General features: G+C 36.2%; 205 protein-coding genes, 1 other RNA gene and 2 pseudogenes (2 of these 208 only partly in view). 108 read left to right on the top strand and 100 right to left on the bottom strand.

The window, feature by feature from the left end; genetic code table 11:
- The 3 genes from BW946_RS03115 to BW946_RS03105 form a co-directional block, all read left to right on the top strand.
- Nucleotides 1-581: the end of a T9SS type A sorting domain-containing protein gene (locus BW946_RS03115; RefSeq protein WP_076594772.1), read on the top strand. The gene continues 781 nt to the left of window position 1, outside the view; 581 of the gene's 1,362 nt are visible here — the last part of the coding sequence; its start codon lies beyond the left edge, outside the window; the stop codon is at nucleotides 579-581.
- 183 nt (nucleotides 582-764) lie between these two features.
- Nucleotides 765-1,391: a chloramphenicol acetyltransferase gene (locus BW946_RS03110; RefSeq protein ID WP_076594771.1), complete on the top strand. Its 627-nt coding sequence runs from the start codon at nucleotides 765-767 to the stop codon at nucleotides 1,389-1,391.
- A 528-nt stretch (nucleotides 1,392-1,919) separates the two neighbouring features.
- Nucleotides 1,920-2,261, top strand: coding sequence for a helix-turn-helix transcriptional regulator (locus tag BW946_RS03105; protein WP_076594770.1), 342 nt, complete (start codon nucleotides 1,920-1,922; stop codon nucleotides 2,259-2,261).
- A gap of 16 nt (nucleotides 2,262-2,277) precedes the next feature.
- On the opposite strand, the gene BW946_RS03100 is transcribed toward BW946_RS03105, so the two are convergent.
- On the bottom strand, nucleotides 2,278-3,009 hold the full coding sequence (locus tag BW946_RS03100) for an MBL fold metallo-hydrolase (protein WP_076594769.1): 732 nt from the start codon (nucleotides 3,007-3,009) through the stop codon (nucleotides 2,278-2,280).
- Nucleotides 3,010-3,243: 234 nt separating this feature from the next.
- Between BW946_RS03100 and BW946_RS03095 the strand changes: the two genes are divergently transcribed.
- The 6 genes from BW946_RS03095 (at nucleotide 3,244) to BW946_RS03070 (ending at nucleotide 8,061) form a co-directional block, all read left to right on the top strand.
- On the top strand, nucleotides 3,244-4,428 hold the full coding sequence (locus BW946_RS03095) for an MFS transporter (RefSeq protein WP_076594768.1): 1,185 nt from the start codon (nucleotides 3,244-3,246) through the stop codon (nucleotides 4,426-4,428).
- A gap of 90 nt (nucleotides 4,429-4,518) precedes the next feature.
- Complete coding sequence (locus tag BW946_RS03090) at nucleotides 4,519-5,220, top strand: DsbA family oxidoreductase (protein ID WP_076594767.1); 702 nt, start codon at nucleotides 4,519-4,521, stop codon at nucleotides 5,218-5,220.
- Nucleotides 5,221-5,322: 102 nt separating this feature from the next.
- The gene (locus BW946_RS03085; protein ID WP_076594766.1) at nucleotides 5,323-5,904 is read left to right on the top strand and encodes a 5'-methylthioadenosine/S-adenosylhomocysteine nucleosidase family protein; all 582 of its coding nucleotides are present in this window, start codon (nucleotides 5,323-5,325) and stop codon (nucleotides 5,902-5,904) included.
- A 17-nt stretch (nucleotides 5,905-5,921) separates the two neighbouring features.
- Nucleotides 5,922-6,443 carry a GNAT family N-acetyltransferase gene (locus BW946_RS03080; RefSeq protein ID WP_076594765.1) on the top strand — a complete coding sequence of 174 codons (522 nt, stop codon included), beginning with the start codon at nucleotides 5,922-5,924 and terminating at the stop codon, nucleotides 6,441-6,443.
- A gap of 67 nt (nucleotides 6,444-6,510) precedes the next feature.
- On the top strand, nucleotides 6,511-7,086 hold the full coding sequence (locus BW946_RS03075; RefSeq protein WP_076594764.1) for a Crp/Fnr family transcriptional regulator: 576 nt from the start codon (nucleotides 6,511-6,513) through the stop codon (nucleotides 7,084-7,086).
- Nucleotides 7,087-7,248: 162 nt separating this feature from the next.
- A complete protein-coding gene (locus BW946_RS03070) occupies nucleotides 7,249-8,061 on the top strand; it encodes an alpha/beta hydrolase (RefSeq protein WP_076594763.1) in 813 nt (270 codons plus the stop codon).
- A gap of 325 nt (nucleotides 8,062-8,386) precedes the next feature.
- Here BW946_RS03070 and BW946_RS03065 read toward each other — a convergent pair whose 3' ends face one another.
- Nucleotides 8,387-9,484: a TauD/TfdA family dioxygenase gene (locus BW946_RS03065; protein WP_076594762.1), complete on the bottom strand. Its 1,098-nt coding sequence runs from the start codon at nucleotides 9,482-9,484 to the stop codon at nucleotides 8,387-8,389.
- A 216-nt stretch (nucleotides 9,485-9,700) separates the two neighbouring features.
- Here BW946_RS03065 and BW946_RS03060 point away from each other — a divergent pair, with 216 nt between their 5' ends.
- From BW946_RS03060 to BW946_RS03020, 9 genes are read left to right on the top strand one after another with little or no spacing between them, the layout of a single operon-like run.
- Entirely contained in the window at nucleotides 9,701-11,227 is a 1,527-nt protein-coding gene (locus tag BW946_RS03060) for a pyridoxal phosphate-dependent decarboxylase family protein (protein ID WP_076594761.1), read from the top strand.
- The gene (locus BW946_RS03055) at nucleotides 11,199-13,607 is read left to right on the top strand and encodes a GNAT family N-acetyltransferase (RefSeq protein ID WP_076594760.1); all 2,409 of its coding nucleotides are present in this window, start codon (nucleotides 11,199-11,201) and stop codon (nucleotides 13,605-13,607) included. Before BW946_RS03060 ends, BW946_RS03055 begins: the two co-directional genes overlap by 29 nt.
- Nucleotides 13,600-14,916 (top strand): lysine N(6)-hydroxylase/L-ornithine N(5)-oxygenase family protein, encoded by a 1,317-nt coding sequence (locus BW946_RS03050; protein ID WP_076594759.1) that lies wholly within the window; start codon nucleotides 13,600-13,602, stop codon nucleotides 14,914-14,916. Before BW946_RS03055 ends, BW946_RS03050 begins: the two co-directional genes overlap by 8 nt.
- A gap of 7 nt (nucleotides 14,917-14,923) precedes the next feature.
- Nucleotides 14,924-16,735 carry an IucA/IucC family protein gene (locus BW946_RS03045; RefSeq protein ID WP_076594837.1) on the top strand — a complete coding sequence of 604 codons (1,812 nt, stop codon included), beginning with the start codon at nucleotides 14,924-14,926 and terminating at the stop codon, nucleotides 16,733-16,735.
- A complete protein-coding gene (locus BW946_RS03040; protein WP_076594758.1) occupies nucleotides 16,732-18,135 on the top strand; it encodes an MATE family efflux transporter in 1,404 nt (467 codons plus the stop codon). The genes BW946_RS03045 and BW946_RS03040 overlap by 4 nt, the downstream gene beginning before the upstream one ends.
- Before the next feature lies 1 nt (nucleotide 18,136).
- Complete coding sequence (locus tag BW946_RS03035) at nucleotides 18,137-18,382, top strand: acyl carrier protein (RefSeq protein ID WP_002979498.1); 246 nt, start codon at nucleotides 18,137-18,139, stop codon at nucleotides 18,380-18,382.
- A gap of 4 nt (nucleotides 18,383-18,386) precedes the next feature.
- Nucleotides 18,387-19,775: an AMP-binding protein gene (locus BW946_RS03030; RefSeq protein ID WP_076594757.1), complete on the top strand. Its 1,389-nt coding sequence runs from the start codon at nucleotides 18,387-18,389 to the stop codon at nucleotides 19,773-19,775.
- Entirely contained in the window at nucleotides 19,762-22,203 is a 2,442-nt protein-coding gene (locus BW946_RS03025; protein ID WP_170872046.1) for a TonB-dependent receptor, read from the top strand. Before BW946_RS03030 ends, BW946_RS03025 begins: the two co-directional genes overlap by 14 nt.
- A 2-nt stretch (nucleotides 22,204-22,205) precedes the next feature.
- A complete protein-coding gene (locus BW946_RS03020) occupies nucleotides 22,206-23,393 on the top strand; it encodes a PepSY-associated TM helix domain-containing protein (RefSeq protein ID WP_076594756.1) in 1,188 nt (395 codons plus the stop codon).
- Nucleotides 23,394-23,682: 289 nt separating this feature from the next.
- On the opposite strand, the gene BW946_RS03015 is transcribed toward BW946_RS03020, so the two are convergent.
- Nucleotides 23,683-25,173 (bottom strand): aminotransferase-like domain-containing protein, encoded by a 1,491-nt coding sequence (locus BW946_RS03015; protein ID WP_076594755.1) that lies wholly within the window; start codon nucleotides 25,171-25,173, stop codon nucleotides 23,683-23,685.
- Nucleotides 25,174-25,239: 66 nt separating this feature from the next.
- Between BW946_RS03015 and BW946_RS03010 the strand changes: the two genes are divergently transcribed.
- The 4 genes from BW946_RS03010 to bioB are packed head-to-tail and all read left to right on the top strand — an operon-like array spanning nucleotide 25,240 to nucleotide 28,604.
- Nucleotides 25,240-25,863 (top strand): hypothetical protein, encoded by a 624-nt coding sequence (locus BW946_RS03010; protein WP_076594754.1) that lies wholly within the window; start codon nucleotides 25,240-25,242, stop codon nucleotides 25,861-25,863.
- Complete coding sequence (locus BW946_RS03005) at nucleotides 25,856-26,965, top strand: aminotransferase class I/II-fold pyridoxal phosphate-dependent enzyme (RefSeq protein ID WP_076594753.1); 1,110 nt, start codon at nucleotides 25,856-25,858, stop codon at nucleotides 26,963-26,965. Before BW946_RS03010 ends, BW946_RS03005 begins: the two co-directional genes overlap by 8 nt.
- A 41-nt stretch (nucleotides 26,966-27,006) precedes the next feature.
- The gene (gene bioD, locus BW946_RS03000; protein WP_076594752.1) at nucleotides 27,007-27,621 is read left to right on the top strand and encodes a dethiobiotin synthase; all 615 of its coding nucleotides are present in this window, start codon (nucleotides 27,007-27,009) and stop codon (nucleotides 27,619-27,621) included.
- A complete protein-coding gene (gene bioB / locus BW946_RS02995) occupies nucleotides 27,621-28,604 on the top strand; it encodes a biotin synthase BioB (RefSeq protein ID WP_076594751.1) in 984 nt (327 codons plus the stop codon). Before bioD ends, bioB begins: the two co-directional genes overlap by 1 nt.
- 249 nt (nucleotides 28,605-28,853) lie before the next feature.
- Here the strand turns inward: bioB and BW946_RS21335 are convergent, their stop codons facing one another.
- Nucleotides 28,854-29,006 carry a hypothetical protein gene (locus tag BW946_RS21335; protein ID WP_170872045.1) on the bottom strand — a complete coding sequence of 51 codons (153 nt, stop codon included), beginning with the start codon at nucleotides 29,004-29,006 and terminating at the stop codon, nucleotides 28,854-28,856.
- A gap of 21 nt (nucleotides 29,007-29,027) precedes the next feature.
- Between BW946_RS21335 and bioA the strand changes: the two genes are divergently transcribed.
- Nucleotides 29,028-30,320: an adenosylmethionine--8-amino-7-oxononanoate transaminase gene (bioA, locus tag BW946_RS02990; RefSeq protein ID WP_076594750.1), complete on the top strand. Its 1,293-nt coding sequence runs from the start codon at nucleotides 29,028-29,030 to the stop codon at nucleotides 30,318-30,320.
- 104 nt (nucleotides 30,321-30,424) lie between these two features.
- On the opposite strand, the gene BW946_RS02985 is transcribed toward bioA, so the two are convergent.
- The 3 genes from BW946_RS02985 to BW946_RS02975 form a co-directional block, all read right to left on the bottom strand.
- Entirely contained in the window at nucleotides 30,425-30,979 is a 555-nt protein-coding gene (locus BW946_RS02985; protein WP_139325958.1) for a hypothetical protein, read from the bottom strand.
- Between the two features lie 37 nt (nucleotides 30,980-31,016).
- Nucleotides 31,017-32,420, bottom strand: a complete 1,404-nt coding sequence (locus BW946_RS02980) for a T9SS type A sorting domain-containing protein (protein ID WP_076594748.1) — start codon at nucleotides 32,418-32,420, stop codon at nucleotides 31,017-31,019.
- Nucleotides 32,421-32,573: 153 nt separating this feature from the next.
- Nucleotides 32,574-32,888 (bottom strand): winged helix-turn-helix transcriptional regulator, encoded by a 315-nt coding sequence (locus BW946_RS02975; protein ID WP_076594747.1) that lies wholly within the window; start codon nucleotides 32,886-32,888, stop codon nucleotides 32,574-32,576.
- Between the two features lie 89 nt (nucleotides 32,889-32,977).
- Between BW946_RS02975 and BW946_RS02970 the strand changes: the two genes are divergently transcribed.
- Nucleotides 32,978-33,742, top strand: a complete 765-nt coding sequence (locus BW946_RS02970) for an MBL fold metallo-hydrolase (RefSeq protein WP_076594746.1) — start codon at nucleotides 32,978-32,980, stop codon at nucleotides 33,740-33,742.
- 62 nt (nucleotides 33,743-33,804) lie between these two features.
- Complete coding sequence (locus BW946_RS02965) at nucleotides 33,805-34,512, top strand: DUF421 domain-containing protein (protein WP_076594745.1); 708 nt, start codon at nucleotides 33,805-33,807, stop codon at nucleotides 34,510-34,512.
- A 12-nt stretch (nucleotides 34,513-34,524) separates the two neighbouring features.
- On the opposite strand, the gene BW946_RS02960 is transcribed toward BW946_RS02965, so the two are convergent.
- Nucleotides 34,525-35,730: a CynX/NimT family MFS transporter gene (locus BW946_RS02960; protein WP_228402440.1), complete on the bottom strand. Its 1,206-nt coding sequence runs from the start codon at nucleotides 35,728-35,730 to the stop codon at nucleotides 34,525-34,527.
- Nucleotides 35,731-35,801: 71 nt separating this feature from the next.
- On the opposite strand from BW946_RS02960, the gene BW946_RS02955 reads away from it, so the two are divergent.
- From BW946_RS02955 to BW946_RS02940, 4 genes are all read left to right on the top strand, one after another.
- Nucleotides 35,802-36,584 (top strand): helix-turn-helix domain-containing protein, encoded by a 783-nt coding sequence (locus BW946_RS02955; protein WP_076594743.1) that lies wholly within the window; start codon nucleotides 35,802-35,804, stop codon nucleotides 36,582-36,584.
- 630 nt (nucleotides 36,585-37,214) lie between these two features.
- Nucleotides 37,215-37,547, top strand: coding sequence for a hypothetical protein (locus BW946_RS02950; protein ID WP_076594742.1), 333 nt, complete (start codon nucleotides 37,215-37,217; stop codon nucleotides 37,545-37,547).
- 202 nt (nucleotides 37,548-37,749) lie between these two features.
- Entirely contained in the window at nucleotides 37,750-42,087 is a 4,338-nt protein-coding gene (locus BW946_RS02945) for a CusA/CzcA family heavy metal efflux RND transporter (RefSeq protein ID WP_076594741.1), read from the top strand.
- 7 nt (nucleotides 42,088-42,094) lie between these two features.
- Nucleotides 42,095-43,246, top strand: a complete 1,152-nt coding sequence (locus BW946_RS02940) for an efflux RND transporter periplasmic adaptor subunit (protein ID WP_076594740.1) — start codon at nucleotides 42,095-42,097, stop codon at nucleotides 43,244-43,246.
- 51 nt (nucleotides 43,247-43,297) lie between these two features.
- Here BW946_RS02940 and BW946_RS02935 read toward each other — a convergent pair whose 3' ends face one another.
- Nucleotides 43,298-43,816, bottom strand: coding sequence for a hypothetical protein (locus BW946_RS02935; protein WP_076594739.1), 519 nt, complete (start codon nucleotides 43,814-43,816; stop codon nucleotides 43,298-43,300).
- A gap of 467 nt (nucleotides 43,817-44,283) precedes the next feature.
- Between BW946_RS02935 and BW946_RS02930 the strand changes: the two genes are divergently transcribed.
- Both BW946_RS02930 and BW946_RS02925 read left to right on the top strand, forming a co-directional pair.
- Nucleotides 44,284-46,092: a hypothetical protein gene (locus tag BW946_RS02930; RefSeq protein ID WP_076594835.1), complete on the top strand. Its 1,809-nt coding sequence runs from the start codon at nucleotides 44,284-44,286 to the stop codon at nucleotides 46,090-46,092.
- A gap of 387 nt (nucleotides 46,093-46,479) precedes the next feature.
- Nucleotides 46,480-47,424, top strand: coding sequence for an aldo/keto reductase (locus tag BW946_RS02925; protein WP_076594738.1), 945 nt, complete (start codon nucleotides 46,480-46,482; stop codon nucleotides 47,422-47,424).
- Between the two features lie 161 nt (nucleotides 47,425-47,585).
- On the opposite strand, the gene BW946_RS02920 is transcribed toward BW946_RS02925, so the two are convergent.
- Entirely contained in the window at nucleotides 47,586-49,433 is a 1,848-nt protein-coding gene (locus BW946_RS02920; RefSeq protein ID WP_076594737.1) for a chloride channel protein, read from the bottom strand.
- Between the two features lie 689 nt (nucleotides 49,434-50,122).
- On the opposite strand from BW946_RS02920, the gene BW946_RS02915 reads away from it, so the two are divergent.
- Together BW946_RS02915 and BW946_RS02910 are read left to right on the top strand one after the other, a co-directional pair.
- On the top strand, nucleotides 50,123-51,052 hold the full coding sequence (locus BW946_RS02915) for a hypothetical protein (RefSeq protein ID WP_076594736.1): 930 nt from the start codon (nucleotides 50,123-50,125) through the stop codon (nucleotides 51,050-51,052).
- A gap of 17 nt (nucleotides 51,053-51,069) precedes the next feature.
- Entirely contained in the window at nucleotides 51,070-52,053 is a 984-nt protein-coding gene (locus BW946_RS02910) for a hypothetical protein (RefSeq protein ID WP_139325957.1), read from the top strand.
- 74 nt (nucleotides 52,054-52,127) lie between these two features.
- On the opposite strand, the gene BW946_RS02905 is transcribed toward BW946_RS02910, so the two are convergent.
- Nucleotides 52,128-54,299, bottom strand: coding sequence for a S9 family peptidase (locus tag BW946_RS02905; RefSeq protein ID WP_083688770.1), 2,172 nt, complete (start codon nucleotides 54,297-54,299; stop codon nucleotides 52,128-52,130).
- 14 nt (nucleotides 54,300-54,313) lie between these two features.
- Nucleotides 54,314-55,708, bottom strand: a complete 1,395-nt coding sequence (locus BW946_RS02900; RefSeq protein WP_076594734.1) for an aminopeptidase P family protein — start codon at nucleotides 55,706-55,708, stop codon at nucleotides 54,314-54,316.
- 188 nt (nucleotides 55,709-55,896) lie between these two features.
- Here BW946_RS02900 and BW946_RS02895 point away from each other — a divergent pair, with 188 nt between their 5' ends.
- From BW946_RS02895 to BW946_RS02805, 18 genes are all read left to right on the top strand, one after another.
- The gene (locus tag BW946_RS02895; protein ID WP_076594733.1) at nucleotides 55,897-56,778 is read left to right on the top strand and encodes an AraC family transcriptional regulator; all 882 of its coding nucleotides are present in this window, start codon (nucleotides 55,897-55,899) and stop codon (nucleotides 56,776-56,778) included.
- Nucleotides 56,779-56,870: 92 nt separating this feature from the next.
- The gene (locus tag BW946_RS02890; protein ID WP_076594732.1) at nucleotides 56,871-57,794 is read left to right on the top strand and encodes a dihydrodipicolinate synthase family protein; all 924 of its coding nucleotides are present in this window, start codon (nucleotides 56,871-56,873) and stop codon (nucleotides 57,792-57,794) included.
- Nucleotides 57,791-59,281, top strand: a complete 1,491-nt coding sequence (locus tag BW946_RS02885; RefSeq protein WP_076594731.1) for an aldehyde dehydrogenase (NADP(+)) — start codon at nucleotides 57,791-57,793, stop codon at nucleotides 59,279-59,281. Before BW946_RS02890 ends, BW946_RS02885 begins: the two co-directional genes overlap by 4 nt.
- A complete protein-coding gene (locus BW946_RS02880) occupies nucleotides 59,278-60,276 on the top strand; it encodes a 4-hydroxyproline epimerase (RefSeq protein WP_076594730.1) in 999 nt (332 codons plus the stop codon). Before BW946_RS02885 ends, BW946_RS02880 begins: the two co-directional genes overlap by 4 nt.
- An 8-nt stretch (nucleotides 60,277-60,284) precedes the next feature.
- A complete protein-coding gene (locus tag BW946_RS02875) occupies nucleotides 60,285-61,550 on the top strand; it encodes an NAD(P)/FAD-dependent oxidoreductase (protein ID WP_076594729.1) in 1,266 nt (421 codons plus the stop codon).
- 346 nt (nucleotides 61,551-61,896) lie between these two features.
- Nucleotides 61,897-64,014: a zinc-dependent metalloprotease gene (locus BW946_RS02865; protein ID WP_076594727.1), complete on the top strand. Its 2,118-nt coding sequence runs from the start codon at nucleotides 61,897-61,899 to the stop codon at nucleotides 64,012-64,014.
- Between the two features lie 161 nt (nucleotides 64,015-64,175).
- Nucleotides 64,176-64,619 (top strand): GNAT family N-acetyltransferase, encoded by a 444-nt coding sequence (locus BW946_RS02860; protein ID WP_228402444.1) that lies wholly within the window; start codon nucleotides 64,176-64,178, stop codon nucleotides 64,617-64,619.
- A 255-nt stretch (nucleotides 64,620-64,874) separates the two neighbouring features.
- Nucleotides 64,875-65,291: an RrF2 family transcriptional regulator gene (locus BW946_RS02855; protein ID WP_076594726.1), complete on the top strand. Its 417-nt coding sequence runs from the start codon at nucleotides 64,875-64,877 to the stop codon at nucleotides 65,289-65,291.
- Nucleotides 65,292-65,374: 83 nt separating this feature from the next.
- Nucleotides 65,375-66,088 (top strand): phosphoadenylyl-sulfate reductase, encoded by a 714-nt coding sequence (locus BW946_RS02850; RefSeq protein WP_076594725.1) that lies wholly within the window; start codon nucleotides 65,375-65,377, stop codon nucleotides 66,086-66,088.
- A gap of 12 nt (nucleotides 66,089-66,100) precedes the next feature.
- Complete coding sequence (gene cysD / locus BW946_RS02845; protein WP_076594724.1) at nucleotides 66,101-67,009, top strand: sulfate adenylyltransferase subunit CysD; 909 nt, start codon at nucleotides 66,101-66,103, stop codon at nucleotides 67,007-67,009.
- Between the two features lie 94 nt (nucleotides 67,010-67,103).
- Nucleotides 67,104-68,342: a sulfate adenylyltransferase subunit 1 gene (locus BW946_RS02840; protein ID WP_076594723.1), complete on the top strand. Its 1,239-nt coding sequence runs from the start codon at nucleotides 67,104-67,106 to the stop codon at nucleotides 68,340-68,342.
- A gap of 5 nt (nucleotides 68,343-68,347) precedes the next feature.
- Nucleotides 68,348-69,178, top strand: a complete 831-nt coding sequence (gene epsC, locus BW946_RS02835; RefSeq protein WP_076594722.1) for a serine O-acetyltransferase EpsC — start codon at nucleotides 68,348-68,350, stop codon at nucleotides 69,176-69,178.
- A 19-nt stretch (nucleotides 69,179-69,197) separates the two neighbouring features.
- A complete protein-coding gene (gene cysK, locus BW946_RS02830; RefSeq protein WP_076594721.1) occupies nucleotides 69,198-70,109 on the top strand; it encodes a cysteine synthase A in 912 nt (303 codons plus the stop codon).
- Between the two features lie 23 nt (nucleotides 70,110-70,132).
- On the top strand, nucleotides 70,133-70,978 hold the full coding sequence (gene cobA / locus BW946_RS02825) for a uroporphyrinogen-III C-methyltransferase (protein WP_076594720.1): 846 nt from the start codon (nucleotides 70,133-70,135) through the stop codon (nucleotides 70,976-70,978).
- Nucleotides 70,968-72,680, top strand: coding sequence for a diflavin oxidoreductase (locus tag BW946_RS02820; protein ID WP_076594719.1), 1,713 nt, complete (start codon nucleotides 70,968-70,970; stop codon nucleotides 72,678-72,680). Before cobA ends, BW946_RS02820 begins: the two co-directional genes overlap by 11 nt.
- Nucleotides 72,681-72,713: 33 nt before the next feature.
- Entirely contained in the window at nucleotides 72,714-74,390 is a 1,677-nt protein-coding gene (locus BW946_RS02815) for an NADPH-dependent assimilatory sulfite reductase hemoprotein subunit (RefSeq protein ID WP_076594718.1), read from the top strand.
- A 360-nt stretch (nucleotides 74,391-74,750) separates the two neighbouring features.
- Complete coding sequence (locus BW946_RS02810; RefSeq protein WP_076594717.1) at nucleotides 74,751-77,627, top strand: TonB-dependent receptor; 2,877 nt, start codon at nucleotides 74,751-74,753, stop codon at nucleotides 77,625-77,627.
- A gap of 5 nt (nucleotides 77,628-77,632) precedes the next feature.
- On the top strand, nucleotides 77,633-79,150 hold the full coding sequence (locus tag BW946_RS02805; RefSeq protein WP_076594716.1) for a TSUP family transporter: 1,518 nt from the start codon (nucleotides 77,633-77,635) through the stop codon (nucleotides 79,148-79,150).
- A 217-nt stretch (nucleotides 79,151-79,367) separates the two neighbouring features.
- On the opposite strand, the gene BW946_RS02800 is transcribed toward BW946_RS02805, so the two are convergent.
- From BW946_RS02800 to BW946_RS02780, 5 genes are all read right to left on the bottom strand, one after another.
- On the bottom strand, nucleotides 79,368-80,057 hold the full coding sequence (locus BW946_RS02800) for a type 1 glutamine amidotransferase domain-containing protein (RefSeq protein WP_410493436.1): 690 nt from the start codon (nucleotides 80,055-80,057) through the stop codon (nucleotides 79,368-79,370).
- Nucleotides 80,058-80,064: 7 nt separating this feature from the next.
- The gene (locus BW946_RS02795; protein WP_076594714.1) at nucleotides 80,065-80,973 is read right to left on the bottom strand and encodes a helix-turn-helix domain-containing protein; all 909 of its coding nucleotides are present in this window, start codon (nucleotides 80,971-80,973) and stop codon (nucleotides 80,065-80,067) included.
- Nucleotides 80,974-81,134: 161 nt separating this feature from the next.
- A complete protein-coding gene (locus BW946_RS02790; protein WP_076594713.1) occupies nucleotides 81,135-82,067 on the bottom strand; it encodes an NAD-dependent epimerase/dehydratase family protein in 933 nt (310 codons plus the stop codon).
- 238 nt (nucleotides 82,068-82,305) lie between these two features.
- Nucleotides 82,306-82,695, bottom strand: coding sequence for a DoxX family protein (locus BW946_RS02785; protein WP_076594712.1), 390 nt, complete (start codon nucleotides 82,693-82,695; stop codon nucleotides 82,306-82,308).
- A 136-nt stretch (nucleotides 82,696-82,831) separates the two neighbouring features.
- Nucleotides 82,832-83,815: a polysaccharide deacetylase family protein gene (locus BW946_RS02780; RefSeq protein ID WP_076594711.1), complete on the bottom strand. Its 984-nt coding sequence runs from the start codon at nucleotides 83,813-83,815 to the stop codon at nucleotides 82,832-82,834.
- A gap of 90 nt (nucleotides 83,816-83,905) precedes the next feature.
- Between BW946_RS02780 and BW946_RS21135 the strand changes: the two genes are divergently transcribed.
- Both BW946_RS21135 and BW946_RS02770 read left to right on the top strand, forming a co-directional pair.
- On the top strand, nucleotides 83,906-84,760 hold the full coding sequence (locus tag BW946_RS21135; protein ID WP_076594710.1) for an AraC family transcriptional regulator: 855 nt from the start codon (nucleotides 83,906-83,908) through the stop codon (nucleotides 84,758-84,760).
- A 36-nt stretch (nucleotides 84,761-84,796) separates the two neighbouring features.
- On the top strand, nucleotides 84,797-85,258 hold the full coding sequence (locus BW946_RS02770; RefSeq protein WP_076594709.1) for an NUDIX hydrolase: 462 nt from the start codon (nucleotides 84,797-84,799) through the stop codon (nucleotides 85,256-85,258).
- 54 nt (nucleotides 85,259-85,312) lie between these two features.
- Here the strand turns inward: BW946_RS02770 and BW946_RS02765 are convergent, their stop codons facing one another.
- Nucleotides 85,313-85,804, bottom strand: coding sequence for a hypothetical protein (locus tag BW946_RS02765; RefSeq protein WP_076594708.1), 492 nt, complete (start codon nucleotides 85,802-85,804; stop codon nucleotides 85,313-85,315).
- A 214-nt stretch (nucleotides 85,805-86,018) separates the two neighbouring features.
- Between BW946_RS02765 and BW946_RS02760 the strand changes: the two genes are divergently transcribed.
- Both BW946_RS02760 and BW946_RS02755 read left to right on the top strand, forming a co-directional pair.
- Complete coding sequence (locus tag BW946_RS02760) at nucleotides 86,019-87,227, top strand: SH3 domain-containing protein (RefSeq protein ID WP_076594707.1); 1,209 nt, start codon at nucleotides 86,019-86,021, stop codon at nucleotides 87,225-87,227.
- 386 nt (nucleotides 87,228-87,613) lie between these two features.
- Nucleotides 87,614-88,099 (top strand): hypothetical protein, encoded by a 486-nt coding sequence (locus BW946_RS02755; RefSeq protein ID WP_076594706.1) that lies wholly within the window; start codon nucleotides 87,614-87,616, stop codon nucleotides 88,097-88,099.
- Nucleotides 88,100-88,160: 61 nt separating this feature from the next.
- On the opposite strand, the gene BW946_RS02750 is transcribed toward BW946_RS02755, so the two are convergent.
- Nucleotides 88,161-88,550: a Fur family transcriptional regulator gene (locus BW946_RS02750; RefSeq protein ID WP_076594705.1), complete on the bottom strand. Its 390-nt coding sequence runs from the start codon at nucleotides 88,548-88,550 to the stop codon at nucleotides 88,161-88,163.
- An 85-nt stretch (nucleotides 88,551-88,635) separates the two neighbouring features.
- Between BW946_RS02750 and BW946_RS02745 the strand changes: the two genes are divergently transcribed.
- From BW946_RS02745 to BW946_RS02735, 3 genes are all read left to right on the top strand, one after another.
- Nucleotides 88,636-88,974, top strand: a complete 339-nt coding sequence (locus BW946_RS02745) for a MerC domain-containing protein (protein ID WP_076594704.1) — start codon at nucleotides 88,636-88,638, stop codon at nucleotides 88,972-88,974.
- Between the two features lie 4 nt (nucleotides 88,975-88,978).
- Nucleotides 88,979-90,181 carry a GTP-binding protein gene (locus tag BW946_RS02740; protein ID WP_076594703.1) on the top strand — a complete coding sequence of 401 codons (1,203 nt, stop codon included), beginning with the start codon at nucleotides 88,979-88,981 and terminating at the stop codon, nucleotides 90,179-90,181.
- Nucleotides 90,182-90,259: 78 nt separating this feature from the next.
- Nucleotides 90,260-91,654, top strand: coding sequence for an alkaline phosphatase (locus BW946_RS02735; protein WP_076594702.1), 1,395 nt, complete (start codon nucleotides 90,260-90,262; stop codon nucleotides 91,652-91,654).
- Between the two features lie 84 nt (nucleotides 91,655-91,738).
- Here BW946_RS02735 and BW946_RS02730 read toward each other — a convergent pair whose 3' ends face one another.
- Complete coding sequence (locus BW946_RS02730) at nucleotides 91,739-92,563, bottom strand: anti-sigma factor (protein ID WP_076594701.1); 825 nt, start codon at nucleotides 92,561-92,563, stop codon at nucleotides 91,739-91,741.
- A gap of 1 nt (nucleotide 92,564) precedes the next feature.
- Nucleotides 92,565-93,134: an RNA polymerase sigma factor gene (locus tag BW946_RS02725; RefSeq protein WP_228402436.1), complete on the bottom strand. Its 570-nt coding sequence runs from the start codon at nucleotides 93,132-93,134 to the stop codon at nucleotides 92,565-92,567.
- Between the two features lie 89 nt (nucleotides 93,135-93,223).
- Between BW946_RS02725 and msrB the strand changes: the two genes are divergently transcribed.
- The 5 genes from msrB to BW946_RS02700 all read left to right on the top strand — a co-directional run bounded on the left by msrB (nucleotide 93,224) and on the right by BW946_RS02700 (nucleotide 100,363).
- On the top strand, nucleotides 93,224-93,739 hold the full coding sequence (msrB, locus tag BW946_RS02720) for a peptide-methionine (R)-S-oxide reductase MsrB (protein WP_076594700.1): 516 nt from the start codon (nucleotides 93,224-93,226) through the stop codon (nucleotides 93,737-93,739).
- A gap of 118 nt (nucleotides 93,740-93,857) precedes the next feature.
- Nucleotides 93,858-94,427 (top strand): fasciclin domain-containing protein, encoded by a 570-nt coding sequence (locus BW946_RS02715; protein WP_076594699.1) that lies wholly within the window; start codon nucleotides 93,858-93,860, stop codon nucleotides 94,425-94,427.
- A gap of 79 nt (nucleotides 94,428-94,506) precedes the next feature.
- The gene (locus BW946_RS02710; protein WP_076594698.1) at nucleotides 94,507-95,217 is read left to right on the top strand and encodes a ferritin-like domain-containing protein; all 711 of its coding nucleotides are present in this window, start codon (nucleotides 94,507-94,509) and stop codon (nucleotides 95,215-95,217) included.
- A 23-nt stretch (nucleotides 95,218-95,240) separates the two neighbouring features.
- A complete protein-coding gene (locus BW946_RS02705; RefSeq protein WP_076594697.1) occupies nucleotides 95,241-96,056 on the top strand; it encodes a ferritin-like domain-containing protein in 816 nt (271 codons plus the stop codon).
- A gap of 407 nt (nucleotides 96,057-96,463) precedes the next feature.
- Entirely contained in the window at nucleotides 96,464-100,363 is a 3,900-nt protein-coding gene (locus BW946_RS02700; RefSeq protein WP_076594696.1) for a response regulator, read from the top strand.
- Nucleotides 100,364-100,542: 179 nt separating this feature from the next.
- Here BW946_RS02700 and BW946_RS02695 read toward each other — a convergent pair whose 3' ends face one another.
- Complete coding sequence (locus tag BW946_RS02695; protein WP_076594695.1) at nucleotides 100,543-101,331, bottom strand: XRE family transcriptional regulator; 789 nt, start codon at nucleotides 101,329-101,331, stop codon at nucleotides 100,543-100,545.
- Nucleotides 101,332-101,779: 448 nt separating this feature from the next.
- Between BW946_RS02695 and BW946_RS21330 the strand changes: the two genes are divergently transcribed.
- A complete protein-coding gene (locus BW946_RS21330) occupies nucleotides 101,780-102,064 on the top strand; it encodes a bacteriocin-like protein (RefSeq protein WP_168801991.1) in 285 nt (94 codons plus the stop codon).
- A 109-nt stretch (nucleotides 102,065-102,173) separates the two neighbouring features.
- Here the strand turns inward: BW946_RS21330 and BW946_RS02685 are convergent, their stop codons facing one another.
- Entirely contained in the window at nucleotides 102,174-102,563 is a 390-nt protein-coding gene (locus BW946_RS02685; protein WP_076594693.1) for a hypothetical protein, read from the bottom strand.
- Between the two features lie 519 nt (nucleotides 102,564-103,082).
- On the opposite strand from BW946_RS02685, the gene BW946_RS02680 reads away from it, so the two are divergent.
- The 5 genes from BW946_RS02680 to BW946_RS02660 all read left to right on the top strand — a co-directional run bounded on the left by BW946_RS02680 (nucleotide 103,083) and on the right by BW946_RS02660 (nucleotide 109,156).
- Nucleotides 103,083-104,576: a BspA family leucine-rich repeat surface protein gene (locus tag BW946_RS02680; RefSeq protein ID WP_076594692.1), complete on the top strand. Its 1,494-nt coding sequence runs from the start codon at nucleotides 103,083-103,085 to the stop codon at nucleotides 104,574-104,576.
- Between the two features lie 478 nt (nucleotides 104,577-105,054).
- Complete coding sequence (locus BW946_RS02675; protein ID WP_228402434.1) at nucleotides 105,055-105,930, top strand: phosphotransferase; 876 nt, start codon at nucleotides 105,055-105,057, stop codon at nucleotides 105,928-105,930.
- 49 nt (nucleotides 105,931-105,979) lie between these two features.
- Complete coding sequence (locus BW946_RS02670; protein ID WP_228402432.1) at nucleotides 105,980-106,729, top strand: DUF2625 domain-containing protein; 750 nt, start codon at nucleotides 105,980-105,982, stop codon at nucleotides 106,727-106,729.
- A gap of 24 nt (nucleotides 106,730-106,753) precedes the next feature.
- The gene (locus BW946_RS02665) at nucleotides 106,754-107,992 is read left to right on the top strand and encodes a hypothetical protein (RefSeq protein ID WP_139325955.1); all 1,239 of its coding nucleotides are present in this window, start codon (nucleotides 106,754-106,756) and stop codon (nucleotides 107,990-107,992) included.
- Nucleotides 107,993-108,202: 210 nt separating this feature from the next.
- A complete protein-coding gene (locus BW946_RS02660; RefSeq protein ID WP_076594688.1) occupies nucleotides 108,203-109,156 on the top strand; it encodes a DUF6624 domain-containing protein in 954 nt (317 codons plus the stop codon).
- A 431-nt stretch (nucleotides 109,157-109,587) separates the two neighbouring features.
- Here the strand turns inward: BW946_RS02660 and BW946_RS02655 are convergent, their stop codons facing one another.
- Genes BW946_RS02655 through BW946_RS02640 form a run of 4 tightly spaced genes read right to left on the bottom strand, consistent with a single transcriptional unit; the run spans nucleotide 109,588 to nucleotide 114,656 of the window.
- The gene (locus BW946_RS02655; protein ID WP_076594687.1) at nucleotides 109,588-110,994 is read right to left on the bottom strand and encodes a TolC family protein; all 1,407 of its coding nucleotides are present in this window, start codon (nucleotides 110,992-110,994) and stop codon (nucleotides 109,588-109,590) included.
- Entirely contained in the window at nucleotides 110,975-112,291 is a 1,317-nt protein-coding gene (locus BW946_RS02650; RefSeq protein WP_076594686.1) for an HlyD family secretion protein, read from the bottom strand. The genes BW946_RS02655 and BW946_RS02650 overlap by 20 nt, the downstream gene beginning before the upstream one ends.
- A 5-nt stretch (nucleotides 112,292-112,296) precedes the next feature.
- Nucleotides 112,297-113,970 carry a peptidase domain-containing ABC transporter gene (locus BW946_RS02645; RefSeq protein ID WP_076594685.1) on the bottom strand — a complete coding sequence of 558 codons (1,674 nt, stop codon included), beginning with the start codon at nucleotides 113,968-113,970 and terminating at the stop codon, nucleotides 112,297-112,299.
- An 8-nt stretch (nucleotides 113,971-113,978) separates the two neighbouring features.
- Nucleotides 113,979-114,656 (bottom strand): TetR/AcrR family transcriptional regulator, encoded by a 678-nt coding sequence (locus BW946_RS02640; RefSeq protein ID WP_076594684.1) that lies wholly within the window; start codon nucleotides 114,654-114,656, stop codon nucleotides 113,979-113,981.
- 199 nt (nucleotides 114,657-114,855) lie between these two features.
- On the opposite strand from BW946_RS02640, the gene BW946_RS02635 reads away from it, so the two are divergent.
- Together BW946_RS02635 and BW946_RS02630 are read left to right on the top strand one after the other, a co-directional pair.
- Entirely contained in the window at nucleotides 114,856-115,578 is a 723-nt protein-coding gene (locus tag BW946_RS02635) for a carbonic anhydrase family protein (RefSeq protein ID WP_076594683.1), read from the top strand.
- A 91-nt stretch (nucleotides 115,579-115,669) separates the two neighbouring features.
- Nucleotides 115,670-116,293, top strand: coding sequence for a leucine-rich repeat domain-containing protein (locus BW946_RS02630; protein ID WP_076594682.1), 624 nt, complete (start codon nucleotides 115,670-115,672; stop codon nucleotides 116,291-116,293).
- A 149-nt stretch (nucleotides 116,294-116,442) separates the two neighbouring features.
- Here the strand turns inward: BW946_RS02630 and BW946_RS02625 are convergent, their stop codons facing one another.
- Complete coding sequence (locus tag BW946_RS02625) at nucleotides 116,443-117,225, bottom strand: YdcF family protein (RefSeq protein WP_076594832.1); 783 nt, start codon at nucleotides 117,223-117,225, stop codon at nucleotides 116,443-116,445.
- 727 nt (nucleotides 117,226-117,952) lie between these two features.
- Nucleotides 117,953-118,192 (bottom strand): SymE family type I addiction module toxin, encoded by a 240-nt coding sequence (locus tag BW946_RS02620; RefSeq protein ID WP_076594681.1) that lies wholly within the window; start codon nucleotides 118,190-118,192, stop codon nucleotides 117,953-117,955.
- A 150-nt stretch (nucleotides 118,193-118,342) separates the two neighbouring features.
- Between BW946_RS02620 and BW946_RS02615 the strand changes: the two genes are divergently transcribed.
- The 13 genes and pseudogenes from BW946_RS02615 (at nucleotide 118,343) to BW946_RS02555 (ending at nucleotide 130,308) form a co-directional block, all read left to right on the top strand.
- On the top strand, nucleotides 118,343-118,765 hold the full coding sequence (locus BW946_RS02615; protein WP_076594680.1) for a helix-turn-helix transcriptional regulator: 423 nt from the start codon (nucleotides 118,343-118,345) through the stop codon (nucleotides 118,763-118,765).
- A 3-nt stretch (nucleotides 118,766-118,768) separates the two neighbouring features.
- Nucleotides 118,769-119,191 carry a very short patch repair endonuclease gene (locus tag BW946_RS02610; protein WP_076594679.1) on the top strand — a complete coding sequence of 141 codons (423 nt, stop codon included), beginning with the start codon at nucleotides 118,769-118,771 and terminating at the stop codon, nucleotides 119,189-119,191.
- A gap of 52 nt (nucleotides 119,192-119,243) precedes the next feature.
- Nucleotides 119,244-119,471: a helix-turn-helix domain-containing protein gene (locus tag BW946_RS02605; protein ID WP_076594678.1), complete on the top strand. Its 228-nt coding sequence runs from the start codon at nucleotides 119,244-119,246 to the stop codon at nucleotides 119,469-119,471.
- Nucleotides 119,464-120,720 (top strand): DNA cytosine methyltransferase, encoded by a 1,257-nt coding sequence (locus BW946_RS02600; RefSeq protein ID WP_076594677.1) that lies wholly within the window; start codon nucleotides 119,464-119,466, stop codon nucleotides 120,718-120,720. The genes BW946_RS02605 and BW946_RS02600 overlap by 8 nt, the downstream gene beginning before the upstream one ends.
- On the top strand, nucleotides 120,717-123,179 hold the full coding sequence (locus tag BW946_RS02595; protein ID WP_076594676.1) for a sensor histidine kinase: 2,463 nt from the start codon (nucleotides 120,717-120,719) through the stop codon (nucleotides 123,177-123,179). Before BW946_RS02600 ends, BW946_RS02595 begins: the two co-directional genes overlap by 4 nt.
- A gap of 6 nt (nucleotides 123,180-123,185) precedes the next feature.
- Nucleotides 123,186-123,932: a hypothetical protein gene (locus BW946_RS02590; RefSeq protein ID WP_076594675.1), complete on the top strand. Its 747-nt coding sequence runs from the start codon at nucleotides 123,186-123,188 to the stop codon at nucleotides 123,930-123,932.
- A 13-nt stretch (nucleotides 123,933-123,945) separates the two neighbouring features.
- Nucleotides 123,946-124,905, top strand: a complete 960-nt coding sequence (locus tag BW946_RS02585; RefSeq protein ID WP_076594674.1) for a ComEC/Rec2 family competence protein — start codon at nucleotides 123,946-123,948, stop codon at nucleotides 124,903-124,905.
- 362 nt (nucleotides 124,906-125,267) lie between these two features.
- Complete coding sequence (locus BW946_RS02580; RefSeq protein ID WP_076594673.1) at nucleotides 125,268-127,379, top strand: carboxy terminal-processing peptidase; 2,112 nt, start codon at nucleotides 125,268-125,270, stop codon at nucleotides 127,377-127,379.
- Between the two features lie 143 nt (nucleotides 127,380-127,522).
- Complete coding sequence (locus BW946_RS02575; RefSeq protein WP_076594672.1) at nucleotides 127,523-127,852, top strand: ArsR/SmtB family transcription factor; 330 nt, start codon at nucleotides 127,523-127,525, stop codon at nucleotides 127,850-127,852.
- A gap of 186 nt (nucleotides 127,853-128,038) precedes the next feature.
- A complete protein-coding gene (locus tag BW946_RS02570; RefSeq protein ID WP_076594671.1) occupies nucleotides 128,039-128,524 on the top strand; it encodes an SRPBCC domain-containing protein in 486 nt (161 codons plus the stop codon).
- Nucleotides 128,525-128,622: 98 nt separating this feature from the next.
- Nucleotides 128,623-129,201 carry a YdeI/OmpD-associated family protein gene (locus BW946_RS02565; RefSeq protein ID WP_076594670.1) on the top strand — a complete coding sequence of 193 codons (579 nt, stop codon included), beginning with the start codon at nucleotides 128,623-128,625 and terminating at the stop codon, nucleotides 129,199-129,201.
- 15 nt (nucleotides 129,202-129,216) lie between these two features.
- Nucleotides 129,217-129,614 (top strand): annotated as a pseudogene (locus BW946_RS02560) (DoxX family protein).
- Nucleotides 129,615-129,753: 139 nt separating this feature from the next.
- Nucleotides 129,754-130,308, top strand: a complete 555-nt coding sequence (locus BW946_RS02555) for a DUF4256 domain-containing protein (protein WP_076594669.1) — start codon at nucleotides 129,754-129,756, stop codon at nucleotides 130,306-130,308.
- A 10-nt stretch (nucleotides 130,309-130,318) separates the two neighbouring features.
- Here BW946_RS02555 and BW946_RS02550 read toward each other — a convergent pair whose 3' ends face one another.
- On the bottom strand, nucleotides 130,319-131,281 hold the full coding sequence (locus BW946_RS02550) for a hypothetical protein (RefSeq protein WP_076594831.1): 963 nt from the start codon (nucleotides 131,279-131,281) through the stop codon (nucleotides 130,319-130,321).
- 467 nt (nucleotides 131,282-131,748) lie between these two features.
- On the opposite strand from BW946_RS02550, the gene BW946_RS02545 reads away from it, so the two are divergent.
- Nucleotides 131,749-132,252: a hypothetical protein gene (locus BW946_RS02545; RefSeq protein WP_076594668.1), complete on the top strand. Its 504-nt coding sequence runs from the start codon at nucleotides 131,749-131,751 to the stop codon at nucleotides 132,250-132,252.
- 182 nt (nucleotides 132,253-132,434) lie between these two features.
- Here BW946_RS02545 and BW946_RS02540 read toward each other — a convergent pair whose 3' ends face one another.
- Nucleotides 132,435-133,463, bottom strand: a complete 1,029-nt coding sequence (locus tag BW946_RS02540; RefSeq protein WP_076594830.1) for a threonine aldolase family protein — start codon at nucleotides 133,461-133,463, stop codon at nucleotides 132,435-132,437.
- Nucleotides 133,464-133,548: 85 nt separating this feature from the next.
- Here BW946_RS02540 and BW946_RS02535 point away from each other — a divergent pair, with 85 nt between their 5' ends.
- On the top strand, nucleotides 133,549-134,202 hold the full coding sequence (locus tag BW946_RS02535; RefSeq protein ID WP_076594667.1) for a metal-dependent transcriptional regulator: 654 nt from the start codon (nucleotides 133,549-133,551) through the stop codon (nucleotides 134,200-134,202).
- A gap of 363 nt (nucleotides 134,203-134,565) precedes the next feature.
- Nucleotides 134,566-135,294: an IND family subclass B1 metallo-beta-lactamase gene (blaIND, locus tag BW946_RS02530; RefSeq protein WP_076594666.1), complete on the top strand. Its 729-nt coding sequence runs from the start codon at nucleotides 134,566-134,568 to the stop codon at nucleotides 135,292-135,294.
- 52 nt (nucleotides 135,295-135,346) lie between these two features.
- Here the strand turns inward: blaIND and BW946_RS02525 are convergent, their stop codons facing one another.
- The 4 genes from BW946_RS02525 to BW946_RS02510 form a co-directional block, all read right to left on the bottom strand.
- Complete coding sequence (locus BW946_RS02525; RefSeq protein WP_076594665.1) at nucleotides 135,347-136,522, bottom strand: aminotransferase class V-fold PLP-dependent enzyme; 1,176 nt, start codon at nucleotides 136,520-136,522, stop codon at nucleotides 135,347-135,349.
- A gap of 87 nt (nucleotides 136,523-136,609) precedes the next feature.
- On the bottom strand, nucleotides 136,610-137,749 hold the full coding sequence (locus BW946_RS02520; RefSeq protein ID WP_076594664.1) for a hypothetical protein: 1,140 nt from the start codon (nucleotides 137,747-137,749) through the stop codon (nucleotides 136,610-136,612).
- Between the two features lie 25 nt (nucleotides 137,750-137,774).
- Nucleotides 137,775-138,677 (bottom strand): TssN family type VI secretion system protein, encoded by a 903-nt coding sequence (locus BW946_RS02515; protein ID WP_076594663.1) that lies wholly within the window; start codon nucleotides 138,675-138,677, stop codon nucleotides 137,775-137,777.
- Between the two features lie 54 nt (nucleotides 138,678-138,731).
- Nucleotides 138,732-139,649: a type VI secretion system baseplate subunit TssG gene (locus BW946_RS02510; RefSeq protein WP_228402430.1), complete on the bottom strand. Its 918-nt coding sequence runs from the start codon at nucleotides 139,647-139,649 to the stop codon at nucleotides 138,732-138,734.
- Nucleotides 139,650-140,171: 522 nt separating this feature from the next.
- Here BW946_RS02510 and BW946_RS02505 point away from each other — a divergent pair.
- The 5 genes from BW946_RS02505 (at nucleotide 140,172) to BW946_RS02485 (ending at nucleotide 144,647) form a co-directional block, all read left to right on the top strand.
- On the top strand, nucleotides 140,172-140,963 hold the full coding sequence (locus BW946_RS02505; RefSeq protein ID WP_076594661.1) for a S1/P1 nuclease: 792 nt from the start codon (nucleotides 140,172-140,174) through the stop codon (nucleotides 140,961-140,963).
- 340 nt (nucleotides 140,964-141,303) lie between these two features.
- Nucleotides 141,304-142,170: a sigma-70 family RNA polymerase sigma factor gene (locus tag BW946_RS02500; protein ID WP_002979276.1), complete on the top strand. Its 867-nt coding sequence runs from the start codon at nucleotides 141,304-141,306 to the stop codon at nucleotides 142,168-142,170.
- A 184-nt stretch (nucleotides 142,171-142,354) separates the two neighbouring features.
- Nucleotides 142,355-142,960 (top strand): hypothetical protein, encoded by a 606-nt coding sequence (locus BW946_RS02495; protein ID WP_076594660.1) that lies wholly within the window; start codon nucleotides 142,355-142,357, stop codon nucleotides 142,958-142,960.
- Nucleotides 142,961-142,973: 13 nt separating this feature from the next.
- A complete protein-coding gene (locus BW946_RS02490; RefSeq protein ID WP_076594659.1) occupies nucleotides 142,974-143,474 on the top strand; it encodes a GNAT family N-acetyltransferase in 501 nt (166 codons plus the stop codon).
- A 54-nt stretch (nucleotides 143,475-143,528) separates the two neighbouring features.
- A complete protein-coding gene (locus tag BW946_RS02485; protein WP_076594658.1) occupies nucleotides 143,529-144,647 on the top strand; it encodes an FAD-dependent monooxygenase in 1,119 nt (372 codons plus the stop codon).
- 215 nt (nucleotides 144,648-144,862) lie between these two features.
- Here BW946_RS02485 and BW946_RS02480 read toward each other — a convergent pair whose 3' ends face one another.
- Entirely contained in the window at nucleotides 144,863-145,747 is an 885-nt protein-coding gene (locus BW946_RS02480) for a dihydrodipicolinate synthase family protein (RefSeq protein WP_076594657.1), read from the bottom strand.
- 120 nt (nucleotides 145,748-145,867) lie between these two features.
- Complete coding sequence (locus BW946_RS02475) at nucleotides 145,868-146,323, bottom strand: cupin domain-containing protein (protein WP_076594656.1); 456 nt, start codon at nucleotides 146,321-146,323, stop codon at nucleotides 145,868-145,870.
- Nucleotides 146,324-146,425: 102 nt separating this feature from the next.
- On the opposite strand from BW946_RS02475, the gene BW946_RS02470 reads away from it, so the two are divergent.
- A complete protein-coding gene (locus BW946_RS02470) occupies nucleotides 146,426-147,856 on the top strand; it encodes a MocR-like pyridoxine biosynthesis transcription factor PdxR (protein ID WP_076594829.1) in 1,431 nt (476 codons plus the stop codon).
- A gap of 127 nt (nucleotides 147,857-147,983) precedes the next feature.
- Here BW946_RS02470 and BW946_RS02465 read toward each other — a convergent pair whose 3' ends face one another.
- The gene (locus tag BW946_RS02465; protein ID WP_076594655.1) at nucleotides 147,984-149,120 is read right to left on the bottom strand and encodes an Atu1372/SO_1960 family protein; all 1,137 of its coding nucleotides are present in this window, start codon (nucleotides 149,118-149,120) and stop codon (nucleotides 147,984-147,986) included.
- A gap of 116 nt (nucleotides 149,121-149,236) precedes the next feature.
- On the opposite strand from BW946_RS02465, the gene BW946_RS02460 reads away from it, so the two are divergent.
- Nucleotides 149,237-150,025, top strand: a complete 789-nt coding sequence (locus BW946_RS02460; RefSeq protein ID WP_228402426.1) for an AraC family transcriptional regulator — start codon at nucleotides 149,237-149,239, stop codon at nucleotides 150,023-150,025.
- A gap of 34 nt (nucleotides 150,026-150,059) precedes the next feature.
- Here the strand turns inward: BW946_RS02460 and BW946_RS02455 are convergent, their stop codons facing one another.
- The 7 genes from BW946_RS02455 to BW946_RS02425 all read right to left on the bottom strand — a co-directional run bounded on the left by BW946_RS02455 (nucleotide 150,060) and on the right by BW946_RS02425 (nucleotide 154,360).
- Nucleotides 150,060-150,560 (bottom strand): CinA family protein, encoded by a 501-nt coding sequence (locus BW946_RS02455; RefSeq protein ID WP_076594653.1) that lies wholly within the window; start codon nucleotides 150,558-150,560, stop codon nucleotides 150,060-150,062.
- A 168-nt stretch (nucleotides 150,561-150,728) separates the two neighbouring features.
- Entirely contained in the window at nucleotides 150,729-151,055 is a 327-nt protein-coding gene (locus BW946_RS02450; protein WP_170872044.1) for a hypothetical protein, read from the bottom strand.
- Between the two features lie 69 nt (nucleotides 151,056-151,124).
- Nucleotides 151,125-151,442 carry a hypothetical protein gene (locus tag BW946_RS02445; RefSeq protein WP_076594651.1) on the bottom strand — a complete coding sequence of 106 codons (318 nt, stop codon included), beginning with the start codon at nucleotides 151,440-151,442 and terminating at the stop codon, nucleotides 151,125-151,127.
- Nucleotides 151,443-151,491: 49 nt separating this feature from the next.
- A complete protein-coding gene (locus BW946_RS02440; protein WP_076594650.1) occupies nucleotides 151,492-151,698 on the bottom strand; it encodes a hypothetical protein in 207 nt (68 codons plus the stop codon).
- Nucleotides 151,699-151,877: 179 nt separating this feature from the next.
- Nucleotides 151,878-152,492, bottom strand: a complete 615-nt coding sequence (locus BW946_RS02435) for a Crp/Fnr family transcriptional regulator (RefSeq protein WP_228402423.1) — start codon at nucleotides 152,490-152,492, stop codon at nucleotides 151,878-151,880.
- 50 nt (nucleotides 152,493-152,542) lie between these two features.
- Nucleotides 152,543-153,136: a Crp/Fnr family transcriptional regulator gene (locus tag BW946_RS02430; RefSeq protein WP_076594649.1), complete on the bottom strand. Its 594-nt coding sequence runs from the start codon at nucleotides 153,134-153,136 to the stop codon at nucleotides 152,543-152,545.
- A 339-nt stretch (nucleotides 153,137-153,475) separates the two neighbouring features.
- Entirely contained in the window at nucleotides 153,476-154,360 is an 885-nt protein-coding gene (locus BW946_RS02425; RefSeq protein ID WP_076594648.1) for a DMT family transporter, read from the bottom strand.
- A 96-nt stretch (nucleotides 154,361-154,456) separates the two neighbouring features.
- Here BW946_RS02425 and BW946_RS02420 point away from each other — a divergent pair, with 96 nt between their 5' ends.
- Nucleotides 154,457-155,878, top strand: coding sequence for an aminotransferase-like domain-containing protein (locus BW946_RS02420; protein ID WP_076594647.1), 1,422 nt, complete (start codon nucleotides 154,457-154,459; stop codon nucleotides 155,876-155,878).
- Between the two features lie 123 nt (nucleotides 155,879-156,001).
- On the opposite strand, the gene BW946_RS02415 is transcribed toward BW946_RS02420, so the two are convergent.
- The 5 genes from BW946_RS02415 to BW946_RS02395 form a co-directional block, all read right to left on the bottom strand.
- On the bottom strand, nucleotides 156,002-156,598 hold the full coding sequence (locus BW946_RS02415) for a Crp/Fnr family transcriptional regulator (RefSeq protein ID WP_034698263.1): 597 nt from the start codon (nucleotides 156,596-156,598) through the stop codon (nucleotides 156,002-156,004).
- Entirely contained in the window at nucleotides 156,595-156,975 is a 381-nt protein-coding gene (ytxJ, locus tag BW946_RS02410; protein ID WP_076594646.1) for a bacillithiol system redox-active protein YtxJ, read from the bottom strand. The genes BW946_RS02415 and ytxJ overlap by 4 nt, the downstream gene beginning before the upstream one ends.
- A complete protein-coding gene (locus BW946_RS02405; protein ID WP_228402421.1) occupies nucleotides 156,972-157,433 on the bottom strand; it encodes a DUF1569 domain-containing protein in 462 nt (153 codons plus the stop codon). The genes ytxJ and BW946_RS02405 overlap by 4 nt, the downstream gene beginning before the upstream one ends.
- Nucleotides 157,427-157,963 (bottom strand): YfiT family bacillithiol transferase, encoded by a 537-nt coding sequence (locus BW946_RS02400; protein ID WP_076594645.1) that lies wholly within the window; start codon nucleotides 157,961-157,963, stop codon nucleotides 157,427-157,429. Before BW946_RS02400 ends, BW946_RS02405 begins: the two co-directional genes overlap by 7 nt.
- A gap of 217 nt (nucleotides 157,964-158,180) precedes the next feature.
- Complete coding sequence (locus BW946_RS02395; RefSeq protein ID WP_076594644.1) at nucleotides 158,181-159,323, bottom strand: DEAD/DEAH box helicase; 1,143 nt, start codon at nucleotides 159,321-159,323, stop codon at nucleotides 158,181-158,183.
- Nucleotides 159,324-159,536: 213 nt separating this feature from the next.
- Between BW946_RS02395 and pncA the strand changes: the two genes are divergently transcribed.
- Nucleotides 159,537-160,142, top strand: a complete 606-nt coding sequence (pncA, locus tag BW946_RS02390) for a bifunctional nicotinamidase/pyrazinamidase (RefSeq protein WP_076594643.1) — start codon at nucleotides 159,537-159,539, stop codon at nucleotides 160,140-160,142.
- A 269-nt stretch (nucleotides 160,143-160,411) separates the two neighbouring features.
- Here the strand turns inward: pncA and BW946_RS02385 are convergent, their stop codons facing one another.
- The 5 genes from BW946_RS02385 to kdsA all read right to left on the bottom strand — a co-directional run bounded on the left by BW946_RS02385 (nucleotide 160,412) and on the right by kdsA (nucleotide 167,169).
- Complete coding sequence (locus BW946_RS02385) at nucleotides 160,412-162,883, bottom strand: multicopper oxidase domain-containing protein (protein WP_076594642.1); 2,472 nt, start codon at nucleotides 162,881-162,883, stop codon at nucleotides 160,412-160,414.
- Between the two features lie 89 nt (nucleotides 162,884-162,972).
- Nucleotides 162,973-163,446, bottom strand: a complete 474-nt coding sequence (locus tag BW946_RS02380) for a DUF3347 domain-containing protein (protein WP_076594641.1) — start codon at nucleotides 163,444-163,446, stop codon at nucleotides 162,973-162,975.
- A 117-nt stretch (nucleotides 163,447-163,563) separates the two neighbouring features.
- On the bottom strand, nucleotides 163,564-163,944 hold the full coding sequence (locus BW946_RS02375) for an HYC_CC_PP family protein (RefSeq protein WP_228402419.1): 381 nt from the start codon (nucleotides 163,942-163,944) through the stop codon (nucleotides 163,564-163,566).
- Nucleotides 163,945-164,078: 134 nt separating this feature from the next.
- Nucleotides 164,079-166,316 carry a TonB-dependent receptor plug domain-containing protein gene (locus BW946_RS02370; protein WP_076594640.1) on the bottom strand — a complete coding sequence of 746 codons (2,238 nt, stop codon included), beginning with the start codon at nucleotides 166,314-166,316 and terminating at the stop codon, nucleotides 164,079-164,081.
- A gap of 43 nt (nucleotides 166,317-166,359) precedes the next feature.
- The gene (gene kdsA / locus BW946_RS02365; protein WP_076594639.1) at nucleotides 166,360-167,169 is read right to left on the bottom strand and encodes a 3-deoxy-8-phosphooctulonate synthase; all 810 of its coding nucleotides are present in this window, start codon (nucleotides 167,167-167,169) and stop codon (nucleotides 166,360-166,362) included.
- Between the two features lie 115 nt (nucleotides 167,170-167,284).
- Between kdsA and BW946_RS21880 the strand changes: the two genes are divergently transcribed.
- A complete protein-coding gene (locus BW946_RS21880) occupies nucleotides 167,285-167,692 on the top strand; it encodes a leucine-rich repeat protein (RefSeq protein WP_410493438.1) in 408 nt (135 codons plus the stop codon).
- 230 nt (nucleotides 167,693-167,922) lie between these two features.
- Here the strand turns inward: BW946_RS21880 and BW946_RS02355 are convergent, their stop codons facing one another.
- From BW946_RS02355 to BW946_RS02345, 3 genes are all read right to left on the bottom strand, one after another.
- On the bottom strand, nucleotides 167,923-168,447 hold the full coding sequence (locus BW946_RS02355; protein WP_076594637.1) for a DUF1697 domain-containing protein: 525 nt from the start codon (nucleotides 168,445-168,447) through the stop codon (nucleotides 167,923-167,925).
- A 134-nt stretch (nucleotides 168,448-168,581) separates the two neighbouring features.
- Nucleotides 168,582-170,075, bottom strand: a complete 1,494-nt coding sequence (locus tag BW946_RS02350; protein WP_076594636.1) for an LTA synthase family protein — start codon at nucleotides 170,073-170,075, stop codon at nucleotides 168,582-168,584.
- Nucleotides 170,076-170,163: 88 nt separating this feature from the next.
- The gene (locus tag BW946_RS02345) at nucleotides 170,164-173,649 is read right to left on the bottom strand and encodes a glycosyltransferase family 117 protein (protein WP_076594635.1); all 3,486 of its coding nucleotides are present in this window, start codon (nucleotides 173,647-173,649) and stop codon (nucleotides 170,164-170,166) included.
- A 222-nt stretch (nucleotides 173,650-173,871) separates the two neighbouring features.
- Here BW946_RS02345 and BW946_RS02340 point away from each other — a divergent pair, with 222 nt between their 5' ends.
- From BW946_RS02340 to BW946_RS02320, 5 genes are all read left to right on the top strand, one after another.
- Nucleotides 173,872-174,909 carry a PLP-dependent cysteine synthase family protein gene (locus tag BW946_RS02340; protein WP_076594634.1) on the top strand — a complete coding sequence of 346 codons (1,038 nt, stop codon included), beginning with the start codon at nucleotides 173,872-173,874 and terminating at the stop codon, nucleotides 174,907-174,909.
- An 88-nt stretch (nucleotides 174,910-174,997) separates the two neighbouring features.
- Nucleotides 174,998-176,269, top strand: a complete 1,272-nt coding sequence (locus BW946_RS02335) for an aminotransferase class I/II-fold pyridoxal phosphate-dependent enzyme (protein ID WP_170872048.1) — start codon at nucleotides 174,998-175,000, stop codon at nucleotides 176,267-176,269.
- Between the two features lie 66 nt (nucleotides 176,270-176,335).
- On the top strand, nucleotides 176,336-177,214 hold the full coding sequence (locus BW946_RS02330) for a DMT family transporter (RefSeq protein WP_076594632.1): 879 nt from the start codon (nucleotides 176,336-176,338) through the stop codon (nucleotides 177,212-177,214).
- A 303-nt stretch (nucleotides 177,215-177,517) separates the two neighbouring features.
- Nucleotides 177,518-178,279, top strand: a complete 762-nt coding sequence (locus tag BW946_RS02325; protein ID WP_076594631.1) for a bactofilin family protein — start codon at nucleotides 177,518-177,520, stop codon at nucleotides 178,277-178,279.
- Between the two features lie 158 nt (nucleotides 178,280-178,437).
- Nucleotides 178,438-180,627 (top strand): B12-binding domain-containing radical SAM protein, encoded by a 2,190-nt coding sequence (locus BW946_RS02320; protein ID WP_076594630.1) that lies wholly within the window; start codon nucleotides 178,438-178,440, stop codon nucleotides 180,625-180,627.
- A 174-nt stretch (nucleotides 180,628-180,801) separates the two neighbouring features.
- On the opposite strand, the gene BW946_RS02315 is transcribed toward BW946_RS02320, so the two are convergent.
- The 3 genes from BW946_RS02315 to atpD all read right to left on the bottom strand — a co-directional run bounded on the left by BW946_RS02315 (nucleotide 180,802) and on the right by atpD (nucleotide 183,570).
- Nucleotides 180,802-181,620, bottom strand: coding sequence for a hypothetical protein (locus BW946_RS02315; protein WP_076594629.1), 819 nt, complete (start codon nucleotides 181,618-181,620; stop codon nucleotides 180,802-180,804).
- 78 nt (nucleotides 181,621-181,698) lie between these two features.
- Nucleotides 181,699-181,980, bottom strand: a complete 282-nt coding sequence (locus BW946_RS02310; protein ID WP_034697749.1) for a FoF1 ATP synthase subunit delta/epsilon — start codon at nucleotides 181,978-181,980, stop codon at nucleotides 181,699-181,701.
- A gap of 81 nt (nucleotides 181,981-182,061) precedes the next feature.
- Nucleotides 182,062-183,570 (bottom strand): F0F1 ATP synthase subunit beta, encoded by a 1,509-nt coding sequence (atpD, locus tag BW946_RS02305; protein ID WP_034697748.1) that lies wholly within the window; start codon nucleotides 183,568-183,570, stop codon nucleotides 182,062-182,064.
- A gap of 287 nt (nucleotides 183,571-183,857) precedes the next feature.
- Between atpD and BW946_RS02300 the strand changes: the two genes are divergently transcribed.
- Complete coding sequence (locus BW946_RS02300) at nucleotides 183,858-184,778, top strand: bifunctional riboflavin kinase/FAD synthetase (protein ID WP_076594628.1); 921 nt, start codon at nucleotides 183,858-183,860, stop codon at nucleotides 184,776-184,778.
- 35 nt (nucleotides 184,779-184,813) lie between these two features.
- Here BW946_RS02300 and BW946_RS02295 read toward each other — a convergent pair whose 3' ends face one another.
- Both BW946_RS02295 and BW946_RS02290 read right to left on the bottom strand, forming a co-directional pair.
- Nucleotides 184,814-185,308 (bottom strand): hypothetical protein, encoded by a 495-nt coding sequence (locus BW946_RS02295; RefSeq protein ID WP_076594627.1) that lies wholly within the window; start codon nucleotides 185,306-185,308, stop codon nucleotides 184,814-184,816.
- An 82-nt stretch (nucleotides 185,309-185,390) separates the two neighbouring features.
- Nucleotides 185,391-185,744 (bottom strand): MmcQ/YjbR family DNA-binding protein, encoded by a 354-nt coding sequence (locus tag BW946_RS02290; protein ID WP_047433219.1) that lies wholly within the window; start codon nucleotides 185,742-185,744, stop codon nucleotides 185,391-185,393.
- Between the two features lie 126 nt (nucleotides 185,745-185,870).
- On the opposite strand from BW946_RS02290, the gene BW946_RS02285 reads away from it, so the two are divergent.
- Nucleotides 185,871-186,527, top strand: coding sequence for an NAD(P)H-binding protein (locus BW946_RS02285; protein ID WP_076594626.1), 657 nt, complete (start codon nucleotides 185,871-185,873; stop codon nucleotides 186,525-186,527).
- A 4-nt stretch (nucleotides 186,528-186,531) separates the two neighbouring features.
- Here BW946_RS02285 and BW946_RS02280 read toward each other — a convergent pair whose 3' ends face one another.
- The 13 genes and pseudogenes from BW946_RS02280 to BW946_RS02215 form a co-directional block, all read right to left on the bottom strand.
- Complete coding sequence (locus BW946_RS02280; RefSeq protein ID WP_076594625.1) at nucleotides 186,532-187,437, bottom strand: ADP-ribosylglycohydrolase family protein; 906 nt, start codon at nucleotides 187,435-187,437, stop codon at nucleotides 186,532-186,534.
- An 11-nt stretch (nucleotides 187,438-187,448) separates the two neighbouring features.
- Complete coding sequence (locus tag BW946_RS02275; RefSeq protein WP_076594624.1) at nucleotides 187,449-188,024, bottom strand: glutathione peroxidase; 576 nt, start codon at nucleotides 188,022-188,024, stop codon at nucleotides 187,449-187,451.
- A gap of 34 nt (nucleotides 188,025-188,058) precedes the next feature.
- Nucleotides 188,059-188,721: a histidine kinase gene (locus BW946_RS02270; protein ID WP_076594623.1), complete on the bottom strand. Its 663-nt coding sequence runs from the start codon at nucleotides 188,719-188,721 to the stop codon at nucleotides 188,059-188,061.
- An 82-nt stretch (nucleotides 188,722-188,803) separates the two neighbouring features.
- The gene (kdsB, locus tag BW946_RS02265; protein WP_076594622.1) at nucleotides 188,804-189,526 is read right to left on the bottom strand and encodes a 3-deoxy-manno-octulosonate cytidylyltransferase; all 723 of its coding nucleotides are present in this window, start codon (nucleotides 189,524-189,526) and stop codon (nucleotides 188,804-188,806) included.
- A gap of 139 nt (nucleotides 189,527-189,665) precedes the next feature.
- Nucleotides 189,666-190,652: a phosphatase PAP2 family protein gene (locus tag BW946_RS02260; protein ID WP_076594621.1), complete on the bottom strand. Its 987-nt coding sequence runs from the start codon at nucleotides 190,650-190,652 to the stop codon at nucleotides 189,666-189,668.
- Nucleotides 190,653-190,778: 126 nt separating this feature from the next.
- Nucleotides 190,779-191,330 (bottom strand): hypothetical protein, encoded by a 552-nt coding sequence (locus BW946_RS02255; protein ID WP_136522319.1) that lies wholly within the window; start codon nucleotides 191,328-191,330, stop codon nucleotides 190,779-190,781.
- A gap of 159 nt (nucleotides 191,331-191,489) precedes the next feature.
- The gene (locus BW946_RS02250; RefSeq protein ID WP_076594619.1) at nucleotides 191,490-192,743 is read right to left on the bottom strand and encodes a pyridoxal phosphate-dependent aminotransferase; all 1,254 of its coding nucleotides are present in this window, start codon (nucleotides 192,741-192,743) and stop codon (nucleotides 191,490-191,492) included.
- Between the two features lie 22 nt (nucleotides 192,744-192,765).
- Complete coding sequence (locus tag BW946_RS02245; RefSeq protein ID WP_076594618.1) at nucleotides 192,766-193,677, bottom strand: hypothetical protein; 912 nt, start codon at nucleotides 193,675-193,677, stop codon at nucleotides 192,766-192,768.
- A gap of 18 nt (nucleotides 193,678-193,695) precedes the next feature.
- Nucleotides 193,696-195,411, bottom strand: a complete 1,716-nt coding sequence (locus tag BW946_RS02240; RefSeq protein WP_076594617.1) for a phospho-sugar mutase — start codon at nucleotides 195,409-195,411, stop codon at nucleotides 193,696-193,698.
- Nucleotides 195,412-195,678: 267 nt separating this feature from the next.
- Nucleotides 195,679-195,927, bottom strand: a pseudogene (locus BW946_RS02235) (four helix bundle protein); the annotation flags it as partial.
- A 234-nt stretch (nucleotides 195,928-196,161) separates the two neighbouring features.
- Nucleotides 196,162-196,863: a GIN domain-containing protein gene (locus BW946_RS02230; RefSeq protein ID WP_076594616.1), complete on the bottom strand. Its 702-nt coding sequence runs from the start codon at nucleotides 196,861-196,863 to the stop codon at nucleotides 196,162-196,164.
- 434 nt (nucleotides 196,864-197,297) lie between these two features.
- Nucleotides 197,298-198,248 carry a glycosyltransferase family 2 protein gene (locus tag BW946_RS02220; protein WP_076594614.1) on the bottom strand — a complete coding sequence of 317 codons (951 nt, stop codon included), beginning with the start codon at nucleotides 198,246-198,248 and terminating at the stop codon, nucleotides 197,298-197,300.
- A 16-nt stretch (nucleotides 198,249-198,264) separates the two neighbouring features.
- The gene (locus tag BW946_RS02215; RefSeq protein ID WP_034697710.1) at nucleotides 198,265-198,867 is read right to left on the bottom strand and encodes a DUF4199 domain-containing protein; all 603 of its coding nucleotides are present in this window, start codon (nucleotides 198,865-198,867) and stop codon (nucleotides 198,265-198,267) included.
- 131 nt (nucleotides 198,868-198,998) lie between these two features.
- On the opposite strand from BW946_RS02215, the gene ffs reads away from it, so the two are divergent.
- Nucleotides 198,999-199,096, top strand: an RNA gene (ffs, locus tag BW946_RS02210) — signal recognition particle sRNA small type.
- A gap of 116 nt (nucleotides 199,097-199,212) precedes the next feature.
- On the opposite strand, the gene BW946_RS02205 is transcribed toward ffs, so the two are convergent.
- The 5 genes from BW946_RS02205 to gyrA form a co-directional block, all read right to left on the bottom strand.
- A complete protein-coding gene (locus tag BW946_RS02205) occupies nucleotides 199,213-199,899 on the bottom strand; it encodes a metal-dependent hydrolase (RefSeq protein ID WP_076594613.1) in 687 nt (228 codons plus the stop codon).
- A gap of 175 nt (nucleotides 199,900-200,074) precedes the next feature.
- The gene (menA, locus tag BW946_RS02200) at nucleotides 200,075-201,004 is read right to left on the bottom strand and encodes a 1,4-dihydroxy-2-naphthoate octaprenyltransferase (RefSeq protein WP_076594825.1); all 930 of its coding nucleotides are present in this window, start codon (nucleotides 201,002-201,004) and stop codon (nucleotides 200,075-200,077) included.
- Between the two features lie 73 nt (nucleotides 201,005-201,077).
- Nucleotides 201,078-201,914, bottom strand: a complete 837-nt coding sequence (locus BW946_RS02195) for a 1,4-dihydroxy-2-naphthoyl-CoA synthase (protein WP_034697698.1) — start codon at nucleotides 201,912-201,914, stop codon at nucleotides 201,078-201,080.
- A 321-nt stretch (nucleotides 201,915-202,235) separates the two neighbouring features.
- Nucleotides 202,236-203,273 (bottom strand): tetratricopeptide repeat protein, encoded by a 1,038-nt coding sequence (locus BW946_RS02190; RefSeq protein WP_076594612.1) that lies wholly within the window; start codon nucleotides 203,271-203,273, stop codon nucleotides 202,236-202,238.
- 28 nt (nucleotides 203,274-203,301) lie between these two features.
- A complete protein-coding gene (gyrA, locus tag BW946_RS02185) occupies nucleotides 203,302-205,899 on the bottom strand; it encodes a DNA gyrase subunit A (protein WP_076594611.1) in 2,598 nt (865 codons plus the stop codon).
- Nucleotides 205,900-206,048: 149 nt separating this feature from the next.
- Here gyrA and BW946_RS02180 point away from each other — a divergent pair, with 149 nt between their 5' ends.
- The gene (locus BW946_RS02180; RefSeq protein ID WP_076594824.1) at nucleotides 206,049-206,363 is read left to right on the top strand and encodes a DUF4286 family protein; all 315 of its coding nucleotides are present in this window, start codon (nucleotides 206,049-206,051) and stop codon (nucleotides 206,361-206,363) included.
- A gap of 218 nt (nucleotides 206,364-206,581) precedes the next feature.
- On the opposite strand, the gene BW946_RS02175 is transcribed toward BW946_RS02180, so the two are convergent.
- The 9 genes from BW946_RS02175 to BW946_RS02135 form a co-directional block, all read right to left on the bottom strand.
- Nucleotides 206,582-207,073, bottom strand: coding sequence for a GNAT family N-acetyltransferase (locus tag BW946_RS02175; RefSeq protein ID WP_076594610.1), 492 nt, complete (start codon nucleotides 207,071-207,073; stop codon nucleotides 206,582-206,584).
- A 5-nt stretch (nucleotides 207,074-207,078) separates the two neighbouring features.
- Nucleotides 207,079-207,591 (bottom strand): DUF421 domain-containing protein, encoded by a 513-nt coding sequence (locus BW946_RS02170; RefSeq protein WP_076594609.1) that lies wholly within the window; start codon nucleotides 207,589-207,591, stop codon nucleotides 207,079-207,081.
- A gap of 192 nt (nucleotides 207,592-207,783) precedes the next feature.
- On the bottom strand, nucleotides 207,784-207,918 hold the full coding sequence (locus tag BW946_RS02165; RefSeq protein WP_076594608.1) for a bacteriocin-like protein: 135 nt from the start codon (nucleotides 207,916-207,918) through the stop codon (nucleotides 207,784-207,786).
- Between the two features lie 114 nt (nucleotides 207,919-208,032).
- Nucleotides 208,033-208,437 (bottom strand): hypothetical protein, encoded by a 405-nt coding sequence (locus BW946_RS02160; RefSeq protein WP_076594607.1) that lies wholly within the window; start codon nucleotides 208,435-208,437, stop codon nucleotides 208,033-208,035.
- Between the two features lie 318 nt (nucleotides 208,438-208,755).
- Nucleotides 208,756-211,587, bottom strand: a complete 2,832-nt coding sequence (uvrA, locus tag BW946_RS02155; RefSeq protein ID WP_076594606.1) for an excinuclease ABC subunit UvrA — start codon at nucleotides 211,585-211,587, stop codon at nucleotides 208,756-208,758.
- Between the two features lie 283 nt (nucleotides 211,588-211,870).
- A complete protein-coding gene (gene bla / locus BW946_RS02150; protein WP_076594605.1) occupies nucleotides 211,871-212,758 on the bottom strand; it encodes a class A beta-lactamase, subclass A2 in 888 nt (295 codons plus the stop codon).
- A gap of 86 nt (nucleotides 212,759-212,844) precedes the next feature.
- Nucleotides 212,845-214,728, bottom strand: coding sequence for a type VI secretion system baseplate subunit TssF (locus BW946_RS02145; protein ID WP_076594604.1), 1,884 nt, complete (start codon nucleotides 214,726-214,728; stop codon nucleotides 212,845-212,847).
- A gap of 24 nt (nucleotides 214,729-214,752) precedes the next feature.
- Nucleotides 214,753-215,193 carry a GPW/gp25 family protein gene (locus tag BW946_RS02140; RefSeq protein WP_002979175.1) on the bottom strand — a complete coding sequence of 147 codons (441 nt, stop codon included), beginning with the start codon at nucleotides 215,191-215,193 and terminating at the stop codon, nucleotides 214,753-214,755.
- Between the two features lie 156 nt (nucleotides 215,194-215,349).
- Complete coding sequence (locus BW946_RS02135; protein ID WP_076594603.1) at nucleotides 215,350-216,762, bottom strand: APC family permease; 1,413 nt, start codon at nucleotides 216,760-216,762, stop codon at nucleotides 215,350-215,352.
- A 142-nt stretch (nucleotides 216,763-216,904) separates the two neighbouring features.
- On the opposite strand from BW946_RS02135, the gene BW946_RS02130 reads away from it, so the two are divergent.
- A complete protein-coding gene (locus tag BW946_RS02130; protein WP_076594602.1) occupies nucleotides 216,905-217,402 on the top strand; it encodes a DUF4920 domain-containing protein in 498 nt (165 codons plus the stop codon).
- A gap of 207 nt (nucleotides 217,403-217,609) precedes the next feature.
- Here the strand turns inward: BW946_RS02130 and BW946_RS02125 are convergent, their stop codons facing one another.
- A complete protein-coding gene (locus BW946_RS02125) occupies nucleotides 217,610-218,719 on the bottom strand; it encodes a M14 family zinc carboxypeptidase (RefSeq protein ID WP_076594601.1) in 1,110 nt (369 codons plus the stop codon).
- Nucleotides 218,720-219,688: 969 nt separating this feature from the next.
- Between BW946_RS02125 and BW946_RS02115 the strand changes: the two genes are divergently transcribed.
- Nucleotides 219,689-220,225 carry a helix-turn-helix transcriptional regulator gene (locus BW946_RS02115; protein ID WP_076594599.1) on the top strand — a complete coding sequence of 179 codons (537 nt, stop codon included), beginning with the start codon at nucleotides 219,689-219,691 and terminating at the stop codon, nucleotides 220,223-220,225.
- A gap of 367 nt (nucleotides 220,226-220,592) precedes the next feature.
- Here the strand turns inward: BW946_RS02115 and BW946_RS02110 are convergent, their stop codons facing one another.
- The 9 genes from BW946_RS02110 to BW946_RS02070 form a co-directional block, all read right to left on the bottom strand.
- Nucleotides 220,593-221,759 (bottom strand): proline dehydrogenase family protein, encoded by a 1,167-nt coding sequence (locus tag BW946_RS02110; protein WP_076594598.1) that lies wholly within the window; start codon nucleotides 221,757-221,759, stop codon nucleotides 220,593-220,595.
- A 63-nt stretch (nucleotides 221,760-221,822) separates the two neighbouring features.
- On the bottom strand, nucleotides 221,823-222,752 hold the full coding sequence (locus tag BW946_RS02105) for a UbiA family prenyltransferase (protein ID WP_076594597.1): 930 nt from the start codon (nucleotides 222,750-222,752) through the stop codon (nucleotides 221,823-221,825).
- A gap of 10 nt (nucleotides 222,753-222,762) precedes the next feature.
- Nucleotides 222,763-223,689: a mevalonate kinase family protein gene (locus tag BW946_RS02100; protein WP_076594596.1), complete on the bottom strand. Its 927-nt coding sequence runs from the start codon at nucleotides 223,687-223,689 to the stop codon at nucleotides 222,763-222,765.
- 134 nt (nucleotides 223,690-223,823) lie between these two features.
- Nucleotides 223,824-225,983, bottom strand: coding sequence for a M12 family metallo-peptidase (locus tag BW946_RS02095; protein ID WP_228402417.1), 2,160 nt, complete (start codon nucleotides 225,981-225,983; stop codon nucleotides 223,824-223,826).
- Between the two features lie 176 nt (nucleotides 225,984-226,159).
- Nucleotides 226,160-227,650, bottom strand: coding sequence for an MFS transporter (locus BW946_RS02090; protein ID WP_076594595.1), 1,491 nt, complete (start codon nucleotides 227,648-227,650; stop codon nucleotides 226,160-226,162).
- 340 nt (nucleotides 227,651-227,990) lie between these two features.
- Nucleotides 227,991-229,169, bottom strand: a complete 1,179-nt coding sequence (locus tag BW946_RS02085; protein ID WP_076594594.1) for an acetyl-CoA C-acyltransferase — start codon at nucleotides 229,167-229,169, stop codon at nucleotides 227,991-227,993.
- A gap of 57 nt (nucleotides 229,170-229,226) precedes the next feature.
- The gene (locus BW946_RS02080) at nucleotides 229,227-229,637 is read right to left on the bottom strand and encodes a hypothetical protein (RefSeq protein WP_136522307.1); all 411 of its coding nucleotides are present in this window, start codon (nucleotides 229,635-229,637) and stop codon (nucleotides 229,227-229,229) included.
- Nucleotides 229,638-229,639: 2 nt separating this feature from the next.
- Entirely contained in the window at nucleotides 229,640-230,044 is a 405-nt protein-coding gene (locus BW946_RS02075; protein ID WP_076594592.1) for a hypothetical protein, read from the bottom strand.
- A 298-nt stretch (nucleotides 230,045-230,342) separates the two neighbouring features.
- Nucleotides 230,343-230,686, bottom strand: partial view of a nucleoside permease gene (locus BW946_RS02070; protein ID WP_076594591.1) — the end only. The gene runs 1,039 nt beyond the window's last position; the window shows 344 of its 1,383 coding nt (coding positions 1,040-1,383); its start codon lies beyond the right edge, outside the window; its stop codon occupies nucleotides 230,343-230,345.

Raw genomic sequence — 230,686 nt, 5'->3', positions numbered from 1 at the left:
ACTCTTTAGTATCTCCTGTAGATTCATATACACCGGCAAACAATACTTCATTAGATGCCACATCTGGTGTTACTTTCACAGTGAATGAAATCCTTCCTATCCCTAATACATTAGTCAATACCTGGACTTTGAACGGAACAGTGCTGGGAGGATCAACAGGAAATTCCCTTACTATAACTCCGGGACAGCTCAACAACGGTAATAATACTTTGATGTTTTCTGTAGTTGATAACAGTCCGCTTGTGAGAGTAGATAATCACAGTACACTTCATGTTACCAATGTTACCTGGACACTAAGCAAAGGGACTCTTAACATTTCAGATGTGAAAGCAGAGGAGCGACGTTTCAGTATTTACCCGAATCCTACAGAGGGAGAGTTTTTTATCAATGGAAAAAAGGATTTTTCAAAGGATGTTAATGTAGAAATTTATGATGCTTCCGGAAAGATGATTCCATCCAGATTTGAATTGAATAATTCTGTAATAAAGGTCGATATTAAAAACTATCCGACAGGTACTTATCTGCTGAATGTAAAAGAAAACAAAAGCCTGATTCTTTCCCAGAAAGTCATTAAAGAATGATGAAAGAGATATAGTATTGATAATTTTGAAATATAAAGCTGGAGATTCATAAACTGGTGTTCCCAAACCAGAAAATGAGTCTCTTGTTTTTTTATTCCTGAAAACCAAAGTGTAATATTTGAATAAAAGGAATTTAAGCTATAAATCCATAAAAATGTTGAAATTTGCAGCAAATAAGAATTAATGAGGATTGTAGATATAAACAACTGGAACAGGAAAGAACACTTCGAATTTTTTTCTAATATGGCAAGCCCTTATTTTGGGTTTACAACGGAGGTAGACTGTACAAAAGCGTATGATACAGCAAAAGAGAAAGGATATTCATTTTTTGCCTATTATTATCACAAATCTATGGTGGCGGTTAATACAGTAGATGAATTAAAACTCAGAATCATTGATGGACAGGTAATACAGTTTGCCACAGTGCATGCCGGCAGTACAATTGGAAGGCCGGATGGTACCTTTGGTTTTTCATTTACTCCTTTTTCAGAAGATTTTGAAACATTCAATGCTGCTCTACAGGAGGAGATAAAAGGAGTACATGAAAGTACAGGGTTGAGATTGAGCAATGAAAGGCTGGGGAAAGATCATGTAAGACATACTGCCATTCCGTGGAATTCTTTCAGTGCAATACTGCATCCTACTGATTTTAATACTACAGAATCGGTTCCTAAAATAGCCTTTGGAAGGTTCAATATTCGTGAAGGAAGAAAATATCTTCCGGTTTCTGTTGAGGCACATCATGGATTGGCAGACGGAATTCATATTGCTAAATATCTGGAAGAGTTTCAGAGACAGCTTGATCAGTAGTAAAAGCATAAAGACAATATTTTTAAAATATCATAAACAAAAGCTGGGTTTCGATCCGGTTTTTGTTGTTTATAACTCTGTTTATTTCCGGTAAGAATACGCTGAAAACATTGATCCAGATCATAAAAAGTAAACACAGAAACGTATTACATTTACAATGGCAAAATAACAAAGCAGATAATGAGTAAACGACCTGATAAAAGACGTTATGGTATTTTAGCTCAAAATGTAACGTGGTATCTATGTGGTATACGGTTTTAACAAAATTTTAATCATTTTTTCTTTCTTTGCCAATATAAAAATAAGCCGAAATTCATAGGTTATGTTTTTTTTTCTAATCATTTGTTGAATACAACTAAATGTTGCTGATCATTAGATTACATTAAAAAAAAGCAAGTAATTTTTGAATATATAGGAATCATTTTGTTCACGATATTACCTTATCATGAAACAGATTGATCAGATAAAAAACTTTATACGATGCGCAAAATTTATTGCATCTGAGATAAGTAGAGATGAAAAAGTATTATGAAAAATAGAAACCCAGAAACTAACTTAGAGGATTTAAAACAAAAGATTCTTGTACAAGACGAGATAATGGCATTGGCCAAATCTAATTCTCCTCGTCTCCTGAATAAATTCAGACTGGTTTATCCTGATTTTTTTAAAAAGTTATCCGATATACAGCCTTCTCTTAAAAATTCCGAATTAATCTTTTGTATTTATCTTAAGCTTAATATGACAACTAAAGAGATTGCAACCTGCATCTTTGTAACTCCAAAAGCAATACAAAACAGGAAAAACAGGATCAGAAAAAAACTGAATATTCTTTCTGAATTTGATATTTATAAATGGTTTAATGAAATTTAAACCATTTTTTCTGAATTTAAATTTCTATTACAGTTTGATCCAGATCATGATATAAAAGAATCTTCCAGTTGTTTTCTTTTGCTTCTTTTTCCCATCTAAGCCTTAATTCCATTGCTTTTCTGCCATCAAAATCACTTTTATAGGCTAAATGATATTTTAAATAAGAGGCCTGTGGCAGATCGTCAGCACCATAGAAGACTGTTTCTTCATTATCTCTGACCCAGAAGACCTGCATGAAAGGAGTGTGTCCGCCCACCACTTCATAGGAAATCTCATCAGTAATTTTCCCCTGATCTTCATTCATCCACGTAATATTCGGAAGCTTAATAAGTTTTTCCAATAGATCAAAGTCAAATGAAGGATTTCCTTTATTTTCCACCGCAAAGTCCAGTTCCCGTTTCTGGATATAAATCTGAGCATTTGGAAAAGCCGCTTCAAAACCATTTTCTGTAAGTTTCACAGCGCCCTCAATATGATCTTTATGAAGATGAGATAACAACAATTTTGTGATTTGCTCGGGACGGATATTTTCTCTTTCCAGAATTTCTGAAACAACAGTTTTTCCAGACTCGTTTTTCCATCCAATTCCAGCATCCAAAAGGATATAATCATTTTCAGTAATAATGAGAAACGGCTGAACAGACATTTTGATTCCTCCGGTCTTATCAAAATTTTCTTCTGTTAAAAGAGTAAAGTCTTTGGTTTTGCTTGCCGAAAAATTGCCTTCTTTAAGTGGAATAATTTTCATGCTGCAAATTTCCTTAATATTTCTAATATTCAAAAAGATTTTCGTCAATATATATTATCCATAAAAACAATCAAACAGGCAGAATGCTGAAATCACTCAATTTACGCTAAAATCCTGCGTTATTCATGAAAAGGTAAAGAAAGGAAGCAGATTAATTCTTTTTTTAATGATTATCTTTGATCTCTTAAAAATCTGCTGTCAGACAGCTTTCAAATCAAATAAAAACTTTATATAATGCAGGAGAGTTCTTCCCATGGTATTTCCCGGACTGTTATCTGGCTTATGGCTATTATTTCCGGACTTGTGGTAGCCAATAATTATTATAACCAGCCTTTATTGGCACTCATTTCTGAAGAACTTCAGGTTTCTGAGAGTGCTGCAAGTAAAATATCTGTACTTACCCAGATTGGGTATGCATTGGGATTGCTGCTGATTGTTCCGTTGGGAGATAAATTTTTTCGAAAGAAATTAATTTTAATCGATCTGTTTATGGTTTTTGGATCACTTTTATGGATGACTTTTGCGACTCAGTTGTGGATGTTATACGCAGCAAGCTTATTGATTGGAGCGACGTCTGTTATTCCGCAGCTGTTTGTACCCATTGCGGCCGAACTTTCTTCGGATAAAGAAAAATCTTCCAATATCGGTCTGGTAATGTCAGGGTTATTGCTGGGAATTCTTCTTTCCCGTTTTATAGGAGGAATTGTAGGAGAGCTTTGGGGATGGAGAGCCATGTTTGGTATTGCAGCAGGACTGATGATTCTGGTTTGGCTGGCTGTGTATAAAATGCTTCCTGAAATGTCTCCTAACTTTAAAGGTACCTACAGTGAACTGATGCGTTCTGTTGCTCAGCTTGCGAAAACACAGCCTGTTCTTCAGCTGGCTTCTTTCCGTGGAGCTATGGCATTTGGATCAATGTGCGCGCTGTTTACCACGCTTGTTTTTCACATGGAAAAGCCTCCTTTTAATGCCGGTTCATCTGTAGTAGGCAGTTTTGGATTGGCAGGAGCGGTAGGCGCTTTAGCTGCGGCTAAGGTGGGAAAACTGCAAAAGTATCTGGATATTAATAGAATTATCCTGTATTCTTTATTGATTGTTATAGGAAGCTGGGGCTTTACCTATTTTGCAGGAGAAACCTATTGGGGACTGATTATAGGAGTAATTCTTGTGGATCTGGGAGTACAGTCAAGCCACATTATGAATCAGACCAATTATTTCCTGATTAAATCAAACGCTGTGAACAGACTGAATACAGTGTATATGGTTTCTTATTTCATCGGAGGTTCATTGGGAACCTGGCTGGCTTCTATCGCCTGGCAAAAAGCTCAATGGACTGGTGTCTGCTTTGTAGGAACTGTATTTGGAGTACTTGCATTAGTTGCTCATTTATTATTCTGTAAAAAGGTAAATAAAGCATAAAGCCGGTTAGATTTAAACTGTAATAATTTTTGTTACATTAAGTAAAATACATTATCTTTGCACTGTTAATTTGATTTAAAATTAAATAGAATGAAAATAGAAATCTGGTCGGATGTGATGTGTCCGTTTTGCTATATTGGAAAAAATAATTTTGAGCAGGCTTTGAATAAGCTTCCTTTTAAAGATGAAGTAGAAGTGGAGTGGAAGAGTTTTCAGCTGGATCCAGGCTTAGATCCGAAAGAAACTCAGGATACGATACAATATTTCAGAGAAAAAAAAGGATTTCCTGAAGCTCAGGCTACCCAAATGCTTGGGCAGGTAGCTGAAATGGGAAAGGGAGCCGGAATTGATTTTAATTTTGGAAAAACTTTAATCACCAATACTTTCAGTGCGCACAAATTGCTTCATTTAGCCAAAAAGCACAATAAATCCAATGAAATGGAAGAGGCATTATTTATTGCTCACTTTATTGATGGGAAAAATGTAGGAGAAGCAGAGGTTTTAGTGGCGCTGGCCGAAAATTTAGGAATGGATAAGGAAGAAGCAAGACAGGCTGTTACAACGGATCAATTGGATGATGAAGTGAATCAGGATATTCAGGAGGCAAGAAACAATGGTATTTCCGGAGTTCCCTTCTTTGTTCTGAATGGTAAATATGCTGTTTCCGGTGCTCAGCCTGCAGAAGCTTTTGAAAATGCACTGCAACAGACTTATAAAGAAACGGTGAGTCCGTTTAAGGATCTTTCCGGCGAAAACGGAGCTTCCTGTGATGCAGACGGCTGCAGTATCTAAGATATTTAACCCCCAAAATAGTTTTATTTTGGGGGTTTTAATTGAATAGAGTCTCGTATCTTTGTATTACAGTGATAGCAGCTGTATAAATCTGATTTCTCAATGATAAAAATTAACCACGAAACTCATTATTCAATTGATGACACCCTTTTTGTTTTTGCATTAGATTCCGAAGCAGGAACCGTTTTCGACGATAAAAACAAATTAATTACCGGCATCGGAAAAGTAAATGCAGCCATCGAATTAACCAAAGAAATTCATGCAAGAAAGCCTAAACTGATTGTGAATTTGGGCTCTGCAGGAAGTAAAGGATTTCATAAAGGAGAAGTAGTATGCTGTACAAAATTCATCCAGAGAGATATGGATGTAAGAGGGCTGGGATTTCAACTTTATGAGACCCCATTATCCGGAGTTCCGCCTGTTTTGGAATATGGACTTAAAATGGATACCCTGAAAGAAGGAATCTGCGGAAGTGGTGACAGCTTTGAAATGAACCACTCCGAAACCGATTATAATATTGTAGACATGGAAGCCTATCCGTTGGCATTGATTGCCCAAAAGGAAAATATCCCGTTTCTATGCCTGAAATATATTTCCGATGATGCCGGAAGTGACGCTGCCGACGACTGGAGTGTACAGGTACATCTGGCTTCTGAAGCATTTAAGAAAATTCTTTTCTCATAACATTTATTCTTTCCATCATGAGTTCAATCATCATCAACAAAGCCCTGGCTGAAGACGTAGAAGTGGTACAAAGGTTAGGAATCCAGACGTTTTCTGAAACATTTGCAGAAGATAATACGGAAGAAGCCCTGAAAAAATATCTGGAAGAAAGCTTTAATACTGAAAAGATAAAATCTGAGTTGAATAATCCTGATTCTCATTTCTATATTGCATGGGAAGAAGATAATCCCGTAGGTTATCTGAAAGTAAATACAGGCAGCGCCCAGACAGAACTTAAGGATGATACCAGCCTTGAAATTGAAAGAATCTATGTAAAGAAAAGCCATCACGGGAAAAAAGTAGGACAACTTCTTTATAATCAGGCGTTGGAAACTGCTCAGCAACTTAAGAAATCATACCTGTGGCTGGGAGTATGGGAAGAGAATCTGAGGGCTTTACAATTTTACAGGAAAAACGGATTTGTTGAGTTTAATAAACACATTTTCAGATTGGGAGAAGAAGAACAGACGGATCTGATGATGAAGAAAATATTGGATTAAATCTCTTTTGCCCCACAGATAGCACAAATTTTCAAAGATGATTGCGTGTTAGGATAAATATTCCCAAATGAACCATTCAGAATTTGTAAAACATCTCAATCAATATTATCCTTTATCCGAAGAAACGATTCAAGATTTATTGAATATCTGTTCGGAAGAATACTATCATAAGAATGATCTTCTGCTGGAATCCGGTTCCATGGCAAGATATTATTATTTTGTAAAGTCCGGCCTGATTGGCTATTATACGGTAGATGAGCTGGGAAACAATATTTATAAAATCTTCTTCGAAGAAAACAGTTTTGCAGCCTCCACAGCAGCTATTATTAAAAATGAACCCAGCGATTTTAATATTATTGCACTGGAAGACTGCTCGGTGATACAATATCCTGCAAAAGCCTACCGTGAATTGCTGGAAAAACACCATGATCTGGCTCTTTTTCATCTCTATTATCTGGAAAAAAACTGGGTATTAAAAAAAGAACCTTTAGAAGTTTCCCTCAAATACGAAACTGCAAAAAAGAGGTATCTGCAATTGCTTGAAAATGCATCCCTTTATAATCGACTAAAACAGCATCATATTGCTTCTTATCTTGGAATAACACCCACGCAACTAAGCCGGATCAGAAAGGAAATCAACTGATATTTTTGAATTTAACCTGAAAATAAATTAATAAAAGCTTCAACATATGTTGAGGCTTTCTTTTTTTTTATTTCACAATTTTGTTCTGTCATAAGATTATTGGTATGCTATATGTTTTAAAAAAGTATGCCTGTGATTATCATTCATTAAACATTTTTCAATATGAAGAAGCTTATCAACATTGTATTTGTACTTACTGCATTTGTACAACTATCCGCACAAAAAATTATTCATCAGGAAATTTTCAGTCCGAAAATGAATAAAAAAATCAAAACAGTAATCATCACTCCCAATCTTCAGCCTAATACGAAGTATCCATCGGTTTATATTCTTCATGGTTTTAGTGGCAATCCGGACAGAATCATTAAACAGGATATTCCGGATCTGGTAAAAAAAGCACAGGAATTGAAAACAATCTATGTACTTCCGGATGGAAATTACAGTTCGTGGTATGTGGACAGTCCAATCGTTAAGGATTCACAATATCAAACCTTTATTGGAAAAGAACTGGTAGAATTCATTGATAAAAATTACCCTGTGAAAGCAGAGAAAAAATTCCGCGGAATTTTGGGATGGAGTATGGGAGGCTATGGAGCCACCAATATCGGAGTTACTTATAATAAAACATTTGGTATTGTAGGAAGTTCTTGCGGAGCATTGGATTTTAATTCATTCGGAGAAGGCTATCAGAAATATATGGTAAATAAAGTGCTTGGACCACTGGAATCGATCAATCCCAATTTCCTTACAGACAGTAAAATAAAGCTGATGGCAGGAGCAGAACAGCAGTATATTTTCGATTGTGGAACAGAAGACACTCAAATGATCAATATGAACAGGAATTTTCATAAAAAACTGACCGAAATGAAAATCCAGCATCTCTACACAGAATCTTTGGGAGGACATGTTACTGAATACTGGAGCAGATCATTGTCTGAACAGTTGTCTTTGTTTGACAGGTTTTTTAAACAGTAAAATTATAAGCTTTTAAGTTTTGGCTAAAGCCAATATTATATTAATAACAAAAACAAGCGGGCTAAAGCCCGCTTCTATTGATATAAAAAACCATCAGAATGAAATATCATATTTAAAAAAATACAATGAAGACTTTAAATATTCAATAGGAACGGGCTTTAGCCCGTTTTAATAAATATAAATTCCGATGGTTTTAACCAAAACTTACCACCTTTGATTGTCAAAGATCAATCAAGTGAAAATCAAATAAAAAAATCCTTTTTGAGCCATGCCCAAAAAGGATTTCGATTGATTGAATGTTCAAAAATGCTAATAGGGTTGCATTTTAAAAATGTTGAAAGTTTTTCCCCAAATGTTCCTCTATCACAAAGAACGGATCTTCTGTAAGCGTGTGTGCTCTCATATCAATAAGACTCACTTTACTCATCATACGAAGCATGATTCTTCTTTCACACGGCTGTTCAATACCGTTAATTTTTCTTACTCCTGCACGGAAAGCTGATCTTCCGTGAGCGCATAAATGATTATTAACCAGAATAACATCTCCAGCCTGAGGCGTAAATCCTGAGTAAATTAAATGTCGGGCTTCCTCCCAGAACTCATGCAGCGTATTCTGCGCTTCATCTGACTGTCTTATGCTGGGATTGAAAAGCTGTTCTGCAGCATCAAATCGCATAAACGGAAGGCTGTAATTACCATACAAAACAGAATCCAAGGTCTCTTCTTCACTATTTCCTGTTTCCAGATTGGCATCTTTCGGGATTTTATAAATTGGTTCAAAAAGAGGTCTGTATTTTTCTCCGATAGACTCATGAGAACGGATTGAATATAGAGTAGAAGGAACCTGTTCCTCATTTCGCACATACATAAAGCTTAAAAAATCGGCCTGATGTTTCAGAAAAGCATCTTCCGTATGTACATACAAATCTGTAGAAGACCCAGATCCGGTCTGTGTTTCCTTCATTTTTTCATCAGGAATAATGGCATGGATCAATCCTCCGCCTTTACGCTGTGAATAATATTGTACAGGTTTTGAAGGGAGTGCCCCATGAATAAGCGCACACGCAAAACCATATAAATTGAATTTTGAATAATCTGCCGACTGCCAGTTGGAAGGCGTAGAACCTATATTCTCCTGATCAATGTCCATTAATCCGGTAAAGATGAGTGCACCATACTGATCTTTTGAAAAATCACTTGCAAAATCAGCCGCTATATTTAAAATTCTCTCCGGTAAGAAATAAGAAGCCAGCTGATGTACATGCTTTATAAAATCACGGTTTTCATAGGTGTCATACTTTTTCTGAAGATGCAGCGCCGCATCTTTTATCATTCTTCTTTCCTGAGAGGTGACTTTTATGACCGTAGGAAGCAGTTTTACCGCTGTTGAACAGTCTTTATCTAAAATTTCTGTAGAATTCATTAAAAATAAATTTGGTGTTAACTAATAATTTATATCTTTGTTTTTAATTATTCTAAATAATAATAACAGAGTCAAATTTAGTAATAATTATGCAATCACCAAATAAAACATAATAAAAAATGCAAAATTTAAAAACCTGACTATCTGATATATAAAATAATATATCAAAAAACCACAACAATTCAAAGATTTAAAAAATCACATTATAAAACTTTTATGAGTAAAAATTTAATATCCCTTGAAGAGCTCGCAAGCACCACTTCACCTCACATTTCGGGGAATTTCGGGAATATTTTTCATCCTGACAATTATGATCATTATCGTAATGCTGTCAACAGTACTTTAGACCTCGTTCAGGAATTCCTGTACAGAAACAACAAGCCTTTCAGTGGTATAGAAGCTAAAACAATGAAAGGAATGGTACAACAGATCGACCTTAACCAAAAACTTTCCAATTATAATGAGCTTCTGGCAGAAGTAGATGAAATCTATGTGAAACATGCCACAGCTTTTCATCTTCCGCAATATGTGGCACACCTTAACTGTCCTGTAGTAATCCCCGCATTGGCAGGAGAAATCCTTGTAAGTGCTATCAATTCTTCTCAGGATACTTATGATCAGAGCGCCGGAGGAACTTTCATGGAAAGAAAACTGATCGACTGGACTGCCGGTCAGATCGGATATAATACGAACGAAAGTGATGGCATTTTCACAGCAGGCGGCTCACAGAGCAACTTAATGGGACTGGTCATGATGCGTGACTGTTTTTCTCAGAAAAGGTACAACCACAATATTAAAATGGAGGGTCTGCCATCGGAGGCAAGCCGTTTCAGGATCTTTGTTTCGGATAAATCTCACTTCAGCAATCTGAAAAACGCTTCCATTATGGGACTGGGTGAGAAAAGCATTGTAAAAGTTCCTACTGATGAAAGATTCCGTATGGATATCTCTCTTTTGAAAAAATATATTAAAAGAGAAGAGCAGTTAGGAAATATCCCTATTGGAATCGTGGCGACAGCAGGAACTACAGATTTTGGAAATATTGATCCACTGGAAGATATCGCCAATATTGCAGAGCATTATAATATCTGGATGCACGTAGATGCAGCTTACGGTTGCGCCTTATTATTGAGTGAAAAATACCGTGATCTGATCAATGGAATTGAAAGAGCAGACTCTGTAACGATTGATTATCATAAATCATTCTTCCAGCCTATCAGCAGCAGTGCTTTTATTGTTAAAAATAAAAAAGAATTGCTGATTCTTAAACATCATGCCGATTATCTGAATCCGAAAGAAATGGACGAAGATGAAATTCCGGCACAGATCAATAAATCCATTACCCAGAGTACGCGAAGATTTGATGCTTTAAAGCTTTGGTTTACCCTAAGAATGATGGGGAAAGAGCAGTTGGCAGAATACACAGACACGGTGATCGATCTTACCAAAGATGCTGCAGCCATGATTACGGAAGATGCAGATTTTGAACTGCTTTCAGATTCTGACTTAAGTGTTCTTGTTTTCAGATACATAAATTCTGAAATCAGTGATCTGAATGCCCTGAATCAATACATCAAGATGAAACTTTTCTACAGCGGAGAAATCCTTGTAGCAAGTACAAAAGTGGATGGAAACTTCTATCTGAAGTTTACGTTCCTGAACCCGATTACGACTACAGAAGACATTCATCAAATTCTCACCACAATCAAAAAACATGGAAAAGACTTTAATTCAGAAAAATAGAACAGGAGAAAAAGCCCGGGAAATTACTTTCAGAATTCTGCTGAACGGAATGTTGAGAGAACTGGGAAACGGAAAATTCTATCAGGGCGTTCCGAAATATGATATTCTCACAGCAAAGGCTCTTCAAAACAGTAATAATCCACTGTTTATGAGATTTGAAATGAAGAAAAGCGGACTGTTTTTATTTGCTCCGGTTTCTTATCGCTCCGAAACTCTTTTTCATGAATACGAAACTGTTTTGTGGGCGGTAGATCATCAAAATCAGGACGTTTTTGAAGTGAATGAGCAAAAGCTTACTGAACTGGTTTACAGAGAACTTTCTGAGACTACAAACGAAACAGGTTTCAGAAATTTTGTGGAAAGAATTCAGAGCAGCTTAAGAAATCTTGAACTGACTACAGAAGCCTGTCTTCAGGATGATCAGCTTTTAACGTATTCTTTTCTTGAATCTGAACAAATGCTTCCTGCCGGACACAATCTGCATCCTTTCACCAAATCAAGAATGGGGTTCTCCGAGGAAGAGCAGCTTTTATATGGCCCTGAATTCAGAAAAGGATTTCAGCTGGATTATTTCCTGATTCATAAAGACTGCATCACAGAAAAATCTCTTCCGGGGATTTCGGCCAAAGAGATCTTTCAAAAATGGGTATCCATACCGGAAAGTTATGATTTTGAAAACATCAATGATTTTTACATCGTTCCATGCCATCCATGGGAGGCACAATATCTTTTATCAACAGCAGAATACCCTGAAATGTTGGGTTCCGGGAAAATCATTCACATCGGACCTTTAGGAGAGGATTTTTATGCAACATCTTCCATAAGAACGGTATACAATCCGGATTTCAGCTGGATGTTGAAATTTTCTCTGCATGTTTTAATGACAGGTTCTGTAAGAACAAACAGCTTAAAAGATCTCAACAGAGGTTATGCTTCGGCGATCTGGTGGCAAAATATAAAGGCTTCATTTGAACCAAGTTTCCCGAATTTTAAATTATTGCTGGAACCTTCTACGTTAAGCGTTCATTATGGAGGAAAAAATATGGACAGTCTTAATATACTGCTCCGTGAAAATCCTTTTTCCAATGAAGATAAAGTGATTTTATTAGCAAGACTTTGCCAGGATGAATCTACTGACGGATTCAATTTTACGACCCATTTCTTTAAAAATGTTGCGAATCAATTGGGTGTAGATGCAGAAAAAGCAGCTATTATCTGGTTTGAAAAGTATGTAAACCTATTGCTTTCGCCCTTAAACAGGTTGTACGATCAATTAGGCATGGCACCGGAAGTTCATCAGCAGAATCTGCTTGTACAATTAGATAATCAATTGCTTCCTCAATCTATTTACGTGAGAGACGGACAAGGTTATCTGATCAAAGAAAGCTTCAAAGAAAAATATGAATCTCTGATCAAAAATTATCCTGAAATCGAAGATCTTTTCATCAGAGATGAGCGTCTTCTGGACATTGTTTCTCACCATCTTCTGGTCAGTAACCTGAGCGCACTGATTGCTTCCATAGGCAAAACAGGACTGGTTAAAGAAAGAAGATTAATCCATATTCTGTACAGGGAGTTTGAAAATCTTCATGAAACTGAACCCTCATCGCTAACCGATTATGCATTGAATCAAAGGTATTGGGCTGTGAAATCAAACCTTCAATCCGCAGTGTCTGATGTAGACGGAGGCGTGAATGCTTCTTCAATTTCTTATGCTCAAGTTCCGAATCTTCTTCACAAACATTTCTTCTCGGATCAGTTAATCAATCCGCAGGGAACAGAAGTTTTCTTTAAAAGATACTTCCAGAAAGAAGATGTAACGATGAGTATGCGTCCTATAGATCTTGACAATGACCTTGAAATGCTTCATGAATGGTTCAACCGTGAACATGCCGTAAAAATCTGGCAGATGAACTGGCGCATTGATGAGTTGGAAACGTACTACAGGCTGATGCTACCAGGTGATGAAGCACACAGTTATATCATCGCAGGAAACGATGAACCTTCCTGTAATATTGAGGTGTATTGGGCTTGCAGAGATATCGTAGGAGATTATTATGAAGTACTGCCTACCGATTATGGAACACACCAGTTTATTGCACCTATTGATCCTAAAAAGAAATTTGTATCTCCATCCACTCAATCTATGGTTGACTATGTTTTTGCACAGCCACAGGTAGGAAAAATGGTAGGCGAAGGATCTGTAGACTCTCTTGCTTCTATGATGAATAAAGCCCATGTAGGATTCAAAGTAGATAAAGTAATAGAAATGCCTCATAAAAAGGCTAATCTGAACTTCTGTTACAGAGAATGGTACTGGGAAAAATTCCCACAGAATAAAGAGGTACAAATCACCACAAACATCACAAAAAATGACTAACGAAGCCGTATACAATGTAATAGGCATAGGTATAGGTCCTTTCAATCTGGGACTTGCCGCATTATCTAATCCGATTTCAGAACTGAAAACCCTTTTCCTGGACCAGAGAGATGGTTTCGACTGGCACCCGGGACTGATGATTGACCATGTAACCCTGCAGACCCCATTTTTATGTGACTGCGTTTCCATGGCTGATCCTACGAATCCTTTAAGCCTTTTGAATTATTTGAAAGAAACCGGAAGACTGTATAAGTTTTTTATCAGAGAAGATTTTTTTATTCCGAGAAAAGAATACAACCGTTACTGCCAATGGGTCATTGAACAGCTTCCGCAATGCCGTTTTTCTACTCAGGTAGTGGATATTACTTTTGAAGAAGGTTTATATCATGTAACTACGATTCACACCAAAACCAAAGAAACTACAGTTTTCAAAACGGAAAGACTGATTTTAGGAACAGGAACACAGCCTCATATTCCTTCTTTCATTCCGAAGGACGATTGCCGTGTTATTCATACAAGTTCTTATCTGTATAGAAAAGAAGAACTTTTGTCTCAGGGTAAAAAAATAGCGATTATCGGTTCTGGCCAGAGTTCAGCAGAAGTTTTTTATGATCTTCTTCAAAACAGAAATGAAGAAACGCAACTGGGATGGTATTCCCGTCCGGACAGATTTTTCCCTATGGAATATTCTAAACTGACACTGGAACTTACTTCACCTGATTATGTTGAATATTTCTACAACAGAAGTGAATCTGCAAGGAAAACCATTTTAAGCAAGCAGCAAGCCCAGTTTAAAGGAATCAATTACGACCTGATCAATGATATCTACGATTTTATTTATGATCTGAATATCGACAATGCTGATCCTAATCTTAAAATTATTCCTAACAGCCAGCTGAATAGAGTAGACAACAGTAATCCGGACTTCATCAATCTCGAATTTACCCAACTGGAACAGGAAGTACCTTATGATCAGGAAGCAGATTATCTGATTTTAGGAACAGGATACCGTTACCACGAGCCTGCATTCTTACAAAATATTCAGGATAGGATCAAAAGAGATTCCAGCGGATTGTTTGATGTGAACAGGAATTATTCAATAGACCACAACGGAGGCGAAATTTATATTCTCCATGCTGAAGTACATACCCACAGCTACATTTCTACAGATCTTGGAATGGCGGCTTACCGTAATTCCTACATCATCAATGATATTCTGGGAAGAGAGCATTATACAATTGAAAAGAAAATTGCTTTCCAGGATTTCGATGTAGAAAAATATGCTGATTTACCAACTGCCAAAATTTAATCAAAAAATGAACACCAACTTAAAAAATATAGTAAGCCAGGAAAACTGGAATCAGGCTAACAGAAACCTAATGGCCAAAACCATCGCAGAACTCATGCATGAAGAGCTTCTGAAACCTTTGGTAACCTTTGAAAATAAAGACGGATATACTGTTTTTACCCTTGAAACCGGAGTTGAAAATATTGTCTACAGCTTCCGAGGACAGGAAAGAATGATGGATTACTGGCATATTGATAAAGACAGCATTACAAAAACAGAAAACGGTGAAGACCTTTCTTCAGTAGATGTAGCGGCTTTCTTCCTGGAAATGCAGACTGTTTTTGACTTAGATCCTTATACCATTGCAAGATACACGGAAGAATTACTGCATACGCTGTATTGTGATGCTTTAATCTTATCAAGAGGAGTGATGTCTTCAAAAGAGCTTGCTGATGCGGATTATCAAACTGTAGAGCACAATATGACAGGACATCCATGGGTAATTGTGAACAAAAGCCGATTAGGTTTTTCTCCACGTGACTTGAAAACATACGCTCCCGAAGTAGATGAAAATTTAAAAGTAATCTGGCTGGCTTCTCATAAAAGCAGATCGTCATTCCAGTCTTTGGAACATATTAACAGAGAAGAATTTTATCGTTCTGAAATAGGAGAAGATCTATATAATGATTTTCAGCAGCAGTTGTTGAACAAAAGAAAAGTTGTTGAAGATTATCATTTTATTCCTGTACATCCATGGCAGTGGGAGCATAAGCTTCAGATTCATTTTGCCGGAGATATTGCGTCAGGACTTTTAATCGAGTTAGGAGAGGGTAGCGATACCTACAGTCCGCAGCAGAGTATCCGTACTTTATTCAATGTAGATCATCCTAAAAAGAGATACCTGAAAACAGCTGTTTCTATTCTGAGCACAGGAAATATCAGAGGATTGTCACCTAAACAGATGAAAATTGCTCCTGCTATTACAGATTGGGTAAAAGGTTTGATTAAAGACGATGCTTATCTGGATAATAAAGAAACTATTTTCTTAGGAGAAGAGGCTGCAATTACCTATCTGCATCCACAATATGGAGCTATTGCCAGTGTGCCTTATCAGTATAATGAATTCCTTGGCGCATTATGGAGAGAAAGTGCTGAAAACTATCTGAAAGAAGATGAGCAAATGGTAACCATGGCCTCTCTGCTTTATGTAGATGAAAATGGAGTTCCATTGGTTCAGGCATTTGCGGAAAAAGCAGGAGTGAGCATCAAAGAATGGATTGAAAGCTATCTTGATGCTTATCTTACGCCATTATTACACATTTATTACACCCATTCATTATGTGTAACGCCACACGGAGAAAACATTATGGTGGTTTTGAAAAACGGAGTTCCGAAGAGAATCGTAATTAAAGACTTTGTGGATGACATCGTTTTAACAGCTGAAGCCAGAGAAAAGCTTCCTGCACATCTTGCAGATGGTTTGATTCAGTCTTCCAACAAAGAAAATATTCCATTATTTATTTTGCTTGGCGTTTTTGATGCCTTCTTCAGATATCTGTCGAATGCTTTGCATACCTATTCCAACTTTAATGAAGAAACATTCTGGGAACTGGTTCACCACTGTGTAGAAAATTATAAAGCTGAGAATACCCATCTTCAGGAAAGATACGAAAAGTATGACCTGTACGTGCCGGCATTCAAAAGATTCTATATCAACAGTCTGCGTCTGAAAAATAACGGTTACAGTGAAAACAAGGCATTTGCTATTCCGAGAAAAGACGGAGCACTGCCTAATCCGTTGTATCAGATTGCCAATAAAAACTCAGTAGCAGCAGTATGAGGAAATTCCTGCATCTCCTAAAAGAAGGAGCGGTTTTTACGTATGGAGCCATAGCCGGAAAAAAAGTCGAACTGACTTCCGGAAGTATCAACCGTTCCATCTTTAGTCTTGCCATTCCCATGGTGATGGAACTTGTCATGGAATCTGTTTTTGTGAGTGTCAATCTATTGATTATTGCAAAATTAGGAGACAAGGTTCTTGGTCTTGTGGGAATTACAGATAACTACATCAATTTTGCTTATGCCATCGCAGTAGGTTTGGGAATTGCAGCAGGAACCCTTACCGCCAGAAGAGCAGGTGAAAAAGATAAAGAAGGAATGGGCAGAACAGCCCAATACATCATCTTGCTAGCCCTGTTTTTTGCGGTGCTTATTGGTGGAGTTTCCTGCTTTTTCGCATCAGAAATCGTTGGTTTTCTGGGAATCAATGCCAGTACGGTAACCGAAGGCGTTTCTTTCTCAAGACTGGTTTTCTTGAGTATCGGGCTTGTGATTCTTCGTCTTTCTGTCAATGGACTTTTCAGAGGGGCTGGTGACGCCGATATTGCCATGAAATCACTTTGGATCTGCCATATTTCCAATATCATCTTTGCAGTAATCCTTGTTTTCGGATTAGGATTTATTCCTGCTTTTGGATTGATGGGATTGGCATATGCTACGGTTTTATCGAGGCTTTTAGGTGTTTTATATCAGGCTTTCGTCTTGATGTCTGGAAAAACCAGCATCAGCATCAGAGTTCCTTTACAGCTTGATGTACCCTTATTGCAAAAGATTTTGAAACTCGCCTTTGGAGGATTGGTTCAGTATATCATCCCAACATCCAGCTGGCTGATTATGGTGAAGATCATCTCTACTTTCGGAACCACAGCACTTGCAGGATATATCATTGCCCAGCGTATTGCTTCAGTAGCGACAATGCCAGCCTGGGGAATAGGAAATGCTGCCGGAGTTCTTACAGGACAGAATTTGGGTGCCGGAGAGCCGGAACGTGCTGAAAAAACAGTCTGGAGAGCCGGAACCATTAACATGACGTATCTGGTACTCGTAGCCTTATTCTGGCAGATTGCTGCGGAATATGTGGTGAAATTTTTCACTACAGAACCTGAAGTCGCAAGATATGCAGTTCAATACATCCATGTGGTTTCTATGGCTTATCTGCTGTTAGGATTCACCATGGTGATCAGCCGTGCTCTGAATGCGGCCGGAAACATATTACAGGTAACGTTGTTGTACCTCGTGATGTTTTATGTGATTCAGCTTCCTCTGGCTTATCTCTTAGGAGTAAGGTTTCAGTGGGAACTGAGAGGAATATTTACCGCTATCGTTTCTTCAGAAATTGTTTTGGCTGTGCTATTCCTTATGATTTTTAAAAATGGAAAATGGAAAACTATAAAAATTTAAAATGAACACTACAGAAGAATTTTATGAAATTATCGCCTCTGCCATCGCCATAAAAAAAGAATTGGTAGATGAAAAACTAACGTATCAGGAAATCCCGGAATGGGATTCTATGTCCCACCTTCTCATCGTAGAAGCGCTTGAGCAGTTTTATCAGATCAAATTTGATTTTAATGATATTCTGGAGATGGGAACCGTGGGAAAGATTCGCGAAAAAATGAAGAAATACGATGTATTCGTAGAAAACTAAGCCTATGAAAATTTTAGAAAATGTAATTGCCAATAAGAACCTGGCGTTTACAGATGCTTCCACCGGTACAGCAATACCGGTGGGAACACTGTACCGGTCTTTAGGCTTAAACCCGGTAGAAAAAGGACTGATGTTTTTGTATAATGACAATCAACTGTCCAGTATTGAGGTGCTTCTCAATTTTTATGGTACAGCACATACGATTGCTGTACTGGGGCAGAAACTGCATGAGGAATTCAAAGAACGTATTGAGGCAGAATATCGTCCGAAATATATCTTTGATCAGCAAAGAGAAGCCATTGAAGGATATACTCTGAAAGCATTCTCAGACAACATCAGCATCTTTGCAAAGGATGATTATAAGAGTGAAGTTACGATTCATCCTGACATTAAAATCCTTTTGAGTACGTCTGGGACAACAGGTGTTCCGAAACTGGTTAAATTATCTGATGAAAGCCTTTATCAGAACGCATTGAGCATTCTTCAGTACATGCCGATTCAGGGAACGGATGTCGTTCCTTTAAACGTTCCGGTCAATTTCGTATACGGATTCTCTATTTTCACCACCAACTGTATGCGTGCCGGAAGAATCGTATGTACAGATAAGAATATTATGCAGAAAGCATTCTGGGATGAAATGGAAAAGTATGGCTACAGTACTTTGGGCGGAGTTCCTTTCCTTTATGAAAATCTGAACAGAATAGGATTTTTCAGAAAAGATTCTCCAAGCCTGAGATATTTTACCCATACCGGAGGGGTGATCAATGCTGAGCTGAGAAAAACTCTATTCTCTTATTGTCATGAATTTAAAAAAGAATTCTTTGCGCAGTACGGACAAACGGAAGCTGGAGGAAGAATGGCTTATCTTACTACAGAAGGATTGCTGGAAGAAGAAACATCAATTGGAAATGTGGTAGAAAGAGGAAGCTTCAAAATTGATCCTGAAACGGATGAATTACTTTTTTCTCACGTAAGTATTTTCGGAGGCTATGCCAATAAACTGGAGGATCTTGCTACGTATGAGCAGCCTTCCGTACTGCATACCGGAGATACTGCCAGAAAAGGTGAAAACGGAATGTATTATATCACAGGAAGAATAAAACGTATCATGAAACTTTTCGGAATACGTCTTAATCTGGATGAGGTAGAATTTATTCTTAAAAATGAAATGCCGGGCAATACCTTCGTGTGTCTGAACGCCAATGATAAAAAAATCGTGGTGTTGTATGATAACCCAGATATTGATCCTCAGATCATCACCGAAACCATTAAAAATAAACTGCGTATCAACCCCCAATATGTACGCACAGAACGTATAGAATCATTCCCGTTATCACAAAACGGTAAAATAAACTATCCCCTGTTACAAAACCTACAGCATGAAAACATCTAAAACCCTTATATTACTTCTTGGTCTTGCTTTATCTTCCAATTCGCTTTCTGCACAGCAGGGCGACAGAGTTCATGGCAAAATCATGCTGTCTGAAAAAGCACCGGTAAAAAACGCTGTTTTAAGACTTGTCAATACGTCTTATCAGGCAAAAACCAATAATTTAGGAGAATATTACTTTGAAAATGTGCCCCCTGGAGAATATACGCTTCAGGTGGTTTTAAATGACATTGAGCTGATGAGAGAGCAAATCTACATTCAGAAAGATGTCTATGAGATCCCTGCTATCTATGCCCCTTTACACAGTAATGTGATTGAGGGAATTACTGTATATGCAGTGAGCAGAAATAAATTTTTGGATAAAGACAGTACTTCAGTGGCCAAAATGCCTCTGAAAGTTCTGGAAAATCCACAGGCTTACACAAGCATCAATCAGCAGATCATGAAGGAACAGCTTACTTACGATATTTCGGAAGTACTGAAAAACGTTCCGGGTATGGTAAAAATGCAGGGAAGCCCGGGAAGAGGTTCAGGAGACGGAAGTTTCTACTACAGCCTCAGAGGATTTCCTACCAAAGTATCTATGGTAGACGGAGTGCCAGCAACCACCAACGGAGAGATAGATCCTGCCGATCTTGAGCGTCTTGAAGTGATCAAAGGACCTTCAGGAACATTGTACGGAGGTGCCGTAACTTCTTTTGGAGGTTTGATTAATGCTGTCACTAAAAAACCTAAAGATTATTTCGGAGGAGAAGCTTCTTACCTGATGGGAAGCTATAATCTGAACCGTGTGACAGCTGATGTGTACGGTCCTATTACAGAATCCCGAAATATGCAGTTCCGTTTGAATGCCGCTTATCAATATCAGAACGGATTCAGAGATTCTGAATTCAGAAAATCGTTCTTTGTGGCACCTACTGTAAGCTATCAGGTTAATGACAGATTGAAATTTAACTTAGGCGCACAGATTTACAATTATGAAGGAACCAACACTCCGATTATTTTCCTTCCGAGAACAAGGCAATATTTTGCCCACAATCCTGACGAGCTAGGCTTTGACTGGAAAAGGTCTTACTCCAACAATGACATGACCTTAAAAGCTCCGTCTATCAATGTAAAAGCAGAGGCGAATTATAAAATTTCAGATCAATGGACTTCACAGACATTGCTTTCCAGAAACTTCAGAAAGACAGAAGGATTGTATCAATATCAGTTTATCAGAGGGACAACCAGTGATGCTTTGCTGGAACGCAACGTACAGTGGCAGAATTCAGAAGCTTCTTCCACAAGTATTCAGCAGAATTTCAATGGACAATTTAATATCGGGAAAATTAAAAATAAAGTCCTGATCGGATTGGATTATCTGAATCAGACGATCAATAACAACCATTCTCCAATTGTAGTCTTTGATAATGTTAACGGACAAAGTTTAGAGGGGTATCCGAATATTTCTAAAGATCTTGCCCTTCAGAAAATCCAGGCTGTTACTCAAGCTGCTATTGCAGTAGGTAAAACACCTTTGGTAAGAAATAATTCTGCATCCAACCTTTATGGAGCCTACATTTCAAACGTTACCTATATTACAGACCGTTTGATCACCCTTTTAAGCTTACGGATGGATCACTACGAAAGTAAAGGACAGCTGAATTTAAATGATAACAAACGTAAAGATGACTTCAAGCAGACTGCATGGTCTCCTAAAGTGGGAATTGTATACCAGATTCTTAAAGACCAGTTATCTGCTTATGGTAATTATATGAACGGTTTCAGCTATACAGCACCTGTTACACAACAGTTACCAGACTACAGCGGAGAGATGAAACCTCAGATGGCGAATCAGTGGGAAGTTGGAATTAAAGGAAATCTTTGGAGAAACAAAATTAATTTCACCGTTGGATACTATGACATTCTTGTGGATAACATCCAGAGAGGAAGCGGCGTAATCCGTGACGGAAAAGAATACAATATTGTTGTTCAGGATGGAAAACAGAGAAGTAAAGGAATTGAAATAGAAACCATCATGAATCCTGTTCAGGGATTAAACATTATGGCCGGATACAGCTATAACCACAGCAGATATGAAAAGGCAGATCCAGCTGTAGACGGACGTCGTCCGGAATCGGCAGGTCCTGCGAATGTATTCAATTCATGGATCAGTTATATCCTTCCAATCAAAGGACTTCAGGGACTTGGAGTTGGTTTCGGGGTAAACCGTGTCGGAAAACAGATTACCGGAAACAAAACCGTTACCGGACAGTTTGCATTTCCAGCCTATACTTTAGTGAATGCTTCTATTTCCCTTGAAAAAGAAAGATACAGATTAGGGTTTAAAATGAATAACCTGGGCAATGTGCAATATTTTGCAGGGCAGGGAGTGATAGTCGCTCAGATGCCTCGTAATTTTGTTGCTGAGGTAAGCTTTAAATTTTAAGAATGAAATTAAAGTTGAGAAAAATTGCCTATCAGTTACATCTATGGCTCGGACTAACGTCCGGGCTTGTAGTTGTTATTATGGCCGCTACGGGATGTATCCTGGCTTTTGAAGAAGAATTAAAACATATTGTTCACCCCAACAGATATTACGTTGAAAACATCGGAAGAAACAAACTTTCATTGGCTGAACTTACAATAAAAGCAGAAAAAGCCCTTCCCGAAGATTTAAAAGTCAAAAGAGTATTGATGTCTTCCAATCCTTCACGAACGTATGTGTTCCGTACTCTTAAGATGGATAAAGAAGCATGGACGTATTGGGGAACTTATCTTTATTATTATCGAATTTATGTAGATCCTTACACCGGAAAAGTACAGGAAATAGAAGATGCCAAAAAGGATTTCTTTGAAATTGTACTGGATCTTCACAGGAGACTTCTGCTGGGAGAAAAAATCGGAAAAACGATTACCGGTTATTCCACATTGATATTTGCTGTGATCTTTCTATCGGGGCTTGTGATATGGTATCCCCGAAAAATGAGTAAAGCCATGCTGAAAGGAATGTTTTTCATTAAAACATCGGCCAACTGGAAAAGAATTAACTATGATATTCACAATGTCTTAGGATTCTATTCCGTAATTCCCTTGCTTATTATTTCGTATTCCGCATTGATATGGAGCTTTGAAGATGCAGACCAATGGATAAAAAATACGTTAAATGGAAATACGCCCATGGAAAAGAAAGCCAAAAGTATAATTCCTTCTGAAGAATTTTCGAACCGTGAAAATATTCTCAATCTGATCGGAAATACTATGGAAAGAGGACTTAAAAATAAGAAATCAGCGCTTGTCAATTTTCCTAGATCGGAAGAAGGAACGTATTACGCTGAACTGGTGTATGACGAAAGGCAGTACAGAAATGAACATTTTAATTTTGATCAGTATTCAGGAGAAGTTTTAAAATCTCAATCGTATAAAAACAAAAATATCGGATATGGAACCGCATTAAGAGAAAGAAATTATGATCTTCATACCGGAAGTATCCTGGGACTGACCACCAGAATTATTTATTTTCTGGCAGCCATTATCGCTTTATCACTACCGATTACCGGCTTTATTATGTATTTGAATAAGAAAAAGAAGAAACCCAAACACAAGAAAAACAAAGTAGTTTTTCCTTCTCATCATTAATAAAGAGAAGAGGTTATCTCAAAGAGTAATAATCCGGCTTTTGTCACTCTGACGAAGAAAGAATCTCATTAATAACTTAGGTTAAAAGATTCTTCACTACATTGATGAACTACGTTCGCAGACTTCTAGTCTGTGTTCAGAATGACACTTCTGAATAACCTCTTTACTTATATTATATATCCAGTATCAATTTTGTCGCAGATAAAATTCTCGCGCCTCAAAACAAGTTATCTTCATCTCATTTGCGCCCTTGCGTTTTCCAACCAAGAAATATGCAATTAATTATAAATCAACCTATCAATTCCTTCACATTTTTAGTAAACACCTCAATTCCTTTATTCATCTCTTCAAAATTAAGGTCTCCAAATCCTAATCGCATGGCCGTAAGTCCTTTATTCTGATACAACAGAGTTTTGGGAATAAAAAGATTGTCTTTTGCGCAGTTCCGGCTCAGCTGCATCAGATTCAGCGAAATATTCCATTCCAGCCATATGGCAAGGCCGCCCGAAGGTTTCTGGAAGGTCATAAAATCACCCAGATTTTCCTCCAGCAAAACAGAAAAATAATCACGCCTTTCCTGATAAACTTTTAAAGACTTCTTCAGATAACGGTTGATTTCTCCTTCGGCAATCATCTCTCCAAGCGCTCTTTCCATCAGAATATCGCCCTGACGGTCTATAATTCCAAGATATTTACGCATTTCTGTCATCAGATTCTCAGGCGCAACAATAAATCCTGTTCTGAATCCCGGAGCTAAAGATTTTCCGAAAGAACCGATATAGATCACCATTCCATTCGTATCAGCACTGGCTAACGGAAGAATTGGACTTTTATCATAATGAAATTCATAATCATAATCGTCTTCCAGAATAATAAATCCATACTCATTGGCAAGCTCTAACAGCTCAAATCTTCTCTGAGCGCTCAAAGCAACAGTAGTAGGATAGTGGTGATGCGGAGTAAGGTAAAGCATCCGTATTTTCTGCTTTTTACAGGCTTCCCGAACGCTTTCCACCATAATCCCTTCCTCATCAATAGGGATAGAAACAATATCAACACCCGCTTTCATAAAGATCATATTGACCGAGAAATAACTCAAAGCACCTACCAATACAGTATCACCAGCCGAAAGAAGAATCTCAGACACAATATAAATACTCATTTCTGTACTTCGGGTGATGAGCAGGTTGTTCTTGGAAATAGGAAGTCCGCGGGAAAGATTCAGGTATTGGGATAAATGTTCTTTAAAAAATTCACTTCCGTCATGATTATAATGTCCTAAAGCTTTCTGGTTGGATTTACGTTTCAGGATAGAACTGTAAAAACGGGAATGCTGCCCGATTTGGGTTAAGCGGATGTCCGGCACTCCATCATTAAAGACATACTCACAGTCCGAATGTTCAAAAGGATTATCCAGAATATTGGATGTTTTAAATGAAAAACCAGTGGAAACAGGATAGTTTTGAAGGTTATTCTGTTTAAAATCATTCAATTTGACAGGTTTTTCCTGATCTTTTCCGATCACAAAAGTTCCTTTGTTCGGAAAACTCTCTGTCCAGCCCTGAGCCGACAGTTCATCATACACCGCAACGGCTGTATTTCTGTGAATTTCCAGCATCTCGCTGAACGTTCTTGTCCCGGGAAGTTTTGTTCCGAAAGGGAGAAACCCTCTCTGAATAGCATTGATGAGCTGATTGGAAATCTGTAAATAGATAGAAGTCTCTGATTTTCTATCAATTTTTATAAAACTTTCGTAAGGAATCTTAACCGGACTATCCATAATATAAAAACTGGCACCATGTAACCATCCGGCAATATACTATTTTTGACATCAAAATAAAAATCTATGGAATTTCATCATCTGTTAAAAAAAATTGTACAGGAAGGAAACACCCACGCCAGGTGGCTGAACACACTTTCTTTTATGGAAAATGCCGGTGCAAGGAAAATATCAAAATGTGAACATCCAACATTGGTTTCTCAGATCCAGCTGAAACATGCTGCTGAAGAACACCGCCATGCTTATTATTTAAAAAAACAAATCGGGAAGATAAATCCTGCACTCTGCAAAACCTACGAAAGTACAGAACTTCTGGCCCCTATTGCAACAAGCCAATATCTTCATTCATTGGATATTAAAGCCTGCCGCTATCTTCAGAAAGCTTTTAATCTTGATAAAACAGATATTAAATATGCAGCCTATCTTTTCGTAACCTATGCCATTGAGGTGCGTGCCGATGAGCTTTATCCTGTATATCAGCAGGCACTTACTGAAGCATCTTCTAAAATCATGGTAAAATCTATTATTCTGGAAGAAGAAGGGCATCTGGAAGAAATGATTCATCAGCTCAATGAATTTTCACCAGACTGGAAACACCATGCAGATCATATTCTCAACATAGAAAAAGGACTTCATGAAGAATGGATCAATGCGATTACCCAGGAAGTAGCCCAGTTGAATTATGCTTAACAATACCTCTCATTTTCAGGAATCTCTTGACAAAAGAAAAGAACAGGGAACATTAAGACGTTTGCGGATTCCGTCTGGTGGAATTGATTTTTATTCCAATGATTATCTGGGTTTTGCAAAAAATAAATATCTACAACATTTGCTGTTGCAAAAGGTTATGAATAATCCTCAACTGCTTTCCGGAAGTACAGGCTCAAGGTTGATTAGTGGAAACAGTGATATTGCAGTTTCTGTAGAAAATAAAATTGCGCAGAAACATCAGTTTGAATCAGCATTACTTTTTCCATCAGGATATAATGCAAATCTGGCCTTATTTTCTACCCTTCCCAGCCGTCATGATGTCGTTATTTTGGATGAACAGATTCATCGGTCGGTACATGATGGCTGTAAACTATCCAATGCCAAAAAGCTGAAATTCAAACATAATGATACTGAAGATCTTGAGAATATTTTAAAAAGACAGGAAGGACATTGTTATATCGCCATAGAAAGTCTTTACTCTATGGAAGGAGATTTTGCACCTATTCAGAAAATCGCTGCACTTGCCGATACGCATAAGGCCTCTCTGATTGTTGATGAAGCCCACGCTTTCGGCGTTTTTGGATATGGATTGATTGAAAAATATCAATTACAGAATCATGTTTCGGCAGCAGTTGTGACCTACGGAAAAGCCCTTGGAGCTCACGGAGCAGCAATTCTTTGCAGTGAAACAGTGAAATCTTATCTCATCAACTTTGCAAGTCCGTTCATCTATACGACATCAGCACAGGACTTCCAGTGGATGAGTATCAAAACAGGATATGAATTTTTAGATCAAAACGATGAACTGGCTGAAAAACTTCAGAATAACATCAAAGTTTTCCGAAGCAGAAATCTACAGTCTCCATCAGCAGAAACAAGCCCGGTTCAGGCTATTGTAATTCCGGATAATCAAAGATTGAAAACATTACAGCAAACTTTATCTGAGGAAGGGTTTTTAACCTATGCCATCTACAGTCCCACGGTAAAAGAAGGAAGTGAACGGTTGAGAATATGCCTTCACAGCTTTAATACAGAAGAGGAAATTATGAAACTGACAGGAATTATTAAAGAATTTATTTAAAGCAAAAAGATTCAAAACCCGAATCCCAAATCTCAAACCACATGAAATTATTTATAACAGGAATAGGAACCGAAATAGGAAAAACAGTCTGTTCAGCCATTTTGGTTCAGCATTTTAAAACAGAATACTGGAAACCGATACAGTCCGGTGATCTTCACTATACGGACAGTCATAAAATTGAAGCATGGACGGATACTAATAGATGCCATCCGGAAACTTACCGTTTACAGCTGGCTGCATCACCACATCAGTCTGCAAGAGAAGAAAATATGACCATCAATCTGAATGATTTTCAACTCCCAAAAACAGAAAACCCATTAATTATAGAAGGAGCCGGAGGTCTTATGGTGCCCATATCAGACACAACTTTTATGATCGATCTGATTGAAGAATTAAACCTTCCGACAGCATTGGTAGTCAGAAATTATTTAGGCTGTATCAATCATAGCTTGCTCTCCATCCTGGCTTTACAACAGAGAGGAATTCAGTTGGAATATTTAATTCTTAACGGAGATTTTCCGGAAGATACAGAAAGAGTGATCTGCAGTTTTATTGAAAAAGAAACAAAAATTATAAGGATTCCCGAAATCAATACTACAGATAAGGAATCTATACAACATGCTGCCAAGCAATTAACAATAACAAAAATAAGATAATGGATACAAAAACAACATTAAGAAACAACTGGACGAAAGAAGAAATCGAGGAAATTTATCACCTTCCTCTCATGGAACTGATCTATAAAGCAGCCACCGTACACCGAGAATGGCATGACCCTTCTGAAGTACAGATTTCAACACTATTATCCATCAAAACAGGCGGATGTCCTGAGGACTGTTCATACTGCGGACAGGCAGCCCGTTATCACACGGATATCAAAGTACAGGCTTTACTGCCTACAGAAACTGTAATTGCCCACGCTCAGAAAGCAAAAGATTCCGGATCTTCCAGATTCTGTATGGCGGCAGCGTGGCGTGAAGTTCGTAATAACCGTGATTTTGACAGAGTGATTGATATGGTGAAAGGTGTAAATGATCTTGGTCTGGAAGTTTGCTGTACACTGGGAATGCTTACGGAAGAACAGGCTGTAAGACTTCAGGAGGCTGGATTATACGCTTACAATCACAACCTTGATACATCTGAGCAATATTATGAAGAGATCATCTCTACCAGAACTTTTGACAACAGAATCAATACGATAAATAATGTAAGAAAAGCAGGAATCACAGTGTGTTCCGGAGGAATTATAGGTCTTGGTGAAACTCATAGAGACAGAATTTCAATGCTTTTAACGTTGGCAACGATGCCAAAACATCCGGAATCTGTTCCAATTAATGCATTGGCCAGAGTAGCGGGAACGCCATTAGAAGATAATGAAAAAGTAGATACCTGGGAAATGGTAAGAATGATCGCCACAGCAAGAATCGTAATGCCATCTTCTATGGTAAGATTAAGTGCCGGACGTATAGAAATGTCTGAGACAGAGCAGGCATGGTGCTTTATGGCAGGAGCTAATTCTATTTTTACGGGTGAAAGAGAAACCTTACTGGTAACGCCTAATCCGGGAGTTTCTGAAGATATGCAGATGCTTCAGACATTAGGACTGAAACCTATGATGAAAAAAGAAACATGCTGTTAGATAATTATGAATTATAAATGATAAAATAATGAGTGATGAGTTGGATTGCTGGTATTATAGCACTTGTTATAAAATTTGTTTTTGAATTTTTATAAACTGCTGTACAAGTTGGAAAACGCAAAGACGCAAAAGCTTTTGTAGTAAGTAATATTTTAAGGCGCAAGGATTTTATCTCCGATAAAGTTTAACATTGCAAATTTTCATTTTCTCGCAGATTATGCAAATAATATTTAAAAAACTATGGGAAAATTATAACATATTCCTTGCTGAAAATCTTTGATTTTCCTGCGTCCTTAAATATCCCACGCAATCTATGATAAAACTTTGCGCCTTTGCGACTAATCCAACATTTACAACAACATATTCAACTAAATTATTGTTAAATCCATCTCCATCACTCATTTCTACTTTTTAGATCAATATATGAATACAATAACAAAAGAAATCAGCCTGCAGGAGAGAGATAAAGCGGTCAACTGGCATCCGTACACGCAGATGAAAACAGCTGATGATGCCATTCCTATTGTAAAAGGAAAAGGAATTTACCTGTATGACAACGAAGGAAAAAAATATCTGGATGTGGTCTCGTCATGGTGGGTGACGCTGCACGGGCATTCACATCCTTATATTGCACAACGTGTTTTTGAACAGCTGAATACACTGGAACAGGTGATTTTTGCAGGATTTACCCATGAACCTGCTGTACAGCTTTCAGAAAATTTACTGAAACTTCTACCTGCTGGTCAGGAAAAGGTCTTTTATTCGGATAACGGTTCTACAGCAGTAGAAGTTGCTTTAAAAATGTGTATTCAATATGCATACAATCAAGAGAAAAAGAAAACGAAGATTTTAGCTTTTAAAAATGCTTATCACGGCGATACTTTCGGGGCGATGTCTGTCAGTGGAAAGAGTTTCTGGACAAGACCTTTTGAAAGCATGCTGTTTGAAGTTGTTTTTATAGATACACCCAATGCAGAAAATCTGGAAAGCTTACAGAAACAGATTAAAGAACTTGCTGATGAAGTGGCTTGTTTTATCTATGAGCCATTAGTTCAGGGTGCTGCCGGAATGTTAATGTATAAAGCTGAAGATCTTAGTCAGTTGATGAAATACTGCAGGGAAGAAGGTGTTCTTATGATCCAGGATGAAGTTTTTACAGGATTTGGAAGAACAGGTAAGCTTTTCGCAGCAGATTATCTTACAGAAAAACCAGACATTATGTGTTTTTCAAAAGGGTTGACAGGAGGAACAATGCCCATGGGAATTACGACCTGCTCCAATGAAATCTATGATGCTTTCCTTTCTGAAGACCGTTATAAAACATTATTTCACGGGCATTCGTTTACAGCTAATCCTTTAGCCTGTACAGCGGCTCTTGCCAGTATGGAATTACTATTGACAAGTGAAACTCAGATGAATATTAACCGCATTACGCATCAACATTCGGAGTTTGTGAAAGCACTTGCTTTGCATCCTCATGTAGAAAAGGTTCGGCAGATCGGAACTATTTTAGCGTTCGATTTTAAAACCGGGAATGATACTTCTTATTTCAATGAAATAGGGAAGAAGCTTTACAATGAATTCTTACAGAGAGGGATTATCATGAGACCGTTGGGAAATGTAATCTATCTGGTTCCTCCATATTGCATTACTTCCGAAGAATTAGACTTTGTATATCAGAATATTATGGAAGTTCTGGATCTGTTTAAAGAGTAAACAATCCGTTCCGGTAATAATTATTTTTAATTTTTTAAAATATACCTTATAGGTTTTCATAACCTATAAGGTTTTTATGTTTAACTATCTAATTCTATTCTGTATTAAAGTTCCTGGTCTGCTTTCTTCAAAACAGTAATCAATTCTTTTAATTCATCCTTATTGAATTCCAGTAAGTTCTGATTAAAATGGTTGCCCGGAGTTTTTATATAATTTACCCACGATGAAATCTTTTCCCGGTAAACACTTCCAAACTCTATATTACTCATCGTAACAAACTTATATTTGGTTTCCTGATTTGCTTTTTCATTTTCTTTCTGTTCCACAGTCTGAAGCGCCTGGATCAGCTTTCCCAGTTCAATTTTATCAACCGTTAAGGTTTTCTTGGAAATTTCATCAAAGGTTTCATATTCATACATAATGCCCAGCACAGATTCCGATGAATTATCAGATCCGTCTCTGGTTACAATTTTTTGAATATTCAGATTTTTAAACTTGCCTAAATTGCTGATTTTTTTCTCAATTAATGTCCCTTTTCTTGAATTGATGGTAAGTCCGCGGGATGTGGTATTTGATCTTTGAATAGTAGGTGGAGGTGTTATCTGTGCCGTCGCCCACATACATGATACACAGGAAATCAAAATAATGATTCTTTTCATTTGTAAAAATTGTTATTAGTTTTAAAATATTAATTTACTACTTCTTAATAAGTTTTTTTGTAAAAACTTTTCCATTTTCAAAAATTGCTTTCGCAAAATAAACTCCTTTAGAAAGTTCGGAAACGTCGGAATTATTTTTATTTATCGTTTTTAATAGCCTTCCGTCAACAGAATAGATCTCTATTTTATTAATTTTTTCTTTTGACTGATACACCAAATCTTGTTTTACAGGACTTTCAAAAGTAAATTCAGTATTATTTTTTACAGTTTCTGCTGTCGGTAATGTAGCTGTACCGTTTAAAAGATATTTCACAATTTCTTTTGTTGGCCCATCTCCATAAACAATTACATTATTATCAAAAACTTTGATTGCGTGAATAAAGTGATAGAGTAAATTGGAATCATTTTCTACATATTCTCCAAATACCGTATCAATAGCTCCGTTTTGATTAAGTTTAGAGAGATAATAAGCAGGTGCATTATTAAGATCAGCATAGCCGGCTATATAGTAAGAATTGTTTTTTTCATAGATATCCCAAAATTCAAGACCAAGAGTACCGGTGTAGCTGAATGTGGTATCGGGCGTCCCATCAGCATTCAGTCTTCCTATCGTAGCGGGCGTTAAGGATCCAAGTTGTGCATATATAATTCTATTAGCTGAATCTGCTTTTATAACATTTACATTTACCCCATTAAACAAGGCTGTCCCATTATTACCAAAACCAGTCATGAGCTGTCCGTCAGAAGTATACTTTTTTATTGTATTGTGTTCTAAAATGATAATATTGGACTGTTTATCTAAAATAATGCGGGGAATTCCGTAAGTGGATAATTCTCCATTATCCCCAAAACTGTTATCTGGTGTACCATCAGAATTTAATCTGAATGTATGAGTGTACCCATCAAAAAATCCATTAGTATCTATTCCGGTTCCCGAAACAATAATTTTGTTTCCTTGTTCTATAAGATTATTCTTTATATTGAAATTGTCCTGATTGAAATTGGCTAATGATTTTATTCCTCCATTGGAAAACGAAGGATCCAATTGCCCATTGGCAAGCAATCGAACTACATCTAAATAATTGATATTATTTACAGAGTCATATCGTTTTAACAGTAGGGTTAATGTATTATTGCTGTGCCTTATAAATCCCACTAAAGCGTCCGATGTGTAATTCAATGCAGTTTTACCATTGGTCCCAAAAGTTAAATCCGGAGAGCCATTGTAACTTGTCGCTTTAGAGATAAGTAACTGATTACTATTGGAGTCAAAGGATTCGTAAAATACGGCATTGGTTGTTTCTGTTAATTCTCCTAAATAAGAGATTCCCGTTTGAAGGTTGTAAATTCCGTTTGAAGCAAACGTAGGATCTTTGGAAATGATTTGTGCAAAAGAAGCCTGTGCTGCAAGAGTAAGCACAAATAATAATTGTTTTTTCATTGGTTTGTTTTTTTTTTAAATTGAGGTTATATTATATAACCCCTATATAAATCTATTTTTAGGCAGTGTTTCCAAATGTAGGATAAAATTCTAGAAGAGGAAAGAAATACTCAATGGCATCGAAAACCTTCGATGAATTTATCCAAAATGGTTTTAACCCAATCCATTTCCCCATGAATGAAGTTCGGAAAGAATAGGTCCCAGCTTTTGCCCTTTCTCCGTTAATTTATAATATACTTCAGGCGGAAAATTATAAACTTCAATCCGTTCAATAATACGATCTTCTTCCAGCTGCTTCAGCTGCTCTGCAAGTACTTTCTTGGAAACCCGGGGCATATTTCGCCAAAGTTCCACAAAACGCACCTGATCTTCTTCAAAAAGATTATGCAGAATTAAAGGTTTCCATTTACCTGAAAGGATATTCAGGCTTCTTCTTAATCCACAGTTTTTAAATTCTTCAAAATTCATATACCTGAATATTTATGGTTAACCTTTTGGTAACCTTCGATTGTTTGACCTTCATTAGTCAATAAATTTGTTCAACAAAAATACTCAAAATGAAATTACAATTATGGCGCAATGCAACATTGCTACTGAATATTGACGGAATTTCCATACTGGTAGATCCGATGCTCGGAGAAAAAGGGTCTATGGGAAAAATGCCTATGACAGAAAGTGAACTACTGAATCCTCTTGTAGATCTGCCTTTCAGTAGAGAAGAATTAAAGAAAAAATTAGAAGGAATAGATGCTGTAGCGGTAACCCATATTCATCCGGATCATTGGGATGCTGACGCAGTAGAACTTCTCGATAAAAATATTCCGGTGATCTGTTCAGAGGTTATTGCTGATCATATTGCAGAACAGGGATTTACTAATATTTTAATTGTAAATGATCATCTTCAATGGAAAAACATTGAAATTTCTACCACCAAAGGCCAGCACGGTACCGGAGAAATTGGAGAAAAAATGGGAATAGTAAACGGTTTCGTTTTTAAAAAAGACAATCAGTCAGTCTATATTGCAGGTGATACAATCTGGTATGATGAAGTTGCTGCAGAAATTGCTCAACACAAGCCAAAGCACATCATTGTTGCAGGAGGTGCTGCCACCTTCTCTGTGGGAGATCCTATTATTATGACCAGCGAAGACATCGCAAAAGTATGTGAATACGCACCGGAATCTACTGTTTGGGTAACTCATCTGGAAGCAGTAAGCCATTGTAAGGAAGACAGGAATTTTATCCAGAAAAAAATAATCGAAAAAGGACTTGGAAACCAATGTTTACTATTGAAAGACGGAGAAGAGGTAATCCTGAAATAAGTATGAAATAAATAACAGGAGTTATGGCTTATTTTTTGAATATTCCGTGGTAAATAATTTATATGCTGTCCACTTTTCTCTTAAATTTTGACTGGAAAGAATTATTATTGGGACATGAAGAATGGTCTTTTCTTTTAGAGATCATTCTTCGTACCATAATTATGTTTCTGACTATTATCATCGGACTTAGAATTTTAGGAAAAAGAGGAGTAAAACAGCTCTCAATATTTGAATTGGTAGTCATTATCGGCCTGGGATCAGCAGCAGGAGATCCTATGTTTAATAAGGATGTCGGAATTATTTCATCCCTTATTGTTTTTATTGTTATTATTCTCCTGTATTCTATTGTGACCCATTTTATCGGAAAAAGTAAAAAATTTGAAAATCTGGTTGAAGGACAATCCATCTGCCTGATAGAAAACGGTGAATTTTCAATTAAAAACTTTCAAAAAGAAAATCTAGGGAGTGACGAATTCTTCGCAGAATTAAGGCTAAAAGGAGTTTCGCAGCTTGGCCAGATTGAGATGGCTATAGAAGAAATTTCAGGAGAGATCAGTGTATTCTTTTTTGAAGATAAATCTGTAAAATACGGTCTTCCTATTTTACCAGGCTCATTAAATAATCCGTTACATTATATTCATGAGGAAAGACATTACTCCTGTATATTCTGTGGATATACAGAGCATAAAAAAGCGGGTAATGCAGGAAGCTGCCCAAACTGCCAAAAAGAAGAATGGGTAGCGTCCAGCAATAAAAGACGTGTAACCTGACCTTTGATTTTCCTAATCCTCAACATATTTATTTCTTGCCGCCTTCATTCCAAAATACAGCATCAGCAATACAGCAAAGCTTAATAAATAGAATGAACTGTTCCAGGAAATGTCCCAATCATGCAGTTTTCCAAACAACGGAGGTCCGAATGCAGCAATCAGATATCCTACGGACTGTGCCATACCTGATATTTTAACCGCATTGATACTGCTTTTTGTTCTTGCAGAAAAGAACAGAATCGACAAGCTGAAAGACAATCCGTTGGAAATCCCTATAATCACAGCATTCACATAGATCCACTGAGACTTCAGAAAGACAAACATCATTGTACTTCCGAACATCAGAGCACATATAAAAAGAATCATAAACCTCTGGTCCTTCATTTTACTGGCAATAATAGGGCAGCAGAATGTTACCGGAATCATGGTAATCTGGATCACAAAGAACACCCAGCCGGAGCTTTCTCCCTGCATATGAAAATCAGCAAGAAATGAAGGCAGCCAGGCTACCAGGCAATAATAAAACAAAGACTGCAGTCCCATAAAAATACTGATATTCCACGCCTGGGCAGATTTGAACATATTAAAATCTGAAGTACTGATTGCCGTCTTAGGCTGAACCGGATTTCTTTTATTGAATATGAGTTCCAGTGATAAAACCAGGAAGCCCAATGCGGCAATCACAAGCCATATTCCCAGAGATCCTTTCCATCCAAAGCCCGTCAATTCTCCTATTTTCACACTGAAACCGGAAGCCAGTGCTGCTGTAAGATTCATAGATACTGCAAAAATTCCTGTCATAAGGCCAATCTGCTTCGGAAAATTATTCTTAACATATCCCGGAGTGACTACATTTCCGATACATATTCCTAAACCGATAAATATAGAACCTAAAAACAAAAGCCATAGAGAACCACTGATTCGTAAAAATAACCCGAAGCTTAAAATAATCAGTGAATACATCAAAAGTTTACTGATTCCGAATTTATTGGAGAATCTGCTTACCAGTACAGAACAGGCAGCAAACATAAACAGTGGAATAGAAGTAAGCAGGCTCACCTGAAAATTATCCATTTTTAAAGCATCTCTTACCTCTCCCAATACAGGGGCAACGGCCACAATCGGTGAGCGGAGATTGCTGGAAATGAGTATAACAACCAGAACATTAATGATTAATAAAACATACGAAGCATTCTTTTTTACTTCATTCTTCATCATAATAAAAACTTTTGTACAAAATTAACGCAGTAATTTTGTTTAATTTTGCCAAAGTTTTAACCTGAAACGACATGAACGCCAGCGACAGTATAAATATAGATGAACTAAATAAGCCTTATTTTGTATGGTTTGAGGAAAACTGGATTCATGATAACGTTCTTCATCATCATCAAAAAGGTCAGCTCGTATATGTAGAAAGTGGTTTTCAGTATATTACTATCGAAGAAAAAATCTATCTGCTTCCCCAGAATCATGCGGTATGGATTCCTCCAAATGCTGTCCATAAAACCAATTCCCATTCTGCAAAAATCAAACTGATGATCATGTTTGCAGAAGTTGGCGCCCAAGAATCCTTCTATCATGAAGTGAATGTATTTTCTGTTCCTCCTGTTTTAAAGGAAATGATAAAATATTCGGAGAAGTGGTCTAAGCTAATGATTCGGGATCATAATGAGAGCCTATTCCTGAAAGCGCTTTTCAACGAACTTCCGAGGTTTGCAGAACATTCCCTGACTTTTCATATCAGCCTCCCGAAAGACAAACGTCTTGACAAAGTCATAGAATATTTGCACAATCATTATCACAGAGAGATCAAAATGGAAGATCTCAGTGATATGGCTCTTTTATCTTTCCGTACACTGGAACGTATTTTCAAAAAAGAAACTGGTCTTACCCTAAGCAAATATCAGCAAATGCTTCGTATTATTAAGAGTCTGGAATACTTGAGTTCCGGAAATCTTACCATTTCAGAAACAGCGTATGAGGTAGGGTATAAGAGTGTTCAGGCCTATACCCGAAGTTTTCAGGCTGTGATGCAGCTCAGGCCAACTGATTTTATTAAAACCATCCAATAAGTTTTAAACCACATATAAAGCCGGTAAAATTTATCAAAAAAGAGAGTTATTAATATACAATAACTTTAGACATTCCTTTATATAAAAGCAATTAGAAAGATTAAAGAACATAATATTTCACATTTTTTACATTTTTCCACTTCAGTAGCGAATATTCAATTATGATATTATTGAAAACAAAAAGGTCTCCACGAATGGAGACCTTAAAAAAACACAAATGATGAAAAAAAATTATTTCGATTCACAAATATAAGCAAAAATCACTTTATACAAAACACTATAAGCTTATTTTTTTTAAAAATTACTTATTTTTAAGTAAAATAATTATTTATTAAATGTTGTTTGTTTTCTTTAAGATTCCGGAATTACCAGCACGAAAATACCTCATGTTAAATATAATTCGCCATCTGAGGAATTGTACGTATGTTTTTAAGTAAAAATAAATAAATAGCGAAAAGTGAATTATTATAAAAATAAGACTCTGCTAAGCCAATAATATTCAAACATATGTTTAATTTTTATATGATCTCGCCTATAAAATTCTCAAAAAATTAATATCTGAGCCTTTCTGGGAAAAATTTAAACATTATATTTGCATCCATGTTAAAATGGTTCTCCATATTATGCTCAATGATGTATGTACTGGCTACCACCAATGCGGGGGAAGTACTGAAAGTGCCTATGTTTGTTGAACATTTCATGGAATACCACGGAAGCTTTTCAGAATTTGTAATGGAGCATTATGATAACCACAAACAGGATTCAGACTGGGATACCGATCAGAAACTGCCTTTTATCAATCCGCCTATCGTACTCACTGTACATGCCCAGCTTCCGGAGCTTTCATTCGAAATAAAAAAACCTAAGGAAATTACTGTTTCAGAGAAAAGCAGTATCTACAAAGAAAAAGATTTCTCCCAACAATATCTTTCTCAGATTTTTCAGCCTCCACGGCTTTCTTAATCAACTTCACATTGAAAATTAATGCTTTATGTTTTTTACTTAAAGTATTTAATTCTTGTTACATATCCATTAATTCGTAATGCAATGTACTGGTGTTTAGACCTTAACTCAAGAAATTACAAAAACTTTATTTTGGACACTTAAGTTATGGAGAGGTCTCAGCTCCTGTATGGTCTTACGGATTACAATTAATAATTTTTCCATGTTAAATAAAATTATTGAGTTTTCTGTAAAGAATAAACTCATCATTGCTCTTTTTACAGGGGCACTCATCCTTTTTGGAGTCTATGAAACCACCAAACTTCCTATTGATGCCCAGCCGGACATCACCAATAATCAGGTTCAGATCATTACCACAGCTCCTTCTTATGGTGCAGCAGATATAGAACGTCTTGTTACATTTCCTATTGAACAGGCCACCAGTAATATCAGCGGAATTACGGAGCTTAGAAGTTTTTCACGTTTCGGACTTTCATTAGTGACTGTAGTTTTTGATGACAAGACTGATGTGTATTGGGCGCGTCAACAGGTTCAGGAAAGACTGCAGCTTGTTCAGGACAATATTCCGGACGGAATCGGCAAACCGGAATTAGGGCCTATTTCAACAGGATTGGGAGAGATTTTCCAATATGTGGTAAGGGCTAAAAAAGGATATGAAAATGTATACGATGAAACCGAACTGAGGACTATCCAGGACTGGGTGGTGAGAAGACAGCTCCTTGGTACTAAAGGTGTGGCGGATGTCAGCAGTTTCGGAGGAAAACTGAAACAGTATGAAATTGCCATTAATCCTAATCAATTGCAGGCCTTTAATATCAATATCAATGATGTTTTTGCGGCTCTGGAAAAGAATAATCAGAATACCGGAGGCGCTTATATTGAAAAGAAAGAAACCGTTCTGTTTATCCGTAGCGAAGGACTTTTGGGAACTACAGAAGATATTGGAAGCATTCAGGTTTCAGAAACAAAAGAAGGCATTCCTGTTCATATTAAAGATGTAGCCTCTGTAAAATTAGGGTATGCGACAAGGTATGGCGCTATGACTTACAATGATACCGGAGAAGTATCCGGAGCTATTGTTCTGATGCTGAAAGGAGAGAATGCTAATGTAGTGATTGGAAATATTAAACAAAGACTGGAAAAAATCCAGGAGTCCTTACCGGAAGGAGTTGTGATAGAGCCATTCCTTGACCGGGCTAAAATGGTTAATAATACGATCAGCACAGTAAAAACAAACCTGATGGAAGGGGCTTTGATTGTGGTTTTCATTCTGGTTTTATTTTTAGGAAATTTCAGAGCGGGATTACTAGTTGCTTCCGTCATTCCTTTGGCTATGCTTTTCGCCATTATCATGATGAATATTTTTGGTGTAGGAGGAAATCTGATGAGCCTTGGAGCGCTGGATTTCGGTTTAATTGTAGATGGAGCCGTCATTATTGTGGAAGCTGTTCTTCATCAGCTTGCCCATAAAAAGCATTTCGGAAAAGACAATATGCTCAGCAAAAAAGAAATGGATGATCAGGTTTCCAACTCTGCGACCAAAATGGTTAACAGTGCGGTTTTCGGGCAGATCATTATCTTAATTGTATATCTTCCGATTTTTACGCTTCAGGGAATTGAAGGAAAGATGTTCAAGCCTATGGCTCAAACCGTTGCCTTTGCCCTGATTGGCGCATTTATTCTTTCCCTGACTTATATTCCAATGATGAGCTCTCTGGTATTAAGCAGAAAGAAAAAAGAGAAAGAAAATATTTCAGACCGTGTGATGGGTAAAGTGGAAACCGGTCACCAAAAACTTCTGATAAAGGCCCTTAAATTTAGAAAAACAATAATCATTGGTGTGTTGATTCTGTTTGCAGGTGCTGTTTTTACCCTTTCCAGAATGGGTGGAGAATTTATACCATCGTTGGAGGAAGGCGATTTTGCCGTTGAAATGAGGATTCTCCAGGGAAGTAATATCAATGAAACCAAAAAAGCTACCACTCAGGCTGCAAACATCCTGTTAACAAACTTTCCTGAAGTAGAAAAAGTGGTCATGAAAATTGGGAGTGCAGAAATTCCCACAGAACCTATGCCCATGGATTCCGGAGATATGATAGTCGTTTTAAAGCCCAAAAAGAAATGGACTTCTGCAACCTCATTTCCTGAACTTTCTGATAAGATGAGTAAAGCATTAAGCGTTATCCCTGGACTGACAACCAGTTTTCAGTTTCCGGTTCAAATGCGTTTCAATGAGCTGATGACCGGAGCAAGACAGGATGTAGTGTGCAAGATTTACGGTGAAGATCTGGACAGCCTTGCCACCTATGCCAAAAAGATGGGAAGCATTATCAATACCGTAAAAGGTGCTCAGGATCTATATATCGAGCCGGTAGTAGGCGCTCCACAGGTTGTGATAGATTATAACCGCTCAGAACTTTCCCGATACAATATTTCAGTGGCGGATATCAACAGGGTGATTAATATGGCTTTTGCCGGACAAACTGCAGGCGCTTTATATGAAGGCGAAAAAAAGTTTGATATCGTTGTCCGAATGGATAACGAACATAAAAAAGATATTACGAGTATCCAAAATCTTCTGGTTCCTACGGCTTCAGGAGAACAGATTTCATTGTCGCAATTGGCTAAAGTGGAACTTAAAAACAGTCCGAATCAGATTCAGAGGGAGGATACCAAAAGAAGGATTATTGTAGGTTTTAATGTGAGAGGAAGAGATGTTCAGAGTATTGTGGAAGAGCTTCAGCAAAAGGCAGGCAAAAACCTGAAATTATCTTCTGGATATAGTATTTCTTATGGAGGTGCTTTTGAAAATTTAAATGAAGCTAAATCCAGATTAGGTATAGCAGTTCCTATTTCGTTAGTGATGATTTTCCTGCTTTTATTCTTTGCTTTCGGTTCTGTAAAACACAGTCTGCTGATCTATACAGCCATTCCTTTATCTGCGATAGGAGGTGTCTATTTTCTGGCGTTGAGAGGAATGCCTTTCAGCATTAGCGCAGGCGTAGGATTTATTGCATTATTTGGAGTTGCCGTACTTAATGGAATTGTTTTGATATCAGAATTTAACCGATTGAAAAAGAACGGAATAAATAATACAAACAGAATTGTACTCATAGGCACAAAAATAAGACTCCGTCCGGTTTTAATGACAGCTTTTGTGGCATCTCTGGGATTTCTTCCCATGGCAATCAGCAATGGTGCAGGAGCTGAAGTGCAGAGGCCTCTGGCAACTGTAGTCATCGGAGGGCTTATGCTTGCAACGCTTTTAACGCTTTTTGTCCTTCCAATTTTATACGTCCTGTTTGAACATATTAATAAAGATAAAATGAAATTCTCAAAAAAACTCAATTATAAAAAACTGTCTGTTTTCTTGCTGTTATTGTCCTTCGGAACTTATAAGACTCAGGAAAACATTACTTATGATCAGGCTCTGGAAAAAGCATACCAGCAGAACGGTACTCTTAAAAATTCGAAATTAATATCAGATTATCAGGAAAAGCTGAAGGCCAGCTATCTGAACATTCCCCAGACGGAAATTACGGGGGGATTTGGACAAATTCAGGGCGAGGAAACAGACAATTCATTCGCAATCTCTCAAAGATTCAGTTTTCCAACGGTATATTCAAGAAGAAAACAAATGCTGGATGCTGAATGGTCTGCCAGTGTCGTCAATCAGAATCTGACCAAAACACAGCTTACCAAAGAAGTAACTGACGTTTTCTACAGGATACTTGTGCTTCAGGAGAAGAAAAAAGTGCTGGAATACATCAGCCAGCTGTATAATAATTTTGCAGACAAAGCCGGATTAAGATTAAAAAAAGGAGAAGCCAATATTCTGGAGGAGTCCACTGCTGAAATTCAGAAAGAACAGATAAAAGTACAGTTGAATACTCTTGAAAATGATTTGAATATCGTAAAAATTCAGCTTCAATTATTACTACAATCTACAATTCCATATCAACCTGTTGCAGAGAAGCCTATAATTAATATTGGGCTTCAGATTTCAGAAGAAATGGTACAACAGCATCCTGAACTTCAATATCTGCAGCAACAGATCAAAGTAAGCGAGGCAGAAGTACAGCTGGAGAAAAGCAGACTGCTTCCTGATCTTCTCATAGGATATACCAATCAGAGTATGAAAAACATCAATAACAATCGTTTCAATTCGGTTCAGGTGGGAGTTGGAATTCCATTGTTTACAAAAGGACAGAGAGCTTTGGCAAAGGCAGCACAGGCTAAGATTGCCATCTCCGAAAATCAGTATGAGAGAAAAGAAATTGAACTTAAAAACAGATTGAATCAACAGTTGGGTAATTATATGAACCAACAGCAGATCATTCAAAATTATGAACAAAAACAGCTTCCCAAATCTGAAATCATTCTAAAAACAGCTCAGAAACAGATGGAAGTGGGAGAAATAGATTATCTGGACTGGGTAATACTGGTGAATCAGGCCGTAAAAACCAAAGCAGACTATATTGATCAGCTGGAAAAGCTTAATCAGATCGGAGCCGAACTTCAATTCTTAATTTCAAAATAATACCATCATGCATTTCAGGAATATATCACTATACAGCCTTGCTTTCATCCTAACTTTATCTTCATGTTCAGGAAAAAAAGAGGAAGAAAAAACGGTTTATGAAAACACAAAATTTTCTAAGAATGACAAAAATTCCGTTCATCTTATAGAAAAACAGATTCAGGCTGTAGGGCTTACAACAACTACAATTCAGAACAGGAATATGGAAAAACTGGTGAGACTGAACGGAAAGACAGACATTGCACCGTCTCATATCAGTTCAGTTTCCAGCATTATGGGGGGACACATCAAGTCGATCAATGTAATTAATGGAAGTCATTTCAACAAAGGGCAGGTGCTTGCTGTGGTGGAAGATCCGCAGTTTATACAGCTGCAGCAGGATTATCTGGTAACAAAAGCACAACTTGAAGCGGCAAGACTGAATTATAACCGCCAGAAAGACCTTAATACGAGCAAAGCCAGCAGTGACAAGACCCTACAGACTGCCCAGGCAGATTATTCAACTTTGAATGCCACTTTAAAAGGGCTTGAGGAAAAGCTGAAAATCATCAGAATCAATGCCAAAGGTCTGAGTGCCGGGAATATCAGAAGTAAAATCAATGTTTATGCTCCGTTCACGGGTTTTGTAAGCAAAATTCTTGTGAATAACGGGCAGTATATAAACCCTGCAGATACTTTATTTGAACTGATCAATCCGGCGGGATTACTTTTAGAATTAAAGGTTTTTGAAAATGATGTGAATGTTGTAAAAGTGGGCCAGGAAATTTTAGTATACAACAATCAGAATCCGGATGTGAAATCAAATGCTAAAATTGTCAGTGTTGTTCCTAGTATTGAAAATGGAGGCTCTGCGACGGCAATTGCCAGATTATCCTCTGTGAATACAGAATTTGTAAAAGGAATGTATGTAAATGCTGAAGTGAATATCAGCAGCCATTATACAATGGGACTTCCTAATGAAGCCGTAGTTTCTTTTGAAAATAAAAATTATGTTTTTGAAGACCTTGGAAAATCCAATTACAGAATGATTCCTGTAATGACCGGAATTTCTGATGATCAGTTTACAGAAATTATAAAAGCCGATTTTTTAAAGGATAAGAAAATTGTACAGAAAGGGGCTTACAGCCTTCTGATGATGCTTAAAAATAAAGCTGAATAGCGTTAAAACATCATTGTAAAATAAAAAGATCAGTCAATCACTGATCTTTTTTTATTTCTTTTTTGGAACTTCCCACTGTACCCCTAGTTTTCTGAAAAAATCTTCAAGATTGATCCAGTCCTGGTAACTGTGTAAAAATTCTTCTCTATTAACGGGTAGATTTTTACTGTGGCCGTACTGTTTACATCCAAAACATAACTCAATATTTTTCCATTGATTTTCTTTATAAATGAACAAAGTATTGTGCGGTTCAAAACATAAAGCTCCATCCCAGGCTTTTACAATTTTCTGCCGTTTTATGATGTCTATTAATTCCTGTCTGGATTCAGGAGTTAGTACTACTTTATTTATGATGATTTCATGGTTGGGAACACCATTTTTCAGTAAGTCTCTGTAAATTGTTTTACTCTTGCCAGGCGTTTCAATATCAAGTCTGAGATCTTCATGACTGGTAATAAGAATCGTTTCTGCCTCTTTTAAGTAGTGAATAAGCTCTTCATTGACATTTTGGGAAAAAATCCATATAGAGCTAAAAAATAAGCTTAATGTATATATTTTATTTGTTATCATTTAAGTTTTCTTTTGTATCTGTCATAAATAAGACCAACAACAGCATATATCAAACTGGTATAGGCTGCTTTTTCAAAAATATAAAACCCAAATTGTCCATCAAGTTTATCTACTTTCATTGCTTCAAACTGGACAAGTAAATCACTGCCAAAAATAAATATTGAAGCCATGAAAACCAAAAGAATAATACATGAAAAAATCTCATTTTTAATTTTTCTGAGGGAAAATATGGTTATCGTTTAACTAATAAATGTAGTAAAAAAATCTATAGCTGATGTGGTAGTCATACAATTAATGGTGTCTCAGTAACAATTTCACAGGAATCGATTTAAAAGAATGATATTTGACATGTTTTTCACAATATAAAATATTATTTAATGCATAATTCATTTTAAAATAATATTTTTAAGCAGTGAATAGTTGTAAAGGATTTTTAGATGAATAATAAAAAATTTTATCAGAACTTTATGACACAAAAACCTTTGCACAATTTCCATATTCCGGTAATGGGACTGGCTTACACAATAGACAGTCCTATTCGTGTTGCCCAGTATGGAATTTCTTCTGTGATCTCCATCATTGATGATGAAATCCTGGAAAAAATGAAGAACTTTTACAATAAAAAGTTCAATCTTGACTATTTCGGGATCTCTACAAAAACAGAAGATTACAGAGCCAGAAGAGTTACGGCTTATCTGGATATGGTGGATGATATCGTGAATGAAAAATTTGAATCTTTCAAACACGAGATCAGCAAAAATAAAGAGGCTTTGAAAGACTTCATAGCTATGCTTCCAAATACTTCAGATCTAAAAAACAGCCTTCAAAACCTGATCAATCAAAAAGATGAATGGAGTTCCAATATCAAAAACTTCATTGAATCCAACTTAAAACCGGGAAGTATTGATGTCAATATCATGACGAAAGTGGATAAAGACAATTATCAAAACAATGAACAGCTTCCAGTGATGTATAACGATGCTCATGCTTCACTGCGTGGATTCGCCAAAAGTAAATTATCATCATCAATGGTTCTTTCCGCAGGCATGAATCCCCGCTTATACAGCTATATGGAAGAATTTGAAGATTTTTTTCCGGACGAAAACGGAAACATCAAAAAGAAAATCATCCTGAAAGTAAGCGATTTCCGTTCTGCAATGATTCAGGGAAACTTTCTGGCTAAAAAAGGATTGTGGGTTTCAGAATACAGAATAGAATCCGGATTAAATTGTGGCGGCCATGCTTTTGCTACCGAAGGAATGCTTCTCGGGCCTATTATGGAAGAATTCAAGCAGAAAAAAAATGATCTGATACAATCTGCCCATGCCTTAATGACAGCTGCTTTAGAACAAAAAGGAAAACCCACAGTTTCTGAGCCATTAGAAATGAAAATTACGGTTCAGGGTGGAGTAGGAACTGCCGAAGAACACGAGTTTTTATTGGCGAATTATCATGTAGACAGCGTAGGATGGGGTTCACCGTTTTTGCTGGTACCCGAAGCAACATCGGTAGATACAGAAACCCGAAATTTACTTTTACAATCAAAAGAACAGGATTTTTATCTGAGCAATATTTCGCCATTAGGAGTGCCTTTCAATACGGTAAAAGGAACATCCAATGAACGATTAAAGTTTGAAAAAGAAGCAAAAGGGAAATATGGAAGTTCATGTCCCAAAAAACTTCTGGCATTAAGCAAAGAATTTTCTCCGGAAGGAACCTGTACCGCTTCCAGAAAGTACCAGGATATCAAACTCAAGGAACTGTACGACAATAAGGAAACCCTTACAGAAAAGGAATTTAAAAAAAAGAAATCGGAAATTACTGATAAAGCCTGCCTGTGTGTAGGACTTGTAAACGCCGCATATATGGAGCAGAACCTCGAAATTAAAGGTGAAAAACAGGGCGTTGTCATATGTCCCGGACCGAATATTGCCTTTTTTGATAAAGAAGTTTCTCTTTCGGAAATGGTAAAACATATCTACGGAAATACCAATATTCTTTCCGACAGCCAGCGTCCGAATATGTTCATTAATGAATTGAAAATGTATGTGGATTACCTGAGAAAGGAAATCACCGATTCTACTGCAGAGATTACTCATTCGCAGACAAAAAAATGGAATGCTTTCAGGAAAAATGTTCTTGAAGGGATAGAATATTATCATGAGCTTTTTACAGCATCATCATTCTTCAGAAACGGTTTATCTACGATCAACCAGCAATTGCAGGAATACAAACTACAGCTTATCGCTATTGAGATTCCTCAGGTTGAAAAATAACCGTATTTTTTAATTGATAGATAATAAAAACAGCTTTCAAATGGCTGTTTTTATTTTTTAAAATTAATAATATATGTATTTTTTCTTTGAGAAATGCAATGGTGCAAAAAATGTTTACTTTAAGGCGCAAGAAAATCAAAGACTTTTTGCAATAGACATAAAATAAACAGTATTCAATTTTATCGGAGATAAAACCTTTGCATCTTAAAGCAGTTAGCGTTTAATTTATTGGCGTCTTTGCAATTTCCAACAAACTCTTAATAACCAAAAAAAAACCAGGAAAAATCAGCATTTTCATTTATAATAGCTATAGAGAGAATGGCTATTTTGAATATTTTCAAGGTTTAATATTCCGTACCTTACGGATCACTTAGTAAAATTATTTTTATGGAAAAAAGAAAAATCAAAAACACCGATTTGTCGGTTGCGCCAATCAATTTCGGAGGAAATGTTTTTGGATGGACACTGGACGAGAAACAGTCTTTTGATATACTGGACCGCTTTACTGAAGCCGGATTCAACTTTATAGATACTGCAGATACGTATTCATGGTGGGTGAATGGAAAGGGCGGACAGTCTGAAGAGATCATCGGAAAATGGATGAAAAACAGAGCAAACCGTAATGACATCGTTTTGGCCACCAAAGTAGGTTCGGAGACGAAAGAACATGGCTATGATATCAGCAAAAAGCATATTTTGCAATCTGTAGATGAATCGCTGCAAAGACTTCAGACGGATCATATTGATCTTTATTATACGCACTTTGATGACAATACCACTCCGGTAGAAGAAACCCTGTCTGCTTATGATGAGATTATTAAGGCAGGAAAAGTACGTTATATTGCAGCTTCCAACTTATCACCGGAACGTTTGAAAGCATCATTTGAAGCTGCTGAAAAGAATAATCTTCCTAAATATGTTGCTTTACAGCCCCATTACAACTTAATGGAAAGAGAAGGTTTTGAGCAAAACTATGCCCCTCTGGCAGAGCAGTTTGATTTGAGTGTATTTCCTTATTGGTCTCTGGCAGCAGGTTTCTTAACAGGTAAATACCGTGATGAAGCAGATCTGGCAAAAAGTGCAAGAGGTGAGGGAGTAAGAAAATATTTAAATCCTAAGGGACTTGAAGTTTTAAAAGCTCTGGATCAGGTAAGTGCAAAACATAATACCACTCAGGGAACGGTTTCTCTGGCATGGCTGCTATCCAATCCATTGATCACTGCTCCAATTGTAAGTGCTACCAGTGCATCTCAGCTGGAGACCGTGTTCAATGCTCCAAAACTTGCTCTTGATCAGGAAGATATGGCTTTGTTGAATAACGCAAGCAGCTAATTTTTTCAATTTTATTATAGATTAAAATTAAATCCGTTCATTGCTGAACGGATTTTTATCGTTTGACGATGCTAACCACCCCGTCAAAAATTCAAAGAATTTTTGACACCCCTCCAGAGGATGGGAATTCAGGTTTACGGTTGTCATTTTTGCTTTTAATATTAATCAGAATATTCTTTCAGAAGCTGTCTGTAGCTCATTAATATTGAAGATTTTGAGATAAAACCAATAAAATCATTATTGTTATTCACAACCGGCAGATTCCATACACCTGTATCATCAAAAGTCTGAAGGATATCCAACGGTTTATTTTCTCTATGAAGAATTGCTGGCGGAGCTTTCATCATCTGAGCTACCGTCTGGGATGTTTCCATTTCTTTGTTAAAAAGATAAGGTCTTATATCATCTAACGTAAGGACTCCTCTAAGTTTTCTGTTTTCATCCACCACAGCGAAAATATTTTTATTACCGTTCTTTACCATTTCAAAAAGTTCACTAACAGAGGCATTTTCATTAATGGTCTGGGAATATTTATCTATAAAATCTTCCGTTCTTAGTGCGAAAAGAAGGTTTTTATCATGTTTATTCGTGAAAATCTTTCCTTCATCCGCTAAGGATTTTAATTCCGGTGAAATCGGGGAGAACCATTTGGCAATCAGATAAGATATGATGGAAGCAATCATCAGCGGGATAAACAGGTCATATCCGAAACTTGATTCAGCAATCAAAAATATTGCGGTAAGAGGAGCATATAAAACACCGCTCATGGCTCCGGCCATTCCTACCAAAACAAGATTGGTCACCGGAACATCTGTAAAACCAATATGCTGGCAAACCAATGCAAACAGATACCCCAAAGTTCCACCAGCAAAAAGAGAAGGGGCAAAATTACCTCCGTTTCCGCCGCTGAATATGGTAAATGAAGTAGCAAATGCTTTTAAAAGTAATACCAGAACCAGAAAAATGATAATCGTCCAGTCTCCGATCTCAAAATATCTGAAAAAACTGTTTTCAATAATAGAGTAGGTGTTTCCGTTGGTAAAGGCCTTTACAGTCTCATAACCTTCCCCGAATAAAGGAGGAAAAAGAACACATAGCAAAGAAAGCACAGCTCCCCCAAACATCGCTTTACGAAGTCTCGAAAGCTGAAGCCCTTTTATAAAATGCTCCACTTTTTGAGAAATAATGACAAAATAACGGGCATACAACCCTGTAACAATTCCTAAAATAAGATAATACGGAACATTTTTATAGTTAAACGGATCTCTGGTATAAAACCTGAAAAGCACGTCTTCCTGAAGCAAAATCCTCGACAAAAGACTTCCACAGACTGCAGCAACAACCAAAGGAATAAAATCCGTGAAGACCACGCCTGTTAAAAGGATTTCAAAGGCAAACATAATCCCGGCAATAGGAGCATTGAAAGCAGATGCAATCCCTGCAGTAGCACCAGCAGCCAGCAACAAAGTACGTTCTTTGTAGCTAAGTCTATAGGTTTGTGCATAATTGGAACCAATAGCAGCTCCGGTAACCGCAATAGGACTTTCTAATCCGGCAGAGCCTCCCAATCCAACGGTAACCGCACTTTGTATCACCTGAGAATACATTTTGACAGATGCCACAATACTTGAATTCTGTGCAATTTCGTATAAAATAGCTCCGATACCTTTACGATCCTGACCTTTAAATAGTGTCAGAACGATCATCGTAGTAAGAACAATTCCCAAAAATGGAAAAACAATATAAAATAATATCTGATATTCAAAATGAACTTTATTGGTAATGAAATAATGAATATTGTGTACCAGCGTTTTCAGAATAACACCTGCCAGACCAGCTGTACAGCCTACCAGAATTCCGGAAAGAACAAGAAACTGATTTCTGCTGAGCCTGTTGTTCAGCCAATGCAGGATAAGCTCATAACTGCGCGCTTTTTCCAGTCCGTATTTCTGGAAATCTCTTTTAAATTTAAGGAAGCTAAGGTACTTTTTTTTGTTGTGAATTTTCACCTTGGAAATATTTTACACTATCATCAGATTGATAAAGCAGCGTAAATTTATGAAATATATCACAAAAAACCTTCTTTTGAAACTGTTGAATTATTCTATAGATTCTATTATTGTAACTTATCTTTTAATCTAAAAGAAATTCATTCATCATATGTATTGTTTATCTTTACTTTTAGTAAGTTTTAATTTATTAAAGAGAAATGAATAAAATTCATAAATATCAGGTATTTGCTCTTTAAAAATATGGAACAAAACACCCATTGAAGATGAACCTATTGCCGCTGTAATACTGGAAAGCTTTATCTCCAGAGATCAGGAACTGAATCTCGTAGGAAAATGTGGAGATACAGTATATGCCAGCAGTCTTTTAAGTATTTATCATGTAGATTTAATGTTTCTTGATCTCCATATTCCTGTGGCCTAAGTTGCTGAACGTGATTTTATTTTTCTGAACCGTGGTAAAAAGAAGGTTAAAATTATTCTTCAGGATATTTTTTATATTAAAAGAAAACAGTTATTAAATAAAAAAAATTATTTTGAGGCAGTAAAAAAAAACAATTAAACATCTGAAAACAAAATACTTACATTAAAATACAAAATTTGTGATGTATGCGTGATGTATTTATGTTGCATTTATTTATTTGATATGTTTTGATTTTTGATGCAGATTTGTGAGCAAATAACACACGATGAAAAAAATATTATTACAGGCTTTTGTGCTTACTTTTGCATTAAGCCATTCCCAGGTGGGCATTAATCAGCCATCACCATCTGCATCACTGGATATCGTCTCAAAAGGCAATACCAATACTACAAAAGCATTAGAAATAAACAATTCCACAGGAACGGAGATGATGACAGTTCTTGATAATGGGAATGTGGGAATAAACGCACCTATCCCTACTGCGAAGCTACATACCAAAGGAAGTGTCCGTTACGAAAATCTTCCCCAATTAGCATCCGGTGTAACACCTATTGCAGTAGATGCCAATGGATATGTAGGTACCTATGTACCAGCTGTGCTTTATTCATACATTACGATCGACAACACCCAGACTACTTCAGCATTTTCTCTTTACAATAATAATATTTTCTACAGTTTGCCTTTCCAGACAACCGGTATTGACAGTAATTCACTAAATGTAACATTGGGCACTGATACATCTGCAACGCTTAACAGAATCTACGGAGGAAGTAATCCGGCAACCAATGTAATTTACATTACCATTCCTGATCCTGGCGTATATAAACTAAATTTAAAGTATTCTATTAATTGTTCTGGTGCTATATCCGGCAGTAATAATGGAAACAATTTTATAGGTGTAGTCAGCAGTATTTATCTGGCATCTGCAGGAAATACTACTTATAAAGAACAGACCAGTATACGCAACAATATATTTCCTCTACGTGACAGTACTGGTAATTTAAGCAGTCCTGGGCAATATGATTATCCCTCACAAAATAGTATGTTTTCTATTATAGCAACTACAACAGCCAATCAGAAACTTGCACTATTTACTAACTGGGGAACAGGAGATCAGTTCAACACAAATGCATGTTCTCTTTCAGGAGCTGCTGGTTTGGAAAAAAAAGCAACATTGATTATTTCTAAGTTATAACTGCAAATAAAATGGTAATGAACAAAATATTCTTGATACCCTTTACATTTGTTTCCTTCTTTTTATTTGCTCAAAGCAGCAATGTAGGATTCAATACAGCTACGCCGACTGCCACTCTTGATGTTGTTTCTAAAAGCAATACCAGTGCAACGAAAGCCTTGGAAATTAATAATTCTTCTGCTTCAGAACTTATGAAAGTAATCAATACAGGAAATGTTGGAATTAATATAGGAACTTCCATGCCCACAGCCTTATTAGATGTAAACTCTGCAGCAATACTTAATATCAGGCATGAAAATTTACCTAAGCTTTTATCACCGGCTTATACTCCTCCCTTCAATAAATTAGGAGTGGATGCCTCTGGAAATAATGTAATTATGCCAGTCACTGTTAAATATTTGTATTATCAGCAACGTTCCAACTATCCTGCCACGTATTCGCCTACTAACAACACAGGCGGATTTTCGCTATATGACCCCAATCAGTATATCAATATTCCCATTATTAATGATGCCGGACTAAAAGGGAATAGCGCAGGATTTACTTTTGGTACAGATACTTCAGCAACAGTGAATGGACAGTCGGTAAGTAATGTCAGATACATTGTAATTCCTGAGCCTGGCGTATATACTTTTGAAGCCTGGGGATCAATTCGTTGCAACAGATATAATAACACTCAAAATTATAGTTTTTCCGGACAGATGAATATAAATACCGTTTTTGCCACAGCATCCGGCAGTATTTATACTTCCAATACTGTTTCAAGAGGAATTATTAACGCCAACAGGGATAATTTTGGAAATACAGTAAATGTATCTTATGCATTTTCAAATGCTCAGATCTTAAAGCATACATTACAAACAACAGTACCTAATCAAAAAGTAGCACTTTTCTTTCAATATGTAAGCGGAGAACCCAATCAGTTAACCCACAATGAGTGTCTTCTCAATATACCAACCGGTGGTGACACAAGTTACTATATTATCATTACTAAATCGTAGTTTACAATACCAGGTTTAATAACAAATACTCTTTAAATACAAAAACCTGCAATAATGCAGGTTTTTGTATATTTTTATTTTGCTCCCGGAGGGCAGTGTTCTTTCAGGTATTTTGTAAACATTGTTGCCAGATGCAGTGATGTTCCTTCACCTTCATTAATAGCGTGGCTACGGTTAGGATAAGACATCAGCTGAAATTGTTTGTTGTATTTTACCAGTTCATTGATGTAAACTTCCGTATTTTGATAATGTACATTGTCATCACCTGTTCCATGAACCAGTAAAAGGTTTCCTTTTAAATTTTTAGCATAAGCCAGTGGAGAACCATTGACAAAGTCTTCTCTGTTTTCCTGTGGAAGCCCCATATAACGTTCCTGATAAATATTATCATAGAATAGCTGATTGGCAACGGGTGCAATAGCAATTCCTGTCTGGTAAATATCAGGATACTGCCCTAAAAGGTTGAGGGTAGAAGAACCTCCACCGCTCCAGCCCCATATGGCAACTCTTGAAGTGTCAATATAAGGCCATTTTGCAAATAAAGCTTTTGCTCCCATCGCCTGATCACGGATATTCATCTGACCTATTTTACGATAGACAGATTTTCTCCACTCACGTCCTCTCGGAGAAGGTGTTCCCCGATTTTCAAGAGAAACATATAAATAACCGTCTTCAGCCATATTTCCGGTATATAACCAATTCCAGCCGGTATAAAAATCATCTGTTACTGTTTGCAGAGCAGGCTCCCCATATACATAGAAAACGATTGGGTATTTTTTATTTGGATCAAAATTTTTAGGTTTTACTACCCATCCGTCTAAGGTAACTCCATCCTCTGTAGTCACCTGGAAAAATTCAGCTTTAGATTTTGCCGGATCTGCTTTTGCAGACCTCTTGGCAGCAACCAATTCTTTATGTTCCGGAAGTGATATCACTGCATCTGCGGAAAATGCATCGATACTGTTATTGGTAAACATGGCAATTTTTCCATTGGGTGATATCGTATAAGTATTAGAGCCTGTATAGGATTCAGGGGTTACTTTTTGGGCTTTTCCTCCTTTCATACTTACTTTGTACAGGTATTTCTGAGTGGCATTATTCGGGGAAGCTAAAAAGTAAATCTGGTTGTTTTTAACATCAAAGAATTCTGGCTTAATTACATCGTAAGCATCTTTTGTGATTAATGTCTCTTTACCGTTCATATCTATTTTATAAATATGTCTCCATCCGTCCTTCTCAGAAAGCCATAAAAATTCTTTACCATTATCAATCCAGTCCCAGCCTTTTGGATCGTTGTCATTCCATCGGGTTTTTATATCAATCCATGCCGCATCGGTTTCTGTGTGAATGACCTTACTGCTTCCGGAATTGGCATCTGCTACGATAATTTTACTTTGATTCTGCTTTCTGTTCAGTTGCTGCAGAATAATGGATTTAGAATCCAGCACCCATTCCATTCTTGGAATATAGTTTTGCTTTTCATCCCCTGCAATATCGGCTTTCTTTGAAGATTGGGAAGCAAGATCATAAAACCAGATACTGCATCCGGAAGGATTTTCTCCCACCTTTGGATATTCTACCGGAACGGTAAAAGAATATAGACTGTCTGTATTATTGATCATCAGGAAGTTTTTCGTACCACGTGCATCCAGCTTCCAGTAAGCAATTTTACTGCCGTCCGGCGACCATCTGAAACCATCCTGAGTTCCGAATTCCTCTTCATATACCCAGTCAAAAGTTCCATTGATCATTCCGTCTGTACCATCTGTAGTGATCTTAGTCTGCTGATTGCTGGCAAGATCTTCCACATAAATATTATGCTTAGATACATAAGCAACTTTTTTGCCATCCGGAGAATATTTTGCAAACATCAGTGAGGAAGCAGGTAATCCTTTTCCCAACTGGGTAAGCTTTTTGGTATTTTTGTCGAAAATCCAGTAATCTCCACGGGTATTATCTCTCCATACTTTCTTTGTATTGACAAAAAGCAATAAACTTTTATCATCAGGAGATACCTGAAAACTCTGTACCTGTAAGGCTTCAGAACTTCCGGCAGGAATCAGTTCACTACTGTTTAAAAGCGTCTGATCTTTTCCGGGATGCAATAGATCAACAATTTCCACCCCTTTTTTAGTAAATGAATAATAAGCGTTGCCATCTGGAGTCCATTGTGTCTTCTGTGCCGCGAATGGTGACAAGCATAGGAAATACAATGCAATAGCTGTCAGTTTTTTTATGTTCTTCATAAATAGTATTTGAATTAAGCTAAATGCTCAGCTCTGTAATTTTCAATGTCTTCAACTGATTTAATTAATCCGTTGCCCAAAAGTCTGTAATTGTCATCTGTAATCAGGAAATCATCTTCCACACGGATTCCTCCGAAATTCCTGTATTCATTTACTTTATCATAATTAATAAAGTCTGCATTCCTGTTTTCAGCCTGCCAGATGTCAATCAGCTCCGGAATCATATAGATACCAGGTTCAACCGTAACTACAAAACCGGATTCCAAAGCTTTCCCTAAACGTAAAGATTTCAATCCGAATGTTTTGGTATCTTTTGGCTCTTCCTCGGTATAGCCAATATATTGTTCTCCGAGGTCTTCCATATCATGCACATCAAGACCCATCATATGACCCAGTCCGCACTGAAAGAACAGCGTATGAGCATGGTTTTTTACAGCATCTTCAGGATTTCCTTTCATCAGTCCAAGATCAATAAGACCTTCTACCAGATGCTGTGCTGCTTTCAGATGAATATCTTTAAATCGTACTCCCGGTTTCAAAAGATTCTGAGCTTGATTAAAAGCATTCAGAACCACTTCGTACATATCTTTTTGCTTCGTTGTAAAAGTTTTGCCTACAGGAAATGTTCTGGTAAGATCACCTGCATATCCCATTGCTGTTTCTGCTCCGGAATCATTCAGGAAAAGATCCCCATCTTTCATTGTATTAAGACGATAATGATTATGCAGAATACCTCCGTTGATCGTCACAATAGGAGGATAAGACATCTGACATTCTTTATTAGCAGCAAGGTATTGGATGGCATTGGCAATTTCATATTCTTTCATCCCGGGTTGAGTGAGGCGCATTGCCAGCAAATGCATTTCATTGGATACATTTACGGCCTCTTCTATCTGTACAATTTCCTGAGGTTCTTTAATGGAACGCTGTTTTACAATTGCCCTGATCATTTCTACAGAAGGCTGTAATTCTCCTATTTTAATCCCAAGAAGATCTCCCAGTAAAATTTTATTGGAAGACTGATAAGGAGGAAGGTAATGAACTTTTCTGCCGGAAGTCTGTGCTTTTACTATATATCGGGCAAGTTCTGCATATGGCTGTGTTTCCTGTACACCGGATTTCAAACTTTTCTCTTTCAGTGTTTCCTGTCTGCCCATCCACACGATGTCATCAATACTCAGTTCATCTCCGAAAACGATGGTCTTATTTTCATCAATATCGATAATGGCTGCGATACGAGGTTCCTGGATTCCGAAATAGTATAAATAGGTACTGTCCTGACGAAAATAATAAGGATTATGTTCAAAGTTCACAGGATTTTCAATATTTCCCAGAAATAGTAAGATTCCGTTAGATACACTTTTCTTTAATATTTCCCGTCTGTCTTGGTAAGTTTGTGCTGAAAACATATATTATGAATACTTTTTATTTTAAAAATTTAAAGTTACGATTTTGTACTATTTATAACTCTTTATTCATTAAAAATTAAGATTCTGTAAAATTTGGATTTTAATATGATATTCAATGTTCATATTTTGTTTAACTTCAGCAATATTTTAACCTAACGAGTAGAGTGTTCCCATAAAGTATTGATATTATGAAGAGTCTCCAGTTTTCTGTTCCTGCCGATACTAACAAAAGTATCCGCATCCAGGAAGATATTATGCCTAATTTCTATCCTTATTTCCATCGTCATACAGAAACACAGATCATGTGGATTCTTAAAGGGCATGGAACATTGGCTATAGAGCAGAATCTTTTTAATTTTGAAGCAGGTGACATTTTCTATCTGGGCGCCAATCAATCCCATGTTTTCAGGGGTAATTTTGAAAAAGATGAAAAGCAGAAGGTTCATTCCATCTCTATTTTCTTTGATCCTCATAAGAAGATTTCCGCCTTTTTCGTCTTACCGGAATTTGAGGAACTTAAAAACTTCATCAGTCATTCAGAAACAGGTTTCCAGGTGGCTTCCAAACTCACAAAAAGCATTGGAGAAAATATTGCTGCATTACAAAAGACTAAAGGAGTAGATCAGATCATAGATTTTATCAGAATTCTAAATCATCTTATGCAAAACAGACATTTGCATATTCCGTTATCTTCAGAAAAGAATCTGCCTAATCATATTTCCGATACAGACCAAAGAATTATAGATGCCCAGAATTTTATTAAGAAAAATTTTGCACAGAATAAACTTACCCTCGACCTTATTGCGAAAGAAGCCTGTATGACTCCTCAGGCTTTTTGCCGCTCTTTTAAAAAACGTACCCGCATTACTTATATTGAATATCTCAATGAGCTTCGTGTACAAAGAGCCTGCAAACTTCTGACAGCCAGCAGCATGTACAGCATTTCTTCTGTTGCTTTCAATAGTGGATTCAATAGCCTTACCAATTTTAACAGGGTTTTCAAGTCCATTATGAAATATTCGCCTAAAGAATACCTGAAGCATTATAAAGAGGCTACAATAGAGCAATAAAAAGCGGCATGTTAAAATACGGTTAGAACATATTAAAATATTAACATTTACCGTTTTGAAATTCTGCTAGTTTTGGATAAATATTATTTGATATGAGTACAAAACTAAACTGGGAAGGTATTTATCCCGCTGTATTAACGCCTTTTACAAAAGAAGGTGAGATAGACTTTGAAATGTTTGCCATCAATACGGAAGCACAGATTAAAGCTGGCGTTCACGGAATTATCCTCGCTGGAACATTGGGAGAAGCCAGCGCTTTGGAAACGGAAGAAAAATTTGAACTGCTGAAATATGCGAAAAAGATAACACAAGGTAGAATTCCTGTCATTCTTAACCTTTCTGAAAATACAACCAAAAATGCAGTTAACTTTGCTCAGAAAGCCAAAGAATTTGGAGCAGACGGACTGATGCTTCTTCCTCCGATGCGCTATAAAGCAGACAGCCATGAAGTTGTTGAATATTTCAAAGCAGTTGCTTCTGCTACAGATCTTCCTATTCTTATCTATAACAATCCCGTAGATTATGGAATATATGTTACCCTTGAAATGTTTGAGGAACTTATTGAATATCCAACCATTCAGGCCGTTAAAGAATCGACAAGAGATCTGGCGAATGTAACCAGAATGATTAACCGCTTTGGAAAAAGAATCAAAATTCTAGGAGGGGTAGATACGATTTGTCTGGAAACCCTGATGCTTGGAGCAGACGGTCTTGTGGCAGGTCTTGTAGATGCTTTTCCTAACGAAACTATGGCCATGTACAACTATGTTAAAACAGGCGAATATGACAAAGCTGTAGCCATCTACAGATGGTTTATGCCGTTGCTGGAACTTGACATTCACCCTAAACTAATCCAGTATATTAAGCTGGCAGCAACAGCGGAAGGAATAAGCAGTCCTTATGTGAGAGCGCCACGTCTTGAACTTCATGGAAAAGAAGCGGAAAAGATTCAAAAAATTATTGAAGAAGGTATAGCTAAACGTCCGTTACTATTAACTCCGGAAAAACAATTATGATTGAAGAAGCATCAACACAAAATATTGACAGAAGAATTCAATTGGCTGTTGAAGCCTTTCAGTTCCTGAAGAATACCACCATCAATGAAAGGGCTGAATTTATGAATGCTGTTGCGGATCAGATTGAAGCTTTGGGGGATGAGCTTTTAACAGCCGCTCATTCCGAAACGTCATTACCATTAGCCAGACTTACCGGTGAAAAGGCCAGAACTGCGGGACAATGGAGAAGCTATGCAAAAGCAGTATCTGCCGGAATCTATACAGAAGCCAGAATTGATCTTTCTCAGCCTGAAAAGCAAAAAGGAGATCTCCGGAAATACAATGTAGGCATTGGACCTGTAGTCGTTTTCGGAGCCAGTAATTTTCCTTTTGCATTTTCTACAGCGGGTGGTGATACTGCGAGTGCAATTGGAGCAGGCTGTTCTGTCATTATAAAAGCACATCCGGCACATCCACAGACTTCACAGATAATGGCTGATGTTATAACTGCAACCGTTAAAGCTTTCGGATGGCCAGAAGGAATTTTTAGCCATATTACAGGGAAATCTTACGAGATTGGCGCTTATCTGACCCAGCATCCGGACATCCAGGCTGTTGCATTTACCGGCTCTTTCAATGGTGGAAAAGCTTTGTTTGATATTGCCAACCGCCGTGATAATCCTATTCCGGTATTTGCAGAAATGGGAAGTATTAATCCTGTATTTGCCCTGCAATACTTGCTTGAAACCAAAGCAGAAGTATTAGCGAAGGAATATATTGCTTCTTTAACGCTGGGAGTAGGGCAATTTTGTACCAATCCGGGAGTGTTTATTGCATTGAAAGGGAAACCACTTGACCGTTTTATCAGTACTTTAAAAGTGGAAATTCAAAATGTTGCTCCTGCCCATATGCTTCATAAAGGTATATTTGAAAGCTTCGAGAAAAATAAAAATACAGCGATAGCACAACCCAATGTTGAATTGATTGCATCAGCACATACTGAAACAGAAGGCTCATATGGAAATGCTTCAGTGATAACAACCAGTGCCAGTAATTTCATGAATAATCCGGTATTAAGTGAAGAAGTCTTTGGTCCGTTTGGTATTGTTGTAGCATGTGAAACTGACGAAGAGCTTAGGAAAATTGCTCAACAGTTAAAAGGACAATTAACGATTACTATTGCGGCTACCAATGAAGACGTGCGTGAGAATAGTAAACTGATCAATCTTCTTAAAGATAAGTGCGGAAGATTATTATTCAACGGAATGCCTACAGGAGTAGAGGTTGTGTATGGCATGCAGCATGGAGGACCGTTTCCTTCTACTACCGATTCCCGTTTTACCTCCGTAGGACCGGATGCCGTCAAACGCTTTGTTCGTCCAATTTCTTTCCAGAACTGGCCGGATGAATTTCTACCCGAAGAATTAAAAAACAGCAACCCATTACAAATCAGCAGAATGGTGGATGGAGTAATGAATTCAGAATCATTAAATATACAGACCACATGAACAGAACATTTTTTTGTATAGATTCACACACCTGTGGATGTCCTGTACGTCTTATTGCGGGAGGAGCACCCATTTTAAAAGGGAATTCCATGATGGAACGCAGGCTGCATTTCATGCAAGAATACGACTGGATTAGAAAAGGATTAATGTTTGAACCCCGCGGTCATGACATGATGAGCGGAAGTATTCTGTATCCTCCTGTAGATGAAAATAACGATATCGGGGTTTTATATATTGAAACCAGCGGATGTCTTCCCATGTGCGGACACGGAACCATCGGAACGGTTACCATTGCCATTGAAGAAGGTCTTGTTGTTCCCAAAATTCCTGGAAAATTACGACTGGAAACGCCTGCAGGGCTTATCCTCATAGATTATGTACAGGAAGGGAAAAAAGTTAAGTCTGTAAAACTGACCAATGTAAAATCTTTCCTATATGCTGAAAACCTTGAAGTTGAATGTCCGGATCTTGGAATTATAAGAGCCGATGTGGCTTATGGCGGGAACTTCTATGCTATTATAGATCCTCAGGAAAACTTCAGAGATATTTCTGATTTTACAGCCAGCCAGCTCATCCATTATGGAAAACTTATCAGGAAATTACTCAATGAAAAATATCAGTTCATCCATCCTGAAATAGAACATATTACCGGATTAAGTCATATTCAGTGGACAGGTAAACCTACTGATCCTAAAGCCAGCGGAAGAAATGCGGTATTGGTAGGTGAAAATGCCTTAGACCGTTCACCATGTGGTACAGGAACATCTGCAAGAATGGCTCAGTGGTATGCTAAGGGAAAACTGAAGGAAGGGGAAGAATTTATTCATGAAAGCTATATCGGTTCTCAGTTTATCGGGAGAATTGAAGAAGCCACAACTATTGATGGAAGAGCAGCGATTGTTCCGTCAGTAGAAGGCTGGGCAAGAATTACGGGGTACAATCATATTATCATTGATGATGAAGATCCTTATTGGCAGGGATTTCAGGTTATGTAAATAAATATATGACACAAAATAAAGGAAAAGCACTTATTATCGGTGCAGGAATAGCAGGATTAAGTTCAGCTTATTATCTTTTACAAAAAGGCTGGCAGGTGGAGATTCTGGAACAGAATGACCTTACTGACAACTGTTCTTATGGCAATGCAGGAATGATTGTACCCAGCCATTTTACACCATTGGCAGCTCCGGGAGTTGTTGCACAGGGAATACGATGGATGTTTGATAGTAAAAGTCCGTTTTATGTAAAGCCCTCACTCAATGCCAACCTGATATCCTGGGGATTGAAGTTTCTGAAACATTCCAACCAGAAACATGTTGATCATTCTGCGGCTGCCATCAGGGATCTTAACCTGGCAAGCAGCAGACTTTATAATGAGATTGCACAAAAAGATGAATTTGATTTTGAACTTCATCAGAATGGCATTTTGATGCTTTATAAAACAGAGAAAGTTGCACAGGAAGAGATAGAACTAGCCCACAAAGCAATTAAGATGGGATTACCCGTTGATATTCTGGATAAAAAGGGAATTCAGAAGCTAGAACCCAATACCCAATTGGATGTTATCGGAGGAGTCAATTATAGATGTGACGGGCATATGAATCCCATGAAACTGATGAAACAAATGATCTCTTATCTTAAAAATAATGGCGTAATTTTTCATCCCCTTCACAAAGTAACAGGTTTTGAAACTTTCGGAAACCATATTAAGGCTGTTATTGCCAATGATAAGCAGTTTACCGCAGACAGGTTTATCATGACGGGAGGTTCATTCTTACCTGAACTTGCTCAAAAAGCAGGTATTAAAATTCAATTAATGCCTGGGAAAGGATATTCATTCATGCACAAGCCAGAAAACCCACTCAATACCTTGGAACATGCTGCCTTATTACTTGAAGCGAGAGTTGCAGTTACCCCTATGAACGGGCAGATCCGCTTTGGCGGAACTATGGAACTGGCTTCACACCAGGATAAAATTAATATGAGAAGAGTAGAAGGAATCGTTAGGTCTATTCCTGGCTATTTGCCGGATTTCCGGGTTAAAATACCCAAAGAATCTGAAATCTGGTTTGGATACAGACCCTGTGCCCCGGACGGACTTCCTTACTTAGGACAATCTTCCAAATTGAACAATCTGATTATTGCGGGAGGCGGTGGAATGATGGGGTTAAGTCTCGGGCCTATTTTCGGGAAAACAGTTTCAGAGCTTGCCAATGACCAAAAGCCAACGGTTGAGATAAAGATATTCAACCCTGAAAGATTTAGTTAAAAAACATCACATAACACACAAAATTATTATTTATGAAAACACGAACTCTTGCAATGCATCCTATTATGAAGATTGCATTTTTTATCGGGTTCTTATTTTGCTATCCCTGTGAAAGCAAAAAATCAGAACCATTGGAGCCATCCCAAACAAATTCCAAAGCTGTATCTGAAAGCACTAAAAAATTAGAAATGTTTCTTACAAAACATCTTATTAATGATATAACTTTTAAAAACTAAGACTATATAGAGACAATCAAAACATTTTTAAGTCCAAAACAATTTGATTATTCAAATAATTTATTAACACACAAATCCAAAAAACCATGAAATTTAAATCATTATTAATTATGTCCCTATTTCCAATAATAGGTTTTGCTCAAGAAAACAGACCTCATGAGTGTAAAGCAGATGAAATGATGAAAAAACATTTTGAACTGCATCCTGAATCTAAGGCTGAATATGAAAAATTTGAAAAATACACTCAAGATTTCATAAAAAAAATGGGATCAAACAAAAATTCATTGAATAATAGGATCAGCAATCCAACCTACATCATCCCTGTGGTTTTTCATGTGTATGGAGAATCTCAAAGTAATGTAAAAGTAAATTACCAAAAAGTAGTTGACTTACTGGAACAAATCAACTTAAATTTCAATGGAATTAACACTGATTCAAACACTGTAGATCCTGACTTCCAATCTATCAGAGGAGCTTTAAGCATTGAATTTCGATTAGCTAAAATTGATCCAACCGGAAAAGCAACAAGTGGAGTAGTATTTCACCCTTTCAAAGGCGGATATGGCAACGGAGGCGGATATGATGCAGAAATTGGCACCGATGCTTGGGATAATACAAAGTATATGAATGTGTATATCCAAAATGACCTATATGCTAATAAGGATTTATATCAATCAGGAGTTGCCTGGTATCCGGATTCATACATGACTTCAGTAAATACAGCCAGAGTTGTTTATAATGGACGTTATATATTTAATGCTGCAGGAACAGTAGCTTCAAACGAATTTTCTGATACATTCACTCACGAATTTGGGCATTGGCTCAATCTTCAACACACGTTCAATGTTCTTTGTTCAACTTCAAATCCAGGTAATGATGGGGATGGAGTTGCAGACACTCCTGTAGAAAATATGTCTTCAGGATTAGGATGTACAGCGGGTAACAATTGTCTTGGACAAAAAGTAAATGTTGAAAACTATATGGGATACAATGGTTCTGCCGGTTGTTATAAAATGTTTACCAATGGACAGGTTAACAGAATGCTGGCAGCATTAAACCATCCTTCAAGAATAAATTTATGGAAGCCTGCCAACTTAGCAGCAACCGGAGTTGCTAATACGCCACCTAGGCTAACGCTTAGCAACAGTACATTTACAGAGAACTTAGACAATAGCGGTAGGGTGTCATTAGATGGAACAGTAGCCTCTGCTCCTACATCAACAATTACACTAAATTCAGCAACATTTGCCGTACCCAATGGAACAACTCTTACAGCAGGAACACATTTCACGTCTTCATTACCAGCAGGACTAACAGCAGCGATAGTAGTTACAAGCCCAACAACTGCTACACTTACCATAAATGGTGCTGCAACCAGTCATCCCAAAAGTCAGGTCCTGAATTCATCAATTACATTCCTGAATCCAGCTATAACAGGAGGCACAACTTCACTAGGGTCAACGACAGCTTTAGCATTAACTTTTTCTTATAAAGATCCTTATAAAATAGTTACAGGGACTCCTCTGGAAAGCTATGCCAACCCAATAGCAACAACCGTAACAACCAACTCCGGAGCTCCATGGAAATATTTTATCATTAACCCGGAGCTTAGTGATGATGCAGGATATGGCGCTTGGTACTATGGCGCAAATCAATTAAAATTGGAAACTTATTGGAAAGGATTAGTATGTGAAACAGGAACAAGAAATATCAGTTTAATTCCAGCCTGCACCACTATAACTAATGCAAATAATATAGGTTACCCAATTGGTACTCCCGGACAGCTTGACGTGTACACTCCTACATATACTACCTGGTCTGGTAAAACAGCCTATGTTGGTTTTAGAAACCAATTCGAAGGCTACAATATTAACGGCTATTTCAAACTGATTGTTGGGGCCAATGGTTCCGGTTATTCTGTAACTGAGTTTAGATATAATACACAACCATATGGCAGTATTACAACACCTTGTACACTATTATCCACTGCAGACGTTGATACAACAAACTCAGAAACATCTATCTATCCAAATCCGGTTTCTGATGTATTGAATATTAAAACAAAAGGAGAAATTAAATCAGTTACTGTTTATGATTTGTCAGGAAGAAAGATTAATGCTCCGGTTACTGGCCATAAAGTTGATCTTAAAAACTGCCAGAGCGGAACTTATTTAATTGATATTGAAACTTCTTTAGGGAAATCTTCCCAGAAATTCATTAAAAAATAGTTCAGTATTCATATGCAGTTGATTGGGCTTAATTTGTAAGCCCAATTTTTTATCCTGTTTATGAGCAATTCTTCATTTATTTACGTATTTTTATTCTGTAATTACATTTCAATGCAGTATAAAAACGACAGGATTATCATCCGTGAATTTACATCTGAAGAATTCCTTTATTCTCTACTCTTTTTGAAAATGAAAACGTTACCCGATATCTTCCTTACAAAACTCCTGAAGAGTATAAAGAAATGTTTGACAAAGCATTGGGCAGTTACAAGGAAAGCCCATTCAGCAGATGGGGAATATTTAATGCTCAGAATCAGGATTTTGTAGGAATGTGCCTGGCAAGAATCTTCCTAGACAACCCAGAACAGATAGAAATAGGATATACCTTAGGCAAAAATTACTGGGGTAAAGGATTCGGGACAGAAGTATGTAAAGCACTTGTTGACTATTGCTCTTCATTAAATCATAAGAAAGATATCGTTGCCGTAACCGATCTTGATAATGTCGGATCTCAGAAAGTACTGCTGAAAAGCGGTTTCGGCAGAATTGAAAACCTTGCGCGAGAAGACAGAGAACTGGCTTACTTTATATTGCAAAAAAAGTGAACTTACTGAGTACTTTTTTCCCCAGATTTCACAGATTTACACAAATGCTTGTGCATATTTTTAGACTAAAATAATCTCAGGCAATAAAAAATCAAAGATTTTTTTAAGCTTTAGTGAACTTCTCAGCAATTTATCTGTTACTTAAAATCAATTTAAGTGTTTTAAAATCTTTTGTGACTTTTGTGTTAAAATACAAACTCTTCAGCTATAAAAACATTTCATTTATACAATAATTTATCATAACTTGCAGAAATTATGATGTCGAAACGTTGCAAATATGCGCTTAAAGCAATGGTCAGATTAGCAAGGAATTATAACCAGGGCTTTCTGCCAACTTCCATTATTGCACAGGACGAAAACATTCCCAAGAAATTTCTGGAACAAATCCTTCTTGAACTTAAAAGAGCCAAACTTGTCAACAGCAAGCAGGGTAAAATAGGAGGGTATTATCTTTTAAAATCACCAGATGAGGTCTCATTAGCAGATATTTACCGTATTTTTGACGGACCCATTGCACTTACGCCTTGTGTATCTTTAAATTTTTACGAACCATGCGATGATTGTGTTGATGAAGCAATCTGCTATCTGAGAAAAGAATTAATCATCGTTCGTGAAAAAACCAGAAAAAGTATGATGGAAGCCACTCTGACAAAGTTTATCAATGAAAAATAAAATTTTTTACATTTAAATTCTACTATTTTGATAGGAGTTATAGAATTTTATATATATTTGCAAGACTTAAATCTCAATTCAAAATGGAAAACAGTCTGAAAAATGAATTCGAAAATCTTGTAAAAGAGGCTTCTGAAGCTTCTATTCAAACTAATGGGCTGCAAATACTGACTGAAAGATTCCCGGGAAAAGTGATCTTTTCAACCAGTTTCAGTTATGAAGATCAGGTCATCACTCATCTGATAAAAGATTTAAATATTGAAATCTTCACTTTGGATACAGGAAGACTCTTTGAGCAGACCTATGAAACCTGGACATCTACGAAGGATTTCTTTAAAAAGAACATCAAAGCCTATTATCCGGATACGGAAGAGCTCAGAAAATTTGTTACAGAAAATGGCCCTGATTCGTTCTACCAATCTGTAGAAAACAGGAAAGCATGCTGTACTATCCGAAAGGTTCACCCTTTAAAAAAAGCACTGGAAGGCTATAAAGTATGGATTACAGGTTTGAGATCCGAACATTCTCCCAACCGAAAGAACATGCCGCAGCTGGAATGGGATCCGGATAATAAGATCATAAAATTTCATCCCATTCTTCACTGGACCACAGAACAGGTGACAGCATACGTAAAAGATCATCACTTACCTTACAATCACCTCCATAAAAAGGGTTTTGTAAGCATAGGATGTGAACCCTGTACCAGAGCCATCAAAGAAGGGGAAGATTTCAGAGCCGGCCGCTGGTGGTGGGAAGATGCCAACAAAAAAGAATGCGGTCTGCATATTCATCAATAAAAAAAGAAAAAAATGTCAATACATCAGTTAAACTATTTAGATCAGCTGGAAGCCGAATCTATTTATATATTAAGAGAAGTTGCGGGTCAGTTTGAACGTCCTGCTTTACTATTCAGTGGAGGAAAAGACAGCATTGTACTGGCTCATCTGGCAAGAAAGGCTTTCTTCCACGGGAAAATCCCTTTTACATTTGTTCATGTAGACACCGGGCATAACTTTCAGGAGGTACTGGATTTTCGTGATCAGCTGGTAAAACAGTTAGATGTAGATCTGGTAGTCAGAAAAGTGGAAGACACCATAAAAAGTAAAAAACTGACTGAGGCTAAAGGTAAATTCCCAAGCAGAAACTGGCTGCAAACCTATACACTTCTTGATACGATTGAAGAATTTGAATTCGATGCCTGTATAGGAGGCGCCAGAAGAGATGAGGAAAAGGCAAGAGCTAAAGAAAGGATCTTCTCCGTTCGTGATGAATTCGGACAGTGGGATCCTAAACTTCAGCGTCCTGAGCTTTGGAATATTTTCAACGGAAAGATCCATAAAGGAGAAAATGTAAGAGTTTTCCCAATCAGCAACTGGACAGAGCTTGATATCTGGAACTATATCCGAAGAGAAAAAATTGCACTGCCTTCCATCTATTTTTCGCATGAAAGAGAAGTGATCGACTTTAACGGACAGTGGCTGGCCAATTCTTCCCACGTTGTGCTAGAACCAGAGGATATTATCACCACAAAGAAAATCCGTTACCGTACCGTAGGAGATATGACGTGCACTGCAGCTGTAGAATCCAATGCTGTAACAATAGATGCTGTTATCGAAGAAATTGTAGCCACCAGAATTTCAGAACGTGGGGAAACCAGAATTGATGACAGGGTAACAGAAGCCGCCATGGAAGACCGAAAAAAAGGAGGCTATTTTTAATCAATGATAAAAGATAATTGATTAATGACTACACAAAGCATTTTTATCAATTATCATTCATAATTTATCACTTATCATTTATAATTACAATCGGATGGATATATTAAGATTTATAACAGCAGGAAGCGTAGATGACGGTAAAAGTACCCTTATCGGCAGACTGCTTTACGATAGCAAAAGTATTTTGCAGGACCAGTTGGAAGTCCTTGAAAAACATTCCAAAAATAAAAATGAAGACGGAGTAGACCTCGCCCTTTTAACGGATGGTCTTCGTGCTGAAAGAGAACAGGGAATTACGATTGATGTTGCTTACCGCTATTTTTCAACCGCAAAAAGAAAATTTATCATTGCAGATGCTCCAGGACACGTGCAATATACCCGTAATATGATCACCGGAGCATCCAACTCTGATTTGATGGTTATTCTGATTGACGCAAGAAAAGGTGTGATTGAGCAGACCAGAAGACACTCTATCATCGCCTCTTTATTACAACTGAAAAAAGTAGCTGTAGCCATCAACAAAATGGATATGGTAGACTATTCCGAAGAAGTTTTTGAAAATATAAAATCAGAATATGCAAAAATTGCAGAAAATCTGGGATTAAATGAGGTAAGCTACTTCCCGATATCAGCATTGAAAGGAGACAATATTGTTTCAAAATCTTCCAGAACAGACTGGTATGAAGGAAATTCCCTTCTCGAATATCTTGAAGAAGTAAAGCTGCACGAAGAAAAAAATAACGGAAGCCGTTTCCAGGTTCAGTATGTAATTCGTCCTCAGACTGAAGAACTCCATGATTACAGAGGCTATGCCGGACAAATTTTAAGCGGAAAGTTCACAAAAGGAGACAAAATTCATATTCTTCCCGCAGATCTGACCACTGAAATCAGCAAAATTGAGATCAATGGGATTGAAAAAGAAGAAGCTTTTGAAGGTCAGCCTGCCGTTATCCATCTCGCTCATGATGTAGATGTCAGCCGCGGAGATATTTTTACTACGGAAGAACATTTTCCCGCTGTGGAAAAAGACCTTGAAATTCTTTTATGCTGGCTGGATCAGAAACCTCTGCAGCCGGGGAATAAATACCTTTTGCAGCAGAACAGCAGACTTGTAAAAGCAGTTGTAAAAGAGGTAGATTACAAGATCAATGTCAATACCCTTGTCCGGGAACAGGCCGATGGCGAAATTAAACTGAATGAAATTGTGAAAGTTACCCTCCGAACGGCACAGCCTTTGGTCTATGACAGTTTTACTAATAATAAAACAACAGGCTCTGCCATTTTGGTGGATGAAACGTCCAATTCAACGGTAGCAGCCTGTATAATTCAATAGAAAAAATGGCAATTTCCGATCAATTAATTCAAAGAATTCATCAGACCAAACAAAATAATATTCATGGATTCTTTGATAAAATAAAGACAAAAAAATGGGTAAAGGATTTGTATGAAACACTTTTCCTTCCTCAGAGTGACAATACTGAAGATCAGCTGAAAAAAAATTTTGAAGCCATTCAGAAAACACTTTATGATCTGATTAATATTGTAACAGGAGATAAAATCCTTACTGAAAAACAGGTCGGTAAGTTTTATGAAGTTTTGCCGGAACTGTATGATCAGTTGGTGCTGGATGCAAAATCTATTCTGGAATTTGATCCTGCCGCCGATTCTCTGGAAGAAGTATACCTGGCATATCCCGGCTTTTTTGCCACGTATGTCTACCGTATTTCGCATCAGCTCTGGATTCAGGAAGTGAAAATTTTACCACGGGTTATTTCAGAATATGCCCACAGTAAAACCGGAATTGATATACATCCGGGAGCCACCATTGGAAAGTCTTTTTTCATTGATCACGGAACAGGAATCGTGATCGGAGAAACAACGGTTATCGGAAACAATGTCAAAATCTATCAGGGCGTTACCCTAGGAGCATTGAATGTTTCCAAAGAAAAAGCCCATCAGAAAAGACATCCCAATATTGAAGATGATGTGATTATCTATTCGGGAGCTACCATTCTGGGAGGCGAAACCACCATAGGCAGAGAAAGTATCATAGGAGGAAATGTCTGGGTAACACAGGATGTTCCCGCCAATTCTCTGGTCTACCATAAAAGTGAAATAAAAATAAAGGATAATAGTTCTTTACCGGAATCTTTAACCTTTGTAATTTAAAAAATAAAAATAGATAGATATGAAGTTTCAGAATGCATTAGAAACGATCGGAAATACACCCGTCGTGAAAATTAATAAACTCTTCAGTTCAGATCATGAAATCTGGATCAAACTTGAAAAAAGCAATCCGGGCGGAAGCATTAAAGACAGAATTGGACTAGCAATGATTGAAGATGCAGAAGCCAAAGGATTATTAAATAAGGACAGCGTCATTATAGAACCTACAAGCGGAAATACGGGAATAGGTCTTGCTTTGGTAGCTGCTGTAAAAGGATACAAACTCATTCTTGTCATGCCGGAAAGCATGAGTATAGAACGCCGCAAAATCATGGAAGCTTACGGGGCAGAATTCGTGCTTACTCCAAGAGAAAAAGGGATGAAAGGTGCTATTGAAAAAGCCAATGAACTGGCTGAAGAAACCCCCAATTCATGGATTCCAAGACAGTTTGACAATCCTGCTAATGTAAAAGTACATGTAGAAACCACAGCTCAGGAAATTCTAAAAGACTTCCCGGACGGCTTGGATTATATCATTACCGGAGTAGGAACCGGAGGACATATCACCGGAATTGCAAAAGTGGTTAAAGAAAAATATCCAAACGTAAAAGTTTTCGCCGTAGAACCGGAATTATCACCTGTTTTAAGCGGAGGAAGCCCCGCGCCACATCCATTACAGGGATTGGGAGCAGGCTTTGTACCTTCTATCCTGGATATTACCCTTTTAGATGGAGTAATTACAGTAGGCAAAGAAGAAGCTTATGAATACGCGCTTAAGGCAGCTAAAAAAGAAGGCCTTTTTGTCGGAGTTTCTACTGGAGCCTCTTTAGCAGCCATCGCCAAACATTTACCGCAAATACCGCCTAACGCTAAAATCCTTACCATCAATTACGATACCGGAGAAAGATATCTGTCGGTAGAGGGACTCTTTTAAACCCTTAATTAACAACTACTTCAATGAAAACAAATATAAAATCACCAAAGGTTTACCTTATCGGTGCAGGACCCGGCAACCCTGAACTGATCACCGTAAAAGCAGTAAAAGCAATCGCAGAAGCTGATGTCGTTTTATGTGACCGCCTTGTAAGCCCCGAGATTCTGGAAGCCTACGTTAATAAAAACACAGAAATCATTTATGTAGGAAAAGAATGCAGTAAAAATGCTTCCACCCCTCAATCTCATATCAATACTTTGATGGTGGAATATGCTCTTCAGAATAAAACCATTGTAAGACTCAAAGGGGGAGATGTTTCCATATTCTCGAATATTCTTGATGAGTTACAGGCTTTAAAAGAAAATCATATTCCCTACGAAATTATTCCGGGAATTACAGCGGCGTTAGGAGCAGCTGCATTTGCAGGGATGCCTTTAACGGCAAGAGGGTACTCTACATCCGTTCGTTTTCTGACCTATTATAAATCGGAAATCGTAAGTGAAGAATACTGGAAAGAGCTTGCTTTGACCAATGATACCCTTGTTTTCTACATGTCTAAAGGAAATCTTACTCCTCTTGTCGAAAAGCTTATACAGCTAGGGATTTCAAGTGATAAAAAAATTGCAGTCATTGAACAGGCTACAACACCTTATCAAAAGGTATACACTTCATCATTTGATGATTTTAATGAAAAATTCGGAGACAAAAACTTTGCTTCACCTTCATTGGTTGTTATTGGTAAAATTGTCAACCTTCACGAAGAGTTTTCATGGCTGGAAAATGCCGAGCAGGAAGGCCTTTACTTCAAATCAGTGGAAAACGGAAGCTTAATCCCAACAACTCAAAATTTCTTTGAATATGCTGTCTGAAACTAAATTAAATGTATTAAAACAAATCTCCGGAGACCTTTCCCGAGATGAAGCTATATGGGCAAGCGGATATCTGGCAGGTATTGCCGGAGTGTCAGCACTCACAGCCGTTTTACCACCACAGCAAACGAATACTATTGCACAGAATGCTGTAAAGAAAATAACACTCGCTTACGGAACAGAAACCGGAAACAGCAAAAAACTGGCTACCACACTGGCAGGTATCGTTAAGAAAAAAGGACTTCAGGTGAAACTGGCTGACCTTTCCCAATACAAGCCCAAAGATCTGGCAAAAGAAGAGTTCTTTTTCGTAGTCATCAGCACTCAGGGAGAAGGTGAACCACCAGCCCTTGCCAAAAAGTTCTACGATTATATTTATGAAAATGAAATTAATCTTAGCGGACTTAAATATGGAGTACTCGCCTTGGGAGACAGCAGCTATCCCCAGTTCTGCAAAACAGGAGAAGATGTAGATTCACGTTTTGAAATATTGGGTGCTCAGCGTATCATTCCATTAAAGAAATGTGATATCGATTACGAGCAGGAAGCTTCTCACTGGATAGAACATGTATTTGAAACGGTTCATAAAAATGCTGGTCAAAGTCCAAAAATCATCACGACACCTAAGGTTTCTAGCGGAAGAAAGAAATATCAGGGAAAAGTTTCAGCCATCATCAATCTCAATGATATTACGTCTGCAAAAGAAACCTATCATATAGAAATTGAAACAGAAGAAGCACTTAGTTATCAGCCTGGTGCCTCTCTGGGAGTAATCCCTTTCAATTCTAAAGAAATAGTGGACGAAATTATTACGCTGACAGGAATTGATCCTCAGAAACAGATAGAAACATCTAAGGTTACAGCTTCAGTTGAAGAATTGTTACATAAAAATCTTAACATCAGCTATTTGCTTAAATCTGTAGTGGCTCAATATGCAAAAATAACGGGACACTCCATTCCGGAAGTCAGATTAAGCCTTCTTGATCTGCTTAGGATTTATCCGGTGAAAAATGCCGATGAGTTTGAAGAAATCTTACAGATATTAACCGCTCAGGCACCACGTCTTTACTCAGTCTCTTCTTCTCCGGAAGCTCATGGTGACACAGAAATTCATATTACGGTTGCCAAATCTGAGTTCTTTATTGACCATCGGAAACATAACGGATTATGCAGTGGTTTTCTGAGTGAATTCAAAGAAGGAGAAGAATTGGAATTTTATATTCAGGAGGCTGGACATTTCAAACTGCCGGAAGCGGATAAAGATATCATTATGATTGGCCCGGGAACAGGTATTGCACCTTTCAGATCATTCCTTTGGGAACGTGATGCTACAGGCGCAGGAGGAAGAAACTGGTTGTTTTTCGGGGACAGAAATTTTGTTTCGGATTTTCTTTATCAGGCTGAGCTTCAGGATTTTATTAAAACAGGCAGCTTAACACATTTAGATCTTGCTTTTTCCAGAGATACCCATGAAAAAGTGTACGTTCAGCACAGGTTGGAACAAAAAGCTCAGGAAGTATTTTATTGGCTGGAAGGCGGAGCATCCGTATACATATGCGGAGCCAAAGAACCCATGGCTTATGATGTGGAACAAACCCTACTCACGATTATTCAGAATGAAGGAAAACGCAGCAAAGAAGAGGCTGTTAACTATCTGGAAGAAATGGAGCTGAGTGGCAGATATGCTAAAGATGTGTATTAAAAGAAGTACTCAAAAAATTAAAGGAAACAAGTTATGAACAACGATAAAGAAAACCTTTCACCGGTAGAAAGGATTAAGACCAACAGCAACGGGCTCAGAGGAACTTTAAAAGAAAGCCTTGCTGATCAATTTACCGGAGCCATAAGGGAAGATGACCAGACGCTGATCAAATTTCATGGAATGTACCAACAGGACGACAGAGACCGCAGGGAAGAGCGTGTCTCTAAAAAACTGGAATGGCTGTATTCTTACATGATCAGGCTTAGGCTTCCCGGTGGTTTTTTAACTCCGCAACAATGGGTAGGATTGAATGAAACCGCTGAAGATCATTCCACAGGAACTATAAAAGTAACCACAAGACAAACCATTCAGCTGCATGGAATATTAAAGTCTCATTTAAGACCTACTATTCAGAGCTTCAATCTTCAGCATCTGGATTCGATTGCGGCTTGTGGAGATGTCAACAGAAATGTAACCTGTACAGCGAATCCTTCGGAATCTCCTTTACAGCAGGAAGCTTACGAACTGGCAGGAAAAATCAGTGAAATGTGCCTTCCTAAAACGAAATCTTATTATGACATCTGGATTGATGATGAACTTCTGGTAGACCGTAAAGCAGAGGAAGATCCTCTGTATCAGGACAGATATCTTCCTAGAAAACTGAAAATAGGAATTGCTGTTCCGCCCAATAATGATGTGGATGTATTCATCAATGATATTGCCTTAATTGCGATTATCGAAAATGATAAAATTGTAGGGTACAATATCGCTGCCGGAGGAGGATTAGGAGCAACTCACGGAAATGAAGCTACCTACGCACGTCTTGCATCCATCCTTGGATTTGTAGATACCGAAGAAAAAGTATTGAAAGCTGTCTATGAAATCATCACAGTACAAAGGGATTTTGGAAACAGAAGCGACCGAAAATTATCAAGATTAAAATACACAATTGATAAATTGGGTATCGACCAGTATAGGGCTGAAGTAGAAAAAAGAACAGGCTTCAGCTTTGAACCTGCCAGAGAATTTAATTTTACACAAAGAAAAGACCGCTACGGCTGGATTCAGAATCATGAAGGAAAATGGTTTTATACTGTATTTGTAGAGCACGGAAGAATCCTTAATACAGCAGAATATCCTTTAAAATCAGGTTTGTTAAAAATCGCACAGACGGGTAAAGCCAATTTCCGTTTTACCTGTAACCAGAATCTTATCCTGGCTGACATTGATGAAAAAGATAAGCCCGAAATTGAAAACATTTTAGAAGAACACGGAATTTCTGAATATACCAGCGGAGCAAGCGCCTTACGTAAAAACTCTGTTGCGTGTGTTGCCCTGAATACCTGTTCACTGGCTTTGGCTGAAGCTCAGCGTTATCTGCCTTCTCTGGTCACGAAAATAGAACCTATTCTTGAAAAATATGGTCTGTTGGAAGAAGATATTACCATCCGTATGACCGGCTGTCCTAATGGCTGCGGAAGATCCCCAAATGCTGAAATCGGATTTGTTGGGACAGCTTATGGGAAATATAACCTTCACATCGGAGGAGACCGATTAGGAATGCGACTGAACACAAAATTTAAAGAAAATATTAATGAAGAAGAAATTCTTACCACTCTGGATGAACTTTTCGGAATATATGTACAGAAAAGACTTGCAGAAGAAACATTTGGCGATTTTTCATACCGTTACTTACACACTTTAAATTAATTATATGGCTACTTTTCATTATGATCTGAAAAAAAACAAAAAAACTCAACCTCTTCATTCAGGGAGACGAATGTGTATGTGTTGTTGATTCTTAAATAACAATACAATCTAAGCTGTTTGAAGTTTTTTTAAATTATTATGAAACTTTACCGGACTGTCATTGCGAACCGAAGGTGAAGCAACCTCAGCAATAATATTAATGGCTTAAACCACCCCGTCAAAAATTCTTTGAATTTTCACCACCCCTCCAAAGGAGGAATTCTAAGCCCTTCAATGATAATATTATACAGCATATAAGACTTTCATCATAGAAGTAAAAATTCAGACAGCTTCATTCTCAACCTAAAAAATGAAGAAAAAATGAAAAACAAAAAGCAGGGAAATTTTCTACCTAAAGCAGGCATTATCGCATTTACATTTCTATTTTTTAACCTGGCGGAAGCACAGCAGCAACTCATAGAGCTTAGCGGAAGCATCAAAAATACAGGTACACACAAAGGTCTCGATTCTGTAAAAGTACAGATCGAAAACACGCAGGATACCGCATTAACGGATCAGGCAGGTAACTTTAAGCTCAGAACAAGAGTTACCATTCCGTTCCGGGTGATAATTCAGAAAGATGGATTCACAGGTCAAACCGTTGAAATACTTTCACCTTCCAATAAAATAACAGTAGGACTTAACCCTCAGAATACCATTATTGATGACGTAGTGATCTCAGCATCCAGAGTTCCGGAAAAGATATTAAGATCACCTATAGCCATTGAAAAAATTGATATCAAAACCATCAGGGAAAGTCCGGCAGCCTCATTCTATGAGACATTGGAAAATGTAAAGGGGTTACAGCTTTTAACCTCAAGTCTTACTTTAAAGATTCCTAATTCGAGAGGTTTCAATTCGCCTAATAATTTCAGGTTTATGCAGCTGGTGGACGGGGTAGATGTACAGTCGGCAACGTTGGGTGTACCATTGGGAAATGCAATAGGACCTACGGAACTGGATATCCAGTCGATGGAAGTCACTCCGGGAGCGGCTTCAGCGTTGTACGGAATGAATGCCATCAACGGACTGGCAAGCTTACAGACCAAAGATCCGTTTACGTCTGAAGGAATAAGTGTTTATTTCCGTGGCGGAGTGAATCATGTAGACAATGTGAACCATAAAATAAGTTCTCTGGGAGAAAGTGCCATCCGTTTTGCAAAAGTGATTAATAAAAACTTTGCCGTTAAGGTGAATGCTTCCTATTTCAGCGGAACAGATTGGATTTCCAATAATCAGACCGACCAGAATCCGGCATCATTAGTCACTGCCAATCCCAATTTTGCACTCGCCAATAATCCGGCAGAAGACCTTTGGAATAAATACGGTGATGAAAGAAATAATCGTGTAGCCGTAAAAGTGGATTACAATGGGAAACCTACTACATTCAACGTTTCGAGGACAGGATATCTGGAGAAAGATCTGGTGAGTCCTGATGTGAAAAATATCAAGTTTGATGCAGGATTATATTACCGTTTCGGAGATCAGTGGAGAACTTCTTACGTGTACCGCTATGGCTTACTGGATGGAACTTTCCAGAGAGGAAATAAAATCCGTTTGCAAAATGCCACGGTTCAGAACCATAAAGTAGAATTGACAGGAAAAGAACTGACCTTCAGAGCTTATGTATCCATAGAAAATACAGGAGATTCTTATAACCTGAAACCTTTGGCAGATAATCTTGATCTGACGAACCTTTCCAATACCAACTGGAAAAATATATTTCAGACCGCACTTCAGAACAATTTAAATGGAGGAGCCAATCTTAACGATGCATTTATCCTGGCTCGTCAGCAAGCAGATAAAAACAGAGTTGTACCGGGAACGGCAGCCTTTGAGCAATTAAAAAATACCATCATCAGAATTAATAACTGGGATTCAGCCAATGGAGGAGTAGCAGGAGCTCCGGCAACAGGAGGAGCAAAACTTGAACAGAAATCCCGTTTTTATCAGGGGGAACTTACCTACGATTTCAGCAGGTTTGTGAAGATTTTCAACCTTCTTGCTGGTGTAGACTACCGTTTGTACAGCATTACTCCGGATGGAAATAATTTTGTTGATTTCAATCGTCCGGTCAATGAAAGAAATATCCCTTTAGCCAACGGCACCTTCGGGAAAGATGTTATTTATCAGAAATATGGAGCTTTTGCACAGATTACCAGACTTTTCTTTGATGATAAATTAAAAATCAATGCCGCTTTACGGATCGACAGAAACCCGGAATTTGAAGCTAAACTGAATCCAAGAATAAGTGTGGTCTATTCTCCTGTAAAGCAGCATAACTTCAGAGCTTCTTTTCAAAACGGATATCGTTTTCCTTCGTTATTTGAAGCACTTTCATTCGTCAACAACGGAAATGTAAGAAGAGTGGGAGGTCTTTCAAAAGTAAATGACGGATTAGGTTATCTGGAAAATTCCTATACGCTGGCTTCCATTGATAAATTCACCTCAGCAGTAAATGCAGATGTAGATGCAGGAAAAACACAGTTTCAGGCGGCTCAGGATAATAAACAGCTTTTAACCGTAGCCAATCTGCAGAAGTTACAGCCGGAAAAGATCAATTCATTTGAAGTAGGGTATAAGTCTACTTTTTTCAATAATAAACTGGTGCTGGACTGGGATTTCTATTACAATATTTATGAAGGATTCCTTGGTCAGGTAGAAGTGGCAGTTCCAAAAAACAGTCAGGTAGGAAGCAATACCGCTGTTCTTGCGATGCTCGACAGAAGCAAGCAGGACAGATATAGGGTTTATACGAACAGCAACAGTACCTACAAAAGCTATGGAACATCTTTAGGGATTCGTTATAATATTACAGGAAATTATAATATCAATACCAATGTTTCCTATAATGATCTTGCTTCCAGCAATACTTCAGATCTTTTTATCACCGCTTTCAACACCTCGAAATGGATGGTGAATGTAAGTGTAGGAAACAGAGAGATTGTTAAAAATATAGGATTTACCCTTGTAGCAAGATGGCAGAGTGGCTTTATGTGGGAAAGTCCTTTGGCATCGGGAGAAATCCCTGCCTATTACACCATTGATGCTCAGGCAACATGGAAACTACCTGAAATTCATGCGAATATTAAGATTGGAGCTACCAATTTACTGAACCGTCGTTATTTTCAGTATGCCGCAGGTCCTGAAATCGGAGGACTGTATTATCTCGCTTTTACTTATGACTTAAAACTGTAATCAGGATGAGCAATTCTTTATATCCCATATTTTTAAAACTTGAAAACCTTTCACTGCTGATCATTGGCGGTGGTAAGGTTGCCCTTGAAAAACTGGAATCTGTTTTGGGTAATTCACCGGAAACTTCTATCAAACTGGTAGCGAAAGAGATTATCCCTGAGGTCAGAACCTTGCAAAATCAGTTTTCCAATATAACCCTTCACGAAAGAGCCTATGATGATGATGATTTTAATGATACAGATATTGCCATTATTGCGGTAAATGATATTGAGCTGGCTGGGGAAATCAGAGAAAAAGCCCAGAAAAAAAGTATATTGGTGAATGTTGCCGATAAACCTGATCTTTGTGACTTTTATTTAGGATCCATTGTTAAAAAAGGAAGCCTTAAAATAGCCATTTCTACCAATGGAAAATCTCCAACCATCGCTAAAAGATTAAGAGAAACCTTTACCGAAGTGATTCCTGACGAGATGGATAATGTGTTGGACAATATGCAGCATATCCGCAATCAGCTCACCGGAGATTTCAATTATAAGGTGAAAGAACTCAACAAAATTACTACAGAATACCTGTCTGATAGAAAGGTTTCTTCAAAACCTGATATGGAAATTGAAAAGCTGATCAATATTACCAAAACAGCCCAGAGAAAAGCTAATATTTATCTTGCCATTATTGGAGTTTTACTTCTTTTGGGGTTATTTGGACTTTTGGTGTACCAATTTGATCTTGCAGATGATATTCAGTATTTTCTGAATAAGGACGGCCATATCTTTTACTGGATGCTGTTTGCCGGTTTTATGGCAGAAATTGTCGCCGGATCCATGGGAATGGGATATGGTGTAATCTGTACCACAATTCTTTTATTGCTGAATGTTCCGCCACCTGTGGTAAGTGCAAGCATTCATTCTGCAGAGTCTTTTACTACTGCCGCCGGAAGCTTCAGTCATTACAAACTGGGAAATGTCAATAAGAAAATGGTCTGGGTGCTGTTCCCGCTGGCTATTGTAGGCTCTGTAATAGGTGCTTTAACACTTTCTCATTACGGTGAACATTATGCTCATATTGTAAAACCTGTTATTGCCTGCTACACCTTGTATCTTGGTATTAATATTTTCAGAAACGCATTCAAAGATAAAAAGTCAGGACAGGGTAAATCCAAAAGAAGAACCAATCTCAGAGTATTGGGACTGGCGGGTGGTTTTATAGATTCTTTTGCAGGTGGCGGATGGGGACCATTGGTAACCGGCACACTGATCAAAGAGGGAAGAATTCCCAGATATGTAGTGGGAAGTTCTACTGTTGCCAAGTTTTTATTGACGGTAACCAGTGCCATTACATTCATCTTCACAATAGGAATTCATCACTGGAATATTGTGTTGGGACTTTTATTGGGTGGTGTTTTTACTGCTCCGTTTTCTGCAATGCTTACGGCAAAACTTCCAACAAAGAAAATGTTTGTTGTGGTAGGAATAGTAGTGATCCTGATGAGCCTTATTACGATAACAAAATCAATTTTATCATAATAAACCGATTATAATCAAGCTTCGTAAAAAACGTGTTTTTTTTAACGCAAAGATTTTAATGTTTTACTTTATTTTGAGGCATCTGGGGTAGATATTAATGATGCCATGTATTGACACTATCATTACTCATTTTTAGTAAAAATCTGAAACCATTAAAACTTTGCGTTTTTTTATTTTTTTTAAACCATATATAAATACATTATATCATTGCCCGTTTTTATTTTTCAAGCTCGCGGACGACTACTTTTGCCATTTCTTTGGAGCTGAAAGGATTTTGTCCTGTTATTAATTGTCCGTCAACCACAACATTGGAAGTCATTGGAATAAAAGCTTTTTTATAATGTACACCCCTTTCTTTAAGGGCCGCTTCAAGATTAAATGGGACTTCATTTTTCCTTCTTGCCAAAGTTTCTTCAAACCAGTCAAATCCGGTGATATTTTTACCTTTAATCATATACTCTCCATTGGAAAGTTTTACATTCAGCAATCCGCCGACTCCATGGCAGATCGCAGCGGCTATTTTATTATTTTCGTACTGTTCTCTGAGCATAGTCTGTAAAGTAGTATTATCAGGGAAATCATACATCGTTCCATGTCCACCCGCCAGATAAATGCAGTCGAAAGATTCATTCTTTACCTCATTAAGACTTTTTGTATACGTTAATTCGTTTATAAAATCCGGATTTTCGTAATGCCTTTTTGAAATTTCATCCAGTACAAGAGGTTTCAGACTTTCAGGATCAATGGGAGTATTTCCGCCTTTGGGAGAAGCTATGGTAATCTGCCATCCTTTCTCCTTTGCTGCATGGTAAATATGGGTAAGCTCACTCAGCCATAATCCTGTTTTAAAGTTACCGCTGGCATACTGATCTACATTCGTTACGATTATCAATATTTTTTTCATCATCATACTATTAATTAAAAGATTTTCTGAATTCTAACGGTGAAACAGTGGTTTGATTTTTAAATAAACGGTGAAAAGACTGTGGGTGTTCAAATCCTAAATTATAGGCAATTTCAGAAACAGATAAAGTGGTTGTAGAAAGCAGTTCTTTAGCCTTTTCAATCACTCTGTTCTGAATATGCTGCTGTGTTGTCTGTCCTGTGTGAACTCTTAGCATATCACTCAGATAATTGGGACTGATATTCATTTGAGCTGCCACAAATTGTACAGTAGGAATCCCATCGATCAGCAGTTTTTCATTTTTAAAATAATCATCCAGTATATTCTCGAGCCGGGTCAAAAGATCGTGATTCACTTTTTTCCGGGTTAAAAACTGACGGTTGTAAAATCTGTCACAGTATTTTAACAGTAAATCAGTATTGGAAACCAGCAGATCCTGGGTGAAACCATCCATATTGGCTTCTATCTCCTTGCTGATGTTATCAAGGATGTCCGTTACCGATTTTTCTTCTTTTTCCGAAAGATACAAAGCTTCGTTAGCAGAATACGAAAAATAACCATATTCCTTTATTACAGAGGCTAATGGATATCCCTGCAAAAAATCAGGATGAATAACCAGCACACTTCCTCTTACCTCGGAAAGCAGAATGTCTTCAAACTGCAACACCTGATGGGGAGCAATAAAATACATGATTCCATCTTCAAAATCATAATAATGCTGGCCGTATTTACATTTTCCTGCACAATCTTTTTTAATGGAAACCACATAAAAATCCGTGGTTACAGCACTCAAAATAGTTTGCGGATCTACATTCACTTCATTAAAATCAAATACGCTGATCAAAGGATTGGAAGGTCTTTTCAGCTTCAGGTAATTGTGGAGTGCTGTGATGGAAGTTATTTTTTCGGGTGTTTTCATTTTATTTCTTTTTTATACCATATAGTAAGTATTTTATTCTGAACACAGACTGAAAGTCTGCAAACGAAGTTCTGGAATGTAGTGAAGAATCTCATATCGGCCTCCATGTTTTGCCATTCGGTTATGGTAATGGTGTTTCTAAGATACTTATTTTAACAGGATTATTTTGCAGATTGCTGTTCTTTTTTGATCTGCTCAATTCCTTTTCTGTAAGTAGTTACATTAAATTCCGGGAATCTCTTTCTGAATTTTGAATCATCAAACAGGTTATCATATTGATATCTGGGAATCAGCTCCTGCAATTCTTTTGCATTTTTATTGAATAAGGATCCAATTGAAAAGGCTAGCTTTGGAATAACTGAATATTTAAATTCTTTCCCATAAATCTCTGAAGCCAGCGCAATAAATTCCTTATAAGTTAATGGATTATCTACCGGTAAATGCCATGTCTGCCCATAAGCCTCAGGAGTATTTCCGATTAAAGCAGTGGCGCGGCTTGCATCGGGAGTCCAGATCAGGCTGCGAAGTTTATCATCTCTTAAAGGAACTTTTAGCTTTTTGTTTTCTTTAATAGCATTGAAAATAAGGCTATCCGTAATACTCTGAGTTTTTCCCGGTCCATAAAATTCAGGAGCCCTGCAGATGACAGCTTTTATTTTTTCTGCCTTCATCTCTTTTAAAAGCATATCTGCCATCTTTTTTCTTACCATTCCTTTTCGTCCTACAGGAGCAAACACCGTTTGTTCCGTTAAAACTTCATTATTTTGAGGATACATATACGTGTTGTCAAAGAATACCAGCTTAGTACCGTTGATTTTGCAGGCATCAATAACATTTTTCATGATGGTCAAAAACTGTTTTTCCCATAAACCGGTATCCATAGGAAGTCCAAGGGTGAAGTAAGCAATCTCACTTCCTTTAACGGCTTCTATGGCTTTTTCTCTGTCTGATAAATCTGCTGAGAAAACAGTATCCGTATCATTTACTTTTTTAGCATTTCTGCTGACAATACGAATATTTGATGTATAATTCCTTTTCAGCTCTCTTGCAAGTTCTTCTCCAATCTGTCCATTGGCTCCTAATATAGTTTGCATCATTTTTTATTTTGAAGGTTATCTATTTTACTGAAAATAAACTCAATACTTTCAGCTGCTTTTATTTCTGATACAAAATTCGGGCATAACTCTAAAAACAAAGTAACTTAATCAATGGAAGTTGTAACATAATCTCAGATCATGAAAAAAGCCAGGAAAGTAAAGGTAAAAGCATTCGAATAATCCATATTATTTTACTTCCTTTATTTCCCCAGCTGTCCAAACTTTTTGCTTTTTATCATTTCCTGTCCAAAGCCAGGTAGTTATCATCAATTCTGCTGATCAGAATATAGAACAAACCTGCATAGATCATCTGAATACCCATTGCTTCCCAGTTTTCAACGGTACTGCTTCCAAAAAGTAACAAAATAATCAGAGAAGCTCCGGCAATGGCGGCAATAAGGGTTTTAAAACCCATTATCAACAGAAGACCGATTGTAAATTCGAGAAAGGGGAGAACAACACCAAAAAGATGAACCAATGGCTGTGGAAGCCAGCTTGTTTCAAAACCTTTCATCATTCCTGATGCAAAATCCTGTAGTTTTACGAGACGGGCCAATCCGTGTCCCAAAAAGTTGATTCCCATCGATACACGAAGGAAAAAATAGGCTGTTTTTGTAGTATTCATAGTGGTATTTTTAGGATGGAAGCCGGAAGAAGGAAGGTATAGATCTGTTGTGATTCACTTTTACTGTGTTTTTCAATCATTCTCTAATTTGCTTTTACAGACTTCAATAACTTCCTTCTTCCAGCCTCCCGCTTCCTTACTTATTAAACTTTTCTTCGCTGTTGTCAACCGGAGTATCTGGATCATTCATCACCATTTTAGCGATGTCATCTTTTCTCATAAAAACGACTCCCTGTTTTTGTTGGGTATACTGAATAAATTCCTCCATGGCATTTACCATTGCAGGTGTTCCGCCTATTCTGTCATGAAAACTTATGCTCATCATTCTTCTCTTTGAAGCTCCTTCTTCATACAGACGGTCAAATTCAAATTTCAGCTGGGCCAAAAACTGATCGGGACTCCAGTGTTTGCCTTCAATATTGACAATATCATTGTTGCGAAGCGTATAAGGAATGACTACAAAGTTCTTTCCTTTTACTTTGGTAATGAAAGGTTCATCATGGCTTAAATCATCAATATGATACAGAAAACCAAGATCCTGTAATACTTTAAGGGTATTCGGGCTTCTTCTCAGCCAGTTAGCGTTATAGCCAACAGCTTTCTGTCCTGTGATCTTTTCCACAACATCTACACCTTTCTTTACGAAATTCAGTTCGTCAGCATAATTTTTATTCCACTGGTTATCCCAGGTAAAACCATGAGCTGCAATTTCATGGCCTCCGTTTGCAATAGCTTTAACAACTTCAGGATACTTTTCAGCAGCAGTTCCTACCACATGAGAAGTAACTTTAATGTCATATTTTTTCCATAAATCCAGCATCCGGTAAATGCCTTCATTTCCTCCGTAACGGTACCAGCTTTCTGCAGGAAGATCCGGCTGTCCTTTTGGTAACGGTGTTCCACTAAAAGGGCTTTCTGCGCCTTCCGACTGTCCGCCGGTTTCAAACTGCATAGAAATGGAAATAACCAATTGAGCTCCATTCGGCCAGTATTTTTTTGCCAGAGTCTGTTTTTCATGCTGTTGCTTTTTTTCTGTTGTGTCCCTATCATGATGATCAGAAAAGGACATCAGAACAATTGTGGATGCAAGCAGCAATACTGATTGTTTTATATGTTTCATTTTGAATGTATTGATAAGACAAAATTCATCAATAATCCATCAGTATATATTGTAAAAATTAATGGTAAATTTGTAAAAATCCATTCTGCTATGAAACGAATCGTTAATTTCAACTCTTTTAATGTTTTCAGCATTGAAAAGGAAAGCTGGGACGTTGAATATCACAATCATAATTTTTATGAACTGATCATTATAGAAAGTGGAAAAGGATTTCATCATCTCAACAACATTACTTTTTCTTATAAAAAGGGAGATGTTTTTCTTCTCAGACCAAGTGATGGCCATGAATTTTCAATTAAAAGCAAAACAAAATTTATTTATATAAAATTTACAGAACAGTATATCTGGGAAAACCTGCTGTCTACTAAGAAAAATGAACTTCAGAAAGTTGTACAGCTCCTCATGGAAGATCATTCTTTTGTGTATGAATCGGTGATTAAAAGTAAAACAGACAGGACCCATCTGTTACAACTTGCCAGGATTCTTCTGTATGAGTTCAGTCACAAAAATACCTATAACAAAGAGATTACTACTGACCTCTTTTGCAGTATTATTACTATTCTTATCCGAAATACAATACAAAATGCTACAACAAATAGCTGGATCACACAAAATGTGAGCAGAATTGAGAAAATCCTGTATTATATCAATGTAAATGCTTTGGATAATGATAAAATGAAAATTGAAAATCTGGCCAGAGAATTTATGCTTTCCCCGAACTATATTAGCATTCACATCAAAAAACAGACTGGATTTTCCATACAACAGCATATTATGCAGCATAAAATAAAAACTGCTGAAAAGCTTTTACTGCAAAGCCATTATAACATCAGTGAAATTGCAGACAGGCTGGGTTTCAATGATGCCAGCCACTTCAATAAAATATTCAAAGCATACAAGCAAACGTCACCTTCTGAGTTTAAAAAGAAAGGTTCATCTTATTGATCATCGGGTTTATTTATTTTTCAAACCTTTAAGCTTATGAAAACGAGTGCCGGGATTTTGCTGTTTAAAAAAGAAAAATACAGTCTGTATTACTTTCTGGTTCATCCCGGCGGTCCTTTCTGGCGAAATAAAGATCTTGGGGCATGGTCTATTCCTAAAGGAGAGTTTCTTCCTGATGAAGATCCGTTGGAGCATGCATTAAAGGAATTTAAGGAAGAAACGGGTAAAACAATAGAAGGAAAATTCATCGGATTATCACCTGTTCAACAAAAAGGCGGAAAAACCGTTTATGCCTGGGCTTTAGAAAGAGATATTGAGACTTCTGACCTTTACAGCAATACCTTTTCATTAGAATGGCCACCCAAATCGGGTAAGATAATAGAAGTTCCGGAAGTGGATCAATGGGAATGGTTTTCTTCAGAAGAAGCACAAAAACGGATCAATACTGCACAGAAAGATTTTATAACAGAACTTGAAAATATATTAGAAAATCAATAACATTTAAAAAAAAACTTTATCAGCTCTGATAAGTGGTTTTCATTATATAATATTTTACCATTTTATCCCAATCGCTTTTAAAGCACTGGATGTTAAAAAGATATCATCAAAAACAGTCAGTGATTCTACATCATTGAATCCTGTAGGAAGGAGGTCATTTTTATTAAAAGACAATTCAATAGAAGAGTCGTATGAAGCAATGATTCTTACTTTGGAATATCCATTATAATCTACCTTAAAGCCTTCAAACATACAATTCTGTTCAGCCTTCTGGTATTCAGCATATTCTTCAAAACCTGCAACGTCCGTTCTTTTCCCATCATTATGGTCAAGAGATTTCCATGCCGTATAATTTTTAGGTTCTTTCAGGATATTTCCTTTACGGTCTACAGGGACAAACATTCCAAGAGTCAAACGCTTCTTTAAGAAATTGGCATAATTATTCATCAGATTCAAAATCTGAAGATCGGCATATCCTTCATGTGAATAATACTCCAGCACGAAAGTTGTCATCGGAATCAGCTTGAGAGAAGCATCAGTCGGCATAATTAATCTTTACTTTTTTGGGCGATAAAAATAGTATTTTTATTTTCGCTACCCAATGAAAACAGATGAATAGGATGGAATTTATACCCATTCTGAATAACAACAACTTTAGGACAAACCCTCAATTTTCATTATTTTTGAAGGAATAACCATAGAAGTCATTATAAACCTATCTGCAAAAGATATTAAAGCTTTTACGGATACCAATTACAATATGTTGAATAAGATACTACTGGCAGCCGGCATGATTCAGTGCTGCTTTTACAATACCATGGCACAAAACCCCGGCCAACGACCTGTTTATACTTCTGAATGGGGACATCTTTTTCGTGAAAGTGGAAAAAATAAAGATCTTTTAGGAATATTTTCTACTGAAGCTCCGGTTTACGTTCTGGATTCTACCCAAACGCAATATAAAGTACAGGTAAGCAACGGTGATATTGGTTTTATTGACCGCCAGCCATTACAAAAAAGCATGCATGGGAAAAAATCAGCGGGTGAGCCACTACAATATTTCTATAGAGGAAAAGAGGGATATCAATGTCCGCATTTTTATATACAGGTATCTGAACTGCGTGTACGAAAAGGCCCTACTACAGAAAGCATCCCGATAAGAAGAGCAGCTCTAAATGAACTTGTCTGTATAGATTATGTTCCTTTATATGAGGATGGCTGGATCTATATTGGTGACCATTTTCATGAAAATCCTGAATATATTCAAATGAAATATCTGGGTAATGAACTTACCTACGACAAAATTCTGAAAGATTATCTTGCAGTGAAAGGTAAAAATAAGGAAAAAGAACTGGCTCAGGTGGGAAGGTTGCGTGAAATTGCATGGCTTGAAGATAAAAACCTTAAACAGGCATTGCTTTACTGGAAAGAATCTTATTCAGGGATAGAAAATACAAAAATAGATATTGATTTTGAACTTCTTCTGGCAGATCAATTTTCAAAAAAAACAGGAACAGAAGCTTATGAGAAAAAGCTAAAAGACCTGAATATGCATTTCTTATGGAAGAATTCTGAACTTTTTAATGGAAAAATCACAGAGACACAGATGAAAAAGCTGGAGATGCAGAAGGTTAAAGACATTCCGGATACCCCTGAATGCGGCTGGGAACCTCAATATTTTTACAGAACATCTGATATGATTGTAGCCTTTGAAGAATATAAAGGAAAAGTTTCCGGAAGTATTTACAAAATGTCCTTCAAAAACGGTGAAGCTGTAGTTCTGGGAAATGAACATATGGACTCCAACTATAATGAAAAGGATTTTGTTAACCATTTTGGTGATCTGCTTTCAACACGCTGGATTTCTTCTCCACACGAATATCATATTCAGAATGGAGATGCAGGGATTTTTATTTTTACTTTTAAAGATGGGAAACTTTTCAGCTATGAATGCATGTTTTATTGTTAGAAAATTTTTATCATTTTGATCAATAGGAGCGGGCTTTAGTCCGCTTGTTTGTTATTTCCATATTAAAGGCTTCAACCAAAACTTTACAACTATTAAGTTTTGGCTGAAGCCATAGGATTTTATGCATATTATTAAAACGGGCTAAAGCCCGTTCCTATTGAATATAATAACTCCTTAGATATTTTATTGCTTATCTTTTTTCCTTTTTAATCAATTGTTAACGATAATCTTTCAAATGAATTTATATATCAATGGAGGCGGGTTTTAACCCACTTAATGTATTATTTGCTATAAAAAGGGCTTTAGCCCAAACTTGAAATATTTTCCAACATCGGTGATTAAATTTTAAAGCCCTACCTTTACTTCACCAAACAAAATAGTATAATATGTCATTCATAACACCGGAAGGAGCCAGGAAGGCTCAGCTATCCCTATCTGAAAGAGCACCCGTTGCTCATGCTGTTCTCTCAGGTGAAGAGAACATTTCGAAATACAACAGTGGAGTATGTCATGATGTGGTAGCCTATGCATTGTATATGCGTGGCGCCAGGATAAGCCCTACCCAGCTTGCAGAATCGGCAGGACAGAAATGGTTAACCTTATTCAATTATCCGGCAGGAAAAAAATGGGATGGATATACACCCATTCCGGCAGGAAAAGCCATTGGTTTTTACAGACTTATTGATAAGACATTCTTTCATTCAGCTGTTACCACGGGAAACGGAAACGAAATCAGATCTGTTAACGGATTTTCATTAGGATCTGCATGGGCAGTACCTGTAGATATGAAATGGGTATTGGGTAAAAAGAATTCTGACGGAACCTTCAATTATGATGGAACCAAAATAGAAGTCTATATTTCTTCTTTATAAAAGAATTTCTATTTCCATAAAAAAGGCAGATCAGCATATTCGCTTTTCTGCCTTTTTACTTTTAAAGATCAGCACATTTAGGGCATATCCCGCTGATAATAAAATTATATTCCTGTGCAATAAAATGTTCCGGCAAACTGATTTCCGGAATAGCATTTTCAATACACGTAACGGAATGACATTCCTTACAGTTAAAATGAACATGATTGTGAAAATGTTGTTCATGGGTACATTTCCCACTGCATTTTGCAAAATTCACCACACCGTCAATATTGACGATCTTATGTATAGCACCTTCGTTTTCAAGCCTTTCCAGAACTCTGTAAATGGTTACTCTATTGCACAGATCTCCCAGTTTCTTCTGAATATCAGAGTGGGTAAGGGCTACCTCTGAACCATTAATCAGGTTTAAAATTTCAGTTTTGGCGTGAGTATTTCTGACTTGTTTCATTTTTAATGCAACAAAGTTGCGGTATTTAAATTTTTATCTTTACTTTTGCAACAAAGTTACGATAAGAAAATTAATCCATACTATTATGAAATCAAAAATTCTTGATGCTGTAGGAATCTCCGCTGCTGTTTTATGCCTGATTCATTGTATCGTCTTTCCATTATTACTGATTGTCCCCTTGGGAATATCACATAACCCTTATATTGATCTGGTTTTCCTTTTCATTGGAGCTGTTGTAGTTTTCAGAATAACGAAGAAAATAGAAAAGCAATGGCTGAAGTTTCTATTCTGGGTATCACTGGCTCTTATTTTTATTTCTATACTGGCAGATTTTCTGTTTGAAGTACATCTTCCTCTGATCTATATGGGAGCTGCCGGTTTGATTACAGGCCATCTTATCAATTTTAAAAATCATAAACATTAAAATCATGACTAGGAAACTTCCTGTAACGGTACTCAGCGGCTTTCTGGGAGCTGGAAAGACAACATTACTGAATCATATTCTTCACAATAAACAAGGCTTAAAAGTAGCAGTCATAGTGAATGATATGAGCGAAATTAATATTGATGCAAGGCTTGTTGAAAACCAAAATACCCTTTCCAGAACAGAAGAAAAATTAGTAGAAATGAGTAACGGATGCATCTGCTGTACACTTCGTGAAGATCTTATGGTAGAAGTAGAACGTTTGGCGAATGAAAACCGTTTTGATTATCTCCTTATCGAAAGTACGGGAATCAGTGAACCGATTCCTGTTGCCCAAACATTCACTTATATTGATGAAGAGAGTGGAATAGATCTGTCCCGTTTCAGTTATGTGGATACAATGGTGACAGTGGTTGATTGTTTCAATTTCATGAATGATTTTGGCTCTAATGAAATGTTGCTGGATCGTGATCTTACTGATATGGAAGGCGATTACAGAACGATTGTCAATCTTCTGACCGACCAGATTGAATTTGCCAACGTGATTATATTAAACAAAACAGATCTTATAAATACTGAAACCCTTGGCTTTTTAACAGCAGCTATAAAGAAACTGAATCCGGAGGCTGTTCTTCTCCATTCAGAATTTGGAAAAATTGATCCTCAAAAGATTTTAAATACAAAGCTTTTTGATTTCGAAAAAGCACAGTCATCTGCAGGCTGGCAAAAAGAATTACAATCCGATCATCACACCCCGGAAACTGAAGAGTATGGGATAAGCTCATTGGTTTTCAGAGATAAAAAGCCTTTCCATCCTATGAGACTTTGGGAATACCTGAATCATCATTATCCTGAAGGAGCCATCAGAGCTAAAGGTTTGTTCTGGCTGGCCTCAAGACCTGATGATGCTTTAAATTTTTCCCAGGCAGGAGGTTCTTTCAGACTGGAAAAAGCAGGAGTTTGGTGGAGTAGTATGCCTATGAATCACAGGGTGCAGTATTCTTCATTTGTAGATAACCAAAAATTTATAGAAAGCAGATGGGATAAAAACTGGGGCGACAGAATCAATGAACTGGTTTTTATCGGACAGAATCTGGATAAAGATCAAATGTTATCAGACCTTCAACATTGTCTTATTAATGAAAGGGAAAATGAACTATTTGACAAAAAACAAAGTTTTGAAGATCCGTTTCCAAAGAACATTTAAAATTAACTTTCAATTAATACGACAATGTTACGATAAAAATTTAAATACGATAACTTTCAGCACTATTTCAAAAACAATATGGACAGAAGAAAATTTCTAAAAGGATCTGCACTGCTTTCAGGGTTATTGACCTTATCACCATCTGATCTCTGGAGCTTCGGGAAGAATACCGAACTTCGCCATAAAGGAAAAGCGAAGAATATCATCTTTATGGTAAGTGATGGGATGAGCCTCGGAACACTTTCAATGGCAGATCTGTACTCACGGAATATTTTAGGAAAGGGTAGTAACTGGCTTAATCTGTATCATGACCAAAAAGTAACCCGTGCTTTGATGGACACCGCTTCAGCAAGTTCTATTGTTACAGATTCAGCAGCGGCAAGTTCTGCTTTTGGAGGCGGAATAAGAGTTAAAAACGGGACGTTGAATATGGGAGCTAACGGAGAGAAACACCTTCCCATATGGCAGCAATATAAAAAAGCAGGAAAGAAAGCCGGCTGTGTAACTACGGTAACCATTACTCATGCTACTCCCGCAGGATTCTGTATAAATTCTTCCCAAAGAAATGCTGAACCTCAAATTGCAGAAATGTATGCAGAGCTGGAATTCGATGTGCTGTTAGGAGGTGGAGACGAATTTTTCAACCCTGCAAAAAGAGACGATAAAAAAGACCTCTATTCTGTTTACAGCAAAAAAGGATACCGGATTCTGAAAACACAAAATGATCTGAAAGAAATCAAAAAAGGAGAGAAATTATTAGGCATTTTCAGTACAGGAGCATTACCATATAGTATTGACAGAGCGAATCTTCAGGAGTATAAAAATACGCCAACTCTTGCTGAAATGGCCCACACAGCCATCAATCAGATGAAAGACCATCCCGAAGGTTTTGTCCTTCAGGTAGAAGCCGGAAAAGTAGACTGGTCTGCCCATGCCAATGATGTGGCAGCACTCATCCATGATCAGCTGGCATTTGATGAAGCAGTAAAAACAGTTATGGATTTTGCTGAAAAAGACGGAAATACTTTAGTCATCATCACTACAGACCATGGAAATGCCAATCCGGGAACGATTTACGGAACAGATGCAACCAAGAATTTTAACAGCATTTCAGATTACCAATACACCAATGAATATATTCTGAACAAGATTCACAAAGACTATTCGGTAAAAGACATTAAAGACTGGATCTATGAGAGCAACAGGATTACTCTGAATGACGATGAAGCCAGGCATATGTTAAGCTTCTACAATGGTCTTGAAAAAGAAGAAGGACTTTATAATTATAAGAAACTGCCTTTTAAATTATATTCAGAAATTCAAAAAAGCAGGAATTCTGTAGGATGGATCAGCATGGATCATTCCGGAGATTATGTGGAGGTAGCTGCGTATGGTCCAGGAAACGAACTTTTACAGCCGTTTATTAAAAATACAGACCTTCACGATCTGATGCTGAAGGCCTGTCTGGTATAGACATTCATATTTTTTCATATTTAATTATTTGGGAGATACGAGGCGGATTGATTGTGTCCGCCTTGTTTTTTTGTGTAAACGGGTTTAAATTTTCCCCATTACAAACATATTTTCCATAGTAGGAACACTACTTCCACCAGCTTTTTCAAGTGTAATGGCAAAAGCCTGTGCATTAGGAATACTAGCCAAAGCAGTCCTGCTGTCTTTATCTTCAGTGTACATTCCTGCATTTACCGGTTTTCCATCCTCTATTGCCCAAAGCTGATACTGCATTCCTTCTGGGGCTTTAGGAAGTTTTTCCGCATTCAGATAAACTTCTTTTGTCTTTTTATCCCAGAAAACCATTGCTTTGGCCTCAGCATGTTTTTCTACCCCTTTCAGCATAACCATCTGCATATCTGGATTGGAAAACATATCAATCTTCCGGTTCATTTTTTCCATAGCCTGATCCTGCTGCTTTTTATCTGCTATCATTAAAGCCATTTCTTTTTGATTGGCAGATTGAGTATTCATCCAGAATAGATTTCCTCCAACACTTACCAGGAATAATACTGATGCCGCTATAGCATATGTTTTCCAGGGCGTATTTTTCTGATACTCCTTTATGTCTGTATTATTTTCTGTCCGTCCTTTTACTTCAGGGAGATCTGCAGGAAGGGAAGGAGACACTTCTTCAACAGTCTGTTCCTGCTGAATTTTATTCCAGATCTTTGATTTCAAATCACTTGGAGGTGTTACAGCCTGAGCTGTCGCCAGATCTTCCAACGTTTTTTGTGCTTCTTCAAAAGCTGTTTTTACTTCAGCATTATTCTTCATCACACACTCCAAAATCCCTGCTTCTTCAGGAGAAGCATGGCCTAGAATATAAGATTCTATAATTCCGGATGATATGTATTCTTTAGTGTTCAATTTATTGATAATCTTTTAGCAAATCTTTTAATTTCATCAGTGCATTTCTCATTTTTGTTTTTACCGTTCCCAGCGGTATCTTCAGTTTCTCGGATATTTCGTTTTGGGTATATCCCTGATAATAAGCAAGGTCTATAAGCTCCTGCTTGTCTGCCTCCAGACCTTCAAGCACATTATTAAATCCAATATAATCGGAAGAATTATTAGTGGTTGAAAGCTCTGCAGTATTATATACGAAATCCGGAAGTGATTGGTTTTTAAGTTCATTTTGGAAAGCTTTCGATTTTAAATAATCGATGGCGGTATTCCGTGCTATATTAATCATCCAAGTGTAAAATCTGCCTTTGGAAGTATCATACTGATGGATAGAGTTCCATATTTTAACAAAAACATCCTGAATAACTTCTTCAGTGTATTCTTTAGACTGAACGATTCGAAGAATAATCCCATACAGCGCACCGGAATAGTGGTCATATAGATAATGAAAACCATTTTCGTTTTTTTCTTTTAGTAAAACGATAAGTTGCTCTTCAGAATAGGTTGTTTTAATAGCTTTTATTTTTCTATCCAAATGTAATAAAATAAAATAAATTCCCAACAAAATCTCAGTAAACTTTTATTTCGTAAATGATTTTAAGAAAATAATTAAAAAAAATCAATATGAAAACGTTCGTTTCAAAAACAATACTTGCTTTTTGCCTTGCCTTATGTTTAGAAGGTTATAAAGCACAAAGCACACTTTTCAAAGCTAAAAATCCCTATTATTCTCACACCTCAGAAAATATTCTGAAAGTAAGCAATAGCGAATGGAAAAAGATTTTAAAACCAGAGCTCTATCAGGTTGCAAGAGAAGGTGCCACAGAAACTGCTTTTACAGGGAAATATTATGAATTTGATGAAAAAGGCACTTACTATTGTGCTGTATGTGGAAATTCTCTTTTTATTTCAACCTCTAAGTTTGCCACCACCTGTGGCTGGCCTTCTTTTTATCAGCCCATCCATAAAAACAGCGTGAAGTACAGAAAAGACACCTCTTATCACATGGAGCGTACCGAAGTACGATGTGGAAGATGTGATTCTCACCTTGGTCATGTTTTTGATGATGGTCCGAAACCTACAGGAAAACGTTTCTGCATGAATTCGATCTGTCTTGAATTTGTTTCGGATAAAAAATAAAACACTACAAATCAATGATTTAAAATAAATTTTATTTTTTTTTAAATCTAAAATAAAACCTAACTCGTAAATGACATTAAAAGCACAATTAAATACAATTAATTAAAAAATCAACACAATGAACACACATTCAAAAATCACAGTTTTAGCAATGGTAGCATTATCATTTGCTTTCAGCGGAAAGGTAACTGCACAAACGATGAAAGAAAAAACAGTAATGGTAGGAGGAGCTCCTATGTATCCTTCCAAAAACATTATTGAAAACGCTGTCAACTCCAAGGATCACAAAACCCTTGTAGCTGCGGTAAAAGCTGCCGGCCTGGTAGAAACATTACAAGGTGCAGGACCTTTTACGGTATTGGCTCCCACAGATGCTGCCTTTGCAAAGCTTCCGAAAGGAACAGTAGAAAATCTTGTAAAGCCTGAAAACAAAGAAATGCTTACCTCTATTTTAACTTATCATGTTCTTCCAGGAAGATACAGTGCCAAAGAAATTTGGGCAGCCGTAAAATCAGGAAACGGAAAAAGCATGATGAAAACAGTGCAGGGTGAAGACCTTACATTCTGGACAAAAGGTAAAGATCTTTACATAAAAGATGCAAAAGGAAACAGCGCAAAAGTAACAATTGCCGATGTGAACCAATCTAATGGGGTAATTCATGTAATAGACACGGTATTGATGCCATAATAAATTCTAAGATTTCAAACAGCATATCCATTATGCTGTTTTTCTTCCTCTTATGTGTCCAACACTAAAAATTAATAATATGAAAAAAACAATTCAGGTTTCTAATCAGGGCGCTACCCTTGATACCAGTAGAAGAAACTTTTTAAAATTAGGTGGAGTAGGATTAGCCATCGCAGGTCTTACCATCATTGGATGTAATGATGATGATGACTTCCAGATTATAGAAGAATCCAAGCACGATCTTGGAACAGGAGATGTAGGTGTACTTAATTATGCCTATGCTTTGGAACAGTTGGAAGCAGATTTTTATACGAAAGTGGTCAACAATTTTTATACGGGAATTTCCAGTATTGAAAAAGAGGTTTTTACAGATCTTTATCACCACGAAGTTATTCACCGTGATTTCTTCAAAGTTGCAATCAGCGGTGCCACAGATCATGTGCTTCCTAAACTTGAATTCCAGTATCCGAATGTGAATTTTAATGATCGGAACTCAGTACTAGCAACAGCCAAAGCATTAGAAGATACCGGTGTTGCAGCTTACAATGGAGCAGGGAAATATATTTCCAATCCTGCTTACCTTGTGATTGCCGGTAAGATAGTTTCCGTGGAAGCCAGACATGCCTCTGCCATCCGGAATCTAATTAATCCCGGATCAGCAGATTTTTCAGGAGATGATGTGATAGATGCCAATGGACTTGACCTTGCCAAAGAGCCGAAAGATATTGTAATGGCTGCCGGAGCGTTTATCAAAACACCTTTTACCTGGAAAGAAAGAGGAATCAACTAATCATTCACCTTAAAACTCACATTATGAATATTCTTAGATTACTGGATAAGCTTTCTGATGACAAATTTTTCACTACAGAAGCTTCAAGACTGGAAACCATTACGAATATTTCTTTATTCGGAAAAAAAGCAGCTACAGCAGCAATACCTCTTGGATTGGGGGCGATGATGGCTACTCCTGCCAAAGCAGAAACTACAAAAACTGCATTAACAGGTGCTGCTTTAAAAAGTACCCTTACAGATGCTTTACAACTGGCATTGGTACTGGAATATCTCGAAAATGAATACTACAGCATAGGATTGTCAACCCCCGGACTGATCCCCAATGGAGACAGAACCGTTTTCATGCAGATTTCAAAACATGAATCCGCTCACGTAAGCTTTCTGAAAAGCACACTGACTTCTTTAGGAACAACTCCCGGAAATAAACCTACTTTTGATTTTACAGCCGGCGGAAATTTCATGCCTTTTACAGATTATAACCAATTTCTTATCCTTGCTCAGGCCTTTGAAGATACCGGAGTAAGGGCTTATAAAGGACAGGCCGGAAATGTGATGTCCAACAAAGTGGTACTTCAGGCAGCATTGCAGATTCACTCCGTTGAAGCAAGGCATGCCTCACAGGTAAGAAGAATGAGAGCCAACAAAGGATGGATTGAACTTGCAAACGGAGGAAATATGCCTTCAGCTACCAATCCTGTTTATGCCGGAGAAGACAATACCAATCAGGCTGGTTACAATACAGGCGCTCTTTTTGGTGCAGCAGCAGGTTCTGCAGCTTATGACGAAATCTTAAGTGGCAGCGATGCACAAACTATTGCCTCACTGTTCATAGTTTAGTTGTGATTTGGATGATGATAAGTGGTGAGTCCATTCCCGAATTTTCGGGAATGGACTTTTTCTAAACCACCAATCGTCAGACCTTAAGAAAATACATAATCAATACTTATATTGATCCCGGTTCATCCATTAAGTACCATACTTTACGCATGGTACTTTTTCATTTTCATAATGCGTATTATTTCTTTTAAAATGTAATATTTCTCTCAATTAATCTGAAATAAATATTTATATAGCTTTATTAACACATTTACTGTAATAGAATACAAAATTATTTCGTACTTTGGTTTACATATTAAAATAATATTTTAAATAGATTTAAAGCATTTAAAATATTAACCTTAATGTCTTGATTTTCATTTTTTAATAATGAAAAAAAGAAAAATCTCTAATTGTTGATATAACATATGAAGAAGTATCCAATTCCTGCAAATGAAGAAGAGAGAATGAAGAAACTGGAGTATTTTAATCTTTTAAATCTTGAAAAAGATCCCCAGTTAGACATTTTTGCAGAAACAGCATGCATGGTGACAGGCTGTCCTGCAGCGCTTATTTCCATGATGGAAAGCGAAACCCAGACCATTCAAAGCTGTGTGGGACTTGCTATGGATCTTGTAGACAGGAAAAGCACTTTATGCCAGTATTCTATTGCAAGTGGGGACATCGTAGTCATCAATGATACCTTGTCAGATGAAAGATCTTCTGATAATCCAATTATTCTTGAAAGCGAAATCAGGTTTTATGCAGGAGTACCTCTGATTGATGATGAAGGATTCGTATTAGGGACAATCTGTGTGATTGATTATAAACCTAAAACAATTACAGACGATCAGGTTTCAACGCTGAAAAAAATAGGAGAGGCCATTACAAAAGTCCTTTTGGGAAAAAGAAAAAATATCCAGGCGGAGTATTTTCAACAGACCTTTACTATTTCCAATAACCTGATCTGTGTTCTGAATAAAGACTTCTTACTGAAAGAGGCTAACCCGGCTTTTGAAAATACTTTTCAAAGAGATAAAGGTAAGATTCTCAATCAGAATTTCCTGGACCTGATAGGAAATCATAATTCTCAACTTCAATTACTTTCCGAAAACCTACCCAATACGGATGAAGAAGTAACTTTTACTACTACAACCAATATAGATGGTAATCAAACTATCATTATTGAATGGTATTTAAAGCTCAATCAAAACCATTCAGAGATTTTTTGTTTCGGAATCAATATCACCCAACGCATTGAAGAAAAACTTAAACTGGAAAGCTCTGAGCGCCGCTTCAGAAACTTCTTTGAAAATGCCATAGGATTGATGAGTATGCATGATATGGAAGGGAATATCATTGCTGTCAACGAAAAAGGGAGAGAAATCCTGCAATATTCTGCCGAAGAAGTAGAAGGATTGAATTTAAAAGATCTTGTTCCCCAAAAAAACTGGCCTCTTCTTGAGCAATATCTCGAACGGATCAACAAAAATCATGAAGATTCCGGAACCATGATCCTGAAAACCAAAGAAGGTGAAGAAATGATCTGGATGTACCACAATCTTGTTGAAATTAATAAAGAAGGAAACCCTAACGTTGTAAGCACCGCACTGAATGTTACAGAAAGAGTGACTTTGGAAAAAGATTTGGTTCATACCAAAAAGATGCTGGAACAGACAAGTGCTGTTGCCCAGGTGGGAGGATGGGAAGTGAATCTGAAAAATAATACCGTAACCTGGTCGCAGTCTACAAGAGAAATCCATAAAATAGATAAAAATTTTAAGCCGGATTTTGAAAATGCACTGGGCTTTTACAGTGAAAAAAGCCGGGAAAGGCTGGAATTCTTATTGGAAAGAGCTATAAAAGAAGGTGTACCCTACGATGAAGAATTACAGCTTGTACAGAATGGCGGCGTGATGATTTGGGTAAGAGTAAAAGGTATACCTGAATTTGAAAACGGAGTATGCACCAGAGTCTACGGAATCATTCAGAATATTGATACATTCAAAAAAATCTACCTTGAGCTGGCCAAAAAAGAGGCTATGCTGCAGTCTTTTGTTACATATGTACCTTCTACAGTTGCGATGTTTGACAAAGATCTTAATTATGTTTCTGTAAGCAGGAGCTGGAAAGAAGAGTTCCAGATGAACGACATCAGGCTTATTGGTGAAAACATGTTTAAAATTTCTCCCAATGTACCAGATGAAAGATTAAAAATATATCAGAATGCACTGGCGGGAAAAGCTTACAAGAATGAAGACATGGCAATAGAGGTTCCAGGCAAGGGAATTATTCAGCATTACAGCGTAGAAGTCACCCCATGGTATCTTTCCAATAATGTTATCGGGGGAATTATTGTTTCTGCACAAAATATTACAGGATCTGTAAAAATCAACAGAGAACTGAAAAATGCCAAGAAAATGGCAGATATTGCCAGCAAAGCAAAATCTGAATTCCTGGCCAATATGAGCCATGAAATCCGAACTCCACTGAACGGTGTGATCGGTTTTTCCGACCTCCTTTTAAAAACTCCGTTAAACGAGATACAGACTCAATATCTTAATTATATCAATGAATCAGGAGAAAATTTATTGAGTATTATCAACGATATCCTTGATTTTTCCAAAGTAGAATCCGGAAAAATGGATCTCATCGTTGAAAAGTCCAATATTTATGATATGGTAGGTCAGGTAATTAATGTTATCCTTTACCAGTCACAGAAAAAAAATATAGAATTACTGCTGAATATAGAACAGGGACTTCCTGAAACCATCTGGCTGGATGAATCAAGGCTGAAGCAAATTTTGATCAACCTTCTTGGCAATGCAGTGAAATTTACAGAACAGGGAGAAATAGAACTTAAAGTAGAAAAACTGAATTTAGACAACAAAAATATCACACTCAGATTTTCAGTAAGAGATACCGGAATTGGTATTCCTAAAGAAAAACAACAGCATATTTTCAATGCCTTTACTCAGGAAAACAGCTCTATCAGCAAAAGGTATGGAGGAACAGGTCTCGGACTTACCATTTCCAATAATATTCTGAAATACATGGGAAGCAGTTTATCACTGGTGAGCGAACTTCAGGAAGGTTCTGTTTTCTATTTTGATATAGAGGTTCCCTATGAAATGTGCTACAGCCATGAAGATGAAGAGCTGAATATAAACAAGGTCCTTATTGTAGATGATAATGAAACCAACAGGATTATTATTCAGCACATGCTTGCCTATAAAAATATAGATTCCAGGCTTGCTGCCAACGGAATGGAAGCACTTCAGATATTGCTGGCAGGAGAACGTTTTGATGTTATTCTGATGGATTATCATATGCCGGTTATTTCCGGGTTGGAAACCATAGAAAAAATCAAAGAACTATTTGAGGAACAGAATGAATCATCTCCTCTGATTATTCTCCATACGTCTTCTGAGGAACACGATGTTATCAATTCTTTCCGTCAGGAAAACAATTCTTACTTCCTGCTGAAGCCTATCAAGTCCGAAGAGCTTTACAAAACATTGAGACGTGCTGTAAAAAATACTGAAAAAGAAACAACCAACAACGCACAGCCGGAAGCCGCAACCTCCATACTGATGCAGTCGCCACAGGTCTTACTTGTAGATGACAACCCGGTGAACATGGTTCTTAATCATAAAATGATGCGCTCACTCATTCCCGATGCTCTGCTTACGGAAGCCACGGATGGACTACAGGCAGTTCGGCAGTGTAAAGAAAAAATATTCAATATTATTTTAATGGATGTTCAGATGCCGGTAATGGATGGTATTGAAGCAACCAAAAAAATCCGTTTACTCCCGGAATATTCCCATGTTCCGATTATTGGCGTTACTGCAGGAAATGTACTGGGTGAAAAAGAAAAATGCCTGGATTCCGGGATGAATGACTTCCTTCCTAAGCCTTTAAGACAAAATGATCTGCTGGAAATGCTGAAGAAGTACATTCCTAATGAAAATAATCTTCCCTCAAATAAAGAAAATTATCTGGATATAAATCTTCTGAATAAACAAATAGGTGATGATGATGAAGACTTCAGAAAAGTATTTTTAGATCTTGTAATAGAACAACTTACTCAGGCTGAAGAAAACATTAAAAAAAGCACCGCTGAAAAAGACAGTACCAATCTGAAATTGATTCTTCACAAACTCAAAGGAACAGCAGGAACAGCAGGGTTGGTAAAACTTACAGAACTTACTGCCAGCTGGGAGAATAAAGCAGAGCCCAACATGGATTTTGGTGTCATGGAAAAAGAAATGATCCGGGAAATAACAACAGGATTACAATTATTTAGAAATCTAAAATTAAGTTGATTATAGTAGTCTAAGACGACAAACTGATTCTAAAACAATTGAACACAAATTACCAAATAAAGGAAACGAAGTAATCCTGACTCCGAAAAGTTATGATGCTATTGAATCCCCTTAAACCAGAGAGTTTAAACATACTCCCGGTGTAAAAACCAGGAGTATGTTAATAAATATTGTAAATATTAGGATTGCTTACGGCGACGGCCTGAAACCTTTTTGTCAAGATCCCTGATGTCCTGTCTCAGTTCACGGAACATCTCTTTAAAATTGTAGCTTTCATAATCACCCGGCTCAAAATCTTCAGGGAAAATTCCTGAAGCATACTGCCAGATTTCCACTACCTCTTCAAAAGGAATATCATAAGGTTCATAAAATGAATTATCAGCACTTACGCAGATCGCATTTTCTTTCCTTTCTTTAAAACGTTTATAGGTAATCCCGTCATTTAAGGTGACAAAAACATAGGTTTTACCTTCTTTCAGTTCATTGATTCCCTCCACGTATTTTCCGACAATATAAGATCCGTTTCTGAACGGCGGCATAGAATCCCCATCCGCAGGAAAAGCTCTGTATTTTCCATTGGTAAGAAAAGGAAGAGCAATACGCTGAAGACTTTCCATATATTCGATATCACTATAACCTTCCAGATAACCCATTGAAGCCTTCTGGGGAATAATTTCTATGGTATCATTTCCTTGATTATCTACCGCTACCGGAAGAACAATTCTGTTATCCGGAAGCTTTAGCATTTCATCTACCGGATGTTTCTCAATATCTACAGACAGCATAAGATCAATACTTACATGGAAATATTTTGAGATTTTCACCAGCAGTTCGATAGGAGGTTCAGAAATTCCGTTTTCATATTTTGAATACCGAACTCTTGAAATCAATAATTCATCGGCTACATTTTGTTGGGAGAGCTTCCTCCTGGCTCTTAAAAAGCGTATATTATTTGAAAAAACTGACATTGATATAAGTATGTCAGCAAAAATACAAAATTTGATTCCGTTATCAATAAACAGAACGGTTTTTACTACAAGAAGAACATAAATTTTATTCTACTCTTATCTTTTTTCCAGAATGAATCAATTTAAATGCTTCAAAGATGAGTTTTTATCTTACTGAAGGTCTATCTACAGATAAATATTTAAAATTTAAAACCAATTAAAAAATAGATAATAATAAATGATATTTAGTATAAAAATAATAACTCAAAATTCCCCAAATTGAATTATTATTTTTAACTTTTAGAAAATCAATCACATATAATCGAAATTAATATTTTGATAAAAATACATTCATATTAATAAAATATTAAACAATAATAACATATAATTAATTTACTTAAATTAATTTTTAATCAATAAATAATTATTCATATATTAGTGATGTAATAATCATATAAAAATTATAGTTATGAAAAACTTAAAAAAATTAGACAGAAACGAATTAAAAGCTATTTCAGGTAATGGATTACTGGATCCAATCGGCGGACTTCTAGGTGGAATAGGAGGAGTAGTGGGCGGAGTAGTAGGCGGTGTAGGTACTATCGTTGGTGGAGTAGTTTCCGGCGTTGGATCTACAGTAGGTGGAGCAGTGGGCGGTGTAAGCACTGTTGTAACTAATGCTTTATGCCAGACACAATGTGTTGTGAATGGTGTAGTTCACATCAAATTACTTGAGTGCGGTTCTACTTGCTAACAGTAAGCATGACATTAAAATCACGAGACTGCCTTAAAAAAGCAGTCTCTTTTTTATGTGAAAATTTAAAATATCGAAACAAAATCCGGAATGCTTACCATTTTCATAATTATTTTATCTTAACCATTTCACATTCCATTATTTCATCAGAAAAATTAGAACTTAGTTTTAAGAAAACCTTATTGTTTATAACTTTTAATATTTCAGCTCTCAGTACATCATCAGGAGTGCTTCCCTCCAGGATTTTGCCTTGTATTACTTTTCTGTTTTTTAATTCGTAATGACAATCATCAATCCAAGTGACATCATACCTTGCCTTATAACCCATTTTTGTGTTTGTTTCAGTCTGGATTTTGCTATTTCTTTCAATAACTGTAATTCCATACTCGCCATTATCTATTTGAAATTTTCCGATATGTGCAGATTTACACTTAAAATTCTGAGCATTTATTACCAAAAAGAATGAAAAAAAAGAAAATAAAAAAAATATTTTGTCCATAAAGAGTTTTTTTGGTTTTTAGTTTTCACTAAATATAAAAATAATTCACATAACAAAAGGTACTTTTTAGCACCTGAATTTCAACACATTCCAGGGTTTTAAAAATTACATCCTTACGAATTGTCTATAAATATCTATAGATTAATGATCTAATTGTGAAGTAAGGTTTCAAAACTCTCAGTTAAAATTCCTAAGTCCGCTTCCCTGCATTACGATTTCCAACGGTGTGAAAATCACTATATAAAACCCTTATTTTTCTGCAGTTGTTATTTCAATGACGGCTGCATTTTTTTTACACGGTTATTATTTTTTATGGCTCTTGCATTGGTCTGATTTCACCCATGTTTTTATAGAAAAATTTTCATCAAAAAAAACTAAAAAAAAAGGCTATTAAATTATAATACGACGAGTTTTGTCGCTGTGCGCCAGTACTTTTGTATCAGAGATAAGATAAAGAATCCCGGGAAATTAATTGTCTTACCCAACCCAATTTTAACCTTAAAACAACTTTTTTAAATTATGTGTAAAAAACAACTAATAATCATTTTTCTCCTTTTATTTTGCATTTCCTATGCGCAGAATGAATTTACTACCATCTGGAAACCCAATGCAAACGGCATCATTGATCATTCAATAAAATTCGGCGGCACAGGAACCAATTACACCATTTACTGGCAAGAAGTAGGATATCCTGAGCATAACGGGATGTTTGATTATGTAACCTCTAGCAGCAATGAGCCTTTACTTATATATTTTGGGCCATCATTCCATCCAGATCCTCTGCAGGCCACTTACGAATTAAAAGTATCCGGCGGTAACGGATTATTTTACGGGTTCAGGGCCAATACCGACATCATGCCTCCTGGTGGAAATCAGGAACTTATAGAACTCAGCCAGTGGGGAAATACAACATGGCTTCAGCAATTCGACAGAGCATTCGCCAACTGTCCCAATCTTAATGTAACGGCTGCAGATACTCCTGATTTGACACAAATAACCAGTTTATCACAAATGTTCCTTAACTGTTCATCTTTGACAGGCCATACTTCATTTTCTTACTGGAATCCATTCCGTATTACGGACATGAGCGGTATGTTCAGCGGAGCGACACTGTTTAATCAGAATATCGGAAACTGGGATACAGCAAAAGTAACCAATTTCAGCAGCATGTTTTCTTCTGCATCTTCTTTCAATCAGGATATTTCTGCCTGGAATACGATATCCGGAACTGATTTCTCCTCCATGTTTGCAGATGCCACAGCTTTTAACCAGCCATTAAATTCATGGAATACAGAAAATGCAACTAATTTCCGCTATACATTCTATAATGCGACAGCATTTAATCAGCCTCTTGATAACTGGAATACAGGTAAAGTGACAGATTTTGAGCATATGTTTGAAAATGCAGTATCGTTCAATCAGCCCATCGGAAACTGGGATGTAAGTAAGGTTGATTATTTCGCCGGATTTAATATGTTTGCGGGTGCTTTACATTTTGACCAGGATATTTTTTCGTGGAATATCAAGCTTCAAAACTTCAGCTGGAATACAATCTATTTCGGATTTAAAAATGCAGGTTTATCATGTACGAATTACAGTAACTTTCTCATCGCTCTGAATAATAATCCTACCTGGGCGAACTCAACAATTACGTCCGGAACTATAGATGCAACAGGATTGGTTTATTCTACACCGCAAGCTATGCTGGCCAGAGCACAGCTGATCAACAAAGGGTTTAATATTATTGGAGATTCCTATATTTCAGGTTGTTATCTGTCAACAAGAGAAGCTTCCCCAAAAACGAAAACTTCCGCTTATCCTAATCCAACGACAGGAGTGATCAACGTGGAATCCTCAGCAGATGAAAATATTTATTTATATGATAATAACGGTAACCTCATTAAAAATATATTGTTTAGAAAAGGGAAAAATACCATCGATCTGACTGAATATCCTTCAGGAGACTATATCTTTAAAGGTGATACTTTTTTCAATAAAATCACCAAGCAATAGTAGAACAGCCGAAAAGTTAGCTATTTAACTCTGCTCCAAAATCTTCGGATTTTGGAGCTTTTATTGGATAAAATAAAAAAACATTAGCATCATTACAAACTTTATATCAACACAATCCGTAAATTTGAGTCTTAACTGATATTTAGCCCCAATGCCATGATAAAAAAGTATTTACTCTTACTTTTAATTTTCACTTCTGCAACTTCTTCATTGCTTGCCCAGAACTATGAAAGATATAAATACTAAAAGACACTATATTAAAATCAACAAATCTTGGATTTGAAAAAAAAATCTGTAATCCAATCCAAAAAAACGTTAACGAAATTGCATCACTTTATAACCAGAAACGAACGAGAATTAAATGACAGAGAAGTTTACGACAATAAACAGCACACTTTCACCTTATGAAATTGGTCAACTTATTCAAGAAAAATATGGATTAACTGACAAAACGGAATGCAATATATTTCGGCTTGCGATGAACCACTTATACATCGTTCATGATGGTGAAAACAAATACGTTTTTAGAGTGTACACCCATCATTGGCGAACTCCATTAGAAATTGAAGAAGAATTAAGACTTCTCAATCATCTGAAAGAGGCAGACCGACAAATTGCTTTTCCCATAGCTGATCAATCAAATAAATTTATCCAGAAAATTGAAGCTCCGGAAGGAATCAGATTTGGCGTTTTATTTTCATATGCTAAAGGCATAAAAACAGCAAAATTTTCACCCGAAACAAGCTTTCTGATTGGACAAGCTTTAGCAAAAGTTCATCAATCAACAGAAAATATCAAGCTGATGAGAATGTCTTACAACGCTGAAAACCTGCTTAAGAATCCTGTTATAAGAACAAAAAAATTCTATAATAAAAATACCAGCGAAATTGAATTTTTAGAAAGTCTCTCTGATTTTTTAACGCTAAAAATGGAAAATGAAGAAAAACAGAAAATGAGATATGGAGTGGTTCATCTTGACGTCTGGTTCGACAATTTGCACATTGATGATGAAAAAGAAATCACATTTTTTGACTTTGATTTTTGTGGTAACGGTTATTTATGCTTTGATATTTCTTACTTTCTATTTCAGTTATTTACAACCCATCTGAACGAACAAGAGTATCAGGTAAAAGCAGACAGCTTTATAAGAGGTTATGAGACTGTAACTAAAATTACTCCCGAAGAAAAAAAGTTATTGCCTTTCGCTTGTCTGGCCATTATGAACTATTATATCAGTATCCAGTGCGACAGATTTGAATATTGGACCAATATTTTCCTGAATGAAGATCATTTAAAAAGAATGGTGGGTAATTTAAAACGATGGATTGCTTACAACAAAATTGAGATAAAATAATGATGCAGCACTGTATACAGTTAATTATATTTTTAGAAAACTATAAAGCATGACAAGATATTTGACGATTATTATAATATCCTTATTCTCATTAACAACTTATGGACAAACAAAAATGCGCTCTATTGATGAATTAATAAACGATAAAGATCCAGGCTGGATTCTTGTAAAAGAATGGATAGACTCAGCAAAAAATAAAGTGGAAATATTGCCTGTGGATACAAACAAGGCAAAGGATGCCTTATATAAAACTCAAGTTACCACTAAATCTCCAATGGGTTCAATTGTTTATATGACAGGGGGACTTTTGGTTGATAATGGATGGATAAGGATTCTTGGCTCAGGAAGTGATAAGCTAAGCAGGTCATTGCCAGAATGGAATAGAGGAAAAACATTTGAAGATTATGGGCAGCCAATACCATATCTTTTAATTGCTGACGATGCAATTGGAGGTATATTTATTCTTAATGGTGGTGGGTTGGGCAGCGATTTAGGAAAAGTTTATTATTTGGCTCCTGATAATTTGGAATATGAACCTCTTGACCTTACTTACACTGAATTTTTGAATTTTTGCTTTAATAAAAATCTTGATCAGTTCTATAAAGGATACAGATGGACAAATTGGAAAAGTGAGGTAGCAAAACTTAAAGGCGACCAGGTATTCAACTTTTTTCCTTACTTATGGACGGAACAAGGCAAGGATATTAATAAAGTATCAAAAAAGGAAGTTCCAATTGAAGAAAGCTACAAGCTAACTCTTGAATTTAGAAAGAAGCTTGCATTGGATGCAGAAAAATAAATGCCTTAAATAAATATTATTAATATGGATACAAAATCGATCAGTTTTCCCAATCAAAAAAAGCGCAATGCTGCGTTACGTTTCATGCATCTGTGGATTATTTCTTATGTGTATCTTTTTATCTTTACATCCCAGTTTTCACCTTTAGAGGGAATACATAAGAGTGGCGTCTTGTGGTTGTGTAAAAATGTTTTTCAGCAAAAACAGATAGAATATATTACAATGACTGGTAGCGGCGATACTACATTAGATTATTGGGTAGTGCTTGTAAATATTGGCTTAGCGCTAGTGGCTGCACTCGTTATACTTTTCGCAGACAAAAAACAGCGGACATTTAAAGACTTACATTGGTTTACGGTAGTAGTAGCACGTTATTATGTAGCTATGATAATGCTTTCGTATGGCTTTGCAAAACTTCACGACGGACAGTTTCCTGCCAACACAATTGGCAGGCTGGAAGAAAGAGTAGGAGATATGTCGCCAATGGGAATGGTATGGACTATGATGGGAGCTTCCAGTGGTTATACATTTGTTTCCGGATTGTTAGAAGTTATTGGTGGACTTTTGCTTCTTTTCAGGAGAACCAAGACTTTTGGTGCGCTTTTTTCCATGACGGTGATGATCAATGTAGCTCTGTTGAATTTTTTTTATGATGTGCCGGTTAAAATATTTTCCAGTCATATTGTTTGGCTTTGTCTTTTTATTGTAGGCGGCGATGCAATGGCTTTATATCGTTTTTTTGTATTGCAACAGCCATCGCAATTACGCTTTCAAAAAAGAATATTCGACAAAAAATGGAAGGGTATTACAGTTACTGGACTCAAATGGTGTGTAGTAGCTTTTTTTATATTGAGTTCTTCATCAGCACTGTTCTATACGCCTCCGGCTGTTCCAATGGAAGGTGCGTATATTGTTGATAAATTTATAATAAACAACCAGGAAATACCAAACAGTGATTCTGTCGGCTGGAAAAAGCTATTAGTCATTTCTCCAAGCCGGACGAAAGTAATCCTGAATAATGACAGTATTAAAACGTTTCAGAGTGTTTTAGATACTGAAAAAAACACACTTATGCTTCGTAAAATAGATCATCAGGACCTATATGCTTACCTGCATTACAGTACTCAAAAAGATAGTATTGTTTTTACTGGAAATAAAGGTATTGATTCTATAAAAATCAATACAATAAGAAAGAAAAAGGAAGATTATAAGTTAAATAAGAGAGGTTTTCATTGGGTTAATGAATACCCTTATAACAAGTAAAAGATTTTATATGAAATCACTATTTATAAATATTGATAGTTTTATTTTATGGAAAAACTTACGATAATTTTTTTGTGATTTCTTAACAATCCCATCATCAAAATAAACTTTATATTCGTAGTATAAATGGCTTTAGGAAAATTACATCAATTAAATTAAGCTGAAAAACAAAACGTAACCATCTAAAAATTAGGAATTAAATACAAAAAAATGAGGAACACTATTTACACTTTGTTATTATTATTTTTATTCACAGGTGTTAATGCTCAGGAATATTCAAAATTAATAAGTGAAGCTCATAAATTATATCAGACAAAAGATTATAAAATGTCTACAGATTTATATAGTAAAGCTTTTAAAATTGAAAGTGAAAATCCAAGTCACTTATATAATGGGGCATGCTCATCTTCTTTGGCAGGAAATACAAAACAAGCATTTAAATGGCTGAACTTATCAATAGATAAAGGCTGGACCAATCTAAAGCACTTAAATTCTGATACTGATTTAGAAAATTTACATTCAAAAAAAGAGTGGGGGAAAACCATTGAAAAATTAGAAGAGAAATTAGCTTTACTAGAAGCAAATTACGACAAACCATTGCAGGCTGAATTATTGGCAATTCTTGAGGAAGACCAAAAATACAGAATCCAAATGAACGAAACTCAAAAAAAATTCGGTCCGGAATCTAAAGAAATGAATGATCTTTGGAAAATAACAATACAGAAAGACTCAATTAACTTATTAAAGGTAAAAAAAATATTAGATGAAAAAGGTTGGGTTGGCAAAGACAAAGTAGGCGCACAAGCCAATAGTGCATTATTTCTTGTGATTCAGCATTCAGATCTGGAAACGCAAAAAAAATATTTACCCATGATGAAAGAAGCGGTAACAAAAGGAAATGCAAGTTCAGGTTCTTTAGCTTTGTTAATTGACAGAATAGAAATCCGGGAAGGCAGAAAACAAATATATGGGAGTCAGATAGGAACCAATCCTCATAACAAAGCTCTATATGTTTTACCTTTAATTGATCCTGACAATGTAGATAAAAGAAGGAAGGAAGTTGGCCTAGGTCCAATTTCTGACTACGTTAAAAATTGGAATTTAGTTTGGGACGTTGAAAAGTACAAAAATGAATTACCCGAATTAGAAAAATTAAATAAATAGAAAAACTTCTGCTTACAGCAGTTTACAAAAATGGCGGGTTTAGGACTTAATGTAGAAATTCCTTAATCCGCCATTTCTAAAATAATTTGCAAGCAGATGAATTTGATATACTTAGAAGCTATTAGAACAACTTAGATAGAGTTAGATATTACTTGAAAAAATCTGATGTATCAATCAGAGTGTAAAATAATAAAATTCAACGTGTGGTTGTAGATCTTTGAAACTAAAACAACACACAATTTAACATAATATAAATTATAGGATTTTTATTGCAAAAATGAAATAGAGTATTAACCTCCTGAGAATCCGTTATTTTTACATTTTTCCTGCCCAATAGCTTTTAACGGCTTCAGGGAACTTCTTCAGTATAAACTCATTTAAAAATATCAAGCTTACCTGCATTCAATTCCCAGAAATATCCGTAAGACTATTTACCTCAAAAAATTCTCATTCAGCCATTTCAGTTTGTTATAGCTTTTCAGGAATTTGGCTTTCAGCTCAATATTTTTTTCTCGGGCATCCAGTAATTTATTTTCTCTGGAATTGATCAGGAATAAAGAACTTTCCCCGTTGCTGAACCTTATTTCCTCTGCATTCAGAAGTCTGCGGTAATTATTCAGATTCCTGGTGGAAATATCAATCTGCGTAAAATAATTACTGACTTCGTTTTTATAGGTTTCAATTTTGGTTTCCAGTTCACGGGTTTTAAGCTGAGAATCCAGCTGGTTTTGAGAAATCTTCAGCTTGGCAATTTCATAATCTGCTCTTGCCTGTCTCATGAAAATGGGAATCTCCAGTTTCAGTCCGTACTGGAAATTATTATCAAATAAAGGCAGAAATTCAGATTTGTAATTTTCTTTATTGAAAAAATTATAGGTAAAATCCAGTTTTGGAAGAAAACTCTGCCATTTCAGTCTTTTTTCACTTTCCAGAATATTTTGCTTTTGAAAATAATATTCCAGTGAAGCATGATTCTGAAGCTGTTTTGATTCTAAATTCTGTACCAAAAAATCATAATCGGTATATCCGGAATGCTGATCGAGATTGGAAGACGGAAAAATAAGCGTTGAAATTTCATAAAAATCCTGATTTTCTTTCCAAAGATACATCTGAAGCTCCTGAGTACTCTTTACAAAACCAAGATAAGCATCTCTTTCCTGAAGCTCAAAACTTTGTAATTGAGAAGCAGCTTCCACTGTATCAATTGCTGGTCTTTCACCGTACTGATATGTTTTTTTTGTAAGCTCAAGGCGTTGTCTGTTAATTTCTACAGCCGATTTCTGTAATTTGTAGATTTCATAGGTTTTCACCCATTCCCAATATGTATTTTCTGCATCAAGAAGAAGCTCGTTGGTAAGAACGGTCTGCTCTGCTTCCGTCATTTTCAATCCGAATTTTGCCTGGTCAAGCATTGCTCTTCTTTTATCATACAAAAGATTTTTTGCCAAAGGCACCGTAACCCCAAACTGATACAAACCTCCTTTTGTTTCGCTGCTGTTCAGTTTTTCTCCATCCAGATAATTGTAACTTCCGGTAATGTCGATTCCGTACCAAGTAGGAATTCCGAGTTCTACATTTTTCTGTTCGTAATATTTTGTTCCGTCAATATTTTTTTCTCCCAGTTTTCCTGCAATCACCGGATCAAAATTTCCTCTTGCTTTGGTAATTTCTGCATTGGCAATTTTATTCTGAAGCTGATATCTGAAAGCCAGCGGATGATAATTCTTCACAATATTCAGAAATTCCTGATGAGAGAGTTTCAGAGAATCCTGCGCAAAAGAAAACTGAATACAAACCAGAACGAGAAGCGCTGAAAATTTATTTTTTAGACTTTTCATCTTTTGAAGATTTTTCGGTTTTTACTTCATAATAATCCGGTGGGAATCCGTTGATATTTCGCCACAATTCGTACCATATCGGAACATCATTAAGAATCGCAATTCCCTGAACTCCGGTTCCCATTTTGATCTTCGGAGGCCATTGTTTTTCATTTTTATCCTGAATCACCAATGCTTTGAACATTCCGTTTGCACTGATGTTGTTTTCTACCGCAATCACTTTTCCTGCAAAAGTTCCGTAGCTGGAATTCGGCCATCCTGAAAAAACAATCGCCGGAAAACCATCGAAAATACACATCACGCGCTGTCCTTCTTTTACCAAAGGCAAATCGACAGGTTTAATGTAAACTTCTACGGCGTAATCTACTTTCTCAGGAACAATGATTCCGATACTTTCTCCATCTTTCAGAATTTCTCCAATTCCGGCTTTATTGATCTGTACAACCTGTCCGTCCTGAGAAGCAATCACGAAATACAAACCTTGTCTTGCTTTGTAATTGGCAACCTGATTTTCGAGTTTGGCAATATCGCCGTCACTTCCTTCAATCTGTCCCATACTCTGGAAACGGTCGCCCTCGGTTTTGCTCAGTTTTTCATTATAATCCTGAATGACTGCATTCTGTTCGATGCTTACATTCACAATTTCCTGTCTGGTTTGGGCTAATTTATTTTCGGTTGCTGTTTTTTTAGCCAAAGCATTTTGGTAAGAAACACTTCTCTGCTGAAATTGGGTTAGCGAAACCAAACCTTCATCATACATTTTCTTCTGTCTTTCGTATTGGTCGGAAGTCATTCTCAGTTCGTTTTTAGCTGCTTCCAGTTCTGCTTCTTCTCCTGCCAATTTATTGTTGAGCTGACTGATTTTTACTGTAAGCTGATTCAGTTTTAAATCTCTTGCGGAATTCATAGCCCGGATCTGGCTGTTGGTGGTTCCAACTTTGGCTTCGTAATAATCTCTCACACCCTTTTTGGCTTCCACCTGCATTTCGGTTCTTCTTACCAAAAGCGGATCCAGGTAATCTTCTTTTACTTCAGAAAGCTGAAGAAGAGTGTCGCCTTTTTTTACATAATCACCGTTTTTCACATACCATTTAATGATTCTGCCCGGAATTGGTGAATTGAGTTGCTGCGGACGCTGTTCCTGATAAAGCGTACTTACATTTCCCATTACCTTGATGTTTTGGGTCCACGGCAAAAACAGTATAATGATGCCTCCAATCAATATGAAAAGAAACCATATTTTAACCCTTGATTTTTTGTGGATGTGATATATTTTATTAACTGACTGCAATTCCATCTTTTTTAGTTTTTGTTAAATAAAGTTTTCACTGTTCCGTCTTCTACCAGCAGCCTTTGATCTGCATCGTTGATTAGGTTTTCATTTTCTGATACTACAATGATTGTAGAAACCTGTTTCAGTTTTATAAGATACTCTTTCATTTTAGTTTTAAAAGTATCATCCATTCCTTCAAACGGGTCTTCCAGTATCAATAATTTTTTGGCGCCCACTAATGTTCTGAGCAGCAATATTTTCTTTTTGATGCTAAAGGATACTTCAGTATCCGTTTCGCTAATCCTGGTTAAAAGACCGTTGCTGAACTGGCTGGACAGGTCTTCAACCCCTATTTCTTCAGATAATTTCAGAATTTGCTCAACTGTTGTTTCATTGTGACCCAGAGCTATATTTTCATAAACGGTTTCTTTTATTATCGTCATATCTTTTAGATACAAACCAATCAGGTTTCTGAGTGAAGATTTATCGATATTTTTAAGCGGTATTTTATCAAAAAGAATACTCCCTGAAGTGGGTTCATAAAAACCGCTGATCATATTCAGAAGCATAGATTTTCCTGCTCCCAACTTACCTGAAATAACGGTAAGCGAATTTTTTTTAATTTTAAAATTAACATCTTCAAAAATTTTCTGATAATCGTTAAAAGAAAAATGTACTTCTTTGCATTCTATTTCAAAACCTCCTTTTTGAGATTCAAAATCTATCGTGCCCAATTTTTCTTCGGGCAGATTGGTAATTTTATTCAGTTTTGCCAACGCAGCGATTACATCATAATAACTTTCAAGACTTTTGATCAGTTTTTCGACAGCTGTCATAATACTTAACACTACAATTTCGGTGGCAATGAATGCACCAATGTTCAATTGCTGGTTTACTAAAAGATAAGTTCCAATCACCAGCATTACCAATGTAATGATTACTTTAAATGCAATGATCGTTTTATATTGGAAAACCAATACCTTGAAATGCTCCGTACGATTATCAAGATACTGTACTACTCTATTATCAGTTTCTGCAAGATGAATCTGCTTCTTAGAATTGAATTTGAATGTTTTTACAGATGCAGCAATATCTTCAATCCAGGAAGCCACTTCATATTTTTTATCACTTTCTTCAATACTGGATTTGATTCCGCTTTCCATTGTAAATCTGAAAATAATGACCACACAGATCACCACTAAAGCCCCAAAAACCAAAAACCAGGGATGGTAAAATGAGAGCAGCAGAATTCCAAATAAAATCTGGATCAGAGCTGTCGGAATTTCCAGTAAGATTTTTGAAATTCCCTTCTGCAGATTCTGGGTATCAAAAAAACGGTTCACAAGTTCTGGTAAATAATATTTTCTCGTTTGTGATAAATCTACTTTAGGAAGTTTTTCAGCAAAGGCAAGAGAAAATTCAACAAAAATTTTCTGCTGTATCTTCTCAATGATCTGCATTACTTTCAGCCGGAAAAAACCACTCAGCCAAGTTCCTAAAACTACAAAAGCGATCAGAATATAGATAGAAGTTGCCATCGTTGCTCCCATCACAAAACTGACAATAGATTGTATGCCCAAAGGTATGCTCAGCATCACCAAACCATTGAGGATAGCGTAAAAATAGATATTGGTAACATCTTTTTTGTCCTTGGTAATGTACTGAAACAGTTGTTTGCTGTATTTTTTTGGAGAGTTTTCCATCGATCGGTTTATTTTAAAAGATTGGTGGTTATGAAACGCAGATAATCCAGCACAAAATTTTTATGATCCTTTTTGGGGGTATGATTATCTGTAAGCTTTGGAAGATGTTCACTAAAGAAATGCTGATCATGAGCTGTTTCCAAAAGTGTACTTGCAAATGATCTGGGATAAGGAAAATCCGGTTTGGCTTCAGAAATGACTTCACCAAAAAAAGCACAAAGACTTTTCAAAGGACTGAAAACCATTTCCTTATTAATTTCATCTACTTCTTTTACCAAATAGGCTTTGCTGCTTTCTGCAATAACTATTGTATGCAGTTTTATCAGGTCATAATCTTCTATCATTGTATTGGCGTGATCCTGATGTGTAATAATGTTTAACAGTTTATCTATTTTTTCTTTAGGATCTTTTATTTCTAGCAAGCGAAACTTGGATATCAGCTCCAGGTAAGACCAATACCAGTTGAGAATATAGGTAAGAAGTTTATGTTTTGATGAAAAATACCGATAAACGGTAGCTTCTGTAGAATTGATTTTCTGTGCCAGTTTTTTAAATGTGAAGTTCTCAAATCCTGTTTCATAAATCAGCTCAATAGCATTTTTTACAATAGCTTTGCCTATTTCGCTATTTTCAGGATCTTTAAGATAAAGATTTTCGTTGACTTTAAATTTTAACTGAAATTCCATTGTAGTAATTATTATGAATACAAATATAAAACTATAATTAAAATAAGCAAAACTTATACCATTGTATCAAATACTACAATTATAATAGTAATACTATTATTTGGCATAGCTTTTGTCGCTTTTCTTAATATGAAAAACATTAAAATGGACAAGCTGAACACCATTTAAAAAGTAGGCACATTCAATTAAACAGTCAATTATGAAAAGAAATTTTTTTCCTTTAGTTTTAGCAGCAGGCTTGATAATGCTTTCCTGCAAGTCTACCGAAAAAAAACAACTAGTGAAGAAACCTGTGATCTCATACGTTATGACAAAGGAGCAGCAGGCAGCACTTACACCGGATGAAGTACTAGCGGACTTTATTGAGGGTAATAAAAGGTTTCAAACTGGCACGACTACTCTAAGAGATCACAGCTTACAGGCAAGAAAATCTGCTCCGGGACAATTTCCAAAAGCTGTAATTTTAAGTTGTCTTGATAGCCGGGTACCTGTAGAAGATGTTTTTGATCAGGGGTTGGGCGATATTTTCGTAGGAAGGGTTGCTGGCAACTTCGTAAATGAAGATCTTCTCGGGAGTATGGAATTTGCCTGTAAAGTTGCTGGTGCAAAATTAATTTTAGTAATGGGACATCAGCATTGCGGTGCAGTTAAAGGAGCTATAGATAATGTACAACTAGGTAATATAACTGCAATGCTTTCTAAAATAAAACCTGCCGTGGAAATGAGTAGAGATTTTACGGGATCAAAGACATCTAAAAATGATGAATTTGTAAAACTCGTTTCTGAGAATAATGTAAAATATGCTATAGAGCAGATTCGTGAAAAAAGCCCTATTCTTAAAGAAATGGAAGATAAAGGAGAAATAAAGATTGTAGGAGCCTTCTATCGTCTCACAGACGGAACACTTGAGTTTGTGAAATAACAGATCATACTTATGCAAGGCTGGAAATGATTTTTTCTAAGATAATTATCATTGCATTCTCAGCCTGCATTTAACAAAAAATATAACATAAATGAAAGTTTTAGGAACATTGTTATTTATTTTCTTACTGACAGGAACAATGGCAAAATCACAGCAATTAAATGAGTTTAGAACAATTAGGGAAGCTAATGAAAATCCCGAAAACACTTTGCGGTTAACCATCGTAGAGCCGGAAAAACTAGGAAACATTGATTGGTTAAAATATAAAAACCTTAAATATTTAAGTCTTAAAAACCTTCATCTCAAAGAAATCCCTAAAGAAATTGGCTCATTAACTAATTTAAAGGTTCTGGATTTGAGTGGAAATGATTTTGAAGTTTTACCACCAAGTTTTATTAAACTCAATGATTTAGAGGAGTTATTTTTAAATGATGAAAAAAACATTGATCTGTCGAAGAATGTTGATTTGATCAGTAAAATGAATAATTTGAAAATATTGCACATAGAAAATGACAAACTAAAAAAACTTCCGAATAATTTTTGGAAACTTAATCATCTTGAATCAATTTACCTAAATGGTAATCAACTAAAAGAATTTACCTTACCTAAAGAAAAAATGAATAATATCAAAAATATTTATCTTAACAACAACCTCTTTGTTCCCAGTGATATACAAAGACTAAATTCCAAGTACGGAACAATATTAAGGTTTTAATTAATTTATGAATAAACTAAGACTCAAGTGTTTTAAAATGAAGCTTTAATAACTTTTGTGGCTTTGTAAAGTTTAAAACATTTTATTATAAAAAAAACCGGACACCTGGTAGATTTAAGTGTCCGGTTTTATATCATAATCTTAGATGGTTATCCATTCAATCCCAAACTGTTATACAGCTGTACCTGCCATATTCCGAATACTTCTTTAAGCATCACAAAAGTAAATGCTGCATTATAACTGTTAGGAAATACAGTAATTTCAGTATCAATAAAATCTGAGGCTTGTGGAACAGGCTTTAATCCAAATGTATGAAACAGAGCCACAGACCTTTTCATGTGAAATCCGGAGGTAACCAGATATACATCAGAAGGAGCCAGCTGTTTTAGGATCTTGCTGGCATATTTTGCATTTTCATACGTATTCATACTTTTATCTTCTTTAATAATGTCAGCATCTGATACTCCCATCTTTTTAAAATTTTCACGGAATAATTCTGCTTCACTTGTATGGCCTCTTCCTTTTCCGGAAATTATTATTTTACAAGGCAGATTATTTTTCTTGTATTCATAGTACAGCTGATAAGCAGTTACCAATCTGGAATAAGACAATGTATGCAGCTTTTCTGCGTGCTCAAAGTCTACAACTCCACCACCCAATACAACAATAACGGGATTTTGAGGAACTCTATTTTTACTTGCAACAGGACTTACATAATTTTTCTGCAAATATCCGGAAATCAGTTTACCCAGAAAGCCATTTCCTATAAAAACGATCATCAAAACGGCAAAGAAGCCAACTCCTATTCTGAGGTTTTTGCCTTTGTTTTTTCTTTTGAGCAGAGCAATGATAACCACTGCAAGAAATACTAAAAAATAAGGTTCTGTAAAAAGCTGTACAACAAGGAATAAAAAGTCTAATAAAAATTTCATTTTCAAATAATATTGATTAATGCCGGGAGGCATAGAAACCGCAAAGATAAGGCAATTTCCTGAGCATGCTTTCCATAGCAGCAAACCATTAAAATTCTCAGGATAATTTCATCTCATTTTTTTTATTTTATATAATTATTTTATACATTTGCAACCATAAAACAACACACCTTTTAGTGTGTTAATAAAAAAACAAAATACCTACCCTAGTGAAAAAGCAGAATAGAATCGCCATTTTTATGACTGTACTCCATATATTTTTGGACAGACATTTTTGTAAAGAAAAAAGCAAAAACTCTTTACATATAAAGAAACGATTTTTCTCATAAACAGGAGAAAACCGAAGAATATTATCTTTCCTGAAGCAAATTGATATTGCAGATTAACATTCCAAAAATCTGCAAGAGACTTTTCACTGGACTTCACCAGGTACGCTCGCTTACCACTTTATCTTTCTAAAGCAAAATATATCAATGCTTTGCAATTTCATTTTCACCTCAAAAATAAGATATTTCACTGATTAATTACCGGACTCTATTTATTACAAAATCTTAAACAGATTTACGTTCAAAATTAATATTGCCTCAATGCAATATGGTTTTTAATAGGATACATTTGTCTTGTAACTTTAATACAATCAATGAAATATCAACAGTTATCAAAACATTTGTAGCTTATCTTAAAAGACCTGCTCTTTATCCTGAACTGGGCAGAAACATCAAAAAAATCATACTGATCCCTCATAATCCACTTCCCTTTCCAAAATAATCTGGTTTCTGCTCACCGTAACCAGTATTTTATCTCCTGCCTTAAAACCACATTGCTGTACCCACTTCCCTGCTATTCTTATTTCGGGGAAGTAGACTATTTTGCCATACGCTCTTGAAAATGATTTGAGGAAAACCGTAAGGTAACGATTGTTCAGTTCATTATATTTGCTGCTGGTCATTCTTCTTTTTCTTTTCATAGGTGTTATTTTTATACAAATGAAGGCATAATAAGAAGCATAAACCATCTGAGGAAAGGATATTTTATTCTGAAAGAGAGATATTTTAGAATAGTATTTATTTTAAAATAGCGCTTTATTTTTTTAATCTAAAGCTTTATATTTGTTATTATGAGTTACACAGATATGCAAAATAAAAAAATACACCAGGGTAGAAATATAAAGCGTTTCCGCGAAATGCTGGGAATCAAGCAGGAAGCATTGGCTTTTGAAATGGGCGACGACTGGAGCCAGAAGAAAATCTCCCTTTTAGAGCAAAAAGAAACCGTAGAATCTGATATTCTGGCACAGGTAGCGAAGATTTTGAAAGTTCCTGCAGAAGCGATTGAGAATTTTGATGAGGAATCAGCAATCAACATTATAGCAAATACTTTCCATGATAGCGCTGTTGCAAACACTTTTAGTGATGGCGGACAAGCAAATTTCCATTGTACTTTTAATCCTCTTGATAAAATGGTTGAGCTTTATGAACGTATGCTTCAGCAGCAGAGGGAAATGATTGAGAAGTTGGAGAGGTTGATTGAGAAGAAATAAAAAATGGCTGACGTCCATAGTAAAGAAACGAGAAGCTACAATATGAGCAAAATAAAAGGCAAAAATACCAAGCCTGAAATGCTCGTACGTAAATTTCTTTTTGCAAATGGATTTCGCTATCGTCTTCACGATAAAAAATTACCTGGTAAACCAGACATTGTTCTTCCAAAATATAAAACAGTAATATTTGTACATGGTTGTTTCTGGCATGGACATGAAGGATGCAAATACTTTGTAGTTCCAAAAACCAGAACGGAATGGTGGTTGAATAAAATTCATCAAAATATTGAAAATGATAAGAAGTCAAATATTGCATTACAAAACGAAGGCTGGAAAGTATTAATAATCTGGGAGTGTGATTTAAAAAGTAATAAAAAAGAACAAACTCTTTCAGAATTAATAAAAATAGTAAAGGGCAACAAATAAATGTGACTTAAAACACGTTGTCTTATAAGTCACATTTAAGTATTTTAGCACAGTGGAAAATATTAAACAAAAAATCGGAGACAGAATTAAAGAAGTAAGGGTTGAAAAAAAACTCTCACAGGAAGCTGTTGCTTTTAATGCAGGTATAGAAAGATCTTTTATGACTCATATTGAAAAGGGCAGAAGAAACGTTTCAATTGAAACATTAAAGAAAGTACTCACAGGTCTTGAAATTTCATTTTCTGATTTTTTTAATTCCAATTTTTTTAAGAATGTCTGAAAAATTTACATATATTGATCTTTTTGCCGGTGCGGGAGGGTTATCGGAAGGTTTTATCAGAGCCGGATATGAACCTGTTGCCCATGTTGAAATGGATAAGGCCGCATGTTATACTCTGAAAACACGTGTAGCCTATCATTATTTGAAATCTGAAAACAGATTTAATGAATACATCTCCTATCTAAAAGGAGAAATTTCAAGAAGCGAGCTTTATAATAAAGTTCCTGAAGAATTGCTTAATTCCGTTATCAATCTTCCTATAGGGGATGATCATAATGAGACTATTCACAATGAAATAGAAAAACAATTAAAAGGAAAATCAGTAGACCTTATCATTGGCGGGCCACCATGCCAGGCATATTCGCTGGCAGGCCGTGCAAGATCTTCTAATGGAATGAAGGGGGATAAAAGGAATTTCTTATATGTACAATATGCTAAATACCTGGAAATTTATCAACCTAAATTATTTGTATTTGAAAATGTATATGGTCTGTTGTCTGCAGGAAATGGCATCTATCTGGATAACATGAAAAAGCTTTTTTTGAAAAAGGGCTATGACATGAAAATATTTAAAATTGAAGCAAACAATTTTGGGGTACTTCAGAATAGAAAAAGAATTATTATTATTGGAGTAAAGCAAGACCATAAAATTGAAATTCCAAATCTTGGATCTGTAAAATTAGTATCCGGTGACAATGTTTCCTCCATTTTGGAAGATTTACCAGAAGTACAGGCAGGTGAAAATAAGGGGCATTTTACAAAATATAAAACAGAAGCCAATACCTATCTCACTTCAAGCTTTATCCGTAATGGAATAGATATCCTTACACAGCATCATGCAAGACCCCATACAGATCAGGATAAAGAAATTTATCGTATAGCTGTACAAAAATGGAATGAGAATAAAGAAAGGTTAAGCTATAACGATCTTCCGGAAAGGTTAAAGACTCATAAAAACCGTAAATCTTTTTTTGACCGTTTTAAAATAGTAGCATCAGATCAACCCTTTTCACAGACAGTTGTTGCTCACATTGCAAAAGACGGACATTATTATATACATCCGGATGTTAATCAGAATCGTTCTCTTACTGTGAGGGAAGCCGCACGATTACAGTCTTTTCCTGATGATTATTTTTTTGAAGGAATTAAGGATGGTAACGCAAGAACTCCTGCTTTTAAACAAATTGGCAATGCCGTACCACCACTGATGGCGTATGGGATTGCAAAAAAAATAATAGAACTATTATGATAAATGTAGAAGAAAAGCCAATTGCTTCTTTTGAATATAAAGTTCAAAAAAACTCCGTATTTAAGCTAGATCTGGCAAATGTAACAGGAGAAATTATAAAAAAAATTGATTCTCCATCTAATGGGCAAATTACCTTGGATGAATATAATTTATATTATTCTCCAAATGCTGCTTTTATAGGTAAAGAAGAAATCACAATTTATGGTGATAATAAGACGTTTAAAATAATATTTGATGTTGTATCAACATTTAAACCTAAAGCACATATTTTAATTTTATTAGGAGAAGAGTTGATAAAAAGTAGCGTAATGGCTATTTATGAATTAATTAAAAATAGTTATGATGCTGACTCAAAAGGTGCATTTGTTAAATTTGAAAACATCGAAGATTTAGAAAAAGCTTCAATAACAATTACCGACTCAGGAACAGGGATAACAAAAGAAGTACTTGAAGAAGTTTGGTTTGAGCCAGGAACAGACTTTAGAAAACCTCTCAATTCTGACGGTTCCAGAAAAATTAAAAGGAGTCCTATTTTTTGGAGAGTCCCGATGGGAGAAAAAGGAGTTGGTCGTTTTGCAGTTCATAAATTAGGACATACAATTAAATTAATAAGTCGTCCTGCAGAGATAATTCTTGATGAAGTTGGTAAAGCTAAATCAATAAATTTATTAGATTATGAAGTTGTGGTCGAAATTGACTGGAGATCCTATTCACAAAGTAAATATCTTGAAGATGTAAAAATTAATTGGGAAGTTAAGAAAAACTCTGAAACCTTTCACTTCAAAAATTCACATGGAACAGAAATTATTATAGGAAATCTTAAGGAACCTTGGAGCCGTGGTATGGCGAGACAACTTAAACGTCAAACAATCTCAATGTTATCACCTAAAAATGATCCAAATAAATTTGATATTAAACTTGACTTTGGCAACTGGTGGTTAAATGATTTTCCTAGTATTGAAGAAGCTTTAAAGTCTGCACCTTACAAACTTACAGTATTGGTTGAAGAGAATTATGATATGACTTTTGAGTACAATTTTGCTCTATCTAATAATGAAGAAATCGGAACTCGTTCAATAGATGCTAAGAGCAATGATCTTCAAAGTAAACAGAAATATAAATGGAATATCAAAGGAACCTTAAAACCATACTATAAAGAATATCTTCTGAAAAAAGAATACAATCAGGAGGAAATTAATACTTTTCTAGAAAAATATGATTCCAATGAAAATATAATTCCATTTGGTTCTTTCATGCTCGAATTATATTCTTATGATTTAGATTCTGTATCATTACGTGATTATACTCTATCTCCATCCTTTATAAAAAGTATTTTAAGAGAGCATTCAGGTATAAAAGTATTTAAACAAGATTTAAGAATTTTTGATTATGGAGATCCTGGTAACGATTGGTTGGGGCTGGATATTAAAAGGGTAAATAATAAAACTTGGTTTTCCAATAATCAAAATATTGGATTTATTTATTTAGATGATGAAAAGTCTAGTTCCCTTATTGAGAAAACAAATCGAGAAGGATTCATTAATAATTATTCTTTTGATTTTCTTGTGGTTTTACTCGAATTTATACTAAATGAGTTTAAATCTGAAAGAACTTCAGATAGGGAAAGATGGTTGAAATTTAATAAAAAAGGAGCAGAAGGATCATTAGAACAACAATTAGATGCTTTTAAAGAAATAGTTAATAATGTTGATTTTTCTAATGAGGAGAAAAAACAGTTGGTGTTACGAGAAGCTGAAAAGATAGAGGAACGATATGCCCAAGATAAAGAAACATTATTGATTCCTGCTGGAGTTGGGATGACAGCTTCTTTTGCAATGCATGAAATAGAAAAATTGGTTCCACGAATGGAAGAAACTATTAGGGAATATCCAATTGATGTAGCAACAATAGAAGATCAAGTACTTGAATTAAAAGATTATGTAGAAGGAATAGTATCAATTGTTAAAAAAGGCAGTGACAAACCTATTTCTTTAACCGAAAGTATTGACCAAGCACTTAAAAATTATGCTACGAGATTAGCTAATCATAAAATAAACATAAATTTAGATTATGATCCAAATATTGAAACCATAAAATGTGATAAAAGGCTTTTTATCACAATGTTAATGAACCTTATTGATAATAGTATTTATTGGATCGATACCATTTATAAAAAAGATAAAGGAATTTATATAAAAACTGAAAAAACAAATGAAAAAGTTACTATTTTATTTGTTGATAACGGTCCCGGATTCAAAGACAATATTGAAGACATTGTCCGTCCTTTCTTCTCACGAAAAGAAGGAGGTATAGGAATAGGAATGTATCTCGTTGATACAGTTATGATGAAATATGGTAAACTTAATATTATTTATGATAGTGAAATTTTAAAAGATAGGAATGTTCCTGGAAGTTATACAGGAGCAGCAGTTGAACTGGTTTTTAACAAAATTAATTAGAAAATTATGTTTATAGATGATTTAGCCGGGCCTGATATTGTAGTCATAGATGATACAGAAAGAGAAGTAAAAAGTCTTTTAGAAGCATTAGGAGAAAGAGGTATAAATACAGAATATATTAAAGTAGATCTCGCTGGAAATATGCCCGAACATAAACCTATAAATTCTTTTAAGCTAATGTTTCTAGATCTCAATTATAATACTGGAATTGGATCAACTTTTGATGCGGAATATTGTGCAGAATTAGTCTCTCGTATCGTACCAAAAGATAAGCAGTACTATTTAGTAACTTGGAGTAAAGATGTTGATAAAACAGAATCTGTAGTTGAAGTTTTAAGAGAATATAATGTTGCGCCTGTAAAATATTCAAGCAAACTTAAAGAAAAATATAGAACTGGTGATGATACCTATAATATTGATGTTTTACTTGAAGAACTCAATAATGAGTTTAACAAAATTATCAAACTTGATGAATTCTATGGGGAAATTATTGAAATTGATGAAAATTCAATTTTAGTAAATTGTTTACTTAATGAAGAAAAAGGTGTTTATCAAATAAGAAAATTTGATTTAATTCCATTCACAGATTATATTAGCTTGGAAGTGGGAGCTATCATTTTAATTCGCTCAACAACCAAACCAGGTAGCAGACTATTTGAATTTTTTAATGAATCTAATGATAAAAAAGAGTTGTTCAAAAAGCCTAATTATTTTGAAGGATTAGATAACTCCAGGTTTTTCACGGAAAAATAAAACTAATAACCTTATGAAGATTACATTTAAAGATGTCGGTCAAGGAGATTCCATAATTATAGAATGGAATGATGAAGGTGTAAATAAAGTCGGTATAATCGATTGTAAAAAGAAAGGAAATTCAAATCCAGTTGTTAAACATTTAGAAGAAAAAAAATATTCAGAAATAGAGTTTATTATTTTGTCTCATCCCCATCTCGATCATTATTCTGGTTTTTTAGAACTATTTGAATATATTGAATCGAATTATATTACAGTAAATTTATTCGGTAATACATTGAAAGATATTGGTCCAGGCTATTGGGAATGGTTTGAAGTATCTCCTGAGGATTCTCGTATTTTGGCAGATATAGTTAGAAAGTCCGAAGTGCTAAGTAATTCAGGCTTATTGAAAAAACACTTTTATGTTAGTGAATTTGTTAGATTACCAATAAAAGGTATTGAAATGCATGCATTATCTCCTTCTCATCTTGAAATAAAAGCTTATCAAAACGACGTCCAATTTGATGCCATAATTAATAAAAAGCAAGCAAGCAAAGCTGCAAACTATCTTTCATCATTATTTTATATAAAAAAAGGCGACTCTCTAATCTTACTTACATCAGATGTTGAAAAAATCACATTTGATAGAATCTATAGTGAAGGAAGTCTAAACGATCATTTATTTTGCTTATGTCAAGCACCCCATCATGGATCTTACAATAATTATCACGACAATTTTTGGAATAATTTAAAAACTGTTGATGGAAAAAATGTCGTTTTTTCATCTGGAATGAATGAAAAATACAAGCACCCTCATTTAATTACAGTTAAATCATTTGCTAACAATGGTTATAGAATAAATCCCACCAATATTGTATATGGAATTCAAGAATTTCTTGATGAGATAGATAATAAAACACTTATTCTTGATACAATTAGTGAAATTGATGAGGAATCAATTACTGGAGGAGACAAGATTTTTACATTCTAAGAAAAATTATATCAATGATTTTTAGTATAAGAAAAATAAATTTATCCTCTTATAGTATTCTATTAGAAAATTTTATTAATTAAAAATTTTCGTAACTACAAAGTACATAATGAATTTAAAAAGAGATATATTTGAAACCATCTAAATTAATATTATAACACTCTACCTCTTCAAACCTTAAACTTATCTTAAAATCCTCCTCCCCAACTCCTTATTATCAATATTTTTCATACATTCACATGATTTTATAAAAGCACATTGAAAGCTCGTATTTACTACTATTTTCAATCATTACATTGAAAAAAGATCAATTAATGATAACAAAACAAGGATAGTTTTCAATTAAAAGCACAATCAGAGATATGTTGAAAAATTTTAGAACCGTTCGTTTTTTACTACTTCTTCCGCTTACCTTTTTTGCGTTCGGTTTCCGCCCTCCCGGCAATGAAGAAGAAAAGATGCAGATCATCATGGTCAATACCAAGAATATTTTGTCTTACCTGCATTACAGCCCCAAACCTATTAATGATGCGTATTCAAAAGAAGTGTATAAGCAGTATTTTGAATCAATAGATCCTACAAAAACCTATTTCCTGCAATCTGATATGGATGAGTTTCGTAAATATGAAACCAAACTGGACGATTATCTGAACACCGGAGATCTGACTTTTTATAAACTGACCGTGGATAAATTGTCTCAAAGGATTGATGAAATTGATACAATGACCAAAGACATTTTCAGTAAACCCATTAATCTGGAAGAAGATGAAATACTGACTTTGGAACCTAAACTAAAAAATGCACCTGCCAACAAGCAGCAGCAATATAATGAATGGCGGAAATATGTAAAATACAATATTCTTCAGGAAATAGAATCCCTGAACAGGAAAAGCGAAAAAAAGAAGGATAATTCTACCAATGAAGAAAACAGCAGCAAGCCCAAAATACTCAGCCAGGATGAAAAGATAAAAAAAGCGACAGAAAACGTTAAAGATCTTCTGGAAGAAAAATTTATCAGATTCAGGAAAAGGCAAAAAATGGATTCGTTTACTGTGTATATGAATGCGTATACTCATATTTTTGATCCGCATACCAATTATTATTCACCGCAGGGAAGGAAGGATTTTGAAATGGACTTCAAAGGAAAAATAATCGGGATAGGTGCAGTGATTCAGGAAAAGAAAGGAAGCCTTTATATCGGAACATTATCCATTGGAGCTCCCGCATGGAAGACCAAGCAGCTTACGGAAGGTGATAAGATCTTAAAAATAAAATCTACGCCCGATACGGAACCTGTCAATGTTGTGGATATGCTTTCCGGCGAAGCCATCAAATTAATCAGAGGGGAAAAAGGAACGCCCATTACTTTAACGGTACAGAAAAAAGACGGAACGATTCAGGAGGTAACCATGAACCGTGAAGAAATATCGATTGAAGATACTTTCGCTAAAAGTATTATCGTAAATGCATCCGATAAGAAATACGGCCTTATCAATTTACCTAAGTTCAATGCGGATTTTGAAGACAAAGACGGAAGAAATGCATCTGATGATATTAAAAATGAAATTATCAAACTTAAAGAGCAAAATATTCAGGGAATTGTTCTTGATCTTAGAGGTAATTCCGGTGGTTCTTTAACAGAAGTTGGTGATATTATGGGGCTTTTCATGGATGCAGGCCCTTATGTGCAGGTGAAAGACGGAAATGGAAAGATTACCACTTTAAAAAATAAAAATGAAGCGCCCATCTGGAAAGGTCCACTTGTAATTCTACAGAATGAACTGTCTGCTTCTGCGGCAGAAATTTTAGCCGGTGTGATGCAGGATTACGGAAGAGCGGTTATCATGGGATCTCCTGTATCCTATGGAAAAGGAACCGTACAGGTATTTGTAGATCTGAACAGGTTTTTAAATACGGAAGAAGATTTTGGTTCTGTAAAGCTAACTATTCAGAAATATTATAGGATCACCGGAGAGTCTACACAGAGAAAAGGAGTAAGCTCAGATATCCCGATGAAAGATATCTTTTCTTATGCAGAGATAGGTGAAAAATATGATGACTACGCATTGGCCTGGGATAAAATACCGGGAACAACCTTCAATAAACAAAACTTTCTCAATATTCAGGCTTTGCAGAAAGTAAGTGCAGAGAGAATTGCTAAAAATGATAATTATAAACTGTTACTTGAGTATGCCCAATGGAGAGAAAATCTGGGGAAAGAAAAAACAGTGCCTTTAAGCATTCAGAAATACAGCGGACTGATGAAGCAGAGAAAAACTGAGGATGATAAATTCAAAATATTAAAAACATGGGAAAATGGTCTTACATTCACGATGTATCCAAAGGATATTGAAAGAGAGAAAAACGATGCCGCATTCAAAAGCAAATCTGAGGCATGGATTAAAAATCTTCAGAAAGATCTCTATCTGCGGGAAGCCATCAATATAGTTGAAGATTGGGAAGTAAGATCTTAAGCCTATTTCTCCTATAAAAATTCAAAGCTCAACAATGTATCACCTTATACTGTTGAGCTTTTTTCATTACAATCAAAAATTTATTACAAAATATTTGCGTAGCTAAATAACTACACATATATTTGTAGTCAAATAACTACACGATGAATTTAAGAAGAGATGTATTTCAGGCGATAGCAGATCCTACAAGACGGTCTATATTGATGCTGGTGGCGGCACAATCGATGACAGCGGGAGCCATTGCTTCCAATTTTGATACGGCAAGACCTACCGTTTCAAAGCATCTTCAGATCCTTACAGAATGTGAACTGCTGAGATCTGAACAAAACGGCAGAGAAATTATCTATCATCTGAATCCCAATAAAATGAAAGAAATAGCCGATTTTATAGAACCCTTCCGCAACATGTGGGATGAGAAATTCAACAAGCTGGAAAGTGTGATGAAAGCTTTTCAGAACTTGAAAAAAGAGTAATAAAAGATAATAGACGAAGAGATGAGAGACCATGGATGTCAAAGTTTAAATTGTGAACACCAGTGTCAATAGTGAATTTTGCTTTGCAAATGAATCGTCAATGAGCAGTGAAAGGATAACAACATTAAACTTTAAACCTTGAACTCTCCCACTCTCAAACTCTCAAACTTAAACACCACTCAAAATATGGAACTTAAAACAAAAATTCAGGCAGAAGACGGCAAACAGGAAATTTTCATCATCAGAGAATTTGATCTTCCTGTAGAACTTCTTTTCAAAGCGTATACAGAAGCTGAATTGTTCGAACAATGGATGGGAACGAAAGTAACCCAATTCGAAAACAAACAGCACGGAAGTTATCGCTTCGAAACGTCAAACCCTCAGGGCGATGTAGTTTTCAGTGCCAATGGAACTATTCATGACATTGTTCAGAATGAAAAAATTATAAGAACTTTCCAGATGGAAAACATCCCATTTCCGGCTCAGATGGAGTTTTTAACATTTGAAAAATTAACGGATACCACCAGCAAAATCACGATCCAGACCATTTATAAATCTGCAGACTTCAGAGATCAGCACCTGAAAATGCCTTTTGCACAGGGTATTAATATGGCGCATAACCGTTTGCAGGAATTGTTAGGTGAAAGGCAGCAGGTAGCAGATAATAGGTGATACCAGAATTTGATACAAGATACGAGGTTTATATACTATCCTGAATAACTCAAACCTCTCCCACTCTAATACTCTCAAACCCTAAAACATACCACACAATGAATCCAAAAGTTAATTTTTTCTTCGAAAACGCCGGACAATGGCAGGAAGAATTTGAAAAATTAAGAACTATTGCCCTGAGTACAGAGCTTACAGAAGATTTAAAATGGGGCTGTCCCTGTTATACTTATGAAGGGAAGAATATTTTCCTGATCCACGGTTTTAAGAAATACTGTGCCCTTCTCTTCTTCAAAGGTGCTTTAATGAAAGATCCTGACAATATCCTGATTCAGCAGTCTAAAAACGTACAGGCAGCAAGACAGATCCGCTTTACAGAGCTAGCGCAAATCAATGATCTGGAGGAAGTTCTTCGCTCGTATATGTTTGAAGCCGTTGAAATAGAAGAATCAGGCGCTAAAGTGGAAATGAAGAAAACAAAAGAGTTTGAAATAGCTGAGGAATTTCAGGAGAAGCTGGATCAAAATCCTGCATTACAGGAAGCTTTCCAAGCATTAACTCCCGGAAGACAAAGAGCCTATCTACTCCACTTTTCTTCTGCCAAACAGTCCAAAACCCGTGAAGCCCGCATTGAAAAATGTATCCCACAAATCATGGAAGGAATAGGATTAAACAACTAACTATAAAAACAGATCATGAACACACCACAACCATCACAAAAAAGAACAAAGATCATCTATTGGATATTCACACTTTGGATGGCTCTGGGAATGGTTTCCACGGCCATTGTCCAGCTGATGAAAAACAAAGATGAGCTGGTCAATTTTACCAATCTCGGCTATCCTTCTTATCTGATGACCATTATCGGAGTATGGAAAATTCTGGGCGTTATTGCGATCTTAATTCCTAAACGTTTACTGTTAAAGAATGGGCGTATGCAGGCTTTTTCTTTGTTATGTCAGGCGCTGTAATTTCCCATCTTATCGTGGGTGACACAGCAGGAAGAACTTTTCCGGCAGTATTATTATTGGTACTGGTCATTATTTCCTGGTACTTCAGACCGGCAGAAAGAAAAATCACTATTATTGATTAATGTTTTAAGATTAAAATGAATAAATTTTATCGCAGATAAAATCCTAGTGTCTTTAAACAAGGCATTATTAATAAAATTTGCGTCTTCGCAATTCCAACAATACCACTCAACATATCCATATAACAAAATAAAATTTGACATGAAAAAGAAACTGACCCAGGAACAAATCAACGAGCTTTTAAAAACACTAAAAGCCCGTTTCGAAAAAAATATGAACCGCCATAAAGATCTGAAATGGGAAAAAATTCAGCAAAAACTGGAAAGCAATCCCGAAAAGATCCGGTCTTTACACGAAATGGAAGCCACAGAAGGTGAACCCGACGTAGTAGATTACAATAAAAAAACGGATGAATATTCCTTCGTTGACTGCTCTCCGGAAAGTCCCAAACGCCGAAGCTTATGCTATGATTATCCTGCCTGGGATGCCAGAAAAGCCAACAAACCAGAGAGTAACGTCATTGATACTGCTTCTGAAATGGGCATTGAACTTTTAACAGAGGAAGAATACCGCCAGCTTCAGGAATTGGGAAAATTTGACCAGAAGACTTCAAGCTGGATCAAAACACCAACGCAGATCCGTGAACTTGGAGGTGCTGTTTTCTGCGACCGACGGTACAATACTGTATTTATTTATCACAATGGTGCAGATTCTTACTATGCGGCAAGAGGTTTTAGAGGAATATTAAAAGTATAGAGGAGAATAATTAACTGGGATCTCTCAGCCAGGGAGATTCCACACTCCAGAAAATAATGTTAACGCCCAGATAGTTTTCAGCATATTTGGTAAATTCTTCTTTGGTAAAAGGTTTCTTGGTTTTCGGATTTTTATAGGTCAGAGTCGGCTCCTGAACGGCCATTGCCACCAGAGAAAGCTTTCCTTTATATCGATTAAAAAAAGGATAAGAATTTTTCATTTGTGCTTTTTTATCCGGAACAATATCAGGCCCGCCCAACCCAATATTATTTTTGTAAGCAAAATCAAATAGTCTGGACATATACTGATGGTCATTTTCCCATTCACAAGGAAAGAAATTGACATATTGCAGAACGTAAGAATAACGGAAAGCACTTCTCGCAAACTTCAGATTTTCCAATTCGGCCTGAAAATAACGGTCGCAGCTAAAGCCTGTCTTATCCTTCTTCATATCAATATCTATTGCTGTTTCCGGAAGATTAATCCCCTGAATTTTTCCGTCAAATTTCTTTGCCAGCTCTGCTATCAATTTCTGAAATCTCTGCCTTACAGCCGGATTCCATTGCTGGGTAGCCCAACCGTTTCCAACAGGTTTATTTTCACCCGGGTTATCATACTGAGGAACCAATCCTCCTGTATATTCTTTATCTTTCAAAAGATATTCAGGAATATATTTTGCCTGTGGTTCAAAAAATCTGTCCTGAAGTTGTATAAATAGTTTTTTATTCAGGCTTGTCAGATAATTCAGATCTTTTTCAATAACAGAAAAATCATATACATCTTTTGATGTTTCCAAAGCTTTCCAATTATAGACAATCTGTACTCCGCCAATATCTTTGCGGGTTATCATCTTTTCAATTCTATGCAGATCTCCCGAGGAAGTATAAATATAATTCTGAGGAGTCTGTCCCTCGACAAAACGTAAACCTAAAATAAATAAAACCAAACCCAGGACTTTAGTCATCTTTTTCATTACAATCAATTTTAAAGAGTAAATCATTTTTCATGCCTAAAAACATTAGACATTTTTAAGAGCATTAAAATAGTATTTCATTATGAGCAATATTTTTAAACATTGTTGTCCAATTAGATTAAAGTATAATTAACAGGTCGCTCCTCCGGAGCTTTATTATTACGGAGACTTCATTTTTTCTATTAACAGTAGATCCCGATGGGATCAAATTCAGCTCTAATAAGAACTAACTGTTAATAGAACGTATTTGCTTTAAAATTATAGCTCCAGAGGAGCGACCTGTTAATTCATGCCGTAAGTATTAATAATTTCAATGTGTTTTTTCAATTAATATTTTTCATTAAAATTCATTTTCTGAAATATTAATTTTCATCATAAAATCATTATCTCTTCATATCCTATTTTTAATATACAAATACTATTATTATTTTAGCAGAATAGAAATTTGATTTTTAACAATTAAGGATATGAAAAAATTAATCTTATTGGGCGCTGTATCAGCTTTTTTAATCAACTGTAATAAGAAAACTGAAGCACCGGCTCCCAAAGTAGAAGCAGATACCATTGCCGTGGAAGAACCTGTAATAGATACTCTTGGACCAAAATCGTTCTGTTATATCGGGGTTACAGGAAAAGACAGTGTTTTTGCTTCTATTGATGACAATTTAGGAACAATCACCGGAAAATTATCTTATAAAAACAGTGAAAAAGACAGTTCAAAAGGAGATGTAACGGGTTTCAAATCCGGAGATACCCTGAAATTAACGTATGAATTTACTTCTGAAGGTAAAAAGAGCAAAAGAGATATCTACTTTCTTCAAAAGGATAATGTTTTAACAGAAGGTATTGGCGATCATAAAGAAGAAGACGGACAATCCAAATATGCTGACGAGAAAAAAATCAGTTATAAAGACGGGCAGAAGCTAAACCCTGCTGATTGTAAGGCCGTAAGCGAAGCTCTGAAAAAATAATCCATTATAAAACAAAAAAGAGGCTATCTCAAAAGTCCACTAGGGCTTTTGTCATTCTGACGAAGAAAGAATCTCAATCATAAACAACCAGATGAGATTCTTCACTACATTCCAGAACTTTGTTCGCAGACTTTCAGTCTGTGTTCAGAATGACACTTTGGAGACAGCCTTTTCATTTTATATTAATTCTGTTTAATTATTTCAATAAAACGGTTCACAGCTTCATCTCCTGTGCTCCATGAAGTAATAAGACGAATAGCTGAAAAATTTTCATCTATTTTTTTCCAGACATAGAATTCAAAATTTTCAGACAATACCTCAATAAGATCGTTATTTAAAATAGGAAAAATCTGGTTGGTATAGGTATCGGAAAGAAAAGCTGTTCCTTTTTCCTGCAGAGCTTTTTTAATTTTCATCGCCTGCTGATTGGCATGTTGTGCCAGCTCAAAATACAGATTGTCTTTCATGAGTTCCATAAACTGAATTCCCAACAGTCTTCCTTTTGCCAATAATGCCCCTTTTTGTTTGATATTAAAAGCAAAATCTTCCTGCAGCACAGGATTATTTATCACAATTGCCTCTCCTATCAAAGCTCCGTTTTTAGTTCCTCCAAGATAGAAAACATCGGTAAGAGCAGCTACTTTTTCCAGCGTGAGATCACTGATCTCTGCTGTCAGTCCATGCCCCAGCCTTGCTCCATCCATAAACAGGTATAATTTATTTTCCTTACAAAATGCGGAGAGTTCTTCCAGTTCTTTTGCCTGGTAAATTGTTCCCAGCTCTGTAGAGTTAGAGATATACACCATTTTAGGCATCACCTGATGTGGCACATTACTGTGTCCTTCTAAAATAGGAACAATATCTGAAGGTTTTATTTTTCCATCTGCCGTTTCAATGCTCAGTACTTTATGGCCTGTAGCTTCAATAGCTCCTGTTTCATTATTCAGGATATGCCCGGGAGCAGCAGATATTACACACTGATAAGGTTTTAGAATGGCAGAAATAACAATTAAGTTAGCCTGCGTTCCACCAGAAACTAAAAAAACTTCCGAATCCGGATTGTTGATTTTTTCTTTAATTAATGCTTTCGCTTTTAATGAATACTCATCTTCTCCATAGCCAGCCTGCTGTACAAGATTATGCTGTGAAAGGGCCTGTAAAATATTAGGATGGCAGCCTTCAGAATAATCGTTTTTGAATGAAAATTTCATAGAGTAAAAGTAAAAAAAGTTAAAATAACAAGAGCCAACTTTCCATTTTATTTTGTTAGATTTGTAGTGAAAATCATCTAACATTTTGAAAACAACCCTAACAGAAGAGAATTACCTGAAAGCTTTGTTTCATTTAGTTGACAATGAAGGAAAGGTTACGATTAATGAGCTCAGCAAATTTTTGAATGTAAAAATGCCGAGTGTTAATAATATGATGAAGAAATTTGCAGAAAAAAAGTGGGTTATTTATGAAACCTATAAACCCTTAATCGTTACAGAAAATGGAAGACGTGAAGCAGCTCTGGTTGTTCGTAAACACCGACTTACCGAAATGTTTCTGGTTAAAAAAATGAATTTCGGCTGGGAAAACGTCCATGAGATTGCAGAGCAGCTTGAGCATGTGCATTCGCAGATCTTCTTTGATAAAATGGACGAAATCCTGGATCATCCTAAATTTGATCCTCACGGAGAACCTATTCCCGATAAAGATGGTAATATCATTGCCCAGGATTTACAAAAATTAAGCAGTTGTGAACCGGGAGAAAATGTAACTTTTGCTTCTGTTACCCTTTCTGATGATGCTTTCCTGACGTATCTGAACGACAGAAAATTGCTGCTCAATACAAAAGTGAAAATTGTAAAAATAGAAAGTTTTGATAAATCCATGACGATAGAAATTGAGGGCAAAACAGAAATTCTAAGCAAAAAAGCTACTGAGAAAATACTGGTCAAGAAATAAACCATTACCACTGAAAAAATAAACTGAACAGATTTTCATTAAAAAAAATCAGGTTTTTCAAAAATTTAAACAATTAAGAATCGTAAGGAGAAAAGTATAGTTAAGGTTAATCATTCTGATTTTAAGCTTACAGCAAAATTTTACTTAATGCTCTATCCCAAATAGACCTAACAGGTTTTAAAAACCTGTTAGGTCTGACATTCATATAAATCTACTTTTACTCTATTCCTCAAACTGTTAAAAAACGGTTAAACTCTTCTTCTCTAAATACCCGAAAATTTATTTTTACCTAGGTTTGTAAAACTTTCTACAGGCTTTGTCTTTCCGACAAATACCCAACCTTTAATTATTACTCAAAAAATTATGAAGAAAAGCATTCCGTTTTTTATTATTTCGATGTTACTAAGTCCATTTGCAAATGCTCAGACTACTCAGGTAAGAGATTTCGTGATTGAACCTCAGATTAAACCCAACTTTTATATTTATAAAACTTTTGGTGTATTTGGAGGTAAAGAATATTCTACCAATGCCGTTTATCTGGTAACCAAAAAAGGAGTTGTTTTGTTTGATGTTCCATGGCAGAAAACCCAATATCAAAGTTTGCTGGATACTATTCAGAAACGCCATAACCTTCCTGTTATTGCTGTATTTGCAACGCATTCACATGATGACAGAGCCGGAGATTTAAGCTTTTATAATAACAAAGGAATCAAAACCTACGCTACAGCGAAAACCAATGAGCTTTTGAAGAAAGACGGAAAAGCAACTTCCACTGAACTTATTAAAACAGGAAAACTTTACCGTATTGGTGGTGAAGAATTTGTAGTAGATTTTCTTGGTGAAGGACATACTGCTGATAATGTAGTGGTTTGGTTTCCAAAATATAAAATACTGGATGGAGGATGTCTTGTCAAGAGCAAAGCAGCCGTTGATCTTGGCTACACAGGAGAAGCCAACGTTGCCCAATGGCCGCAAACCATGACAAAGCTGAAAACCAAATATTCACAGGCAACTTTGATTATTCCGGGACACGATGAATGGAAAGGAGGCGGACATGTGGAACATACGCTTGATCTTCTGAACAAAAAATAAATTTGAAGCGCCCTGGCATCCGCCAGGGCGCTTCAAATTTAAAACCATCATTTTAATGGTTGATATTTTCTAAAAGTTGTGATACTCTTTCAATTTCTTCCATCGTATTAAAATAATGAGGGGATAAACGGATCGCATGATCTACATTTTTAGAGGTAAAATCAATGAGTGCATCTTCTCTGCGGTTTTCCTTGAAAAATACATTGTTATCACTCAAAGCCTTATGAATATTTTCAACCCTTCCATCCGGCTGGCAGAAAGTCACAATACTGCTTAACCTATTTCCCTGATCCAGCACTCTGAAACCGTAGTTCTGCAGATTGATTCTTAAGGTATCTGCTAACTTGTGGTTGTAGATCTCTATTTGATCCATTCCAATGGCATTGGCATAGCGCAAAGCTTCTGCAAATCCAGCTAAAGCAGCATAAGGTCTTTCAAAAAATTCAAATCTTTTAGCAGTATCATTGAGCTGAAAATCATCAAATGCTGTCCATTGAGCACCAAAACTATCTAAAAACAGAGGATACATTTTCTTGTTTAATACTTTATCTGAAACATACAAAAATCCAGTTCCTCTTGGTCCACGTATAAATTTCCTCCCGGTTGCCGTGAGAAAATCACAATGGATTTTTTCAACATCCACCACAATCTGTCCTACAGACTGGCAAGCATCCACAAGATACAGAACATCATATTGTTTACACAACTTCCCCACTCCTTCTATATTCTGGATTAAACCAGAATTAGTAGGAATGTGAGTAACAGCAATTAATTTTGGGTTATACTTTTTGATCAGATTTTCAAAGGCCTCAAGATCTAATTCATGGTCAGGAAGATTGTCCACTCTGATGATTTCAATATGATATCTTTTCTGCAAAGAAATAAAAGCAATCTGATTGGATATATAATCATCATTGGTGGTAATGATACAATCTCCTTCTATAAAATCAATACTGGATAAAGCTTTTGCATATCCATCTGTAGAACTGCTTACAAATGCAATATGGGAAGGCTTTGTATTAATCAATTTTGCCGTCTCTTCATAAAACTGATTGATGATACCCGGGTTTTGCACCGCTGCTGCATACCCTCCCAATTCCTGTTCTTCATATAAAAACTTAATGGTTGTCTCCACAACAGATTGGGGCATTAATGAAGCCCCTGCACTGTTTAAAAATATCTTACCCGAACATCCCGGAGTATCCTGTCTTATAACTTCTAAATTCATTTTTATTGATCCTTACAGCAAATTTACTTTTAATTTTTCCTAAAAACGTCTATAAAAAATCCCGAATTTTCATCCGGGATTCAATTTCTAATCTAAAACACTCCAACCTCTTTTTGGGTTTGTGTTCGTGGAAACTTCCTGCTCATTAACGATGATATTTTCTTTTCTCTGCCCGATATAATCAAGCTCGCTTAGTTTAGAGAAAATAATTTCAAGGCTTCTCAACATCTGTTGGATATAAAGCAAAGGTTCACCACAATTGTGGTGGTCATAATTCGTTTCTGCTACAATAGAAAGCTGGTTCAGTAAAGTATGAGGAGCAATCTCACTCCATTCCAGACTGTAGTTCAGCATTTCCTCCAATTCTGCAGGAACAAGAAGCTGGGTTGAATTGTATAAATGAAGTGCCAGTCTTGCAAAAGACTCAATTAAAAATACAGGCGGCTGCCATGGCGTAATATTTCTGAACTGGAAATACATATCGCCGAAAGTATTTACCATGGTAGTACACAAAAACTTAACGTTTTGTGCCAACGCTGTATTCTGGTTTTTGTGCGATGCTTTCTGAATGATTTTAAAAGCATACTGCTGAAGGTTTCCGATAGACTTCGCATAGCTGCTGTAATAGTCTACCAAAGCCGGATGACTCTGTACGGAAGTACAAGGCGGAATAAAGTTGGAATCTACCTGAGCAATATTTCCTTTTAAATCTACCTTACCGATGATAAGATAATTTCCTCCTGAATAGCTGCTGTTCAAAGACGTTACAGGAAGCAGTTCAATATGATGGTTCGGCTGTGCACTTGGGTGACGCGGCGGAATTTCCTCAGGATCAATATCTCCGAAAGGTACTTTATCAAAGGGATTTACAGAGATCAGAATATAATATTCTCCATCTGCCTGGTCTTCATTCATTGATTTCGCTAATGATTTCACGCTGATTCTTCTGTCCGTCAGCTCAATACGGTATCCTGCCATTGTCACAGCGCTGCAACGCTTGATTACCAGCTGTACATCATTGGTTGCCGTGTTGTGAACATCAAAAATGGTACGGTCTGTAAATTCATTGGAAATAGGCAGAAGTCCGTAGTTATATGTAGTAATCCCAAGGGAATTGGAATCTCTTATAGTATCAATTAAGAAATTATCCTGATCATTAAGGTGTCTCTGGGAAACTTTCATCCCATCCACCCAATTGATGGCAAAATGTTTAATAGGCTGTATCATGTTTAATACTTTTTAATTTTTGTGTTTATGACTTTCTTGTGACTCCCTCCTCTTCATGCTGAATAACTCTCTTACAAATCACCACTTCATTTTCAGAAATGCTGTTTGTGGTAATGTCATGGTCGAAATCTATATATTTTCTAAAACTGAAAAAAGATTTTTTAGTGTAAAAGATCCAGTAGTAAGGCTCATTTCCTTCGTCTGAAAGATGAATTATTGAACCCGGATTTTTGTGATTGTAATCATCCACTACTCTGTAGAACCAATCTCCGAAAGTAACTCCGGTAGGAAGTGTTTTGGCTTTAATTCTGAAACGGTTGGTATCTTCTAATTTTTTGCTTAACTCAACATTCAGGACCATTAACCTGTCAAAATCTGCACCTTCAAAATCTGGAAGTTTCTGCTCCGGAGAATATCTCCATGTTTTATAAATATCAAAAGGGATACTGATAAACTGAATATAACAGTAATAAAATACCATTGGAACCACAAAAATCACCATACTTGTTGCAGCCATCACAGCATATCCTGTGCCTTTGCTCATCCAGTTGAAGATCAGTGTGAAAAGATATCCCCCCAAGGCTATACAAGTCAATGAAAGGATAGATTCAAACAGAATACTCATTGCAAAAGAATCGATGTGCTTTTTGAAATATTTATGCAAGAGATTCACATGAATAATCCCCAAAATAAGGTAGATCACCTGCGCAATAAGATACCAATACGGATTAAAAAGGTTTCCCGCAAATCCAAAAACACCCGGAATAGCCAGGCATAAGCTGCAAAGGAGTACGTATATAATAATTACTTTAATTTTTATCGCAGGTTTATTTCTCCTGATTACACCGAGTATAACCATCATAATAATTGCGATTAAAGGCATTAAGATATACCTTAAAAAAATACCTTTTACTGAAGAAATTTCCATTTGTTTCTTTTCGAATTTATACTTTGTTGGTAACTGTAAATATAATAAAATAATTTAGAGGAATGTTGAGTATCCAAGGCGGCTGGCATTTCTTTCATCGTCCTCAAGACTGAATGAATATTCCTCTTTTTCTGTGACAAAATTCTCTTCCACATCCACTGTTACGGGAAGAAAATAGTCATAAAGAGCCTGAAGTACATTTCTAAACGGACTTCCGGGAATAAACTTCTTCATATCCTCATAAGGAATAGGACCAATATTCACCACCCAGTTTCGCTGCCCGTCCATATGAGGTCCGCTTGGAATATAGGTAACTCCCAATCTTGAATTCCCCAGTAACATGGAATCATCATTTTTCTCAATTCCATCAATAATATTAGGTGAAAAACTTACCTGTACCGGTATCTGCAGAAAAGCAGTCATGCATCTTTCAAACCATCTCTTGTCTCCCCTGATCTGATGGAAAAACGGCAGAATATGCATGAAAATATAAGCACTCTGCTCATCCAGCATTTTGATCATAGGCCAAAGCTCACTTATGGTTTCCAGCAAAGAATCCGTATTACTGGTGATATCAAATTCTGATTCTTTAAGCAAAGCACTGATTTCTGTAAAAAATACTTCCAGCTCAAAAGGACGGAAAAACCTGCGGGCATCATCTTCTACCCTTTTCTGCTTCCGGATCTCCCTTACCACAGTATCTACATTCTTTCTGGAAGCCCCCAGGGACGGCGGATGAAATAAACCTTCCGGAAGATAGTCGTAAATGCCTTCTCTGTAACTCTGTATAGTAAAGACTTCCTCATCAAATCCCAAATAACTGCTTGAAATACTTTTAATATCTTTCAGGTAAGCACGGTCATTCACCCCCACACGCTCAATGAAGATATTGCTTACCGCACGATGGTATTTCAATAGGTTTACAGCCACAGCTTCAGCCTTAAAATCTGTCTGCAGTTTATTGTAATGCATATCTACAATATTATTCTCATACATAGTGTTTCCTCTGATTATGACTTGTAAAGATAATATATCTCATAAGTTTGAAAAAATATTTATACAACAATTTTATTTTAAAAATAATAATTAGTTGACATTAATAGTAATAATTTTCTACAAATTCCGTGAAAATACGGTAAATGGAAAATTTACTTGCTTTTTAGGATTTAAAATTAAGTATTCAGAACCAATTGTTTAGGATTCAAGGTTTAAAGTAAGTTTGTAATTATGGTTTTATTTTATATTTTATATTTTATATTTTATATTTTATATTTTATATTTTATATTTTATATTTTATATTTTATATTTTATATAGGATATAAAAAGTTTTCTGCCTTTATCTTCAGTACTTTCTAATCTATTCAAAACTAAGATGGTTATGCTTTTATGTAAATTAAATTTTATTAATATCATCTTATGGAATAAATTCAGGATTATGTATGCTCATTCCGAAAGCGGGCCGTATCTTTGCAGACTGAAAATTGTTATTTAAAATGAAAAGTATTTATTCTAAAATTCTGATTTTAGCATTCATGGCCTCTTCACTTTATTCTTATGCGTGGGGATTAACGGGACACAGAGTGATTGCAGACATTGCAGAAAACCACCTTTCCCGCAAAGCGAGAAGAGAGATTAAAAAGATCATGGGGAAAGAGCGTCTGGCTTACTGGGCAAACTGGCCGGATTTTATCAAATCTGACACAACAGGTGCATGGAAGCAGGCTTCATCATGGCATTATGTAAACATTGATCCGATGACTGATTTTAAAGCTTTTGAACAAAACTTAAAAGCACAGGCAGGACCAAGCCTTTATACTCAGGTAAACACATTATCCAGCCAGATCAAAGACAAAAACACTTCTGAAAAAGACAGAAAAATTGCTTTAATCTTCCTCATTCACATTATGGGAGACCTTGCACAGCCACTTCACGTAGGAAGGGCTGAAGATTTGGGCGGAAACAAAATCAATGTTACGTATTTCGGGGAAAAAACCAATTTACACTCTGTTTGGGATGGAAAGTTAGTAGATTCTCAAAAATACAGCTACACTGAATATTCCAAGCTTTTAGATATCAAATCTAAAGAAGAAGTAGCACAGATTCAATCCGGAACACTGGAAGACTGGTTGTATGATTCTCATAAAATTGCCAATAAGATCTATGCACAGACTCCAAACGATTCTAAATTGTCTTACGACTATCAGTACAAGTTTAATGAAACGATGGAAAGACAGCTTCTTTACGGAGGATTAAGACTGGCGAAAGTATTGAATGAGCTTTTCTAAGCAAGGATTTCGAGTTACAAGTTGCGGGTTGTTTAATCCAATACAATGTAAAATATAACTCTTAAATATAAAAACGGGACTTCGGTTTCGTTTTTTTTGTTTAAGGTTTAAGGAAATTATAAAGTTTGTAAATGAATTTACCTCTTTTAGAATTTATATTTATTTTTTAAATTATAAACCAAAACACACAACAATTTAGTTATCAATAATTTAACCTATTATTAAAAAATCATTAATACATTTTATAGTATACTTTGTACAAAAAATATTGAATCCTGTGTAACCTTTTTACCTTTTCATACGTATATATTATAGTAACTCTTTTTTGAGGAAAAAATAAATGAGACAATTAAAAATCACTAAGCAGGTTACCAACAGGGAAACTGCTTCATTAGACAAGTATTTGCAGGAAATTGGTAAAGTGGAACTGATTACTGCGGACGAGGAAGTAGAATTGGCACAAAGGATACGTGCAGGTGACAGAGCCGCACTTGAGAAATTAATCAAAGCCAACCTTCGTTTCGTAGTATCTGTATCTAAGCAATACCAAAATCAAGGTCTTTCTTTACCCGATTTGATTAATGAAGGTAACTTAGGATTAATGAAAGCAGCAAAAAGGTACGATGAAACTAGAGGTTTCAAATTTATCTCTTATGCAGTATGGTGGATCCGTCAATCAATCCTACAGGCATTGGCTGAACAGTCAAGAATTGTAAGATTACCATTGAACAAGATTGGATCTATCAACAAAATCAATAAAGCATACGCTCACCTTGAGCAGGAAAATGAAAGACCGCCTTCTCCGGAAGAATTGGCTGAAGTTCTTGACATGAGCGAGGAAGATATCAAAGAATCTATGAAAAACTCCGGAAGACACCTGTCTATGGATGCTCCTTTAGTGGAAGGTGAAGATTCTAATCTTTATGATGTATTACGTTCAGGAGAATCTCCAAGTCCTGATAAAGATCTGATGCTTGAATCTCTGCAAATCGAGATTGAAAGAGCATTGAATACTTTAACGCCAAGAGAGGCTGATTTGGTAAGATTGTACTTCGGACTGAACGGAAAACACCCAATGACTTTAGAAGAAATTGGTGAAACTTTCGATCTTACAAGAGAGAGAGTTCGTCAGATCAAAGAAAAAGCAATTAAGAGACTAAAACACAATACCAGAAGCAAGATCCTTAAATCTTACCTGGGTAAATAATTTTAGCGTAAAAAACTTTATAGGCGGAGTCTGTTTTCAGGCTCCGTTTTTTATGGATGTAACATTTTTCAACGTTTGTTCAACTAATTAAAATCATATCCTTTATCAGTTGTGTTAGAATTGAAATGATTAATTTTAGCTGCTTTGGATATGATGCTGATTTTCAATCCAAACAAAACATACTATGAAAAAAATATTTTTCGGCTCTGTTCTGATACTTTCTTTACTTTCCTGCAGAGAAAATAACCGCCAGGCTCCTACCGTAGAAAATGCAGTTGACAATGCTGAATCTTCAGTTTCAGAAACTATTAAAAAAAATACCAGATATTCCTCACGTGAAGGAAACCTTGTTCATGAAATCTATCAGGAGCTTGTAAAAAACGACAAAGCTTTACAGGATCTTGACAAAAGAATAACGGTTATTAATCAGGAAACTGAGGATGCAATTACCGAGTATGATGATGTTATTCAAAAATCAGAAACATACTATAATGATGCAACGGCATTATCCAATTCGGTAACCGATTCTGTTACAAAGAAACAAATTGAAAAAGAGATAAAGGCCAGCTCTGAAAAATATGATATAAAAACACAGACTATACGGGACCTCATCGCCAAAATAAAAGCAAACAGAGCAGCAGTTCATGATCAATACCTTGTATTCAAAATCAGAAAGACACTTCCTGAAATTGAAAAGTACCAGAATGCGCATCCTCTGAAAACAGATCATCTCAATCAAGTTATCAATAAGCAGAATAAATTGCTGGCAGAACTGAAAAATTTTAAATAAAAACCATCACCTCATGAAATATACAACCCAATGGCTTACCGATAAAAACCGCGTGAAAGAGCTTGTAGACTTTTTTATTACCCACAAAACAGATGCTTATATTTCTCACGGCGAAATGATGTCCGGAAGAGCGATAGACTCACACCACTGGAATCCTGATCTTGAGCTGATTCTGACAGAACAGCTGATCACCGATTTTAATTCCGATGGCAGTTCTAAACTTAATATTCTGATTGCTGAAAACGAAAACGGGCAAATTGTCGGTATGATGGTTTTTAATGTGATCAACAGTCCTTTTAAAAAATATGCCATTCTGGAGGATATGCTTTTAGACCAGTCTGTGAGAGGCCAGTCTCTTGGAAGTAAACTTCTGGAGGAAGCGATTCACGAATCTAAAAACTGGAATATCAGTTTTATTTTACTGGAAAGCGGAGTCAGCAATCATGGAGCTCATAATTTTTTCAGCAAGTATGGTTTTAAAAAAGTATCGGAAAGTTATATTTTAAGTTTATAAGTTAAGCAATTAGAATCTTTCACAATGTTGTGACATCCTACTAAAAAAGTATACATGAACAATATTTCAATCATAGGAGCCGGAATCGGGGGACTTACCCTCGGAAATGTCCTGAAACAGCATCAGTATGATTTTACGATCTATGAATCCGCTCCTGAAATAAAGCCTGTAGGAGCCGGAATTATGATGGCTGTCAATGCGATGCAGGTTTTCAATCACTTAGGTTTGAAAGAAAAGATTGAAAATGCTGGAAATAAAATCCACCGGATTGTTATTGCCAGTGAATCTTTGCAGACCATCTCAAAAACAGAAATCCTTGAACTGGAAACACACTATAATTCCTGCAATGTTGCTATTCACCGGGCCGAACTTCAAAAGATTTTGGCGGAAAGCCTTCCTTCTGGCTGTCTCCAATTAAATCATTCACTGCAAACAATAAGAAAAGAGGAAAACTATATTTTACACTTTGAAAACGGAAATCAGATTGAAAGTAAAATCGTTTTTGGAGCAGACGGTATCAAATCCCCTATCCGTAATCAGATCTTAAAAACCGGTATCATACGGAGTTCCGGTCAAAAATGCTGGCGTGGCCTGGTAGATTTTGATCTGCCTGAAAAACATCATCAGGAAGCTTTTGAAATGTGGGGCAAAGGAAAGCGTTTCGGATTTGTAAAAATTTCTGAGAAAAAGGTTTACTGGTATGCCTGCATCAATGAAAACAGCTTCAGCCTTGATGCATCACTTGCAGATATTTTTAAAGATTTTGATTCCCTGGTTTTACAACTTATTGAAGCTACTGAAAGCGAAAATATCATTTGTAATATCATTTCTGACCTCTCACCTATTCCTAAATGGTATACTGAAAACTTATGTCTTACCGGAGATGCAGCCCACGCTACCACTCCCAATATGGGACAAGGTGCCTGCCAGGCTATTGAGGATGCTTATATTATCGGAAAACTGCTGGAAAAAAATCAGGATTTCAATGCTGTTTTTGAAGCGTTTCAAAATATCAGAAGAAAAAAGGTGGATTATATCGTCAATACAAGCCGTACCATCGGAAAGATTTCGCAATGGGAAAAAGGAAATTCATTCCGTAATTTTCTGATGGGTTTAATTCCGGAAAGCATGAATCTGAAAATGGCAAAAAGAATTATAGAGCTGGAAATGTAGGAAATGAAATTAAATTAAAATTCAAAAAAATATATTTGACAGATTACTAATCTCAAAAATTAACAGAATGAAAAAAATCTTTTATGTATTTGGAGGGATGATGAATATCTGGATAAAAAATAATAGCCATTAAAAAAACAGAATTTTCAAAATGAAGAGCATAAAAAGACTGTCCTTTTCAGACAGCCTCTTTTTTACAAGATTATAAGATTGTACTAATTGATAAGGATTTTCATAATATTTTTTAATTCTTCAGTTTCTTTTTCATGTAAAGGTTTCAAAGGACTTCTCAAATTCCCGCCATCTTCACCCAAAATATTAAGACCTGATTTCACAGCTCTCGGCAATCCTTTGTTCACAATAAATTTTAAAAGATCAAACTGCTGGTAGAAAATTCTTTTTGCTTTCTCAAGATCACCTTGTTCCACCGCATGATAAAGACTGATATTCAGTTCCGGAATAAGATTGGGAGCTGCAGTACACCATCCTCTTGCTCCCGCAGAAAAAGCCGCCAGAGCCAAAGGATTGGAGCCGTTGTAGAATGCAACATCTTCCCCAAGTTCTCTTCTCAGATAATACATCCTCTGAATATCTCCCGTACTTTCTTTAATCATGGTTACATTAGGAATTTCCAGCAGCCTTTTCAGCAAAGCCGGAGACATGTCTACTCCACTTGTTGCCGGATTATTGTACGCCATGATCGGAATGGAAATCTTACTGGCTATGGCATCATAGTGCGCTACAATTTCATCATCGGTTAGCTTCCAGTAACTCATCGGGATTATCATTACCGCATCTGCTCCAGCTTTTTCTGCGAACTGAGCATGGTCAATTGTTTTCTCTGTCGTAAGGTTGGAAACCCCTACAAGGGTTGGAATTCTGCCTTTTACCTGCTGTAAAGCAGCTTCTGTAACTTCTTCCTTTTCTTCGTCAGATAAATAAGGCATTACCCCTGTACTTCCCAATGGAGCAATACCGTGGCTTCCGGAAGTGATCAGTCTTTCTACCAGGTGTTTAAAAAGAGGAATGTCTACTTTTTCATTTTTGTCAAAAGGTGTAATGGGATAAGCAATAATCCCTTTAAATGGAACATTTTTCATGTTTTGCTGATTTAAAAATTGAAAATAATTGTAAACCATTAAGAAGGCGTAAGTAATTAAGGTAAGTTTCGCCTTGAAAGGAAATCATATCCACTATCTTAATGGTTAAAATCTCTGCGATTAAAGGTCTCTGCCTTCTTCTTCTCTTAAAGCGACACCTAAGTTCTGCAGCTGAGGGGCATTTTCGCAGGCAATATATTTGGCAGGTTCTGTATCGCTCAGATTCTGATGTTTGTGCCAGGCCCATGAAGGAATGTATACGGCATCTCCTGCTTCCCAATATACTCTTTCATCTTCTACTTCTGTCCAGCCTTTTCCTTCAATCACAAATAATACGGTCTCATAAGTATGGCGGTGTCTGTTGGTTTGCTGTCCGGGAATCAGTCCTCCAATCGTCATGCTCACATTCTTACTCGGAAGATCGACAAAGAAAACCGGATGTTTTCTTTCTGTTGAAAACTGATTGTGTTCTCCTGCATTTTCTACATTTTTGTGGATCAAATGGCTTGGCTTTACATACTTTGGTCTTGCAAAAGTTTCGTGAAAGTCTTTAGAACTGAATTGTTTTTTGTTCATGATTTTTTAAATTATTAGAGTTTTGTGCTTTATTGCATGACAAAATTATTCTATATTTGGACTGTTTAAATGATTCAGTTTTTATATAAACAGATAGTCCAGATGCTACGCCCTTGGAAATTAGAATTAGAAATTGATAAGAAGCTTGAAAAAGCAGTTTATCTACAGATTGCAGACACCATCATTACAGATATCCGATCAGGAAGGTTAAAAGCCGGCGATGCACTTCCCGGAAGCCGAAATCTTGCACAGAATTTGAAAATCAACAGAAATACTGTTGTAGAAGCCTATCAGGTGCTGATCAACGAAGAATGGGTAATTTCGAGAGAAAGAAAAGGTATTTTCGTATCAGAAAAGCTCCCTGTCTTACATGAAAAAAATCCAGAAGAATTGTATGATTCCCCTAATCGACGGGTAATTCCTAATGGGATTTTAATCAATTTCGATGATGGCCATCCCGACAGTAAAATTGCACCTGTGACAGAACTGGCAAGAGCTTACAGGCAAATATTCAGCATCAAAGCAAAGTGGCAGATGATGGGATATGGAGATGAACATGGCGACATAGAATTCAGAAAAATGATTTCGCAAATGCTTAATCATCAGCGCGGAATGCATATTCATGAAAATGAAATTTCCATTACCCGGGGCAGTCAGATGGGAATGTTTCTGACTGCTCAGAGTCTTTTAAGTCCCGGTGACATTGTTATCGTAGAAGATCCTGGCTATCAGCCTGCCTGGCAAGCGTTTCAGTATGCGGGAGCACAACTTTTGTCCGTGCCTGTAGATCAGGAAGGAATAAGTATTGAGATTATTGAAAAACTTGTAAAACAGCATCAGAATATAAAAGCAATTTACATTACTCCCCACAGGCAATACCCTACTACAGTTACTCTAAGCCTTTCAAGAAGATTAAAACTGATTGAGCTTTCAAACCAATATAATATGACCATCATTGAAGATGATTATGATAATGAGTTTCACTTCGGATATCGTCCTATTCTTCCGGTTTCAAGTTTTCCTGAGCTGAACAATTATGTATATATCGGGACTTTAAGCAAAGTGGTAGCACCTGCTTTAAGGATCGGTTATCTGGCTACTAAAAATCAGGAATTATTAAAAAAAATTGGTGATCTGAGAAAGATTATTGATGTACATGGAGATGTCATTATGGAACAGGCAGTTCTGCAGCTGATTAAAGAAGGTGCGGTAAAAAAGCATATCAGAAAAGCAACCGTTCATTATAAGAACAAAAGAGATTTTGTTTTTGAATTGTTGAACAAGCACATGAAAGATATTGCCGATTTTACTTTGCCCGAAGGTGGTCTGGCTTTTTGGATTGTTCCTAAAATACAATTGGACTGGGATGTGACAACTGCTTTATTATTGGAAAAAAACATTAAAATTATTCATCCTAAACAATACAGCCTAAATAATATAAATGGGTTCAGATTGAGTTATGGAGCACTTTCTGAAGAACAGCTGGAACAGAGTATTCCCTTGATTGCTGAAGTTTTTTCTACATTTTTCTAATATTTTTCAATCATAATGGTCTCAGATTTACACAGGAATTTAGTTCAAGCCGACAATAGTTTAGGATTTATAGCCTTACCATCTGAGTATATCTGAGACACCTGTATTGTAATTTAAAAAAAACAGCTTACTCTACTTCAAAAACAGCCTGAATTTCTACCGAAGAACCCACAGGAATAGAAGATGCCCCCAAAGTAGCTCTGGCATGTTTTCCTTTTTCCCCGAAGACTTCAACAGCAAGGTCGGAAGCAACGTTCATCAGATCTGCATGTTTTGTATAATCATCTTTGGTATTAAAGATTCCTGTAAGCTGTACGCATTGTTTTACTCTGCTTAAATCTCCTCCCACCGCTTCATTTAATACTGAAATTACGTTCAGCATGGTTACTTTTGTAGCGTCTTTTACCTGCTGCTCATTTACTTCAACACCTAATTTTCCCGGATTGAAAATTTTCCCGTCTTTCAGGGCAACCTGATTGATAAATACCAGATTTCCGGAACGGACAAACGGCTGATAATTCCCTGCAGGTTTTGGAACCTGTGGAAGTGTAATATTTTTCTGCTTCAATATTTCATTGAAATTTGGGTGATGTTCAGCAATAGCAACAGTTTTTTTCGGGTGGGTATCTTTTAATGCAAATGCTACTTTTGCAAAGCTTTTTCCCTGAAGCTCAGCAATATTTCTTTCTCCTTTAGTAGGTCTTTCAACATCTTTTAAAGAAGCCATGCTTGTAACTCCTAAAACGGTATTTCCCTGTGGAATAGCTTTATTAAGTTCTTCAGTTCCACGAATTCCATTAGAAACCAATATCATACCATGTACCGCAAGGCTGTTCCAAAATGCCTGAAGCGCAAGTTCTTTTCCTGCTCCGCTTCCGGCAGACATGAAGACAGTGGCAGGAACTCCTTCCAAAGCATGATTAGTCCACAACTGAACGGTTTTCGATAAAAATTCACTCATCCCCGTACTGATATTCCCGAAATAAACCGGCGAACCAAAAGCAATTCCATCATAAGATGTGAGTTCATCTACTGTTGCTACAGGAAGATTTTTCAGGGTTGGATTCTGTGAGGCTTTGACTAATTTGATATAAGGAACTGCATTATTTTCGCTTTCCATTCCTTTGGCTATTTCTTTAGCCAGTTCGTAAGTTCCGCCATTGTCTGAATGGATAAGAACCAATATTTTAGCTTTATTTTGTGCCATGATGTTGTTGGTATTAGATAATAAAATTAAAATAAAAAAAAGACATAATTTTTTCATTCTGAATAAGATATAGATTGTATTTTGAATTAATCATGTAGTTATTACATTTATAATACAAAATTACTACTGTCGTTTTTATTAAATTTGCCAAAATATACATACAAAACGACAATATGAAATGTGGCCTGATTGAAAAAACGGAAAGCCAGTTTGTAGATTCAATAGAAAAAGAAGCTTATGTGTGGTGCGAAAAAAACTGGAAACATGATGATTATGAGCACAGGCATACCCGTGCTCAGCTTACTTTTGTGGAAGAAGGTTATCAGTATTTTCATATTGACAGGAAAATTTATCTTGTACCACAGCATCATGTCATCTGGATTCCCTCAGGAAAAGCCCATAAAATTACCTCAGAGGCACAAACCGTTAATCTGATGGTATTTCTTTTCACATCTGTTTTTGAAGATGAATTTTATCAGAATGTTCAGATATTTGCTGTTCCGCCTGTTTTGAAAGAAATGCTTTTGTATGCCTCAAAATGGAACCAGTCTCTTGATGAAAATGAAGAACAGGATATCTTTTTTAAAGCTATTTTAAAGAGCCTTCCCAATTTCTGCAAGGAAAGCAGCGGCCTGGAAATTCCTGTACCTGCTGATACAAGACTGATTCCTGTATGCAATGATATCAATTCTAATTTTAAATATAATCTGAATATTGATTCTTTAGCAGAAAAAGCACAAATGTCTGTGAGAAGTCTCCAGAGAATTTTTAAAAATGAAACAGGAATTACCTTACAAAAATACCTTCAGTTGACCAGAGTTTTAAAAAGTATTGAGTTAATAGATACCCAACAATATACTTTGAGTGAAGTAGCGTATAAGGTGGGTTACCAAAGTCTGTCTGCATTTACAACATCATATTTTGCAATTATGCAGACAAAGCCAAAGGTGAATAAAAATTAAAGTTTTTGTATACACTATCATTTAATTCCAATGTCTATTTTAGAATTAGCATCCTGTTGAGTTCACTTTTAAAACATCCAAGAATAAATTCTGTATAGTATAGCTGAGCATTCAAAGCCTGAGTCTTAGGATGCAGCTCTAATTTTTTGGTAAGAATTATTTCTCCTTTATAGGAAAATGAAAAATAGGCGAAAACCTTATATCCAGAATTAATAACTGGGGTGCAATAACCCGTTGTAGAAATGGACCAGTCGGATTCAAAATGTTTTGCCACACTGAGAGCCATAGCCTGAGAAATTGCTTCCCCCGCTCCGTCATGATCATCGGGTCCGGGTCTGTTTACCTTAAGAAGTCTCACTTTTTCAGTCAACGTATAAGTTGTCATTCCACCTTTGTAGAATAAAAGGGCATCCGGCATCTGTGAGAAAGCAAGCTGCAGACAACCGGAAGTAACACTTTCCGCAATTGAAACAGATTCGTCAGCGGCTACCAGAAACTGACTTATATAATTGAGAAGATTCTGTTGAAATTCCATAATATTTTATTTTGTGAGGTTCATTTAAAACGATTATAAAAGAGACCAAAAAGCTGCTGAACAAATGAATACAGCAGCTTTCATGATTAAGTATTGTAAATGGTGTGAAAGGTCTTTTTTAAGATCTGATTACAATTCAAGGGCATTTTCAATAAGACTGCTCAAAACCTAATCTGTTTTGTTGTTCTCAAGAATATCAAGAAATCTACTGATATATTCTTCCTCTTTCAAAACCTTGTAATAAGCTGTTTTTGCATATAAAGTGAAAGAAGGTGATTCAAACCTTACTTCAGTTTCTCTCTCATCAGTAAACGATGTATTCTTGGAATGAAATTCACGGATATGAAGAATATACTCTTCAATGCATGCATTTATTGTTCCTTTAAGGATATCACACGTTGCATTATTTTTGATCTTCTCCAAAGAATTGATCAGAAAGGCCGTCACTCCGTATGAATTGATTATAGGTGGAAACAGAGACTCATTCTCTATCATATTATTTTTATCATTCAACCCGGAATCCCGTAAGGTGTCGTTCTCAAATATCATATTCAGACAATGGTATTAGTTATGGGAAGCTTTCAAATACTGCTCGAAATAATGGAGGTCATTTTTATCTTTAATAGACAGGTAAAACATGATTTGTTCCGGTTCTTTCAGTCCAATGCTGGTGAAGCTGTCAAAATGAGCAATGAGTGCTTGTATATTTTCAATATCGATATCTTTCAGGATGATGAACAAAAGAAAGATATTTTCTTCAATTTCTTTAGCATAAACAGCTGCTCCAGCTTCAAAACAGTCTCCTTTATGTATTATTTTTATAAATTCTTTGTTTTTCAGGCTATGTATTATTTTGTGAGAGTTCATAAATATTGATTTCATGGTTAAAATAAGCCTGTGATAAGCAAACTATAAAATATAATGTACCCTTTTAATCTCTACGCTTATCGTCAAAACCGGTAGTATCTGCCAGCTTGCTATCTTCATTCTCATGATTATAAATACTTTTTAAAGCACTCACAAAAAATGGGTGAAGCAAAGTTTTTTCTGTGTCATGTTCTACTATTAATCCATCGTTTCCTTCCGGCTTTTCTATTGTGGAATTCGTATTGACGGATTTTTTGATTTCACACGCCATAATATGATTTTATAATATTGATTATTACAGATCGTTACTGGACACTAAACAGCAATTTCAAAAAATGAATATTTTATATTCATCTTAATTAATATCTCAGGAATGGTATTGAAAACTGTTGCATCAAATGTACATAAGAATAACTCACTTTTTTATGATTTGAGTCACTAAAATCATATTTAATATAAAATTTTACGATCTTGTAAAGAAAGCATCCCTTCCTTTTCCATTTTTTTTAAGTTTCTGATCACAGTTTCTACACGCAGGCCTGTAAGATTGGCGATCTGCTGCCGAGTAAATGCAATATGGAAACACTGATGGCAGTCTTCATCATGATAGCTTTTAAGATAATCAAGTAAACCCTTTAATCTTTGCATGGGGTTTTGTGATGCCAAACTTTGCATCATTTTTAATTTGTAAAAAATTTCCTGTGAAAGGCATGCATTCATTTCCAGAGAAAGATCAGGATTCTGCGTGATCATTTCAAAGAATTTTTTTTTGGGAAGTCTTATAATCCGGGAATCTTCAAGACATATGGCATTGATTGGATAATCCTGATTGAGGAAAAGCATAGCTTCTCCGAAGCTTTGTTTTTTACCCAGAATATTATGAATGAATTCTTTTCCGTTTTCATTATAATTATTCAGTTTTACTTTCCCCTCACTGATCTGAAAATAATAAATTGCATGATCGTCTTCTCTAAAAACCGATTCCCTTTTTTTATAGTTCTTATCTTCTGCACCAAAAGAGTACAAAAGATTTTCATCAATATTCATGCAGCTTATTGTTTTCATAATTTCGATATATTTTAAATAAAAAAACAAATAATATGCCTGAAACAAGATTAATATAGAATTTTGCGATTTTCAATTCTCACAATTTTATCTCTTTCCATATGTTTAATCGCTCTTATAGCGGTTTCCACACAAAGCCCTGTAAAGCTAGCCATTTGCTGTCTGGTTAAGGGAATTAAAAAAGAATAAGGAGTACGATCTTTTTGAGAACTTTTAAGGTAATCCATTAGTCCTCTAAGCCGTATAGAAGGGTTTTGAGATGAGAGGCTCTGCATCATAATGAATTTATAATAAAGACGTTCTGACAGGAAGCTGTTTACCTCCATATATAATTCCGGAGACTGATTCAGCAGATTGAAAAAAGCAGATTTATGAAGTCTTAAAACGCTGCATTCTGTAATGGCTTCCGCATTTACAGGATAAAGTTTTTCTATAAAAAGGATAGATTCTCCACAACTTTCCCCGTCTGATAAAATATTTTGAATAAACTCTTTACCTTCCTCATTATAATTGTTAAGTTTTACTTCCCCTTTAATAATCTGATAATAATTAGGAATATGCCCTTCAAAGAAAATTGTTTCTGAAGGGATATAATGCTTTGTTTCTGCTCCCGCTGAAATCAAAATATTTTCGTCGATAACCATAATAGCTTTTTTTGGAATTGTTTTCTTATTCCTATCTTCTTATTCTTAGTAAAAATATCATTGGTAATCGGTTACAGTGCGTATACAAAAACCACACCTTAACAATTATTTAAAAAGTTAAATAGTGTTAATTTTTTTAGTGATTATCACTTATTTTATCTTATGGATTTACATTTAATAACGAATCTATTTTATATTTGTCATTTGAGAATTAAAACCGCAGGAAATTTATTGCAACATTTTGATTATGAAAAAGAAAAGCCTCATTTCAAAAAGAAATAAGGCTTTCCATATATCCTACTGCAGCAGCAAAAGGATTTTTAAGGATCGCACTTCTACTTATTTTGCAAATTTCTTAGTTCCTGCAACACATAGTATCACTCCTACTGTTACACCAAGCATTCCCATACTCACTTGCTCATGAAGAAAGCATGCAGCGAGTGCGAGGCCAAAGAAAGGCTGAAGCAATTGTAACTGACCAACAGTAGCAATTCCACCCTGTGCCAATCCTTTATACCAAAATATAAAACCAATGAACATACTGAAAAGAGAGATATAAGCCATCCCAAACCATCCCTGAAAGCTGACATTCTGAATATCAGCCGGGAAATACATAAAAAATAAAGGAATCATTACAGGCAGCGCCAATACCAAAGCCCAGGAAATTACCTGCCATCCTCCCAATGTTTTGGATAATTTAGCTCCTTCAGCATAGCCCATCCCACATAAAATAACAGCAGAAAGCATCAGAATATCGCCAATAGGTGAAGCTGATATTCCCTGCGAAACAGCATAGCCGATCACCAAAAGACTTCCTATAATAGAAAAAAACCAAAATATAGGATGAGGTCTTTCCCCACCTCGCATAACCCCAAATACTGCAGTTGCCAAAGGCAGCATTCCCAGGAATACAATAGAATGCGCTGAAGTGAGATATTGAAGAGCCAATGCAGAAAGAAGGGGAAACCCTACCACACAGCCAAGAGAAACCAGCAATAACGGGATTAAATCTTTTTTGACAGGCCGTTTTTCTTTACCCAGCCATAATACAACCAGTGCCAGAACTCCTGCCACAGCTGCACGAACAATCGTTACAAAAATGGGACTCATTTCCATTACGGCTAACTTAGTGGCCGGCAAACCTCCACTAAACAAGACTACCCCTATAAAACCATTGATCCAGCCACTTATATTTTCATCTTTTGATATTTGTTTTGTCAACATTGTATTCAAACTTTTAATTGATGTTCAAAATTAGAAAGGATAATTCGATAAACACAGTATCAGTTTTGTATATTTGCATGAGCACAGTTTAAAAATATGAGTAAAGAATTTTTGTATACAGAAATTGCAGATGGCATTGCAGGACAGATCAGAAATGGTATTCTAAAGGCTGGAGACAAGCTTCCTTCAGTGAGAATGCTATGCCAGGAGCATCAGGTAAGTATGAATACAGCCAAACGTGTTTTTCTGGAACTGGAATCCCAGTCATTGGTAGAGTCCAGGCCGCAATCCGGTTATTTTGTAAGCCAGCTGCTCTCTGCAAAACTTCCTTTGCCCGAAGTAAGCCGTCCGTCATTGATCGCCAATAACGATGAACCGGATGAGCTGATCAGTAAAGTATATGAAAATATGGGTAAAAAAGACCTTACCTTTTTCTCAATTGGAATTCCTTCCGGAGATCTGTTACCTCAGGCTAAACTGAAGAAAGAAATTGTAAATGCCACCAGAGAATTAAAAGACGGAGGAACCGAATATGAAGAGCTTCAGGGAAATCTGAAATTAAGAAGAATGATTGCAGTACGTTCCTTACAGTGGGGAGGAAATCTTAGCGAAAATGATCTGATTACCACCAATGGCGGGATGAATGCCCTTTCTTTCTGTTTGATGGCTTTGGGAAAACCGGGAGATACCGTTGCGATCGAAAGTCCCTGCTACCCCGGAATTCTACAGCTTGCCAATGGATTGGGTTTAAAGGTTCTGGAACTTCCTACCCATCCTACTACCGGAATAGAAATCGATACTTTAAAAAAATTAATTCCTAAAATAGATCTGTGCCTGTTGATACCCAATTTTAATTCGCCTTTGGGAAGCTGTATGCCTGATGAGAATAAAAAGGAAATTGTAAAAATACTTTCTGAAAATGATATTCCGTTGATAGAAGATGATGTGTATGGAGACCTTTATTTTGGTTCCAGCCGTCCGAAATGCTGCAAATCTTTTGATACAAACGGAAATGTATTGTATTGCAGCTCAATTTCAAAAACTCTGGCTCCCGGATATCGTGTGGGCTGGATTGCTCCGGGAAAATACAAAGAAAAAATCATGAAGCTGAAACTTCTGCATTCTACCTCTTCTATTTCCATTGTGAATGAAGCAGTGGCTAACTTCCTGAAATCCGGAAAATATGAAAAGCATCTCCAGCAGCTTCGCAAAACATTACAGTTCAATTATCAGAACTATGTACAGACTATTGCAGAATCTTTTCCGGAAGGTACGAAAACAAGCCGTCCTCAGGGAGGTTTGTCTTTGTGGGTAGAATTTGATAAAAATATCCGCACAACAGAATTGTACGATCTCGCCATCAAGCAAAACATCAGTATAGCTCCCGGAAGAATGTTCACCTTTCAGGAGCAGTTTGAAAACTGTATGAGGCTCTGTATAGGGCTTCCCTGGTCGGAAAATACACAGACGAAACTCAGACATGTTGGACAGCTTGCCAAAAAGATTTATTTGAAGTAAGGAAGATGGATGATGGAAGTTATTATAGTTTTAAGAATAACTTATTTCAATTCTATCTAAACAATAGCTGTTGAAGTTCTTTTATATTCACCAGAACTTCAAGCTTCCTTCTTCCGGCCTTTCTTATTTATTATCCGGGATGAAATTTTTTCTTGCCAGCTCTTTTCTTACACGGCTCAGACTTTCAGGAGTAATTCCAAGGTAGGAAGCAATCATCCATTGTGGAACTCTCAGCAGTAAATCCGGGTACATTTTTATGAATTTCATATACCTTTCTTCTGCAGTTTCTCCCAATAAGGAGTTGATTCTGTTTTGAAGACTTCTGATGTGTTTCTGAAGAAGGAAATCACTTCTTTCTATGCTGTTTGGAAACTGTTCTACCAGCTTGTTGAAGAAATCAGGATGAAGAAACAAAACTTCAGAATCTTCCACTGCTTCTATATAATAAATGGATTTTTCATTGAAATAAAGGCTGCTTCGGTCAGAAATCAGCCAGCTTTCCGGGGCAAACTGGATAATATGTTCTTTTCCGTTTTTATCAATGGAATACATCTTTATCAGCCCTTTTTCTACAAAGAAAATATGACGGCAGATTTCACCATACTGAAGAAGAAACTGGTTTTTAGGAATTTTCTTTACTTCATAGTGCAGGCTGCAGGTGTTTACATTCTGAAGCGGAACATTTAAAACTTTGGCTAAATAATTATTTATATTCTTCATGATACAATCTGACTTAAAGAAATGTCCTGGTGCGAGGCACTGTTAACAGGTTTTCCGTTTTCTATGACAATTAGCTGCGGACTTTCATGTCTGATTTCAAAATCTGCTGCTATTTTGTTGGAAAGAGATCTGTGAGCCAATAAATCCAGATAGTACACATTCACCGGCTGGTCTGAATTCTCTACCTCTTTTTCAAAATTTTTCAGAACAGTTCTGCTGATAAAACAGCTTGTAGAATGTTTGAATATTGCAATCTTATTCTGAAAAGAGTCTTCTATAGCTTTTGTAAGATCCTCCTCAGATTCTATCTTTTTCCAGAATGTTTTTTGGTCAGGGGTTTCGCTTTTTCCACCGAATATTTTATCAAAAAAACTCATACATTAAATTGTTTTAGATGGTGATCAAGATGTTTGTATTCTAAAAATGTCCAGTCTTTTTCAGTCATTTTACCAAATAATCTGTGACGTTCCGGCAGTCTGTGTTTTTCACAAGCTTCCCGGAATTCCTCCAGTGTTTTCAGCAGATTGGCTTTTGATACATCAAAATCACATTCAAAATTAATGATTAGTTTTTGAAAAGTAGGCATGTTTCTGGGAATTCCATTATTGAAAATATACATTTCTATTTTAGTAAAAATCCCTATTGCCTCAAACATAACATGAATACGGGGAAGTTCCAGCTTTCCCAAAGCCACCTGAAGAACCAGATCACAATGCTTTAACATTTGACACCCATTCATTTTTCCCCATTTTCCATGAGAATTTTCAGATAACAGGGAAATTCTGTCTTTAATTTCCTGATAATATATTGGATTATTGAGACTCTTCCTTACCAACCTTTTTCTATCTTCAGATTTTCAATATGAGCAAAATGATGATTACAGTGCCACACGTATAAAGCTAGGCTTTCTCTTAAATTATAATTCTTTTGATGCTCAGGATGATGAAAAGTTCTTTCAAACTGTTTATTCGTAAGGCTTTTAAGAAGAACTACCCATCTTTGGTGTGTTCCTTTCAACATTCTCATTGCCGGTTTTACAGGCATATGAAAACTGTCCTGAAGTTCCGCCCATTTCGCTTCATCATAAGGTTTTATGGTAGGGTTTTCTTCTGTCAGAGCCAGTTTGAAACGGATAAAACTGTTCATATGGCTGTCAGAAAGGTGATTCACAAGCTGCCTTACCGTCCAGCCTCCTTCTCTGTAAGGAGTATCTAACTGGTCATCTGTAAAATGTTCAATGAGATTTTTTAGTCTGCCGGGAAAGTCTTTAATTACGTTGATATAAGTATCCAATGTGGTATCACAAATGTTTTCAGGAACTTCAAATGGTCCTATTGGAAACTTTTTTTTCTCTAAATCACTCATTACTCAGGTTTTAATTTTTTTAAATTATTGCCGATTTGTCCTCTCATTATTCATTAGAATAATTTACGAATATCAGCTTGTGCGAATTTATCAAAAATTCAAGAATTTAAAGTGAATAAAGCATTAATTGTACCGATAATGATTTTTGTGGTATCGATTTTCCATTAAAAAAGGCTTCAATTGTATAAACTGAAGCCCTTCTATTTATAATCAATGATTAATATCCATGTAAATCAATACCTTCTGTTCTTTGCAGGGTTACTTTTCTACCCATTTTCTTTTGAATCACCCGAAAATGCTGCAATTCATCATCCGTCAGAATACTGATTGCCGTTCCTTTTTCATTGGCACGTCCTGTTCTGCCAATACGGTGGATATAATCCAGCGGCGAACGGGGTAACTCGTAATTGATCACACACGGCAGGGATTCAATATGAATTCCACGGCCTATTAAATCTGTAGCCACCAAGATCTGAGCTCCGTTTACTTTAAATTCTTCAAGATTGTTTCTTCTCGCTCCCTGAGACTTCTGACTGTGAATGGCCACCGCTTTTATTTTATTCTTTTTAAGTTTCTCTACCAGATTATCTGCAGATCTTGTAGACGAAACAAAAATCAAAGCCTTTTCCACTTTCTTTTCTTTGATCAGATATCGTAAAAAAGGTCCTTTATTTTCCGGAGCAACATGATACGCCAGCTGTTCGATATTATCAATTTCAACTTCTTCTTTTGTAATTTCAATAATCGTGGGATTGATAGAAAGGCGTTCTTTCATTTCTGAAACTTTATCATTCAGGGTCGCTGAAAACAAAGTAGTTTGTTTCGCTACAGGCATCATGGCAAAAAGTTTATTCATTTCTTCCCCAAAGCCCAGCTGAAACATTTTATCAGCTTCATCAATCACCAGATGCTTAATTCCCGAAATACTCACTGCATTATGATCAATCAAATCCAGCAAACGTCCCGGAGTGGCAATCAAAACTTCCACACCAAACATTCCCTTCATTTGTGGATTGATAGAAACCCCTCCATACACTGCCATTGTACGAACTTCTCTCTTTAAATTTTCTGTGAACTCTCTGAACACTTCATCAATCTGGATTGCCAGCTCACGGGTAGGAACCAATATCAAAACCTGAACATTACGGTCTTTTTTAACTTCTGCATTCTGTAGTTTTTCCAGAATCGGCATTACAAAGCAAGCCGTTTTACCGGAACCTGTCTGGGCAATTCCCATGAGATCTTTCCCTTGTAAAATGACAGGAACAGCCTGCTCCTGTATTGGGAACGGTTTTAAATACCCTAGTTTTTTGACAGAACGAATAATATTGTGTGATAATCCTAACGATTCAAATGACATAAAATACTTATTTCCGCAAAGATAAGCTATTGATATTTGGTTTGGGTCTCAAAATAGCATACGCTGCAGACAAAACTTAATTATTTTAATTTTTAAGTTCTTTCCTGATATGCATTGAAAAATTTATGTTGCCGATTTGTCCGATAATTTAGGTTTGGACAAATTTTTGAAGATTAGTTTTGTAAATTTATCAAAAATTCGAGAAATCAAAATATGAAAAAAGCGTTAATAATAGTCGATGTACAGAATGATTTTTGTGAAGGCGGAGCACTTGCAGTCCCTGGAGCCAGCGAAATTATTCCATACATCAATCTTTTGATGGAGGAAAATGCATATGATCAGGTAGTTCTTACACAAGACTGGCATCCTGCAGGGCACAAAAGCTTTGCGAGCAGCAATGGAAGAAAGGTAGGAGAAAGTATTATTTTAAATGGTGTTCCTCAGTTTATGTGGCCGGATCACTGTATTCAGGGAACTTTCGGAGCAGAATTTCATAAAGATCTGAACAGAGACAAAGTAACCCATATTGTACAGAAAGGTAAAAATATTGAAATTGACAGCTATAGCGGTTTCCAGGATAACAACCACTTTATGAAAACCGGTTTGGATGACTTCTTAAAATATCACGACATTCAATTGGTAGAAATCGTTGGACTGGCCCTGGATTATTGTGTTAAGTTCACAGCACAGGATGCGGTAGCCAACGGATATGTAACTTGTCTTCATTTCAACGGTACACGTGCTGTCAACGTAAAACCTGATAACGCCAGAGATGCCATCTATGAAATGATTGAAAAAGGAGTTACAGTGCTAGGATAATTATAAATGATGAGTTATGAGTTTTAAAATTTATGACTTAATACAATAAAAAAGCGCAGAAATTTTTAAGGGATAAAAGCTGGAATCCACTCCATTGATCATTTCTAAGCGAATGTATTACTTAAAGTTACATCTCTTTGCTGCCTTAAACTATACCGTAGAATCATCTATTCTCTGCGTTTACAAAGAAATTCTCCACACGAAAATTGACCGTGTCCAAAAAAAGCTGCCTCAATAAGAGACAGCTTTTTACTATAATTTGGTTTTATTCAGTAGGTTAAAGTAACACCTGCACCCCAGCCCATTTCATTATCATAATTTCCTGAAAGGGACAGCCATTTCTGAAAAATATATCTCAGTCCTGTTGAAAACTCACCGTCTGAATTGACACTGAAATTCCCTCTCAGCCTTCTGGAAAGTGGTATATCTTCACGACTTAGCTCTAATAATACTTTTCCGTTCTGATCGACACTTGTATCAGCCGTGATCAACATTGGCAATACATACTGCATTCCCAACATGAATGCAAATCTGTTTTTTGAAGCTTTCTGCTGTCCGAACCAGGTCTTTTTACCATAAAAATCCATTCCCATATCTTCTGCCATCTGTCTTTCTATAATTTCATGATTCTTCTGAACTCTTACTCCTGCATAAGGAAGCGCCCATTGGAATTTTCCTAAAAATCGTCCTACTTTTGCACTTCCTTCAAAATGATCAAAATTCCAGTTGGAATGAAACTCATTAAGGTTAGCCCATCTTGGTCCGAACATCGTCATTGTCTCTGCGTGGATCTTATTGCTTGCAACATCCAGCATTGCCATAGAACTGGTCATTTTATTATCCTGAATAAAGTTTTTCCAGGCCAGTTTTCTGTTGGGCAGCTGAGGATTAGGTTTTGAATTTTCATAGCTGAAGATTCTTCCCATTCCTGCCATCATATGGTATAAAATATGGCAGTGGAAAAACCAGTCTCCATCCTGATTGGCAGCAAATTCTATTGTTACCGTTTCCATCGGCATAATATCTACTACATTTTTCAAGGGAGAGTATTCTCCTTTTGAATTGATTAATCTGAAATCATGACCGTGAAGGTGCATCGGGTGACGCATCATAGAATTGTTATACATCGTGATTCTAAGAACCTCTCCTTTTTTGATCAGAATTTTATCCGTTTCTGTTACCGTTTTATTATCCAGCGTCCAAAGATAGTGGTTCATATTTCCTTCCAGCGTAAATTTCATTTCACGAATGCTGTCTGTTGGAAGGATCGTTTTTTCAGGAGATTTTAAGATATTGTAAGACAGTCTCTTGATCGTTTTCTCTTCTCCCATATCCATTCCAGAGTGTTGAGAATGATCTTCTTTTTTATCTTCTTTCGTCTTTATGCCCATCATCTCATTGATATGCTTTGCCGTAGTTTTTCTTTGATTTTCAGACAATTCCGGATACATCACTTCATTCATATCCATCATCTGGTTTCCCATCGTCATATTCATCGGTTTCATATTTCCGCTCATCTCCATCATTCCGTTCATCATTTTCATTCCTTCAAAAAGCATCAGCCTTGGAAGATTGGGAGCTTCAACCCTTTCACCTGAACCCAGCCAAAGAGAAGCGTGTCCTATTCTGTCTTCAGAAGTTGCTCTGAATTCAAAGCTTTTATTTTCGGGAATTGTCACTTCAATATCATAGGTTTCAGAAACTCCTACAATCAGGCGGTCAACTTCTGTTGGTACAACATCGTTACCATCATTACCCACTACTTTTATCTTTCCGCCTCCATAATTGAGCCAGAAATAGGTAGATGAACCTCCATTGGCAACTCTCAGCCTTACTTTATCACCAGCTTTTAAATCAGAATAATCTGAACTGGGAGTACCATTGATTAAGAATTTATCGTAATAGACATCACTTACATCCATCGCTTCCATTCTTTTCCATTCATTCAGGGCCTTTGTACCTAAATTCCCGGATTTAATGGCTTCCCAGTAACTCTGTACTGCATTTTTCTTTACCGCATACCAGTCTGTGTTGGCCATATGAAGTCTTCTTGCAATCTGCATAGGATCATCATCACTCCAATCTCCCAATAATACCGGAATTTCAGCATTATATTGTGATTGAGGCTCGCCTTCTCTTTTTTTGAAAACCAAGATACCATTCATCCCAATCTGTTCCTGAAGCGCTTCATGAGAATGATACCAATAGGTTCCGTTCTGAGAAATCCTGAATTTGTATAAATGGGTTTCTCCCGGTTTTACAGGTTTTGTAGTAAGGTATGGAACACCGTCATGCTCATTGGGAAGAATTACTCCGTGCCAGTGCAGCCCTGTATTTTCTTTAAGCATATTGTGCAGGTAGATTTCGGCGGTGTCACCTTCTGTAAAATATAAAGTAGGAGCCTGAAGCCTTCCATTGATCGCAATGGCTCTTCTGTTTTTTCCTGTAAAATTAACAATAGTATCTTTTACATAGAGATCATAACGAACCGTTTTCCCTCCAAAAGTAATTTTTCCGTTTTCAGAATTACGTTTTAAAATAGATTTTTCTTCTTTAGGATTTTCCGTATTTATAGAAGAATCAATTTCTTTTTCTACCAATTCCATCCCACATTTAGGGCATTTTCCCTGTTTATCTGAAACAATTTCAGGATGCATGGGGCATGTATAAGATATTTTTGTAGTTTGTGCGAAAGTAAATACAGAGAACAAAAGCACCAGAAACATTATCAGCTTTTTCATAATATTTCGAACTTTTTAGAAGTCGCATAACTTAAAGTTAATTATAACTCAAGTTATGCAACTTATTATTTTAATGAATAATACGATAATTATTTAATCTCTGACTTTACACTTCCGCATGAAAGCATAGACTTTCCATAGTATGGATTAACGATCTGTTTTTCATCGCTTAGCCAGCTTCCGTCTGCCATTGGGCAATATTGAACGTAAACTGGTTTATCGGAAAGTTTGAACTGCTTGGTTAAAGCAATCATATTATCCGAAAGATTGAAAAAGGTTTCTCTTTGTGCGGCAACATTTCTTGCTTCAGAAATAACAGAAGCATCTTTTCGGAGAATATTAAGATTTCCCTCAGAAACTACTTTATAATCAATAACAGAAGCTGTTTTAATAAATTCTGTTGCGGCTTTTGAAGTTTTTTCTGCGTCATCTGAAGCTAACGCTGATTTGATAGCAATATAATTCTGGTATAGTTTAGAAACCTGAGCATCCTTTTTAGATTGTGCAGATAATGAAACGATTGAGAATAAAGATAAGGCGGCTGTGATGATATATTTTTTCATTGTTTTAAATTTTAGAATTAATTTTTTAATAAAGAAATGGGTAACGCATCAGTAAATGCGTCAGAACATGTCGCCTAAACAGTATATGAAAATGATACCGGAAACGACTGACGGATTCTAAATTCTAAAATTACAATGATTAATGTAGATTGGTACCGGCCGGTATTCTGGCGGTGCATTGATCTGAATCTGGGTAAATTTGGTTGCCGAAAAAGACTTGTCTACAATTGCAAACTGCTGTTTCACAGGGATCTCTGAAATCTGGCCTAAAAAATCAATTTTGAGCAGATCTGACTTCTGGGAATCATCTGTTTTTATTATTTTAATCTCTGTTTTGCAGCATCCTTTTTTGTCTTTAACACCGCATTTTCCACAGATATCATCTGCTTTCTGACTTACAGAAACAAATTCTTTCATGCAATAATGAATACTAAAAGCTGCTCCGGAAGAAAATCCGAAGTAGAAAATAGAAAATAATATGGCAAGAATCTTTTTCATTGATAAGACAAAGGTAAAAAGATCTCTGAAACCTTTGTTATAGAATTTGGTAATGTTGTTATAAAATTCGGGTAAACAAAAAAGCTTCCGAAAAAATTCGAAAGCTCTCTGCTATTTTATTTTTGATCGTAATTTTATAGTTTGAATTCCAGCTTCACGTTGAAGAAACGCCCTGTAAGACGTACCGGAACAGGATACATATAATTGCTGTTATAGTCTGTGATCCACTGGTTTGCAACAGTATTGTTGATGTTAAATGCATTGAAAACCTGAACGCCTAATGTCAGTTCTTCAAAATTACCCCAGAAACCGGATCTCTTATTTTTTTCTTTCGGATCAATAAATACTTTTGTCAGCCCTAAATCTACCCTTTTATAGGAAGGAAGAGTCTGCTGATAATTATAAGCTGAGCCAAAATCCGGCTGTCCGTTACTGTTAAACATGACGGGAGCTCCTGTAGGTAATCCCATAGCGTACACAAGAGTAAGGTTCACGCGCATAGACGGAAAACTTGGCATATAATCCTGATAGAACATGGCAAACCTCAACCTCTGATCTGTAGGTCTTGGAATATCTCCTCTTCCGTCAATATTTTCATACACCCTTGCATAACTCGCAGATAACCAAGAATCTACACCTGGAACAAATTCTCCGAATAATCTGGTATCAATACCATAGGCATATCCTTTGGAATTATTCTGCCCCGAATATCGTATTCTTACGTTATCCATATAATAAGGAATCAGATTATCCATTTTCTTGTAATAGAGTTCCGTTGTCAGTTTGAATGGTCTGTCATACATCTGGAACTCATAATCATTGGCAAGAATGACCTGGATAGAGCGTTGTGATTTTATATTGGAATTAAAATTACCATCTAAATCCTTAATTTCTTTATAGAAAGGAGCCTGATAGTAGATTCCCCCTGAAATTTTAAACAACATATCACTGTCCCAGTCCGGTTTGATGGCAAACTGAGCTCTTGGTGAGAATATGGTTTCTTTATTGAAACTCCAGTTGGCAACACGTACTCCGGCATTCACAAATACTTTACTGGCTCCCCAGTAGAACTTTTGTGAATACTGTGCGTATGCTGAAAGTCTTGTAGGCTCAATATTATTTTGTCCGGCAATATAATAAGCAAGCTTAAGATCGCCTGTTGTTCCTGTTCTAGGATCAATAATTTCCGGCCTTGGAAGGCTATATCCGGCAGAATCTATCAGTTTCCACTCATTGGTAAGATCCTTCAGGTTTTCTTTTTCATATTTAAAACCAACCTCAAAGTCGGTATTTACATTAGGTGAAAATTTCGCTCTGAACTGTGTTCCGTATGTTCTTACAAACAAATCGTTTCTTGCATGCTCTATCTGTCCTCCTACATCGAAAGAAGTCACAGGCTGCTGTGTTACCGGATCAAAAGTCTGCAGCTCGTAAGCTGACTGTATCGTGTAATATTCTCTTTCTCTGTTCTGATAAGCAAAAGCATCTAAAGTAAGCTTCCATTTGTCTGCAGGCTTATAGTTCATAGAAAATGTACCCATCATATTTTTATATTGGTCATTTTCCTGACCTCCATAACCAATATTGACGGTAATAGGCTGCTGAAGACTTCCGAAAGTTACACTTTTGGCTCTGGGAATCATCTCATAATCATTCTTGGAATAATATCCGATGAATGACATGCTGAATTTATCACTCACATGATAGTTCAGATAAGACTGGAAATCCCAATAGGTTGGATTAAAATCTGTATCTTCTTTTAAAGTATTAAGAACAAGGTTGGTATTTCTGTATCTCCCGGAAAATAAGGCTGTAAATTTTTTATTTTTGGAAGCCAGACCTGTTGTTAATCTTCCTCCAATTAAACTGGCCTCACCTGAAACTTCAAATTTTTCAGGCTCACGGTAATAGATATTCAGAGCGGAAGACATTTTATCCCCATATTTGGCTTCAAATCCACCTGCAGAGAAATTTACTGCAGACACCATATCCGGGTTGATGATACTCATCCCTTCCTGCTGTGAGTTTCTGATCAGGAAAGGTCTGTAGATTTCAATATCATTAATATAGATAAGGTTTTCATCATAGTTTCCACCACGAACCATATATTGGGAAGACAGCTCGGTATTGGAGTTTACGGAAGGCAGTGTTTTAAGCAATCCCTCAATCCCACCATTAATAGAAGCTACTGATTTTGCTTCTTTCGCTGAAATTCTTACGTTGGTAAGGTCATTGGTTCTTCCTGTTGCTTTTTTCTGGAAGACAACTTCCTCTATATCGGTCACTTTAGTGGTTGCTGTATCTTTTTTCCTTTGTTGGGAGAAAAACAGTACAGGGACCATAAGGCTTAGCGGTAAAACTAGTTTTTTCAAAAGAAATGTTTTAGAATTTCTAAAATTAATGTTTTTTTAACAATTACAAAATCGATTCTCTAATTCTTGTCAATTTTTGTAACAAATCTTCTAATAAATCTAATCTTAACATGTTGGCACCATCAGATAACGCGGTTTCGGGTGTAGGATGAGTTTCGATGAAAATTCCGTCTGCTCCTACTGCAATTCCTGCTTTGGCAACAGTTTCAATAAGATCCGGTCTTCCTCCTGTAACGCCTGAGCTTTGATTAGGCTGCTGTAAAGAATGTGTAACATCCAGAATAACAGGAGCATACTCTCTCATAGTAGGAATTCCTCTGTAATCCACAATCAGATCTGTATAACCGAAAGAGTTTCCTCTTTCAATGATGGCTACTTTCTGATTGTCAGAATCTGTAATTTTCTGAACGGCAAACTTCATGGCTTCCGGAGAAAGAAATTGTCCTTTTTTCAAAGTAACACATTTTCCGGTTTTTGCTGCAGCCACCAATAGGTCTGTCTGGCGTACAAGGAATGCAGGGATCTGTAAAACATCTACGTACTGTGCTGCCAGTGCCGCATGTTCATTCTCATGAATATCTGTAGTGGTAGGAATATTGAAGGTCTCTCCTACTTTTTTAAGGATCTCAAGAGATTTCTCTTCACCAATGGTTGTGAAAGAATCTACACGGCTTCTGTTAGCCTTTTTGAAGCTTCCTTTGAAAATATAGGGAATATTATATTTATCTGTGATATTGATTACTTTTTCAGCGATCCTTAGCGCCATATCTTCTCCTTCAATGATACAAGGTCCGGCAATAAGGAAAAAGTTTTTTGAATCTTTGTGCGAAATATTATCTAAATACTGAATCATTTTATTGTAATTAAAAAGTTCAGTAAAAATACTGAGAAAGTTTCACAAATGGAAATTATTTGATTGCTTTAACAGGCTATGGCTGCATGAGTTTTTGAGTCTTTTGGATTTTTGAATTTGCGGTATAATAGATAGGTGTTTCAACAGACTCAGCATGAGAACTCTAATACTATATGCTAATGTGTACTTGATAATTGATAGATGCTTCGACAGACTCAGCATGAGAACTCTAATACTATATGCTAATGTGTACTTGATAATTGATAGATGCTTCGACAGGCTCAGCATGACAACCCTAATACTATATGCTAATGTGTACTTGATAATTGATAGATGCTTCGACAGACTCAGCATGACAACTCTAATACTATATGTTAATGTGCAATCGATAATTAATAGATGCTTCGACAGGTTCAGCATGACAACTCTAATACTATATGTTAATGTGCAATCGATAATTAATAGATGCTTCGACAGGCTCAGCATGACAGCTCTAATACTATATGTTAAATGCAATCGATAATTAATAGATGCTTCGACAGGCTCAGCATGACAACTCTAATACTAACTGCTTTATTAACATTTACAAGATGATATGTTAATCGATACTGAAATATTACAATCAATAGCTTATGATTGTTTTTATTCAGGAAATCAGTCTTTATGGAATTTGCTGGGTGATAAAGTCTTTGCAAGCAAGGTTAATTTATAACGATGTCATGCTGAGCCTGTCGAAGCATCCGCGATGATTTATTAGAATTTCTTCAGAATCTTTTCAAATGTATTCACATTTCTGCTGGTAAACTGATCTTTAAGACTTTTCTTTCCTAAAACTTTCCCGAAAGTAGAATCTAAGGTACTTCCTTTCGGAACCTGCCAGTAAAATAGATCATTAATAATTTCTGCCTTTTCGTTTTCAGCCTGTGCCGCTTTTTTAAACTCCTCCATCAAAACCTTTTCCACTCCAGGAATTCCTACGAAACCATAAATATGAAAATTTTCATTCTTTTCGAAAGGAATACTGTTCCAGAACACCTCTATCTCTTCCTGAGATTTTACAAATAAAAAGGCTTCGTAAGAAAAATGTTCCGACATCGCTTTTTCCAAAATGGTTTTCAGTTCCTCTACCTTTTTATCCGAAGAAAAAACAATATTTCCTGAAGCCAGAATTGAACTCACATCCTTCATTCCGGCATTTTTAAAAACCTGGCATACATCAGCCATTTTCATATTGGTTCCTTTTACGTTGACGCCGCGGAGAAAAGCACAGTATTTCATCTTTTTCAGGGATCAGGTTTTAGATATCAGGTTGCAGTGATTGTTGGGATCGGAGGGTTTGAGAGTATTAGAGTGAAAGAGTTATTATAAAACTTTTTTTCTGAATTCTTTCAATTTTTAAATATTTCAATCTTTTAATCAACCCTAATGTACAAATTATAGTCTGTTCCGGAAGGTTTGAGATGATAAATTTTTTCCAGAATCTTATTGTCGCTTTTCAGATGATCTTTCACACGGAATTCTTTCAGAAGTTTATAATGGGTTTGATAGTACAATGAATTCGCATTGTTTCCTTCGTATAAATTCTGATAAGAAAGAAGATATTTCGGTTTTCTTGTTTTTACGGTGTTGATCCAGTAATTGACCTTATCTTTTTTAATTTCTTCCTGAATCTGCTTATCTACCAATCCCACCTCATCAATTGTTTTTAATCCTGAAAAATAAGGAACATAGCCCGCCGGTTCCAGTAAAATCCATTGGTTTTTATCTTTTTCATGTTGATGTAAAAACGTACCAATTGTTCTGCGGTAATTCCACTCTCCGTTTCCTGTTGCAATACAGTGAACCGTCTGGAAAATAAGCATCGGGAAAATATAGAATATAACGAGTAATGAAAGCCATAGTTTTTTCTTTTGCTTCTGTTCCAGTACAAAAATAAGAACAGGAACAAAAAGCAAAAGCTGCGGCACCCAGTAATACCAGTCGAACAAGCTTTTCTGAGAAATGAATATAATTTGTTTTGCCCATCCGAAAAGAAAAATCATCCACAAAAAGTAGTTTCTTTTTTCCCTTTGCCTGATGAGATAAATAAAGCAAAGTAATTCAAAAATCATTATTACAATTGTCAGAGGATTGAAATCTCCCGGAACTTTCAGCATTCCCCAGAAGTTTCCAAAACTTTTAAAAAAATATCCGATATGCTGCTGGACCGTAAAATTTTCACTATAAAGCAATTTTTTCGCAGTAATGGTATTATTAACTAATTCACCAAAGTAGAACCAGTTGAAAGCAACCGTAGCTAAGACCCCCAAAGCTCCGCCAAAAATATAATTCCATCTGATTTTTCTGTTCCAGAATAGATCCACAAGAAATACAATTCCCAGGAAGATTACTGTATCAATCCTTGTAAACATGATTAAAACAGGAAGAAATGTCAACACCCATTTTTTCCCTTTATGGAAACCGTAATACAGCAATGCCATCTCCAGAAAAAACAGAATTCCGTATTCCATACCGAGGATTGAAATTTTAATGGAAGGCGGCAAAATACCGATCAGAAATATAAAGATCGCTTTATGCCATGGTTTTTTAAGAACCAAATGAGACAGCCATAAAGTTCCTATGGTAAACAGCAGGGAGTTAAAAATCAAAAGAGGTTCAATAAAGTTTTCTTTTCCAAAAACAAGATTGAAAATATAGGATACAAAAACATACAGATGTGTTGTAGATGCAGAAATCTTGGTATCGCCATTGAAGCCGATTACTCCATAATCCAACAGGTTCTGAGCAACCCTCCAGGTAATAAATGCATCTTCCTGAATGTAGTGCGTTAATAAAAAAAGAAGCTTAAAAAGAACCGTAGCAATGACGGCATAGATTGGGAATTTGCTATTTTGTGTTTCGGACATTATGTATTTTTACTTCCACAAATATAACCTTAAAATTCAGGATTGCCAATAATAAAAAAACGGAACCGAAGTTCCGTTTTACAATATTTTATTTTGTTGCTTTAATAATCGCAGTCGTAATCTGATTTTCTTTTTCTTTTGAATAAGTAGAATCATAAGGTTCCATCACATCAAACAAGTACTGATAGAACGGCGTGATCTGCTGTACATTTTCAGACTCTTTCATGGCCTTTTCTCTACCCATTTCCTGAAGATCTTTGATAAATACATTGAACTTCTTATCAATCGGCTCTATGGATTTTACCAGATAAGAATATGCTTTTTCTTTCTGTCCGATCTTTGTGTAAGCATCCGTTACTGCAGAAACCACAAGAGAATATTCCATAGGTTTTGTTCTCATTTGTCTTCTCAGATAACTTTGATCTGCTTTAGAAAGACTTAAATAATAATCATACTCTTCAAAGATTCCTTTCTTAAGTACCTCAGCAAGCTGAAGACCTTTCTGCTCCTGACCTGCGATGATGTATCCTGAAACAATTGAGCTTAAAGAACGGGGATCATTATATTTCTCTGCCGGAATTTCTTTTGCTGCTAGATCCAGAATTTCCAATGCTTTAGCTTTCTGTCCGCTTAATGCTAGGGCTGCTGCCGCTCTGCTTGCAGACATTCTGTAGCTGATGATATTGGAAGTAGCCGTTTCATCAAAGTGAGCATTTAAGTTCTTAAAGTTCCCCCATCTGAAGTTTTTCACTACGTTATAAAGAGAATTGGCATCTACTCTTCCCATATCGCCGTCAGCTGTCGGAGGCGTTTGGATAGGAATTAATCTGTAGCTGAATCCGTCAAACTGAAGGTAATCGTTCAGATAGAAAATATTCTCACTGTCATAAATGCCTCCTGATGAAAAGTTGATCGGACGCTTCCAGTCGAAGTTCGCTAAAAGATCCATCAAAATAAGGTTGTTCTTATACAATGTGTTTCCTTTGTAAGTAATCATAATCTGATTGACTACGTTTGGAAGATCTTCTTTGTTGATGATTCCTGCTTTCAAAGCATTTTCTTTATTCACCGGAAGGATGAATTTGTTAACCGGAAGAATATTGTATTTCTCAAACTTCTCTTCCCCGAAGTACATTTTCAATAACTCGTCTTTTTCAGGAGATTTGAACTTAATGAATTCAATAGCCTGTTTCAGTGTTAAAGAATCCTGAGTAAGATATTTTCTGAACGACTGGAATTCTGTTTCCGGTGCTCCCTGTTCTTTCAGCATAGAGAAAACACCTTCCCAATCTTCTTTCTTCATCATATAGATCTGATCATTTACACCATCTCTGTAATCGTCATGTGTCAACTGGCTAGGGATTCCCATAGCGTTGTACGTTCTTCTTTTAATCTGATCAAGGTTCCATGGAGTTGAAGCAAGGGTAAAGTTTACTACCTTCACATCATCCCTGAACTGCTCTGTTTCCTGAATTGCCCAAACCGGATAAGTATCGTTATCTCCGTAAACGAAAAGGATATCATTTTTCGGTAATGATTTTAATACTGAATATGCATAATCGTATGCTGTATATCTGTTGCTTCTGTCATGAACATTATAGTTCTGGAAGCCCATCATGAAAGGTACTCCTAATAAAACCACTCCTAAAGCAATGTTAGCTCCGTTTGATTTTATTTTAGACTGTAAGAACCATAAGATTGCTCCTGCTCCCAAACCAATCCAGATAGCAAATGCATAGAATGAACCTACCATTGCATAATCTCTTTCTCTCGGTTCAAAAGGTTTTACCCCTGTGTAGAAAACAATTCCTACACTTGTTAAAATAAATAAAGATAACAGTGCATAGAATCTTCCGAAGTCTCTGTTCAATTGGAAAAAGAATCCGATCAAACCTAAAATTAATGGAAGGAAGAAGAATTTTACCGTACTTTCATTCTTGAATTTAGCAGGCATTTTATCCTGATTTCCTACCACAGCATTGTCAATAAAAGGAATTCCGGAAATCCAGTTTCCTTTTGTGCTTTCCATGTTTCCTTCAAGGTCATTCTGTCTTCCCACGAAGTTCCACATCAGATATCTTACAAAGTAATATCCGTTCTGGAAAGTAATAAAGTAATCCATATTCTGAAGTAATGAAGGCTTCTGAACATTGATCAGGTTATAAGGCTTTACTTTCAGATAATCTGAAGCTGTAATAGATTTGTCTTCGTATTTAGCTCTCAGCTCATCAAAAATCTGCTTAGCCTGAGGATTATCTGCCACATCTTCATTACCATAGTTGAAGGTAAAATCAGGAGCACCATACATAGAAATATAGTTCGCCATTACATCCTTATCCTCATTAAACATTCTTGGCATTAAGCTCACCTGAGATTTGTTGAATACATAATTGAATCGGTCTCCGGTTTTTCTGTACGTTCCGTTTTTTTCATCTTTTTCGTAGATTTCCCCGGTTTTTTGTGTTTTGAAGCTTCCGTCTTCGTTTTTCTCAATTCCGTTAGCATCAAGGAATGCTGTGTAATTTTGCCCGTAGATTGTTGGCCAGTCACCATACTGCTCTCTGTTATAATAATCCAGCATACCAATTGCCGTATCCGGATCGTTAAGGTTCATTGGAGGGTTGGCATTCGCTCTGATAGGAATCACCATCCAGCAGGAGAACCCGATCATCATGAAGACTACAGATAATGCAGCCGTCTGATAGATATTTCTTTTTGCTTTTCTTGCATATTTGATTAAGAAATAGCAAATCGCTACCATTAAAATAAATGCAGCAATTGTTCCTGAGTGGAAAGGAAGTCCAAGACCATTCACAAAGAAAATCTCAAGTCTTCCGAACATCGTCATAATTAAAGGGAAAATAATTTTGAAAACGATAATCAAAATCCCCAATGTGATAAGGTTTGCCCAGATAAAGTTTTTCCAGGTAAACTTGTAATTTCTTGCATAATATACCAGACATACTGCAGGAATTGCCAGCATACACATCATGTGTACACCCACAGAAAGTCCCAAAACAAAGAAAATAAGAATAATCCATCTTTCACTGTCTCCCGCTTTATACTCATTCTCCCATTTGGTGATTAACCAGACCAAAAGCGCGATAAACATAGAAGCCATAGAGTAAACTTCACCTTCTACTGCCGAGAACCAGAATGTATCTGAGAACGTAAAGCAAAGCGCTCCTACCGCTCCGGCAAATAAAATAGAAATTTCCTGATGTTTTGTAATTTCTTCAAAATCTTTGTTTAAAAGTCTTCTCACAAAATGAGTGATCGTCCAAAACAAAAATAAAATAGTCAGCGCACTGAACAATGCAGACATCGCGTTGATCACGATAGAATAGTTTTCGCCTTTCCCTAATGCAAAAATGGCTGCCACGGCACCCACTATCTGGAATAAAGCCGCTCCGGGAGCGTGCGTTACTTCAAGTTTTACTGCAGAAGAAATGTACTCGCCACAATCCCAGAAACTGAAATTGGGTTCTATGGTGGACAAGTACGTGAAGAAAGCAATAACGAAAATCACCCATCCTGAAACGGTGTTCCATTGCCTAAAAGTCCAATTTTTCATAGTATTAAATCAATTATGCGAAAATAAGGCTTTTATCTTATTTTATGCGGGTTTTAACAAAATTTAAAAATTTTGGCGTAATATTTGCGATTATAGACGTGTCAAAACTGTAAATACGAAAATAACTTTTACAAAACTATGCCCTAGAAATCAAACAAAAGTTTAGTAATTATTTATTTTTTTGTATTTTTGCAGTCAGATTTTTATTGAAAATAACAAATAATGAGTAATGTTTACGATAATATTCTTGGCCTGATAGGACACACTCCGATGGTGAAGCTAAATACTGTTACAAAAGATATTCCAGCAACCATTTATGCCAAGTTAGAATCATATAATCCTGGACATTCCACCAAAGACCGAATCGCACTTCATATTATAGAGAACGCAGAAAAAAAAGGCCTTTTAAAGGAAGATTCTGTAGTTGTAGAAACTACTTCCGGTAATACCGGATTTTCTATTGCGATGGTATGTATCATTAAGGGATATAAATGTATTCTTGCAGTAAGTGATAAAACAAAACCTGAAAAGATTGCTTATCTGAAAGCATTGGGAGCCACGGTGTACATATGCCCGGCCAATGTACCGGCAGATGATCCAAGATCATATTATGAAGTAGCTAAAAGAATCGCTCAGGAAACTCCTAATTCTATTTACATCAATCAATATTTTAATGAACTGAATATTGATGCACACTATCAGACAACAGGTCCCGAGATCTGGGAACAGACACAGGGTAAGATTACTCACCTTTTTGCGTGCACCGGAACTGGGGGTACATTGTCTGGTTCTGCCAAATTTTTGAAGGAAAAAAATCCGGATATCAAAATTATTGGTGTAGACGCAGACGGTTCTATTCTTAAAAGCTATCACGAAACAGGAGAAATACACAAAGAAGATGTACACCCTTATCAGATTGAGGGAATGGGTAAAAACCTGATCCCTTCTGCCCTGCTTTTCGACAAGGTAGATGAGTTTGTAAGGGTTAATGATGAAATGTCTGCATACAGAACCCGTGAGATTGCTTTAAAAGAAGCTATCATGGGAGGTTATACTACAGGAGCTGTAACGCAGGGACTAATACAGTATGCCCAGTCTCATGAACTTACAGAAAATGACGTAGTTGTTTTAATATATCCTGACCACGGTTCCAGATACATCACTAAAGTATACAGTGACAAATGGATGGCGGAACAGGGATTTGTCAACAACTGTGTTCACAACTATGACGAAGTTTTCAAAACTGAGTTTATCAAGTAAAAAAGAATAAAATCACGATACAAATAAATAAAGCCTTTTGCGTATTCAGACAAAAAAGGCTTTATTACTTAAAAATTACGATACAATGTTGGATATTTTTGAAAGAATAAAAGAAAATCCAGGACCACTTGGACAATTTGCAGATTATGGTGAAGGCTATTTTATTTTCCCAAGATTAGAGGGTCCTATTGGCCCTAGAATGCAGTTTCAGGGGAGAGAAGTAATTTTCTGGAGTGCCAATGACTATTTAGGATTGTGTAATCATCCTGAAGTAATAGAAGCGGATGCAAAAGCGGCTGCAGAATATGGAATGTTCTATCCAATGGGAGCGAGAGCAATGTCTGGAGAAACAGACCAGCACCTTCAGTTGGAAAGAGAATTGGCAGACTTCGTAAAAAAAGAGTCAGCATACCTGTTGAATTTCGGTTATCAGGGAATGGTTTCTACCATTGATGCTTTGGTAAGCAGAAATGATGTGATTGTTTATGATATGGATTCTCATGCCTGCATCGTGGATGGAGTAAGACTTCATTCCGGTAAGAGATTTACCTACAAGCATAACGATATGGAAAGCCTTGAGAAAAATCTTCAGAGAGCAACTAAGGTGGCTGAAGAAACAGGAGGAGGTATTCTTGTAATTACAGAAGGGGTTTTCGGGATGAGAGGACAACAGGGAAAAATCAGAGAAATCTGTGATCTTAAGTCAAAATACCAGTTCAGACTATTGGTAGATGATGCTCATGGTTTCGGAACTCTTGGTAAAATAGGTGCTGGTGTAGGTGAAGAACAGGATTGTAACGACCAGATTGATGTTTACTTTTCTACTTTTGCTAAATCGATGGCTGGTTTCGGAGCATTCCTTGCGGGTGATAAAGAAATTATCAGATATCTGAAATTCAACCTGAGATCACAAATCTTTGCAAAATCTCTTACGATGCCAATGGTAATCGGAGGATTAAAAAGATTGGAGCTTTTGAGATCAAGACCTGAGATCAAAGCTAAACTTTGGGAGAATGTTGAAAAACTACAGAGCGGACTTAAAGAAAGAGGATTCAATATTGGTGACACGAATACTTGTGTAACTCCGGTAATGATGCAGGGAACCCCGGTAGAAGCTACTCTATTGGTTAAAGATTTAAGGGAAAATTACGGTATTTTCACCTCTGTGGTGGTATATCCGGTCATTCCGAAGGGAATGATTCTCTTAAGACTGATTCCTACCGCTTCTCATACAGATGCAGAGATCAATGAAACTCTGGCAGCGTTTGAAGCAATTCATGATAAATTAGTAGGTGGCTACTACAAAGAGCAGGAACAAAAATTACTGCAGGAACAAGGATTGAGTTTTAAACCGATTTAATCTTAAAAAATAAATAAAGCCACTGATTGATTCAGTGGCTTTTTTGTTTAATATCTATAAAAGCAAATGAAACTTAGAGGTTACACACTGGGAATTTTATCGGCTGTTTCATATGGTCTGATTCCGATTTTTATTCTGCCTGTGAAGCGGGCACACTTTTCAATGGATATCACACTGTTTTACAGATTTTTCTTTTCAGCTTTAATGGTGGGAGGATATCTGCTGTATTCCAGAGAAAGTTTTAAAATCAATAAGAAAGAAGCCTTAATTCTTGCCATCCTTGGAGTATGTTATGCCCTTTCTTCTGAATTTTTGTTTTTAGGATATGATTTCCTAACACCAGGAATTGCCTCCACCGTTTTATTTGTTTACCCGGTCATTGTAGCACTGATCATGTTTTTCTTTTACAAAGAGAAGCTTACCAGATTATCCGGAGTTTCTTTACTTCTGGCATTCGCGGGAGTTATTGTTTTATGTTTAAAAGGAAACGGACTGGAAATCAATTTTGCAGGATTGGGAATCGTCATGCTCAGCTCACTGTTCTATGCCTTATATATGGTTATCGTCAACAAATCGAATATCAAGGTATCCGGATTCAAGCTTACGTTTTACTCAATGCTTTTCACCTCAATGTTCTTTATGTCTAAAGCTGTAACAGCTCATGCGTCGTTTGCTATACCTTCAACAGAGATTTTCTTTAATTTTCTTGTTTTTGCATTTCTTACTACGGTGATCTCCAGTCTTTGTCTGGTATATGCTATTAAATATATCGGTTCTACTCCTGTTGCAATTTTAGGAGCTTTGGAACCTGTAGTTGCTGTACTGATCAGTGTCCTGATGTTTCATGAAAAATTTACTCCCAATTTACTCATCGGGATTACTTTAATTCTTTTGGGAGTTACCCTGAATGTGATTGGAGACCAAAAGAAAACAGGTCACATTTAGTGATAAATTATTAGACTGATATAAAAATATAATACAAAGCCGGACTTCTTGACGAGTCTGGCTTTTCTATTGACTGAGCTTTCTCAAAACTTACTATATTTCAAAGCAAACGCATACAGAACCTCCAAAACTAATTGTGAAATAATCTGATATTTCAGCTCAAAAAGTCATCCATAAGAAAAATATTTAAAAAAATAAATCCTCTACTTTCTGGCATAACAAAATTTATCTGACTATATTGCATCTGTCTATTAATAGGTGTTTCCCCACTGAAAAGCCCCATGTATATACTTTTAAAAGCCGATGAAAGAATTGCAAAAACTTACCAAAGATCAACTATACAAACAGCTCAAAGAAAAATCAGAAAATCTATACAGCATTGCTCATGAAGCTCTGGAAAACAATTTTTTCAAAGAAAGCTATTTAGATGAGGAAAGTCTTGCTGAATTTCTCGAAATGCTGGATGATGAAACAGCGGAAAAGATAAAAGAAGCCTCTCTGCATATTAATCATGAAGATGATGCTCCTGAGATTGTCCTTATACAAAATGAAAATGATAATTCCCTTGAACTGATTACCGAAGAAGGTGAAGGCTATAAAATTATTCTTATAGAAGGTGATGTTTATGTATCCAAGAAACTGTTTGTTGAAGATTATATTGTTCTTATAGTTACAGGTAATATAAAGGCAGAAAATATCATCATCAATGGGTCACTGTATTGCTCTGGAAATGTTACCTCAAAAGTATTGTTTGGTGCTTCAGGAAATGATAATGAAACCTACATCGGAGGAAGTATTATGACTTCCCTTATTGCAGAAAACGGACATTACACTGTTGCAGAAGGAAATATTTATTCCAGATACTTAATCAGTTTTCACAATGAGATCACAGGCAAGACCGGAAAATTTATTGAAAATATCAGCCTGGAAAAGCCCAGTGAAATCGAATTATTAAATCCGGTAATTCTTGATGAAGATGGATATTTTGATGAAAATGCTTTCCTAAGTTTTATTGAGAATAATACAACCGATGCTTTGTTTAACAGACCTGCGAATTTATTCTAAACTACTTTTTTATTTTTATAGAGTGGAAATAAAAGAATTGTGACAAAACCAGATTTTAATAAGACGCAATATTGCTAAGACTTTTTCTCAATGTTTATAATCAGGAGAAAAAATTTTTTTCTGAAAAAACTTTAGAATAACTTTGCAAAAAATTTCTGTTGAAAGACCTGCTTCTTATTACTCCGCCTTTTACCCAACTTAACACTCCTTATCCTGCAACGGCTTATATTAAAGGATTTTTAAATACCAAAGATATTTCCAGTTATCAGGCAGATTTGGGGATCGATGTTATTTTGGAATTATTTTCAAAGGATGGGATCCGCAAGGTTTTCAATACAGAAATTGATCTTCAGAACACCTCTGAAAACTCCCAGAGAATTTATGCTTTAAAAGAAGAGTATTTAAAAACGATAGATCAGGTAATTCCTTTTTTACAGGGAAAAACACCTACTCTGGCCAGACAGATCTGCAGCATGAACTTCCTTCCAGAAGCTTCCCGTTTCAACCAGCTGGATGATATGGAATTTGCTTTTGGAAACATGGGTCTTCAGGATAAAGCCAAACATCTGGCAACGCTTTATTTAGAAGATATTTCCGATTATATTGTAGAAAATATCGATGCTGATTTTGGTTTCAGCAGATATGCGGAACGTCTCGGAAAAAGTGCCAATTCTTTTAACGAATTATACTCAAAACTATCGGGTGAGCCTACATTTATTGATGAATTTACATTAAAAATTCTTCGTGAAAAAATAGAAACTGTTCAGCCAAAAATGGTTTGCTTTTCAATACCGTTTCCCGGCAACCTCTATTCCGGTTTCAAATGTGCCCAATGGATCAAAAAGCATTATCCTCACATTAAAACCGCTATGGGAGGAGGATTTCCCAATACCGAATTAAGAGAAGTCAAAGATCAGAGAGTATTCGAATTTTTTGATTTTATTACTTTAGATGATGGTGAGCTTCCGTTGGAACTTCTTCACCAAAATTTAGAAATTGCCACTGAAGAAGCTGAGTTTAAAAGAACTTTTCTTCTCGAAAATAAAGAAGTCGTCTATAAGAACAATTCTAAAAGGCATGACTTCAAACAGTCTGAAACAGGAACTCCCGATTATACAGATTTAAAACTGAATCAATATATTTCCGTTATCGAAATTGCCAATCCGATGCACAGTTTATGGAGCGACGGCCGATGGAACAAACTGACCATGGCACACGGATGCTACTGGGGGAAATGCACGTTTTGTGATATTTCTTTAGATTATATTAAAATCTACGAACCTATTTCTGCTAAAATTCTGGTAGACCGGATTGAAGAATTAATCCGGACAACCGGTGAGACAGGATTCCATTTTGTAGATGAAGCTGCGCCGCCTGCCCTTATGAGAGAGGTTGCTCTGGAAATTCTCAGAAGAAATCTTGTGGTAACGTGGTGGACCAATATCCGTTTTGAAAAAAGCTTCACCCGTGATTTATGTTACCTCCTGAAGCTTTCGGGATGCGTGGCTGTTTCCGGAGGACTTGAAGTAGCGAGTGACAGACTGCTGAAATTAATTGATAAAGGAGTTTCTGTAGAACAGGTTGCCAATGTAACCAGAAATTTTACAGAAGCAGGAATTATGGTTCATGCTTATCTGATGTATGGCTACCCTACACAAACGGTTCAGGAAACTGTCGATTCCTTAGAAATGGTGAGGCAAATGTTTGAGATGGGAATTCTTCAAAGTGGATTCTGGCATCAGTTTGCGATGACTGCTCACTCACCCGTTGGAATGAGTCCGGAAGATTTTGGAGTAGTTCCGGTAAAGCAGGAAATTCTGTTTGCCAATAATGATATTGACTTTAAGGATAAAACAGGAATTGATCATAACAAGTTCAGCTTCGGGTTAAAAAAATCTTTATTCAATTATATGCATGGAATCAACTTCGAACTGCCGCTTCAGGAATGGTTTGATTTTAAAATTCCAAGAACAACCATTCATCCGGATTATATTCACGATTGTCTTTTGGAAGATGGGCAGTTTCAATTGAAGACCAATTCCAAAGTCATTTTTTTAACCAAAAACGTAATCGCTGAGAATCGCGTAAAAAATAAAAAGAAATATTCTGGTACGTATACGTTGCTTACATTCCACCTAAAAACCAATATTGTAAAGGTTGAGCTGGAACAGGAAAAGGCAGAATGGCTGATGAATGTATTGGAAGAGAATGCTATTGAAAATTCTAAAAAGCCTACGATTCAGCAACTTAAAAATCAATTTGAGGAAAATTTCGATGATTTTGAGCTGTTCTGGTTCTCAAAACCGATGCAGCAATTGAAGGAAAATGGAGTTATTTTAAGCTTATAAAAATTTTCGTTTTTTTATCAGGGATTTTTGAAAGGATCATACGATCTCACAAAAGATATGCATCAAAATTCTTATAAGTTTTGGCTCCTAAAGCCAGATGAATTTTATCTATAAAAAAACGGGCTAAAGGCCCGTCTCTATTGATATAAAAAGTCTATTTTTTCTAATAAATAATTAATTAGAAGTCTCTTTTGTTACAGTACCCACCGACACTTTCTCCTGTATTTTAATAAAATTGGGATCCATAATTGCCATGCGCTCAGCCAGTGCTTTATAGGTTGGAAATTTTAAGATAGAAGCTCTGCCGGACATTTCCTTGTATAGGGTAAAAGATTTTCCTCCTGCTGTTTTCAGCTGTTTTGTTGTGGTGATATATCTTCCTATAAGTTTACTTTTGGCGTCATAGATCTCAATATCTATAGAGGTCTTATCCATGATGGTATCTTCTGAACCGAAACTTACCGGCAAATTGGTAAAATACCCTACAGGAACACCATTACTAAGGATCTCTCCCACTTTATTGACCTCAATATTCATTTTATCAATTTTCTTTCGGATGGCATAAGCATCTTTTGTTTTTGTATCCAGTTTTCTCTTGGGTACATTGGAGAAAAGTTCATCAAGATTTTTGACATTGATCCCTTTATTATCAATTATTTTAAGGTCCTTAACTGATGTAAAGACTGCAGATTTTTCTTCTCCGGAAAATGCAGAAGGTGATGAATAATCAATTTCGATGGTTTTATCCCTGTTATATACTCTGTTGACACTGATATAGCTGTCGCGAACAGAATCAACGATGCTTTTGTCAATGAATTTTATAGTATACATCGGGGTCTCCTTCAGATCCATAAACGTATATTCGCTGGATTTACTGGATATTTTAGCTACCGGAACACCGTCAAGATTAATAATTCCTCTTTTGGTTTTGATATTCTGAGCATGCAGGAAAACACCCAGAACTGTAAATAATATGATTATGCCTCTCTTCATACAATCAGACTTTTACAAATAAAAAAAGTGTAACACAAAGTTACACTTTCTTGAAAATATATTTAGCTTTTCATTTAATTATTCACAAAGGATAATTCCTTTATTATGATTAAATTCTACAACACCGCTTTTGATAGCATAAGCAAAAACAGAGTCTTTTCCGGTTTCTTTAGTGAAGTTTTTAGCATAAGCCTCATCAATAGAATTAGCAAAAAGCTTTACATCACCTCCGATTAAAGAAGAAACAATTCCTGCGTGGTTTTTCATGATGTGGAATTCACCATTTTTTCCAGGCAGTAATACTGAGTCTACTTCTCCTTCAAAAACTACGTATTCTGGTGTTAAAATTTTTATATTCATAGAAACAAATTTGAAATTTGATGTTTGAAATTTGAAATTACTTACCGAATCTCAAATTTCAAATCTCAAATTGTTAATAATTTATGCGTTTTCAGCTAACATTTTTTGTCCAGCTTCGATAGCTTCTTCGATGGTTCCTTTCAGGTTGAAAGCTGCTTCTGGTAAGTGATCTAATTCACCGTCCATAATCATATTAAATCCTTTGATAGTATCTTTGATGTCTACCAATGATCCTGGAATACCTGTAAACTGCTCCGCTACGTGGAAAGGCTGAGATAAGAATCTCTGAACTTTTCTAGCACGGTATACAACAGCTTTATCTTCTTCAGAAAGTTCTTCCATACCAAGGATCGCAATGATATCCTGAAGTGCTTTATATCTTTGAAGGATTTCTTTTACTCTTTGAGCACAGTTGTAGTGATCATTACCTAGAATTTCAGGGTTTAGGATTCTGGAAGTAGAAGAAAGTGGATCTACCGCTGGATAGATACCTAATGACGCAATCTTTCTGTCAAGTACCGTAGTTGCATCCAAGTGAGCAAACGTAGTTGCAGGAGCCGGGTCAGTTAAGTCATCCGCAGGTACGTATACCGCCTGTACTGAAGTAATTGAACCGTTTTTAGTTGAAGTAATTCTTTCCTGCATCGCACCCATTTCAGAAGCAAGGGTTGGTTGGTAACCTACCGCTGATGGCATACGACCAAGAAGTGCAGATACCTCAGAACCAGCCTGTGTAAAACGGAAGATGTTGTCTACGAAGAAAAGTACGTCTCTACCTTGTCCGCTTTCTCCACCGTCTCTGTAGTACTCAGCCAATGTAAGACCAGAAAGTGCTACTCTGGCTCTTGCACCTGGCGGCTCGTTCATCTGTCCGAAAACGAATGCAGCTTTTGAATCTTTCATAGCTTCTAAGTCTACTTTAGAAAGATCCCAACCTCCGTTTTCCATAGAGTGCATGAAATCATCACCATACTTGATAATACCTGATTCCAACATCTCTCTCAAAAGGTCATTTCCTTCTCTCGTTCTTTCACCTACTCCGGCGAATACAGAAAGACCTCCGTGTCCTTTTGCAATATTGTTAATCAACTCCTGAATCAATACTGTTTTACCTACACCGGCACCACCGAACAATCCAATTTTACCTCCTTTTGCGTAAGGCTCAACCAGGTCGATTACTTTAATACCTGTAAATAAAACTTCTGCTGAAGTTGATAATTGATCAAATTTTGGAGCTGGTCTGTGAATTGGAAGACCACCATCCTTAGAAATATCTTGAAGTCCATCGATAGCATCACCAACAACGTTGAATAGTCTTCCGTTTACAGCCTCTCCGATAGGCATCATAATAGGATTTCCGTATCCAATTACGTCCTGCCCTCTTTTAAGACCGTCAGTAGCGTCCATTGCGATACATCTTACTGTATCTTCGCCAATATGTTGTTCTACCTCTAAAACTACTTTTTCACCGTTTTCTTTTGTAATTTCTAACGCGTCATAGATTGCTGGAACAGCTTCCACATCTGTGAAGACAACGTCGATTACCGGACCAATAATTTGAGAAATTTTACCTTTAATTTGGTTTGCCATTGCTAAATTTTTTCTTGGTGCAAATATAGTGATTCTTCATAAACCCGCAATTGGTAAAAAAAAGATTTTTATCATGCTTTTCAAGAGACGAATGAGTTTATTGTTTAATGGATAAAATTCAATATTTATCATTATATTTAACAGCAAATCTGCAATTCATTAATTTGTCGCTATTATCATATAATATAATGTAAATTATTTTCAGAATTTTTCATTTTCAAATTTTCACTTTCCCGCCGTTACATTAAAAATAAAGGTTTTATATTTGCAATCAAAATTTTTCCGTTTTGAAAGTTTTCAAGAATTTTACAGATTATTCCTCACAGAAGCCTTTAGCATTGTCTTTAGGAATGTTTGACGGGGTACATCTCGGGCACAAGAGTATTATCGATGAACTTGCTAAAATAGGGACAGAAAACAATCTGGAAACTGCAATCCTTACTTTCTGGCCGCATCCAAGATTTGTTTTTAATCCTAACGAAGATTTAAAACTTCTGAATACATTAGAGGAAAAGAAACAGCTGGTTGAGAGATATGGCATTGATAATCTTTTCCTGAAAGAATTTGATGAAGAATTCAGAAATCTGACCGGAGAAGAATTTGTACGTCAGATTTTAGTTGATAAACTGAATGTAAAGTACCTTATTATTGGATACGACCATTCTTTCGGAAAAAATAAAAGCGGAAATTTTGAGCTTCTTCAGAAATTATCAAAAGAACTCGATTTTGAAGTAGAGCAAATGGAAGCGATCAATATTCATGAAAATAATATCAGTTCCACGAAAGTACGTAATGCACTTTTAGCAGGAAATATTAAAGAGGCCAACGAAATGTTGGGATACTCCTACTCTGTTTCCGGAACTGTAGTTCATGGGAAAAAGATTGGGAGAACCATTGGATATCCAACAGCCAATATTGATAGTGAATCGATTAAGCTATTGCCTAAAAAAGGAGCTTATATTGTTGAAGTATTTGTAAAGGACAACCAATATAAAGGTATGCTGAGCATTGGAACCAATCCCACGGTAAATGGAGAAAAACTAACTGTGGAGGTTTATATCCTTGATTTTGATGATGATATTTATCATGAAAAGATTACGGTAAGTTTCAGGGATTTTCTTCATGATGAAATCAAATTTGAAGGTCTTGACAAGTTAATTGAAAGACTGGATGAGGATAAAAAAATAACAGAAAATTTCAATTTTTAAAATACAGGCTATTCATTTCTGAATAGCCTTTTTGATTATTTTAATATTTTTAGATAGACTTTTTGTGGTTCGCCGTTTAATTTCACATTGGGGAATTCTTTATCGTGGTCTATGTAGATATCTCTTTTTTCACCTGCTTTACCATTGCCGTCAGAGTCCCATTCTATTGAGACGTAATATTTCATATCTCCGGCTTCTTTGGGATTAATACGGCTGGCAGCATCTTTAGGGACGGGAAGATCAATAGTAAAAGGAACGGATGTTTGCTCATACTCCTTTTCTGTAATTAATGTAGCTGGAGCATCAGCTAAAAGGGGATCATGGGCATATAAACTTACCTTTAACTTTGGATTTTTGATATTAAAATTATCTGTCCCTGTAAATTCTAATGTAAGAGTTTCGGAAGAAGAAACTTCAGATGTTGAAGCAGCCGGAACGGCTTTTTCAGCAGTACTTTTGTTTTGTGGTTTAGTGCAGCCTGACAGCACTATTGTGCCCGCTGCAAAGAATAATAAAAGGTGGTTTCTCATTTGTTATTTATTTTATTAATGTTAAGTATATTATTTCACCGGTAATAGATAACAAATTCCGTACCTCAATTTATTTTATTTGCTATAAAGAATTTACTTCATTCTGAGCTTTTTTAGTCAGGGATTTAAAAACCAGATCATAGGATTGATCAATGAGTTTAAAGATCAGATCTCTTTTCAATCCATCTACAGTTACAGAATTCCAGTGGGTTTTATTCATGTGATAGGCACCTGTAATCTGAGGATATTGCTCTCTAAGCTCTGCGCTCCATTCAGGATCTGTTTTTACATTAATAGCCAACGGTTGTCTCTCAAGTCCCATCAGTAAAAACATTTTGGTGTCTACTTTCATCACAAGAGTTTCATTATCAAACGGAAAACTTTCCGTAACTCCTTTTTTGGCAAGACAGTAATCTAAAATTTCGTTGGCATCCATATCAAATATAAATAATGAGTGATCAGTAATGGGTAATGATTAAATCATATCTGAGATAATTCTTTAATCTTTGATTCAAATTTAGTAAATTTAAGAAAGAAATAATCTCACAAAACCACAATTATTATGAAAGCTCTGGTAATAGGTGCTACAGGTGCCACAGGAAAAGATCTTGTCAATCAGTTATTGAATGATAAAGAATTTGATGAAGTGGATATTTTTGTCAGAAAGCCTGTTGATATTCAAAATGATAAGCTAAAAGTTCATGTGGTAAATTTTGAAAAACCAGAGGAGTGGAAAGAGATGGTGAAGGGAGACGTGGCATTTTCGTGCCTGGGAACCACTTTAAAGGATGCCGGAAGCAAAGAGGCCCAGAAGAAAGTAGATTTTGACTACCAATATCAATTTGCGAAAGCAGCGAAAGATAATGAAGTGGAAGATTATATTCTGGTATCGGCTTATGGTGCGAATCCACAGTCTAAGATTTTTTATTCCAAAATGAAAGGTGAACTGGAAGAAGCTGTAAAACAGTTACATTTTAATAAGATCACTATTTTTAAACCTGGAATGCTTGAACGAAAAGACTCTGAAAGAACCGGGGAAGTTTTGGGAAGCCGTATTATCAAATTTGCTAATAAACTGGGGTTATTAGAAAGTCAAAAACCACTGCCGACGGATATTCTGGCAAAGGCCATGATCAATTCTTCAAAAATAAAAAGCAATGGCTATTCCAGTATCAAACTGGGGAATATTTTCTGTTTTGCAGAGAAAAGTAATGGATAATTCTTTAACTTATTTTCTGTTTTGTTACATCAATAATTGGCTTGATCCATTTATAATCCGGTAGTTTTTTAAGTTTCAAAATTAATTCATGGGGAATATTTTCAGTTCCGATCAATGCTCCCGCAATTTGTCCGGCAATTGAAGCATTGGTATCTGTATCTCCTCCCGAACTGATAATTTGTTTCAACATTTCTTCCAGACCTAAATCAATAATTTTGGTTGAGCAGTAAATAGCAAAAGGAACTGAATTAACAACATAGCCATTATTGCCAAATTTTGATATTTCTGAAATTGAAGAATTATTTCCTGTTGAATTAATTTCAATTAATCTATCTCTTACATTGGTATCAGGAATTTCTGGAATAATAATATCAAAAAGATTATTTTTTCCATTCCAATCAGAATTGAGGATTGCTTTTATAGAAAGGAAAACAGCCAAAGCTCCAGAAAAGGCTTCATCATTTCTGTGTGTTACCTTACAAGCATCGTGAATATTTTGCCTTGTAATATCTGAGAAAAAAGCAAAAGGAGCAATTCTCATCGCTCCTCCGTTTCCTGCGGCAAACTCTCCAATTCTACCAGCCAGACTCCAATGAATACCGGCTTCTGTATCTAAAATTGCCTTAAGTGTAGAAGCGCCAATTCCTGTTAATTTACGGCTTCTGTAATATTCTACAAATTTATTGATAAGATTTTCAGGAGTAAAATTACCTTCAGACAAAACTTCACAAGTTGCCAAAGTCATTTGCGTATCATCCGTAATACTCCAAACTCTTTTCTTTATATTCTTTTTTCCTAAATAATAAATCTGTGAATCATCGGTTTCAACTTCATTTTCATAGCTGCTTCCCCACGCATCTCCAATTGCTCCGCTAACAATGCAAGCTTCAAACCGATCCGGAAAATCCATATAGTAATTTATTATTTCAGATACTTTGTAATAGCCTCGTCAGTAGGCTTTGTAGTGCTTACAAAAGAATCAATCAGTTTTCCGTTTTCGTCCACCAGGAATTTGGTGAAGTTCCAAAGGATGCTTGTATTTTTTACTCCGTTCAACTCCTTTTCAGTAAGATATTTAAAGATGGGTGCGGTATCATCTCCTTTTACAGAAACTTTAGCGGCCATTGGGAATGTTACTCCATAATTTTTCTGACAAAAAGCCCCAATTTCGGTGTTGGTTCCAGGTTCCTGTCCACCGAAATTATTAGCAGGAAATCCTATCACTACCAATTTATCTTTATATTGTTCATATACCTTTTCAAGATCTGCATACTGTGGGGTAAATCCACATTCTGAAGCCGTATTGACAATCAGGATTTTCTTCCCTTTGAAATCTTCAAAATTGATTTCTTTGCCATCAAGACCTTCTACTTTGAAGTCATATATTGTTTTTCCCATAAGTTCTGTGGTTTTAGCTTTAGAAATTTCACTTTTTTGGTTGTTGCAGCTTTGCAGGAATGCCATGAAAGAAAGCAGCATTAAAAAAATCTTTTTCATTTCTTATAATTTTGTGCAGAGAACTGCAGTTGAGTTAAAACTTAAAAATATTAGCGGGGAATACTTTATTGATGTCTACTCTGTTTAATAACATCACATAATCTCCGTCTTTTTTAGCACTTGAAGATTCAATTCTGAAAGGCATGATTATGTTTCCAACTTTTTTAAAATCAGAATAGATCAGCGTTTCATCTTTTTTCACTTCTTTGATCAGCATATAAGTTTTTGTATCAAAATAATACATATTCTTATTCACATTTTTGGTAAGCTCTACCTTATGGCAGTAGATCTCTCCTACTTTTTCTTTTCCGAGATATCTGGCATCAAACCCTTTGTTTTCCCAATCAATGAAGTCATTATCAAAGCTTTCCGGTACATATTCAGGATACTCCTGAAGCTTGTTGGCTGCATAATTCATGGCATACCCTTTCGTACCGTCAAAACCTTCAATTGCGGTTTCTTTTCCGCCTGTAGTAATCAATGTCTTAGTAAGGTTTGGACGTTGCTGGAAAATTCTGATCGGATATTCATCTTTGATTCCCAATATTACTTTTCCCTGAAGCAATACTGAGTTTAACAATTTCCAATTGGTTAATCCTCCGGATAATTCAATGTTCTTATCAATAATTTCCTTTGCGGTCTGTCCGAATATCACATGCGAAAATATCAGTCCAAATACTAATAGTAACTTCTTCATTAATTTTATTTATAAATTCAAATATAGGGGGATTTATGTAAAATTGCAAAAAGGCAAAATGATAAAGGTCAATTTGCTAATTTCAGATCAGTTTCCGTGCTTTTTCAAGATCTTCCGGAGTATCAATACCAACTCCTACGAAATTGGTTTCTATCATTTTGATTTTCATTCCATATTCAAGATAGCGGATGCATTCAATCTTTTCGGAAATTTCCAATGGTTTCATAGCCAGCTTTGAAAACTGTAATAAAGCTTCTTTTCTGAACGCATATACTCCAATATGCTTGAAATAGCTTACATCATAAGAAATCTCTCTGTGGAAAGGAATTACGGAGCGGCTAAAATATAAAGCGAAATCATTATTATCAGTAATCACTTTTACATTATTCGGGTTTTCAATTTCTTCTTTTTCATGCAGTTGTATTTTTAAAGAAGCTAAAGATATTTCCTGTTGGTTGTCATTTCTGAAAACTTCAATCAGCTGCTGTAAAGGTTCGAGCTTAAGGAAAGGTTCATCTCCCTGAACATTGATCACGATGTCACAGTCTATAGTCTGTACTGCTTCAGCAATACGGTCGCTTCCCGTCTCGTGCTGCCCTGTCATCACGGCTTTTCCGTTGTTTTTTACAATTTCATCAAAAATAATTTCTGAGTCTGTGGCGACAAACACTTCATCAAACAGTCCGGTTTCCACTACATTCTGATAGGTAGTGGTAATAACTGTTTTTTCTCCTAAAATCTGCATTAATTTCCCCGGAAAACGGCTTGCTTCGTAACGGGCAGGGATAACAGCGATTATTTTCATTCAATACGATATTAAGTAATTCTTTTAAAATCAGCAGGTTTCATTCCGGTAATTATAAAAATCCGAAAATCCTTTTATCCTGAGATCAAATGTAGTGAAAAGTATCTTATTTACTCAAAAAAACAGAGATTTCAGCAGTTTAAAAAGAGAGTTTTACACCTACCATATTGTATTCCCATTGGCGGGATGCTATAAAGTTGAGATTATACTTTGTTTTTCCGATTGTTCCTTCTGATGATGTGTATCTGCTTTTTGAGATGGTTTTTCCTATAAAATATCCCATTAATAAAGCCAGAGGGTAGTCTGAAGCCCAGTGAACCTTACTCTGCATCATTTGAAAGCATAACGCTCCGGCTAAGGTATATCCTACCGGTTTTATCCATTTTGCATCCGGATAATTATCTGCAATTACTGTAATCCCAGCCATAAAGGTGGTTAAATGCCCTGATGGCATTGCATCATAATTCGAAGTATTTTTGCTGAATGCCGAAAAGCTTGGAAACGGATTCCACGCCCCTCCTTTATGGCCATATTCTTCAGCAATAAAAGGGCTTTCTCTTCCGGTAATTCTTTTAAGGGTTTGGGTAAAAACTCCTGAAAGAATTAAGCTTTCCATTAAACCACTGGCGGTAGCCTGGGCTCTGTAATCATCTTTTATCAGTCCATAGGTTCCGAAACCAATTCCTAACAATACTAATGTAGAACCATTTCCTATCAGGTACAGGGTAGATCCAATGTCTTTAGGAATTTTAAAAACACCTCCCAGTTTGTGATAATTGTTATCCTTATCCATTCCCCATCTTTCTGCCAGTTCTCTTGAATTGTCAATCAGTTTCTGGTCAAATGGTATGAGAATCAAAGTCGATGCAACAGCTCCTCCCAGATAGTAAGCGTGATCTTTTGCTACAAAATCTTTATTGGTATTGATAAAGTTTCTGGGTAATTTGGTTACAAAGTCCAGAAGTTTAGGTTTCGGATACGTTCGGACAGATCCGTCTTTTAAAGTATAAGTTTGTACTTTTGGAAGCTTAACTTCCTTAGCAGGTTCTTGTACCTTCAGAGTATCAACCTCTTGTGAGCATACCAGTATTGAAACTGGCAAGAATAGAAATCTCAGTTTTTTCATCGTATAATTTTCGACTTATTATATTCAGGTGTGTAAAAACCTCAAAGATAATTCCTAACTGGGTGTAGAAAAAGTAATTATTTAACTTTTAATATTTATTTAATTTTTTGAGAAGTAAATGTAACTTCAATTCAAATATTTGATCAGAAAAATAATTCCATACATCCAGGAGATATAGAGAAAAGAATAAAAAAATCCGAATCCGAAACTTTTTAGCAAATCCCCCTTACATTTTCCGGAGTTTTTGAAAACCAATCTCAAAGCTCTGAAAAAAATCCAATACAGAATAGCTCCTAATAATAATACAGCAGACCAAAAGAAAAGACCGAAAAAATAGGAAAGAAAAATAAGTAGAATTGAAATTACAATCCATAAAAGAATTGATAAAATAACACCTCCTATTCCATCACCAATTGCTGGTGGATCAAACTCAAAACCATCAAATTTTGGCATTTTATCTGCATATCTTTGTATTCTTTCCTGGTTTAAAATATTTCCTACATTATCTTTTAATTTTAACCCAGAATAGAGTCCTATACTGATAAACAGGAAAAATGCCCCAGCCAAAACAGAAGTTGACAAGATTGAATTCTGAAATAGTGAACGATGATCTGCTTTTCCTGAAAACCAAACGCTGAGAATCACTACTATGATGATTGCCAACGTTGAAAAAAACACATATTTTGTTTTAAGAAAAGATTTTCGCGGAAGTTTCATGGCTGTATAAGGTATGTAAAAACGCTTCGACTCCGCTCAGCGTGACACAGTCAATACTATTGGTTTATTTTAACGATGTCATGCCGGACAGAGCCGAAACATTTATATTCTAAGTAAAGATTACTTTAATTTGTTCAAAGCACTTTCCAGTTTTGGAAGCATTACTTTGATCTCATCTACAGCCAATCCTCCTACAGAAGCACGGAACCAAGGTTCAGATTTTTCTTCTCCGAAGGCTGAGAATGGTACTAAAGCCACTCCTGCTTCATTAATCAAGTAGAATACCAGATCTGAAGAGTTTTCAATGACTGCTCCATCTGGTTTTGTTTTTCCGATATAGTCTAATTTAATAGTAAGATAAAGCGCCCCCATTGGTTCAATACTGTCTACAGCAAGCCCTTTTCCTTTTAAATGCTGAACTCCGTTGTGAAGAACTTTTAAACTTTCTTCAAGTTTCGCTTTAAAATCATCAACAAAAGTATCTACGTTCTCTGAATTTTCATAGAATTTAGCGGTTGCTTCCTGCTCTGGTTTTGGTGCCCATGCTCCAACATGCGTAAGAAGCGCTTTCATTTTATCAAGAATATGAGAAGGTCCGAATCCCCATCCTACACGCACTCCGGTTGCTGCAAGGCATTTTGAAATACCGTCGATATAGATGGTGTAATCTTTCATTTCAGGGAAAAGAGAAACCGGATCTACATGTTCAGCACCGAAAGTAAGGCAAGAATAAATCTGGTCATACATCAAGTATAACGGTTTTTCGTCTGCACCTCTTTTTTTGTTTTCAGCGATCACCAATTCACAGATTTCTGAAAGTTGTTCTCTTGTAAACATGGTTCCCGTAGGATTCAATGGTGAACAAAGTGCCAATAATACTGCTCCATCCAAATGCGGTCTTAAATCATCTGCCGTTGGAAGAAAGTTAGTTTCAGGTTTTGTTTTCACTTCTACAGCGTTGGCTGAAGTAAGATAAGCATAGTGATTGTTGTTCCATGATGGTGTAGGATAAACTACTTTATCTCCTGCGTCTACGATTGTTTTGTAAACGGCATAGATCAAAGGTCTTGATCCTGCGGTAATCAGAATATCATCTGGAGAGTAATCAAGATCCCATCTTTTTTTAAGGTCTTTGGAAACTTCTTTTCTTAAAGATAAAAGTCCGTTTGCAGGCGGATAATTCGTCAGATTATTCTGATATGCTTTCTGAATCTCTTCCTTCAGCAATGCCGGAATAGGATAGATATTAGAATTCAGATCACCAATAGTAAGATTGGCAATTTCTGCTCCTTTTGCTTTTAGATCATTTACTTCGTTACCAATTTTTACAATTTCAGAACCGATCAGGTTCGCTGCTAATTTTGAAACTTTCACTTTTTCTTATTTTAAATTTATATTATCGTTCTCCATTGATCCTCTCATATATGTCATCTACCGGCATTTGTGCATCAAAAAGGGTTATTGCTTCTTTTGCTTTTTTTGCCGTATTGGAATTCGGATATTTTTTGATTATCCTGTTGAATTCCGCTCTGTTTTCATCGTTTAATTTTCCGGTTCCTTTGTCCATGTCTCTTTCAAAGGTTGGTGTGTTATCCATTCCCAAAAGATAATCAGACAAATATATTTTATAATCCTGTTTGACAACTTTTATAAGATTGCTCTTAGGATATTTGTTCATAAAGTTTTCCCAGAACATCAGCCTGTTTCCCAGCTGTTCCCAGGTAATTATTAATCCAGCATCAGCGGCATAATTGGATTCACTTTCTTTATCAGTCTGTAAAATATAGGCTTCATAATCCGGAGTTACTTTATTCTTAAACAAGGATGAATAATATCCCGGAATGGTCCAGATTTCAGTCATTCCTTCTCCTACTTCCCGGAACTCAAGGCCTGCTTTCTTCAGTTCTGAGGCTATTTTTTTAACATTATCCGGAAGGTTGTACTGATCCTTATCATAGTTATAATAATTCACATATTTATCTAAAATATCAGTATGCAGGTTCATCAGACATTCTGTATACTTTCCTCTTATTTTTAAATAATCTTCGTATACCTTGTCATTCTGCTCCGGACTGTTTCCAGCCATTCCTTTTTCGATTTTTGTACGGTACCATTGAAGTGATGTGATATAATCCTCCGTTTTATGAGCTGGAGAACATGCTGTATCTATCGGTTTGTACTGATCTTCTTTGGTTTCTGTAGTAGCAATCGAATCATTTTCAAGTTTTGTCTCTGAAACTGCAGTTTCCTTTTTACAGGAAACTACAGCTGCAGAAAGTACGCAAACTGCTATTATTTTTTTGATCATTTGCTGTTTTCGGGGAAATTAATCCAGTTTCAAATCTGTTTTAACGGCTCCTATTTTAGCTTCCAATGATTTTAATTTGTCTCTGAAATCAGCTTCTGAAGTAATGGAATCCTTCACTGAAACATAAAACTTAATTTTTGGTTCTGTTCCTGAAGGTCTTACGCATACTTTTGTTCCATCCTGTGTGTAATAGATCAAAACGTTAGACTTCGGAATATCATTCATTACTTTTTTCTCATTCGTAGAAATGGTAAGACTTGTCTGTTCTTTAAAGTCTTTCACTTCTTCTACTAATGAGCCAGCCAGTTCCTTTGGAGGATTTTCACGGAAATTTTTCATCATATTCTGAATTTCTTCAGCTCCTTCTTTTCCTTTTCTTACGATATTGATCAATCCTTCATAATACATTCCAAGATCCTCATAGATCTCAATCATGTACTGATACATCGTTTTTCCGTTGGCTTTGCACCATGCAGCAATTTCGCAGGCTAAAAGAATACTTCCGCAAGAGTCTTTATCACGAACAAAATCTCCGGTCATGAATCCGAAACTTTCCTCACCACCACATACAAATTTCTGTGTTCCTTCTGCTTCACGGATCATTTTTCCAATCCATTTGAATCCGGTAAGACCGACTTTACATTCTACTCCGAATTTCTGGGCTATGTCAAAGAAGATATCCGAAGTTACAATCGTAGAACCGATAAACTCTTTTCCGGTAATTCTTCCCTGTTTTCTCCATTCGTTCAGAATATAATAGGTCAGAATGGTATTGGTTTGATTTCCATTCAACAGCTGCATTTCGCCATCAAGATTTCTTACTGCAATTCCTAATCTGTCCCCATCCGGATCTGTTCCGATCACGATATCTGCATTGGTGATTCTTGCCAGATCCATGGCCATTTCCAATGCTGCAGGCTCTTCCGGGTTTGGAGAATCTACGGTAGGGAAATTCCCGCTCGGGATCATCTGTTCTCTTACAAGATCTACCTTTTTGAACCCTGCTTTTTCAAGAGCTTTAGGAACAGTGGTATACGTTGTTCCGTGGATGGATGTGAAAACAATATTTAAGTTTTCTTTTCCAACATTCTGATAGGTAGAGTTTTCAATACATGCATCAATATACACGTCATCCTGCTCCTCTCCGATCCACTCGATAAGATCATCATTTCCGTTGAATTTAATTTCTTCAAATTTTACGGAATATACTTCATTGATAATGGCTTCATCATTAGGCGGAACAATCTGCGCCCCGTCATTCCAGTATACTTTGTAACCGTTGTATTCCGGCGGGTTGTGAGAAGCTGTTAACACGATTCCTCCGTTACATTTTTTATCACGAACAGTGAAAGACAATTCCGGAGTCGGTCTGTGATCTTTGAAAAGCAGTACTTTAATTCCGTTAGCTGTCAAAACATCTGCTACCAGTTTTCCGAATTCTTTTGAGTTATTACGAACATCATAAGCGATAGCCACTTTAATCTCTTCTCCTTTGAACTGCTGAAGCATATAATTAGCCAATCCCTGAGTAGCTTGTCCCAATGTATATTTATTCAAGCGGTTGGTTCCTACTCCCATTATCCCACGCATACCTCCTGTACCGAATTCCAGTTCTCTGTAGAAAGAATCTTCCAGATCAGGGGAATTGCTGTTGATCAAAGCCTGTACGGCATCTCTCGTTTCTTTATCGAAGGTATCACTTAACCAAAGTTTTGCTTTTTCTAGTGTATTCATATTTATGTCTAAGTTTTTTAAGCTGGAAGTGGGAAGCGGGAGGCTGGAAGTTATATTCTGCCCGGCTTCAAAATTCCGGCTTTGTTTTATTTTTTCTATTTTTTATTTTTCAAATTTGGAAGAAAATTTTCAATCTTGAAAACAAGAAGTATGAAAAACCAACATTACTCCCAGCTTCCAGCTTCTTTCTTCCAGACAAATCTATTCTTTTATCTGATTCCTAAAAGCTATAATCTTATGAACCAGATTATAGCTTTCAGAATATAGTTTATTAAATTCTTCTTCTATGATATATTCTCTATTTTTAGCTTTATATAAACAGGTTACTGTTTCTGCCAAAGATCGGATTGAATATCCCAAAAATTTTTTAAATTCTAATTTTGACTGCAAAATACATCACTCAGAAATATTCAGTGCAATCGAATCGCAAGCTCGTCTTATTTGTGAAGTTAAATTAAACATTTCATCTTTTGGAAACTTTTGAGACAATTTAAAAATAGACTCTCCAAAATCCATAGATTTTTGCCAAATTACTAACTTTTCAAATTTAAAACTCATATTCTTTTTTAAGCGGGAAGTTGGAAGCGGGAGGCTGGAAGTTATATCCTACCCGGCTTCAAAATTCCGGCTTTGTTTTATTTTTTCTATTTTTTATTTTTCAAATTTGGAAGAAAATTTTCAATCTTGAAAACAAGAAGTATGAAAAACCAACATTACTCCCAGCTTCCAGCTTCCCACTTCCAGCCCAAATTACTCTAATTTCTTATTCTCAACCTTCGTCGTCTTATCAATCTTAAAAGCCCTGATCGGGTCGTTGTAATAGATAAATTTTGCAGTATTCTGAATATGTCCTTTTAACGAATCTTTTACATTGACTTCTGCATAATTTCCGTTTTTAGAATCAATATTCAGATTGGTAATTTTCCAGTAAGGAGCAATTAAACTTGCTGTATCTGAAATCTTTATAACAGCATCTTTAGACAATCCCAGAAAGTTGGCGCGACTTCTGTTGTGCATTTCCAATTCTGCTCTTCTGGTGTTTACAGATCCCATGAAACTTGCATTGTTTTTCATAGTAAGCCTGAAATTGTCTGTTTTGATCTCACTTGAAATATTCACTTCAACAGAGTCGGAAACCGCTACTTTTTCCAGATTATATTTGGAATAAATTGTCACGTTATAAAAATCCACTCCTTTTGTAGCTCTTTTTTCTTTAATGAAAAGTGTTTTGTCTTTTACATCTACATCAAGATTCCCTGCCACATTCGGATAGGTTTCTATTTCTACAAAATTCTTTGGACCTTTGGCATAAAATACACGGAATTTTCCTTCCAGATCAAGGTTGACGAACTCCGAAACATCCACATCTTTCTTTTCAATATTTCCTTTTGGAGAAACTTTCCCGCAGGAAACCACTGCCACCAGCATCAATGTGTATAAAACTTTTTTCATATTTACTTTTAAATATTACATTACAATCGTAACGATCTTTACTGAAAATCTCTGAAAAGTTTTTTCATTGCTCTCACAGGACTTTCAATATTACTTTGAACAAAAATAGGATTAAAATTTCTAAAAATCTTTGTCTTTTGACAATAAAATACCTGATAATTTTCAATTTTCTGGCTTTTGAGAAAAAGTCTGTTTCTGATTCTCTTTTTCTTTTACTTTTTAATCTGATAAGTTCAAAAATACAAAAAGCACTCTGTTTTTTGCAGAGTGCTTTTTGTATTGGGATTGAAGTTATTATTATCCAGCTAACCACCCCGTCAAAAATTCTTTGAATTTTTGCTACCCCTCCAAAGGATGGGAATGGTCATACATCGAATGGTTATTTATACTAACAGATTGATTTTCATTTTGTTTTGAATGAATAACTTTCTGTTTTATATCACTTCATCAATATTATAATTCTTATGCTCACGGTTGGTTCTGATAATCATTTCTCCCAAGAATCCTGCGACAAACAGAAGGCTTCCCATAATCATCATGGTTAAGGCAATATAAAACCAGGGATTATTGGTGATTAAATGTCCGTAGATTCCTCTTGCTACATCAATCAGTTTAGAAATTCCTAACCAAAGTGCTGAAAGAAAACCCACAATAAACATTAAAGTGCCTACAGCTCCGAAGAAATGCATTGGTCTACCTCCAAAACGGCTTACAAACCAAAGCGTTATCAAATCCAGAAATCCTCTGATAAATCTTTCGGTTCCGAATTTTGAAGTTCCGTAAGGTCTTGCCTGGTGCTGAACTTCTTTTTCAGTAATTCTTCTGAAACCTGCATTGGCAGCCAGTACCGGAATATAACGATGCATATCTCCGTACACATCAACAGACTTTACCACCTGTTTTTTATAAGCTTTCAGACCACAGTTGAAATCGTGAAGATAAACTCCCGAAACTTTTCTTGCTGCCGCATTGAATAGTTTTGACGGAATATTTTTCGTCATTACATTATCAAAACGCTTCTTTTTCCAACCGGAAACGATATCATAATTATCATGAATTACCATATTATACAGCTCCGGAATTTCTTCAGGAAAATCCTGTAAATCGGCATCCATTGTAATCACTACATCACCGTTTGTTCTTTCAAAAGCAGCATGAAGAGCCTGTGATTTTCCATAATTTCTGGAAAATTTAATAGCGTGGATCTGAGGATACTGAACTTTCATATTCTCAATAATACTCCACGACAAATCCGTACTTCCATCGTCTACAAACCAAATCTCATAAGATAAGTTACTGGTTGTGCACACTTTATCAATTCTTGAAAAAAGCTCTTCCAGAGAGTCTTCTTCGTTCAGTAACGGAATAACTATAGATAAATTCATTTAATTTTAATAAAAATTAGGCTTGATTTGTTTCTTCGGGCTGATGTATCGTTCTTGTTCTGAAAAACGCTCCGAAAAACACCGACAAAACTACGTAAAATATAAGAATTGCTGCAAAATATCCTGAAAAATGACTTGCGGTAAGCATATCTTTTCCTTTAACCGCCTCAGGAGTGAAGCTTTGCAATCTCTCTTTGTATTTCTGATCAAGTTCATCAATATCCTTCTGATGCTTCAGAATTTTTCTTGCAGAAGTGTATTCTGTATCCAGTTCTGATTTTTGTCTCTGAACATATTGATAATTCAACAGGCTTTTAGCTGCAGGATCTACAAAAGTTAAAAAAGCATAAATACTGAAGATGGAAAGAATTCCTCCGATGAACATCGGAACGAAAGCTCTTTTAAAAGCTTCTTTGAATTTTACCACTCTATGGTTGTTCCAAAACGATTTTACAGACCAGAAAGCAACTCCGGCATATAAAAGCGGCAAAACGAAAGCATTGGCTTTCAAAGAGATATCAAAGTAATTGATTCCCGAGAAAAAAGTATATACTACAAAGAAAACGATCATTGTAGCGATAAAAAGTATAATTCCTAGTGTTGATGGACTTTTCGTCATATGTAAATTTTTAGAAAAAAGTTGAAAAATTTTCCCTCTAAATGTCAGGCGTTTAGCTTTACCACTGCATTTTTTCGACTAATTTTCTTTAATAAAGTTTTGAAGTTTATAAAATATTCCTACCTTTGCAACGGCAAGTCCTAAACAACCAGCTCCTGAGAATCCTCCAGGGTGGGAACGCAGCAAAGGTAATCGGTCGTAGCGGTGTGATTTAGGTAGCTTGCCATTTTTTTTGGTTTAAAATAAGAAGAGAGGTAATTTGATAATTATCTTTTTTTGTTTTTAATACCTTACGCATCATTTTCATTTTTCTAATTTTCAGATTACCTCCGGTTCAGTTATTGATTAAAATTCGAAAGTCTCACCTAATTTTGGTAAAACCAATTCTACATTTTTATCTGCAAAATGCTTTAATGCACTTTCATGGTTAATTTCAATAGCAGGGAAAGTATCAAAATGACATCCGATTACTTTCGGTGTTTTTAATAGTTCTGCCGCAGCAAAAGAAGCTTTTCTGGGGCACATTGTATAATGGCTTCCGATGGGAAGAATAGACAGATTAATGTTTCCGTATAGTCTCGGGAACAGTTCCATATCTGCCATTACACCAGTATCACCTGCCAAATAGATGTTTTTACCTTCAGGAAGTCTGAAGATATACCCTACAGGAACGCCTCCGTAGCTTCCATCCGGGAAAGAACTTGTATGATGGGCCGGAACCATGGAAATTTTAAGATCGTCGATTTTTGCCGATCCTCCTAAGTTTACATCATCTGTATTTTTTGCCTGCTGGAAGTAACCGCATACTTCAGGAACTCCAATGATGGTAGCTTCCGGATAATGCTGCAACACCTCTGCTACATCGGCAATATGATCACCATGAGCATGGGTCAGCAGGATGTAGTCGATTTTTTGAGCAGCAATATCAAAACCTGATTCTGCTTTCTTGTAGTTGTAAAAAGGGTCGCACATAATTGTTTTGTCCTTGTAGGTGAACAGGAAACAATTTTGCCCTAAGAATTGTATTTTCATTTTAAATTTAGTTTCAATTATTATTAAACACAAATGACTCAAATAATTTCACAAACGACACAAAGAGAGTAGTGATATTTGTGAAAGCATTCGTGCCATCTGTGTTTTCTTTGATTTATTATTTCGATGGGAATTTATATTCAATTAAGTTGAGATTAATCCCATGTTCTTTGGATTAGTTAAATAAATTAAGTCCGGCTGCCGTTAGAATCGCCATTACAAATGTCATGATTCCTACCTGCTTTAAATATTGATCCAGTTCTTTCGGTTCTTTTACAGATAGAATCTTTCTTCTTAGTTTTGATAGTGGAAATAACAGAATCATGACGATGAAAACGTAATAGTTTTGCTGCTGCATAAATCCATTCATTCCTAAAAATACAAGAATAAGCAATAATGGAAGCTGTAACAGCACCATTTCGTAGATCATTGCATTTTTGAATCCGATTCTCAATGCGAAGCTGTTTTTTCCTGATAATCTGTCGCTTTCAATATCTCTCATATTGTTCAGGTTAAGAACAGCCATACTCATCATTCCCACAGCTGTGCCTGGTAACAAGATATCCCAGCTGAAAGTTTTCGTAAATAAGAAATAGCTTCCGCATACAGAGACCAATCCAAAAAAGATAAACACAAAGATATCCCCCAACCCCAGATAACCATAAGGTTTTTTACCTACTGTATATCCAATGGCTGCAAGGATACTTGCTACTCCTAATCCTATGAAGATATAGAATTCATTCATATAGTTTGGAATGAAAGCTACATACAATAAAGCGATGGTAGCAATGAGAGATAAAGCAGCGAAAATAATCACAGCATTTTTCATCTGTTTTGCCGTAATTTTCCCTGATGCTACAGCTCTTGCTTCTGCTTCATTGATTCTTTTGGCATCTGTTCCTTTTACTCCATCACCGTAATCATTGGCATAGTTTGATAAAATCTGGTATAAAAGCGTCACCAAAAGGGCAAGCGCAAAAATCTTCCAATCCCAGGTTCCGCCTTCTCCGTAAAGTCTCCATTTTGCAATAAAAGACCCCATAATAATCCCGCTTAAGGAAAGCGGTAAAGTTCTTAGCCTTGCGGCCTTTATCCAATCCGTCATATTTTTATCATTGGTAAGCGATAATTGATAAATGATAATATCAATCATCATTCATCAATTATCAATTATATTTTTAAGATATCCATTGATCTTCTCCGAAGTTGGGCTTTCTTTTTTCAAGAAAAGCATTTCTTCCTTCCTGAGCTTCTTCTGTCATATAAGCAAGACGGGTTGCTTCTCCTGCGAAAACCTGCTGCCCCACCATACCATCGTCTGTAAGGTTCATGGCAAATTTCAGCATTCTGATAGATGTTGGGGATTTGGCTAATATTTCCTGCGCCCATTCGTAAGCAGTGTCTTCCAATTCTGCATGAGGAACTACTTTATTGACCATTCCCATTTCGAAAGCTTCCTGAGCGGAATAATTTCTTCCTAAAAAGAAAATCTCACGGGCTTTTTTCTGTCCTACCATCTTGGCAAGATAAGCAGAACCGTAACCGCCGTCAAAACTAGTAACATCGGCATCTGTCTGTTTGAAGATGGCATGTTCTTCACTTGCTAAAGTAAGGTCGCATACTACGTGAAGTGAGTGTCCTCCACCAACTGCCCATCCCGGAACCACTGCGATCACCACTTTCGGCATGAAACGGATCAGGCGCTGAACTTCAAGGATATTCAAACGGTGTCTTCCGTCTTCTCCTACGTATCCCTGGTGTCCTCTGGCTTTCTGATCTCCTCCACTACAGAATGCCCATCCTCCGTCTTTAGGACTCGGCCCTTCTCCTGAAAGCAATACAACCCCTATTGAAGGATCTTCATAGGCGTCATAAAAAGCATCATATAACTCTGAAGTTGTTTTAGGTCTGAAAGCATTACGCACTTCAGGTCTGTTGAAAGCAATTCTTGCTACTCCGTTAGATTTTTTATAGGTAATATCTTCGTATTCCTTGGCGGTTTTCCACTCGATCATCTTATAAAAATTTTTCTCAAAGATACGGAATTACAGAGAAATTCTCAGGTTGAAATTAAAGGTTCATCTCTATAAAAACAGAAATTTTAAATGCCTGAATCCGGCATGAAGAATTTTCGACAGAAACTGCATAGCAGGGCGAAAAGTAAGAGGTTTTTAAAACCTGTTACTTTTATAGAATCTAATTCAAAATCATAACAGATCTAAAAGCTCCTGCATGAAATATACAATCCGGATAAGATCTTCAGTCAACACTTTTTTAAAAACAAAAAAACCGGAACATTCCTGTTCCGGTTTTCATATTTGTTGTTGTCAAAATGATTATTTTGCTCCAGCAGCTGTAAGTTCAGCTTCTTTAGCTTTCATTTCTTTAACTTTGTCCATGTTTTTAGTTACAATGTAAATTTCTTTTAACGCAGTAACCGCATCAAGACTTTTTGGATTTGCTTTATACCAACCTTCAGCATATGGTAATGCTTTTCCGAATCTTTCTCTTCTTCCATCAATCAGCTTAGAAGCTTCATCTGGCTTGTCTTTTCTTAATGCGTTGATCTCTCCTACTACTTTAGCATCATCACCAATAGTAGTATATACTAAATTCTGATATGCATCAGAGAAATCGGGCTTCAGCTCGATAGCTTTTTTGAATGCTTCCAAAGCATCATTAACAGTAGCCGGGTTTTTAGCCTGCATTACCCCAAGGTTATACCAGTTGGTAGCATCGTTAGGGTTTTTAGCCAACTGCTCTTTTAATCCGGAAACGAACTTATCTGTATTTCCAGACTGAAGATATGCTGTAGTCTGAGCTTCTTTAAGCTTAGCATTGTTTGGAAACTTAACCAAACCTTTTTCGATAATAGTAAGAGCTTCGGTTGGTTTTTTTGCATTCAAAAGTAATGAAGACAAAGTTTCATACAAATCAGATTCTATACTTTTAGTCTGTTCTGTTTTAAAATCACTATAATCCGGGTTCTTTTTCATTAGTTCCCAGGTAGCTTTATCAAGATTTACCACCTGACCACTTTTCTTTTCTTTTGCAGTATAAGTAGTTTCTACTCCTGTAAAACCGGAATTGATAAGGTCTGTATATATTTTGATAGACTGATCAGTGTTATTAGCTAACGCATGACTAAGCCCTGCATAATACATGTATATTTTATTGTCCTGACCGCTAGATTTTAATAAGTCATAAACTTCAATAAACTTAGGTGCTGCTGCTGCATAATTTTTTGCATTATATGCGTCCATAGCCACTTTATTAGCTTCCTGAAGCTGAGCATTCAGAGCATTGGCATCTTTTTTCTGCCCAAAAGCAAAAGCAGACGCCACGATAGCCATTCCTAAAATTAGTTTCTTCATAATAACTATTTATATTTAATTGTACAATTTATTCTTCAGAATCAGAATTCTCATTTTCCTCTGCGGAATTTTCATTTTCAGCCTGAGGTGCCTCATCGTTTTCCTGGTTATCAAATAGCGATCCTACAACTCCTTCTTCTGTTTCTTCAAGTTCTTCAGAATCTTCTTCTACATCTTTATCCATTTCTACTTTTGCAATGGCTGCAATTTCGTCATTTTTCTTCAGGTTGATCAGTTTTACTCCCTGAGTATTTCTACCCATTACTCTCATTTCATCCATTCCCATTCTGATGGCAACACCGGATTTGTTGATGATCATCAATCCGTCTTCGTCTGTTACGTTCTGAATAGCAATAAGATTTCCTGTTTTTTCGGTAATATTAAGAGTAATAACTCCTTTTCCTCCTCTGTTGGTAATTCTGTAGTCTTCTACTGCAGTTCTTTTTCCATATCCTTTTTCAGATACTACAAGAACTGTTTCGTTTTCCACATCGTTCACAACAATCATACCAATAGCTTCATCATTGTCTTCCATGGCAATACCTCTTACCCCGATCGATCCTCTACCAACTTCTCTTACTTTCTCTTCAGGGAAACGGATACATTTACCATTTTTAGTAGCAATCATGATCTGAGATGTTCCATTGGTAAGGTAAGCTCCTAATAACTGGTCATTATCTCTGATCTCGATAGCATTTACTCCATTTACTCTTGGTCTTGAATAGGCTTCCAATGATGTTTTTTTGATGGTCCCGTTTTTGGTCACCATCACAACACTCATTTGATTTACATATTCGGAATCCTTAAGGTTGTTGGTTCTGATATATGCCTTGATCTTATCATCCGGTTCAATATTGATAAGGTTTTGTACTGCTCTTCCTTTTGCTGTTTTGGAGCCTTCCGGAATTTCAAATACTCTCAGCCAGTAACATCTTCCTTTTTCGGTAAAGAACAGCATATACTGGTGGTTTGTTGCTGAAACAATATATTCAAGGAAGTCGGAATCCCTTGTTGTTGCGGCTTTGTTACCTACCCCACCTCTACTTTGAATTTTATATTCTGAAAGCGAAGTTCTCTTGATGTATCCTGCGTGAGAGATGGTAAGAACTACAGATTCATTCGGGATGATATCTTCAATAGACATTTCTCCTCCTGAATAATCAATTTCAGTTCTTCTTTCGTCTCCGTATTTTTCTTTGATTTCTATCAGTTCATCTTTGATGATCTGGAATCTTCTTGGCTCATTTGCTAAGATATCTTCCAAATTTGCAATTTCTTTCATGATTGCATCATATTCATCACGGATTTTATCAAGCTCCATTCCTGTAAGACGAGCTAACCTAAGATCCAGAATTGCCTGAGCCTGAATGTCTGAAAGTTCAAAAGCCTCAATCAAGCCTTCTTTCGCTGCCTGAGGGTTGGCACTGTGACGGATAATAGAGATTGCTCTATCCAGGGAATCCTGAGTTCCGATCACTTTCATGAATCCTTCAAGAATGTGTGCTCTTTCCTTGGCTTTTTTAAGCTCAAACTGAGTTCTTCTTACAATTACCTCATGTCTGTGCTCTACAAAGTGATGAATGATATCTTTAAGGTTCAGCTGTTCCGGTCTTCCGTGTACCAATGCAATATTGTTTACACTGAAAGAGGTCTGAAGTGCTGTATATTTATATAATAGGTTAAGAACAACATTCGGAATAGCATCGTTTTTCAATTCGTAAACAATACGAAGTCCTTTTCTATCCGATTCGTCTCTGATTTCATGAATTCCAGGGATTTTTTCGTCCTTAACAAGCTCTGCTGTTCTGGCGATCATTTCAGCTTTGTTTACCTGATAAGGGATTTCAGTAACGATGATAGCGTTTCTGTTCCCAATTTCATCAAAATTCACCTTAGCTCTTAAAACCACTCTGCCTCTACCTGTATGAAAAGCATCTCTTACTCCGTCATATCCATAGATGATACCCCCTGTAGGGAAATCCGGTGCAATAATATGCTGCATCAGCTCATCAATCGTAATTTCTTTATTATCAATGTAAGCACAGATTGCATCTACAGATTCTGAAAGGTTATGAGGCGCCATATTCGTTGCCATACCTACTGCAATACCTGAAGTACCATTGACCAAAAGATTGGGAACTTTAGTCGGCATTACTGTCGGCTCCTGTAAACTGTCATCAAAGTTATTCTGAAAATCAACTGTTTCTTTATCCAGGTCTGAAAGAACCTCATCAGAGATTTTTTTCAATCTTGCCTCGGTGTAACGCATTGCTGCAGGCGGGTCACCATCCATAGAACCGAAGTTACCCTGCCCGTCTACCTGAGGATAACGTAAGCTCCAATCCTGTGCCATTCTTACCATAGCATCATATACAGAGGAATCTCCGTGCGGGTGATATTTACCTAATACATCTCCAACAATTCTCGCAGATTTCAAATATTTTCTGTTAGAAAATACCCCTAGTCCATACATACCATAAAGTACCCTTCTATGAACGGGTTTCAAGCCGTCTCTTACATCCGGCAACGCTCTTGAAACGATAACGGACATCGAATAATCGATATAAGACGACTTCATTTCATCAACAATGTTGATAGGAATCAGTCTTTCTCCTTCTTTTTGCATAAACAAATTTTATTGTAATGATATTCAAACTCTTAGCTGTAGGTTTGAAAATTATTTATTTCCAATTTTTATTAACGGGCTAATTTACGAAAAAAATGCCGATTTTTGTGGTAGAATTTATCCAAAAAATCTTAAAAATTCATAAAAAAATGAGCGTATTAAGTTTAACTTTCCACTGCACAAAAGATAATCTGGAAGAATGGGAAAATTATATTGATGAAACACTGGTTTTGATGACTGAAAACCTGATGGATGTCAACAAATATATTCTTTCCGAAGTTCACAGTGACTTTATCGAGGAAGGCAAAAATTATAATCTCCTGTTAATTTTTGATAATGAAGAATTGCGTGAAGACTTTATTAAAAGTGAACTTTTAAATATTTCTGAAAGAATTGAGAAAAAGTTTGGACAGGAAGTTATGGTCTTTAATACTTTCCTTAATCCCAAAAAATCGCGATTATAACTGATCATAAAAAAGCACTGAAAAAATTTCAGTGCTTTTCTTTTTATCTGTGATGTCCATGATCACGGCCTTTACCTTTGTAATGATGCCCGCAATCGTCATAAATATACACCTTCTTTACCTGGCCGGATGCATTGTATCCTTATTGTAACAACGGATTAGTGTGCTTATCAAACAAATTCATCATTCATCATTCATCATTCATCATTCATAATTTTTTAAATGACTTCGCTTCTTTTTTCCATCAGGATAAGATCTTTCCACTCCCCGTTGAGCTTTCCGATTTTTTTTCGGACACCTACCATTCTGAAACCGTTTTTCTGATGAGATTTAATGGCCATTTCATTTTCGGAGAAGATGTTGGTCTGTAATGTCCAGAATCCGTGATCCTCGCTATCCAAAATTATCTTTTTAAGCAATACGGAACCCAATCCCTTTCCCTGGTATTCATTATCAAAATAAATGCTTACTTCTGCGACTCCTTTAAAAGATTCCCGTTTGCTGACTGGTTTCAGGGCACACCATCCTATTACTTCATTATTGTCATTTTCCAGCACCCAACGGCAGTCGTTAAAATATTCCATGCTCCAGGCTTCAGCTGTAGGGACTTCTGTTTCCAAAGTTGCAATACCGCCGTCTACTCCCTGCTTAAAAATCTCAAGGACTCTGGGCTCATCACTGGGAAGCATTTCTCTTAGTTCGTAATTCATCTTGTTTAATGGTATTTTCTTTTAATTTTTCTTTTAATTCTTGAATAGTGAGTCTGTTTACTCTTTTCATCCTGAGAAACAACACTGATATTTCCGTCCACTTCAAGAACGGAAAGTTTTACATTATCTATTTTTTCAATTCCGTGCTCTCTTATAGCTTCCTGCAATTCGCTTTCGGTGATTTTTACCCGATTCAGGGCTGCCTGATCAGCGACTCCATCTCTGATCAAAATAACCGGCTCATCTTCCATAAGAGTCTGAAAGGAGCGGCTGGAAAACATGATCCTTTTCAAAACAAAATTAGCAACAAACAAAACCAATGCCGCAATAATTCCGCCCTGAAGAGAGGTATCAGGACCTACCATTGCGTTTTGAACAGCATTTGAAATTAACAGCAGTAATACAACATCCCCTGTATTAAGCTGGGAAAGCTGATTTTTACCAAATAAACGGATAGCAATTACCATAAAAAGGTAAACGCAGAGGGAACGGACGGCAACGTTAAGAATAGGATTCACAATTTTTTTATCTACTCAAATGTATCGATTTTTGTGATTGGTAAAAAATATTTTATTGACAGATAAAGGATGAAGAGTAGATAATGTTACTTTTGATCCAATAGGAAATTCTAAAGATCTTAAAGCCAGATTAACAGAATTTGTTCAAAGTTCACAACAGTAGAAAAGCCGCTGATAAAAGCGGCTTTATTTTTAAGGGCACTGAACGATTGGAATTTCGCTGCAAATTACTTTATTCGCCCATTCGCAAAATGTACAGTATTTTACCGGTTCTCCTCCATTCACTGACTTCAACTCTGATTTTGTCAGCTTCTTTAAATTTTTCATATAGTTTTAATTTTATGGTAGCCCAAAATTAAAATCTTATATTCTATTGTTTATTATAACTTCATGGGATAAGTTTTCATTATTCACACATGATTGAATAATATACAGTAAATACTATCTGTTGTGGATCTCTACTGTCACAGGCATTACGTAAGTGTAGGCAACCATATTATCAGTCAGTTTTTTACGGTCTACTCTGTAGTCAAGATCGCTTAACACGGTTTCAATTTCTTTGCTTACGGTTTTGCAATCTCCGCTGGAATGAACATTTACAATTTTCCCGTTTTTTGCAATATCAAATTTTACCACGGAATTTACGGTTCCCTGTTTGTAATCAGGGTTGGTAAGGTCAAAATTGGCTTCCAGTTTATTTCTTATATCGTTAAACGTTTCACTTTTGTTCAGCTGAATTTCCTGAATGGTATTATGATCTGTAGTCTGAGCTTTAGCAGTGTTCAAAACAGCAGCAAATCCGCAAACGAAAAGTGAGGCGATCAATATTTGAATTTTATTTTTCATAACTATTTGGTTTTAAATATTATACTAACCTTATTTTGTATCTCTTACCCAAAGTTATTAAAAATAATTCATATTAATTTTACATTCAGTTAACATTAAGTTAACATTAAAATGTAAAACACTGAATATCAGTGTAATAAATTTTAAAAATAATTGAAAATTTAATATTGGAAGTTCATTTTAAGTATAAAAATGGCTAAACCTGATGAGTTTAGCCAATTATTATCTTGATTTTTAAATTAAAAGTTGATCAATATTCTAACGTAAATTATTTAGATTCTTTCAGAGTGACAAAATGCCGTATAATTTTATGAATACTTATTCCAGTTCCCTCTTCAAAAACTTCCCTGTCAAGCTTTTCTTAGATTTCACAATTTCCTCAGGAGTTCCCTGTGCTACGATCTGTCCGCCGTGTTTTCCACCTTCCGGACCAACATCAATAATGTGGTCTGCTAATTTGATGACATCCATATTATGTTCGATGATGATGAATGAATTCCCAAGTTCTACCAGTTGGTTGATAGCATCCATCAGGATTTTTACATCTTCAAAATGCAATCCTGTTGTTGGTTCATCAAGGATATAAAGGGTATTTCCGGTTTGTCTTTTCGCCAGTTCGGTTGCTAACTTGATACGTTGCGCTTCACCTCCTGAAAGGGTTGTCGATTGCTGTCCAAGGGTAATATATCCTAATCCTACATCCTGTAATGTTTTTACTTTTGCAAAAATCTTAGGAATCGGCTGGAAGAAATCTACGGCTTCATCAATCGTCATATCCAATACATCAGAAATTGACTTTCCTTTGTAACGAACTTCCAGGGTTTCTCTGTTGAAACGTTTTCCATTACAGGTTTCACAGTGCACGTATACATCCGGAAGGAAATTCATTTCAATCACTTTCAATCCTCCACCCTGACATGTTTCGCATCTTCCGCCTTTTACGTTGAAAGAGAATCTTCCCGGTTTGTAACCTCGGATTTTACTTTCCGGCAGCTCGGCAAAAAGGTTTCTGATATCGGTAAACATTCCGGTATAGGTAGCAGGATTCGAACGTGGCGTCCTTCCGATTGGAGTCTGGTCTACGTCTACAATTTTATCAATATTCTCTAACCCTTCAATCTTTTTGTAGGGTAACGGCTCCTGAACTGCTCTGTAGAAGTGTTTGTTAAGGATCGGATATAATGTTCCGTTGATCAGAGAAGATTTTCCGCTTCCTGAAATTCCGGCTACCACTACCAGCTTTCCAAGAGGAATATCCAGGGTTACATTTTTAAGGTTGTTTCCTGTAGCTCCTTTTAAAACAATATTTTTACCGCTTCCTGCTCTTCTTTCTTCAGGAATTGCGATTTTTCTTTTTCCATTGATGTATTGAGCAGTGATGGTATCTGCTTTCAACAGGTCTTTTGGTTTTCCCTGCCAAAGAATTTCTCCACCGAATTTTCCTGCTCTCGGACCAATATCCAGCACTTCATCGGCTTCAAGAATCATGTCTTTATCATGTTCTACTACCAAAACAGAGTTTCCGATGTCTCTCAGGTTTTTCAGGGAATGGATCAGTCTTTCGTTATCTCTCTGGTGAAGCCCGATACTTGGTTCATCAAGGATATACAATACATTCACCAATTGCGAACCGATCTGTGTTGCCAGACGAATTCTCTGTGACTCTCCTCCTGAAAGGGTTTTTGAACTTCTGCTCAAACTCAAATAATCCAACCCTACATCCAGCAGGAACTGAAGTCGGGTTTCAATTTCTTTTAAGATCTCGTGAGCAATGATTTTATTTTTTTCCGAGAATTTATCTTTAACATCAGCCAACCAGTCTTTTAAATCTGCTAAGCTTAATCCGTTAACCTCAGCAATATTCTTTCCGTCAATTTTAAAGCTTAAACTTGAAGGCTGAAGACGGGTTCCGTGACATTCCGGGCAGGTTTCTTCTGTGGTAAAATGTCTTTCCAATAAAATGGCTTCGTAGGATTCTCTTTCATCGATAATTTCTTCCATGAAAGCGATCAAACCATCAAAACCAATCTTTATTTTCTTGGTAATTCCCGCATATTTCAGGTCTTTATTAAATTCTTTGTGACATCCGTTGTAAATGTAATCCAGTGCTTCCTCCGGAATATCCTGCAACGGCGTTGTTAATCCCAATCCGAAGATTTCAAGAATATTTTTAATTTGTGACAGAATCCATTTGTTGGATTTGATATCTTCCAATGGCAACAATCCTCCCTGGTTGATGGATAGTTTCGGATTGTCTATAAAGTAATCGGTATTGATCTTTTTAATAGTTCCCAGACCTTTACAGTTCGGGCAGCTTCCTTTTGGAGAGTTGAATGAGAAAGTATTGGGTTCAGGCAGCGCCAGAGAGTGTCCTGTTTCTGCATCCATCAGGTTTTTAGAAAAATATTCAATGTCTGTACTCCCCAGTTTCTGAATTCCTATAATGCCTTCACCCATATCCATCGCGGTGCGCAATGATTTTTCCATTCTGCCTTCTGAGGCATTCTCCCCGATAATCCAACGGTCGATCACAATATCGATATCGTGGGTTTTATAACGGTCAAGTTTTAAATCATATTCAATATCCTGCAGTTCTCCATCAATTCTTGCCTGTCCGTAGCCTTTTTTAGCCATCTGTACAAAAAGCTCATGATAATGTCCTTTTCTGGAACGCACCACTGGCGCCAAAAGCATGATTTTCTCTTTTTTATAATTTTCTTTGATGGTTTCAAGGATCTGATCTTCAGTATAGCTTACCAGCTTCTGTCCTGTAGATAAAGAGTAAGCATCCGAAACTCTTGCATATAAAAGACGCAGAAAGTCGTACAACTCGGTAACCGTTCCCACAGTAGAACGCGGGTTTTTATTGGTTGTTTTCTGTTCTATAGCAATCACCGGAGAAAGTCCTTCAATTTTATCTACATCCGGACGCTCCAATCCACCTAAAAACTGACGGGCATAGGCAGAGAATGTTTCGATATAACGACGCTGGCCTTCTGCAAAAATAGTGTCGAAAGCCAATGACGATTTTCCACTTCCGGAAAGGCCTGTAATTACGACCAATTCATTGCGTGGAATTTTTACATTGATATTTTTTAGGTTGTGTTCACGGGCTCCGTAAACTTCTATATATTCTGTTGATTTGCTCATAATTTGGAGTGACTTTGCCTGAAAATCACAACGTGCAAAAATACGAAATTTTATAGACTTTTTTTGAATATAAAAGGGATAAAAGTTTCATAAAAAATTCTTAGGTTTTGTTAATGGATTGAATAAGATATTATTGAGTTTTGATTTCAGGTAATTATGTTTTGGCTAAAGCCAGCAGGTTTGTTTTAAAAATTAAAAATGGGCTCCCTTCGACTAGGCTCAGGATAACAACCCATTCTATTGATGTTTAGAAAAAGAATAATTCATAATTCATATTACCAACTTATTTGCGCGTGTAGTAATCCCAGACAGCGCGGGTGACATCTGCAATGATTTTTTCCGTATCTGTCATTTCTTCATTGATATTTTTCAGATAAATGGATAAAACGATGTGCTTTCCATTAGGAAGTTTTATAATTCCCACATCATTCATTGCTGCACGTAGATTATTTTCGTTTCTTCCGGAAATTCCTGTACGGTGAGCCAGTTCTGTACCTGTGGGTAACCCTGCCTTCATCCAGGTAAGTCCTCGTGAGGTTTCTACCATTACCTGATACAGATATTTTGTAGATTCTTTTTTCAGCACTTTTCCTTTATAGAATTTTTCTAAAAGTTCCGTGGTTGCCAAGGGCGTTGTGGTATTTAGGTAGCATTTTTCGAAGGATGCCATTTCCTTCTCGTTTACTTTTATTGTAAAATCTTTAATTCCCTGTTGATTAATGAATTTCTGCACGGTCTTTGTTCCGCCAATGATATTCAGCAAAATATCACAGCCATTGTTATCACTATGGGAAACCGTATACCTTATCAATTGATCTAATGTAAGATACATATTTCCCTGAGGATATTCTTCTCTGATTGGGCTCCAGGTATCAGGCAAAAGGTCTTCTTTTTTAATAAAGAATTTTTGATTAAGTTTTAATTTTCCTTTATCTACCTGATTCAAAACAGCTAAGGCAATATGAAATTTGAAAACACTCAACATCGGGGTTTCTTTATTTCCGTTGATGCTGAGCGTATCTTTATCTTCTATTCCTTTTAAAGATATTCCAGCAGTTGCATTTTTTGTAGAGATAATCTGATTGATCTTATTTCTCAGCTCTTGAATAGTCTGGCTTTTCAAATGGGCTCCGAAAAGGAGAAGCAGCAGCAAAAAAGATATTTTTTTCATTGAATTGTGATTCTGATTATTACATTAAAAATGCCGTAGTGGGTACGGCATTTTATATTTTAAATTGATTTTATTTTTAAAATGATTTATATATCCTGAAAATCAACATCTTCATTGGTAATTCTTACAATATATTCAATTCCGTCGATGGCTTTGGCAATAATCTGGTTTCTGATGATATTGGCCATATTTTCCCAATACGCCCTTCCGTAGAAAGAATAGTTCTGAGGGATAATTTCCACTTCAACGGTTCTTACAAAACCTTCTTTTGGTTTGTTGCTGATCATGGTGCCTCTTCTTACCCTTACTTCTCTTACCTCATCTTTCAGAATCATGCGGCAGTAATTTTTAACGTCTTCCAAAGAAATGATCTTATCTCTGGTTGTCAGTGCATATTTATAAGCCTGAATACTATCTGTTCCTTTCTGTTCCTCAGCTCCACCCAATGTTTCGGTAAGCAACACTACGGTCTGAGATTTCAACTGATTGGAAAGTTCAGTTCCGGGACGCATATGATTGGCAAGCGTACAGTGTGTTACCCAGAAAGCAGCATAGGTATGATCTGTTTTTTCTACCGGTTCCATGATCACATAATTCAGTTCCTGTCTGATATTTCTCTTGGCATTGTTTACTTTTTGTACCATGGATTTCATTTTATCAGACATTTCGCTGAGAACTCCTTTTACATTATCCCTGTTCAAAAGGGAAAATGCAGCAATTTCGTCCCTTGTCAGTTCCAGAACATTGGCAATCATATCAACGGCATTTCTGCTTGTGAAACGTTCCATTCCTCCTTTTCTTACTGTGTATAACCCTTTTTTAAGATCATCAGCCGGAGTGAAAGGGATTTCGGTGTACTTTCTTCCATCACCGTCCTGAACTTCGTCTACGTAAAGGAAGTGTTCCCCTTCATCTGTTACCAAAGGAATATTATTCCCCATGATATCCAGGCTGTACTCTGTTTTTTTCCAGCCTCTGTTGTATACCGGAAAAGCATTCAGAACAAAGGAAAAATTATCCAGGATTTCTGCTGAAAATTGTGGTGGAAACTCAAAAGTAAGCCATAGATATTGTTTACTATCAAGAAATTTTGTGATCTCTTCTTTTCCGGAAAGAAAATCAAGGTTCTGTGGAAGCTGTCCGGGTTCTGAAAACAGACTTTGAGAAATTCCTGTTACTTCAATAAATTTATGGCGATAGATACTTTTAATATCCTCAATCACCTTATTTCTGATGGACTGTTCTTTGAACATCTGCTCGTAACCATCATTTTGGTTTTCTGTAAGATAGCTTAATCCTTCTCTTACAAAAAGAGGGTTGCCATTACTTGTTACCGTAATGTATGGCAATAATTTGTATACGAAATCAAGGTGCTCAAAAGCCGTGTTGGAGCAGAATATACTCAGGTATTTTGGAAAGTTTTCACTTATATATTTGCTTACATCTACTCCAATGGTAATTTTTCTGTAATCTTCAGGTTTTCCCTGGAATCTTGCAATAGGAATTTTATTAAATCTGTCATCAATGCTGTAACACGTATTTCCTACAAACATGATGGAAGTGTGAACTTTATTGATTCTTACATTTCCTACAGGAGTAAAAGGAATGTTCAGCTGCTTGTCTGATTCTGATTTTACAGTGGAGGTCATCTGTTTACGGAAGAAAAATTCCGTGTGTTCCAATAAAATTTCGGAAGACTCATAAGGCTGTGTAAAAGCTACAGAATGAGCCGGAATAGGATGTGTATAGATGGACGGTGTAAGCAGTTTTGCCAGTTTTTCCAATATACGGGCATTCACCGTCTGTATTTCATTATTCGCTTTAAAAACTTCTGTACTGAATGCATCTATCAGCAGTTTTACAAAAGGATCTAAAGACTGTGGACTTTTCAATCCCCATACTTTAGTTGCATTTTGCAGCATTCTTGCTTTTACAGATTCTTTGGAATAAATATTCTGATCTAAATTCATAATTTTCTTTCGCTGTTAAAAATATCAATCAATAGACATCGGGCTTAGAAACAATTCTGTGGAAAAACTAAAACGCTCTCCTGTTTCTTCCATTTTTGCATTGATGGCAATTCTCACTTTCTTTTTAATTTCGGTGTGTTCTTTAGTATCATAGCTGTGCTCTACGAATTGTATGTGAGCATCAATCTGAGGGTTTACGATTCTTGGTTCATATTCCTGAATCTGTCTCCTTAAGCTTTTGATAAAAACGCTTTCCCAGATGGCACTTGTAACCCCATTATCGAATTCGAGATTCCAGACATCGTTTCCATAGTTTTCATCATATCTGTTTTCCCCTTTTTTGGTGGTGATCAGCAGCATAATATTGTGGGCAATACTTTCCCCCATATCGCAGGTATCGATACTTCCGCCTTCAGTCATTAAAGTAGACGGCACAAAAGGCATTCTGTAATTTGGTGTATCCATAACTTTTAGTTTTTACTTCATGGTATCCGTTTATTTAAAAACGGAATACCAAAATACACATTTTCGCCCAATAATAATGGTAATACTTTAAAATTTTATTCAAAATAAAGGGCCTTCAAACTGAATTGAAAGCCCTTAATCTGATCTATTTTTATTTTAAGTATTTGCTTTTTTTCTATTGATAAAATAGTATACCGGAAGTCCCAGCAACACCAAAACAAAGCCGGGCCATGTATACTGCTGTTTATAAATAAGCAATAGAATACAGAAACAAGTTCCGATTACAAGGTAAATAACAGGTGTTACCGGATAAAGCCATGTCTTATAAGGTCTTTCCAGTTCCGGCTGTTTCATTCTTAAATAGATAACTCCAAAAACCGTAATCATATAAAACAGAACGATCACGAAAGAAATCATATCCAATAAGTTTCCGTACTGTCCGCTTAAACATAAAATAGAGGCCCAGACTCCCTGCATCCAAAGTGCATTTTCAGGAACTTCATTTTTATTATTTTTTTCTGCAGATTTAAAGAACATTCCGTCTTTTGCCATGGTCTGAAAAACTCTTGCTCCTGCCAGAATCAATCCGTTATTACACCCAAATGTGGAGATCATAACCAGTAAAGCAATAATAATGGTTCCGGCACTTCCAAAAATATTCTGAGAGGCAGCAACTGCTACCCTGTCGTTGGCAGCAAATGCAATTCCGTCTCTGTCTAATGCATTTAAGTAGACGTAGTTTACTGCTATATAAAGGATCATTACGGCAGAAGTTCCGAAAATCATTGATTTTACTACATTTTTTTTAGGATTTTCAATCTCTCCTGAAACAAATGTTACACTTTCCCAGGCCACAGAACTGAAAACAGAACCTACCATTGCAGCAGCAATTCCGCCTAACAGAGTCATTCCTCCTATGGGTTCCCAGCCTTCTTTAAGGAAATTACCACTCAAATCTTTTTTAAGGTTATTGAAAGAATCTGTTCCCCAGCTGAAGTTTTCTGCTAAATGAGAAATGTCTACCAATATAAAACCGGCAGCTATCAAACCCAATAATGCAATAATTTTGGAACCTGTAAAAATATTCTGAAGAATTTTACCGCTTTCCACTCCTCTGGTGTTGATATAGGTAAGCAAAACAATGACGGCAATCGCCAGAATCTGTATCCATGTAATTTTAAATTCACCACTCTGGAAAATAGGTGCAGCATCATTTAATGAGGGAATCAGGTAGGCCGTAAATTTTCCAAAAGCCATTGCTACGGCAGCAATTGTTCCGGTTTGTATTACGGTAAACAATCCCCATCCGTAAAGGAATCCCATTCTTTTACCGAAGATCTCTTTCAGGTAAGTATATTGTCCTCCGGCTTTCGGAAACAGTGCAGACAGTTCTCCATAGCTTATGGCAGCAGCTACGGTCATCACTCCTGTAATTACCCATACGATAATCACCCAAAATCCTGATCCCAGGTTTCGCATCATATCAGCACTTACAATAAAGATCCCGCTTCCGATCATAGATCCCATCACAAGCATGATGGCATCCCATAGTTTCAGTTTTTTTTGCATAGTCAAGTATAGGGATCAAATATAATCAAATCTGCCTTTCATTTTCAATTTTGTTAAAAATTCATCAAAACACCTGTTTTTTATCATTTTTTATTCCTTTATGATTCAATTTTAATTAGTATTTTTGAGAAAAATATTAAACATGAAATTTAAAGTTTTATTATTTTCAGCCGCTTTAACAGGTTCTTCGCTAGCATTTGCCCAATCCGGACCTCCGGAAGGGAAAGCATTGGTAGGTGATACTTATGGCAGTCAGGTAACTTCATCAGCTGAATCCAAAGCGATCACCGTAGATAAATTGAATAAGCAGCTTAAAAAAGATAACAAAAAAGTTGAAAATGTATCTATTAAAGGAAAAGTGACTGACGTATGTGACAAAAAAGGCTGCTGGCTTACCATCCAGACCGAAGATAATTCTAAGTTTTTTGTAAAAATGAAAGATTATGCTTTCTTTGTACCTACAGCGTTAAAAGGAAAAAATGTAGTATTGGATGGGAATGCAGAAAGAAAAGTAATTTCTGTAAATGAGCAGAAACATTATGCAGAAGATGCTAAACAATCCCAGTCTGAAATTGATGCTATCACTGAACCAAAAGAGGAAATCAGATTTGTAGCGAATGGAATTAAAGTGGTTAACTAATCTTTAGAGGAATTCACATTCTAAAATTAAGTTTTGGCTAAAGCCGGTTGAATATTCATTAAATTAAATGGGCTAAAGCCCATTCCTATTGAATAACATTATAAATGAGTGGACAGCCATTTGAATTTTGGAAATTAGTTATAAAAAAATTTCGGCAGCCCTCAAGGGCTGCCGAAGCTTTTGTATGAGGAGATTATTTAAAATCTTTTAATCTTCAATTGTAAATTCTACCACAGAATCCAGTTTCGGATATTTAGTGGCAGAAATAAATTTCTTTCCGGTACAGTCTATTTCCAGCCAGCCTTTCTTTTGTTTTACATCTCCTGCTTCCATTACAAAAGGAATAAATGAGATCTCACTTTTCCCCTCTTCTTTGATCTCCCTGTACTGAACTGCAATATCCAGAATACATTCATGCTCTGTATTCAGCTTTACATTTCTGTAAATAATATCATAATGCGTTTCCTTGTTTTCAGGAATTTCAAGATAAGTTTCCCATCCTGTACTATCAGAGTTCAGTTCACTGATTGCTTTCAGTGCATAATAAAGAGCAATTGTATAATATTTTCTTGTTCCTGTTCTCGTATAATCATCTACAAAATGTCCGCCTTCAAATAAAATCGTTGGCATTCCTGATTTAATAAAGTTATCTCCGGTAGAAGTAGGATAAAATTCATCAGAATATCTTCCGATCTGGTTGGGAATCATTTCTTTTAAATGGTTGTAAACACTTCCGATTACTGCCATACATTTTTTTCTGTTTTCGGTAACGGTACGTTCTACATTTTCGGAAGGAGCTAAAAAGGAAAGTGTAGCAGGATGAATTCCATCAGTAGTAAATATGGTTCTCTGCTCATGAAGGTTTAAAGCGTAATCATATTTTTTGGAAGCAGCTGCTTTTTTCAGGAATTTAATCTCTTTACTTGCTTCATTATGAAAGTCTCTGTTCAGATCAATATCGGCTGCATTTAGCCTGGTCCATTTTTCAGATCCGTCCGGATTCAGCATGAAGATGAAATCAAGTGTTATCTTACTGAATAAGTCTTCTTTCATTTCGGGAGCCTTATCAAGGCTTACCAAAAGATCAAGCATAGCATGAGTGGCGTTGGATTCATTTCCGTGCATTTGTGACCATGCTAATACGTGAATGTTTCCGGTACCAATGCTTAACTGATAAATAGGTTTATCTAAATAGGATGTTCCGATCTCCCGAATATAATCGCTGAGATTGGTCTGTAGATAGGAAAATAATTTTTCAGGGGAAATATAGCGATTTGAGAAATCGGGGTTTTGAGAATAGATCTGTTCAAAATTCATTTTAGGAATAGTTTACAAAAATCAAATTTAGCCATTTTTAGCCAAAAACATAAATTAACATTTGTAAATACTATTAAAAACCACGAATTTACATTTGACAAATATTTTAATTGTGATTTACAAACTTTTATTATTTCCATTTTTAAACTTAATAAGTGAGTTAACACTTGTAACATTATCAAACAGTACATAATGACATTTTGTCTGTGGATAAAATTGTGGATTGCGAATAATTTAATAACTAACAAATAAGATGTTAAAATTCAGTACTTTATGAGATTTATGTAAATAGTAATTCTAACAATACTTGAAGTGCGGAAAATGCTGTTTAAAGGCATTTGAGTGTTATTTTATTAAACATTAAAATTGTGGAAAACCAGGTTGTTTAGTAATGTATACATATGTAAAATGAGTAAAAAACAAGATGCCCTTCAGAAAATTATTCAAATAACACTTTTTTTAAGAGCCTTAATCTTACAAAAAATTAGTTGCTTAATAGGAAGGCGTTTTCCTTTAAATTGAGCTTATTAGGGGCTTAAAATAGTGCATTTACATCGGTAATTTACAAAGCTGTCATCAAACATAATAAGTTCTATGTGTATTTTCATGAAGATTTTAATATAAACCTACTCTCTGGAGTAGGTTTAGCAGTTTAATAATGTAAATCGTATTTTTATAGAGATCTAACGGTCAAAATATCATGCAAAAAAGCATTAATTTACAATTTTAAACTAATATTTAAGTAAAATAATGATTCGTTACTCCATCAAAGATGGTTACAGAAATATCCTGAATAAGATTATCATATTAAATAAATACAATTGTAATTAAAGTATAATCTATTGATTTAAAAACAATTAAATTTAAGTTACAAATGTATACAGATAATATTTTCATTTATTTACATTTGTATTTTGCATTTGTAAATTATTAGAATTACATTTGTAAAATAATTAAAGACTTATTTTTATGAGTTTAAATGAAAGAATTTCCAAAATTATAGAGTATTCTCGTCTTACTCCTTCCGAGTTTGCGGATGAGATTGATGTGCAGCGTTCATCCATTTCACATATCACATCAGGAAGAAACAAACCTTCTCTTGAATTTATCATAAAAATAAAATCCCGTTTCCCTGAACTTCTATGGGACTGGCTGGTTACCGGTGAAGGTGAAATGTTGAAATCTCAACTGCCCGAATCAGAAATTAGCGAAGAGAATACTGAAGAAGAGAAAATAAAAACGACTCCACTACCCGATCTTTTTACCATGATGAAAGACGACGATGAATTTGGAAGTGATGAAACGGAAACGGAAGCTCCAAAATCAAGTCCCGGAGAATCGTTTATACCCGCCAAGGATAAAGCTCAGGAAAAAATATCGAATTCTCAGCGATTAGAAAATTCCGGCGATCATATATTAGGTCAACTATTTGGTAATCAGCAAAATAAAATAAAACGTATCGTTCTCTTCTACGAAAATGGAAAATTCGAAAGTTTTGAGCCTTAAAAAAAACCTGACCAAAGAAAATGATCAGGTTAAAAAATATTTGAAGAAGAAAACTAAAGCTATTGCTTTATTTTATTTTTAAAATTTACCTATAATAAAGTTGATTCGTGTACTGGAAAGGTTCTGCCATAAGACAGAAGCATAATAGTAAATGAGGATATAGTTATACGTTTTTTTATGACTCTATCAAATATAAATATTTAAAATAAAATCAGCAATAAAAATTAAATTATTTTAAGATATAATTAATTCATAAGATGATTACCCTGATTATTATTAATTGACCATACAATTCAGCCCCTTTAATTGCCATAAAAAAAGACCTGCAAAACTGCAGGTCTAATTAAATGTATTAAGAACAATATTATTATTTCTTTCTTCTTTCCAATTCTTTTTTGATCAGTCCAAGCTCTCTTCCGGTTTGTCCGGCTACAGAGGTATTTTCCTGAGCTCTTCTTGTTAAATAAGGGACAACATCCTTTACAGGTCCGTATGGAAGATATTTAGCCACATTATAGCCTTTATCTGACAGATAGAAAGTAATATTATCACTCATTCCGTAAAGCTGTCCGAAATATACATGAGGATTACCGCTTTCCAGAGATTTTGCTTTCATTTTATCCATAATCAGCTCAGAAGAGATTTCGTTATGAGTTCCAAAGAATGCTGAAACCTTATCCAAATGATCCATCACGAAATCGATTCCTGCATTATAATTTTTATCTGACGCTTCTTTGGTTGGCTGAATCGGATCTGCATATCCTTTTTCTGCTGCTCTGGCTCTTTCTTTTTCCATGTAAGCACCACGTACGATCTTGTAACCAATAAAGTAATTCTTCTCTCTTGCTCTCTGAAGATGAGCTTCCATATATTCCAGTCTTCCGGTTCTGTACATCTGGATGGTATTCCAGACGATAGGTTTCTGCTGGTTATATTTCTCCATCATCTCTTCACAAAGGTGGTCTGCTGCATCCTGCATCCAGGTTTCTTCAGCATCTACCATTACTTTTTTATCATGCTCATGGCAAAGACTGCATACTTCATCAAATCTTTTTACCACTCTTTCCCATTCTTCTTTCTGGCTGGTAGTAAGCTCAGCCCCTTTTCCAACAGCTTCATAAAGATCAATTCTTCCAAAAGCAGTAGGCTTAAACACAATAAAGGGAATCGCCGGATTTCCTACTGAGAATCTTACAATGTCCTTAATTTCTTTGCAAACTGCATCAAAAGTTTCTTCATCTTCTTTTCCTTCAATGGAATAATCAAAAATACTTCCAACTCCTCTTTTGAACAGCTGCTTCACCACTTTCATACTTTCTTCACGGGTTTCACCACCACAGAACTGTGCAAATAAGGTATTTTTTACAATTCCGGTAACGAAAGGGAAATTGTTGTGTACTGTGAAATTCAGAACAGATGTTCCAAGGCTGGTAAGAGCTGGCTGTTCAATCATTTTAAACATCCAGTAAGCCTTTCTCAATTGTGCATCAGACTTGTCTGCAAATGCAATTTTAGTATCATTAAAAATGGGCATTCCTATTTATTAAATTTAGTTATGCAAAGGTAATAATAACCTCAGTTTATTTAAAGATTTTTTTTACAATTTATGCTCTATTCCATTTAACAGCATGGCAATGATTCCGACAAAAACCCAGAACCTTAATACATTCAATGTGAGAAAGTTGCTTCTTCTTGAAGCTTTTAAAAGAAGATAAATACATACAATCATGACAAAAAGCCCTCCGGCAAAATAATAAGCCATGAACCCGGTGATGCCGGTTTTTGTAATAATCTTCATTGAAACTGCCATAGTAACTATCAATAAAGATGTCAGAATGATTTTTGTATTTCTGCTTTTAAAATAATTAGGAATAGTAGTATATCCGAAAGCTTTATCCACACTCCTGGTAAGAGTATCTTTCACAATATCAATACAGAGCAGGATAAGAAAGAGAAAGACAGCCATCAGGAAAACCTTTTTGGAAAAGGTTTCGTAGTACACCATCATTCCAAAGAACGGATACAAAGTAAGACTGACAAATGTAAGATTATTCAGGATCAATATTCTGCTCAGTTTATGACTGTAAAACCACATAAAGAACTGATAAACTACAAAAAAAGCAAATACATTATGAGAAATCATCCAGGCTACGCCTAAAGAAATAGCACTGAGCGCCAGATAGGCATAAAGAAAATATTTCTGTTTGATGAAGCTCTGAACCCGTGTTCTGAAAGGTTTTACTACATGATCTTTCTCCAGATCGTAAAATTGGTTGATAATACCGCCCGCCAGAATAGTAAGAACGGTACAAAAAATAATACCGTGTACTTTAAAATCGAAAACAAATTTTCTGAAAGATTCATCCTGATTGAACAGGAAAAAAGTAGAAACATAGAGAGCAAACGTCAGGAGAGCTGCTACAAAAAAACGTGCTCCGAGGAGAAAGCCCACAAATTGTGAAAATCTGTAAAATAGAGATTTTGATAAATAGTTTTTAGATTGGAAAGGTTCTTTTTCAGAATTCATTCCAATCTGTTTAAAATCTGTAAATCACTTCTTTTTGGAAGCCGTCAAGCATTTTTTCAGCTTTTGCATAATCTTTGGTAAATCCTAAGATATAGCCGCCTCCACCGCTACCACACAGTTTCAGATAATAAGCATTGGAATCCAGCCCTTTTTTCCAGATATTAAAGATGCTTTCAGGGATCATAGGACGGAAATGTTCATAAGCCCAGTGAGAAAGCTTCTTAAGATTTCTGAAGAATGGATTCATGTCCTTTTTAAGGAAAGATTCGATACATGCGTTGTTGTAACGGATGAACTCCTCTTTCAGGGTTTTTCGGAAACCTTCTGTTTTCATTTTTTCAAAGAAAATCTGAATCATAGGTCCTGTTTCGCCGGTCATTCCGGAATCAATCAGGAAAATAGCTCCTTTTCCTTCTTCTCCTTCCGGAATATTTACCCTGTCTAAATTTTCTTTATTTTCGATAAGAATTGGCAGATTCATATAACAGATCAATGGATCCATCCCTGAACTTTTTCCATGGAAATAGCTTTCCATTTCACCAAAAACAGCTTTTAATTTTTTAAGATTATCTTTTGAAATGTTTTCAGGATTCAGCTTACTGATTGAATATTTTTCAAAAATAGCAGCGACTAAGGCTCCTGAACTTCCCACTCCATATCCCTGAGGAATATTGGAATCAAAGAAAAGTCCGTTTGAAATATCTTTTTTAAAGCTATCAATATCCAGCTTAAAGTTATCGGAAAGATCAAGTGCTGTAAGAAATTCAGAATACTTCTGCAGATGTCTGTTGGAGTTAAGTTCAAAATCAGAACTCAAATCTGAAAATTTCAAAGTTCCTTTATAGAAGCTGTAAGGTACAACAAGCCCCTGGGAATCTTCAATCATTCCGTATTCTCCAAACAGGATTATTTTTGCATAAAATAAAGGGTTGGTCATATTGACAATAAATCTTTTTGCAAAGTTAAAAATTATTCCTCTGAATATAAGCAAAACTCAGGCCGAATTTTTTCTATATAAAGATACGAAAAAAGCCTGATAAAATCAGGCTTTTGCAAAGATTCGTCCTATAATTACTGTTTGATCAGCTTTTTATTGATGGTTTGTTTTTCTGTTTCCACGGTGATAACATAGTTTCCTGTCTGAATTGAGGAAAGATTTATTTCCTGTTTATTTCCTTTAAGAGAAGAATCAGAAATGATCAACCTCCCTGCTTCATCATAAATCTTATATCCTCTTAATCTTTCTTTTGAAGACACCGTTATCATATTTTTGGCAGGATTCGGATAAATGTCTATTGAATTATTTGGGTGATTGATATCTTCTACGGCTAAAACGCTGCAAGAGAAATTTACATTCCATCCATTTCCTGTAACGCCTCCATCTGAAACAAATTTTACTGTTATTGCTCCTGAAGGATCTGTAGATGTGAACGGACCTGGTATAGTATTTCCACTCAAATTATTTCCATTGGCAAACAATGGTGAAGCCGTAGAAGCCCCATTATACACATACATATAATCATAGCCTTGTTCAAGATCGAATGCAGTAAACGTCATTGTTAAAGAGGAACCAGACGCTGGATAGAATGTTTTTACTAATTCTTCATTATCTCCATATTGACCTGCTGAGCCTCCTGTGTCCAAGAATTGAACTCCGTCACACCATGCTCCATCAGTTAAAAACAATTTTGATAGCTGGAATGCATTAGGGCCGCTGCAATTTGTGCCTGCATTTAGTCTGTAATAAGTGGCAGGCTGAAGGTTTGTAAAATTAAAAGAAGGTGTATTGGTACTTCCGGAAGATACGAGCGCTCCGTTACTTGTAGTTAATTTATATTTCCATGATGATGAACTTACGTCTGTAAAATTTGCATTTGCAGAGTTCTGTGTGATATTGGTAATTGTAAAATTGGTAATTGATGCAGGGCATGATGCTATGCAATTGGTACCAAGACATCCTTTTGAATCCACGGTATTTCTGATCAATGTTCCAGGCTGCACACCAAAGCCATTTGCGAAATTAATTCCTACGCTGCTTACCAGATGGCAGTAACTCATAATGGTACCACCACCTGCCGGAGGAAGAGCTGCGGTACATCCTTCATTATTTCCTGAAGCTGGTCCACAGCCATCAATAGCTGTATTATTTCCGTTCCAGAAACAGGCGTGAGTATGTGGTGAACCTAAATTATGCCCGAGTTCATGGGTCATAGCTTCTATATTCCATGAGTAAGTGGGGACATTTTGATAATTAAAATTCGTACCGCAATAAGAATATCTGTAATCGGTACATAATGAATTTACATATGCGATACTTGTTGTGGCAGGATTTCTTAATAATTGTGCCAAATCACCATTAAAAGTGGTTCTGGTGGTTCTAAACTGGTTCAGAATTGTGCCGGGTGATCCTGTATAAGGATCGGTGGTAGTCCAGACAAAAACTTCACTTAATGCTACATTAACATTCTCATTGGCATAAAGTGTTGAAACATTATTATGCATAGCGGTAACCCAATTGGTGGTAGTGGTAGTGTTACTCCCATTTTGGGTATAAGGACCATAACCTGCTTCATAGTAGATCCTTACGCAATTATCTGTTTTTTTGTTAGTATTACCCGGTGTAAAGACAGGTCTCTGAACCTGATTTTCTTTCAGCCCGTCTACATCACAGGCAAACGGATTAGATCCTGTTAACTTAGAATCTGAATAGCTTACAAAATCTTCAGAATTTTTAGCTTTTCCTACCACTATATTTCCTGATTCAGGGGTGGAAGCAACTCCAACAATGTCGTTATTGAAAAAGCTAAAGGCTGCGATAGAAGCATTATCTCCTTTTACTATTCCCTGATAATAAACTCCAGGCGTATATTCTACGGTTGTTCCTTTATCTGTAATTACTTTAAAATCGCTGGTTAAGATCTGATGTCTGTACATTTCAACAATGATCTGTCTCCCGTCATCAAAAGGAAAAGAAATTTCAATAAAATCAGGTTTATCTTTGATTAATCTTTTTAATTCTGCAGATTTTAAAGACATTACAGTGATGTCTGTTGCTGCTTTTTTGTATTCGGCTGTTTTATCTGCAGATTTATTCGTTTCAAATAGGTCATACGTTTTAAATTCTGATTTTCGATTATGAAATTCTAAAACTTTTTGAGCGACCGGTTTTAAATTCTGAGAAAAACTCAGCACAAAACACTGCAAAAAACAAATTAATAGAAAATTTTTCATGATTTTGATAATTTTATCATTTTTACAAATAAACAAAAAAAATCAACACATAGTGAAAAAAACCGCTATATTCTAATATTTATACTAATTATATAACGAAATTCAATTAAAAAGCTTAATAAATGTTTTTTATTCTTTAAAATAAAAAAAGACGTTAAAAATAACGTCTTTCAATTTTATAATGTTTCTCTGTCTTTTCTCATTTTAACCTTCAGGAATCTGATTAAAATCAATCCTGCGGCAAAGAATATGGTCATAGACAATGCTGCAATACGCATATTATTGAAATGCTCGATCAATGTTGCAAAGATAAATGTTCCGATAATAATGGCAATTTTCTCCAATACATCATAGAAACTGAAGTAAGTAGTATTCTCCATTGAGTTCTCCGGAAGTAATTTTGAATAAGTAGATCTGGACATTGCCTGAAGACCCCCCATTACCAAACCTACTACTGCAGCCACTCCATAAAACTGGTATTCAACGGTCGGGTTTTCTTTATTCAGGAAATAAGCCCAAAGACAAGCCACAATCCAAAGGATGATCGCAATTGAAATAACATTTTTATTACCAATTCTCTTGGATAATCTTGAGAAAATAACTGCTCCGATGATCGCTTCGATCTGAATCACCAAAAGGGTTCCTATCAGTTTATCCTGGGCAAGATTGATCTCACTCTTTCCGAATAAAGTTGCCATAAGGAAAATTGTCTGCATTCCTACACTGTAAAAGAAGAAACTTGACAGGAAGAATTTCAGGTTTTTATCTTTAAAAAGCTCTCCTCCTACTTTAAAGAGTTCGTGAAAACTTTCTTTTGCAATATCTTTATAGAAGCTCAGATTATCTTTAAATACCTCAAAAAAGCCACCCTGTTCTTCATGTCTTTTGAAGATATTCTTATAGTTCAAAAGCACTAAATCTTTAGGAAGTTTATCTTTCACATCTCCAAACTGAGGAAGGTGCTTGAATGTATATTGAGAAAAACCGAACCACCACGCTCCTGTTAACAGGAAACTGATTCTTGTAAACAGTAACTGCTGAGCTGCCCCTTTGGCAAAAACCTGAATCAATACCAAACAGATTACCACTAAAACTACAGAACCGATATATCCATAAACATACCCTCTTGCAGAAAGAGCATCCTGTCTGTCCGGTGTGGCAATATCCGGAAGGAAAGAGTTGTAAAACACCAAACTTCCCCAGAAACCGACACTGGCTGTAATACTGAATAAAAGCCCCAGAAATACGTTATGCATTCCTGTAAACATGGCTAATCCCATACAAGATGTTGCCCCAAGATAACAGAAAAACTGCAGGAAAGACTTTTTATTTCCAATGGTATCTGCTAATGAAGATAAAAATGGAGACAGTAATACTACAACAAAGAATGATATGGTAAGGGAATATCCATACACTGCATCCGGCTGATATTCTTCTCCGAAAATTCTGATCATATGCCTTACCGGAACATCAATCCATGTTTTGGTTTCTGCCACATATTCTTTTTTCTCGTAAGCAGTGGTAAGGATAGAGTAATAAATAGGAAAAATAGTAGAGGTAATAACCAGGGAATAAACAGAATTTGCCCAGTCATATACAGCCCAGGCTTTCATAATTTTCGGATTATTCTTTATGTTTTTAGGCTGTCGATTCTCAGTTTCAGACATTTCAAATATATATTAGTAGCACAAAAATAGAAAAACTACGGAATATTCTACGGTTTTTAATATTATTTTGAAAATAATAATTGTAAGGCATTGAAATCAATCATCAAAGTTTTAATATAATTTATACTTTCTCAGATTAGAGTATATGTGTTGTAAGGTTTGAAACTTTCTCATTCATATCAGTAAATCAGCTGATCGGATATACAATCGAAAGGTTCAAATAATGCATAGTAATGTAGGACTGTCAGATAATTTTATCCTATTCTGTAACTAAAAATCGGGGTTCAAAGACCCCGATTTTTATATCTTAAACCACAAAATATGGTTATATCCTTATCAATTATAAGTTTTCAATTACGATAGCAGAAGCTCCACCGCCTCCGTTGCAGATTGCTGCTGCACCATATTTACCATTGTTTTGCTTCAATACATTGATCAATGTAACAATGATTCTAGAACCTGAACTTCCCAGTGGGTGTCCTAATGCTACAGCACCTCCGTTTACGTTTACTTTAGCAGCATCTAATCCTAAGATCTTGTTGTTTGCCAGACCTACCACTGAGAAAGCTTCGTTGAATTCAAAGAAATCAATATCCGAAACTTCTAATCCTGCTTTTTTAAGAGCGATAGGTAATGCTTTTGCCGGAGCAGTTGTAAAGTTTTCCGGCTCATGCGCTGCGTCAGCATAAGATACGATTTTTGCAAGAGGCTTCAATCCAAGTTCTTCCATTTTTTCTTTGGAAACAAGAATCAGTGCAGAAGCACCGTCGTTCAGAGTAGATGCATTTGCTGCTGTTACAGTACCTTCTTCTTTTTTGAATACGGTAGGAAGCGTTGAAATTCTGTCGAAGTTTACTGCTTTATATTCTTCATCTTCAGCAAAAATTACAGGCTCTCCTTTTCTCTGAGGAATAGAAACCGGTACAATTTCTTCGTTGAATTTACCTTCGCTCCAAGCTTTTGCTGATCTTTTGTAAGATTCTACTGCGAAGTTATCCTGATCTTCTCTTGTAATATTATAGTCTGCGGCGCATTTTTCTGCGCATACTCCCATATGTACTTTGTTGTATACGTCTGTAAGACCGTCAAGTACCATTCCGTCGAGCATTTTGATATCACCTAATTTTGTAGCTACTCTTGCATTGTAATAATGAGGAACTAAAGACATATTCTCCATACCTCCTGCAACAATTACATCAGCATCACCAGCTTTGATCGCCTGAGCCGCCATTGTTACAGCTTTCATTCCTGAAGCACAAACTTTATTTACGGTAGTAGATGGTGTATTGATTGAAAGACCTGCTCCTAAAGCCACCTGACGAGCCGGCGCCTGGCCTTCTCCTGCCTGAAGAACATTTCCCATATAGATTTCCTGAACAGTATTAGGATCTAAACCGATTTTATCTAATGCACCTTTTACGGCAGTTGCTCCCAGTTTTGTAGCCGGAACTGTTGATAAGCTTCCCATAAAACTCCCCATAGGTGTTCTTACTGCGGAAACAATGAATACTTCTTTCATGTATATAATTTTTATTTAGCTAAAACGGAATAAAGATTCCATTTTTATAGTTAGAATTTATTTCACTTTTATGTATACCAGATCGAATTGAGTCCCCTCAATTTTGGAATTCACTTTCAGAAGATTATCCTGAGTGGCTACTATTTTATTATTGAAGACATCCCCTATCTGTGCTGGGTCATTTTTATCGGATTTCTCTATCACAATTGCTTTATAATTGCAGTCATCCACAAAAACCAATGTCGATTTAATATAATCTTTTCCATTATTGAAATATTCGGTTTGAACATTATCTTTAATGGTCATATACCATATTGCTTCCGGATATTTAGGTCTTAAAAACTTCCCTTCTTTTATGTTAGTACATTTAGGAGGATTATCCGGTTTTTTCTGTTCTGTTGACTGGGCATACGTCTGTGCGGCCGTCATCAACAAAATTCCTGCTGAAAATATTTTTAAGAAGTTCATATTTATATTTGTGTTCTATTATTTACTTTTTTACTTCCACCTGCAAAAACCATCAGAAAAGCCCCTAAAAACTCTACAGCCCAACCCCATTTCAATGTAACAATTCCGGCAAAAGTCTCCTGCCAGGATTTGAAGGGCAAAAAGCTAAAGTATTGCAGCGATTGCATTTTCACAGCAACCAGGGTAAATCCGAATAAAAGAATAAGCAGAATACCAAAAAATCTAACGATTTTAGCACTGTTATTTACAATTCCAAAAACTGCACAAGCGGAAAAGATCCAGCAGGTAATAGCCAGATAATGATCAAGCTTCCAATAGTTCCAGCTCCCTATTACAGGCACGTGTACCAGGGGTAAAAAGCTGCCTGCAATTACTAACAGTAATCCTAATAACTGAATATTTTTCATATTTACTAAAGTGCCAAAATACAAAAAAAAACACACTTTTAAAGAGTGTGTTTTAAAAATACAATTTCACTACACAAACGCTCATTAGTCATAAAAAAAGATCACTATTGTTATTCATTAGATAAAGAAATAATTTATTTATTACAGAATTAAAAATCACCGCTTACAATTTCAATACCGATATGAATCCATATTTTTCTTCAGCAAAGCTTTAATTATATACAAGGATATGAAAATAAAAAAATTGCATTTTTGAAAAAAAATGCAATTTAATATCTTAATAAATTATAAGTTTCAATTAGTGTTTCACTGATGAAACATCTTCCGGGTTATGTTTATGCTTAAACAGTACGGCAAAGAACACCGCCAGTATTAACGCATATATTGCAAAAGAAAGCCATATCTGCTGCCAGTCTTTTACCATCACCACAGAGGAAAGAGTTCCATCTGTATTCACTGCTGCGTTGAAGCTTTTCTTTAAAATGTTCAGGAAAGTAGGATTATCAGGGGTTGTCTGAAGATAAGCAGAAAGATCTGAAGCTGTAGAAAACTTGTGGGTAAAGAACTTATCAATAGCCCATCCAGCGGCATAACTTCCGAAAACCGCTCCAAAACCGTTAGTCATCATCATGAATAATCCCT

Origin of the sequence: Chryseobacterium sp. RU33C (assembly GCF_900156015.1) — a bacterium.
In the GTDB taxonomy this organism is placed as follows: Bacteria; Bacteroidota; Bacteroidia; order Flavobacteriales; family Weeksellaceae; genus Chryseobacterium; species Chryseobacterium candidae.
Note: the sequence above shows the minus strand (reverse complement) of the source record. Positions and strands in the feature narration are given on the sequence as shown.

Coding starts and splice junctions, on each gene's coding strand:
- BW946_RS03110 (WP_076594771.1), top strand. CDS start 765: ATGAGGATTGTAGATATAAACAACTGGAACAGGAAAGAACACTTCGAA.
- BW946_RS03105 (WP_076594770.1), top strand. CDS start 1,920: ATGAAAAATAGAAACCCAGAAACTAACTTAGAGGATTTAAAACAAAAG.
- BW946_RS03100 (WP_076594769.1), bottom strand. CDS start 3,009: ATGAAAATTATTCCACTTAAAGAAGGCAATTTTTCGGCAAGCAAAACC.
- BW946_RS03095 (WP_076594768.1), top strand. CDS start 3,244: ATGCAGGAGAGTTCTTCCCATGGTATTTCCCGGACTGTTATCTGGCTT.
- BW946_RS03090 (WP_076594767.1), top strand. CDS start 4,519: ATGAAAATAGAAATCTGGTCGGATGTGATGTGTCCGTTTTGCTATATT.
- BW946_RS03085 (WP_076594766.1), top strand. CDS start 5,323: ATGATAAAAATTAACCACGAAACTCATTATTCAATTGATGACACCCTT.
- BW946_RS03080 (WP_076594765.1), top strand. CDS start 5,922: ATGAGTTCAATCATCATCAACAAAGCCCTGGCTGAAGACGTAGAAGTG.
- BW946_RS03075 (WP_076594764.1), top strand. CDS start 6,511: ATGAACCATTCAGAATTTGTAAAACATCTCAATCAATATTATCCTTTA.
- BW946_RS03070 (WP_076594763.1), top strand. CDS start 7,249: ATGAAGAAGCTTATCAACATTGTATTTGTACTTACTGCATTTGTACAA.
- BW946_RS03065 (WP_076594762.1), bottom strand. CDS start 9,484: ATGAATTCTACAGAAATTTTAGATAAAGACTGTTCAACAGCGGTAAAA.
- BW946_RS03060 (WP_076594761.1), top strand. CDS start 9,701: ATGAGTAAAAATTTAATATCCCTTGAAGAGCTCGCAAGCACCACTTCA.
- BW946_RS03055 (WP_076594760.1), top strand. CDS start 11,199: ATGGAAAAGACTTTAATTCAGAAAAATAGAACAGGAGAAAAAGCCCGG.
- BW946_RS03050 (WP_076594759.1), top strand. CDS start 13,600: ATGACTAACGAAGCCGTATACAATGTAATAGGCATAGGTATAGGTCCT.
- BW946_RS03045 (WP_076594837.1), top strand. CDS start 14,924: ATGAACACCAACTTAAAAAATATAGTAAGCCAGGAAAACTGGAATCAG.
- BW946_RS03040 (WP_076594758.1), top strand. CDS start 16,732: ATGAGGAAATTCCTGCATCTCCTAAAAGAAGGAGCGGTTTTTACGTAT.
- BW946_RS03035 (WP_002979498.1), top strand. CDS start 18,137: ATGAACACTACAGAAGAATTTTATGAAATTATCGCCTCTGCCATCGCC.
- BW946_RS03030 (WP_076594757.1), top strand. CDS start 18,387: ATGAAAATTTTAGAAAATGTAATTGCCAATAAGAACCTGGCGTTTACA.
- BW946_RS03025 (WP_170872046.1), top strand. CDS start 19,762: ATGAAAACATCTAAAACCCTTATATTACTTCTTGGTCTTGCTTTATCT.
- BW946_RS03020 (WP_076594756.1), top strand. CDS start 22,206: ATGAAATTAAAGTTGAGAAAAATTGCCTATCAGTTACATCTATGGCTC.
- BW946_RS03015 (WP_076594755.1), bottom strand. CDS start 25,173: ATGGATAGTCCGGTTAAGATTCCTTACGAAAGTTTTATAAAAATTGAT.
- BW946_RS03010 (WP_076594754.1), top strand. CDS start 25,240: ATGGAATTTCATCATCTGTTAAAAAAAATTGTACAGGAAGGAAACACC.
- BW946_RS03005 (WP_076594753.1), top strand. CDS start 25,856: ATGCTTAACAATACCTCTCATTTTCAGGAATCTCTTGACAAAAGAAAA.
- bioD (WP_076594752.1), top strand. CDS start 27,007: ATGAAATTATTTATAACAGGAATAGGAACCGAAATAGGAAAAACAGTC.
- bioB (WP_076594751.1), top strand. CDS start 27,621: ATGGATACAAAAACAACATTAAGAAACAACTGGACGAAAGAAGAAATC.
- BW946_RS21335 (WP_170872045.1), bottom strand. CDS start 29,006: ATGAGTGATGGAGATGGATTTAACAATAATTTAGTTGAATATGTTGTT.
- bioA (WP_076594750.1), top strand. CDS start 29,028: ATGAATACAATAACAAAAGAAATCAGCCTGCAGGAGAGAGATAAAGCG.
- BW946_RS02985 (WP_139325958.1), bottom strand. CDS start 30,979: ATGAAAAGAATCATTATTTTGATTTCCTGTGTATCATGTATGTGGGCG.
- BW946_RS02980 (WP_076594748.1), bottom strand. CDS start 32,420: ATGAAAAAACAATTATTATTTGTGCTTACTCTTGCAGCACAGGCTTCT.
- BW946_RS02975 (WP_076594747.1), bottom strand. CDS start 32,888: ATGAATTTTGAAGAATTTAAAAACTGTGGATTAAGAAGAAGCCTGAAT.
- BW946_RS02970 (WP_076594746.1), top strand. CDS start 32,978: ATGAAATTACAATTATGGCGCAATGCAACATTGCTACTGAATATTGAC.
- BW946_RS02965 (WP_076594745.1), top strand. CDS start 33,805: ATGCTGTCCACTTTTCTCTTAAATTTTGACTGGAAAGAATTATTATTG.
- BW946_RS02960 (WP_228402440.1), bottom strand. CDS start 35,730: ATGATGAAGAATGAAGTAAAAAAGAATGCTTCGTATGTTTTATTAATC.
- BW946_RS02955 (WP_076594743.1), top strand. CDS start 35,802: ATGAACGCCAGCGACAGTATAAATATAGATGAACTAAATAAGCCTTAT.
- BW946_RS02950 (WP_076594742.1), top strand. CDS start 37,215: ATGATGTATGTACTGGCTACCACCAATGCGGGGGAAGTACTGAAAGTG.
- BW946_RS02945 (WP_076594741.1), top strand. CDS start 37,750: ATGTTAAATAAAATTATTGAGTTTTCTGTAAAGAATAAACTCATCATT.
- BW946_RS02940 (WP_076594740.1), top strand. CDS start 42,095: ATGCATTTCAGGAATATATCACTATACAGCCTTGCTTTCATCCTAACT.
- BW946_RS02935 (WP_076594739.1), bottom strand. CDS start 43,816: ATGATAACAAATAAAATATATACATTAAGCTTATTTTTTAGCTCTATA.
- BW946_RS02930 (WP_076594835.1), top strand. CDS start 44,284: ATGACACAAAAACCTTTGCACAATTTCCATATTCCGGTAATGGGACTG.
- BW946_RS02925 (WP_076594738.1), top strand. CDS start 46,480: ATGGAAAAAAGAAAAATCAAAAACACCGATTTGTCGGTTGCGCCAATC.
- BW946_RS02915 (WP_076594736.1), top strand. CDS start 50,123: ATGAAAAAAATATTATTACAGGCTTTTGTGCTTACTTTTGCATTAAGC.
- BW946_RS02910 (WP_139325957.1), top strand. CDS start 51,070: ATGAACAAAATATTCTTGATACCCTTTACATTTGTTTCCTTCTTTTTA.
- BW946_RS02905 (WP_083688770.1), bottom strand. CDS start 54,299: ATGAAGAACATAAAAAAACTGACAGCTATTGCATTGTATTTCCTATGC.
- BW946_RS02900 (WP_076594734.1), bottom strand. CDS start 55,708: ATGTTTTCAGCACAAACTTACCAAGACAGACGGGAAATATTAAAGAAA.
- BW946_RS02895 (WP_076594733.1), top strand. CDS start 55,897: ATGAAGAGTCTCCAGTTTTCTGTTCCTGCCGATACTAACAAAAGTATC.
- BW946_RS02890 (WP_076594732.1), top strand. CDS start 56,871: ATGAGTACAAAACTAAACTGGGAAGGTATTTATCCCGCTGTATTAACG.
- BW946_RS02885 (WP_076594731.1), top strand. CDS start 57,791: ATGATTGAAGAAGCATCAACACAAAATATTGACAGAAGAATTCAATTG.
- BW946_RS02880 (WP_076594730.1), top strand. CDS start 59,278: ATGAACAGAACATTTTTTTGTATAGATTCACACACCTGTGGATGTCCT.
- BW946_RS02875 (WP_076594729.1), top strand. CDS start 60,285: ATGACACAAAATAAAGGAAAAGCACTTATTATCGGTGCAGGAATAGCA.
- BW946_RS02865 (WP_076594727.1), top strand. CDS start 61,897: ATGTCCCTATTTCCAATAATAGGTTTTGCTCAAGAAAACAGACCTCAT.
- BW946_RS02855 (WP_076594726.1), top strand. CDS start 64,875: ATGATGTCGAAACGTTGCAAATATGCGCTTAAAGCAATGGTCAGATTA.
- BW946_RS02850 (WP_076594725.1), top strand. CDS start 65,375: ATGGAAAACAGTCTGAAAAATGAATTCGAAAATCTTGTAAAAGAGGCT.
- cysD (WP_076594724.1), top strand. CDS start 66,101: ATGTCAATACATCAGTTAAACTATTTAGATCAGCTGGAAGCCGAATCT.
- BW946_RS02840 (WP_076594723.1), top strand. CDS start 67,104: ATGGATATATTAAGATTTATAACAGCAGGAAGCGTAGATGACGGTAAA.
- epsC (WP_076594722.1), top strand. CDS start 68,348: ATGGCAATTTCCGATCAATTAATTCAAAGAATTCATCAGACCAAACAA.
- cysK (WP_076594721.1), top strand. CDS start 69,198: ATGAAGTTTCAGAATGCATTAGAAACGATCGGAAATACACCCGTCGTG.
- cobA (WP_076594720.1), top strand. CDS start 70,133: ATGAAAACAAATATAAAATCACCAAAGGTTTACCTTATCGGTGCAGGA.
- BW946_RS02820 (WP_076594719.1), top strand. CDS start 70,968: ATGCTGTCTGAAACTAAATTAAATGTATTAAAACAAATCTCCGGAGAC.
- BW946_RS02815 (WP_076594718.1), top strand. CDS start 72,714: ATGAACAACGATAAAGAAAACCTTTCACCGGTAGAAAGGATTAAGACC.
- BW946_RS02810 (WP_076594717.1), top strand. CDS start 74,751: ATGAAAAACAAAAAGCAGGGAAATTTTCTACCTAAAGCAGGCATTATC.
- BW946_RS02805 (WP_076594716.1), top strand. CDS start 77,633: ATGAGCAATTCTTTATATCCCATATTTTTAAAACTTGAAAACCTTTCA.
- BW946_RS02800 (WP_410493436.1), bottom strand. CDS start 80,057: ATGATGAAAAAAATATTGATAATCGTAACGAATGTAGATCAGTATGCC.
- BW946_RS02795 (WP_076594714.1), bottom strand. CDS start 80,973: ATGAAAACACCCGAAAAAATAACTTCCATCACAGCACTCCACAATTAC.
- BW946_RS02790 (WP_076594713.1), bottom strand. CDS start 82,067: ATGCAAACTATATTAGGAGCCAATGGACAGATTGGAGAAGAACTTGCA.
- BW946_RS02785 (WP_076594712.1), bottom strand. CDS start 82,695: ATGAATACTACAAAAACAGCCTATTTTTTCCTTCGTGTATCGATGGGA.
- BW946_RS02780 (WP_076594711.1), bottom strand. CDS start 83,815: ATGAAACATATAAAACAATCAGTATTGCTGCTTGCATCCACAATTGTT.
- BW946_RS21135 (WP_076594710.1), top strand. CDS start 83,906: ATGAAACGAATCGTTAATTTCAACTCTTTTAATGTTTTCAGCATTGAA.
- BW946_RS02770 (WP_076594709.1), top strand. CDS start 84,797: ATGAAAACGAGTGCCGGGATTTTGCTGTTTAAAAAAGAAAAATACAGT.
- BW946_RS02765 (WP_076594708.1), bottom strand. CDS start 85,804: ATGCCGACTGATGCTTCTCTCAAGCTGATTCCGATGACAACTTTCGTG.
- BW946_RS02760 (WP_076594707.1), top strand. CDS start 86,019: ATGTTGAATAAGATACTACTGGCAGCCGGCATGATTCAGTGCTGCTTT.
- BW946_RS02755 (WP_076594706.1), top strand. CDS start 87,614: ATGTCATTCATAACACCGGAAGGAGCCAGGAAGGCTCAGCTATCCCTA.
- BW946_RS02750 (WP_076594705.1), bottom strand. CDS start 88,550: ATGAAACAAGTCAGAAATACTCACGCCAAAACTGAAATTTTAAACCTG.
- BW946_RS02745 (WP_076594704.1), top strand. CDS start 88,636: ATGAAATCAAAAATTCTTGATGCTGTAGGAATCTCCGCTGCTGTTTTA.
- BW946_RS02740 (WP_076594703.1), top strand. CDS start 88,979: ATGACTAGGAAACTTCCTGTAACGGTACTCAGCGGCTTTCTGGGAGCT.
- BW946_RS02735 (WP_076594702.1), top strand. CDS start 90,260: ATGGACAGAAGAAAATTTCTAAAAGGATCTGCACTGCTTTCAGGGTTA.
- msrB (WP_076594700.1), top strand. CDS start 93,224: ATGAAAACGTTCGTTTCAAAAACAATACTTGCTTTTTGCCTTGCCTTA.
- BW946_RS02715 (WP_076594699.1), top strand. CDS start 93,858: ATGAACACACATTCAAAAATCACAGTTTTAGCAATGGTAGCATTATCA.
- BW946_RS02710 (WP_076594698.1), top strand. CDS start 94,507: ATGAAAAAAACAATTCAGGTTTCTAATCAGGGCGCTACCCTTGATACC.
- BW946_RS02705 (WP_076594697.1), top strand. CDS start 95,241: ATGAATATTCTTAGATTACTGGATAAGCTTTCTGATGACAAATTTTTC.
- BW946_RS02700 (WP_076594696.1), top strand. CDS start 96,464: ATGAAGAAGTATCCAATTCCTGCAAATGAAGAAGAGAGAATGAAGAAA.
- BW946_RS02695 (WP_076594695.1), bottom strand. CDS start 101,331: ATGTCAGTTTTTTCAAATAATATACGCTTTTTAAGAGCCAGGAGGAAG.
- BW946_RS21330 (WP_168801991.1), top strand. CDS start 101,780: ATGAAAAACTTAAAAAAATTAGACAGAAACGAATTAAAAGCTATTTCA.
- BW946_RS02685 (WP_076594693.1), bottom strand. CDS start 102,563: ATGGACAAAATATTTTTTTTATTTTCTTTTTTTTCATTCTTTTTGGTA.
- BW946_RS02680 (WP_076594692.1), top strand. CDS start 103,083: ATGTGTAAAAAACAACTAATAATCATTTTTCTCCTTTTATTTTGCATT.
- BW946_RS02675 (WP_228402434.1), top strand. CDS start 105,055: ATGAACCACTTATACATCGTTCATGATGGTGAAAACAAATACGTTTTT.
- BW946_RS02670 (WP_228402432.1), top strand. CDS start 105,980: ATGACAAGATATTTGACGATTATTATAATATCCTTATTCTCATTAACA.
- BW946_RS02665 (WP_139325955.1), top strand. CDS start 106,754: ATGGATACAAAATCGATCAGTTTTCCCAATCAAAAAAAGCGCAATGCT.
- BW946_RS02660 (WP_076594688.1), top strand. CDS start 108,203: ATGAGGAACACTATTTACACTTTGTTATTATTATTTTTATTCACAGGT.
- BW946_RS02655 (WP_076594687.1), bottom strand. CDS start 110,994: ATGAAAAGTCTAAAAAATAAATTTTCAGCGCTTCTCGTTCTGGTTTGT.
- BW946_RS02650 (WP_076594686.1), bottom strand. CDS start 112,291: ATGGAATTGCAGTCAGTTAATAAAATATATCACATCCACAAAAAATCA.
- BW946_RS02645 (WP_076594685.1), bottom strand. CDS start 113,970: ATGGAAAACTCTCCAAAAAAATACAGCAAACAACTGTTTCAGTACATT.
- BW946_RS02640 (WP_076594684.1), bottom strand. CDS start 114,656: ATGGAATTTCAGTTAAAATTTAAAGTCAACGAAAATCTTTATCTTAAA.
- BW946_RS02635 (WP_076594683.1), top strand. CDS start 114,856: ATGAAAAGAAATTTTTTTCCTTTAGTTTTAGCAGCAGGCTTGATAATG.
- BW946_RS02630 (WP_076594682.1), top strand. CDS start 115,670: ATGAAAGTTTTAGGAACATTGTTATTTATTTTCTTACTGACAGGAACA.
- BW946_RS02625 (WP_076594832.1), bottom strand. CDS start 117,225: ATGAAATTTTTATTAGACTTTTTATTCCTTGTTGTACAGCTTTTTACA.
- BW946_RS02620 (WP_076594681.1), bottom strand. CDS start 118,192: ATGAAAAGAAAAAGAAGAATGACCAGCAGCAAATATAATGAACTGAAC.
- BW946_RS02615 (WP_076594680.1), top strand. CDS start 118,343: ATGAGTTACACAGATATGCAAAATAAAAAAATACACCAGGGTAGAAAT.
- BW946_RS02610 (WP_076594679.1), top strand. CDS start 118,769: ATGGCTGACGTCCATAGTAAAGAAACGAGAAGCTACAATATGAGCAAA.
- BW946_RS02600 (WP_076594677.1), top strand. CDS start 119,464: ATGTCTGAAAAATTTACATATATTGATCTTTTTGCCGGTGCGGGAGGG.
- BW946_RS02595 (WP_076594676.1), top strand. CDS start 120,717: ATGATAAATGTAGAAGAAAAGCCAATTGCTTCTTTTGAATATAAAGTT.
- BW946_RS02590 (WP_076594675.1), top strand. CDS start 123,186: ATGTTTATAGATGATTTAGCCGGGCCTGATATTGTAGTCATAGATGAT.
- BW946_RS02585 (WP_076594674.1), top strand. CDS start 123,946: ATGAAGATTACATTTAAAGATGTCGGTCAAGGAGATTCCATAATTATA.
- BW946_RS02580 (WP_076594673.1), top strand. CDS start 125,268: ATGTTGAAAAATTTTAGAACCGTTCGTTTTTTACTACTTCTTCCGCTT.
- BW946_RS02575 (WP_076594672.1), top strand. CDS start 127,523: ATGAATTTAAGAAGAGATGTATTTCAGGCGATAGCAGATCCTACAAGA.
- BW946_RS02570 (WP_076594671.1), top strand. CDS start 128,039: ATGGAACTTAAAACAAAAATTCAGGCAGAAGACGGCAAACAGGAAATT.
- BW946_RS02565 (WP_076594670.1), top strand. CDS start 128,623: ATGAATCCAAAAGTTAATTTTTTCTTCGAAAACGCCGGACAATGGCAG.
- BW946_RS02555 (WP_076594669.1), top strand. CDS start 129,754: ATGAAAAAGAAACTGACCCAGGAACAAATCAACGAGCTTTTAAAAACA.
- BW946_RS02550 (WP_076594831.1), bottom strand. CDS start 131,281: ATGAAAAAGATGACTAAAGTCCTGGGTTTGGTTTTATTTATTTTAGGT.
- BW946_RS02545 (WP_076594668.1), top strand. CDS start 131,749: ATGAAAAAATTAATCTTATTGGGCGCTGTATCAGCTTTTTTAATCAAC.
- BW946_RS02540 (WP_076594830.1), bottom strand. CDS start 133,463: ATGAAATTTTCATTCAAAAACGATTATTCTGAAGGCTGCCATCCTAAT.
- blaIND (WP_076594666.1), top strand. CDS start 134,566: ATGAAGAAAAGCATTCCGTTTTTTATTATTTCGATGTTACTAAGTCCA.
- BW946_RS02525 (WP_076594665.1), bottom strand. CDS start 136,522: ATGAATTTAGAAGTTATAAGACAGGATACTCCGGGATGTTCGGGTAAG.
- BW946_RS02520 (WP_076594664.1), bottom strand. CDS start 137,749: ATGATACAGCCTATTAAACATTTTGCCATCAATTGGGTGGATGGGATG.
- BW946_RS02515 (WP_076594663.1), bottom strand. CDS start 138,677: ATGGAAATTTCTTCAGTAAAAGGTATTTTTTTAAGGTATATCTTAATG.
- BW946_RS02510 (WP_228402430.1), bottom strand. CDS start 139,649: ATGCATTACAATAAACTGCAGACAGATTTTAAGGCTGAAGCTGTGGCT.
- BW946_RS02505 (WP_076594661.1), top strand. CDS start 140,172: ATGAAAAGTATTTATTCTAAAATTCTGATTTTAGCATTCATGGCCTCT.
- BW946_RS02500 (WP_002979276.1), top strand. CDS start 141,304: ATGAGACAATTAAAAATCACTAAGCAGGTTACCAACAGGGAAACTGCT.
- BW946_RS02495 (WP_076594660.1), top strand. CDS start 142,355: ATGAAAAAAATATTTTTCGGCTCTGTTCTGATACTTTCTTTACTTTCC.
- BW946_RS02490 (WP_076594659.1), top strand. CDS start 142,974: ATGAAATATACAACCCAATGGCTTACCGATAAAAACCGCGTGAAAGAG.
- BW946_RS02485 (WP_076594658.1), top strand. CDS start 143,529: ATGAACAATATTTCAATCATAGGAGCCGGAATCGGGGGACTTACCCTC.
- BW946_RS02480 (WP_076594657.1), bottom strand. CDS start 145,747: ATGAAAAATGTTCCATTTAAAGGGATTATTGCTTATCCCATTACACCT.
- BW946_RS02475 (WP_076594656.1), bottom strand. CDS start 146,323: ATGAACAAAAAACAATTCAGTTCTAAAGACTTTCACGAAACTTTTGCA.
- BW946_RS02470 (WP_076594829.1), top strand. CDS start 146,426: ATGCTACGCCCTTGGAAATTAGAATTAGAAATTGATAAGAAGCTTGAA.
- BW946_RS02465 (WP_076594655.1), bottom strand. CDS start 149,120: ATGAAAAAATTATGTCTTTTTTTTATTTTAATTTTATTATCTAATACC.
- BW946_RS02460 (WP_228402426.1), top strand. CDS start 149,237: ATGAAATGTGGCCTGATTGAAAAAACGGAAAGCCAGTTTGTAGATTCA.
- BW946_RS02455 (WP_076594653.1), bottom strand. CDS start 150,560: ATGGAATTTCAACAGAATCTTCTCAATTATATAAGTCAGTTTCTGGTA.
- BW946_RS02450 (WP_170872044.1), bottom strand. CDS start 151,055: ATGATAGAGAATGAGTCTCTGTTTCCACCTATAATCAATTCATACGGA.
- BW946_RS02445 (WP_076594651.1), bottom strand. CDS start 151,442: ATGAAATCAATATTTATGAACTCTCACAAAATAATACATAGCCTGAAA.
- BW946_RS02440 (WP_076594650.1), bottom strand. CDS start 151,698: ATGGCGTGTGAAATCAAAAAATCCGTCAATACGAATTCCACAATAGAA.
- BW946_RS02435 (WP_228402423.1), bottom strand. CDS start 152,492: ATGAAAACAATAAGCTGCATGAATATTGATGAAAATCTTTTGTACTCT.
- BW946_RS02430 (WP_076594649.1), bottom strand. CDS start 153,136: ATGGTTATCGACGAAAATATTTTGATTTCAGCGGGAGCAGAAACAAAG.
- BW946_RS02425 (WP_076594648.1), bottom strand. CDS start 154,360: ATGTTGACAAAACAAATATCAAAAGATGAAAATATAAGTGGCTGGATC.
- BW946_RS02420 (WP_076594647.1), top strand. CDS start 154,457: ATGAGTAAAGAATTTTTGTATACAGAAATTGCAGATGGCATTGCAGGA.
- BW946_RS02415 (WP_034698263.1), bottom strand. CDS start 156,598: ATGAAGAATATAAATAATTATTTAGCCAAAGTTTTAAATGTTCCGCTT.
- ytxJ (WP_076594646.1), bottom strand. CDS start 156,975: ATGAGTTTTTTTGATAAAATATTCGGTGGAAAAAGCGAAACCCCTGAC.
- BW946_RS02400 (WP_076594645.1), bottom strand. CDS start 157,963: ATGAGTGATTTAGAGAAAAAAAAGTTTCCAATAGGACCATTTGAAGTT.
- BW946_RS02395 (WP_076594644.1), bottom strand. CDS start 159,323: ATGTCATTTGAATCGTTAGGATTATCACACAATATTATTCGTTCTGTC.
- pncA (WP_076594643.1), top strand. CDS start 159,537: ATGAAAAAAGCGTTAATAATAGTCGATGTACAGAATGATTTTTGTGAA.
- BW946_RS02385 (WP_076594642.1), bottom strand. CDS start 162,883: ATGAAAAAGCTGATAATGTTTCTGGTGCTTTTGTTCTCTGTATTTACT.
- BW946_RS02380 (WP_076594641.1), bottom strand. CDS start 163,446: ATGAAAAAATATATCATCACAGCCGCCTTATCTTTATTCTCAATCGTT.
- BW946_RS02375 (WP_228402419.1), bottom strand. CDS start 163,944: ATGAAAAAGATTCTTGCCATATTATTTTCTATTTTCTACTTCGGATTT.
- kdsA (WP_076594639.1), bottom strand. CDS start 167,169: ATGATTCAGTATTTAGATAATATTTCGCACAAAGATTCAAAAAACTTT.
- BW946_RS02355 (WP_076594637.1), bottom strand. CDS start 168,447: ATGAAATACTGTGCTTTTCTCCGCGGCGTCAACGTAAAAGGAACCAAT.
- BW946_RS02350 (WP_076594636.1), bottom strand. CDS start 170,075: ATGTCCGAAACACAAAATAGCAAATTCCCAATCTATGCCGTCATTGCT.
- BW946_RS02345 (WP_076594635.1), bottom strand. CDS start 173,649: ATGAAAAATTGGACTTTTAGGCAATGGAACACCGTTTCAGGATGGGTG.
- BW946_RS02340 (WP_076594634.1), top strand. CDS start 173,872: ATGAGTAATGTTTACGATAATATTCTTGGCCTGATAGGACACACTCCG.
- BW946_RS02330 (WP_076594632.1), top strand. CDS start 176,336: ATGAAACTTAGAGGTTACACACTGGGAATTTTATCGGCTGTTTCATAT.
- BW946_RS02325 (WP_076594631.1), top strand. CDS start 177,518: ATGAAAGAATTGCAAAAACTTACCAAAGATCAACTATACAAACAGCTC.
- BW946_RS02315 (WP_076594629.1), bottom strand. CDS start 181,620: ATGAAGAGAGGCATAATCATATTATTTACAGTTCTGGGTGTTTTCCTG.
- BW946_RS02310 (WP_034697749.1), bottom strand. CDS start 181,980: ATGAATATAAAAATTTTAACACCAGAATACGTAGTTTTTGAAGGAGAA.
- atpD (WP_034697748.1), bottom strand. CDS start 183,570: ATGGCAAACCAAATTAAAGGTAAAATTTCTCAAATTATTGGTCCGGTA.
- BW946_RS02295 (WP_076594627.1), bottom strand. CDS start 185,308: ATGAGAAACCACCTTTTATTATTCTTTGCAGCGGGCACAATAGTGCTG.
- BW946_RS02290 (WP_047433219.1), bottom strand. CDS start 185,744: ATGGATGCCAACGAAATTTTAGATTACTGTCTTGCCAAAAAAGGAGTT.
- BW946_RS02285 (WP_076594626.1), top strand. CDS start 185,871: ATGAAAGCTCTGGTAATAGGTGCTACAGGTGCCACAGGAAAAGATCTT.
- BW946_RS02280 (WP_076594625.1), bottom strand. CDS start 187,437: ATGGATTTTCCGGATCGGTTTGAAGCTTGCATTGTTAGCGGAGCAATT.
- BW946_RS02275 (WP_076594624.1), bottom strand. CDS start 188,024: ATGAAAAAGATTTTTTTAATGCTGCTTTCTTTCATGGCATTCCTGCAA.
- BW946_RS02270 (WP_076594623.1), bottom strand. CDS start 188,721: ATGAAGAAGTTACTATTAGTATTTGGACTGATATTTTCGCATGTGATA.
- kdsB (WP_076594622.1), bottom strand. CDS start 189,526: ATGAAAATAATCGCTGTTATCCCTGCCCGTTACGAAGCAAGCCGTTTT.
- BW946_RS02260 (WP_076594621.1), bottom strand. CDS start 190,652: ATGAAAAAACTGAGATTTCTATTCTTGCCAGTTTCAATACTGGTATGC.
- BW946_RS02245 (WP_076594618.1), bottom strand. CDS start 193,677: ATGATCAAAAAAATAATAGCAGTTTGCGTACTTTCTGCAGCTGTAGTT.
- BW946_RS02240 (WP_076594617.1), bottom strand. CDS start 195,411: ATGAATACACTAGAAAAAGCAAAACTTTGGTTAAGTGATACCTTCGAT.
- BW946_RS02230 (WP_076594616.1), bottom strand. CDS start 196,863: ATGAAAAAAGTTTTATACACATTGATGCTGGTGGCAGTGGTTTCCTGC.
- BW946_RS02220 (WP_076594614.1), bottom strand. CDS start 198,248: ATGAATTTATCTATAGTTATTCCGTTACTGAACGAAGAAGACTCTCTG.
- BW946_RS02215 (WP_034697710.1), bottom strand. CDS start 198,867: ATGACGAAAAGTCCATCAACACTAGGAATTATACTTTTTATCGCTACA.
- BW946_RS02205 (WP_076594613.1), bottom strand. CDS start 199,899: ATGAAAATACAATTCTTAGGGCAAAATTGTTTCCTGTTCACCTACAAG.
- menA (WP_076594825.1), bottom strand. CDS start 201,004: ATGACGGATTGGATAAAGGCCGCAAGGCTAAGAACTTTACCGCTTTCC.
- BW946_RS02195 (WP_034697698.1), bottom strand. CDS start 201,914: ATGATCGAGTGGAAAACCGCCAAGGAATACGAAGATATTACCTATAAA.
- BW946_RS02190 (WP_076594612.1), bottom strand. CDS start 203,273: ATGAAGAAACTAATTTTAGGAATGGCTATCGTGGCGTCTGCTTTTGCT.
- gyrA (WP_076594611.1), bottom strand. CDS start 205,899: ATGCAAAAAGAAGGAGAAAGACTGATTCCTATCAACATTGTTGATGAA.
- BW946_RS02180 (WP_076594824.1), top strand. CDS start 206,049: ATGAGCGTATTAAGTTTAACTTTCCACTGCACAAAAGATAATCTGGAA.
- BW946_RS02175 (WP_076594610.1), bottom strand. CDS start 207,073: ATGAATTACGAACTAAGAGAAATGCTTCCCAGTGATGAGCCCAGAGTC.
- BW946_RS02165 (WP_076594608.1), bottom strand. CDS start 207,918: ATGAAAAATTTAAAGAAGCTGACAAAATCAGAGTTGAAGTCAGTGAAT.
- BW946_RS02160 (WP_076594607.1), bottom strand. CDS start 208,437: ATGAAAAATAAAATTCAAATATTGATCGCCTCACTTTTCGTTTGCGGA.
- uvrA (WP_076594606.1), bottom strand. CDS start 211,587: ATGAGCAAATCAACAGAATATATAGAAGTTTACGGAGCCCGTGAACAC.
- bla (WP_076594605.1), bottom strand. CDS start 212,758: ATGAAAAAAATATCTTTTTTGCTGCTGCTTCTCCTTTTCGGAGCCCAT.
- BW946_RS02145 (WP_076594604.1), bottom strand. CDS start 214,728: ATGAATTTAGATCAGAATATTTATTCCAAAGAATCTGTAAAAGCAAGA.
- BW946_RS02140 (WP_002979175.1), bottom strand. CDS start 215,193: ATGGATACACCAAATTACAGAATGCCTTTTGTGCCGTCTACTTTAATG.
- BW946_RS02135 (WP_076594603.1), bottom strand. CDS start 216,762: ATGCAAAAAAAACTGAAACTATGGGATGCCATCATGCTTGTGATGGGA.
- BW946_RS02130 (WP_076594602.1), top strand. CDS start 216,905: ATGAAATTTAAAGTTTTATTATTTTCAGCCGCTTTAACAGGTTCTTCG.
- BW946_RS02125 (WP_076594601.1), bottom strand. CDS start 218,719: ATGAATTTTGAACAGATCTATTCTCAAAACCCCGATTTCTCAAATCGC.
- BW946_RS02115 (WP_076594599.1), top strand. CDS start 219,689: ATGAGTTTAAATGAAAGAATTTCCAAAATTATAGAGTATTCTCGTCTT.
- BW946_RS02110 (WP_076594598.1), bottom strand. CDS start 221,759: ATGCCCATTTTTAATGATACTAAAATTGCATTTGCAGACAAGTCTGAT.
- BW946_RS02105 (WP_076594597.1), bottom strand. CDS start 222,752: ATGAATTCTGAAAAAGAACCTTTCCAATCTAAAAACTATTTATCAAAA.
- BW946_RS02100 (WP_076594596.1), bottom strand. CDS start 223,689: ATGACCAACCCTTTATTTTATGCAAAAATAATCCTGTTTGGAGAATAC.
- BW946_RS02095 (WP_228402417.1), bottom strand. CDS start 225,983: ATGAAAAATTTTCTATTAATTTGTTTTTTGCAGTGTTTTGTGCTGAGT.
- BW946_RS02090 (WP_076594595.1), bottom strand. CDS start 227,650: ATGTCTGAAACTGAGAATCGACAGCCTAAAAACATAAAGAATAATCCG.
- BW946_RS02085 (WP_076594594.1), bottom strand. CDS start 229,169: ATGAAAGAAGTATTCATTGTTTCCGCAGTAAGAACACCTATGGGGAGT.
- BW946_RS02080 (WP_136522307.1), bottom strand. CDS start 229,637: ATGAACTTCTTAAAAATATTTTCAGCAGGAATTTTGTTGATGACGGCC.
- BW946_RS02075 (WP_076594592.1), bottom strand. CDS start 230,044: ATGAAAAATATTCAGTTATTAGGATTACTGTTAGTAATTGCAGGCAGC.